We start from the raw sequence: 227666 nt of genomic DNA, 5'->3' as shown, positions 1-227666 counted from the left end.
GGGCACGAAGAGCAGGATCAGCACGATCGCCAGCAGCACGGCGGCGACGGTCAACAGCACGTTGCGCTGGCGCCACGAAGGCTTGGGGGTGCCGGGGGTATTCATGGGGGCGCTCCTAGGCAACCGATGGGGACGGCACCAGACTGCCGAGTCCGCTTGCAGCAGCGCGTGCACAGGATGTGCAGCGGGAGTGCAGAGCCCTGCCCTTTCCCGCTCAGGTTGTATCGCAGGCCATGAACAGCAGCTCCGGCGTGGAGGCGTCTTCGCTGGCGACGAAGCCGAGGTCGCGGTACAGCGCCACGGCCGCCTGATTGTCCCTATAGACCTTCAATGTCAGCTGCATCGCAGCGGTGCGGCGAACGGCTTCGGCGCACAGTGCCGTCATCAACACCCGGCCAAGGCCACGGCCGCGTGCCTGCGGCGACACGATGATGCGCCCGAGGTGCATGCTGCCGGGTGTTGTCTGCCAATACTGGCCGAAGCCCAGGCAGGTGCCGTCGGCATCCTGCAGTGTCCAGCCTGGACGCGAAGGCAACGCCAATGCAGCGGCGAAGGCTTCGGCAGGCAAGGGGAAGGGAACGCCGGGACCTGCCCAGCGCAGGGTCGCCTCAGGTGAGTCGAGCCAGCCGGCAACAACGGCAAACTGCGAAGGCTGGACAGGCTGCAGGACGTAATCCATGGCGCCGGCGCTGTTGCGGGCGCGCGTCGATGCGCCCGACGTGGGCAGACGCTTCACCGCGTCATGCGGGTCCAGCTGCTCCCAACCTTCTACGTTGTCGATCATCAGATGGCCGATCTTGTGAATCAGATAGTGCTGGCTGCCGTCGCGCGGCTGCTTCAGCTCGCCGCGGATCTACGACCGGGCGGCGATGCGCAAGCTCCATCGTACCAACCCTGCCCGGGCAGCACTGTGGCTGTTCATGGCCCACACGAGATTGTACCGCGGGGAGCTGGTCGGACTGGGCAAGGACTCGGTGGCCGGGCGCAGGCTCAGGGTCGAGAGCGATCCGGACGAAGATGACCAGGGACGCACGAAGTCGGGCAAGTGGCGCGAGGTGCCACTGAATCGGTATGCGCGCTGGGCGCTGCGCCACCTACCCGATCCGCTGGCCGCCGTGCACAAGGACACGGTATCCGACTGGTTCGCCTCGGATGCCAAGCGTGCGGGAATCGGCGGCAGCCTCCACCGGCTACGGCACACCTTCTGCGCCCACATGGTCATGGCCGGGGCGCCGTTGCGAAAGGTGCAGATCCTGGCCGGGCACGCTGATTACGCCACGACCGAGAAGTACTACGCCCATTTGACGCCTGAAGGCGATGATCGCGCCGTGGCGAAGCTCCGGTACTGACCGGCGCCGCTGGGACCGTTGGGACCAAATCCTGTGGATATGCGGGAAACAGTGGGAATTGCACGCCACTGCGCTTGCCTGACTCATTGATTTTGACAACCCCGGCCCGATGCTCGTTTCGTACAATCGGCAGTCCCGAACAAAGGAGACGACGATGCCGGGAGGTACCACCGTTGCCACTGCGGCGCTCATTGATGAGGCAGAGCGGGAGCTGTGCGTTGTGTTTCCAGTTGAACTCAGGGCCGTCTGGCTCACGCACAACGGCACCGAGCTACCGGGTGGGTGGCGATTTTTCCCGGTCTTTGACCCTGGCAACCCGCGGAAGACGGCCGGATCGGTCACGTATGAGAACCTGCGCGGTGCGTGGGGAATGCACCTTCGATCACTTGATCTTGTGGCGCTCGCGTCGAATGGAACCGGCAACCATCTGGTGATGCGGGTTGTGGACGGCGTCGCGATACGGGACATCCTCCACTGGAACCACGAAACCGAAAAGCTGACCCGCTGGAAGCCTGGCATCGATGCCGTGATGCGCTCCGCCCGAACGTCGGCGGAAAGGCTCGCCGCCATTCGCGCCACGCTCATGAAGGACACCCCGCGCGCTCGGCTTCCTGCCAGATAGATTCGCAGACGCAGACCGACTGTGACTACTGTGACCAAACGGCATGGATATGCCGAAAACAGTGGAGTAGACGCTATGCGCCGAATGGCTATGCGCCGAATGGCCTAAGCCATTGATTATGGTGACCCCGGCCCGATTCGAACGGGCGACCTTCCCCTTAGGAGGGGGACGCTCTATCCAGCTGAGCTACGGGGCCATGCAGCCGCCAAGTTTACAGGCAAGCCGCCCTGCCCTCCAAGCTTTCATCTGCCACACCATTGCCACTGGCGCGGCGCACCATGGCCAGTCCGGGCGCTCTGCTACCATCGGCGGCTCAGTTCGTCGCGCCCCCACCTGCCCGCGGCGGCACCAAACACAACGTAACGAAACACAGGAGTCTGCATGTCTTCCGAGCTGCTCAAGTCCCTTGGTCTGGACGCGATCAACGCTGGCACCTACCTGGGCAACGGGGAGTGGTCGAGCGCTACCGGTGGTGAACTGATCACCCCGATCAATCCGACCACGGGCGAGCCGATCGCGCAGGTCCGCGCCACCACCGAAGCCGAGTACGAAACCGTCATCGCGCGCGCCCAGGAAGCCTTCAAGGTCTGGCGCACCACGCCGGCCCCGCGTCGCGGTGAAGCTGTGCGCCTGTGTGGCGAAGCGCTGCGCAGGAACAAGGACGCCCTCGGTTCGCTGGTCGCGCTGGAAATGGGCAAGAGCAAGCCCGAAGGCGACGGTGAAGTGCAGGAGATGATCGACATCGCCGACTTCGCCGTGGGCCAGAGCCGCATGCTGTACGGCTACACCATGCATTCCGAGCGCCCCGGCCACCGCATGTACGAGCAGTACCAGCCGCTCGGCCTGGTCGGCATCATCAGCGCGTTCAACTTCCCGGTGGCGGTGTGGGCATGGAACTCGTTCCTGGCCACGATCTGCGGCGACATCTGCCTGTGGAAGCCGTCCAACAAGACCCCGCTGACCGCCATCGCCTCGATGCGCATCTGCAATGAAGCGCTGCGCGATGCAGGTTTCCCGGACCTGTTCTTCCTGATCAACGACGCCGGCACCGCGCTGTCGGAAAAGATGGTGGCCGACAAGCGCGTGCCGCTGATCAGCTTCACCGGCTCGACCCAGGTCGGCCGCACGGTCGCCGAGAAGGTCGCGCACCGCCTTGGCCGCTGCCTGCTGGAACTGGGCGGCAACAACGCGATCATCCTCGACGAAACCGCCGACCTGAAGCTGGCCATTCCCGGCATCGTGTTCGGTGCGGTCGGCACCGCCGGCCAGCGCTGCACCACCACCCGCCGCCTGATCGTGCACGAATCCATCCATGACGACGTGCTGGCCACGCTGGTCAAGGCGTACAAGCAGGTGGAAGGCAAGATCGGCGATCCGACCGACCCGGCCAACCTGATGGGCCCGCTCAACAGCGACGGCGCCGTGCAGCAGTTCCTGGCCTCCATCGAAAAGGCCAAGGCCAGCGGCGGCATCATCGAAACCGGCGGCACGCGCATCGACCGCGCAGGCAACTTCGTGCTGCCGGCCATCGTCACCGGCCTGAAGAACAGCGATGAAGTGGTGCAGCACGAGACCTTCGCGCCGATCCTGTACGTGATGAAGTACAGCACGCTGGACGAAGCCATCGACATGCAGAACGGCGTGCCGCAGGGCCTGTCCTCGTCGATCTTCACCACCAACCTGAAGACTGCCGAGCGCTTCCTGTCGGCGGCCGGTTCGGACTGCGGCATCGCCAACGTCAACATCGGCACCTCGGGCGCGGAAATCGGTGGCGCCTTCGGTGGCGAGAAGGACACCGGCGGTGGTCGCGAGTCCGGTTCGGATGCATGGAAGGTCTACATGCGCCGCCAGACCAACACCATCAACTATTCGGATTCGCTGCCGCTGGCCCAGGGCATCAAGTTCGACCTGTGATGGCAAACGGTCCGGCCATGCACATGGGTCAGAGCCCCTCCGGGGATCCGACCCATCCCGTGCCGACCACTCAGGGTCGGATCCCCACAGGGGCTCCGACCCTCGATTTCACCGGCCGCCGGGTGCTGATCGCCGGTGGCAGCAAGGGCATCGGCCGCGAACTGGCGCTGGCCTTCGCCCGCGCCGGTGCGCAGGTCTCGGCCTGCGCCCGCGGCCAGGCCGGACTTGACGCCCTGCAGGCCGATGCGCAGGCCCAGGGCACGCAGCTGCACACCTTCGCCACCGATCTGGGCGACCTCGGCCGCATCGGCGCCTGGCTGCAGGCCGCTGCCGACGCGCTCGGCGGCATCGATGTGCTGGTCAACAACGCCACCGGCTACGGCATGGCCGATGACGAAGACGGCTGGGCGGCCAGCCTGCAGATCGACCTGATGGCGGCGGTCCGCGCCTCGCGCCTTGCGCTGCCGTGGCTGCGCGCCTCGTCCGATGCCTGCATCCTCAACCTCTCTTCAATCGCCGCGCAGCAACCGCGTCCCGGCGGCGCACCGTATGCGGCGGCCAAGGCCGCGCTGTCGCACTACACGACGTCGCAGGCCCTGGCGCTGGCGCCGGACCGGATCCGGGTCAACGCCATCGCACCGGGCTCGATCGAATTTGCCGATGGTCTCTGGGATCGACGTCGTGTCGAAGATCCCGCCCTGTACCACGGCACCCTGGCGAAGATTCCGTTCGGCCGCTTCGGGCAGCCGCGCGAGATCGCCGATGCCGCGCTGTTCCTGTGCTCGCCGCTGGCGCGCTGGATCACCGGCCACGTGCTCAATGTCGATGGCGGCCAGGTGCTGATGGGCTAGCGCCGATCCCTCGGTATCGGCCAACCTTGGTTGGCGCCGCATTCGTCGACCAAGGTCGACGCCTGCAAAAGCCACCCCGCGCTCGGCTCCGATGGTTGCCAACCTTGCCTGGCAGCCTTGCATTGGCCGGACCATGGGATTGCCGGGGCAGACGCACTATCATGTCGGCACTGCCACGGAGGACTCGATGAGCGTGCCACCCCGACAGAGCAACGCCCTGGCCGTGGTCAGCCTGATCGCGGGCATCTGCAGCTGGACCGTGCTGCCGGGTGTCGCCGCCCTTGTTGCCATCATCACCGGGCACCTGGCCCGCGCCGAGATCCGCCGCCGCGCCGGCGAACAGGACGGCGATGGCATGGCCCTGGCCGGGTTGATCATGGGTTGGCTCAACATCCTCGCTGCGGTGGGCCTGGTGGCGATCCTGATCTTCGCGATGGTGGCCGCCGGCGCCGACGCCAAACCTGGACTGCGCTGGTGAAAGCACGATGACCTCCGCCGACAGCACTGAACGCTTCAGCAGCCGCGTCGCGGACTATGTCCGCTACCGCCCGGACTATCCGCCTGCCCTGATGGACTGGCTGCATGGCTCCATGGCCGTGGCAACCAGCGCGCGTGTCGCTGACATCGGCGCCGGCACCGGCATCTCCAGCCGACAGTTCCTGGCCGCCGGCCATCCACTGGTCGCCGTCGAACCCAACGCGGCGATGCGCGCCGCCGCCGAGCACTGGCTGGCGCCGCAGTATCCGCAGTTCTCCGCCGTCGATGGCCGCGCCGAGGCCACCGGGCTGGCCGATGCCAGCGTTGATCTGGTCGGCGCCGCGCAGGCCTTCCACTGGTTCGACACCGTGGCCGTGCGCGCCGAATGGCAGCGCATCCTGCGCCCGGGCGGCCTGGCGCTGATCTACTGGAATTCGCGCCTGCTCGATGCCAGCCCGTTCCTGGTCGGCTACGAACAACTGCTGCTGGACTACGGCACCGACTACACCGCCGTGGCCGAACGCTACCAGGACGACGCCACCATGCAGGCCTGGTTCGGCTCCGGCCTGCGCGGCATGGTGCAGCTGCCGAACGTGCAGCACCTGGACCTGGACGCCCTGCGCGGGCGCCTGCTGTCTTCTTCCTACGCGCCGCAGCCCGGCCATCCGCGCCACGCGCCGATGCTGGCTGCGCTGCAGGACCTGTTCGCCGCCCATGCGGTCGACGGCCAGGTCGCTTTTGAATATCGAACCCGAGCCTTCCTCGGCACGCTGGACTGAAACCAACGCATGTATTCGCTTGCCCGCCCCTTCCTGTTCTCGCTCGACGCCGAACGCGCCCACGGTCTCGGCCTGTCCGCTCTGGACCTGGCCTATCGCACCGGCACCACGCCGCTGGTGGCCGCACGCATCGCGCCGATGCCCAGCACGGTGTTCGGGCTGACGTTCCCCAATCCGGTCGGCCTTGCTGCCGGCCTGGACAAGAATGGCGAGCACATCGATGCACTGTTCGCGCTGGGCTTCGGCTTCGTGGAGATCGGCACGATCACGCCGCGACCGCAGGCCGGCAACCCCAAGCCGCGCCTGTTCCGGCTGCCTGCGCACAACGCGATCATCAACCGCATGGGCTTCAACAACGCCGGGGTGGATGCGCTGGTGCGCAACGTCGAACGCGCGCGCAGCCGGCGCGGCCTGCTCGGCATCAACATCGGCAAGAACAAGGACACCCCCAACGAACAGGCGGCCGATGACTACATCGCCTGCATGGACAAGGTGTACCCGCTGGCCGACTACATCACCGTCAACATTTCCTCGCCCAACACGGCCGGCCTGCGCGAGCTGCAGGAAGAGACCGCTCTGCGGCAGCTGGTCAGCCAGCTGCGTGAGCGCCAGGAAGCGCTGGCCGCGCAGCATGGCCGACGCGTGCCAATGCTGGTGAAGGTGGCCCCGGACCTCAGCGAGCGCGACATCGATGCCGCCGCGCGCGTACTTGGCGAACTGCAGGTGGACGGCGTGATCGCCACCAACACCACCATCGACCACAGCCGGGTTGCCGGCGATCCGCTGGCCAATGAAGCCGGCGGGCTGTCCGGTGCACCGGTGCTGGAACAGTCCACCCTGGTACTGCGCCGCCTGCGTGCACGCCTGCCCGAATCAGTGCCGCTGGTCGGTGTCGGCGGCATCCTGTCCGGTGCCGACGCCGTGGCCAAGATGGCCGCCGGTGCGGCGCTGGTGCAGTGCTACAGCGGCCTGATCTTCAAGGGCCCGGCATTGGTCGCCGACTGCGTGGAGGCGATCCGCCGCCGACGCGAGGCGCCCAGCCGCGGCGCGGTGGCACCCCTGTGAGCACGCCCATGGACGACACCAACAACGCTGCAGCACCGCTGCGCTGGACCCTCACCCACAACGCGCCACTGCAGGCCCTGAACACGTTCCACGTGCAGGCCAGCGCAGCGCAGTTGCTGGAACTGCACGACGCCGCGCTGCTGCCGGAGGTTCTGGCGTTGCCGGAAGTGGCCAATGGCCCGCTGCTGGTGCTCGGCAGCGGCAGCAATGTGCTGATCGCCGAAGACCTGCCCGGCACCGTGCTGGTGTTCGGCAACCGCGAAATCAGTTTCCTCGAACACCGTGCCGACCACGCCGTGATCCGCGCTGGAGCCGGCGTGTCCTGGCACGGGCTGGTGATGTGGTCGCTGCAGGAAGGCCTGTCCGGCCTGGAAAACCTGGCCCTGATTCCCGGCACCGCCGGCGCATCGCCGATCCAGAACATCGGCGCCTATGGCGCGCAGGTCGGCGAGTTCATCCAGACCGTAGAGGCCTGGGACTGCCAGGAAAAAACCTGGGTACGGCTGGACAACGAACAGTGTGGCTTCGCCTACCGCGACAGCGTGTTCAAGCAGCAGCCGGACCGCTACCTGATCACCGCCATTGAACTGAAACTGCCGCTGCTGCACGACCTGCGCATGGGCTACGCCGGCATCCGCGAAGAACTGCAGGCGCAGGGCGTGGAACTGCCGAGCGCGGTGGACGTGGCCAATGCGGTGATCGCGATCCGTCGCCGCAAGCTGCCCGACCCCGACGTACTGGGCAACGCGGGCAGCTTCTTCAAGAACCCGGTGCTGCCACTGGAACAGGTGGAGGTGCTGCTGCAGCACTTCCCCGAGCTGCCGGTGTTCCCGGCAGACCGCGACGACCGCCGCAAGGTCTCGGCGGCCTGGATGATCGAATCCTGTGGCTGGAAGGGCTTCCGCGAAGGTGATGCCGGCGTTGCGCCCAGCCACGCGCTGGTGCTGGTCAACCACGGCAACGCCACCGGCACTGAACTGCTGGCGCTGGCACGGCGGATCTCCGCTTCGGTACTGGAGAAGTTCGGCGTGCCGATCGAACCGGAGCCCCGCCTGCTCGGCGCACAGTGGTGAGCACACCCGCCCTACCCGCCAGCGCCACCCCATTGCGGGCGGCGCTGCTGATGCTCGGCAGCACCATGGCGTTTGGACTGATGGCGGTGGCGATCCGCTACGCCACCCGCTACGTGCCGACCCAGGAAGTGGCGTTTTTCCGCAATGCCTTCGGCCTGCTCGCCCTGCTGCCGATGCTGCTGCGCCCAGGCCATGCCCCGTTGAAGACCCAGCAGCTGCCGCGCTATTTCCTGCGCAGCGCGATCGGCCTGGGCTCGATGCTGTGCGCGTTCTGGGCGTTGGGCCACCTGCCCCTGGCACAGGCCGTTTCGCTGTCCTACTCCACCCCGTTGTTCGTCACCATCGCGGCGGTGCTGTGGCTGGGCGAAACGGTACGCGTACGGCGCTGGGCAGCGGTGGTGGTCGGCTTCATCGGCGTGCTGGTGATCGTGCGGCCGGGCACGGCCGGCTTCACGTCCGGCAGCCTGATCGCGGTGGCCGCCGCCGTGCTCAGCTCGCTGGTGGCGATCCAGATCAAGCAGCTCACCCGTATCGACAGCGCCGACACCGTGGTGCTTTACACCTACGTGTTCTGGGTACCGCTGTCGCTGATACCGGCCTTGTTCGTATGGGTGTGGCCCACCGGCATCGCCTGGGTCTGGTTGCTGGCCACCGGCGTGCTGGGCACCATCGGCCAGTTGCTGTGGACACGCGCACTGCGCCTGGGCGAAGTCTCCGCGCTGACCCCGATCAGCTTCCTGCAACTGCCGCTGGTGACCTTGTGTGGCTGGCTGTTGTTCGCAGAGACGGTGGATCGCTGGACCATCATCGGCGCGGGCATCATCCTCGCCGCCAACGCCTACATCGCCCATCGCGAAGCAGTGCTGTCACGGCGTGCAGCGAGCGTCGCCGCGAGCGCAGCGGCCAAGCCGGCAGAGTAAGAGGTCCGGCCGGGCTGCGCCCGGCACCTGCGGAGGCCGGAGCCAAGGTAACAGCAACCTCAACAGCAACAGCCGAAGCAACAACAACAGCGGCATTGACTGGGGATGGCGGGGCGGTGTCGGATGGCGGGGACGCCGTAAACCCATCCTTGGGGGCTTGGCCGCGGCATCCATGCCGCGGACACCCCGCCATCCGACACCGCCCCACCTTTGACAGTTTCCCGGTGTCTGGTAGATCCACGCCATGCGTGGATGAATCTCCATCGAAATCGAATACTTCGACAATTGATCAAATGATCGAAGAGCATCCACGCATGGCGTGGATCTACCGTGTCGACCAAGGTCGACACCCACCAACAGCAGCGAGGAATTGTCGAAGGCGGGGTGGGTCCGGTTGCGGGGGCGTGAGCGCCATGGATGGCGCGACCGAGCCTCCATGGGTGAGGGCGCTTTGATTGCGAAGCACTGCTTCGCAAGCGCCCGAACGCACAGCCGCCAGCGGCTGGGCCGGTCTGGGGATTTACGGCGTCCCCCGCAACCGGACCCACCCCGCCATCCCACAGGAGGCCAGCTTTTGCTGTTGCTGTTGCTTCGGCTGTTGCTGTTGCTGTTGAGGTTGCCGGCCAGCGGCCGGCACTACCGCAGGTGCCGGGCGCAGCCCGGCCGGACCCCCTACAGCACTTGGTACGCGCGCTCGGCCGCATCGAACACATTGCCCGGCGCGAACTGCTCGCCCAGGTAATGCAGTGCTTGCCGGTGCTGCTGCAACGAGCGCTGCGCCGCGCCGGGGCCCAGCAGCATCTGCTCGAATTCGATCAGGTCCTGCAGGATGCGCCAGTGCCGGTACCACGCAATCCAGCGCGGATCGCCCAGGTCGCTGCCATAGCCTTCGGCGAAGCCGAGCGGATGCTCGCGCCCCCAGCGACCACCTACCGCGGCGCCGACAAACATCAGGTCACGCTCGCGCGGGGCCAGTGCCAGGCCATCCCAGTCAATCAGGTGGAGTGCATCGTCCTGCCCCATCAGCAGGTTGCCCGCGTGCAGGTCGGTGTGGCACAGGCGCAACGCCGGTGCTTCACCCTGCAATTGGCGATGCAGCGCTTCGGCACGCTGGTGAAGTTCGGCGATGCGCGGCCGCTGCTGCTGCCACAGCGCCAGGAACGCACTGCCGGACCGATCCTGCGCCTGCGCCTGCGTCGAGGGATCGCGCAACCATGTCGCCACCGTGTCGACCGCTGCGGTTTCAAGCCGCAGCGTCGGCAGGGCCTGGCGCAACGCCGGCGGAATCTCGGCCTCATGCAGGCGACGCAGCACTTCGCCCAGCTGGCGCCATTGCGCACGGCTCAGCGGTGCCTCGAAGCCCGACTGCCCTTCGATGTAGGGGAACAGCGTGAACTGCAGGCCCCAGCGCTGCACCGATGCGCCGCCGGTCAATGCCGGCCACGGCGCAACAATCTCTTCGATGCCCAAGGTGCCACGCAGCCAATGCAGGCTGTCCCACACCGCGGGTGCCACCTGGAAGTTGCGGCACTTCAACCACCAATGGTCGTGGCGGGCATCGATACGGAACACGCACGCATTGGCGTCGGCGCCCACCGGACGCGGCACCACCGCCGTCGCGTTGATGTCGTAGGACTGCTGCAGGACTTCAACGATCTGCTGCGCCGAAGCGAATGACATGGATGCAGGCGTGCTTTGGTGACGACACCTACTATCGCAGATGGCCTTGCATCCGCACAGGCAAACTGGTCACAACATCGCTCTCCTGCGACAAAAGAACTAGCCGGCGATGCGTCGCATGACCGCTTCCAACGGACCGCGCGCGAACTGCCACGACCACAACCAGGCCGCCGCGGTCGCCAGCATCACGAACAACAACGCGGCCATCAGCACCCACGACAGGCTGGCACTGCCATCAAGCAGTCCAAGCGATTCCAGCACGCCCATGCCGATCAGGATGTGCGCCACGTACAGGCTCAGCGTCATCCGTCCGGCCGCAGTGAACGGTTCCAGCCAATCGCCAGGATGCAGCCGCACCAGCCACAGGCATGCCGCGATCAGTGCACACGCCGCGCCTGCGCCGGTCAGCAGATAAGCCGGGCCGGGCGGCATCGGCTGTGTCGCCAGCCACACCTGCCACGGCGTGCCGTGACCCCACTGCTGCAACATCTGGCCGGCCCCCATCAGCAGCAGGCCGAGCAGCAGCAAGGCACGCTGCACCCGGGGTTGCGACAGCGGCAGCCGCGCCAGCAGCATGCCCAGAAGGAAAAAGCACAGCCACGGCAACACCGGATGGAAGCCATTGAACAGCAGGTTGCGCATCGCACCCGGCCAGTGCCACAGCCCCTCGTAAGCCAGCGTCTGCCAGTTCCAGCCCTGGCTGTAGTCCCAGCGCAGCAGGGACCAGAACGCGACCATCGCCAGAGCCACCATGCTGCCCAGCAGAACACGGGGCGACGCGCGCAGCCACAGCACCGCCAGCGCGAAGTACACCGCGTAGTAATGCAGGATATCGGCAGGAAACACGGTCAGGTTGAGCAGGCCGAGCACGGCCAGGAACACGGCCCGCCGCCAGGTCTGCACGCTTGCCTGCCACCACGCCAGTCGCTGTGTGGCCAGCATCAGGCCCACCCCGGCCAGCGTCACGAAGGTCGCCGAAGCCTTGCCTTCCAGCAGGTGGAAGAATCCAGCAAGCCAGCCGCCGCCGTCGGTCTCGGCGGCCATCGCCAGGCGGAAGTTGACCAGCACCATGCCGGCCAGGGCGAGGTAGCGCGCCAGGTCCAGCCCATGCAGCCGCCGATCGTCAGTGCTCACGCACGCGCCCCAAGCAGAGCTGCCAGCAGAGAGGGATCAAGCACGTCGGTATCGACATCGCTCGCCTCACCCAATCCCTGCCGCAGCGCAGCGCTCTCGATCGCATCCAGCAGCACCTGCGCCTGCAGCGCGGGCGCCAGCACGGGCCGGCGGCGCTCACGACGTGCGACCTCCTGCAAAGCCTCGGCAAGACCGCGCTGCAACTGCGCGCGGTTGCCAGCGAATGCCGCCGCCACCGCCGGATTACGCGCGCTCTCGGCCAGCACTTCCACGCTCAACAGCGCCCATTCCGGCTGCCGGCACAGGGTGTGGAAGTCCCGCAGGAACCCCTGCACCTGCGCACGTTCGCCATTGCATCCCGCCAACCGCTGCAGCAACGGCTGCAGTTCGTCCCGTTCGGCCTTGGCCGTCGCCAGGATCAGCGCCTCCTTGCCGGGAAAGTGGTTGTAGAGATTGCCCAGGCTGACCCCGGCCGCCTGCGCGATGTCGCGCATGCTGGTCTGATGGAAGCCCTTGGACAGAAAGCACTGCAGGGCCGCCTGCAGGATCTGCGAGGCGCGTTGCTCATTGCGGTCGGTGCGGTTCATGCGGCAGACAATGAACGAACGTTCGTCCATTTAAAAGCCGAATCCAAGCCTTCGGCCAGTCGCCGTTCAGCGCGTCGCGCTTGACCTCAACCGCTGTTGAGGACCGATCCTGCCGCGCCCTGCTGCAACTGCGGACCCTGCATGCACCTAGAAGAACTCGTCCAGCAGGCGGTAGAACGCGAGTCGGCGCTCATCGGCACCCATGCCATAGCGGGCCAGCAAGGGCGCAAGCCAGCGGGTGTCGTCATAGTTGTGGACCAGGCTGCGTGCGGCCAACGCCAGATCCTGGCAACGATCAGCCACACCCAGCCGGCCGCAATCGATGAAACCGCTGAAGCGGCCGTCGACCGCCACCAGATTCGGCAGGCATGCATCGCCGTGCGCTACCACCAGATCCTCATCCGCCGGACACGCTGCGATCAGCTCGGCATGCACCTGCTCGGCGCTCTGGCCCAGACGCTCATCGTCGAAATCATCCGCATCGATCAACCCTGCGGCAACGCGCGCAGCGACCTCCGGCAAACGCGATGCAAGGCGATGATCGAACGGACAACCGGCAACCGGCAGCGCATGCAGGGCGCGCAGCGCGTCAGCCAGCAGCACGACCACCTGGTCGGGCGCCAGCGTCGGCGACGATGCCAGGTCATGCCCGGGCAACGCGCTCATCAGCAGCCAACGCCGGCCGCCCTCCTCCGCCGTATCCAACACCGTTGGCACCGGCTGTCCCTGTGCCCGCAGCCAACGCAGACGCAGGATTTCGCCCTCCAGTTCGCTGAAGGCATCGATCACTTCCGATTTCAGGAACGCATCCGGCAACCCTTGACGTCGCACCCGCGCCACATCGGCGCGCGACACGCCGATGCCCTGCATCTCGATATCTGCATCGCGCAGCGCGCTGCGCCACTGCGACGGCAAGGGCATTACACCGCCATCGCTCGGTCGTGCTTCCATCCCCACCGCTCCGGCCCCGGTCACAGCCTGGATTCTCTCCGAATCGGACACCCCACAGCAAAGGACACCGCATGAAACTCATGGTCATCGGCGCCAGCAAAGGTCTTGGCCGCGCCTTCGTGGAAGGCATCTGCCGGCCCGGCGATACCGTCATCGGCGTATCGCGCACACGCCCCACGCAGCTGGACTGCAGCGAGGGCGTCGACCTGCACTGGATAGAAGCAGACCTGAGCCAGCCAGCACGGGCCGCCGCCAGCATCGCGGCGCAGGCGCCGCCGGATCTCGATGTGCTCATCCATAACCTTGGCATCTGGGAGGAGACCGCATTCAGTGACGACTACGATTTCCTCAACGAAAGTGACAGCGCGCTGGCGCAGCTGGTGGACGTCAACATCACCGCCACCCTGCTGCTGCTCAAGCAGCTGCTGCCGCGCGTGCTCGGCGGGCGCCGCCCGCAACTGGTGTTGACCGGCTCGACCTCGGCGCTGCCGCGCAGTGGCCGCCCCGAGGTGGCCTTCGGCGCGTCCAAGTTCGCGCTCAACGGCATTGCCGATGCCCTGCGCGAAGGCTTCCGCCAGCAGCGGCTGGCCGTGACGACGCTGCAGCTGGGCTACCTCAATACCGAAGATGCACTGTCGGTGCCGCTGCAGCAGGCGGCCGCACGCGGCAATGGCGAGTACGTGCCGGTGCACGACGTGGTGTCGATGGTGCGCGCCCTGCTGCAGCTGTCATCGTCCAGCTTCGTGCGCGAGCTGGTGCTGCCCGCCATCGTCGATCCGCGTTACTAGACCAGCGCTCAGCACACACTGGCAGCCCCGGTTTGGCCGTACACGCGGCCGTGGTTTACTCTGCGTCTACTGGCAGTTGGCCGCACACAGGACCGGCTATGGCTATCGATGCGCTATCGAGGCTCTCGACCCGGGTTCTGGACAGCGCCCTGCCCAGCCTGCCGCTGTACCTGCTGCAGGCCACTGCGGTGATCGGCATGATCGGCGTGTTCCTGATCGCCACCCGCCGCGGCGGCCATGCCATGGAAGGACGTCGCGTCTACATCGGCGCGATCCTCGGCCTGATCTACCTGTTCAATTCATGGTTCGTGGCCGGCTACGCGCAGGGCGTGGTCAAACTCAACCTCGGCATCGACATCCTGCTGATCAGCGGTCTGCTGGGCGGCTGGCGCGGCGGCGTGACCTGCCTGCTGGCCAGCCTGCTGGCGCGCTACCAGTTCTCCGGCACGCAGTATTTCCTGCCCGCCAGCCTGGAAGCGGCGCTGCAGGTGCTGGCAGGCATCTGGCTGCGCGGGCGGATATACCCGCGCATGCTCACCCACTTCTCGCTGCGGTTGATCCTGCAGGCCTGGGCGGTGCGCATCGCGGTGACCTTGATCGGGCTGGTGTTGGGCGTGGCGATCATCGGCAGCGCGCAGCTGCCCCTGCTGGAACTGGCCACCCAGCGCGTGCTGGCCCTGCCGGTGTCACTGCTGGTGCTGGTGGCCGTATTCGCGCTGGTCTACAACGATGCGCAGATCGATGCCCAGCGCCAACGCGAACATGCGTGGATGCGCATCGACCCGGTGAGCGGCCTGCCCAACCTGCGCGCCCTCGACGAGCGTCTGCAGCGTCATTGGCGCAGCAGCGAAGACCGCGGCAACGCGTGCCTGATCGTGACCGAGATGGGCAACCTGCAGGACCTGCTGCTGCGCTATGGCCCGCTCAATGACAGTGGCCTGTGGAACCCGCACAACGCCGAGGCCGTGCGCCGCACCCTGCTGCATGCGCGACCGACCGATGCGATGGAGATCTATCAGTTCGGTGACAGCGCGCTGGCGATCCTGCTGCTGGATGCTAGCCTTGCCGATCTCCGCGCGGATACCGAACTGCCTGCGTTGGCCGACCGCCTGTCCACGGTGATCGGCGATGACTGGCCGGGCTTCCGCCCGGTGTTCCGCTGCGCGGTGGTCGAGCTGCAGCCGCCCACGCAGGACGACAGCTCCATCCCGTTCCGCGCGGTCACTCTGGCCTTGAACGCGATCGAGTCCGGTGTTGTGTTCTTCGATGATCCGATCCAGCGCGACAGCGAAGTGGATGCCCTGATCGAGACCGCGCTGGACCACTGGCTGCAGCACGCCGATGCACCACTGTACTACCAGCCCAAGTTCCGCCTGCAGGACCGCCACCTGGTCGGCGCCGAGGCGCTGCTGCGGATGCGCGATGGCGATGGCCACCTGATTGCACCGATGCGGGTGGTTTCGCTGCTGCGCCGTCGCGGACGCCTGGCCGAACTGGAATGGGCCACGCTGCAGGCAGCCACCGCCTTCCTTGGCCACTGCAGGGATGATGGGCATACGCTGACGATCGCAGTGAACGTGTCCGCCGAATCGCTGCGCCAACCCGGTTTCGGCGCACGCCTGTGCACCTTGCTGGAGCAGCAGCGCATACCCGGCGCGATGCTGCGGCTGGAGATCGTCGAATGGACCGAAATCGTCGAGCGCGACGTCGTCGATGCCAACGTCGTCGTTCTGCTGGCCGCTGGCATGAGCCTGTCACTGGACGACTTCGGCGCCGGCTATTCGACCCTGATCCTGCTGTCGCAGCTGTCGGTGGCCGAGGTCAAGATCGAGCGGGCATTGATCGCCACGCTGTCCGATGCCAAGTCGCAGTCCATCGTCCGCTTCATCGTGGAAGTAGCCCACCGCTGCGGTGCCATCGTCGTTGCCGAAGGCACCGAGACCCCGGCGCAGGAGCAGCTGCTGCGTGCGCTGGGGGTGGATGTGGGCCAGGGCTATCTGTATGCACGGGCCCTGCCACCGGAGCAGTTCCGGCAGCTGGCCTGAGCGGCCTTCAGGCCAGCCGCATCGACAGCTCCACATCGTCGGCGAAGGGCACGGACAGATAGCCTGCATTGCCCGAGCGCATGCGCTGCTGGTAGCGCGGGCTGTCGTCGGCGTTGTCGGCGATCACCACTGCGCCCGGGCGCAGCCGCTCGTGCAGCAGCTCCAGCACATCGTCGTACAGCACCTTGGCACCATCGAGCAGCACCAGATCGATCGTATCGGGCAGGTCCACCGCCAGGGTCTCCAGTGCGTCGCCCACGCGGATCTCGACCAGATCGTCCAGGCCTGCTTCACGCAGGTGGCCGGCGGCACGGCGCGCCTTCTCCGGTTCGAACTCGGTGGTGATCAGGCGGCCGCCGCCGTTGTCACGCAACGCCGCAGCCAGATGGATGCTGGAGATGCCGAACGACGTACCGAACTCAACGATGCTGCGCGCGCCACTGCTGCGCGCCAGCAGGTACAGCAGGCGGCCGGTTTCCGGCGACACCGGCAGCCACAGGTCCTTCAGCAGCTCGCCATACAGGCGCCGGTATTCGGTGCGGCTGCCCAGCAGGCGCTGCCGTTCTTCGGGGGAGACGGAGGTCAAGGCCGGGCTGAGCGCGCTGTCGGCTTCGGTGAACAGGCGCGCCAGCAGGGGCGCGACCGGGGTTGAGATCAGGGTGGACATGGACGGGTGTTCCTTTCGATGACGGGGTTAGAATGCGAATGATTCGTCGCAATCAAGAATACGGACGATCTCCGGTTCCGCCTATTCGCATTGGAAAAGCCCCATGTCCGAACGTCGTCCGCCGCAGATTTCCTCGAGAAAACAGCCTCGCCAGTCACGATCGAACGACTTGGTCGCGGCCATTCTCGAAGCCGCTGCTCAGGTTCTGAAGCACGAAGGCGCCCCCCGGTTCACCACCGCGCGGGTGGCCGAACGCGCCGGCGTCAGCGTCGGTTCGCTGTACCAGTACTTTCCCAACAAGGCGGCAATCCTGTTCCGCCTGCAGCGCGACGAGTGGCAGCAGACCGGCGCGATGCTGCGCGACATCCTGCAGGACACACGACAACCGCACCTGCAGCGCCTGCGCACGTTGGTGCATGCCTTCATCGTGTCGGAATGCGAAGAAGCGCAGACCCGTGGCGCGTTGAACGATGCCGCGCCGCTGTACCGCGATGCGCCGGAAGCGCAGGAAGCACGCAGCGAGACCGACGAAGCGATGCTCGTGTTCATGGCCGAGCTGCTGCCGCAGGCCTCGGCGGGCACGCGCCAGCTGGCGGTGGATCTGATCGATACCACGCTGGGTGCCACCGGTCGCGAATTTTCCAGTGAACCGCGCACTGCCGCCGAGATGCGCGTCTATGCCGATGCGGTCGCGGATATGTTCTGCGCCTATCTCAGGCAGCTGGGCGCGCACTGACGTGCAGCCGCCGGCTTACACCGCGTAGAAGCCCAGGAACATCGCCACCGCCGACTCGGCCACGCGCGTGCGTTCGGCCTGCGCCAGCGGCGCCTGGCCCATCGTCACCTGCGGCCAGAACGCGAAGCTCTTCACCAGGCCCTGCAACTGATGGCCGGCGAATTCCGGATCGACCTGGCGCAGCCGCCCATCGGCAATCGCCGCACGGATCCATGCGCTGACGCCGCTCTCCTTCTCGCCCATGCGGCAGACGATCGCCTGCGCGCGCTCGGGTGAATGGATGATCTCGGCCATCGCCACCCGCGCCAGATCGATGAAGTTGGCATCACCCAGCAGGTCCAGCTTCTGCCGCAGCAGCTGCAGCAGCTGCACATCCAGCGGCTGGTCGGCGCGGTACGGCAGCTCGACGCTGGCCACGCTGCTCTGCCACAGCTCTTCCAGGATCAGCGCGAACAGTTCTTCCTTGCTCGGGAAGTGGTTGTAGACGGTGCGCTTGGAGACGCCAGCCACCGCCGCGATGCGGTCCATGCTGGTCGCCTCGTAGCCGGCCGAACGGAACTCTTCCACCGCCGCGCGGACGATGGCCTCGCGCTTGCGGTCGGTAAGGCGTTGCGGGGTACGGGGCATGGCGGAACCAGACAGCTGAACGGATGCCACCATTTTACACCCAGCAGTGTACTTTCTGAAATCCGGAAACTACACTGTGCAGTGTACCATGCGAACGTCACCCATGAAGCGCCTGCTCCTTGTCCTCCTGCTCGGAATCCTCGCCGTGACCGCCTATACCTTCTGCAAATCCTGGTCCCTCCCCGACTTCCCCGATTCGCCGCAGTACCGCGAAGGCAAGTTCCGCAATGCCCTGCCGAAACCGGCAATGGGCCTGCGTGATGGCCTGGAGATCTGGTGGACCTTCCTGTTCAACAAGCCCAAGGGCACCGTGCCCGACCACCCCATCCCGGTGCAGGCGCTGGACCGCGCCACCCTGGACGCGGCGCCCGACCGCAGCCTGTTCCGCCTGGGGCACTCGACGATCCTGCTGAAGCTGCGCGGCCAGTACTGGTTGACCGATCCGGTGTTCTCCGAACGCGCCTCACCGGTGCAATGGATGGGCCCGGCACGCTTCCATGCGCCGCCGATCAGCATCGACGAACTGCCGCCGATCGCCGGCGTCATCCTCTCGCACAACCACTACGACCACCTCGACCACGCGGCGGTAATGAAGCTGGCCGGCAAGACCGCGCGCTTCATCGCACCGCTGGGTGTGGGCGACCAGCTGATTGCCTGGGGCGTGGATGCAGCCAAGGTCGAGCAACTGGACTGGTGGCAGTCCACCGAAGCCGCTGGCCTGCGCCTGACCGCAACCCCCGGCCAGCATTTCTCCGGCCGCGGCCTGGGTGACAGCGATCGCAGCCTGTGGGCGTCGTGGGTGATCCAGGACAGCGACTTCCGCATCTTCTTCAGCGGCGACACCGGTTACTTCGACGGCTTCAAGGCCATCGGCGAGAAGTACGGTCCGTTCGACCTGACGATGATCGAAACCGGTGCCTACGATCAACGCTGGGCGTTCGTGCACATGCAGCCCGAACAGACCCTGCAGGCGCACCTTGACCTGCGTGGCAAGTGGCTGCTGCCGATCCACAATGGCACCTTCGACCTGGCCCTGCACGAGTGGCAGCAACCGTTCGAACGCATCAGCGCATTGGCTGCCGCAAAGAACGTGCCGGTGGCCACGCCGATGATGGGCGAGGCACTGGACATGCAATCACCGACCGCTGGTGCGCGCTGGTGGGAGCGCGTGCAACTGTAACGGCCTGTCGCGCAGCGACCCTCAGCCGGGATGCTGAACCAGCCGTTCCTGCTCCTTCGCTACATTGATCTGCAGCGCCGCAGCAGCGAGCTCCGCCAGCTCGCTGCTGACCTTCTGGCTGCCGCGCGCCTGCATCCACGAAAGAATATCGGCCAGATGCCAGATCGACGCGCTGCCTTCGTGCACCGGTGCCGGAAACGTCTGCGGGTGCGCGAGCAGCAACTTGCGCATGTTCTGCCGTGACATGCCCAGCAGATCAGCGACATCCGTCAGCCCAACCAGATCGGGACTGACTTCGATCAGCTCTGCACCGGGTACGGCACGCTGGACGTCTCCCAGCGCGGAGCGCATCGCCTCAGCGGCACTGCTCGCCTCACGACAGAATTCCAGCGCCAGCCTTGCCGGGCTCCCTACGCCCAGCAGTGCATCTCCACATCCCGCATCGAGCAGGTGCCGTTCGAGGACGCCAGGATCACCCGAGGTATCGGGCAGGCGGTATCTCAGGGTGAAGTTGAATTCCGTCTTCAAAGGACCTGCGTCTCCCTGAGTCAGCAAGGGCGGCTACCGCGAGCGCCGCCAGACTGCCGAACCTACGGAATCTCCGTCGCGTTTCCAGAGGCGAATGCGCCACTCACAGTTCGAGGTGAACTCCCAACCCTGCCTCACCCTCGGCCAACTCAGGCCGCAGGCTCAGTGCAGGGATCAGATAATCACCACCGTTCTGCCGCCGGTAGGCAATCACCGGATCGCTCGCCAGCCCATCCAGCCGCGCGCCCAGCCCCTCCAGCACGCCAGGCAAGGACGCCTCATCGATACGGCTGCTGCGGTAGATCACATGCGCGGGCAGCACGTCAAAGCCGGGATAGAACAGGATGCCGTGCTGGATCGGGAACAGCACATCGTCGATCGGCCCATTGATGCCGCGCGGACCGTAATGCGACTCCCAACCACCGGTGGTGACCACCAGCATCGCGCGCTTGCCGGACATCGCGCCCTCGCCATAGCGGTCGCCCCAATGCCGGTCGGAATGTTCGCCCACGCCATAGGCAAAACCATAGGCATACACGCGATCCACCCAACCCTTCAGGATGGCCGGCATCGAGAACCACCACAGCGGGAACTGCAGGATCACCGCGTCGGCCCAGCGCAGTTTTTCCTGCTCGGCGGCGATGTCGGCGCTCTGCCGGCCCGTCCTGAAGGCGTCGCGCGAATCCAGTGACGCGTGGAACGGCACCGAAGGATCCCGCCCGGGGTGATCGTCGGCATCGATCTGCGCCTTCCATTGCATGGCATGCAGGTCGGACACCTGCACGGTGTGGCCGGCGCGTTGCAGGTGCTCGACGGTGAAGGCCTTCAGGGTGCCATTGAGCGAGGTGGGTTCGGGGTGGGCGTAGACAAGCAGAACGTTCATGGTGGCACCAGGGAGGGAATGCCGGCCATGTTGGGTGCCGCCACGCTATAGTTGAAATGAATTCCTGCAATCCCCGGCATTGCCATGGACAATACCCTGCGTCGCATCGACCTCAACCTGCTGGTAACCCTGCAGGCCTTGCTGGAAGAGCAGAACGTCACCCGCGCGGCCGAACGCCTGCATCTGGCCCAGCCCACGGTCAGCGTGCAGCTGGCGCGCCTGCGCCACCTGTTCGATGATCCGCTGCTGCTGCCGGGGCCACGCGGCATGCGTGCCACCGCACGTGCCGATGCGCTGCGCGAACCATTGGCCGAAGCACTGGCTGCACTGCAGCGTGCGGTCGCACCGGTGCAGGCGTTCGATCCGGCCCAGGCCACGCAGACCTGGCGCATCATGGCGTCGGACTTCGGCGAAACCACGATCGTCCTGCCGGCGTTGGCCGACCTGCGCGTGCGCGCACCCGGCACGCGCCTGGCCGTGGTCAGCCTGGCGCCGGCGCAGATGGTGGCGCAGAGCGAACGCGGCGAGATCGATCTCGCCCTCCACATCACCTCCGACGCGCCTCCCTCCCTGCACCATCGTCCGCTGTTCCAGGAACGCTACGTACTGGCCGGGCGTCGCGACCATCCACGACTGAAGCGGCGGCCGACGCTCAAGCAGTTCTGCGCGCTGGACCATGTGATCGTGTCACCGGATGGCGGCGGTTTCCATGGCGGCACCGACAGCGCGTTGGCGCATGTAGGCGCGCGTCGCAACGTGGTGCTGTCGGTGCCGCACTTCCTGTTCCTGCGCAGCGTGCTGCTGCGCACGGACCTGGTGGCGATGATGCCCTCGCGCCTGGTCGCGCAGGACCCGGCCTTGAAGGCGGTTGCCGCGCCCATTGATGTGCCCGGGTTCGAGATGGTGATGCTCTGGCACGAACGCGTGCATCGCGATCCGGCACATCGCTGGCTGCGCGAGCGTATCTGTGCGCATTCATGAAACCTCGTGCCAGGACCCGCCCGGGAAATATTGCGACGCGTCATGTAACCGGTTACATCCCTTGCTAGCGTAGGCCCGCCCGTTCCCGGGCCCTGCCGATGTGAGGCCTTCGCAATGACGTTGTGCGCTGACCGCTGGACCGCTCCACGCCTGTCGAACCGACGCCTTGCCGCGGCCCTGCTGCTCGGCCTCTCACTGGCCGCCACCGCCACCGCACAGAACCTGCCGCCGCGCGCGCAATGGCAGGCCAGCGCGTCGTCGCAGCAGGTTCCGGCGATGGCGATCAGCCACATGATCGACAACGATCCGAAGACGGTGACCGGCGGCGCGTTCAGTCCCGGCCACTGGTTCCAGGTCGATCTCGGCAAGCCTGCGATGCTGGCCGGTGCACGCCTCACCTGGGATGTCTCCAACCCCGAGGGCTATTCGCTGCAGACCTCGCTCGACGGCAAGCAGTGGCAGAGCGCCTACGTCATGGGCGATTCGCTGGGTGGCATCGAGACCCTGTACTTCGCGCCGCGACAGGCCCGCTACCTGCGCCTGGCCAGCCCGCAGCGCACTTCCGACTGGGGCGTATCCATCTTCGAAATGGAACCGCTCGACACCACGCTCAGCGCACGGGTGACCGGGCTGGACGCCACCCAGTCTGCTGCGCTGTGGCAGGGCGGCGGCACGGTTGCCATCCCCGCAGGCAAAGGCGGCATCCACACGCTCGACATCACCCTGCCCCGTGCGCAGCCCAGCACCGGGCTGGCGGTGGACTGGGCCAACGTGCACGGCGCTGCACGCCTGCAGGCGCAGGACACACAGGGCCGCTGGCACGAACTGGCGCGCGACGCGCAGGCGGCGACCCGGCAGCAGAGCTGGCTGGCGGCCGACGCGCCACTGGACATCCAGGCACTGCGGCTGACCGTGGAAGGCGATGCCCCCCAGGTCAAACGCATCCGCCTGCTCGGCCCGAAGGCGGTGATGACGCCGATGAAGCGCTACCAGATCGCCGCCAGTGGCGCGCAGCGCGCGTTGTTCCCTGCCTCGTTGCATATGCAGCAGACCTACTGGACCGCAGTCGGCGTGCATGCGGGCCGGCAGAAATCGATCTTCGACGAATACGGCAACATCGAGGCCTACAAGGGCGCACCGCTGGTGCAGCCGATCTGGCGCAGTGCCGATGGCCGCGCGACCGGTGCCGCCGAACAACCGGTGCAGCACGCACTGCGCGATGGCTGGAAGCCGATGCCGTCTGCCACGTGGTCACCGCAGCCCGGGCTGGAACTGCGCAGCGAAGCCTTTGCCATCGAGCGCGACGGGCAACCGGTCACCTTCGTGCGCCATCGCCTGCGCAACACCGGCAGCGCGGCCATCGAAGGCACGCTGACCCTCGCAGTGCGACCGATGCAGATGAATCCGCCGTGGCAGAACGGTGGCCTGTCGCCGATCCGCCAGGTGGCCGTTGCAGGCAACGCCGTGCGCGTCAATGGCCGCACGCTGCTGCAGTCACTCAGCGCGGTGGATGCCGCTGGCACCGCCCCCTTCGGCAACGAAGGCGACACCGAGATCACGTCGGCCATCGCCAGCGGGCAGCTGCCTGCCGCACAACAGGCAAGCGACGCCGCAGGCCTGGCAGCGGCGGCGTTGAGCTATCGCGTCCGCCTGGCACCCGGTGCCAGCGATGCAGTGGTGGTGGCCTTCCCGCTCGGTACCGCCACCGCCGATGCCAATGGCGTGCTGCCACAAGCGCCGGAACTTGACCTCGCCTCGCTGCCGCGCGACGGCGACAAGGCTTTCGACGCGCTGGCCAGCCGCGCCTCCGCCGATTGGCAGGCACGCCTGGGCCAGGTCGGCCTGCGCCTGCCCGACCCTTCACTGGTGGACATGCTGCGCGCGCAGGCCGCGTACATGTTGATCAACCAGACCGGCCCGGCGATGCAGCCCGGCCCACGCAACTACAACCGCTCCTTCATCCGCGACGGCATGGCCACCTCGGCGGTGCTGCTGCGCATGGGCGAAGCCAAGGTGGCACGCGACTACCTGGCCTGGTACAGCGAACACGGCGTGCACGGCAATGGCCTGGTGTCGCCCATCCTCAACGACGATGGCAGCGTCAATACCGGCTTCGGCTCGGACATCGAGTACGACAGCCAGGGGCAGTACGTCACCCTCGTTGCCGACGTCGCCCGGCTCGATGGCGGGCCGGAAAGCGTACGTGCCTACCTGCCCAAGGTGAAGGCCGCGCTGCGCTTCCTGCAGGAACTGCGCGAACGCACGCTGGTGCCGGGCTACATGGCCGACCAGCCCTCGCCGGAGCGCTTCGCCGGCATCCTTGCGCCGTCGATCAGCCACGAAGGCTACCCCTCACCCACCCACAGCTACTGGGACGACTACTGGGGCCTGAAGGGCTGGCATGACGGCGCGTGGTTGGCTGAATCGCTGGGCGACCACGAAACCGCCACGTGGGCGCGCGAACAGTACAAGGCGCTGTATGACGCACTGCACGCCTCGATCCGCGCGACGATGGCGTGGAAGGGCATCGACTTCATTCCGTCATCGGCCGACCTCGGCGATGGCGACCCGACCGGTGTATCGATCGCGCTGGATCCCACCGGTGCGCAGAGCGTGCTGCCGGCCGAGGCCCTGCGCACCACCTTCTCCCGCTACCTGGACGATGTGCGCAAGCGCAACCAGCCCGGTGCGCTGTATGCCTACACGCCGTATGAAATCCGCAACGTGCTGAGCTACGTGCACCTGGGCCAGCCCGAAGCGGCCGACGAGCTGCTGCAGGGCCTGCTGCACGATCGCAGGCCGCTGGAATGGCAGGTGCTGGCCGAGGTCGTGCACTCGCGGTTGCGCTTCCCACGCTATCTGGGCGACATGCCGCACACCTGGATCGGCGCCGAATACGGCCGCACCCTGTTCGGGATGCTGATGCGCGAGGATGACGACGCGTTGTCGCTGCTGCCGGGCACGCCCCCTTCCTGGGTCGCTGGCGAGGGCCTGGCCGTGGACCGCCTGCCCACTGCCTATGGCACCCTGCAGATGCAGGCGCGGCAGCGCAACGGCAACCTGACCGTGTCGCTAGGCAAGGGGCTGCGCAAGGGCACGCCGGTACGCGTATGGTGGCCCAGCCGTACCCTGCCCAAGGACGTGCGCGTGGATGGGCGATCGGTACGGAACTTCGACAAGGATGGCGTGCTGCTCGATGGCCCGTTCCGCACCTTGGAGGCACGTTGGCAGTAATGCCGATGCAGGAACCGAAGTGATCGAACTTCTACTCGATGGCAGCCCTGTCGCCGCCGCTACCGACGATCAGCTGGCCAGCGCACTGGCGCTGGCCGCATCCATGCCCCAGTTCGAGCTGTGGGCATCGGTGCCCGACGGTCCATCGCTGTGCATGCTGCGCAATGCCGAGCATGCATGGCTGATGTACCTGCGCGAGCCCGGCGACGGCGGCTTCCACTCCTGCGGAAACGAACACCGCGCCGGCAACGCTTATTTCCGGCTCGACAATGGCCAGGTGGATGGCTATCCCCTGGCGTGGTGCATCGGCATCGAGGCGTGCTTCGCCGCGATCCGATTCTTTCACGGCAGTGGAGGCGCCCGCCTGGAACACATCGATTGGCAGCCCTGACCCTGGTAGAGGCCGACCTTGGTCGGCATGCCCCGCCTCGCATTCCGGTGGCTGCCCTCCGGTAGATGCCGACCTTGGTCGGCATGCCCCGCCTCGCATTCCGGTGGGTGCCAACCGTTGGTTGGCACGCCTGCTTCAGAACCCCGGCAACCCCGGCGGATTGGTCTGCGACTGCGGCACCGCTTCCTCGGCTACATTCCAGCGTGCCAGCACCTTCGCGTAGGTGCCGCTGCTGATCTGGGTGTTCAATGCCTGGGTCACCGCATCGGCCAGGCCACTGCCCTTGCGGGTGGTCACCGAAATCGCCGCTGCGTCCGGCCAGCCACCCGGGAACAGGCCGACCCGGCGCACCTTGCCATCGCGCGCCGAATAGGCGCCGGTGGCATTCGGCTCGAACGACACGTCGGCGCGGCCGGTGATCACTGCCAACCGCCCGATCACCGCATCATCGAAGTACTGGTACTCCACCGGTTTCAGGCCTGCGGCGATGTTCTGCTTGTCCCATTGGCGCAGGATCTGGTCCTGGTTGGTGCTGGCCCCCACCACCACTTTCAGCCCCGCAATGTCGGCCGGTGTGGCGATCTTCTGGATCGGGCCATCGGTGCGGGTATAGATGCCCAGCAGGTCGAAACGATAGCTGGAGAAATCGAACTTCTTCTTGCGTTCTTCAGTGACCGTCACGTTCGACAGCACCGCATCGTACTTGCCCGATTCCAGCCCCAACGGCCAGTCGGCCCAGGCCACCGGCACCACCACCAGCTTCAGGCCCAGGCCATCGGCGATCAACCGCGCGATGTCCGGCTCCACGCCCACCACTTCCTTGCTGTCGGCACCGTAGTCGGCCAATGGCAGCTGGCCGGGATGGGTGGCGATGGTGAACGCGCCCGGGGTGACGAAGCGATAGCCGGCAGGAATCAGCGCCTGTGCCTTCGGATCGGGCGTGCCCTTCAGTATCTGCGCGTTGCTGGCCGCCAGCGAGGTCGCCGCAACGGGCACGCCGTCGGGGCCCTGGCGCACGCGCGAATAGACGATGCCGGCAATGCCGATGACCAGCACACCGATGATCAACAGGGTGCTGCGTGCGGGACGTCGCGGCGATGCTGGGCTCATGGCGGTTCTCGAAAGGGAGTTACAGGGTCTTGGCCAGGAAGTCGGCCGTGCGTTGCTGGCGCGGGTGTTCAAACAGCGCGTCCGGCGTGCCCTGCTCGATCACCCGGCCCTGGTCCATCATCACCACGTGGTCGGCCACGCGGCGGGCGAAGCCCAGTTCGTGGGTGACGATCACCAGCGTGGTGCCGGAACTGGCCAGTTCCTCGATCACGCTCAGCACCTCCGACACCAGCTCCGGGTCCAACGCGGAGGTCGGCTCGTCAAACAGCAGTACCTTCGGCTGCAGGGCCAGCGCGCGGGCGATGGCCACACGCTGCTGCTGGCCGCCAGACAGCTGGCGCGGGAAAGCATCGGCCTTGTCGGCCAGCCCCACCCGCTCCAGCAGGGTGCGTGCCTGCTGCTCGGCCTGGGCGCGCGAAATGCCGCGCACCGCGATGGGCGCTTCGATGATGTTCTCCAGTGCGGTCATGTGCGGGAACAGGTTGAAGCCCTGGAACACCATGCCGACTTCCGCGCGGCGACGGCGGATCTCACCTTCCGGCAACTCGTACAGGGTGTCGCCGTCGCGGCGGTAACCGATCAGCTGGCCGCCCACGGTGACGAAGCCGCTGTCAGCGCGTTCAAGATGATTGATCAGCCGCAGCAGCGTGGACTTGCCCGCACCGGACGGACCAATCAGTACGGTCACGCTGCCGGCCCTCAGTTCCAGATGCACGTCATCAAGCACCGTCTGCTCGCCGAAGGCCTTGCCCACGCCCTGCAGGGACACAGCCGCGCCCGTTCCGGCCTCGATCGGCACGGCAAATGCCGCCCGGCTGGGCACGCGTGCAGCGGTCGCCGCCCGCGGTGCTGCAGACGATACCCGCGACACGTTGCGCTCGTGCTGCAGCTGGCCGCGGGCAAAGCGCTGCTCCACCCGCCGCTGCAGCAGCGAAAGCACCGTCAGGATCACCAGGTACCAGACCGTGGCCACCATCAGCAGCGGCACCACCTCCAGGTTGCGCCGGTAGATCACCTGCACGGTGTAGAACAGCTCCGGCAACGCCAGCACGTAGACCACCGAGGTGCTCTTGGCCAGGCCGATCACATCATTGAACGCTGCGGGCAGGATCGAACGCATCGCCTGCGGCAGGATGATGCGGCGCACCTGGCACCCACGCGGCAGGCCCAACGCTGCGGCCGCCTCGTACTGGCCGTGGTCGACCGACAGGATGCCACCACGGATCACCTCGGCCGAGAACGCCGCCTGGTTCAAGGTGAGGCCGAGCACGGCGGCAGTGAACACGCCGATCAGCTGCGTGGTTGGGTACGAGAACAGGCTGATGCCGGTGAAGGGAACGCCCAGTTCGATGGTGCTGTACAGGTAGCCCAGGTTGTTCAGCAGCAGCAACAACACCAGCAGCGGAATCGAACGGAACAGCCACACGTAGCCCCACGACACCGCCGACAACAGCGGTGAACCGGAGACCCGGGCCAAGGCCAGCAAGGTGCCCAGCGCGAAGCCGAGGCCGGTACCGAGTGCGGTCAGCAGCAGCGTTCGCCCCAACCCTTCCAGTACCGGCCGGGCAAAGAACCACTCGGCGAACGTGCCCCAGCCCCAGCGCGGATTGCCCAGCACCGACTGCAGGCCGATCAGGATCAGCGCGAGTGCCAACACCGTGCCGATCACCTGTAACGGATGCCGCGCCGGCACGATCTTCAGCGCCGTGGCCGGCTGGCGGACAATGCCCTCGATGGCAGTGGAAGGCGTACTCATGCCGCCGCTCCATGCAGTGCGAGGGCGGCTGCGTCGCCCGCCTGTGGCTGTGGCTGTGGAACCAGGTGTTTCTCGAACGGCAGATGCGCGATGGTTTCCGGGTCCGCATGCAGATCGAACAACGCGGTGTAGCCGTGGCTGAGGTACAGGCCGACCGCCTCGGGCTGGCGGAAGCCGGTGGTCAGGAACACGCGCCGATAGCCCTGCCGTGCAGCCTGGTCTTCCAGTTCCTGCAGCACGCGCCGGGCGATGCCCTGCCGACGCAGGCCAGGCAGCGTCCAGATGCGTTTGAACTCTGCGGTGTCCTCATCGCGATGCGGCATGAACGCGCCGCCGGAAATCGCCACGCCGTCGCGCAGCAGCAGCACGAACGCACCGACCGGGGCAGCGAAGGCTTCGGCCGGATAGCGCTGCAGTTCCTCGCGGGCACTGCCACCGATACGCCGGCGCACGTCCGCATAGCGGTGGTCGTACTCCTGCTCCAGGCCGTCGAACAACGGGCGCGCCAGCGGGTCGTCCACCGAGGTGTACAGGAACCGATCGTTGTCATACCGCACGCTCATGCCACGTCCTCCACCAGATAGTGCTCGGCCAGACGCGCCCACAGGCTGGCCGCCGGGGCGATGGCCGCGTCGTTGAACACATAGCGCGGGCTGTGCAGCGGCGCGCTGTCGCCGTTGCCGACGAACACGAAACTGCCCGGCCGCGCCTGCAGCAGGAAGGCGAAGTCCTCGCTGGCGGTACGCGGTGCGAAGGCCTCCACCACCTGCCCCGCACCGAACCCCTTTACCGCCACCTCGCGGATGTAGGCTGTCTGCTCGGGGTGGTTGATCACGCTCGGGAAGCCGCGCGGGAATTCGATCTCGGCACGCGCACCGAAGGCAGCGGCGGTCTGCTCGGCAAGTTCGGTCACCCGTCGGCGCAGCGTATCGCGCACCTCCGGCAGGTAGGCGCGCACGGTCAGCTTCAGCTCCACCACATCGGGGATGACATTGGCCGCCTGCCCACCATGGATCGAACCGACGGTGACCACGCCCATCTGCCGCGGATCGACATTGCGCGACACCACGCTCTGCAGCGCGGTGATGATGTGCGCGGCAGCCAGGATCGGATCGACGCTGCCCTGCGGCTCGGCGCCGTGGCCGCCCTTGCCGATCACCCGCAGACGCGCCCAGTCCACCGAGGCCATCGCCGGTCCGTCGACGAAGCCGAAGTGCCCCACCGGCACGCCCGGCCAGTTGTGCAGGCCATAGATGGCATCGACCGGAAAGCGCTCGAACAGGCCATCGGCGATCATCTTCGAAGCGCCCGAGCCGGTTTCCTCGGCCGGCTGGAACACCAGCTGCAACGTGCCATCGAAACGCCCGTGGTGCGCAAGGTAGTGGGCAGCCGAGAGCAGGATGGCGGTGTGTCCATCGTGGCCGCAGGCGTGCATCAGGCCTTCGCGCTGGCTGGCATAGGCCAGCCCGGATTCTTCATGGATCGGCAGCGCATCGATGTCGGCGCGCAGACCCAACCGGCGACGGCCCTGCCCGCGCTGCAGCGTACCGACCACGCCGGTGCCGCCGATGCCGGTGCTGACCGCGTAGCCCCATTGCTGCAGCAGCTCGGCCACGCGGGCGCTGGTGCGGTGTTCTTCGAAGGCCAGTTCCGGATGCTGATGCAGGTCGTGGCGGATCGCGATGGCCTGGTCGGCACGTGCCGCGATTTCGGGCAACACGCCAGTCGTTGGGGAACTCCGCCGGGCATGGCCCGGCGCTACCGCGTTTTCTCCGCTCATCGCCCTACCCCGCCTTCCGCGCCGGTTCAGCATCGCTTGCATGGCGGCTGGCCTTGTACGGCAGGCCCAGGTGGTCGCGCAGGGTCTGTCCTTCCAGCGCACTGCGGTGGTAACCGCGTGCTTCCAGCAGGGGCAGCACCAGCGTTGCGAAATCATCCAGGCCTTCGCGCTGCGCGGCGAAGCCGAGGATGAAGCCATCGCTGGCGCCGGCGTCGAACCAGCGGATCAGTTCGTCGGCCACATGTTCCGGCGTGCCGATGAAGTTCGGCCGCGGGCTCACCGCCTGCAGTGCCACCTGGCGCAGGCTCAGGCCCTGCTCGCGTGCGTCCTGCTTGATGCGGTCGGTGGTGGAGCGGAAGGAATTGGCGCCGATGTCACCCAGCTCCGGGAACGGTGCATCCGGGTCGTACTGGCTGAAATCATGGTGGTCGAAGAAGCGGCCGAGATACGCCAGGGCATCGTCCAGCCCGGCCAGCGCGGCAATCGCCTGGTACTTGGCCTCGGCGTCTTCCGCCGTACGGCCAACGATCGGGCCGATGCCCGGGAAGATCTTGACGTCACCGGCGCTGCGGCCATGGGCGATCGCCGAGTTCTTCACCTTCTGGGTGAACGTACGGGTCTCCTCCAGCGACGGCGCGTGGGTGAACACCGCATCGGCGTACTTGCCAGCCAACGCAATGCCATCGTCGGACGAACCGGCCTGGAAGATCACCGGCTGGCCCTGCGGCGAGCGCTGGATGTTGAGTGGGCCTTCCACCTGGAAGAAGCGGCCCTTGTGATCCAGCCGGCGGAACTTCTCCGGTGCGAAGAACGTGCCGCTGTCGCGGTCACGCACGAACGCATCGTCATCCCACGAATCCCACAGGCCCTGCACCACTTCCAGGTACTCATCGGCAATCTGGTAACGCAGCGCGTGTTCTGGATGCGGACGCCCGTAGTTTCGTCCCGAGCCTTCCAGCGGCGAGGTCACCACGTTCCACCCTGCACGGCCACCGCTGAGCAGATCCAGCGAGGCGAACTGGCGCGCCACGGTGAACGGATCGCTGTACGAGGTGGAGAGCGTGCCGGCCAGGCCGATCTTCTTCGTCGCCGTCGCCAGCGCCGACAACAGCGAGATCGGCTCGAAGCGGTTGAGGAAATGCGGGATCGACTTCTCGTTGATGTACAGCCCGTCGGCAACGAAGCCGAAGGCAATGCCGTTGTCCTCGGCGGTACGCGCGATGTCGATGTAGTAGCCCAGGTTGACGCTGGCATCGGGCACGTTGGACGGGTGCTTCCACGCATGCATGTGGCTGCCGGGGCCCTGCAGCATGATGCCGAAGGGGATGGGACGCGGGGTCGTGCTCATGGGGTGGCTCCAGCAGTCAGGCCACCGCCGCGCGGGGCGCGGGCGACAGCAGTTCAAGGGACGTCAGGCGTGCGTCGAGGTCGGCCACCGGCGCGTCGAGGATGAATTCACCGACGCCGAAGCGGCGGTGCAGCGCATCCAGCTCGCTGCGTACATGCTGTGCATCGCCAGAGAGCACGCTGGGGCGTGTTTCTTCGATGCGGAAATCAGCAACCCCTACCTGCCGTGCGTACTCGGCAGCGGCCTCGGGGCTGGGCAGGTTCACCGTCTGCCCTGGGCCCAGGTGCAGCTTGTAGACCCGCAACGCGCCAACGTGGCGGGCGGCGGCCTCGCTGGTGGGCGCGGCGAAGGCCACCGTTGCCAGCAACGGGGCGTGCGCGGACACCGCCCGATAGGCCTCGAAGGCGGCCTCGATGTGCTTCGGGTCGCCATCGAAGTGCGCGGCGTAGACGAAGCGCCAGCCAAGCTCTGCGGCCTGCCGCGCACTCTGTGGACTCGCGCCCAGCAGGAAGCGCTCCGGTGGCGTCTGCGGAATCGGCCGCGCCTGCGCGTCTGCCTGCGCATCCGACAGATAGCCTTCCAGGTCGCGCAACTGCTGGTCGAAATCGGCGAACGCCGGGCGACCGGCGGCCAGTGCGGCAGTCGATGCCGGCAGACCACCCGGCGCCTTGCCCACGCCCAGATCCACGCGTCCGGGCGCAAGGGCGGCCAGCAGATTGAAATTCTCGGCCACCTTGTAGGGGGCGTAGTGGCGCAGCATCACCCCGCCACTGCCGATGCGGATGCGCCGGGTCTGCGCCAGCACCCACGCCGCCAGCACTTCCGGTGCCGGGCTGGCCAGCGTCGGCGCGGCATGGTGTTCGGCAAACCAGTAGCGGTGGTAACCCAACTGCTCGGCGCGCTGCGCCAGTTGCAGGCTGTTGCGCAGCGCTTGTTCGGGCGTGCTGCCGTCGGCCACCGGGCTCTTGTCCAACACGCTGGTGAGGTAGCTCATCGTCACGTCCTCGCTCAGGGATGGGCCACGGGAATGCCAAGCAGGCCATTCAGTGCCGCCAGGATCGGCTCAGCACCGGAGATGTACTGGCGCTGCTGGTACTCACCACTGGCGTGCTCATTGACCACGCCCTGCGGCAGCACCAGCTTCGGCAGCGACTGGTCCTGCTCGCCGATCTCGGCGATCACCTCGCGGCGCGGCCGGCTGAAGCCGATGCGGCGCACATCCAGCTGTGCGTCCAGGCCATCGATGCTCGACAGCGCACCTTCCAGCAGCAGACTGTGCCGGCAGAAGAAGCGTTGTCCGGGCAACTGGCCGTCCTCGAACTCGCGGTCCAGCAGGAACAGGATGGGTTTGTGGTTTGCGTCTACAGCCACGGAATCGTCCTCGTAGGGGTCGGCAATGCACTGCCGCTTCGATATCGATGCTAGAGAAGGACCGCCGGCTGCCAGCGCCGGAACTCGACAATCCACGGTCGGATCCGGCCATGCAGATGCAGGTTGGCAATAAGCAGACTGCCGGCCGTTATGGGCGCGGGCGGCATCACGCCGCTTGCGCAGGTGCGCGCCAGCCCAGCGCCGGCGCGATGTCCTCGATCACCGTGGTGAGGATGCGCCGGTAGTCCTGCTCGGGCAGTTCATAAGGCAGTTCCACCCGCAGCTCGTCCACCTGCTGCAGCAGCGGATCGGCCTGCAACCGCGCGATGATCTGCGCCGTACTACCGACCACGTCGGGTGCGAACATCGTGCGTCGCGGCCCTTGCGGGGCCAGGGTGCGCGCATGCCGCTGGGCACTGAAGGCCTCGATCCGCTGCCGCGTGGCCGCATCCACACCCTCGGTGGGCACCAGCACCCGCCCCACCGCCACGCGGCGTGCGCTGCCCACCGGCAATGCCGCACGATAGGCCTGCAGGTGCTGCAACTGCGCGACAAAGAAGTCATCACTCAGCTCGGCACGGTTGACGTTGCCCAGCAGCAGATGCAGCCCCTGCTCACCCGCCGAACGCGCCGACTGCAGGGAGCCAGCGCCATACCAGACCCGGTCCACCAACCCCGGCGCATGTGGCTGCAGACGCGGGCGATAGCGCGTGGCGGCGTTGCCGACTTCGGCATCGGCGGCGCCCAACGGTTCACCACGCAGCGCTTCCAGCAACCGCGCCACCCGGCCATGGGAAAAGTCGATGCGCGCAGGGTCGCTGTCGTACAGCAAAGGCCCTACCAGCTCCCCGTGCGGCGGCGCGCCAGTACTGACGCCTACCTGCAGCCGGCCACCTGCCAGCGCATCCAGCAATGACAGATCCTCAGCCAGGCGGAAAGGTGTTTCGTAGCCCAGCTGGATCACCGCACTGCCCAGCTCAATGCGCGTGGTGTGCTGGCTGGCCGCCGCCAGGAACACCGCTGCCGAGCTGATGCCTGGCTCCAGGTGGCGGTGGCGCACCCATGCGCCGTCATAGCCCAGCTGTTCGGCAAACGCGATCAACGCCAACGTCGCGTCCAGGCCTGCGCGCGGTTGTTCCGGCAGATAGCTTCCCGGCGTGAGGAACGCCAGGTGCCGCAGCTGCACCGCCACGTCCTAGGCGATCCTGCGCAGCGGCGCAGGCAGCGCCGCCGCCAGTGGTGCCACGTGTCCCGCCGCACGCTCGGCCGCCAGTTGGATGCGTGCCTGCAGTGCAGCGCTGTTGATCCGGTCGCCGTCGAAGTCGGCCGGCGTGGCATACACCCCGATCGGCAACGTATGCGCCTGCAGGAAGCTGAAGAGTGGACGCAGCTGATGGTCGATCACCAGCGCGTGGCGCTCACTGCCACCAGTAGCCGCCAGCAGCACTGGCGTATCCACCAGAGCGTCCAGCCCGATGAAGTCGATCAGGTGCTTGAACAGGCCCGGATAGGACCCGCGATACACCGGCGCGGCCGCCACCAGCAGCTGTGCAGATTCAATCGTGGCCAGCGCGCGCTCCACCTGCGGCTCCACTTCACTACGCTGCAGCGCCTGCCCCAGCGAGCGCGCGATCGGCGCCAGCTCGACCAGCTCCACGCTGATGTTGACCCGCTCGCGCAGTTCTTCCAGCAGATGCCGCACCAGCAGCAACGTGCGCGAGTTGGCCGACGCCGTCGGCGAACCAATCAACGCAACCACATTCAATGCAGAAGACATGACCCCCTCCTCGGTAGCGCCGGGCCATGCCCGGCGACGTTTCACATGAACCTCAGAACCGGTAATTGACACGCCCGTACCAGAACGTCCCGACGTTGCTCAGCACATCACCGCTGTCCCAGGTGGTCTCGATGCTGGCCACATCGGTGGCGCTGCGTGCGTACGCAGGCACCTTGCGGGTGCGCTTGTCGAACACGTTGTTGATGCCCAGCGCCGCACTCCAACCGGCACCCAGCTCTACGCCACCGGACAGGTTGGTCACCAGCACCGGCGGCTGCTTGTACTCCACGCCGTTGTTCAGGCGCTTGATCGGGCCGTAGTAGGTGAAGTCCACGTTCGAACGCCAGCGCCCGTTCTGCCAACCCAGCCCCGCCACCTGCGTGTACGACGGCGTGCGGAAGCGCAGCGCGTACTCGCTCGACTTGGTCAACAGGTTGATGTTCGGCAGCCCCTGCAGCGCCTGCGGAATCGCGCTCACTTTCTGGATGGTGGTGCGGCCCACGTTGGCCGCGTAGCTCCAGCGCAGCTTGCCCCACTGCGTTTCCTGGTTCGCCTCCAGGGTCAGCTCCACGCCGCGCGTGCGGGTGTCGCCCACGTTGGTGAAGTAGCTGGCGTAGAACGCATCACCGGGCAGGATGCTGATGCCGGCCGTGCCCAGCAGCGCGTCGATGGTGTTCTTCTGCGCGGCGGTCAGCACGGTGCCACTGTTGTCGGTCACCCGCGCCGGGTCCTGCGCGTTGTAGCCGATCTGGCTGGACTGGCCCAGCTGGCCACGGATGTCGATCTGGTACGCATCCACCGCCAGATGGAAGGCCGGGCTCGGGTCCCAGGTCACGCCGAGGCTGTAGTTGGTGGCCTTCTCCGGCTTCAGTGGCGTAGCGCCCAGCGCCACTGCTGCCGGCGAAGCGACCTGCGCCACCAGCGTGGTACCGCACGGGCAGCTGCCGGTGGCCTGGTAGAACTGCGCGCCCAGGCTCGGCGCGTGGAAGCCATTGCTGACCGTGGCACGTACGCCCAGCGCATCGGTGAAGTCGAAGCGCGTGGTCAACCGACCGGTCGACACCGTGCCGAAGTCCGAGTGGTCTTCCCAGCGCGCGGCGGCGTCCAGGTACCAGCGCGACGTGATGTTGGTCGCTGCACCGGCGTACACCGCCTTGCTGTTGCGGGTGGCCTTCACCGCATCGGCGGTCGAATAGCCCACGAAGGCAGCCGCACCAAAACCGGTGTACGACTCCCACTGCCCTGCCCCGCGTTCGTATTGTTCGTGCTGGTACTCGGCACCGGCACTCACTTCCAGTGGCGATGCGAAGGCCGCCACCTCGACGCCGCGACGCAGATCAAGGTTGGCGATGCCCTGCTGGTAATCCAGCTTGCCGTCATAGAAGTCGGTCGGCGAGCCGGGGTACGGCAGCGAGTAGTTCACCGAATTGCGGGTGTAGGTGCGCACCGTGTCGCGGTTGCCGGTCAGGCTGAAGTCGTAGTCCCACCCCGCAACCTGGCCCTTCACCCCAGCCGTGCCGGTGTACTGCTTCTCCTTGGTTTCCAGCACCGGCAGGAAGCCATCGGGAAACACGCTCAGCACGCCCGGCGCCTTGTAGGTGGTGAAGATCGTTGCCGGCAGGCGGAAGTTCTGGATCGCCTGCGCGGTGCGTTCGCTGGCGGTCGCATTGGCGTAGAACTGGGCGTTCTCGCCCAGGCCATGGCCCACGTTCACCGCGAAGGCCTTCAGCGCATACGACGGCGAGCTGAGGATGATGTTGGCCTCGGCATCGCGCCCGGCCTCGGCCGGGTTCGGCGTCGCTCCAGCCGGCAAGCGGTTGTTTGGACGCAGCGCCACCAGGTTGCCGTTGCCATCCACGGCGGGATAACTCAGGTAGCCGTCGATGTAGCGCCGCGTGCGGATCGCATGGTGCTGGCGTGTGCTCTCGCCGGACAGGTTGATGAAGCCATCCTCGCCCCACGGCAGGCCGATGTTGGCGCGCACGCTGGTGCGGCTGCCGTCGCCATCGATGCTCTGCCCGCTCTCCACCGAGACATCGCCACCGTGTGCCTGAGATTTCAGGATCACGTTGATCACTCCGGTGATCGCGTCCGAACCGTAGATGGCCGAAGCACCATCACGCAGCACCTCCACATGGTCGATGGCCGACACCGGAATCAGCGCCAGATCGGCCCAGGCATGGCCGGGGTAGCCGCCACCGTTGGCGCCACTGACATACGCGCTGGCGTTGCGGCGCTTGCCGTTCACCAGCACCAGCGTGTAACCCGGCGACAGGTTGCGCAGCTGGTAACCGCGGATCAGGCTTTCCTGGTCGCTCTGGTAACCGCCGATCTGGCTCAGCGATGGCAGGCTGCGCTGCAGCGCTTCCAGCAGGTTGGCCTGGCCGGTCGCGGCCAGGTCCTCGGCGGAAATCACGTCGATCGGTGTCGAGCTGTTCTTCACCGTGCGCGTGCTGGTGCGTGAACCGGTCACCACCACCGCATCCAGCGTGGACGCGGCAAGGTTCGCAGAAGTGGCAGTGGTCGCCGACGGTGCATCGGCCTCAGCCGCATACGCCGGGGCAGCGGCAAGAGTTGCGGCAATCAGCAGGGAGAGCGTGGACAGCGCAGGAATGTGGGCAGCAGGCATGGGGGCTCGTGGGGGTGGGCCGGAGACACGCCTCCATTCAAGAGCCCACGCCCAACACGCGACAGAGGATATCGCGTCATGTGACCGTCACATCGCGCCAGCCACATGACTGCTGGTAATGACCTTACGCAGCCTGCACACACCGGGTCGGATCCCTTTCCAAAGGAAAGGGCTCTGCCCCCATACACGCGAATCCGCAGGGTCAGTGCCCTTCCTGCGGAAAGGATCTGACCCCGGACTCCATATACCGTGCGGGCATCACCTCATGCCCGCGCGCCACTCAGCGGCACGTGCCTGCGTCGGTAGCATCAAGCCATGCCCACCCTGCCTGCCGATCCGACCGCGCCCACCGTCGCCATCGTGGCCTGCCACGGCCAGGGCCTGTTCGAATTCGGCTGCGCGGTCGGCCTGTTCGCGCCCATCCGCCCTGAACTGGGCGTGGCCTGGTACCGCACCCAGCTCTGCGCTGGCGAACCCGGTGCACTGCGCATGCTCGGCAGCGCGCAGGTGCAACTGCCCTACGATCTGAGCGCTGTCGACGACGCCGACATCATCGTCATTCCCGGCTGGCGCGAACCCAGCGAGCGCCCGCCGCAGGCGTTGCTTGATGCCCTCACCCGCGCCCACGCGCGCGGCGCACGCATCACGTCCATCTGCTCCGGTGCATTCGTGCTCGCCTGGGCTGGATTGCTCGATGGTCGCCAAGCCACCACCCACTGGCGCCTCACCGAAACGCTGGCGCGCGAATTTCCGCGCATCCACGTGCGCGACGATGTGCTGTACGTGGACGCCGGCAGCATCATCACCTCGGCCGGCTCGGCCACCGGCATAGACATGATGCTGCACATGGTGCGCAAGGATTACGGCGCGCGCGTGGCCAATCTGGTGGCCGAACGGCTGGTGCTGGCACCTTGGCGTGATGCCGAACGCAGCCAGCGGGTCAGCCGCGCGATTCCGCTGGGCGAGCCCACGCGGCTGGCGAAACTGATGGAGTGGATGCGCCGCAACCTGCGCGAGCCGCATTCGCTGGGCAGCCTGGCCGAACAGGCCGCACTCAGCCAGCGCACCCTGCAGCGGCAGTTCCTGGAAGCCACCGGCCTGTCGCCCATCGATTGGCTCATCCGCGAACGCGTGGCCTACGCACGCGAACTGCTGGAAACCACCGACCGCCCGCTGCAGTGGGTGGCCGAACAGGCCGGGTTCGGATCGCAGGAATCGTTCCGCCGGCACTTCCGCGGCATGGTCGATGCCAGCCCCATCGAATACCGCAACCAGCACCGCAGTGGCCTCAGCGCCGACCGGCTGGTGGGTTGCTGACAGCACCTCCGTCTTTCCACGCAGCCACCCAACCGGCAAGATGCAGGCACGCCCCGGCCTGCCGATGGAACGGTGATGACTGCTACCCCGTACAGGAACTACCGCTTCGGTATCGGCGTCTCGCTGGTCCTGGCCAGCCTGCTCGCCGCGCTTGGCCTGATCGCGGTCTGCACCCCGAATCTCGGCTGGGGCGTGGTGGCGTTGATCACCCTCGCGCTGTGGATCGGGGTGCCGCTGCTGGTGCTGCTCCTGCTGGCCTGGGGCCGCTACATGGTGCGCGAGCGCGGGCACGTGCCGGGCCGGGTGCATGCCCTGATGTTCGTGCCCACTGTCCTCGCCCTGCTCATCTATCCGCTGGGTGATTCGCTGCGCGGGGACCTGGATACCGCCACGGGTGGCTCGCGTGCGGCCATCGCAGAAACGCACATCAACCTCAGTGGCCATGCACTGTGGCTGGACACCTCACCCTATGCCTCCACCTACTCCGGCGCGGGACCGGACCTGCCCATGCAAGGCGACACCCCCCAGCGCTTCGTTGCCTTCCACCGCTATCCGAACGCGCAGTCCGATGCAGACAACGCCTTCCCCTACGACAACGCACGGCTGAAGCCCGGGATCGAGCGCTACCGCTATGGCGCGCCTTCCGAAGGCACTGCAAGCACCCTGCCCCTGCGTCGCCAGTCCTATCCGGATACCACAGCCCTCACCCGCGTGTGGGGCACATCGGGCGGGCCAGGCATCGTGCACCTCTACTACCACTATGCAGACCACGTCGAGGTTGCCCCCGCGCTGGCGCGTCTGGCCGGCGCTACCGAATACGAACTCGAGCGCAGCCGCGTGGAAGGGCTGGTGCAGTTCAAGACGCACAACTACGGCGCCGCGCCGATCGTGCGCCTGGAAATCAATGGCGCGACGCTGGACATCGGCGACGACGCCATCGCGCCCATTCCTGCGCCCCCCGCGGCGTGCACGGCGTCCAACCACACCACCGGCGTCGCGCTGCTGAATCTCGACCAGCCGTTGCAGGTTCGCTGGCAGACTGCCGCCGCACCGCAGGTATGGCATCGCGCACGCGTGCAGGTCCCTGCATTCCGCCAGCCACAGCCACTGGATGGCCAATCCACCCTGCAGCGCGTGCTGCTCTATGTTCTGCCCGACGGCACGATGGCAGCAGAGCGTTACGTGGAAGTGCTCGCGGGCAATTCCCGGCGTGGCATCAAGGCCACCGGCCTGCCTGCCAATGCGGCGGCACACGCGACGTGTGGCAGCGCCTACGCCACTTACGGCGAAGACGCACCAGCGCCGCTGGCGGACTGATCATCCGGACTGTCCCTTGCAGCGTCAGACGCGTGCGCGTGCGTTGCCCGCATGTATCCGCCAGCACTGCGCCACGAATCCAACCGCAAACACCACCGCGCACCCCAGCAACGTCTGCAGGATCACCGGCGCCAACGGTGCAGCCGCAATCGGGTGCGCCACCGGCAAGCGTGTCAGCGTTTCATTCACGCCTGGCACCAGCGACAGCAGGAAGCTGAAAGACAGCGCGAACGTGGACAGATAGGGCGCCAATCGCCCAAGGAACCGCAACCGAGCCGCCAACACCCCACCGAACGCAATCAGCAGAATCACCACACCAAACGCGTGGCCAGGATTGAGGCCCCCGGTGCTGGAGACGGTGAACGAGGTCACCACCGACAGCACCAACCCCAGCAGATAGAGCTTGCCGGCGCGTGTAGCCGGATCGATGCCGCGATGGCGGATGAAACCGAACAGGCCGGCAGCGATGGGAACCAGGCTGATCGCGGTGTGCACGATGCCCAAGGAAGAAAGCGGATGACTCATGGCGACCTCTGCTGGAGTTTTTAACCTACTAGTTGGTAGGCTTCATGGACAAAAAGAAGGCCCGCTCCACGCAGGCCTTCGTCGAAACATTCAGACCGCCGGCACCAGCCGGGCAATCGACAACCGTGCGAGCGCCGCGAACGTCGCCGCATCACCAAACCCACGCGCGGCCAGCATCGCGCCGTGCACCGAGGCCATGAACGCCTTGGCCTCATCGGCAGGCGTGCCCTGCAGCCTCAGCTGCCCCTGCGCCGCACCCTTTTCCAGCGTGATCGTCAGCCAGCCGCTCAGATCCTCGAAATGCCCGCGCACTTCATCGGCAATCTCGTCGGGGATAATCGGCGCTTCGGCCGCCAGCATCGCGCAGATGCAGAACGACGAGGTGCCACCGGCAATGCAGCTGGACCAGTAATCCACGTAGGCGTTGAGCGCCAACAACGGATCGCCCAGCTGCCGGTCCAGCAGCGCCAGGCCTTCCCGTGCCTCCGCCCGGTACAGCTCCACCACCGTCCGCACCAGATCCGCCTTGCTGGGGAAATGGTGGTGGATGCTGGCCTTGCTGATGTTCACCCGCGCAGACACGTCGGCATAGCTGAAACCGTTGTAGCCACCGGCTTCCAGCAGCGAACGGGCGTGGGCCAGGATTTCGTGGGCCTTGGGGGAGAGTGACTCTTTCATGGATGCAAACCTACTAGTAGGTAGGCACCTTGTCAACCACCCTCCGCTGCGCTCGCCGGGCATGGCCCGGCGCTACCTGACACGGGCTTCCCTGGTAGCGCCGGGCCATGCCCGGCGAGCGCAGCGGTCAGTGCGAAGACACATACAGCGCATCGGCCGGCGCCGGCGGCAGCGCAAAACTTCGCCGCATGCGCGCCACCTCGGCCGCCGGCGGCAACCCGAACAAGCGCTTGAATTCCCGATTGAACTGCGACGGGCTGGCGTACCCCACCGCCAACGACGCCGCCTCGGCCGTCATGCCCTGCCGCAGCATCAACAGCCGCGCCTGGTGCAGCCGCGTGGACTTCACATACTGCATCGGCGAAGTACCGGTAATGCTGCGGAAGTGATCATGGAACGTGGCCACGCTCATCTCCGCCTGCGCTGCCAGCGCATCCACATCCAGCGCCGTCGAGTAGGCCGCGTGGATATGCCGCAGCACCTTGCCGATGCGGCCGAAGCGCCCGCGCATCGCCAGCGCCTCGCGCAGCGCCCCACCCTGTGCGCCGCTCAGCACCCGGAAATACAGCTCGCGCACCAGCGAGGGCCCCAGCATGTCGGCCTCCAATGGATCGGCCAGCGCTTCCAGCAATCGCAGCACCGTGGCCTGCATCGCAGGCTGCATCGGGCTGGACATCATGCTTCTTGCCGGCGCTTCGGTGCTGGCAGTGCGCTCGCCCAGTTCTATCAGCAGATCTGCGGCCAGCTGCAGATCCAGATGCAGGTAGATCGCCAGCAGCGGCGCCTCGGCCGTGGCCTCGGTTTCCATGGTGAAGGGCACCGGCACCGACACCGCCAGGTAGTGCTGCGCGTCGTACTGGTAGACCTTCCCGCCCAGATAGCCACGCTTCACGCCCTGGCAGACGATCACGATGCCCGGGTCGTACAGCACCGGCGTGCGCGCCAGTGGCCGGTTGGAGCGCAGCAGCCGCACCCCGGGCACTGCCGTCAGTGTGTAGCCCTCGTCCACGGCCAGCGCCTGCAGCAGGCCGACCATGCGCGCCTGCGCCGGATGTTGCAGCGGATCGTCAGCCGGCCCCATCAGGCACCCCATAGAAATAGGCAAGAACGGCCGAATCTTAGGCCTGGGCGGCCGCGCACTCAATCACTAACGTGCAACTCCCCAGCCACGAGCCCTCAGCCATGACCGAATCCCGCCTCCTCCTCATCACCGGCGTCAGCAGCGGCTTCGGCCGCGCCCTGGCCCAGCAGGCCCTGTTGGCCGGCCATCGCGTGGTCGGCACCGTGCGCAGCGAATCTGCCCGCCAGCAATTTGCGGCCCTCGCACCCGGTCGCGCCTTCGGCCGCCTGCTGGACGTCACCGACGCTGCGGCCATCGATGCACTGGTGGCCACCGTCGAAGCCGACATCGGCGCCATCGACGTGCTGGTCAACAACGCCGGCTACGGCCACGAAGGCATCCTCGAAGAATCCACGCTGGACGAATTGCGCCATCAGTTCGAAGTGAACGTGTTCGGCCCTGCCGCGCTGATCAAAGCCGTGCTGCCGCACATGCGCGCGCGCCGCCGCGGCCACATCCTCAACATCACCTCCATGGGCGGCTTCATCACCTTGCCGGGCATCGCCTGGTACTGCGGCAGCAAGTTTGCGCTGGAAGGCATCAGCGAGGTGCTGGGCAAGGAAGTGGCGCCGTTCGGCATCCACGTGACCGCGATCGCGCCGGGCTCGTTCCGCACCGATTGGGCCGGCCGTTCGATGGTGCGGGCCTCGCGCAGCATCGGCGACTACGACGCGCTGTTCGACCCGATCCGCAGCGCACGCGAGGAAAAGAGCGGCCATCAGCTGGGCGACCCGATCAAGGCCGCGCAAGCCATGCTGCAGGTGATCGACACCCCCAACCCACCCACGCATCTGCTGTTGGGCAGCGACGCCCTGCACCTGGTACGCGGCAAGCTGGCTGCCATGACAGTACGCATCGATGCCTGGGAGCGCCTCAGCCGCTCCACCGACAACGCGGCGTTGCGGTAGCGCCGGGCCATGCCCGGCAAGCGAAGCGGCCACTGCAGCGCGAGACGCCGGGCATGGCCCGGCGCCCCCCGACGCCCCGCTCGCTCAGTCGTCCTGCACCAGCCCGAACTCGCGCAGCAGCCCACCAATCTGGGTCTTGTCCAGCTTGTTCATCAGCAGGTTGCGCAGGAACACCGGCCCCGGAATGTCCAGCTCCTTGCCATCGCGCAAGCGGCCGGTCGCGGCCAGCAGCGTGCGCACGTCGTAGGTCGAATTGAACACCTCCGGCACGCCGCGCTCGATGCCCAGCAGCGTGTACACCGCTTCCATCGGCGTGCGCACCGAATACTCGGTGGTGAAGATGCAGTCGCGCTGCTTCGATTCGGCGAACTGGCCGATGAAGGCAAAGTTCACCGCGCCCTCCGGCACCACGTCCGGGCGGTCACCGGCCTGGCGCGGCATGAAGAACGCGGTGATGTACGGCATCATCACCGGCACTGTCTTCGCCCCGGTCGCCGCCAGTTCGTCGATCTCCTCCATCGGCACACCCAGGTGGTACAGCCACTCGCAAGTGATCTCCTCGCCCGTGCAGTCCTGCATCGGCTTGTTCACGTAATCGCCGGGCGTATCCACGAACAGCGAATACACCCACACCACGATCTGGTCCTTCGGCTGGTTCTTGAAGTGCGGCTGGCGGTTCACCGTCCAGCTCATCAACCAGCGCGAATCGCGCACGCTCACGATGCCGCCGGTCACCACCTTGCCGCTGAACGGATCGCGCTTGGCAATCTTCTCGATGTACGCTGGAATGCGCGCGTCCAACGTGGTTACCGTCGCCGATTCCCACTTGGTTTCCGGTATATGCGCACCGAATACATCCGGGCGCCCGAACGCCGCATCCTTGGCCGCGATCCGCCGCCACAGGTCCCACGCCGGTGCCGGGCCTTCATTCAAGCGTGCAGCGGTGCGGTGGTCGCCGTTGTCGGAATTCTCGGTCAGCGAGCCGATCGTCATGAACACCAGATCGTCCGCGCCCAGGTCCACGCCACCGGCCTGGCCGTCCCGCGTCCAGTGGATGCGCGTGGCCTGCTTGCGGCCCTCCTGCAGCGCGAAGTCCACATCGGTCACTTCAGTGCCGTACTGGAAACGCACGCCGCGCTCCTGCAGCCACTTCACCAGCGGCAGCACCAGCGATTCGTACTGGTTGTACTTGGTGAACTTCAGCGCCGAGAAATCCGGCAGCCCGCCGATATGGTGGATGAAGCGATGCAGGTACAGCTTCATCTCCAGCGCCGAGTGCCACTCCTCGAACGCGAACATCGTGCGCCAGTACAACCAGAAATTGCTGTCGAGGAAATCGCGGCCCAGTACCTCGTTGATGCGCTTGTTCTCCATCTCCTGCCGGGTGGCCAGGAACAGCGCGATGACGTCCTTCTGCGCCTGCTCGCTCAGGGTGAACAAGCCATCGGTATGCGCATCTTCGCCGCGATTGATCGTGGCACGCTGCAGCGAATAGTTCGGGTCGTCCTTGTTCAACCAGTAGAACTCGTCCAGCACACTGGCATCGTCGATTTCCAACGATGGAATCGAGCGGAACAGATCCCACAGGCACTCGAAATGGTCTTCCATCTCGCGGCCACCACGGATCACGAAACCCTTCTCCGGCACCTTCAGGCCATCCAGCGCGCCGCCGGCAATCTGCTGCTGTTCCAGGATGGTGATGCGCTCGCCGGGCATGCGCCCATCGCGCACCAGGAACGCCGCACCGGCCAGCGAAGCGAAGCCCGAGCCTACGAACCAGGCCGTCTTGTTGTCCACGCCCGCTGGCTTGCGCGGGCGCGCGAAGGCCTCGTAGTTGCCACTGCTGTAGTACATGCGCGTCTCCTTCCTGGATGGGGTAGCCCCCACTCTAGCTCTGAACCGATGTACCGCATCCTGCAGAGAGGCTGCGACGCAGTGACGCAGGTGCTTCCCGTCCCCGCGTTGCAAGCGGCCTCAACCGCCGTCAGCCGTCGCCTCGGTAGTGAACCAGCGCTGGAACCCGTCGATGGCGTCCGGCATCAGCGCGCTGGCGCGCTCACGCACAATGGATTCGGCGTGGCGAATGGCACTCACTGCATCCGGCTGCGCGCACAACGCCATCGCCAAATCCGACGCGTCCAGCATCGCCAGGTTCACGCCCACGCCCACCGGCGGCATCAGATGGGCAGCATCGCCGATCAGCGTCACGCCGTTGCGTGGTGTCCAACGGAAATCCGCCGGCAGGCTGTAGATCGGCCGCCGCACGAAGTCGGTGCACGCCTCCAGCAGCCGCCGCAGGTTCGGTGCCCAGCCGGTGTAGCTGCCTGTCACCAGCGCGCGCATGCCTCGCTGCGTGATCTGCGCATCAAGGCAATCAGAGGGCCGCTTCAGCGCCGCATACACGCAGAATCGATCGCCGCTGTTGCGCTGCACGAACAGCGCCTCCTCGCCGCCAAAGCAGAACAGGCTGCCCTGCCCCACCATGGCCGCGATATCCGCCGCAGGCTGCGCGATCCATCCTTCAAAGAAGGTAATGCCCGTCGGCAGCGGCTGGCAGGCACTCAACGCAGCGCGCACCTTCGACCATGCGCCATCGGCACCGATCACGATGTCCGCCTCGGCCTGCACGCCATTGGCAAAACGCAGGCTGTGGCGGCCGGCATCTGCAGGTTCCATCTCGCTCAAGCAATGGCCCCACTGCACCGCGTCGGCCGGCAACGCATCCAGCAGCAGCTGGCGCAGGTCGCCACGGTCGATCTCCGGCTTGTCCATGCTTCCCTCCGGCCCGAACCCACCTGCGGTAATCGCCCCGGACCACGGATCACCCATCCGCGCCTCCTGGCCTTCATGGCGCGCCACCGCCCGGAACGCCTCCAGCAGACCAGCCCGCTGCAGCGCCACCTGGCCGGAGTCCTCGTGCAGGTCCAGCGTGCCGCCCTGGGTGCGCTGCTGCCCGGACGACTCGCCCTCGTACACGCTCACGCGATGGCCGCCGCGATGCAGGATGAGCGCGGCCGTCAGGCCGGCGGGGCCCGCGCCGATGATGGCGATACGTGGAGGGTGCGGCATGAGGCGGCCTGTTGGTCGGTTGATATATCAACCGTAGAACGTTCGAGTTGACACGTCAACCAATCGCGGGCAACGTGAGCGCATGACCTCACCCACCATCACTCCCGACCAGTGGGCCGCCTGGCGCGGCTTCCGGCGCATGGCCGAGATCACCTCCGGCCGCATCGTCCACGACATCACCCGCAGCACCGGGCTTTCCAGTGCCGACTTCGTCGTGCTGATGGAACTGAGCAAGGCCAAGGACCGCTGCCGCCGCCAGCGCGACCTGCAGGACTACCTGGAATGGGACAAGACCCGGCTCTCGCACCAGCTAACCCGCATGGCCGGCCGTGGCCTGATCGAGCGCGACACCGACAGTGACAACGTGGTGGTGATCCGCATGACTGCAGAAGGCCGCACCCAGCTGAGCGCAGCACGGCCGGTACACGTCGCCAGCGTCCGCCGGAATTTCCTCGATCATCTTTCAGCCGATGACCTAGCCGCGCTGCAGCAGATCACCGACAAACTGCATGCAGCACTACAGGACGCAGAGAACTGAGACGCCGCCAGGTCACAGACGGCGGCCCAACACCTGCCCCGGCCAGCCATCCACGTTGAAGGTCGACAGCCGTTCGTAACCGCACGATTCGTAGAAGCGCACCAGCTCGCCACTGCCACCGCCATAGCAATCCACGCGCAGGTAATCCAATCCCGCTGCGCGGGCCTGCTCGTCGGCGAACGCCATCAAACGCCGGCCGATGCCACGTACCCGCGCATCGCGCGAAGCAATCAACACGCGTACATACAGCTCCGGCTCGGTCGCCGCAGGCACATAGGGCATGGCCTCGCCCAACGCCAGGAACGCACGCACCTTGCCCTGCGCGGTTTCCGCCACCCACGCACCGGGCAGTGCGCAGGCATCGGTCACCTGGGTAATGCGCCGCGGAATGGACGACCACGCCTCGGTACCCCACTGCTGCAGATTGCCGATGGCCACGAACCACGCAATCACTTCATCGAACAGCTCCAGCACCACAGGCGCATCGGCCACGCTGGCGCGACGAATCGTCAGCGCCTCTTTCCCTGCATCACTCACGCGTAGTACTCCTTTCAGTCAACGAACCCGAACGGCTGCAATCACCCGGCTCCGCCCAGAATGCCGCCGCGCACCAGGCATCACCACGGCCAAAAGTCCATTGCGCGCCGCTAACCGGTAGTGCCGGCCGCTGGCCGGCAGCTGCAATCATCCAACCCCACCCTGGTTGCCGGCCAGCGGCCGGCACTACCCAGACCGACAATCCACGCCGCTTCATTGACCGGTCCGGCATGACCACGGCGAAAACCCATGGCGCCGCATTGACTGGTAGTGCCGGCCGCTGGCCGGCAGCTGCAATCACCCACCTTGCCCAGGCTGCCGGCCCGCGGCCGGCACTACCACGGCCAAGGCTCCACGGCGGCGCAGTTGACATGCAGGCATTTACCTGCCTATTGTGATCCCACGGACGGCACCCCGCCGCCCACCGTGGAGCCGCAGTCATGGTGGATATCGCACACAGAGTCGGCATCAAGGCCCCATCAGCCCAGGTCTACCAGGCCCTGGCCACCCCCGAAGGCATCGCCGCCTGGTGGGCCGAGGACACCACCGGCGACCGCCACCCCGGCGGCACCGTCACCGCCCGCTTCACCGCCAACGGCCAGGAAATCGGCGCCATGCAGATGAAGCTGCTGCAGCTGCAGCCAAGCGAGCGGGTGCTGTGGGAATTCATCGACGGCCCACCGGAATGGATCGGCACCACCGCGCGCTTCGCCCTGCACCAGGACGGCGACTACTGCATCGTGCTGTTCAGCCATGAAGGCTGGAAGGAGCGCGTGGAGTTCATGCACCACTGCAGCACCAAGTGGGCCATCTTCCTGATGAGCCTGAAATCCCTGCTGGAAACCGGGCGCGGTCAGCCCAGCCCGCACGACGTCAAGATCGACAACTGGAACTGAAGGCACCCCATGGATGCAGACAAGGTGTTCAAGGCACTGGCCGATCCCACGCGCCGCACGCTGCTGGACCTGCTGTGCGAACGCAACGGGCAGACCTTGGGGCAGCTCTGCGAGCACCTGCAGATGGCCCGGCAATCGGTCACCCAGCACCTGGGCCTGCTGGAGGACGCCAACCTGATCAGCACCGTGCGCCGTGGCCGCGAGAAGCTGCACTTCATCAACCCTGTGCCACTGCACGAAGTCTACGAGCGCTGGGTACGCAAGTTCGAACAGCAGCGCCTGAGCCTGCTGCATGACCTGAAACGAGAACTGGAAGGAGAATGACGATGTCCGCAGAGTCCACCCGCTTCATCCACGTGATCTACATCGCCTCCACGCCGCAGAAGGTGTTCGAGGCCATCACCCGGCCGGAGATTGCCCGCACCTACTGGGGGCACGAAAACGTATCGGACTGGAAACCCGGCTCGCGCTGGCAGCACGTGCGCGCCAACGACGAGCGCAAGGTCGAACTGGTCGGCGAAGTGGTGGAAAACACCCCACCCTCGCGACTGGTGATCACCTGGGCGGCCGCTTCGCAGGCGGACAACCCGAAGGCCTACAGCCGGGTGACGTTCGAGATCGTGCCGTATGAGGACATGGTCAAGCTGACGGTGACCCATGACGAATTGGAACCGGGCAGCGGCATGGATACCGGCATCCGCCAGGGCTGGCCGATCGTGCTGTCGAGCCTGAAATCGCTGCTGGAAACCGGCAAAGGTCTGGATGTCTTCGCCAAACCGCAGTAATACCAACCCATCGCTGGCGCCCCTACCCCGGCCCAAGCCGACCCGTGAAGGCGCCTTGATCCCGCTGAACGATGCATGCAACGCGTGCTGGCCGCTCATCTGCAAAGTACGCGTTACGTCACGTCAACACGGCATCATTGCGTTGCAGTTTCAATACCCTTCCACAGGTTCCTCTTGCAGCCTTCTTCCCCTTCGGCCGGTGAACCGGCCCCGTCGTCGCCAGCCTTCATTGAAGTTGTTGTTGTGCGGGCCGGTACCCATCTGTTTGCCATCGATGTCGAAGCCGCGATTGAAATCCGCGGCCCGGAAACCTTTGATCGCCCCGGCAGTGGCGCGCGCCCGCACCTCACCGTGCGCGGCCACGCACTGCCGGTGGTCGACCTGCGTCAGGCCATTGGGTTGTCCGCATTCGCCCACGGCTGCCCGGCCATGGTGCTGATGCAGAACGGCGCGGAGATCGTTGCCTTGGCCGTCGACGAAGTACGGGACATCGAGAGCGTGCCATGCCACAACGTGCGGCCCGCCGCGGACACCCCGTTCGGATTCTGCAGTCATCGCGTCACGCTGAATGCGCTGGGCGAGATTCCCCTGATCGATCCCAGCCGGCTTCGATAACGCCGAACCACCGCACCGACCTCCCGGTAACACCGGACCCACACCGATCTCCCGGTAGCACTGGACCCCGCACCGATCTCCCGGTAGCGCCGGGCCATGCCCGGCGGGCAGCCGGCCAGCTAGCGCGCCGTCCAGCCCCCATCCACCGGAAGCGCCGTGCCGGTAATCTGCGCCGCCGCGTCCGAGGCCAGGAACACCACCATTTCCCCCAGCTGCTCAGGCGTCACGAACTGCAACGAGGGCTGTTTCTCGGCCAGCAGCGCGCGAGCGGCGGCCTCCTGATCCGTTCCCTCCCGCTCCGCCAAAGCGGTGATCTGCTGCTCGACCAGCGCCGTTCGCACCCACCCCGGGCAGATCGCGTTGGCGGTGATGCCGGTACCCGCGTTCTCCAACGCCGTTACCTTGGTGAACCCCACCACGCCGTGCTTCGCCGCCACATAGGCCGACTTGTTCACCGACCCAACCAGCCCGTGCACCGATGCGATGTTGATGATGCGACCGGATCCCTGCTGCTTCATGTAAGACAAGGCCGCCGCCGTTGCATGGAACACCGCAGAGAGATTCAGCGCGAGGATCGCATCCCACTTCTCGACGGGAAATTCCTCGATCGACGCGGTGTGCTGGATGCCCGCGTTGTTCACCAGAATGTCGATGCGCCCCATCTTCGCCACGGCGTGGTCGATCATGTCCCGAACGGCGTCGCCGCGAGACAGGTCGGCGCCATCGTGCGCCATCCGTACACCGAACTCGGCTTCCAGGCCGGAGCGGATGCGTTCGATCTCCTGCGCATCGCCAAATCCATTCAACACGATGTCGGCGCCTTGCCGCGCCAGCGCAGTGGCAATGCCAAGACCGATCCCGCTGGTGGAGCCGGTAACTACCGCGACTTTTCCATTGAACATGGGCGAGCTTCCATCGGACATAGGCAGCCAGTGTAGCTTCACCGGCCGCCTCCCCACCTGCTACGCGCCCACGTCCAATGAATGCGCCAGCAGAAACTCCCTGGCGTACTCATCCCCAGCCTGCGCCGAGGCGCGGATCAGGGACACCGCACGTGGCACATCCTTGGCAACACCGTTGCCATGGAACAGCGCCAGGCCGAATTCGTACATGGCCGGGGGATAGCCGGCATCAGATGCCCGCTCAAAGTACGCCGCCGCCTGCGAGACGTCCTGCTCAACGCGGTCACCCGTCAGCAGGCACAGCCCCACCGCGTAGATCGCCGGGATATACCCTTTCTCTGCGGCCTGATTGAGGTTCGCGAAGCTGTCAGCTTCGGCATGTGCGTCGTCCTCACCTGCAAGCATCGAAGAAGAGAGGAACAATGCTTCGGCACACCCAAGCGCAAGAGGAGGAGCGAGCAGCCGCCGCGCCCCGGCAATGTCACCACGATCGAGCACCGCATCGAAGTCCGTCGTCAGCTGGGTTGGCATGTCAGTCATGGCACAGGTTTCCTTTCTGTTTGCGGGCATCCGTTCACCCCGCTGGGATTACGCATGCACCATGCCGTACATTCCTCCAGCCCACGAGGAATGGCGACGGAATGATCTGACTCGTGGGCCAACTCGGCACAATCCACTTGCCTATCCGTTGTCGCAAATAGCATTGGACCCAACAAGGCATGTGGGGATATTCTCGAATCTACGTGGATCTGCCCAAAAGGTGACAATCTTGACCCTTTCTTCTCCGCCCGTTCCAGCCAAACTCCGGGAAATGCTCAAGGACTATCCGGAACATATCGAACGACTGCAGGAAGTACTGAATCGATCGGTTGAACGATCGCGCAAAGTTCCTCTCATGCCATTCGATAGCGCGATCGCTGCTTTGGAGGGGAGGCTGGGAACGTTCATCATGGAAGCTCGCAATGATATTGCGGCCGCGGAGAGATCAGGCAACCCAGAGCAGATAGCCCAGGCTCATGAGAAGGAACGACTGATGTCGTTCGCTGCGTCCAGCAACATTGGCATGGCTGAGCTAGATGATTTGTGGGAGTACTTTCAGGTCAACTTCCGGGGAACCTGATGACTTCCGCCGATAGTCGCCTTCCGTCAGAAATTCACCAGAAGATTCTAAGGGAAAAGATCATCCCTCAGAGTGGTCTGGATGGACGAACCTCATTTTAAACTCCCAACGCAGTCATACTTGCCGGGCAGCCTGGCGCTGGCAAAGGCAGCCTGGCGCGTCAGGTTCGTCAAGAGCTGCTCGACGATGTCATCACTATTGATCCCGACAGGCTACGTGATCAGTATGAGCCCGTTCAGAGCCTGCGCGAAAAGTACCCATACACTTGGGCGGGCCACACTCACGATGACGCCAGTCAGTGGGCCAAGGAACTACGCTCAGCAGCAATCGATGGCCGCAAGAACCTCATTCTCGATACCACGCTGGGAAATGGAGACAGCGCCGTTTCCCTGATTAGGGAACTGCAGGCGAGAGGTTATGAAGTTGAGGTTCGGGGAGTTGTAGCGCATAGGCTGGAAAGTGAGCTTGGTGTCGATGAACGTTTCGCCGCGATGCTCGACGATGAAGGCTTCGGCCGCTACGTCCCCGAAGACGTACGCAAACACGTCTACCAAGCCTTACCCGGAAATCTAAATCAGGTCCAGGCCGAGACCGGCATCCAGATTCGGCTCTACGGACGCGAAGGCGCTCAGGTCTACGACAGCCAGAACGACGCCCGCCTACCGGGCGCAGCACTGGAAGCCGAACGCGAAGCTCGGCTGAAAGACACTCGAATCACCCAAGCAGTGCGCGATGGCTGGCGCACACAAGGCCGCTGGCACGCCGAGCTTGGGGACACCCTACCCCTCAACGACAAGGTCAGTCCACCAACAGCGGCAGCCGTTTTCGATGAACGCGCAACGCTCAAGGTTGTTGAGGGCATAACGCCCAACATCCAGGAAGCACGCAGCGTCGACCACACAATCCGCGTCCGTCCAAACATGGTGCGAGGCGCCATCATCGGCGGTGCCGCAGCAACTGTTGTTGAAGCAGCCACGGAAGGGACAAAGATTGCCGACCTGTACGCGCGCGACAACCGCACAGGTGCGGAAGCTGCGATATTGGACTTCGGTGCGCGCAGTGTCGGCGGCTGGACCGGGGCAGCGCTGGGCGCCAAGGCGGGCACGCTGCTGGGCATCGAGTCCGGCCCCGGCGCGATTGTCACCGGCATTATCGGTGCCGGACTGGGTGCGTGGGGCGCCAGCGAAGTTGTCGAATGGGTCGAGAAGTACAAGATCAACAACCAGGGCGACGGCACCGGCAGAGTCTGGACGTTTGATCCCGCGCATCCTGAGAAGGGCTGGACGCACAGCGAGCGGGAAATCATAGGCACTGTCGGCACCTTGGCCGATCGCCCCATCTACGGCCCGGCTACGCTGCTGACGGCCGATGCCGAATTGACCCAGCAACTGAACTACCAAGCCTCAAGCTTGGCCGTTGGCCTGCGGATGCGGGAGCCTGATCAACCGATAAATCCTTTCAGCATTGCCGGCGACGCCACCGACACACCCAGCGCACTGCCGCGCTCCTGGGAGCGCAGTCCGGAAACCGGCGAATGGCGACGTGAGGTCGTCCATCAAGTCCTTGAGCACGGCATCAAGAACACGACGGTGGAAGTGGCCGATGCCGCCAAGGCGGCCCATCTCGATGAGACCGCTCAAGGCATCATGGCCTTCAACGCCGCCCGTAGTTCAGCCGCCTTCGCCAAGCAGTACGAGCAGGTATACACCACGCAAGGCTGGTCCCAGTACGGCGAGATTCCGGAGGAGGTGGTCTTCGCCCGGAACCATCCCGATCACGTTCTGGCATCCGATGGGCGCACCTATCAGCGCCAGCACGATGGCGAATGGCTGCATGACGGTTGGATCTACGATTCGCTGGCCGAGGGCAACATCCGCGACGAGTTGAATGGCACCTATCCGCAGATCCGGGCGATCCAGCAGCAGGAGGCTCCCACACCCGGCTCCCATGAGCGACGTATTGAAGCCCTGACCGCAAACGAGCGCGATGCCTACGATCAGGCCACGCAAGAAGCGAACCGGCTGGGCGTCGCGGCTCCCCAGGCGCAGCAACTGGCCGCCGCAGCGGTAGCCGAGGTGCGCGGCGAACACGCCGAGGAGCGCCTGACGCCGCAGGCAGTAGTCGATGCGCACGCCGAGGAGCGAGCTGCGCCGGCGCCCAGCGCACCACCCCTGGTGCAGGAGCACCGCACTCCCGCGCCTGCAGCACCGACCCCGTCGGTTCGTGCCGAGCCGGCACAGGAACCGACGCGCCCGGAAGGGCTACGACCCGAGCCAACTGCAGCTAAAGCGCCCCCAACGCAGGAAGATTCGAGCGAGCAGAAAGTGCGCACGGATGCAGACTCTCCTGCGCAGCAGACGCCGTCTGCGCCCGCGCCATCACCCTCCATTCCCGCGGCTGAGCAATCTCGCGCCCAGCCCGAGGCGAGTGCGCTGCCTGCTTCCGGTGTTGAGCGCCACGCTCCCGCGCAGGATCCAGTTGCGACTCACGCCCACTCCCTGGCCCCAGCGAACCAGACCGAAGTGGCCGACGCCGCGCCAGTGACTGCTCGCCTCCACGAAAACGACGCAAAGCCGGCGCCGATCCAGCCCAAGTCAGAAATTCCAGCTAACCGCGCCGCAGTCGAGCCGGCTGCGCCCCCGCCGGCAACAGACGCCGCGCCCAAGGTCTCGGAGCACGAGCGTCCTTACACGCCATCGCCAATGGACGTGCAGCCCACCCCGCCGTCCACCGCAATGGCCTTTCAACAGCCTGAAGCACCGCCCGCTCCCCTGCTGCCGGCCCAGCCCGAGCATCCCGATCACGCCCTCTACCAACAGGTACGAGAAGGCGTGGCAAGGTTGGACGCCAAGCACGGCCGCACCTTCGACGAAGCCAGCGAGCGCATGACCGCCAGCCTGCTGGTGCTGGCCAAAGACAACGACCTGGACCGTGTCGACCACGTGCTGCTGAGCAACGCCACAGCAGACAAGCCCACCGGTCACACCCTGTTTGTGGTCCAGGGCGAGCCCAGCGACCCCGCACACCAGCGCGCCGCAATGCCCACCGAGCTGGCCGCACAGACCTCGGTTGAAGAATCAATGCAGCAGTTCGACGCAGTCAGCCGCGAGGCGCAGCAGCGCGCCATTGCCAACCAACTTGAGCAGCAGCTGGAAGATCAGCGCGTGCAGCAGGATATCCAGATCCGCGCCGCCAGCATGGGCTGAGTGAGTGAGACACGTGCGAAATCATCTATGGCAGCCGTCCACCTAGCCCCTCTGTTTACCAACCGGCGCTGCTGAAGTCGCCGCACGGTTAGAAGCGCAGGCCCGCTCGATCAACGGTCGCGAGCGGATTGGCTTTCCGCACCGCCTCCAGGAAGAGCAGGAAGTCGCGGTTGAACAGCGTCAGGTTGTTGGTGAACGTTACGCTCTTTCTGACCGCTGCTTTGCTGAAGCACACCTGCCAGACATAGCGCTCGTAGATCATGTCAGAGGTTCGGGTGACGGAGGTGATCTGCGAGAGCGGCACCGCCGCGGGCACTGGGCCCCGCTGCAGATAGAAGGTATCTGTATCAAAGAAGTAGTGCTCTCGATCCTCTTTCCCATTAACCATCACCAAGGTCATGGACGTACCGGAGATCCGGCGAGGCGGGTTCAAGCGCAGCCCAGATTCCAACGCGGAACGGGCGCTCTGGGTCCTTCGCCGCTGCGCGTGGATGCTCTGGCTTCAACGTCCCATCACTTCCAATGATCCGGCCCCAGAAACGGCAGGCTCAGCACAAACACCGGAACCGCCACAGGTATCAGCGCCGCACCCAGCACCTTCCCGGCCGCCGTACCCGCCCCTGCCTTATCCGCCGCCTCCGGCTGGATCCGCTCAGCCCGCGCGGTAATCGACTGCGGCAGCTTCGCCTTCGCGGCCAGCGCAGCAGCTTCCGGCAATTGCACCCGCTCGCCGTCACCCTCGAACAGCGCGCTGTAATAGCTGCCGCCCTTCCTGGAAAGATTGCAGTCCGGGTTGGCCGCCAGTTCGTAGCGGGTCCGGGCTTCAAGGATGTACGGCCGGCGCGTCAACTCGTCAATGGCCTTGGCCACCCGCGGGCTGATCTCCAACCGCTCCAGCTTGAACTGCGCCGCCTGTTCCGGCGTGACCTGCTCCGGCCGCAGCAGCAGCGCGTAGCTGCCATGCACCTTGGTGCGGCCAGCCGGAACGCGCCAGTCCTCACGGATGTACATCTGCGCGCAGACCACGGCCTCGCGCAGCGGGCTGTCCATCAGGGCGCGGTAATCACGGAACGGCGCCGCATCGAAGCGCATTGGCTCGTCATAGACCGGCAGCAGATACAGCTTGCCGTCGTCGGCCACGAACGCGCCGGTGATCTCGCGACTGTAATGGTGATACTCCGGCCCACTGGCGCAGCCAGACAGCAGGGCGAAGCACAAGGCGGAGTGAATGAAGAGGACGAACGTTCGCATATCTGTTGAAGGGCTTCCCTGGGAAAACGGCTGTCAGTGTGACTCCACCACGCCAACGACGCGATCAAACCTGCAGTTGCGCAGATCCTCACGACTCAACCAGAACGTGGCCTGACCACAGTCGCCAAAGACCAGATCAATCGGCGGATCACACGCCAACTGCAGCAGACAGACCTCTCCGCCCTCGCCCTCCACCTCCGGCACGACGCCGTGCAAGCGTGGTACGTGCCCCAACATCTGGTGCACGCGCGATTCAGCGCAGCGCTTGCGGCCGTCAGGCAGCGTGCGCATGCTCTCATCAAACGGCAAATGCTCGTCCTGCAAATGGCGGTACATCAGTGCAGGAATGCGTGCGGCCGCCACCGGTGAGCCTGCCGCGTAGGCAACCGCCGCCAACAGTCCCTTGGTGAACGCCCGCCCCATGCTCAGGTCGGTTAGGGTCGGACTCTCGAAGTCGTCGCTGATCTGCCCGACAATCCATTCACGGAATGCCTCCCGCGTCGCTTCATCCGGGGGTTCGTCCCAGCCGATTGCGGCCGCATGCTCAACCCATGCGCGCACATCGGCATAATCAGCGTCCCCGCGCTTGCCTGCACGCCGCGCATTGCCGATCACCCGCGAAAGGCGGTCAATGATGATGCCGACCTGGGGGAAATCCGTCTGGTAGCGCAGCCATTGCATCGGGAAGGTCCACGCCGGTGACTGCGGGCGCTCCCATTCCGTCGCTGCATCCGCGCGCGGAAACAGACCCGTGGCCGCCACCACCGCGCCCAGCCGCATTTCGTCCCGGCGTAAGGGGTAGACATCGTAGTACGGCCGATCCTCTTCACCCGGTGGCAGCTCCAGTTCGTCCGGCCAAGTGTCCATGCGCCGCGCCACCAAGGGCCATTGAACATGCACGCACGGCCCATCTTCCTCAGGCAGCAGCCATGCAGGATTGCGGTGCGCATGGTCCGAGGGGCCTTCATCCAGAATTGGCCGCATGCCCTCCGGCAGCACACGCACCTGCTGATCAGCCGCGACCACAGGCGCGTACAGCACACGCACACGTTGCTGCGGTTCGTCGGTGTCCCAGATCTGCTCTTCGTCGTTCATGGCGAAGAAGAACAGCATGCCCTGCGAGGGCATATCAGGATCCACGCACGGCAGTTCAGCACAATCGATCTGCGCCAGGAAGTGCATCGGCGCCGCTTCGTCGTAACTCTCGCCAACCGGCCAATCCATCCCATCGGGCAATTGCGGCAGACCGCCTAGACGGCTGCGAACCCTGGGGAATGCCGCCGGTGGGTAGAAGCGCTGCAGCACCAGAGCCGGCGTGCGGTGCGTGGCGAAGAAGGCCTCGAGCACGGCTTCGGCATGGTGGTCCCGCTGGTCGGCGTGGTACATTGAATGAGCCAGAGCATCCATTTCAGTGACGTCCTTTTGAGTCTGGATCGAGCGCTACAGGTATATCACCGTCTGGCCTTCCTGAAGCGCAAGGCGATGACCCACTCACCAGCGAGCAAGAGTGCTCCTTGGTTGGCGAAATGAGCCAGTGGGTGCGGGCCGCGTCTTGGCCAGAGGCCAGAGCAGCCACTCGGCAGGCATTTGAAGAAGCGCCGCGATATAAACCGCAATTAAAGCGTGCCGATTACGGCATCAGCCGGTGGGCGACGCCGTGATGCGAGCTCCATCTCAGTTTCAATTCTGGCTGGTGGTGCTCGTATTGTGTTGTTACGGCGCGGCGCACTGTCCCGCTGCAGCAGCGCCTGATGGACTCAAAAGACACTCTGGCGTTCCGCATTGGCGGGGGTTGCAGGCCATCCCCCCTTTTCGCCCTGGACCGACGCCGGCAGCATCGTGACTGCTGCCATGTTTGTCGCAATCGCCAAGCACTTTGCCCCGCTAGCGGGGAACGGATGAAGAAGAAAGCCCACTCTTGAGAGGAGAACTCTGTAATGAACGCAGATGATGTGAAGTCGATACCGATGATGGACCCGCTCGCGAAGCAGCACCCAGATGGATCGAGTGCACCCAGACGCACAATCTATGTGGATCTTGATGGTGTGATGGCTGACTTCGACGCGGCATTTCCTGCCCTTTTTGGCCTGGACCATCGTTTGCTCGCCGACGATGAAATGTGGGGGCACATCAACAACCACCCGTCATTCTTCCGCGACCTTCCGCCGATGCACGGTGCAGTGGAGTTCTTCCACAGCATCCACCACTTGAATCCGGTGATTCTCACTGCCTGTCCGAAATCGAACTATCCGCTCGCTGCGATGCAGAAGCGACAGTGGGTTCGCGAACACTTGTCAGTAACCTGCCTGGTGTTGCCTGTGCTCGGAGGCAGGCATAAGCCTCTCTTCATGCACCAGCCGGGCGATGTTCTGATCGATGATTTCAAAGAGAACTGTGATGCTTGGACAGCGGCGGGAGGCGTGGCGATCAGGCACGCCGGCGATTGGGCACTGACGCGTCACGCGCTTTCCGAAATAGAAGATCTGTCAGGAACAGCGCGCGTGGCGGGCTGATTCCTCCTGTAAGGGCCACGTCGATATCTCCATACACAGGCCGAGGAACTGGCCCCTCGGCCCCCAAGGCGGGTAACCTGCTTTGTAACCCGGCCTTACCTCAACCGCTCCACCAGCCGCTGCCCCACCTCCAACGCCGAAGCCGGGTTCTGCCCGGTAATCAGCTCGCGGTCCACCACCACATGCCCCGTCCACGGCGTCGCATTGCTGCTGAACCGCGCACCCGCCCGCACCAACGCGGTCTGCGGGTAGAACTTCATCTCGCCGCCGCCCAGCAGCGGCTTGGCCTGCTCTTCTTCCTCGTTGCTGATCACCGTCATCTGGTAGCCGCTGTAGATCCACTTCGGCGTGGCCGGCATCGCACCCGATTCCAGCTTCCCCACGAAACCATCCGCATCCGGCAGCGCGGACAGCAGTGCGATCGGCCCGTGGCAGACCAGCGCGGTGGTCTTGTTGCGCTGGTGGAAGTCGGCCAGCAGCCGGCCCAGTGCCGGGCTCTTCAGCAGGTCCTGCATCGGCGCGTGGCCACCGGGAATGTAGACCGCATCGAAATGCGCGTAGCCCTGCTGCTCGACGCGCGCCAGGCTGACCACCGGCGAGGCGGTCGGCGAGGTCAGCGCCAGCTTCTCCAGCAGATCCTTGTGCAGCGTCAGCTGCGCGGCGTCGTTGCCGAAGTACGCCGGCGTCACCGAGGACGCATCCACCGTCGGCGCCCGCCCCTGCGGCGTGGCGAAGGTCACCTCGTGGCCCGCATCCAGCAGCAGCTTGACCGGCTGCATCAGCTCGTTGAGATAGAAGCCGGTGGACAGCACCTTGCCGTCCTTCAGGTCCAGGTGGTTTTCGTCGGACAGCACCACCAGCACGTTGGCGGCATGCGCGCCGCTGGCGGCCAGGGTCAGGGCCAGCGCAGCGGCCAGCCGGGTCATCAGGTTCATGGGGAGCTCCTATCGGGGAATGGCCGCCACTTTATTCATCGCTCCAGCGGCGATAAATTGGCCCAATTGCAAAAAATCTGTTCCCCGGAGAGCCAAATGAGCCGCAAGTTCGACTACCTGGGCGATGTGGAGGTGTTCCTGGCGGTGGTCGAGCACGGCTCGTTCACAGCTGGCGCGGTGGCGCTGTCCACCACGCCCTCGGTGCTGAGCCGCGCGGTCACCCGACTGGAAGCGCGGCTGGGCCGGCAGCTGCTGCAGCGGACCACCCGCCGCGTGGGCCTGACCGATGCCGGGCGGCTCTATCGGGAACAGGTACGCACCGCCTTCGGCCTGCTGGACGACGCCGAGCGCGACGTACTGGCCCAGGACGGTGCGCTGGCCGGCCGCGTGCGCCTGAGCGTGCCCACCACCTATGGCCACTACCGGCTGCCGCCCGTGCTGGCGCGCTTTGCGCAGCAGTACCCGCAGGTGCAGGTGGAACTGAACATCACCAACCGCAACGTGGACCTGGTGGCCGAAGGCTTCGACCTGGCCATCCGCCTGGGCCAGCTACCGGACAGTGGGCTGGTGGGGCGGAAGCTGGAAGACGCGCCACTGCTACTGGTGGCCGCGCCGGACTACCTGCAGCGCCGCGGCACGCCGCAGACGCTGGACGACCTGCAGCAGCACCTGTGCCTGCCCTTCGTGATGCCACGCACCGGGCGGCTGGCGCCGTGGATCTTCCGCGACGACGGGCGCGACGTGGACTGGCTGCCGCGCTCGTCCATCGAGACCTCCGACGATGTACTGGGCGTGGTGTCGCTGGCCGAACAGGGTATTGGGATTTGCCAGAGTTATGAATTCATCGTGCGCGAGCGGATGCAGCGTGGGCAGCTGGTGGAAGTGCTGCCGCAGCTGTGTGGGCGGTCGCGGCCGTTCTCGGTGATCTATGCGCCGCATCGGCGGCAGTCGGCGGCTGCAAGAGCGATGATTGAGTTGCTGGTGGGGAATGCGTCGGTCGTCGAAGACGGCGTTGGTCGAGGTTTCTGATGGTCCCTGGCGATGTCGGCTTTGGACCGCTTTTCGGGCCATGCGGCTAATCAAACAGCGTTGCCATTCGCTGCGGACTAAGAACTGTTGCAAAGAACGCCGTCGCGTTATCCGCTTGCGTCATGGGCGATTACGTCACTCTGATTCGCAATCGGCTGCGCATCTGCACGAATGCGTCTTGCGGCGTCGCCTGCTGCACGAATGGCGCGTGCAACAATAGTTTCCCCCTCTCGAATCGCGCGATTTCTTCGCGAATTTCAATTTGCATTCGAAGCGGCAGCGTAAACACCATGGCGCGCCACCGACAACGGGTGGCAGCGGGTCTGCAAACCCGTGACGTTCGATGTGCCTGTTGTTTACGCTTGCCCGTCGGCGCCGTCCTTAACCGGCGCCGGCGGGCAATCCGTCGGCCTCTATGGCGGGCGGTGCGTGGGGGTCTTCTGGCCCACCGGTCATGGCACTACTTCGTCCCGGTTTGCAGCCACGCATCGTCCGCCACCCCGCCTACGCGGTGGCGCTGTTAAGCACAGCCACGGAAGCCGACGCCATGAACGAATCCGACACCTTCTCTTCGTACACCGTTGTTGAGCCCATCAACGACGACACTCCCCTGCCCGACCTGAACTCCCTCCTCGGCATCCTCAAGCGCATGCGCGGCTGCGAGGGTGCCGATGGGCACCCGTGGCCAGAAACCGACGTATCACCCGGCCGCCGCGTGAGCCTAGCGAGGACCGAGCGCGCGATGGTGGGTGCGCTGACGGTTCTGGAGATACTGCACGCCGCAGACCGCTGCCGGGTGGCAGCGGACCCGGAGCGGCATTTGGATGAGGGGGTTGTTGATGGGTTGTTTCTGGCTTGCCGGGGGTTGATGGAATGGGCTTGTCGGGAGGTCAGGCCCGAATGACGAAACTAGATTGTTCAGAATATGGCTGATCGCCGGCTACTCCGGCCAAGGCACCAATCTCCGAAGCCGAGCAAAAGCACTATCCAAACTTCACACCCATTAGCCTGTTCGCATCTCTATCCCCCTTAAGCGTAACAATTACACTATTCTCAAGCATGCTTCGAATCGAATCATGGAGAAATGGCGCCATGCTATGAAAGTTCTCATAATTGAGCGTTGCGATGTACTGCCTATCCTCCTTCATGAAGGTTTCACTAATGAAAGAAAACCAACTCGCTCTAGGCTTGGGATCCATGTCAGCAAATAGTCGATTATCATGCCAGAGAACATCCATATTATGCTCCCGACCATGCTTAAAGAGAAGCCAATCAAAGCAGATAATTCGGGCGTTCGCAATACCATCAGAGTCTTGACCTTGGACTGAAACATCCAAATTGAACCTTACTTTATTCTCCCCTGAGTTATTCTTCAGGGTGATCCCGGCCGAGCTATCCGGATAGAGCCGCTGAACGATTGACCTATACTTTCCATCAAGGTCATCCAGCGGATCAGACTGGGCATATCGCAATGCCAACTCGTCCTGATACACCATTGCAGATTTCACGATCTGCAACTCTTTCGCCTTATCTTTCTCAAGATCAACAAAGGACTGAAGACGCTTCCTCTCCTCCTCCAGCCCAGCAAGCTTCATAGTCAGAGAAACATACTCATCCAGAGCTCTTTTCCCAGCTATATGCTGTAGGAGCATGGCGCGAGCAGTGGACTTCGACGACTCAGAGGCCTCAAGATTATTAATTTCTTCTCGTATCCGAATTTCGTCCTTCATCAAACGATGCTCGCGATTCGATACCAGAGCCTTCTGAAAATCTTCAACCTGCTGAAAATGCCTCAACGCTTCGGGTCGAAAGATCTGACCGAGACCTTCATACAGCGAAAGAAGATCGTTGCGAGTGATATCAACCCGACGCTGTTGAGCATCCTTAACACCATCTAGCTCGAACTTCAGAAGATGGATCTCCTCCGAGATCGCTCTGAGCTCGCTGGTCAGCTGATTGGCCTGATCTTCGATATTCCTATAGTCTTCAGAAACTTCAAATGACTGGAGATTTGCACGAAGGATATCGGATTCAGCGCCAAGCTCCTTCAATCTACTCTCTGGTCGCTGACCAGCCTTGAAGACATCCCTAAATATACTAGATTTCTTTAAAAGCTTTACTTCGTCCTTCAGAGCATCCAGTCGCTCCTTTAGCTCAACTTTTCGCCTTGATAAGACCTCATCGACGTTAAGGAGATATAGTGTTCTCTGCAAAGCCTCGTGCGGAAGTTCCTTTTCAAGTGCCACGGGACTCGCCGAGTCCTCCTGACTCCTTCGCGCAAACCTAGGAAACAATGAACGGAAAGAGTGCACATCCGACTCGAAACCACCGTATTGATTGAGCCACTCACGAAATGGCTTAATCCTTATCTCCTTCTCGTTCAAAGCGATCTTTGAACCGTCACCTTTCCGGGCAATCCGAAAATCGCGACCTCCGATTCGGACATCCAAGTAAAACCACCATTCCGCAGCCACTGAAGCCAAAGCCGGTGGCGGCTTGTCTGCGCCCAGACAATGATGAATCAAGCGCAGAGCCAAAGTCTTCCCAACCCCATTGCTATCGCCATCCTGTCGACCGGCGACATGCTCTCCGTCACCAAGGATGAGAGACACTCCCTTCTCGCGAAATCGGAGCTCCCTAAAGCTACTCTCACTAGAGGAAAGTCTAACTATTCTCATCCTATCAACCCAAACCTTCCGTCGCCAACGTGCTCCAATTGCCCTATTGAGAACAGAATGATGATCGCAAGCATCACCTGCTCGGCGGACGGTTTAGAAGGCCAATCAGAGTCATCGGCATAAGCCATCCGCCACACCTGGTCAAAGCTCTTCGGGCCCGTCCTAAGCAGCGCTCTAACAAAGCCACCAATGCCGACGAGCGACTGACTAAAATCAATGTGCTTTTGGGGCAGCAGTGCTGTTTGGATTTTCAAAGACATCACAAGCCTCGAAGTATTTTGCAATCACCAGCAGGGAAGCCTCTCGAAATGCTTTCAAAGTATGTGCATGTGCTTTAGCAAATTCAGGTATCAACGACTCAGAAAGAAGCCAGAATCGCTCATCCGGGGTAGCGCCCTTCGGAGTACCAGTATAACGTTGCTTCACCTCTTCGGAAATCGACTGAAGCCAAGAGGAGTCTCGATGCGATAGCATCTTATCAACGAGGTGACTTCTTCGCGCGTATTGAGTCAGCCTGGACTTAACTGCATCACTAAATCCATTAAACGCAGCTTTGGCATCAAATTCCGCTGGAAGATCAATTCTATCAAGATGAACCAAGTCATCGTCATTATCCGCAAGCTCTTTTAGAATCGCACCTAAAATTGAAAGATCCAACTGCTTAGGAATGAATGCAGGAAGGTCTCCCACGATCAAAATTTGCTGCTCCTGAGAAAGAGCCTCAAATCGCGACCGAAGCTCATACGCCCCAATAGGGGAGCAGTCCCCAAGAGTTGATTTATCCTGCTTTAGCTTAACCAATGATTCTGCCACCGGCGCAGGAATCCCTTGAAACTTATCATTCATCACGAAGTGATAATGCTTAAGATTAGGGTAGGCCTCCTCAAGCTTAGAGAAGTCTCCCACCGCCTTAGAGCAGGATGTCACGGGATTGGCTTCAGAACTCGGCGCATAGAGTTGAAAAAATCGAAGCTCCGCTGGCACATATCCATCATTGCCCCGGTCGCCATGACTACCCCATGGCTTCACGGCAACGTAGCCACCCTGACTTCTGGTCATGAGCTCATTGAACAGATCCTGGAACTGATTTCCATTGCTTCTATGCAACCGCAATTGGAAGTAAGTACTCAACACGAAAGCAGACACTTCAGCCCCCCCCTCCTTGGCTTGATGTGGCCGACATTACACAAGATTAGACCTTTCCGAAAGAGCATCGCGACGCCGAGGCGCTGAACCCATCCAGAGTGACGTCTTCGGCGATCTTCCTTGAAGCTACGTAGCAAGCGTAAGTGAGAACAGCTTGAGTGGAAAATTATTGCAACGCTGACCACTTGCAGATGGCTGGCGGCCCACCACTTCTTAGATGCTCTTGTAGAGCCTGCGGCACCCTCTCCAGAGTTGCCACTGCTGGAGCGAACGCCGGACATCCACTGATCAGGCCACAAAAATTCTGTTCTCTTGCCTATAGACAGAGATTCCCCCGTCCTCGGAAATTTTAATTCCGAGTCCGAGGCTACTACCCTTCTTTGCTGCGGCGGTTCGCCCTCCGCCCTCACTACCCGCAGGTACACTTATGATCGCACCTGCCGCCATTATATTACCCAGATAATCCAGCACCATAGCACCATCCAGCGAAAGCAATTCCTGACGCAAGCGCCGATCAAGACTCTGGAACCTCCCATTCACCATAGCCCGAATCGTTTTTGATTTAATGGAGGGATTCCCCCCTAAAATCAGATCTGACTCTGAAACAACTTCACCCACGTCATCAAGCGACGCAGATCTAATCACAATTATGCAGCCACCGCTTCGAGCAAACGAAATGTCTAGACAGCTTTGGTAGATTGCCTCCCGCAACAATCTATTTTGAGGAGGCTGCATTTCCCGGAGATACATCTCATGGGCATAGAACTGCCATTCGCCGCGACGTTTAGCGAAGATCAGCTTCTTATTTTTGAATATCAGCTGTTCACCAAGGCGATTCAACACCAGCGCAATGCGGCCACCGTCAGCCCATTCTGCAATGGCGCTCAATCGGTATGGCACATAGCCAAGCCCGAGCTGATGTGCCGGAAGTTGCCCAGATCCCGATATATTGCAATCCGGAGTTACAACTAGCAGAGTATCAAATCCGTTACTTATAACCGCCGAGAAATCCTCTTTAAATATCTCAGTGAGGTCACTTCCATTACCCAGTTCGTTTGGATCTATTCCTATGGCCGATGCGATTGCCCCGCCCTCATATGTACGGGCGGACCAAGCAACGAACTGACGCAGGATTAAACTTATCGCGGGAAGACTGCCCAGATAACGCGCAATTGCACGCGCCGGGAGAAAAGTGAATAACTCAGCTCGATACTCGGGACCGGCTGCACCATGTATGGCAAAGAGCTCTTCGACAAATGCCTTCGTTACCGCCAGCTCTTCAGGTGTAAATCCCGGACGACGATAAAGAACTATCCTCTCCACGTCCGCAGGGTCAGCCATAATGGCCGTCTTCGAAGGCTCAAGCGACGCAACCCTTCGACTGTTTACCCTGCAGGGTACAGTTCCCGGCAACACCTGCGCAGAAAGAAGAGGCGCCAAGTACACATCCAAAGCCTCTCGAAGCTCATCAATGGTCAATTTCCATCCTCCGAACGCTCAGCATTCTCACCAGCATCCAACATCCTTATCTCTTATCCCCTGCCCCGCCTAGCTCTAGACCTAAGGTCCAGCACCCCTTACCACGCAACTATAGCGGAGAACCCACTCAACAGCAGTGCAGAGCGACAAGGACATGGCAGTAATTGCATATCGATGCGCGGATAGACTAGGTGCCCCGCCCACAGACTAGTCATATTAGAAGTCCCCTGACCGCCTCCGCCGATGCGTCAATTGAAAACAGTAGAGAGCGCGGCCAAGGCCAAGACTGACTTAACCACATTCTACGGCGAGAGCCCGAATCAGCTAATCACAGCGCCCTGCGAGTTATCGTGCGAATACAAATGCCTGACCAAGGTAACATCCTTGCTTGCACTTAGAAGGTACTAGCAATGGCTCGAGCCGCGGCGCCACATTACAGTCACTCAACTAAGTCGCGTCGGGAGGATCTTTCAATTTTTGCGAATTATCTGACCCAGCCCCAGGCACCCATGAGATCTTATCAATAAGGAACGCTCGGTACACGGCTGGAGCCATCAAACTGTAAAAATCCCCGGCCCGCCGTTTGAAGACAGCAGCTACTAGCAACCCGCACAACAGCCCCAGAGTCGCACTGCACCATGTAGAAGCAAAAAAGAAGGAGCAAATGCCAGACGCGACAGAGATGAAAGCACAATTACGATAGAAGCCGTATCTAGACAAGTACACCATGAACGTGGTGCTTAGCTGCTTGGTTTCCACATACTCTTTGCATATCGAAAATGGGTTTTCGATCTTCCCATTTAGAGACCCCATATAGGCAAATCTAATCTCCTCTCTAAGAACAGCCTCTTCTTCACTATGTTTCTTCTTCGGCCTTGATATCCAGCCCAAATTGAACCTCGAGATGTAGCTGTCGAAGTAATTTGAAAAAGGCTCTATAACCATTCCGAAAAGCGTAAAGGCAAGCGGCGCACCAACAAGCGTAACGGATGCTGGGAAAGTGGAAATCGCGTCAAACAGCTCTTTAAGTGTGACATCACCATAGGCCACGAACATTGCCGCCAGCACAAATGTGGCAAGAAGGCCAGTGAGGAAGAAGGAGAATATGTCCCACAAAGAGACTCTTATTTTTTCGACCATCTTGGGTATCGCTCTGGGTGGCTAACTCTGGATCCAAGTCGAACCGTGACGCCGGAGCGATTGGGATGGGCGTCTAGTCCAGTTCACAGTTAACTCCATGATTGCGGTAGTTTGAGAATGCTACGACTGAAAACACTGCACAGGCAACCAGCAGAGTCATGCGCTACCGGCAAGCCTAGCCAAATCACTCCCCCTGACCTCATTCCACTCGCCAAGAGCTACTGTTCGCGACGAGAGGAAGGAGTCTGCCCCGCTGCTTGAAGACAGGTTAGCGAACGTTTATCCGCTTCAGCTCGAAAGCCACCCTGTAGTCGTGCTTGCGCACCTTAGCCCGGCCACAAGCTACGCATCCAGAATGTCCACGCCAGCCTCGCTGTGGGGCACAGCTCGATCGCATTTCAGGGTACGGTATCCCAGCAAACACCAAAGTTGACCCGGGGTAGAAATGAGCGCCGCTCCAAAAACAAGGGCGCCTCTCGGCGCCCTCGTTCTCTCAACTCATTCCCACTCAATAGTAGCCGGCGGCTTCCCCGAGATGTCATAAACCACCCGCGACACCCCCCGCAACTCATTGATGATCCGGTTGCTCACCGTACCCAGGAACTCATACGGCAGATGCGCCCAATGCGCCGTCATGAAGTCGATCGTTTCCACGGCCCTCAGCGCAATCACCCACTCATAAGCGCGCGCGTCGCCCACCACGCCCACCGACTTCACCGGCAGGAACACGGCAAACGCCTGGCTGGTCTTGTCGTACAGATCCGCCTTGCGCAGCTCATCAATGAAGATGGCATCGGCCTTGGCCAGCAGTTCGGCGTACTCGCGCTTCACTTCACCCAGAATGCGCACGCCCAGGCCCGGGCCCGGGAACGGATGGCGGTAGACCATGCTGCGCGGCAGGCCCAGCTCAACGCCCAGGCGGCGCACTTCGTCCTTGAACAGCTCGCGCAGCGGCTCCACCAGGCCCAGCTTCATGTGCTCCGGCAGGCCGCCCACGTTGTGGTGGCTCTTGATCACATGCGCCTTGCCGGTCTTACTGCCGGCCGACTCGATCACGTCCGGGTAGATGGTGCCCTGCGCCAGCCACTTGGCGTTCTTCAGCTTGTTCGACTCTTCGTCGAAGATCTCAACGAACAGGTTGCCGATGATCTTGCGTTTGGCTTCCGGGTCGCTCACGCCTTCCAGCGCGCTGAAGTAACGGTCGGCGGCATTCACGCGCACGACCTTCACGCCCATGTGCTCGGCAAACATCGCCATCACCTGGTCGCCTTCCTGCCAGCGCAGCAGGCCGGTATCCACGAACACGCAGGTCAACTTCTCGCCGATGGCCTTGTGCAGCAGTGCGGCCACCACGGACGAATCGACGCCGCCGGACAGGCCCAGGATCACTTCGTCATCGCCCACCTGTTCGCGCACGCGGGCAATCTGGTCGTCGATGATGTTGGCGGCGGTCCACAGGGTCTGGCAGCCGCACACATCCACCACGAAGCGGCGCAGCAGCGCCTGGCCCTGCAGGGTGTGGGTCACTTCCGGGTGGAACTGCACGCCGTACCAGCGCTTTTCTTCGTTGGCCATGGCGGCCACCGGAATGCGGTCGGTGGTGGCGGTGATGGTGAAGCCCGGCGGCGCAACGGAGACGTGGTCGCCGTGGCTCATCCAGACGTTCAACTTCGGCTCGCCGCCGTGGTCGCTCAGGCCCTTGAACAGCGCATCCGGGTTGATCACGTTCACTTCGGCGTGGCCGAATTCGCGCTGGTCAGCCGCTTCGGTGGCACCGCCCAGCTGCGCGGCCAGGGTCTGCATGCCGTAGCAGATGCCGAAGATCGGCAGGCCGCTGTCGAACACTTCCTGCGGCGCGGCGGGCGCGCCCGGCAGCGTGGTCGATTCCGGGCCACCGGACAGGATGATGCCCTTGGCGCCGAACGCCGCGATCTCGGCCGGGTTGTGGTCCCACGCCCAGATTTCGCAGTAGACGCCCAGCTCGCGGATGCGGCGGGCAATCAGCTGCGTGTACTGCGCGCCGAAATCGAGGATGAGGATCTTGTCGTTATGGATGTTGGTCATGGCGCCCCGGCAATGCAGTAGGGAAAACGAAAACGTCAGAATTTTTCAGCGGCAGATGGAGAAAGAGGAACGGGAATCAGCTTCCTCGTTCCTCTTTGCTCGTCCCGCATCAGGAGCGGTAGTTCGGCGGCTCTTTGGTGATCGTCACGTCGTGGACGTGGCTCTCGCGCTGGCCGGCGCCGCTGATCTTCACGAACTTGGGCTTGCTGCGCATGTCCTCGACGGTAGCGCAGCCCACGTAGCCCATGGTGGCGCGCAGGCCGCCCATCAGCTGGTGGATGATGCCGCCCACCGGGCCGCGGTACGGCACGCGGCCTTCAATGCCCTCCGGCACCAGCTTGTCGGCGGTGGCGGCGTCCTGGAAGTAGCGGTCCTTGGACCCCTTCTCCATCGCGGCCAGCGAACCCATGCCGCGGTAGCTCTTGTACGAACGGCCCTGGAACAGCTCGGTTTCGCCCGGCGATTCCTCGGTACCGGCCAGCAGGCCACCAATCATGATGGTGGAAGCACCGGCGGCCAGCGCCTTGCCGATGTCGCCGGAGTAGCGGATGCCACCGTCGGCGATCAGCGGGATGCGGTCCTGCAGCGCTTCGGCTACCAGGTCGATCGCGGTGATCTGCGGCACGCCCACGCCGGCCACCACGCGGGTGGTGCAGATCGAGCCCGGGCCGATGCCCACCTTCACTGCGTCCGCGCCGCTGTCCAGCAGCGCCAGCGCGGCTTCACCGGTGCAGATGTTGCCGCCGATGACCTGCACGTTCGGGAAGTTCTTCTTGACCCAGCTGACGCGGTCCAGCACGCCCTGCGAATGGCCGTGCGCGGTATCGACCACGATCACGTCCACGCCGGCAGCCACCAGCGCTTCCACGCGGCGGTCGGTATCGCCGCCCACGCCGACGGCCGCGCCGACCAGCAGGCGGGTGGCGCTGTCCTTGGCAGCGTTCGGGAAGTCGGTGTTCTTCTGGATGTCCTTGACGGTGATCAGGCCACGCAGGGCGAACTCGTCATTGACCACCAGCACCTTTTCGATGCGGTTGCGGTGCAGCAGCTGCAGCACTTCATCAGACGCGGCGCCTTCCTTGACCGTGATCAGGCGATCCTTCTTGGTCATGATGTGGCGGACCGGATCGTCCAGCTCGGTCTCGAAGCGCATGTCGCGATGGGTCACGATGCCGGCCAGCAGGCCGTCGCTGCCCACCACCGGCACGCCGGAGATGTTGTGTGCCTGGGTCAGGGCCAGCACGTCGCGGATGGTGGTTTCCGGGCCGACGGTGATCGGGTCGCGGATGACACCGGCCTCGAACTTCTTGACCTTGGCCACTTCCGCGGCCTGCTGCTCCACGCTCAGGTTCTTGTGGATGATGCCCATGCCACCCAGCTGTGCCATGGCGATGGCCAGGCGTGCTTCGGTGACGGTATCCATGGCGGCGGACAGGATCGGAAGCTTGAGCTTCAGGTCGCGCGTCAACCGCGTTTCGAGGTTGACGTCCTTGGGCAGGATGGTCGAATGAGCGGGGACGAGCGAGACGTCGTCGTAAGTGAGTGCTTCAGCCTGGATGCGCAGCATCGGCATACCCGAGATGTGGGGAAGCGCGACATTTTACCCTGTTTTGGCGGCCTGTGGCAGGGGGTAGATGCGACGCAGTGTCGCGCGGGCGGCAATTGGTTCAGACGCCGGTGCGTCGCCCTTGGTAGGTGCCAACCTTGGTTGGCACACAACCGGAAGGCCTTTGCCCCATATGGGGAGCTGGCGCCTGATTGTTCGTGCCAACCAAGGTTGGCACCTACCAGGAGCGGGTCATGCGGACCGGCGGGAAGTACGGGGCATCGACGCGACCCCGGTAGCGCCGGGCCATGCCCGGCGAGCGCAGCGGCGCCGCAACAATCCGCCGGGCATGGCCGGGCGCTACCAAGCCCCACGGCAAGCAGCCCAGTGCGGTCAGTTCCCGGCTTCCGCCGCTTCCAACGTGTTCTGCATCAACGTGGCCACGGTCATCGGGCCTACGCCACCCGGCACCGGGGTGATCCAGCTCGCCCGCTGCGCTGCGGCCTCAAACCCGACATCGCCCACCAACCGACCGTCATCCAAGCGGTTGATGCCAACGTCGATCACCACCGCGCCCGGCTTCACCCACTCGCCCGGCACGATGTCCGGCCGGCCCACCGCCACCACCAGGATGTCGGCGTTGCGCACGGCCTGTTCCAGCACGTCCTTGGGGGTGAACTTGTGGCAGCTGGTCACGGTACAGCCGGCGATCAGCAGCTCCAGGCCCATCGGCCGGCCGACGTGGTTGCTGACGCCGACGATGGTGGCGTTGCGGCCGCGCACCGGTTGGTCGGTGTGGCCCAGCAGCGTGGTGATGCCACGCGGGGTGCACGGGCGCAGGCCGAACTCGCGCAGGGCCAGGTGGCCGACGTTTTCCGGATGGAAACCATCCACGTCCTTGCGCGGGTCGATGCGCTGGATCAGCCGGCGCGCATCGGGAATGCCCGGCAGCGGCAGCTGGATCAGGATGCCGTTGATCTTCGGATCGGCGTTGAGCTGGTCGATCAGGTCGAGCAGCTCGGCCTCGGTGGTGCCGGCCGGCAGGTCGTAGTCATAGGCCTCGATGCCGACCTTCTCGGCCGCGCGACGCTTGTTGCGCACGTACACGGTCGAGGCCGGGTCGCCACCCACCAGCACCACGGCCAGGCCGGGGCGGCTGCCACCGGCGGCAACACGGGCGTCGACCCGCACCTTCAGGCTGTCGAGCAGGTCCTCGGCGATACGGCGGCCATCGAGGATGCGGGCAGGAAGCTGGGGGGCGGAGTCGGTCATCGGGTGCGGGCGTGGGGCGGCGGGGACGCTATTGTCCCCGATTCACGCCCCCTCGCCCACCGCTGCGCTCGCCGGGCATGGCCCGGCGCTACCGGATTGCTGCGCCCGCTGCGCTCGCCGGGCATGGCCCGGCGCTACCGACGGAATCGCGCGACGCCCCGGTAGCGCCGGGCCATGCCCGGCGAGCGCGAAGCGCGGCGCGTGACGGTCATTCCTCTTCTTCCGGCACTTCATCCGCATTGAGCGTGCGCGCCTTGCGCTTGGGCGCGGTAAACGGCGTCGGCGTCGGCACACCCGGCAGCGCGCTGCCGAACACCATGTGCGCGCCGGCCCTCAGGCTGCCACCGGCCATTTCCAGTTCGAAGCGCTCGGCATCGCGCTCGCGGATCTGCTCGGCAATCTCGCGCGCGTCGTCTTCCTCCGCGCCCAGCTCCACCAGCGCCGCCTGCCCGAACAGCAGCGCCGACTCGAAGGTTTCGCGGATCTGGAAGTCCACACCGGCATGGATCAGCCGCAGCGAATGCTCGCGGTCGAACGAGCGCACCAGCAGCTTGGCCTGCGGGAACTGGTGCGCCACCAGTTCGACGATGCGGTCGGCGTCTTCGGCATTGTTCACGCACACCGCGACCGCCCGCGCACTGCCCGCGCCGGACGCATGCAGTACGTCCAGACGGGTGCCGTCGCCGTAATAGATCTTGAAACCGAAGCGCTCGGCGTTGTGGATCATCTCCACGTCGTTGTCGATGATGGTCACGTCCACGTCGCGGGCCAGCAGCGACTGGCTGGCCACCTGGCCGAAGCGGCCGAAACCGATCAGCAGCACGCTGCCGGACAGGCCATCGGCGGTATCCACGCCTTCCAGGCTGACGGTCGGCGTCGGCGCCACGCGCTTGTAGACCAGCACCACCAGCGGCGTCAGTGCCATCGACAACACCACCACAGCGGTGAAGTTGGCATTGATGTCCAGGCTGATCACCCCGGCACTGGCTGCGGCCGAGAACAGCACGAAGGCGAACTCGCCGCCCTGCGCCATCAGCACGCCACGGTCCAGCGCCTGCGCGTGGTCACTGCCCATCAGGCGCGCAACCACGTAGATGCACAACGCCTTGGCCGCCATCAGCGCCACCACCAGGCCGAGGATCATCGGCCAGTTGCCGGCCACCACGCCCAGGTCCAGCGCCATGCCCACGCTGAGGAAGAACAGGCCCAGCAGGATGCCGCGGAACGGTTCGATGTCTGCTTCGATCTGGTGGCGGAAGGTCGATTCGCTCAGCAGCACGCCCGCCAGGAACGCGCCCATCGCCATCGACAACCCGGACAGCTGCATCAGCAGCGCCGCGCCCAGCACCACCAGCAGTGCGGCAGCGGTCATCACTTCGCGCGCCTTCGATTCGGCCAGCACGCGGAACAGCGGATTGAGCAGGAAGCGGCCGACCAGCACCAGGCCGACGATGGCACCCACGCCGATCGCCACCGACATCCAGCGCGAGCCCTCGCCATCGGCACTGCCCGCAGCCGGTGCCATCCACGCGACCAGCGCCAGCAACGGCACGATCAGCAGGTCTTCGAACAACAGGATCGAGACGATCTTCTGCCCCGACGGCAGCGCGATGTCGCCGCGCTCGGCCAGCAGTTGCATCACCACCGCAGTGGAAGTCAGCACGAAACCGGTGGCGCCGATGAAGGCGATCTGCCACGGCAGCCCGAACAGCTTGGCGATGCTGGTCAGCACCAGCGCGCAGGTGACGATCTGCAGCGTGCCCAGCCCGAAGATTTCCTTGCGCAGGCTCCACAGGTGCGAGGGCCGCATTTCCAGGCCGATGACGAACAGGAACATGACCACGCCGAGTTCGGCGGTATGCAGGATCGCCTGCGGGTCGGAGAACCAGCCCAGCCCGAACGGGCCGATCGCCAGGCCGGCGGCGAAGTAGCCCAGCACCGAGCCCAGGCCGAGCCGACGGAACAGCGGCACCATCACCACCGCTGCGCCCAACAGGGCGACGACCTTGACCAGCTCGCTGGTCGCTGCTTCTACCGCCATGCGGTGGGTTCCCCGGAAATCGAAATCGGCCTCAACGATAGAGCAACACCGATGACGGCAATAGCACGTGTGTTGCGTTTTATTGTCTTGGAGATGGAACGATAGCGGGAGTGGCCCCGCGCATCATCCCGAAACCATAAACGGTAGCGCCGGGCCATGCCCGGCGAGCGCAGCGGCGCGCGCAGATACATCCGCCGGGCATGGCCCGGCGCTACCGGGTTCACCCGCCCCGACAGAACGCGGCGTAATCGATGTACCCCGGGAACGGCGCGCCCGGCGCGCACACCGCGCACTGCGGGTCGGGGCTGATGCGGGTCTCGCGGAAGCGCATGCCCAGCGCATCAAAGCGCAGCAGGCGGCCCACCAACGGTTCGCCGATGCCCAGCAGCAGCTTCAGCACCTCGGTGGCCTGCAGCACACCCGCGAGGCCCGGCAGCACGCCCAGCACGCCCGCTTCGGAGCAGTTGGGCGCGAACTCCGGCGGCGGCGGCTCCGGGAACAGGCAGCGGTAGCACGGCGCCACGCCGCGCTGGCGGCCGGCATCGAACACGCTCACCTGGCCGTCGAAGCGCTCGATGGCGGCGTAGACCATCGGCGTGGCGTGCTTGATGCAGGCGTCGTTGAGCAGGTAGCGCAAGGGGAAGTTGTCCGAACCATCCAGCACCACGTCAACGTCCTGCAGCAGGCGGTCCACGTTCTCCGAGGTGACCCGCTCGGGCACGGCCTCGACCTCGATGGACGGGTTCAACGCCAGCAGCCGCTCACGTGCCGAATCAACCTTCAGCTGGCCGACGCTGGCCTCGGTATGCACGATCTGCCGGTGCAGGTTGCTGCGCTCGACACGGTCGTGGTCGGCAAAACGCAGGTGCCCTACCCCGGCGGCCGCCAGGTAGAACCCGGCCGGCGCGCCCAGGCCGCCCGCGCCCAGCACCAGCACCCGCGACTGCTGCAGGCGGCGCTGGCCGGCCTCGCCCACCTGCGGCAGCAGCAGGTGGCGCGAATAGCGGTCATAGAAATCGCGGTCGGCGACGCTGCTCAGTGGCTGCACCAGCGGCAGCGCCTGCTCGCGCCAGGCCACGGTGCCGCCGGCAACGGAGGCGACGTTGGCATAGCCCGCATCCAGCAGCGCCTGCGCTGCATCTGCCGAGCGCTTGCCGCTCTGGCAGATCAGCAGGATTTCCTGTTCCGGCACAGGCAGGTGCGCGGCGGGGTCGTCCAGCAGTTCAGCCTTGGCCACGCCACGCGCGCCCTCGGCCATGCCGCCGGCCCGCTCGTGCGCCTCGCGCACGTCGATCAGCACCGCACCATGGGCCACGCGCGCGCGCGCCCGCTCGGGGGAAAGCTCTGGAATGCTCATGGCGTCCATTGTAGAGCCGGGCCCCATGTTGACGGAGCCGACGGCGCGTAGGACCCTCTGCCCGGTGAAACCATCGATCAATCCCGTACAGACCGAGCACCTGGTGCTCCGGCCGTTCTCATGCGCCGACGGCCCCGAGGTCTTCGCCGGCATCACGCCAACGCTGACCCGCTTCATGGCATTCGATCCGCCGGACTCTTTTGCGGCATTCGAAAAGATCGGCCAGGAATGGCTGCGCCTGATCGAGGAAGGCGCGGAATACACGTTCGTGATCCGGCATCTGCAGGACGGACGCTTTGTGGGCATCGCCGCCGTGCACCGCGCTACCGAGGGCGAACCCGAGCTTGGCATCTGGATAAGCGAGCGCGAGCACGGACAGGGCTACGGCCGCGAGGCAGTGCGCGCCGTCGTCCACTGGTGCGCGGAACGGCTCGCTGCGGTCGCCTATCGCTACCCGGTGGCGGTGGACAACGTGGCCAGCCGGCGGATTGCCGAAGCACTGGGCGGCCAGGTGGTCGGCACCGAGCAGAGCGCGAAGTTTGCGTCGGTGGTCTATCGGATTCCGGTGCCGGGGCTGCCTGGCTGAGGTTGCCGGCCAGCGGCCGGCGCTACCGACAGGATCGCCACAACGAGAAAGGCGGCCCTGCGGCCGCCTCTCGTGGATCACTTGCCCTTGACGTGCTTCATCAAGCGCCGCTTGGCCTTGACCTGCCGTTCGGTCAGCACGTTCTTCTTGCCTTCGTACGGGTTGGCACCCTCGCGGAAGATGAACTGCACCGGCGTTCCGATCAGCTTGAAGCGCTTGCGGAAGAAGTTCTCCAGGTAGCGCTTGTACGACTCCTGCAGTTCCTTCAGGCGGGTGCCGTGCACGATGAAGGTCGGCGGGTTGGCGCCGGCCGGGTGCACGTAACGCAGCTTGGAGACGTGGCCGCGGATGGTCGGCGGCGGGTTGGTCTCGTAGGCCACTTCCAGCGCCTTGTTCACTTCGCTGGTGGTGAAGGTCTTGTTCGCCGATTCGTGCGCGCGATGCACCGCACGGAACAGCTCGCGCAGGCCCGAGCCATGCTTGGCCGAGATGCGCACCGATTCGGCCCACGGCACGAAGCCCAAGCGCAGCGACAGCATCGTTTCGGCCTGCTCACGCTGGTAGTCGGTCAGGCCGTCCCACTTGTTGATCGCGATCACCAGCGCGCGGCCGGCATCCAGCACGGCGCCGAGCACGGTGGCGTCCTGGTCGGTCACGCCTTCGGTGGCGTCGAGCATCAGCACGGCCACCTGGCACTGCTCGATCGACTGCATGGTCTTGACCACCGAGAACTTCTCGACGACCTCGTCCACGCGCGAACGGCGACGCAGGCCGGCGGTGTCGATCAGGCGGTACTCGCGGCCATCGCGCTCCAGGTCCACCGAGATCGAATCGCGGGTGGTGCCCGGCACGTCCGAGGCGATCATGCGCTCTTCGCCGAGGATGCGGTTGACCAGGGTTGACTTGCCCACGTTCGGGCGGCCGACGAAGGCGATGCGCACGCGGTTCGGATCGTTGTCCAGCTCTTCGCCGCTGCCCTCTTCCGGCAGGCGCTGGATGACCTCGTCAAGCAGGTCGTCCAGGCCCTGGCGATGGGCAGCCGACACGGTCAGCATCTCGCTGAAGCCGTAGCGGGCGAACTCCGAACGCACGGTGTCCTCGTCGGTGCCGTCGATCTTGTTGATCAGCAGCAGCGTCGGGCGCGACAGCTTGCGCAGCCAGGCCAGGATCTCATCGTCCATCGCCGAGGTGCCCTCGCGGGCATCGACGACGAACAGGATCAGGTCAGCTTCGCCAGCGGCAGCGCGGGCCTGGCGCGTGGTAGCACCAGCCAGGCCTTCTTCTTCCTCTGCGATGCCGCCGGTATCGACGACGAGGAAATGGTTGTCCTCGTCAAGCCGGCAGACGCCATAGTTGCGGTCCCGGGTGACGCCGGGCTGGTCATGGACCAGGGCGTCACGTGTACGGGTCAGTGCATTGAATATGGTCGACTTGCCGACATTCGGCCGTCCAACCAGGGCGACCAAAGGCAGCATCGCGATTACTCCGTATTAATTTGCCAACCGGAATGCGGTCAGCTTGCCATCAACGTTCTGCACCAGCAGCACTCCATCGACGACGATTGGCTGGGCCAGAAGCGCATCACCGCCGCTTTTCGCCCGCGCCGCCATCGCGCCATCGGAGGCCTGCAGCCAATGCAGGTATCCCTTGTAGTCACCGACCACCACGTAGTCGCCGTGCAGCGCCGGACCGGTCAGCGAGCGCCGGGCCAGTGCGGTCTGCGACCACATCGCCGCGCCGCTGGCCTTGTCCAGGCCGAACACGCCGCCCTTGTTGTCGGTAACGAAAACATTGCCCGAAGACACCGCCACACCGCCGGCACCGCCGTGGTCACGCGCCCACATCGGGCGACCAGTCGGGCCTTCGATGGCCATGGTCTGGTTCTTGAAGCTGCTCACGAACAGCGTGTTGCCGTCGAGCACCGGGGCGCCATCGACGTCGGCCATGCGGTCCAGCTCGGTACGGCCTTCGCCGGTACCCACGTTCTGGTCCCACAGCGTGCGGCCGTCCTGCATGGCCAGCGCAGACACGCTGCCCTCGTCCTTGCCGATGAACAGCACGCCCGGACCGGCCACCACCGGCGCGTTGCCACGCACGGTCAGCGCCGGCAGCTCGCTGGGGTTGAACCACTTCTGGGTGCCGTTGCCGGCATCGAACGCGGTGACGCGACCGTCATTGCTGCGCACGAAGACCATGCCCTGGGCAATGGCCGGCGCGGCGATCACTTCGTTGGGCACGCGTGCGCGCCACTTCTCGCTGCCATCGTTGATGTCCAGCGCGATCACCTGGCCATCGAGGGTACCGATGACCACCAGGTTCTCGCCGACGCCCGGACCACCGGACAGCCGCAGCTTGGCCTTCTTCTTTTCCTTCTTCGGCTCCCAGGTCCAGACCTTCTTGCCGGTCTGCAGGTCGATGGCGTGCACGCCACCGGTGATCGCCGCGGCGAACACGTGGCCATTGGCCACTGCCGGGCCCTGGCGTACGCCGATGCGGCGCTCGCCCTTGCCCAGGTTGACCGACCAGGCCTTGTTGACCTTCAGGGTCGGCTCGAACTTCACCAGTTCCGCCGGCTCCTGTGCCTTCTTCGCTGCTGCGTCCTTGCCGGCGAACCAGCCCTTCATGGTGCTGCAACCGGACAGCGCCATACCAAGCAGGAGTACGGTGGCGACGCGCGTGATCATGACCTTCTGACTCATCAAACCGACTCCGCAGGGGCGGCGACGGTGCCGCCGGCGTCCATAACCTTGGTTTCCAGCAGTCGCCGCTGCGGCGCTGCCACGTCCAGCGTCTTCAGCGCCTTCTCATACTGTTCGCGGGCGGCGTCACGCTTGCCCTGCGCCATCAGCGCATCGCCATGGATTTCCAGGCTGCTGCTGTCGGTGGCGCTGCCCAGCAGCTTGATCGCTTCATCGCCCTTGCCGGTAGCCACCAGCAGGCGTGCCACGCGCTGGTCGACCACGCGCTGCAGGTCGCCTTCGACCTTCACCGCGCGCAGGGTGGCCAGCGCCTCTTCATTCTTGCCGGCATCGACCTGGGCCTTGGCCAGCTGCAGCGCAGCCAGGTCGCCGTAGATGCTGGACGGGCCAGCCTCCAGCGCCTTGACCGCCTTGGCCGCGTCGTCGAGCTTGTTCTGCTGCAGGCCCACCAGGGCCTTCTGGTACTCGACATTGGCCGAGGCCAGCTTGCCGCCCTGATCCTTCTGGTACCACTGCCAGCCGGCAATGGCACCGATGGCGATGACTACGCCACCGAGGATGCTGGCACCATTCTTCCGCAGCCAGCTGCGGACGCGTTCACTTTGTTCGTGCTCGTCGAGCAGGTCGTCGATCGCCATGCGTACTCTCGCCCCGCCCATCGGGAGGGACCATTGGGATTATCGAAGGTGGTGAAACCGCGCCTCAGTGTGAAACCGGGACAACGGAGCCTTCAGAGGATACCTGAAAGCGTGCCACGTTGGCTCGCTGATAGGGCGTCAGATCGACGATAGCGCCATTCTGCTGAACCTGGACCGCCGAGGCGTTGCCCAGGGTGACCCGGGCCACCTGGCCGGGGGTGAAGCTGCGGGTCTCGCCCGCCTTGATCAACGCCTTCTCGACGCTGCCGCCATCCGGACCGGCAATATCGACCCAGCTGTCGCCACTGAACTGCATGTCCAGGTTGGCGGCAGCAGCCGGCGCAGCGCGTGGCACCGGGGCCAGCGAGGCAACGTAGGGGGTAGCAGTCGGCTTGGTGACAGGTGCGGCCGCCACTTCGGCGGGCGCCGCGGCGGCGGACCCGGGACCGGCCGGGGTAACCGGTACGGCGGCCGGGATCACATCCAGCGAGGCGGTGTTCGGCGAAGGTGCGGTGCCATCGAAGTGACCGCGGGTGGCGAACCAGACCGGGACCGCCAGCACGGCGGTAATACCGACATACAGCGCACGGCGGCCGAGATTCTCGGCGATCCGGCGCGCACGCGGGGTATGGGTGTGGCTGACCAGGGTGGGCGGAACCACCGGGCCGACCTGGGCCTGTTCCAGCAGTTCGCTGACATCGACGCCGAGCAGGCGGGCGTAGCTGCGCAGCTGGCCGCGCACGAACACCGGCGCGCCGAGCTTCTGCCACTGCTCCTGCTCGAGCGACCTCACCACTTGAACCGGCATGCGCAGGCGCTGGCCGACATCTTCGAGGGTCAGTCCGGCGGCCTCGCGGGCCTGGCGCAGGCGGGTGCCGCAGCCGGCCACAGTCTCGAGATCGCTCACAGTCTGGTCATCAATCACAATGCATCAACCCTGGAGTTAGGAGCCCGCGTCCTGCGGAAATTCCTGTCGAATCCGCTGAAGATAGCGATCAGATGCCGCCTGATCACCCAGTCGCGCCTCGATTTCAGACGCAAGTTGTAACACGGAACGCGTGGCCGGTGCAGCCGCAATCCTACGTTCGGCGAAGGCGCGGGCTTCCATGAACTGGCCGCGACGGAAGCTCAGCTGGGCCATCGCCTCCAACGCGACCGGGTTGCCAGGCACCTGGGACAGGGCGGCACGCAGGTTGCGTTCGGCGCGATCAAGCTGCCCGGCATCCAACGCACAGCTGCCGCCGTTGGCCTGCGCCTCGGCCGGCGTGGTGTAGCTGCGCGCCTGCAGCGCACGATCGAACCAGGCCAGCGACTCGGAAGCCTGTCCGTTCTGGCACAGCCAGGCACCATAATTGTTGAGCACGTCCCCCCGCTGCGGCGCCAGTTCGGCGGCCCTGCGGAAACCTTCCCCGGCCTGTCGGGTGCGGCCACGCTGATCATCGATGCCGGCCAGCAGCACCAGTGCATCGGGGTCGGCAGGCGCCAGCTTGATCGCATCGCGCGTCTTGCGCTCGGCCGCATCGAGGTTGCCGCTCTGCATGTCGCGGGCGGCCAAGGCGAGCAGATCCGCGGCGCGGACCTGCCGGCGAACACCTTCGGGGTCGCGGACCGAATAGACCGTTGCCTGGCTCGGGCCCAGCTTGGCCTTGGGTTGCGACTTGCAAGCGGTGACCGAGAAGGCCAGCACGGCTGCAAGCAGCGCCAGCCAGAAGCGGTCAGGCCGCGGCATCGCTCCCCTTCCCCGCCTGCAGCGTCTTGTTGAACTCGGCCTGGCGGCGCGTGCGATCCATCACCTGGCCCTTGAGCTGGCCACAGGCGGCATCGATATCGTCGCCACGGGTACGGCGCACCATGGTCAGCACGTTGCTGTCGAGCAGGATCTTCTGGAAGGCGCGGATATGCGCTTCTTCGGAACGCTCGTAGCGGGTACCCGGGAACGGGTTGAACGGGATCAGGTTGACCTTGCCCGAGTCCCTGGCCTGCACCGCGTTGTCGAACTGGTGCATCAGCCGCGCCAACTGGCGGGCGTGCTCGGGCTGGTCGTTGATGCCCTTCATCAGGGTGTATTCGAAGGTGACCGATTCGCGGCGCTTGTTGGCGCGCAGGTAGCGTGCGCACGAAGCCATCAGCTCGGCGATCGGGTACTTCTTGTTGAGCGGCACGAGGGTCTCGCGCAGCTCGTCGTTCGGCGCATGCAGCGACACCGCCAGCGACACGTCGCTTTCCGTGGACAGGCGGTCGATCTGCGGAACCAGGCCGGAGGTCGACAGGGTCACGCGCTTGTTGGCCAGGCCGTAGCCCAGATCGTCGCGCATCACGCTCATGGCACGCACGACGTTGTCGAAATTCATCAACGGCTCGCCCATGCCCATCATCACCACGTTGGTGAGGCGGCGCATCTGGTGCGGCACGTTGCCCAGGTGGCGCGCCGCGATCCACACCTGGCCGATGATCTCGGCGGTGGTCAGGTTGCGGTTGAAGCCCTGGGTGGCGGTGGAGCAGAACGTGCAGTTCAGGCCACAACCGACCTGCGAGGACACGCACAGCGTGCCGCGGGTCTTGTCGGGGATGTACACGGTCTCGATGGCGTTCTTGCCATCCACGCCCATCGCCAGCAGCCACTTGTGGGTGCCGTCGGCGGAGGGCTTGTCGAAGATGATGTTCGGGACGAGGACCTCGGCATGCTCCTGCAGCTTGGCGCGCAGGACCTTGCCGAGGTCGGTCATCTCATCGAACTCGGTGACGTAGCGATGGTGGATCCACTTCATCACCTGATGGGCGCGGAACTTCTTCTCGCCGAGAACCTCGACGAAAAACTTCTCCAGGCCCGCGCGATCGAGGTCGAGCAGGTTCTGCTTGCCAGCCGTGGGTGCCGACTTCGGCAGCGGCTGGATGGCGATTTTCTGTACGACCTCGTTCACGGCATTACTCTCAGCGCGAGACGACTTCGGTGGCGGCGAAGAAGTACGCGATTTCAATCGCGGCATTCTCGACCGAGTCCGAGCCGTGGGCGGCATTGGCATCGATGGATTCGGCGAAGTCGGCGCGGATGGTGCCCGCAGCGGCTTCCTTCGGGTTGGTGGCGCCCAGCAGGTCGCGGTGGGCCAGGACGGCGTTCTCGCCTTCCAGGGCCTGGATCATCACCGGGCCGGAGATCATGAACTCGACCAGTGCGTTGAAGAACGGACGCTCGCGGTGCACGGCGTAGAAGCCTTCGGCTTCACGACGCGACAGCTGCTTGTACTTGGCCGCCACGACCTTCAGGCCGGCCTTTTCGAAGCGGGCGTAGATTTCGCCGATGACGTTCTTGGCAACGGCGTCCGGCTTGATGATCGAAAGGGTGCGCTCCAGCGCCATGGGATGTCTCCAATGGAATCGGGCCGCTGATGGCCCGAAGGGTAACAAAAAAAAAGCCGCGTCGAAACGCGGGCTTAGCCTGATAAACGTGCGCGGATTGTAAAAGATAAAGCGGCAGGGTGGTAGTGCCGGCCGCTGGCCGGCATTGGGCGCAGGGGTCGGATCCCCGCAGGGGCTCTGACCCCATTATGGGGCAGCACCGGGGTCGGAGCCCCAGGGGGGATCCGACCCCAGCCACCACCCCATTCACCCACCTGAGCGGATTCTGACCAGCCAAGGCATTTTTGCTGCACTGCAAAATGCCATACGGTACCGTCTGGTTCTAGTATCAAACAATCGTTTGATTAAGGTCCGCCCGCCCGATGGCCAAGCCCGCCCACTTCTCGACCAAGGACCGGATCCTCGGCGCCGCCGAGGAGCTGTTCGCCCAGCACGGCTTTGCCGGCACCTCGCTGCGCCAGGTCACCAGCCAGGCAGACGTCAACATCGCTGCGGTCAACTACCACTTCGGCTCCAAGGAAAACCTGGTCAACGAGGTGTTCCGCCGCCGCATGGACGAGATGACCGGCGCCCGCCTGGCCCAGCTCGAGCGTGCCCGCAACGAACACCCCGGGCAACTGCGGCCGGTGCTCGCCGCCTTCGTCGAGCCAGCCCTGGCGCTGGCCCAGGACCGCCAGAACGGCGGTGCCTTCGTCCGCGTGATCGCCCGTGCCTACGCTGAAAAGAATGACAACCTGCGCAAGTTCCTGTCCGACCACTACGGCCACGTGCTGCGTGAGTTCGGCAAGGCGATCGCCACCTGCGTGCCCGGCCTGAGCAAGGAAGAGCTCTATTGGCGCCTGGATTTCCTCGCTGGCTCGCTGACCTATGCCATGGCCGATTTCGGGCTGATCAAGCGACCTGCCGGTGTCACCGAAACGGCGCATCGTGCCCATGCCGCCCATGAACTGATCCATTTCGCCGAGGCCGGATTCCGTGCCGCCGCCCGCAGCGGCAGCGCCCTGCCCGCCTCCATTGATTCCACCCAGTAACTGCTGACCAACAAAGGCCCTACACCATGTCCAATTCCCTGCTAGTCCGCCGCGCCGCCGTGCTGGGTGCCGGCGTCATGGGTGCCCAGATCGCCGCCCACCTCACCAATGCCGGCGTCGACACCGTGCTGTTCGACCTGCCTGCCAAGGAAGGTCCGGCCGATGGCATCGTGCTGAAGTCGATCGCCAACCTCGGCAAGCTGAGCCCGGCGCCGCTGGCCAGCAAGTCGCTGGCCGAAGCCATCACCCCGGCCAACTACGAGACCGGCCTGGAACAGCTGAAGGACTGCGACCTGATCATCGAGGCCATCGCCGAGCGCATGGACTGGAAGCAGGACCTGTACAAGAAGATCGCCCCGTTCGTGGCCGACCACGCCGTGCTGGCCTCCAACACCTCGGGCCTGGGCATCAACAAGCTGGCCGACGTGCTGCCCGAACAGCTGCGCCACCGCTTCTGCGGCGTGCATTTCTTCAACCCGCCGCGCTACATGCACCTGGCCGAGCTGATCCCGGCCACCACCACCGACGCCAGCGTGCTGGAAGGCCTGGAAGCGTTCCTGGTCACCACCCTGGGCAAGGGCGTGGTGTACGCCAAGGACACCCCTAACTTCATCGGCAACCGCATCGGCGTGTTCTCGATCCTGTCCACCATCCACCACACCCAGGAATTCGGCCTGGGCTTCGACGAAGTGGACGGCCTGACCGGCCCGCTGGTCGGCCGCCCGAAGTCCGCCACCTACCGTACCTCCGACGTGGTCGGCCTGGACACCATGGCCCACGTCATCAAGACCATGGGCGATACCCTGCCCAACGACCCGTGGCATGAGTTCTTCAAGTCGCCGAAGTGGCTGGATGCGCTGATTGCCAAGGGCGCACTGGGCCAGAAGACCGGCGCCGGCATCTTCCGCAAGGTCGGCAAGGACATCGTGGTGCTGGACCTGGAAAAGCAGGACTACCGTCCGGCTGACCGCGCCGCCGCACCGGAAGTGGTCGAGATCCTGAAGATCAAGAACCCGGCCGAGAAGTTCGCCAAGCTGCGCGAGAGCCAGCACCCGCAGGCGCAGTTCCTGTGGGCGACCTTCCGCGACCTGTTCCACTACAGCGCCTACCACCTGGCCGACATCGCCGAGACCGCGCGCGACGTCGATCTGGCCATCCGCTGGGGCTACGGCTGGTCGCTGGGCCCGTTCGAAACCTGGCAGGCTGCCGGCTGGAAGCAGGTGGCGCAGTGGATTGCCGATGACATCGTCGCCGGCAAGAGCATGAGCAACGCCCCGCTGCCGGATTGGGTATTTGACGGCCGCGATGGCGTGCATGCCGCCGAAGGCAGCTACAGCCCGTCGCGCAACGCCAAGCTGCCGCGTTCGTCGCTGCCGGTGTACCAGCGCCAACGCTTCCCCGATCCGCTGCTGGGTGAGAAGTTCGCGCCGGGCGAGACCGTATTCGAGAACGACGGCCTGCGCATGTGGCACGACGGCGATGGCATCGCTGTGGTCAGCTTCAAGACCAAGATGAACACCGTGTCCGACCACGTGCTGAATGGCCTGCAGGAATGCGTCACGCGCGCCGAGAAGGACTTCCAGGGCCTGGTGATCTGGCAGCAGAAGGAGCCCTTCTCCGCCGGTGCCGACCTGGCTGGCGCCCTCGGCCTGCTGCAGGCCGGCAAGGTCGACCAGTTCGAAGAAATGGTGCACAACTTCCAGCGCACCAGCCAGCGCATCAAGTACTCGCTGGTGCCGGTGGTGGCTGCCGTGCGCGGCCTGGCCCTGGGTGGCGGCTGCGAGTTCCAGATGCACAGCGCCAAGACCGTGGCCTTCCTGGAAAGCTACATCGGCCTGGTCGAGGCCGGCGTCGGCCTGCTGCCGGCAGGCGGCGGCCTGAAGGAACTGGCCGTGCGTGCCTCGCAGGCCGCTGGCCCGGGCGGTGACGTGTTCGCCGAACTGAAGAAGACCTTTGAGACCGTGGCGATGGCCAAGGTGTCCAACTCGGCGGTCAACGCCCAGGAACTGGGCCTGCTGCGCAGCACCGACAAGGTGGTGTTCAACAGCTACGAGGCCCTGTACATCGCCAAGGCCGAAGCACGCGCCCTGGCCGAAGCGGGCTACCGTCCGCCGCTGCCGGCACGCCGCATCCAGGTGGCCGGCGACGTCGGCATCGCCACCTTCAAGATGATGCTGGTCAACATGCTGGAAGGCCGCTTCATCAGCCCGTACGACTACGAGATCGCCGAGCGCATCGCCACCGTGCTGTGCGGCGGCAAGGTCGACCGCGGCACCCTGGTCGACGAAGAGTGGCTGCTGACCCTGGAGCGCAAGCACTTCGTCGAACTGGCCCAGCAGGAAAAGACCCAGGCCCGCATCGCGCACATGCTCAAGACCGGCAAGCCGCTGCGGAACTGACGGAAGACATCGGTAGTGCCGGCCGCTGGCCGGCAACCTCTTCCAACCCCTATTCAAGAGATCACTGCAATGACCAAGCAAATCCAGGACGCCTACATCGTCGCCGCCACCCGCACCCCGGTTGGCAAGGCGCCCAAGGGCATGTTCCGCAACACCCGCCCCGACGACATGCTCGCCCACGTGCTGCGCAGCGTCGTGGCGCAGGCGCCGGGCGTGGACGTCAACCGCATCGATGACGCGATCATCGGCTGCGCGATGCCCGAAGCCGAGCAGGGCATGAACGTGGCGCGCATCGGCGTGCTGCTGGCCGGCCTGCCGAACACCATCGCCGCGCAGACCGTGAACCGCTTCTGCTCCTCCGGCCTGCAGGCCGTGGCGCAGGCGGCCGACGCGATCCGCCTTGGCAACGCCGACCTGATGCTGGCCGGCGGCACCGAATCGATGTCGATGGTGCCGATGATGGGCAACAAGATCGCAATGGCCCCGAGCGTGTTCGACAACGACCACGTCGCCATCGCCTACGGCATGGGCATCACCGCCGAGAAGGTCGCTGAAGAGTGGAAGGTCTCGCGCGAAGAACAGGACGCGTTCGCCCTGGCCTCGCACCAGAAGGCCATGGCCGCCATCCAGAATGGTGACTTCAAGGACGAGATCAGCCCGTACGAGATCGTCTCGCACCAGCCCGACCTGGCCGACGGCAAGCGCATCATCACCCGCAACAAGGTGGCCGACACCGACGAAGGCCCGCGCCCGGATTCATCCGCTGAAGGCTTGGCCAAGCTGCGCCCGGTGTTCCGCAACGGCCAGTTCGGCGGCACCGTCACTGCCGGCAACTCCTCGCAGATGAGCGATGGCGCCGGCGCAGTGCTGCTGGCGTCGGAACAGGCGATCAAGGATTACGGCCTGACCCCGCTGGCCCGCTTCGTCAGCTTCTCGGTGGCCGGCGTGCGCCCGGAAGTGATGGGCATCGGCCCGATCGCCGCGATTCCGAAGGCGCTGAAGCAGGCCGGCCTGAGCCAGGATCAGCTGGACTGGATCGAGCTCAACGAAGCCTTCGCCGCGCAGTCGCTGGCCGTGATCCGCGATTGCGGCCTGGACCCGAGCAAGGTCAATCCGCTGGGCGGCGCGATTGCGCTGGGCCATCCGCTGGGTGCGACCGGCGCGATCCGTACCGCGACCCTGCTGCACGGCCTGCGCCGTCGCCAGCAGAAGTACGGCATGGTGACGATGTGCATCGGCACCGGCATGGGTGCGGCGGGCATTTTCGAGGCGCTGTAAGGTTCAAGGCGTTGCCTCGTTGGGCTTCAAGGCGTGGGCCGGGTTGGCAGGGCTACCCGGGACACGCCGTGAACCCATCCATGGGGGCTCGATGGCGCCATCCATGGCGCCAACGGTCCCGGGCAGCCCTGCCAACCCGGCCCTTCCAGCCTCCCCGCGGCGGTGGGATAAGAAGAGGCAAGAGCAGTAGATCCACGCCATGCGTGGATGCTCCGAAAACGAAAAAAGGCAGCCATCGGCTGCCTTTTTCGTTTCTGCCCTGCTCTTGATTCCGCCCTTCCCGTCCGCGCCCGCAGGAAACCAAGCTGGCGGGATGGGTGGGCCTTTGCAGGACCGTTGGCACCATGGGCCCGAGGCATGCCTCGGGCGGGTTGGGCAGGACGCCCAACCCCGGTCTTGCCGTGTGCGCAGGACAGCGCACACGAGCAAGGCGCCATCGAGCCCCCATGGACGGGTTTACAGCGTGTCCTGCGAAGGCCCACCCATCCCGCCCATCACGTATCAATCAAGGCGCCGCGAACGGAGCGCTTGAAAACCCTTACTCCGCCAGCATCGCCGCCAGCTTCTCGCGCGCCGGGCCGGCCAGCTTCGGGTTGTCCAGCGCGAAGCGGATCGTCGCCTCGACCAGCCCCAGGTGGGTGCCGCAGTCGAAACGGGTGCCCTCGAAACGATAGGCATCGACCTCGTCGGTCTTCAGCAGTTCGGCGATCGCATCGGTCAGCTGGATCTCGCCACCGGCACCGGTGCGGGTCTGCTCGAGCAGCTCGAAAATCTTCGGGCTCAGCACGTAGCGCCCCACCACTGCCAGGTCACTCGGTGCGTCTTCCGGCTTGGGCTTCTCCACGATCTGCGAGATACGCCCCTTGCGGCCGTCGAACGCCTCGGTGGCGACGATGCCGTAACTGGCCGTCTTGTCGTGGGGCACGTCCTCCACGGCGATGACGCTGGCACTACTGGCCTCGTTGAGGTCGGCCATCTGCTTCAGCGCACCCGCGCCGCGGTTCCAGATCAGATCGTCGGGCAGCAGCACGGCGAACGGCTCGTCACCGATGACCGCCTTGGCGCACAGCACCGCATGGCCCAGGCCCAGAGCCTCGGCCTGGGTGACGAAGATCGCGCGCACGCCTTCCGGCAGCACATGGCGGATCAATTCGAGCTGCTCGTGCTTGCCCGCGCGCTCGAGCTTCTGCTCCAGCTCGTAGGCCTTGTCGAAATAGTCGGCGACGGCATGCTTGTAACGGTTGGTGATGAACACCAGGGTGTCACAGCCTGCTTCGATCGCCTCATCCACGGCGTACTGGATCAGCGGCCGATCGATGATCGGCAGCATCTCCTTCGGCACCGTCTTGGTCGCCGGAAGAAAACGCGTGCCCAGACCCGCTACCGGGAATACCGCCTTGCGAATGCGCTTGCTCATTGGTGCCTGTTGGCCTCACGTGCCGGAAAGGGCACAACCTTAGCGGATGAAATGTAAGCATCCTGTTCGATTGGCGAGAATTCCGGCATGGTCGCAAACAGGATTTCCTGGATCGTATCGATGTCGTACCGGGCAATGGCCTCGCGCAGCTTCGGCACGTTGCCCAGCACGATGTCCCGCGAGAACGAACGGACGCCGGCCTCGAGGATCTTCGGGTGCGCGGTCGGCCGGTAGTCCTCGTCGGAATAGAACAGCGTCTCGTGCAGCTTCTCGCCCTGGCGCAGGCCGGTATAGATGATCGGAATTTCCTTGTAGGGCTGCTTGCCCGCCAGGCGGATCATCTGCTCGGCCAACACCCGGATCGGCACGGGCTCGCCCATGTCCAGGGTGTAGATCGCGCCGTGCGACGCCGACGCGGCCGCCTGCAGGATCAGCTGGCACGCCTCGGGAATAGTCATGAAATAGCGGCTGACCTCCGGGTCTGTCACCGTGACCGGGCCGCCCTTGAGGATCTGCTCGCGGAACAGCGGCACCACGCTGCCGGCCGACGCCAGCACGTTGCCGAAACGCACGGTCACGAAACGGGTGTGCGTGGACTTCTGGTCCAGGCTCTGGCAGATCATCTCCGCATAGCGCTTGCTGGCGCCCAGCGCATTGACCGGGTCCACCGCCTTGTCGGTCGAGATGAACACAAAGTGCTCGACGTGGGCTTCCAGGCAGGCGCGGGCCACGTTCTCGGTGGCCAGGATGTTGTTGCGCACGGCTTCACGCAGCTGACGCTCCAGCACCGGCACGTGCTTGTAGGCAGCCGCATGGAAAGCGGTGTCGACCGGGTGCAGCGACAGCGCGTGGCGGATCACCGCGGGATCACCACAGTCACCGAGCACCGCTTCAATCTCGACATCAGGGAAGCTGCGGCGCAGCTCGCCCTCGATGGTCAACAGCAGCAGCTCACTGATCTCCAGCAGCACGATACGACCGGCACCATGGCGCGCACACTGGCGGCACAGCTCGGACCCGATCGAGCCACCGGCACCGGTCACCATCACCGTGCGCCCGCCCAACCAGCCACGGATGAGGTTCCAGTCCGGCATGATCGGCTTGCGGCCGAGCAGATCTTCGATCGCCACTTCCTTCAACTGGCCCGGCAGCGACTGCCCCTGCAGGATGTCGCTGAGCTTGGGCACGGTCCGGAACGGAATGCCGGTGCTCTCGCAGATGGCCACCACGCGTTGCATGCCCACCGCATCCAGCGAGGGCATGGCGATCACCAGCAGCTTGGCTGCGGTCTCGCGGGCCACCGCCGGTGCGTCGTCCAGGGTCCCCAGGATCGGCAGGCTCTGCAGCTTGGCGCCACGCAGGTGCGGCGCATCATCGAGCAGGCCGACCGGCTCGAAATTGCCGGACCGGCGCAGGTCGCGCACCAGGGTCTCGGCGGCCTGGCCGGCGCCGAGAATCAGCACCCGGCGCGCGGTGGAGTCGGACTGCAGCGACTGATAGTCCTTCCACGCCCGGTACAGCAGGCGTGGCGCGCCCAGCAGCGCCGACAGCGCGAACGGATAGATCACCAGCACCGACATCGGCACGCCGTCGAAGCGCTTCCAGGCCAGTACCAGAACAATGGCGATCAGGCCGATGAAGCTGGCCTTGAAGATGTTCAGCAGGTCGCTGACGCTGGCAAAACGCCACAGGCCGCGATAAAGGCCGATACGCCAGAACACCAGTCCCTGCAGCGCCAGTACCAGCGTCGTATCCACGTTCCACAACGGCAATGCGGGAGCATCGGCGAGGATCGAGTAACGACCTGCATGCAACAGCTGCCAACAGGCCCATACCATGAACAAGTCGTGGCAGACGATGGCCGTACGCGGCATCAGGCCGAGGATTCTGTCCCGCCAGGGTGAAGACATAGATCGAGTAATTCCTTATCGGTGGCGCAATCCATTGCGCAGGAGGAGCCACAGCAGGGTCAGCGCGGCAAACCACGCGACCGCTACGGCAGCCTCCCACCTCGGCTGCAAATTGGTGCAGATATTGAACACTGTAATACTGAACAGGCCCAAAACAAAGTACATCCCTGTCACCAGGGCATGGCTGGCTCCTGCCTGCACCGCGCGCTGGTAGACATGCTGGGTGTGGGGTTCCATCCAGCGTTGGCCTGAAAGCATGCGCGCCAACAGCGTGAAGCCCGCGTCCACAAGAAATGCAGACAACGGCAGTAACAGCAGGATCCAGTTGATGTCGGTGTACAGTGCGGCGACCGCCAGCACGACGGCCACGGCGTAGCCCAGCGCGCCACTGCCCACATCACCCATGAAGATCCGCGCCTGCGGGAAATTGAATGGCAGAAAACCCACGCACGCCAAGCCGAGAACAACGGCCACCAGCGAATAAGGCCACGGCAGCACGGTGGCAAAGCCCAGCGCAACGATGACGGCCTGGCTGCTGGCAATCCCGTTGATGCCATCCATGAAGTTCCAGATGTTGATCAGCGAGGCGGTGAAGAACAGCACCAGCAGGCTCAACAGCCAGCTGCCGCCGTGCATCTTGACCAGCCCTGCCAGCAACAGGGCGGCAAGGAAATGTACCAGCAGCCGGCGCATGGCTGGCAGCGGCCGATGGTCATCCCACCAGCCAATGCCGGCCACCAGCAGCAGGCCAAGGCTGGCAACAGCCAGGCTGGGCGCGGCGTCCGGCCAGAAAAAAGCGGCCACGGCCGCGGCAACCAGCAGACTGATCACGATGGCGATGCCGCCACCGCGAGGGGTGGCGACACTATGGCTGCGGCGCTCGCCGGGCTGATCCAGCAGCTGCCTGCGCAGCGCATACACGCGCGCCGCCCAGGTCAATGCCGCGCTGAGCAGGGCCAGGCCCAGCAGCGCGGCCATCACAAGCCACGGCATGGTTCAGAGCACCGCGTAATTCAACAGCGGCTTGACCGTGCCCCATTCCTTGCAGCTGGGGCATTGCCAATGGTGGGTACGCGCGCCGAATCCGCAGCGTGTGCAGCGGTAGGCGGGATTGCGCACCAGCAGCTGGTCGGTGATGTGCTTGAGGTCGTGCAGGGTCGCGGTGGAATCTGCGCCCTCGGCCAGGGTGAGGTCGATCAGGGCCGATTCGCCACGCACCGACGGGCGGTCCTTGAGCTGGCGACCGAGGTAGGCGCGCGCAGGCGCAACCCCCTCCTGCTCTTCCATCAGGCGGGTCAGGGCCAGCACCGGGGCGATGCCGCGGTAATGCTCGGTCATCTCGGACAGGAAGGCGCGCGCGCCGCCCAGGTCGCCGACCTTGCGGTAGTTGTCCATCAGCGCCGGCAGCACTTCCGGCAGGTACTCCGGATCGTTGCGGGCGGCACGCTCGAAGGCGCGCACGGCGGCCTCGGCATTGCCGGCATCGGTTTCCAGGCGGCCCTCGATGATGCCGGCACGGACCGACATGGCATCGGCCTGGTAGGCGCGGGCGATGGCCGCCCTCGCCTCTTCCAGCTTGCCCGCACCACGGAAGCGCTCGGCGAGCTCGCATTCGAACTGCCCGATCAGCTTGCCCATCGGCTCGCCGGTGACATCTTCGAAGCGGGTGGCGTTGTCGATCGCCTTTTCCCAGTCGCGCTCGGCCTGGTAGATGCCGATCAGGTGCTTGAGCGCCTGCGGCGCGCGCTGGTCCAGCTGTGCCAGTTCGGTGAACACGGTTTCGGCACGGTCCAGCAGGCCGGACTTCATGTAGTCCTCGCCCAGTGCCAGCAGGGCCTGCACGCGCTGCGCGTCGCTCAGGTCCTGGCGGTTGACCAGGCCTTGGTGCAGGCGAATCGCGCGGTCCACTTCACCACGGCGACGGAACAGATGGCCCAGCGCGACCTGGGTCTCGAAGGTTTCCTTGTCCAGCTCGGCGATGTGCAGGAACAGTTCGATGGCCTTGTCCGGCTGCTCGTTGAGCAGGTAGTTCAGGCCACGGAAATAGGTGCTGGACAGGTGGCTGACCTGGTTGTCACCGTGGCGTTGACCGCCGCGGCGTCCGATCACCCAGCCGGCCAGGGCCGCCAACGGCAGGCAGAGGAAGAACCAGAACCACTCGGAAACGAATTCCATCGTCGATCAACGTCCATCAAAAGATTGGGAGGGGGCCACCGGCGCCGACGGCGCAGCCGCCGACTTGTTGGCACGTCGCAGCTGGCTGTAGAGCGGAATGACCACGCTTACCAGCACCAGACCAGCGCCGACCACGACACCGATCAGCAGGGCGGCGATCAGCGCCACGCCGACGGACGTGTTCAATTGGGTAAACAGCAGGTTGATCGACATGGCCGTCATGTTGACCGCACCGATGATCAGACCAAGGATCAGAACCGCCAGCAGGACCAGCAGACGAAAAACTTTCATGCGACAGCTCCATTGGCAGGAGGCCGTAGCTTATCCGACTCGTGGTGGGATTCGCACGAAGTCGCGCGACGGATGGCTCAGGCCGGATCTGCGTCCAGCGGCAGCACACTGCTGACCCGCTCGCGCAATTCCTTGCCTGGCTTGAAATGAGGGACATGCTTGCCCGGCAGGGCAACCGATTCGCCGGTCTTCGGGTTGCGACCCAGGCGCGGCGGACGGTAGTGCAGCGAAAAGCTGCCGAAGCCGCGGATCTCGATGCGATCGCCGGCCGACAGTGAGCCCCCCATCATTTCCAGCAATGACTTGACCGCCAGATCGACATCATCGGCCTTCAGGTGCGCCTGCCGGCGCGCAAGGATTTCGATCAGTTCGGATTTGGTCATTACCGGCTCACATCAGGGGCATCTCAGCCTGAAACGGCCCGGGCAGTGCCCGGGCCGTCCAGGAAACAACGAACAGCGTAAGGCCGATATTACTCGGACTTGTTACCGTTCAGCTGTGCACGCAGCAGCGCGCCCAGCTGGGTGGTGCCGCTGGAAGCCGAAGAGGACTGGTATTCCTCCAGCACTTCGCGCATTTCCGCGTCGTCCTTGGCCTTGATCGACAGCTGCAGGGTACGACCCTTGCGATCCATGCCCACGAACTTGGCTTCAACCTTGTCGCCGACCTTCAGGTGCTGGGTCGCGTCGTCGACACGCTCGTTGGCGATGTCGCGAGCTGCAACATAGCCTTCGATGCCGTCGGACAGCTCGATGATCGCGCCCTTGGCGTCGACTTCCTTCACCACGCCTTCGACCTTGGAGCCCTTCGGATTGGTCGCCATGTACTGGCCGAACGGATCCTGCTCCAGCTGCTTGACGCCCAGCGAAATGCGCTCGCGCTCCGGATCGACGGCCAGGACCACTGCGTCCAGGTTGTCGCCCTTCTTGAAGTTGCGAACGATGTCTTCGCCAGTGGTCGCCCAGCTGATGTCGGACAGGTGAACCAGGCCGTCGATGCCGCCGTCCAGGCCGATGAAGATGCCGAAGTCGGTGATCGACTTGATCTGGCCCGACACCTTGTCACCCTTCTTGTGGGTGGCAGCGAAGGTTTCCCACGGATTGGCGGCAACCTGCTTCATGCCCAGCGAGATGCGGCGACGCTCCTCGTCGACGTCCAGGACCATGACTTCAACTTCGTCACCGACCTGCACAACCTTGGACGGGTTGACGTTCTTGTTGGTCCAATCCATCTCGGAAACGTGCACCAGGCCTTCGACGCCCGGCTCGATTTCGACGAATGCGCCGTAATCGGTGACGTTGGAGACCTTGCCGAACACGCGGCTGTTGGCCGGGTAACGACGGGCGATGTTATCCCACGGATCTTCGCCCAGCTGCTTCAGGCCCAGCGAAACGCGGTTGCGCTCGCGGTCGAACTTCAGCACGCGCACGTCCAGCTCGTCGCCGACATTGACGACTTCGGACGGATGGCGCACGCGCTTCCATGCCATGTCGGTGATGTGCAGCAGGCCGTCGATGCCGCCCAGGTCCACGAATGCGCCGTAATCGGTCAGGTTCTTGACGACACCCTTCAGGATCGCGCCTTCCTGCAGCTTGTCCATCAGCTGCTCGCGCTCTTCCGAGTGCTCGCTTTCGACGACAGCGCGGCGCGAGACCACGACGTTGTTGCGCTTGCGGTCAAGCTTGATGAGCTTGAATTCCAGCTCCTTGCCTTCCAGGTAGGCCGGATCGCGCACGGGGCGCACATCGACCAGGGAACCCGGCAGGAAGGCGCGGACATCCTTGATGTCCACGGTGAAACCACCCTTGACCTTGCCGCTGATGCGACCGGTGATGGTTTCGTTCTTTTCCAACGCTTCTTCCAGCTCGTCCCACACCATCGCGCGCTTGGCCTTCTCGCGCGACAGGACGGTTTCACCGAAGCCGTTCTCGATAGAGTCGAGGGCGACCTTGACGATGTCGCCTTCGGCAACATCGATTTCGCCAGCGTCGTTACGGAACTGTTCGATCGGCACGATGCCTTCGGACTTCAGCCCGGCGTTGATCACCACGACGTCGCCGCGGACTTCAACAACGGTACCGCTGACGATGGCGCCCGGCTTCAGCTTGGCCAGGTTGGCCTGGCTGGCTTCAAACAGTTCGGCAAATGATTCGGTCATTAGATTTACTCTGTTGGACACATGGGTCGGTTGGCTTCCCTTCAGGGAATGGCTACCGCCCGCCTGTTGGTCGACCCCGGAAATGCAGGTCGTGTGTGGAAGTAGGAAAACCGCCACGCATCATTGCGCGACGGAGCTTTTACAGCACTGCAGATGCGCGACCTCCACCGATGCTGCTGGCAGAGCTCCCGCGCGAACGGATCAGGCAGCCGGAACCGGAAGCAGATCCATCACTCTGGCAACGACATCTTCGATGCCGATGCCTGTGGTGTCGATGAGGACAGCATCGTCTGCCGGCTTCAGGGGCGCCACGGTACGCTGAGCATCACGGGCGTCGCGGGCCATGATCTCGCGCAGGAGGTCTTCAAAGTTAACAGAAACCCCCTTGTCTTTCAACTGCTTATGCCGGCGCTCGGCGCGCTCCTCGGCACTGGCGGTCAGGAAGACCTTGTAGGGGGCGTCCGGGAAGATCACCGTACCCATGTCGCGGCCGTCGGCAACCAGCCCCGGCTCCATCCTGAATGCGCGCTGGCGCTCCTTCAGGGCGGCCCGGACCTCGGGGATGGCGGCAATCGCCGACGCCAGCGCCCCGGTGGTCTCCAGCCGCAGCTCGTCGGTGGCGTCGGTGCCATTGACCAGGACCCGCATGCCATCGCCCTGCTCGACGAACTGGACATGCGTATCAAAGGTGCAGCGCACCAGCGCGGAAGCATCGGAGGTGTCGATGTCGGCCCAGCTGGCCGCCACGCCGACCGCGCGGTACAGAGCACCCGAATCCAGGTAGTGCCAGCCCAACCGGCGCGCCACGATGCGGCTGATGGTACCCTTGCCGGCCCCTGACGGGCCGTCGATGGTCAGGACGGGAACGAGTGGATTCATGGGGGTCCTTGCGCGTGTGAAGGGGGCATTCTAGCCCCTGCCAGACACCCCGCAACGGGCCTTTTGTGCAACCACTTGAAACCATGGGGAAAAGCCCGGTAGAATGGCGGGCTTGAACGAGCGTCCACTGCCGATTGTCTTTCGCATATCGCGGCCACGCTCCACCCGAACAACTACTGTTTACGCCGAGGTATGCCATGAAAGTTCTGTCCTCCCTGAAGTCGGCGAAGGCCCGTCACCGTGACTGCAAGGTCGTGCGTCGTCGTGGCAAGATCTTCGTCATCTGCAAGTCGAACCCGCGTTTCAAGGCGCGTCAGCGCTAAGCCCAACGGTCCTTGTGACCGCGGCTGGCCCCACGCGGGGCCGACCCGATGCAAAAAGCCGCCTTCGGGCGGTTTTTTGTTTATGCGGTTTTTTCCTGTCGTTTTTGCTGTAATCGCTGTTCTTGACCACTGGGGAGTAGATCGAGATGACGCGTTACCTGTGCACCCTGGCCGTACTGGCCACCCTGGCTGCCGCCACCCCGGCGATGGCCGATACCCTGCTTGTCGACCGCGCCCGCGAAAAGCCGGCCGGCGCCCTGCCCGTCCGCGGCCAGAGCATGCAGCAGGTGCAGTCGCAGTTCGGCGCGCCGGCAGAGCAGCTGCAGCCGCGCGGCGGGCAGAAACGGCAATGGCCGACCATCCACCGCTGGGTGTACCCGCAGTTCACCGTCTACTTCGAGAAGCAGAAGGTGATCGACGTGGTGGCAAACCAGGCGGATCCGAACGAAATCGGCCCCAAGCCGCCGATCCGTTGACCCCCATGCCCGCCACCGGCGGGCGCGTGTAGCGAGACCATGAACCAGACCCTTCGTTTTCCTGCCGAATGGGAAGCCCAGAGCGGCGTCCTGATTGCCTGGCCCACCGCCGACACCGACTGGGCCGACCGCCTGGGCCAGGTGGAAGAGACCTACATCGCCCTGGTTGCGGCGATCACCCGCTTCCAGCCGGTGCTGATCTGCGTGGCCGACGATGACGTGGAGACCTACGCCGAAATGCGGCTGCGCTCCAACCGCATCGACATGGACAAGGTCCACTTCACCACCGCCGCCTACGACGATACCTGGCTGCGTGATTCGGGCCCGATCACCCTGCGCCGTGCCGACGGCAGCTTCCAGCTGCTGGACTTCCGCTTCACCGGCTGGGGCGGCAAGTTCGACGCAACCCTGGATGACCAGCTGGTCGGCGCGCTCGACCAGGCCGGCGTGTTCAACGACGCGACGGTGCGCAGCATTCCGTTCGCGCTGGAGGGCGGCGGCATCGAGACCGATGGCGAAGGCACCCTGCTGACCACCTGGAAGTGCCTGCACGAGCGCCATCCCGACCGTGACCGCGACAGCCTGAGCGCCGACCTGGCCGACTGGCTGCAGCAGGAGCGCGTGCTGTGGCTGGATCATGGCTATCTGGAAGGCGACGACACCGACGCCCATATCGACACCCTCGCACGCTTCGCCTCGGCCGACAGCATCGTCTACCAGGCCTGCGACGACGCCAGCGACTCGCATTACGCCGAGCTGCAGGCGATGGGCGCCGAGCTGGCCGCACTGCGCACGGCTGACGGAAAGCCGTACCGCCTGTTCCCGCTGCCGTGGGCACAGCCGGTGATCGATGAAGGCCGTCGCCTGGCTGCTTCGTATGCCAATTACCTGATCGTCAACGGCGCAGTGCTGATGCCGGCCTATGGCGACCCGGCCGACGACCTGGCCCGCGACGTGCTGGCACAGGCCCACCCTGGCCGCGAGATCGTGCAGGTGCCGTGCCGCTCGCTGATCTGGCAGAACGGCAGCCTGCACTGCATCACCATGCAGCTGCCGGCTGGGCTGTTGAAGGCATAAACCACCCGGTAGCGCCGGGCCATGCCCGGCGAGCGCGGCGGCATCTGGAAAATCCGCCGGGCATGGCCCGGCGCTACCGGTTGCGTGCACCATTCAGCAGCCAACACGCTGTCGTGGCGCATCCGCGTTAACATGCGGGTTTTCCCCCGCAGGATCGCCCCGCATGAACTCGCGCAGCCCCCTTACCGTCGCCCTGATCCAGGAGCGCAACCACGGTGATGCCGCCGCCAACCTGGCGGTGATCGAAGCGCGTGTTGCCGACGCCGCGGCGCAGGGCGCGAAGCTGGTGCTGCTGCAGGAACTGCACAACGGTCCCTACTTCTGCCAGCACGAATCGGTCGATGAATTCGACCTGGCCGAGCCGATTCCGGGCCCGAGCACCGAGCGCCTGGGCGCGCTGGCCAAGAAGCATGGCGTGGTGCTGGTCGGCTCGCTGTTCGAGCGCCGCGCTGCCGGCCTGTACCACAACACCGCCGTGGTCTTCGAGAAGGACGGCACCTTGCTGGGCAAGTACCGCAAGATGCACATTCCCGATGACCCGGGCTTCTACGAGAAGTTCTACTTCACCCCGGGCGATATCGGCTTCAAGCCGATCGACACCTCGGTCGGCCGCCTCGGCGTGCTGGTGTGCTGGGACCAGTGGTACCCGGAAGCAGCGCGCCTGATGGCGCTGGCCGGTGCTGAGCTGCTGCTGTACCCCACCGCGATCGGCTGGGACCCGGACGATGTACAGGACGAGAAGACCCGCCAGCGCGACGCCTGGGTACTGAGCCACCGTGGCCATGCCGTAGCCAACGGCGTGCCGGTGCTCAGCTGCAACCGCGTCGGCCACGAGGCTTCGCCGCTGGGCGCCTCGGGCATCCAGTTCTGGGGCAACAGCCACGTGCTGGGCCCGCAGGGCGAGTTCCTGGCCGAAGCCGGCACCGACGCGACCATCCTGATGTGCGAGGTCGACCTGCAGCGCAGCGAACACGTGCGCCGCATCTGGCCGTTCCTGCGCGATCGTCGCATCGACGCCTACGGCGATCTGCTCAAGCGCTACATCGACTGACCCGGAGTCCGCGCATGGCCGTACTCATCCGTGATGCCGGCCCTGCCGACATCGCTGCGATCACCGCGATCTACGCGGTGGAAGTGACCGACTTCGTCAATACCTACGAGTACGAGATCCCTGACCAGGCCGAGATGCTGCGCCGCATGCGCGACATCATCGACCGCGGCTTCCCCTACCTGGTGGCCGAGGTCGACGGCCAGGTTGCCGGCTATGCGTATGCCAATACCTACCGCACGCGTATCGCCTACCAGTGGACCGTTGAGAACTCGGTCTACGTCGATGCCCGTTTCCAGGGCCGTGGCGTCGGCACCAGCCTGCTGCAGGCACTGATCGATGCGTGCACCGCGCGCGGTCATCGACAGATGGTGGCGGTGATCGGCGAGCCGACCAACACGGCCTCCATCAAGCTGCACGAACGCTTCGGTTTCCAGCTGGTGGGCGTGTTCCGTGGCCTCGGCCGCAAGCACGGCCGCTGGCTGGACACCGTACAGATGCAGCGCGCGCTCGGCGATGGCGCCGATTCCGCTCCTTCCAATGAATGATTCCATGACCGAAACCCTTCCCGAAACCGGCGACGATCTGTTCGCCGGCCAGCCAGTGCGCGTCGTCGAGCGCGATGGCGTGCGCTACACCCTGCTGGGCACTGCCCACGTCTCCCATGCCAGCGTCGAGGCGGTGGAGAAAGCCATCGACAGCGGACGATTCGATGCGGTGGCCGTCGAGTTGGACCCGCAGCGCCTGCAGGCGCTGAGCGACCCGGACACGCTGGCCAAACTGGACCTGGTGGAAGTGATCCGCAAGGGCCGCGTCGCGTTGTTCGCCGCCAACCTCGCGTTGTCGGCCTACCAGCGCCGACTGGCCGAACAGCTCGGCATCGAGCCGGGCGCGGAACTCAAGCGTGCGGTGGACCTGGCGCGCGAGCGCAACCTGCCGGTGCACCTGATCGACCGCGAAGTCGGCCTGACATTCCGCCGTGCTTCGCAGCGACTGGGCTTCTTCGGCAAGCTGAAGCTGGTGGCCGGGCTTGGCGCCGGCCTGTTCTCGTCCGAGGATGTCGGCGAAGACGAGATCGAGAAGCTGAAGCAGGGCGACATGCTGGAATCGAGCTTCGGCGAGTTCGCCAGCGAGAACCCGGCGTTGTACGAAACCATCATCGGCGAGCGCGACCGCTACATGGCCACGCGCCTGCGCGAAGCGCATGATCCGCAGCAGCGCGAAGTGCTGGCGGTGGTCGGCGCCGGCCATCTGGCCGGCCTGGCGCGTTACCTGGAAACCGATACCGAGGCGCCTGCGCCGTTGCGCGAGCAGCTGGAAGCGGTGCCGAAGAAGCGCAACATCCCGTGGTTCACCCTGGCGATCCTCGCCATCGTGGCCACCGGCATCGGTGTCGGCTTCTATCGTGGTGGACTGGGCGTGGGCACCGAACTACTGGCGACCTGGGCGATGTATACCGGCGGCCTGGCTGGCCTGGGCTGCCTGGTGGCCGGCAGCCACCCGCTGAGCATCCTCACCGCGATCGTGGTGGCGCCGTTCAAGCCGTTCCGCCTGAGCATCCCCACCGGCGCATTCGCGGCACTGGTGGAAGCGCGCCTGCGCAAGCCGACCTACGAGGATTTCCTCAAGCTGCGTGACGATGCACAGTCGTTGAAGGGCTGGTACCGCAACCGTGTCACCCGCGTGGTGCTGACCTTCATGCTGACCAACCTGGGCAGCATGCTGGGCCTGTGGCTGACTGCAGGCAAGGTCTGGAGCAAGGTGGCGAGCTGATCGCTGCCCCGCCGGGCATGGCCCGGCGCTACCGGTAGGTACCAACTTTGGTTGGCACGTCATTTACATCCACGGCGATGGTAGCGCCGGGCCATGCCCGGCAAAAAAAAGGGGAGACCGCCCCACTACGACCGGTCTCCCCCCACCACAACACGTTTCCGCCCCTACGGTCGAGCAAGCTCGACCGCTACACCTACACCGGGGTTCCCGCCACGACCTCGCGGCCGCGAGCGCGCTGGATCAGCCGCACCACCGCATTGCGCAGGTCATCAAGCACCGCGTAGATCGTCGGCAGGAACAGCAGGCTGACCACGGTAGAGAACGCCAGGCCACCGGCAATCGCACGCGCCATCGGCGAGTACTCCGGCCCGTTGCCGAACATCTGTGTATCGGTCAGCGAGATCGGCACCATCGCCAGGATCGCCGTGCCCATGGTCATCATGATCGGGCGCAGACGCTCGCGTGAGCCCTCCACCAGCGCCTGGGTACGGCCCATCCCGCCCCGGCGCAGATTGTTGATGTGCTCGATCATCACGATGCCGTTGTTCACCACCACGCCCATCAGCACCAGGATGCCGATGAAGGACATGATCCCGAACGAGGTGCCGGTGATCCAGAACAGCCAGAACACGCCGAAGATCGAGAACAGCACGCCGCTCATGATCGCCGCCGGGAACAGCAGCGATTCGAACACCGCAGCCATCACCACGTAGATCATCACCAGCGCGATCAGCAGGTTGAACACCATCTGCTGCATCGCCTCGTTGTCATCGCCGTAGTCGCCTCCGTCGAAGGTGAAGCCGTAGCCGGCCGGGAAGTTCATCGGCTTGAGCACGGCTTCCATGGCCTTGCGGCCGTCCGGCGCGGTGATCTTCTCGGCCAGATTGGCCTTGATGGTCAACGTGGTCTGGCGGTTGGTGCGGCCGATCTGGGTCGCCGAGGAACCCACGTCGACACTGACCAGGCTCAACAGCGGTACGCTGCGGCCATCGCCGGTGCGCACGCTGAAACCGGCCAGGTCTTCAGGGCTGCTCTGTTCGGCACCGGCGAAGCGCACCCATACCGGCACTTCGTTGTCGCCACGACGGAACTCGCGCATCGGCGCACCACGCAGCGCCAGGCCAACGAAACTGGCAACCTGCTCGGCATTGAATCCGAACGCCGCTGCACGCTCACGGTCGACGTGCACTTTCAGCTCGCCGCCCTTCTCGCCGTTGTCGATGCGCACATCGCGCAGCTCGGCGCGCTGTGCCAGCAGCGGCAGCACTTCCTGGCCGATCTCCTGCAGCATCGCGCTGGAGTCGCCAACCAGCTGCACCTGCACGCCCTGGTTGCCGCCACCGCCGCCATCACCGCCCTGGTTGCCGACGAAGTAGTCGGTACGCGCGGATTTCGGCAGCCCTTTGCGCAGTTCTTCCTGCAGCGCCTTGATGTCCTTGGCATACTTCTCGTCCAGGGTGACCACGGTGGAACTGCCTTCCTGTTCGCTGTACCAGGAATAGACCTGCTGCACGTGCAGGCGCTCGCGGTTCTGCTCGATCCAGCCTTCGACACGGGCCACTTCCTCGGACATCTGCCGGTAGGTGTAGGCGCCCTTCCACATGTAGCCGATGAAGATGTCCTTGCCGCCGTCGCCACCGAACATGTCGATCTTGGTCAGCTTCATCGGCACCAGGCTGACCAGCACCACCAGCAGGATGCCCAGCAGGCTCCAGCCGCGATGGCGCAGTGACCAGTCCAGCAGCTGCGCGTAGCGGCGCTGCAGGCGCGCGATCACGCCGGTCTGCGAGTGCACCAGCTTCGGCGTGGCCATGCGTGCGGACAGCATCGGGATCAGGCTGACCGCCACCAGCCACGAGGCCAGCAGGGAGACCGAGATGGTGATCGCGATCTGCGCCATGAAGATGCTGATGTTGTTGGTTTCACCAAACAGGTTGGGCACGAACACGATGCAGTGGCACAAGGTGCCGGCGCTGAGCGCGATGGCAACGTTGCGGGTGCCGATGATCGAGGCCAGGCGTGGCTGGTCCGGCAGCCGCTCACGTTCCTGGTAGATGCTCTCGACCACCACCACGGCATTGTCGACCAGCATGCCCACGGCCAGCAGCAGGCCCATCATGGTCAGGATGTTGAGCGTGACCCCGGCGAAATACATGAAGCCCAGGGTGATGGTGAAGCAGATCGGAATGGCCAGGGTCACCATCAACGTGGACGGCCAGTGGCGCAGGAAGAAGAACAGCACCGTCACCGACAGGATCAGGCCGACACCGCCGGCCTCGGCCAGCTCCAGCAGGGACGAGGTCACCGCCTTGCCCTGGTTGTCGATCACCTTGATCTGCACGTCGCGCATCGATGCCTGCGCGCGGATCGCCTCAACCTCGGCAAGCGCGCCGCGCGAGACGTCCACCAGGTTGGCGCTGCGTTCCTTGTAGATGTCCAGGCCGACGGCAGGATTGCCATCCAAGCGGCGGCCATAGCTCATCCGCGCCGGCTTCAGCCGCACATCGGCAATGTCACCCAGGCGCAGTCCCTTGGCATTGATCACCAGGTCACGCATTTCCTGCAGGTCGGTGATCTCGCCCACCGGCTGCACGCGCACGCGCTGGCCGTTGTCGTCTATCTGCCCGGCCGAGATCGAGAAGTTCAGCGTGCGCAGGCGATCGCTCAGCTCGTTGATGCTCAGGCCGTGGGCGTTCAGGCGGTTCGGATCGATCGCGATCTCCACCTCGTTCGGTGGCGCGCCGGTGATCTCGACCCGGGCCACGCCCGGAATCCGCTCGATACGCCGCTTGAATTCGCGGTCGAGCATGTCATAGGCGGTGGTCAGGTCGGTGGTACTGGCCAGGCGCACTTTCAGCACCGGCTGGTCGCTGCTGGACCACTTGAACACGTTGTAGCGCTGCACATCGTCAGGCAGGTCACTGCGGATCGCGTCGATGCGCTCGCGCGCATCTGAAGCGGCGATGGCGATATCACGATCCCAGTCACTGAACTCAATGAAGATCGACGCAGCTTCGGAGGTCGCCGACGACCGCATGCGCTTGATGCCGGTCATCGTCGCCAGCGACTCCTCCACCGGCCGGATGATGGTCCGCTCGACTTCTTCCGGGGTGGAGCCGGTATAGGGAATCTGCACGAACAGGAACGGTGCGGAGATGTCCGGCAGCGCTTCCAGTGGCAGCCGGAACGAGGCGATCAGGCCGACCACCACCAGCGACACGAAACACATGATGGTGGTGACCGGGCGGCGGATGGAGAACTCGGCAACGCTCATGCCGGTTCCTCCGCACCCGACGCACTGCCCTCGGCACCGTGCAGGCCCTCACCGGCATGCTTGCGACCGCGTTCGCGGTAGTAGGCATCGCCGCGGCGGTCCATCAGGTCGTACACCACCGGGATCACCAGCAGGGTCAACAGGGTCGACACCAGCAGGCCACCGATCACGGTGATCGCCATCGGTGCGCGCACTTCGGCGCCCTCGCCCATCGCCACCGCCAGCGGCAGGAAGCCGAACAGCGTGCACAGGGTGGTCATGATGATCGGCCGCAGGCGCGAACGCGCACCTTCCACCAGTGCCTCGTGCTTGGCCACGCCGGCCTCGCGCAGCTGGTTGACCTTGTCGATCAGGATGATCGCGTTCTTGGTGACCAGGCCGACCAGCAGGATCAGGCCGATGAACACCACCACCGAGATCGGCTTGCCGGTCAGCATCAACGCCAGGATCGCGCCGACCAGCGCCAGCGGGATGGTGAACAGGATCACGAACGGATGCAGCAGCGATTCGAACTGCGAGGCCATCACCAGGTAGACCAGGAAGATCGCCAGGCCGAAGGCGAAGATCAGCGACTTCGCCGCCTGTGCCAGTTCCTCGCCCTGGCCGCCGATGTGCAGGCCCACGCCAGCGCCCAGCGGCTGTTCGGACACCATCTGCTGTACTTCGCGCATGGCCGCGCCCAGGTCGATGTCGCGCAGGTTGGCCGAGACCACGGCCACCCGGGTCTGGTCGGCACGATGGATCTCGCTGGGGCCGGTGGTGGCCACCACGTCGGCAACCGCATCCAGGGTGACCGGACGGGTGCTGCCCGGATTGACGATCAACCGGCGGATGCTCTCCACGCTGGCACGATCGGTTTCCTGCGCGCGCACCAGCACGTCGATCTTGCGGTCGCGGAAGCTGTAGCGGGTGGCGACATCGCCGCGCACCTTCTTCACCACCACATCGGCGATCTGGCGCGTGGTCAGGCCCAGTGCACCGGCTCGCTCCTGGTCGAAGCGGATCTGGATTTCCGGGAAGCCCTCTTCCACGGTGGATTTGACGTCGGCGTAGTGCACATTGCCGCGCAGCAGCGCCGCCAGGCGCTGGCCTGCCACTTCCAGGGTCGCCATGTCCTGCCCACGCAGTTCGATTTCCAGCGGCGTGGAGAAGCTGAACAATGCCGGCCGCGCGAAGTCGACCTGCGCACCCGGGTGCTGGCCCATGGTGTCGCGCAGGCGCTCGGTGATCTCCGCTTCGGTCTGCGGGTTGCCGCCGCCTTCCATCACGATGGTCAGCTTGCCGATGTTCTCGCCACTCTCGGTCGGGCTGGCATCCAGGCGGGTACCGCTGCCGCTGACACCGTACAGCGATGCCACGCCTTCGCCCTTGCCATGCGCCAACTGCAGCTCACGCACCAGCGCATCGGTCTGCTTCAGCGGCGTGCCGGCCGGCAGCTTGACCGTCATTTCGAAACGGTCCTGCGCCAGCTGCGGGATCAGGTCGGCGCCGAGCATCGGCACCAGCGCCATCGTGCCGACGAATGCCAGTGCGGCCAGCCCCAGCACCTTGCCGGGATGGGCCAACGCACCCGGCAGCAGCCGCAGGTAGCCACGTTCGGCACCCGCGTACGGCTTCATGGCGATGTCGCTGGCCTTGCGCATCACCGGGCCGACCACTGCAGCCACGCCACGGCAGAGGCGCACCACCAGCCATGCCAGCGCGTAGAAACTCCAGCGCATCGTCGCCACCACACCACGACGGCCGAGTGCGACCGGCTTCTGCCAGCGGCTCTGCGGCTGCCACGGCTCGGCTGCGGCTTCTTCCGGGAAGGCCAGCGGCGGCCGACCCTTCAGCGAGCTCAGCATCGGAATCAGGGTCATCGACACCAGCAGCGAAATCGCGATGGCGATGGCCACGGTCAACGCTTGGTCGCGGAACAGCTGGCCGGCGATGCCGTCGACGAACACCAGCGGCAGGAACACCGCGATGGTGGTCAGGGTCGAGGCGACCACGGCCATGCTCACTTCACGGGTACCGGCGATCGCCGCCTGCAGGATGCCCAGGCCGCGTTCGCGCGCCTTGGCGATGCTCTCCAGCACCACGATCGAGTCATCCACCACCAGGCCGGTGGCCAGTGCCAGGCCGCCCAGCGACATCACGTTCAAGCTCAGGCCAAGCTGGCCCATGAAGAAGAACGTGGCGATGATCGAGACCGGCAACGACAGGCTGATCACGAACGTGCTCCAGCCGTCGCGCAGGAACAGGAAGATGATCAGGATCGCCAGCAGGCCACCGATCACCGCGTCCTTCTTGACGTCGGCGATGGCGTGCTCGATGAAGCGCGACTGGTCTTCGATCGTGGTCAGTTCGGCATCGGCCGGGAACGTTGCCTTGATCTGCTCCAGACGCTTGCGCAGCGCTTCGGCGGTGGCCACGGTATTGGCGTCGCCTTCCTTGTAGATCGCCAGTTCGACCGACTCCTTGCCGCCCAGTCGGATGACCGCTTCGCGTTCCTTGTAGCCCTGGCGCACGGTGGCCACGTCCTTCAGGCGCACCGGCACGCCGTTGGCGACCAGGCTGGAGGCGCCGCCAGAGGAAGCGCTCTGTGCAGCGGAAGCGGCGGCGACGGCTGCAGCCGAGCCCGTGGAGGCAGCGATGTTGAACATCTGCTGCAGCGCCGAGTCGGCCGCGCTGCCGTTGGCGGACTGGGTGGTGACCAGCAGGTTGCGGATTTCTTCCAGATCGGCGAACTGGTTGACGGTGCGCACCAGGAAGCGCTGCGAGCCCTCCTCCAGGCGGCCGCCGGAAATGTTGATGTTCTCTTCCTTCAACCGCTTGATGACGGTGTCGATCGGCAGGTTGAGCTGGGCCAGTTTCTGCTGGTCGATGTCGACCTGGATCTCGTCTTCCAGGCCACCACCAACCTTCACCGCCGCCACGCCGGTAACCGGCTCCAGCTTCTTCTTCAGGTCTTCGTCGGCATAGCGACGCAGGCCGGTCAGTTCACGGATCGCTTCTTCGTCGGTCGCAGGCGCGGCCTTGGTCGACAGCACCAGGCGCATGATCGGCTCGGTGGAGGGATTGAAGCGCAGCAGCACCGGCGCCTTGGCTTCCAGGGGCAGGTTCAGCGCTTCCATCTTGTCGCGCACTTCCAGGCTGGCCTGGTCCATGTTGGTGCCCCAGGCGAACTCGAGCACCACATCACTCTGGCCGGTGCGCGAGACCGACTTCAGCTTGCGCAGGTTCTTGACCACGCCCACGGCTTCTTCGACCGGCTGGGTGATCAGGGTTTCCATTTCCGTCGGCGCCGCACCGGTGTACTCGGTGCGCACGGTCAGCGTCGGATAGCTCAGGTCGGGCAGCAGGTTGACCTTGAGGTTGCCCAGTGCGATCAGGCCGAACAGCAGCAGGGTAACCGTGCACATGGCGATGGTGACGCGGCGGCGGGTGGCGAACTCCACCAGGCCGCCACGCATGCCTGCGGCGGCGCCATCGCTCCCGGGCGAGGCACCGTGATCGTGGCCGGGCGCGGTCATTGCGTGCTCCCGGCCTTCTCTGCCGGCTTGGCCGAGGCGGTTACGGTCTTCGCCTTGGCCTTCGGATCGGCGATCACCTGCACCGCGGTGCCGTCGCGCAGGGCGACCTTGCCGGCGGTGACGATCTGGTCACCCGCCGCCAGTCCCTCACGGATTTCCACCCACGGCCCTTCGGCGTAGCCAAGCTTGACCGGCACCCGCGCGACCTTGCCCCCGCGCACGCGGAACACTGCCGGCTCACCATCGTCCAGCAGCGCCAGGCGCGGCACCACCAGTGCATCGGCACGCTGGTCGTAGTCGATGCGGATACGGCCGAACATGCCCGGCTGCAGCGACTGCGCGGCGCCATCGAAAGCACTGACCACACGGAAGGTGCCGCTGCCCGAATCCACCACCGGCGCGATACGGTCCACCACACCAGTGAAGGTCTGGCCCGGCAGCGCATCGGCCGACAGCGTGACCGGCTGGCCCGCACGCAAGGTCGCCAGCTCGCGCTCGGGCACGTTGAGGGTGGCTTCCAGCCGCGAGTTGTCGACGATGCGGAAGATCGGCGTGTTGATCTGCACGAAGTTGCCGGTCTTGATCGATCGCGAGGCGATCACGCCGGAAATCGGTGCGACCACGGTGGTGTAGGACAGTTCCAGCGTGGCCAGGCGGTACTGCGCGCGCACGTTTTCCAGGTCGTAGCGCAGCTGGTCGACATCGGCAGCGCTGACCATCTGCTGGCCGACCAGCTTCTGTGCGCGCTGGTAGTTGTTCTCCAGCTTGCGCATCTGCGCCTCGCTCTGGGCAACGGCCAGGCGTGCGCGGTCCGGATCCAGCCGCACCAGAGGCTGCCCGGCGCTGACCCGCTGCCCTTCCTCGACCAGTACCGCCAGCGCGACGCCCGAGGTCTTGGCGACCACCTGCGATTCAGCGCGCGGCTCCAGTGCCGCCGTTCCGGTGTAGCTGGCGGCCACCGCACGATGGCTGGCCACGGCCACTTCGACTGGCACCGCGTCGACCTTCTTCTCGTCCTTGGTCTCGGCCGCCTTGGCCTCGTTGTTGGGCCCAGCGGCGCAACCGCTCAGCAGCAGGGAGGTGGAGAGCAGCAGCGCGGCAGCGCAGAGTCCGCTGCGGGGGCCGGGCAGGAAGGTTTGGTGCGACATCGTCAGATCCCTGGAGGATGCGTGGGCAGGTGTGGTAGCAAAGTAATGCACCACTTCACGGCAACACCATATCCCAAAGGTCATGGTGTCTTCACGCCGCCGGTCGGGCCGACCCCATTTCAGCTAGATGAAACCTGAGGCTATACTCAGGTCGTTCCGTACCCCACGCCGGAACGACCAGACCCGAATCCCCGGAAAAGACACCATGCGCCCGCAGCCGCTCGCCGCTTGTCTCGCTCTGGCCGTCCTCCTGCCCCTCGGGGCCGCCGCACAGCCCGCACCTGCTTCTGCTCCTGCAGCACCCGCCCCGGCACCGGCTCCGGCCCCTGTGCCGGCGGCTGCCACGCCCACCGGCAGTTTCGACAATGGCCGTGTGCTGGCCTACACCTGCCAGGGTTGCCACGGCATCACCGGTTACAAGAACGCCTACCCCAGTTACCGGGTACCGAAGATCGGTGGCCAGACCGAGCAGTACCTGACCCAGGCCCTGACCGAGTACCGCCAGGGCAAGCGCCGGCATCCGACGATGCAGGCGCAGTCGATGAGTTTCAGCGAACAGGAGATCGCCGATCTCGCTGTTTACCTGTCCACCGTCAAGTAAGGCCCGCCCATGTCGAAAGCCGCGCATCCACTGCGTCACGCCATCGCCCTGTCCGTCGCCCTGCTGCTGGCGGCCTGCTCGCAGTCACAGGTGGAGAACAGCGAGAAATCCGCCGGCGATCCCGGCCACGCCAGCGGCGAGCACGGATCGTCTTCCTCCGCGGGCCTGCCTGCCGGGCGTGAAGCCGCCGGCGAGGCCCGCGCCAAGGTCAAGAGCAAGGCGACCAGCCAGAGCTGCATCGATTGCCACGGTGCCGACGGCAATGCGCCGATCGATCCGACCTATCCGAAGCTGGGTGGTCAATACGGCGATTACCTGGCGCATGCGCTGCAGGCCTACCGTGCCGGTGATCGCCAGCATGCGCTGATGACACCGCAGGCGAAGGACCTGAGCGATCAGGACATCGCCGATCTGGCCGCGTACTTCGGCAGCCGGCCGAGCCAGCTGCGGGATCTGCACGGGGTCAAATGACCGGCGGCCCGCCCCAGTGGGTGCGGACCGTTGGTTGGTGGGTGCGGACCGTTGGTCCGCACGTATCCGGATATCCACGCATGGCGTGGATCTACTGAATCCGGCCGGCGATCAGCCTTCCAGCTCTTCCCAGCGTGCGTACGCGGCATCCAGTTCAGCCTGCACCTTGGCCAGCTGCTGGGTGTGCGCGGTCACTTCGGCGCTGCTGCGCGTGTAGAACGACGGATCGTTCATTGCCGAGGTAAGCCCTTCGACATCGCCTTCCAGCTTTTCGATCGTCTTCGGCAACTGTTCCAGCTCACGCGCTTCCTTGTAGGCGAGCTTGCGCTTGGGCGCTGCCGGTTCCGCAGCAGCCGCCGGGGCGGCGACCACCGGCTTGGCGGCAGCAACCGCAGGCGCAGCGGCCACGCTGGCCGCGTAACGCTGCCAGTCGCTGTAGCCGCCCACGTACTCGCCGATCACGCCATCGCCTTCCATCACCAGCGTGGAGGTCACCACGTTGTCGATGAAGTCACGATCATGGCTGACCAGCAGCAACGTGCCGTTGTATTCGCCCAGCAGCTCTTCCAGCAGCTCCAGGGTTTCCACGTCCAGATCGTTGGTCGGTTCGTCCATCACCAGCAGGTTGGACGGCTGCGCGAACAGCTTGGCCAGCAGCAGGCGGTTGCGTTCGCCACCGGACAGGCGGGTGATCGGCGCGCGCGCGCGCTCAGGGGTGAACATGAAGTCCTGAAGGTAGGCGTGCACGTGCTTGCGCTTGCCGTTGAACTCGAGGAAATCGCGGCCTTCGGCCACGTTCTCGATCGCGCTCCAGTCTTCGCGCAGCACTGCACGGTACTGGTCGAAGTACGCGACCTGCAGATTCGTGCCGGCGTTGACCTCACCCTTCTGCGGCTGTAGTTCGCCCAGCAGCAGCTTCAACAGCGTGGTCTTGCCACTGCCGTTGGGGCCGATCAGGCCGATGCGGTCACCACGCAGGATGGTGGTGGAGAAATCGCGGACCATCGTGCGATCGCCGAAGGCGAACGAAATGTCCTTGATGTCGATGACCTTCTTGCCCGAGCTCACGCCCTGGGCCGCTTCCATCTTGACGTTGCCGCTGAGGTCGCGGCGCGCGGAACGCTCGTTGCGCATCGCCTTCAAGCGGCGTACGCGGCCTTCGTCGCGGGTGCGGCGTGCCTTGATGCCTTGGCGGATCCACACTTCTTCCTGCGCCAGCAGCTTGTCGAACCGTGCGTTTTCCTGGGCCTGCGCGTTGAGGCGTTCTTCGCGACGGCGCTCGTAGTTGGCCCAGTCGCCCGGCCAGCTGGTGACCTGGCCGCGGTCGATCTCGACGATGCGGGTGGCCAGCGCACGCAGGAAGCGGCGGTCATGGGTGACGAACACCACGCTGCCGTTCCAGTTCTTGAGGAACATTTCGAGCCAGTCGATGGCTTCGATGTCGAGGTGGTTGGTCGGTTCGTCCAGCAGCAGCAGGTCGGGGCTGGAGACCAGCGCGCGGCCGAGCAGCACGCGGCGCTTCATGCCGCCGGACAGGCGCGCAAACTCCGCGTCGCCATCGAGGTCGAGCTTGGTCAGGGTCTCGCTGACCCGCTGGTCCAGGCCCCAGCCGTTGGCGGCATCGATCTTGGCCTGGACGTTGCCCAGCGCTTCACCATCGAACACGTCGGCGTGGCTGAGGTGATGGAATTCGGCGAGCCATTGGCCCAGTTCGCCCAGGCCGTCGGCGACGACGTCGAACACGCTGCCAGCGGCGCCATGCGGCACCTCCTGCTCCAGGCGGGTCACGCGCACGCCCTGCTGCACGCGCACTTCACCGTCATCGGGCTTGTGGTCGCCGGACAGCAGCTTGAGCAGGGTCGATTTGCCGGCGCCGTTGCGGCCGATCAGGGCGATGCGTTCGCCCGGCTCGATCGACAGTTCGGCTTTTTCCAGCAACAGCGGGCCGCCGACGCTGAAGTCGACGTTTTGCAGAGTAATCAGAGGCATCCGGCCATTGTAGCGGGTTGCGGGGCCTGGCCGGGCGGCGCCCGGCACCCGCAGAGGCCACGGCCGCAGCAACAGCAACAGCCAACCCAGACTTGCTGGAGGGATAGCGGGGTGGTGTGGAGCTTCAGGACACGCCGTAAACCCATCCATGGGGGCTCGATGGCGCCATCCATGGCGCCAACGGTCCTGAAGCCCCACACCACCCCGCCTTCGACAGATCTCCGCTGCTGTTGGTGGGTGCCGACCGTTGGTCGGCACGGGGTCGGATCCCGTTGCTGCGCAATAGGCTCTGACCCCTACGTGGAATTCACGCTGTGGAAGATGGATCCCGGCTACTGCACTTCCCCCAGCAACGCCTGCAAACCCGGCAACCACTGCTTGCCGGGGTGGCGTACCAGCCAGAGGGTGCGCTGCAGGATAGGAAGCGGGGTCTCGAGCACGCGCAGGCGGCCGAGGGCCAAGGGTTCTTGCAGGGCGTGGCGCGAGAGGCAGGCCAGGCCGAGGCCGGCGATGGCGGCTTGCTTGATGGCTTCGGTATTGCCCAGCTGCAGGGTCTGGGCGAAGCCGCGCAGATGCGGCAGCAATGCCTGTTCGACAGCCTCGCGGGTACCTGAGCCGGGTTCGCGCAACAGCCAGCGCGCTGCGCGCAGTTCATCCAGGGACCAGCGCGGGGGCGCATCCGCAGCCGCCACAATCACCAGCGGGTCCTGCTGCCAGGCGGTCACCTGCAGCCCGCGTTCGTGGCATGGGCCTTCGATCAGTCCTGCATCCACGTCCAGCCGTTGAACGGCCGCCACCACGCCTGCGCTGTTGTCGATGCGCAGATCGACCTCGGCCTGCGGTGCCTGCCGCAGCAGCTCGGCGATACGCGGCGGCAGCAGGTAGTTGCCGATGGTGGTGCTGGCCGCCAACACCAGCCGCAGCGGCGCGCCTTGGGACGGGTCACCGCCCGCCGCCAATTGCCGCTCCAGATCGGCGGCATTGACCAACAGCGCGCGCGCCGGCTCCAGCAAGGCCCGGCCGTGGCCGTTCAACGCCAGGCGACGGCCGATGCGGTCGAACAGCGGCGTGCCGAAGTGCGCTTCCAGCTCCTGCAGGGCCGCGCTGCTGGCGGACTGGGAAAGCGCGATGGCCTGGCCTGCGGCGGTGGTGCTGCCCTGGTCGGCGATGGCAACGAAGACCTGCAGCTGGCGGAGCGTCAGGCGCATGTCCATTACCTGTGTTATGGGTAGGTTTCACCGATATTATTCGTTTTACGGGTCGATCACATGGATGCAGGCTGTACGCCTCTCTCCCGCATCCCACCCGCCATGAACGCGCCTGCCCTGTCCCCCTGGTCCCTGCCCGCCCTGCGCCAGCGCTGGCAACTACGCCTGCCCGGCCTGCTGCTGGTCGGCCTGGTGGCGGCGGCGTCGCTGTACCTGGCCGAGCTGCCCTGGCTGCAGGCGCATGGCCTGAGTGCGCTGACCGTCGCCATCGTCGCCGGCATCGTGGTCGGCAACACCGTGTACCCGCGACTGGCCCCCGCCAGCGCGGCGGGCGTGGGCTTCTCCAAGCACTGGCTGCTGCGTGCGGGCATCGTGCTGTATGGCCTGCGGCTGACCTTCCAGGACATCGGCCACGTCGGCGTCGCCGGCGTGCTGATGGACGTGCTGGTGGTGGCGAGCACCTTCGGCCTGGCGTGCTGGCTGGGTGTACGGGTGTTCAGGATGGAGCGCGAGGCCGCCATGCTGATCGGTGCCGGCAGCGCGATCTGCGGTGCAGCGGCGGTGATGGCCGCAGAGCCGGTGGTGCGCGGCCGCGCTGCGCAGGTGACGGTGGCGGTATCGACGGTGGTGGTGTTCGGCACGCTGGCCATGTTCCTGTACCCGGCGCTGTATGCGCTGGTGCAGTCGCACGGCTGGCTGGCAATGGACGCGCGGCAGTACGGCCTGTTCACCGGCGCCACCGTGCATGAAGTGGCACAGGTGGTGGCTGCCGGACGTGCGGTGGGCGAGTCAGCCGCCGATACCGCGGTCATCACCAAGATGGTGCGGGTGATGCTGCTGGCACCGTTCCTGATCGCACTGTCGCTGTGGCTGGCCCGTGGTGGCAAGGCGGCGGCGGACGGTGGCAAGGCCCGGATCGTGGTGCCGTGGTTCGCGTTCGGTTTCGTGGCAGTTGCCGGGCTCAACTCGCTGCATCTGCTGCCGGTGGGTGTGCAGGCCGGGCTGGTGCAGCTGGATACCGTGCTGCTGGCCATGGCGATGGCCGCGCTGGGCCTGACCACCCATGTGTCTGCGCTGCGCCAGGCCGGGTTGAAGCCGCTGCTGCTGGCATCGATCCTGTTCGCCTGGTTGCTGCTGGGTGGCCTGGCGATCCACCAGGGTGTGCTGGCGGTGCTGGGCTGAGGGCAACGTGGATCGTTAGACTTGAGGCATGCCAGTCTCCCCCGCCCTGCTGCAGATCCCGCTGCGCCTGCTGGATGATCGATATGGGCGGGGCAATGTCGATGAAGCCGAAGACACGCTGGTCGAGATCGTTCAGGCGGTGATGGGCGTGCAGGCAACCTGTTCGTTCGACGTCGACACGCGGCACGCCAACCCGTGGTTCCACCAGCTGCTGCTGGAGTCCCGGGTCGCTGGAAAACCGGCCACCCCGGAGCAGTTGCAGGCGATGGCTGCGCGGCTGGTGGTCATCGGGCTGGGTTGAGGGAACGTTCGGCCAAGGTGCCGACCAAGGTCGCCCGCTACCGGGCGCCCCCACAATCGTGAACGACGGCGGGACCGGGCGCGCGCGCAGGTACAATGCGCCATGACTGATTTCTCGACCCTGCCGCTGAGCCCGGCCCTGCAGCCCGGCCTGGATGCCCTCGGCTACACCACCCTCACGCCGATCCAGGCGCAGAGCCTGCCCGCCATCCTCGATGGCCGCGATGTGATCGCCCAGGCCCCGACCGGCAGCGGCAAGACCGCCGCCTTCGGTCTTGGCCTGCTGCAGTCCATCGACCCCAGCCTGATCCGCGTACAGGCGCTGGTGCTGTGCCCCACCCGCGAGCTGGCCGACCAGGTGGCCAAGCAGATCCGCAAGCTGGCCACCGGCATCCCCAACCTGAAGCTGCTGCTGCTGACCGGCGGCACGCCGCTGGGCCCGCAGCTGGCGTCGCTGGAAAGCCACGACCCGCACGTGGTGGTCGGCACGCCCGGCCGCGTGCAGGAACTGGCGCGCAAGCGCGCACTGAATCTGGGCGCCGTGCGCACGCTGGTGCTGGATGAAGCCGACCGCATGCTCGATATGGGCTTCGAGGAACCGATCCGTGAGATCGCCGGCCGTACCCACCGCGATCGCCAGAGCCTGCTGTTCTCGGCAACCTTCCCCGACACCATCCGCGCCATGGCCCGCGACCTGCTGCGCGATGCCGTGGAAGTGACTGTGGAAGGCGCCGACCAGGCCCCGGCCATCCGCCACCTGTTCTGCGAAGTCGAACCGGCACACCGGCAGAAGGCACTGGCCGGCCTGCTGCTGAAGTACACACCCGAATCGGCCGTGGTGTTCTGCAACACCCGCAAGGACGTGGACGAAGTGGCCAACTCGCTGCAGCAGTTCGGCTTCTCCGCGCTCGCCCTGCATGGCGACATGGAACAGCGCGACCGCGAGGAAGTGCTGCTGCGCCTGGCCAACCGCAGCTGCAACGTGCTGGTTGCCAGCGACGTCGCCGCACGCGGGCTGGATGTGGAAGAACTGGCCGCGGTGATCAACTACGAGCTGCCGACCGACGTCGAGAGCTACCAGCACCGTGTCGGCCGTACCGGTCGTGCCGGCGCCAGTGGCTTGGCGATCAGTCTGGTGGCGGGCCGCGAAAAGAACCGCGCCGACGCCATCGAAGCACAGCGCGGCGAGCCGCTGGATTGGCAGAAGACGCCGCTGGCGACGTCGCGCCCGGCCGAGCTGCCGCAGGCGGCGATGCGCACCCTGCGCATCGATGGCGGCAAGACCGACAAGCTGCGCGCAGGCGACATCCTCGGCGCCCTCACCGGCGATGCCGGCCTGTCGGCCAAGTTCATCGGCAAGATCGCGATCTTCCCGACCCGTTCCTACGTGGCGATCGCCCGCGAGCAGGTCAACAAGGCGGTGGCGAAGCTGGAAGCGGGCAAGATCAAGGGCCGCCGTTTCCGCGTGCGGATGATGTAACGGGCAGGCCATCCGCCGGGCATGGCCCGGCGCTACCCACGGCAAGCAGGTAGCGCCGGGCCATGCCCGGCGACGCAATCAGAACACCAGTTCGGTGTGCAGCGGCAGATCCGCTTCCCAGCGGCCACGGCCGCCCAGGCCATCCAGTTCGACCAGCACGCCGGCGCCGACCACGTCCACGCCCAGGCGGCGCACCAGCGACAACGCAGCAACCAGCGTACCGCCGGTTGCCAGCACGTCGTCGATGATCGCCACACGCGCACCGGCGGGCAGCGCGTCGGCATGCACTTCAATGCAGTCGCTGCGGTATTCCAGCGTGTATTCCTCGCGCAGCACCTTGCCCGGCAGCTTGCCCGGCTTGCGCACCGGCACGAAGCCCACGCCCAGTTCCAGCGCCATGGCCGCACCGAGGATGAAGCCGCGCGATTCGATGCCGACCACCGCGTCCAGCTTCTGATCGCGCCAGCGATCGGCCATCGCCACGATCGCGCCACGGAAGTCCTCGCTGTGAGCGAGCAGCGGCATGATGTCCTTGAACAGGATGCCCGGCTTCGGGAAATCAGCGATGTCGCGCAGGCGTGAGGCCCAGGCGGGGACGGCCACGGTGGCGTCGGTCATTGCAGCTACCAGCATGTATGGCGGCATAGGGTAACCGGTTCGCCCCTGCCCTGCCCGTTCCAGGCACCACTGCGCCGCTGCGTTCCACCGATGGCGCCGTGGGGCATCACGCCAAAATCGCACATGCGTGCGATAATCGCCCTAACCGGTCATTCACCCAGCCTGCGTCATAAGCAGGCCGACGCCTGCCCGCCGTCACGGCCCGCAGCCGCCCGGGATGCCGTTGGCCCCCGCCACGCCTGGCGCGCGCGGGGCTTTCCCCGCCTCCGCGCGGGTTTTTCGCAATGAGGTTCATGCAACGTGGACGAGACGACGAGAGTTCCGGCCCTGTGCCGTGTGCTGGTGGTCCTGCTCGGCATCCTGGTGACCCTGTTCGGCCTGGCTCTGCTGGTCGGCGGTGTACGCCTGGTGCAGCTGGGGGGCAGTTGGTATTTCCTGCTGATGGGTGCGGTGTCGGCGGTAGCCGGCGTACTGCTGGCGATGCGCCGGCCGAACGGTGCGCTGCTGTACGGCCTGGCCTTCCTGGCCACGCTGCTGTGGGCACTGGTGGATGCCGGCTGGAATTTCTGGCCGCTGGTGTCGCGGCTGGTGATGCCGGCGGTGCTGGCCCTGCTGGTCGCCCTGGCTTGGCCGGTGCTGCGCCGCAGCCGAGGCCAGGTTGCCGGCCGCGGCGCCTATGGCGTGGCCGCCGTGCTGCTGGTTGGCCTGCTGGGCACTGCGGTGTCGGCGTTCCAGCCGCGCCCGGTACAGACCGCGCAGGGCACCACGCCGCCGGTGGTGCCGGTGGCCAAGGGCGCTGAACAGCGCGACTGGATGCACTGGGGCAACACCACCGCCGGCACCCGCTTTGCCGCGCTGGACCAGATCACCCCGGCCAACGTGAAGGAACTGCAGGTTGCCTGGACGGCGCGCACCGGCGATGTGCCGGAAAGCAACGGTTTCGGTGCCGAGGACCAGAACACCCCGCTGCAGATCGGCGACACCCTGTTCCTGTGCACCCCGCACAACCAGGTGATCGCCATCGATGCCGATTCCGGCAAGCAGCGCTGGGCCTTCGACCCCAAGGCCACCGCGCCGAACTGGCAACGCTGCCGCGGTCTGGGCTATTTCGACGCAACCACGGCACCGTCTGCGGCAGATGCAGCCGCTCCGGCACCTGCGCCGCTGCCGGCCGCCGAAACGGCCAGCACGGGCCCGGCGCTGTGCGAGAAGCGCATCCTGATGACCTCCATCGATGCGCGCTTGTTCGCGCTGGATGCGAAGACCGGCGCGCTGTGCCCGGACTTCGGCAGCAACGGCGTGGTCGACCTGAAGGCCGGCATGGGCGAGATCAAGCCGGGCTTCTACACGCTCACCGCCGCACCGTTGGTGGCGGGCGAACTTATCGTGGTCGGTGGCCGTGTGGCCGACAACATCGAAGTGGGTGAGCCGTCCGGCGTGGTGCGTGCCTACAACGTGCGCACCGGCGCACTGGCCTGGGTCTGGGATCTTTCCAGGGAAACCCCGGACGTGCCGCTGGATCCGTCGACCCACTACACGCGCGCCACGCCGAACGTGTGGACCTCGATGGCCTACGACCCGCAGCTGGGCCTGGTCTACCTGCCCACCGGCAACACCACCCCGGACCAGTGGGCCGGCGAGCGCACCCCGCAGGATGACAAGTACAGTTCGGCGGTGGTTGCGCTGGACGTGGCCACCGGCAAGGAGCGCTGGGTCTACCAGACCGTGCACCACGATCTGTGGGACTACGACCTGCCCGCGCAGCCGACCCTGACCGACGTGCCCGACGGCAAGGGCGGCACGCTGCCGGCCCTGCTGCAGATCACCAAGGCCGGGCAGATCTTCATGCTCAATCGCCAGACCGGCGTGCCGATCAGCGAAGTGCGCAACATCCCCGCGCCGCAGGGCAATGCGCAGGGCGAACGCTATGCCGCCACCCAGCCGCTGTCGGTTGGCCTGCCGCAGATCGGCGCGCAGACGCTGACCGAGTCGGACATGTGGGGCGCCACCCCGATCGACCAGATGCTGTGCCGCATCCAGTTCAAGCAGTTCCGCTACGACGGCATGTACACGCCGCCGGGCGAAGACCTCGCGCTGCAATGGCCCGGTTCGCTGGGTGGCATGAACTGGGGCAGCGCCTCGGTCGACCCCACCACCGGCTACCTGTTCGTCAATGACATGCGCCTGGGCCTGTGGACCAAGCTGATCCCGCGCGCGCAGATGACCAGCGGCGACGGTGGCGTGGAAATGGGAGCGGCCTCGCAGACCGGTACGCCGTACGGCTCGCTGCGCGACCGCTTCCTGTCCAAGCTGGGCATTCCCTGCCAGAAACCGCCGTTCGGCACCATGTCGGCAATCAACCTGGCGACCCGCCAGCTGGTCTGGCAGGTGCCGGTGGGCACGGTGAAGGACACCGGGCCGATGGGCATCAAGATGGGCCTGCCGATTCCGATCGGCATGCCGACCCTGGGCGGTTCGCTGGCCACGCAGTCGGGCCTGCTGTTCTTCGCTGGTACGCAGGATTACTACCTTCGCGCCTATGACAGCCGCACCGGCGAGGAAGTGTGGAAGGCCCGCATGCCGGTTGGCAGCCAAGGCACGCCGATGACCTACGTCTCGCCGAAGACCGGTCGCCAGTACGTGGTGATTTCCGCCGGTGGCGCACGCCAGTCACCGGACCGTGGCGACTACGTGATCGCCTACGCGCTGCCCGAGCGCAAGTGACCGGCGCCACGCGGCGCAGCCTCGCAGGCTGCGCCGCGTGGGTACCGGTTGCTGGTTCGAGCCCTTACCATGCGAGGTCGAACCCGATGAAAGCTGCTGCCATGCCTGCCGTTCCTCCCAGCCGTCGACCCAAGCGCCCCCCTGCCCCACCGCAGGATCGTGGCCTGGCCCATGAGCTGATGCAGCAGATCCAGGACAACCAGGGCGATCCGGACTTCATGACGTCGCTCGGCCGCGGCCTGGCCGTGCTGAGCGTGTTCTCGCAGCACCCGCGCGAAGTGACGATGTCACAGATCAGCAGCGATACCGGCATTTCCCGCGCAGCGGTACGGCGCGTGCTGTACACGCTGGAAAAGCTCGGCTACGTGGGTGAACAGGGCCGCGGCTTCGTGCTGCTGCCGCGCGTGCTGGGCATGGGCGGCGCCTATGTCGCGTCGTCGTCGATGACCGCTGCTGCACAACCGGTGCTGGATGCCCTGCGCGATGCCGTGCACGAATCCTGCTCGCTGGGCGTGCTCGATGGCGATGACATCCTGTACGTGGCGCGCGCGGAAACCGTACGCATCATGTCGATCGGCCTGCGCGCAGGCAGCCGCCTGCCGGCCTACTGCACCTCGATGGGCCGCGTGCTGCTGGCCTCGTTGCCGCGCGACACGCTGGAAGGCTACCTGGAACGCAACCCGCTGCGGCCGCGCACTGAACGCACGGTCACCCGCATGGATGACTTCCTCGACCTGCTGGAAAAGGTGCGCCGCGAAGGCGCGTCGCTGGTCGACCAGGAACTGGAGATCGGCCTGCGCTCGATCGCCGTGCCAGTGCGTTCGCGCAGCGGCGATGTCGTGGCCGCGCTGAACATCGGCACCCAGGCGGGCCGTATCGGCCTGGGCGTGATGCAGACCCAGCTGTTGCCGCGCCTGCGCGAGGCCGCACAGCGGCTGGGCACGTTGTTGAATTGAGGTGCAGCCGCCGGGCATGGCCCGGCGCTTCCGGGACCGCGCGCTGGTAGCGCCGGGCCATGCCCGGCGGATGTTCGGCGTCAGCGCTCTGCGGCCTGCTCTTCCAGGATCGGCTTGGCCAGCGCGAACGCGTGGTTGGCCGCGGGCACGCCACAGTAGATCGCGGCCTGCAGCAGCGCTTCCTTGATCTCCTCCGGCGTCACCCCGTTGTTGCGGGCGGCACGGATATGCAGCTTGAACTCCTCGTCGTGGCCCAGCGCCACCATCATCACGATGGTCAGCAGCGAGCGCGTATGCCGCGGCAGGCCCTCGCGCGTCCACACCGTGCCCCACGCCGTGCGCGTGATGAATTCCTGGAATTCGGTGGTGAACCCGGTGCGCGCCTGCAGCGAGCGTTCGACGTGTGCCTCGCCCAGTACCTGGCGGCGCACCGCAAGGCCGGCTTCGTAGCGTTCCTGTTCGTCCATCGTGGTCTACCTGTTGTGCGGGATCAGTGCTGCGCCGAAAGATGCGCGGCCAGTGCGGAGGTGAACGCCTGCGGCGATTCCAGGTTGCAGATGTGGCGGCCCGGCACGGCGGCATGGTGGCCATGGGCCACGCCGTTGGCGATTGCCTGCAGCTCGGCCGGGGCGCATACCGGGTCGTCATCTCCGGCAATGGCCAGCAACGGCACGCCAATGCAGCCCAGCGCATCACGGAAGTCGGCCGTGCCCACGGCGTTGCAGCAGCCGGCATAGCCAGCCACGCTGGTGGCGAGGAAGCGCTGCAGGATGTCTTCCACCTGGCTGGCATGGGTCTGCGCGAAAGCGGCGGTGAACCAGCGTTCGCGGGTGCCATCGACCAGCGGCAACAGGCCATCGTGCTGGACCTGGGCGATGCGCGCCTGCCAGCCGTCCAGCGTGCCGATCTTCGCTGCGGTGGCAGCCACCGTGAGCGTGCGCAGGCGATTGCCAGCATGCACGCCCAGCCACTGCCCGGTCAGGCCACCGATCGACAGCCCGCAGAAATGGCTGCGCGCGATGCCGAGGTGGTCCCACAGGGCCAGCACATCAGCGCCCAGTTCGGCCACGCTGTACAGCCCCGGCGGCGTGCTGGACTGGCCATGGCCGCGACGGTCATAGCGCAGGATGCGGTACTGCGAGGCGAGTGCATCCACCTGCGGCTGCCACATGCCCAGGTCGGTACCCAGCGAATTGCAGAAGGTCAGCCACTGCCCGTCGGCGCGGCCCTCGGTCTGGTAGTGCAGGCGATGCTGCGGAAGGTCGAGGAATGGCATGCGTGCTCCAGCGTTGAACGTAGGATCAGCCGCGCGCGAGCACGCGGTCGATCCAGGTATCGGCCATGCCGCGCCAGCTGTCTGCGGCGAACAGGGCATCCAGTTGTGCGGCGGAAAGCTGCGCGGTGACTTCGGGCATCTGCCCCAGCACCACGCGCAGGTGCTGCGATTGCGCAAGCGCCTGCCTGGCCGCTTGTTCAACCAAGGCATGCGCGGCGGGCTTGCCGATGCGCTCGCCCAGGGTGACCGCAACGGCTTCGGCGTAAAGCAGGCCGCCGTGACTGTCCAGGTGCTGGCGCATGCGCTCGCGGTCCAGCTGCAGGCCCTGCACCACCACATCCACCTGGGCCAGGCTGCCCGCACACAGGCGCACGATCTCCGGCACGGTGTCCCATTCGGCGTGCCATTGGCCTGCTGCGCGCTCGTGCGGCTGCGGCATGGCAGTGAACAGCGTGGACAGCAGGCCCGGCACGCGCGTGGCGGCGGCAATGGCGGCCACGCAGCCCACCGGATTGCGCTTGTGCGGCATTGCCGAGGAACCGCCCTTGCCCTCGCCCGCCGGCTCGAAGGCTTCGGCCACCTCGGACTGCATCAGCAGCACGATGTCGGTGGCGATCTTGCCGAGGCTGCCGGTCAGCAGTGCGAACACGCTGCCGAACTCGGCAATGCGGTCACGCGCGGTGTGCCAGGGCAACGCCGGCAGCGGCAACTGCAGCTCGGCAGCCAGGGCTTCGGCCACGTCCAGCCCGCGCGTCTGCAGCGAGGCCAGGGTGCCAGCGGCACCGCCGAACTGCAGCACCAGGGTGTCTGCGGCCAACGCATCCAGCCTGCGCTGGCTGCGCTGCAGGGCGTCGAGCCAACCGGCCGCCTTCAGGCCGAAGGTCACCGGCACTGCTTGTTGCAGCAGCGTGCGTCCGGGCAGCCCGGTGCCGCGCTCGGCCTCGGCCAGCCGCGCCAGCGCCATGCACAGCACGCGCAGGCGCGCCTGCACCTGGCTGACTGCCGCGCGCAGCTGCAGCACCGCGCCGGTATCGATGATGTCCTGGCTGGTGGCGCCCCAGTGCACCCAGCGCGCGGCCTCGGCATCGTTCGCCTTGACCTGCGCGGTGAGTGCCTTGACCAGTGGAATGGCCGGATTGCCAGCCAGTGCGGTGGCTGCCGACAGCGCCGGCAACGAATACAGATCGGCACTGCAGGCCGCTTCGATCGGTGCCAGCGCGGCTGCGGGAATCACCCCGCACTGCACCTGCGCGCGCGCCAGAGCGCGTTCGACATCGAGCATCGCCTGCAGGCGTGCTTCATCGCGGAACACGGCGTCGACGGCGGGGTCGCCGAACAGACCGCCCAGCAGCGTTGGGAAGTGGCTCATCGGTGCAGTCCATCCTGGGTAATCACAGCTTACCCGCGCCCGCCGCACGCGGGCGTGGAGTGGCCGGAAGGCGCGTCGGGCGCGCCGCAATCAGTATGCGAAGAACACCGTCTCGTCCGGGCCCTGCATGCGCACGTCCCAGTGGTACAGGCCCTTGCCCTGCGCCTGTGCGACCAGGGTGTGGCGGCGTTCGGCCGGCACCAGCGCGAGGATGCCGTCCTCGGCGTTGCTGGCTTCGTCACTGAAGTAGATGCGTGCACGGGTGGCCTGCAGCAGGCCGCGCATGAACACCAGCACCACCAGGTGCGGCGCCTGCGGCTCGCCACGCAGGCCCGGCACGCGGCCCGGCTTGACGGTGGTGAAGGCGAAGCGGCCCTGGTCGTCGGTGGGCACGCGGCCCCAGCCGTCGAAGGCCGGGTCGTGGTCGTCCCGGCGCGGGTCTTCGCCATGGGCATAGATGCCCTGCGCGTCGGCCTGCCAGATTTCCAGCACGGCATCGGACACCGGCACGCCATTGCCATCGAACACCTGGCCCTGCACTTCCACGCGCTCACCCTGCGCGGTGGCCGGGGCGATGTCGGTGCGGTACAGCGGTTCAAGGCCCAGGCGGTAGTACGGGCCCACAGTCTGCCATGGAGTGGATTGGAAACTCATGGTGTTACTCCCAGACGGTCATCTTGCGACCGCGCAGCACGATGTCGAAACGGTAGCCCAGCGCGAATTCGTTGGCGGTGTTTTCCCAATCGAACGAGGACACCATGCGCTCCCGCGCCTTGGCGTCGTCCACGCAGTTGTAGATCGGATCAAACGCCAGCAGCGGATCATTGGGGAAATACATCTGCGTGACCAGGCGCTGGCCGATGCCTTCGCCATGCAGCGAGAAGTGGATGTGTGCCGGGCGCCAGGCGTTGTAGTGGTTGCGCCAGGGGTACGCGCCCGGTTTGATGGTGGTGAAGCGGTAGCGGCCTTCGCTGTCGGTCAGCACCTGGCCGGTGCCCTTGAAGTTCGGATCCAGCGGCGCGTCGTGCTGGTCGCCCTTGTGCAGGTAACGGCCGGCGGCGTTGCACTGCCACACCTCCACCACGGTGTTGCGCACCGGGCGGCCGTTCTCGTCCAGCACGCGGCCGCTGACGATGATGCGCTCACCCTGCGGCTGGCCGGGGAAGCCGGCGGTCAGGTCGGCGGCATGCTCACCGAGGGTAATGCGGTTGATGCTCGGGCCGGTCACTTCCGAGAGCGTCACCGGGATCGCGATCGGGTCGGTTCCCGGGCCACGCAGCGCGGTGGAGGCATACGGCAGGTGGACGCGCGGCGGCTGGCTGCCGGGATACGGCTTGCGGTAGCCGCGCAGTGGGGTGGGATCGCTCATGGCGTACTCCTGTTGGCGAGCGGCCCGGAAGCCGCAGCTGTCTTGAGATTACGGAATCAGGGGATGGTTCACACGCGCTCGATGGCCAGGGCCACGCCCTGCCCCACGCCGATGCACATCGTGGCCAGGCCACGGCGGCCACCGCTGGCCTCCAGCTGGCGCAGCAGGGTCAGCGCCAGGCGCGCGCCGCTCATGCCCAGGGGATGGCCCAGCGCGATGGCACCACCGTTGGGGTTCACGTGCGCGGCATCGTCGGCCAGGCCCAGCTGGCGCATGCAGGCCAGCCCCTGCGAGGCGAAGGCCTCGTTCAGTTCGATGGCATCGAAGTCGGCGATGGCCAGGCCCAGCCGTGCCATCAGCTTCTGGCTGGCCGGCACCGGGCCCATGCCCATGATCGCCGGCTCCACGCCGGCACTGGCAAAGCCGAGGATGCGCGCGCGCGGGGTCAGGCCCAGCGCCTGCACCTGCGCACCGGAGGCCAGCAGCAGCGCGGCGGCACCATCGTTGATGCCCGAGGCGTTGCCGGCGGTCACCGTGCCCGGCTGGCGGAACAGCGGCTTCAGCTTGGCCAGTGCTTCGGCGGTGGTATCGCCGCGCGGGTGTTCATCGCGCTCGACGGTCACGGTTTCGCCGCGTTTGCGGCCCGGTACGTCCACCGCCACGATCTCGCCGTCGAAGAAGCCGCGCGCCTGCGCGGCGGCCGTTCGCTGCTGGCTGCGCAGGGCGAACGCATCCTGGTCCTCGCGGCTGACGCCGTAGCGCTCAGCCACGTTCTCGGCGGTCTGGCCCATGGTCTCCACACCGTGCAGTTCACGCAGGCGCGGGTTGATGAAGCGCCAGCCCATGGTGGTGTCTTCGATCTGCTGGTCGCGGGCAAACGGCGAGGTTGCCTTGCCCATCACGAACGGCGCGCGCGACATCGATTCGACGCCGCCGGCAATGGCCAGGCCGAGCTCGCCGGCAGCAATGCCACGGGCTACGGTGCCGATCGCATCCAGGCCCGAACCGCACAGGCGGTTGATCGTGCTGCCGGGCACGCTCACCGGCAGGCCGGCCAGCAGCAGGCTCATGCGGGCGACGTTGCGGTTGTCCTCACCGGCCTGGTTGGCGCAGCCCAGGTAGACGTCCTCCACCAGCGCCGGGTCCAGCTGCGGGTGGCGCGCCAGCAGTGCCTTCAGCGGAATCGCGCCGAGGTCGTCGGCGCGCACACCGGACAACGCGCCGCCGTAGCGGCCGATCGGGGTGCGGATGCCATCGACGATATAGGTCTCGTGCATCGGCATTTCAGGCTCCCTCGGCCAGTGCCAGCGGCAGGCCGGTCAGTTCACGCAGTTGATCGATGTCCACGCCCTCGACCATTTCCAGCACGGTCGCGCCGTCGGCGCCGAGGTCGAACACCGCCACATCGGTATACACGCGCGACACGCAGCGCAGGCCGGTCAGCGGATAGCTGCATTCGGCCACCAACTTGCTTTCACCCTGCTTGGTGAACAGGTCCATCATCACGAACACCTGCTTGGCCCCGATGGCCAGGTCCATTGCACCGCCCACGGCGGGAATCGCATCGGAGGCGCCGGTGCTCCAGTTGGCCAGGTCACCGTGCGCCGAGACCTGGAAGGCACCGAGCACGCAGATGTCGAGGTGGCCGCCACGCATCATCGCGAACGAATCGGCGTGGTGGAAATAGCAGCCACCGGTCAGCAGGGTAACCGGCTGCTTGCCGGCATTGATCAGGTCCGGGTCTTCCTGGCCGGGCGCCGGCGCCGGGCCCATGCCCAACAGGCCGTTTTCAGACTGCAGCAGTATCTCCTTGTCCGCCGGCAGGAAGTTGGCCACCGTGGTCGGCAGGCCGATGCCCAGGTTGACGTAGGCCCCTTCGGGAATATCGCGCGCCACGCGCGCGGCCATCTGTTCGCGGCTGAGCTTGTTCATGCCTGCACTCCTTCTGCGGCCACCGGCACCACGCGCTGCACGAAGATGCCGGGGGTCACCACGGCCTCCGGGTCCAGTTCGCCCAGCGGCACCACCTCACGCACCTGCACGATGGTGCAGCGTGCGGCCATCGCCATCAGCGGGCCGAAGTTGCGTGCAGTCCGGCGATACACCAGGTTGCCCCAGCGATCGCCGCGGTCGGCCTTGATCAGCGCGAAATCGGCATGCAGCGGGTACTCGAGCACGTAGTGGCGACCGTCGATCTCGCGCGTTTCCTTGCCCTGGGCCAGCTCGGTGCCATAACCGGTGGGCGTGAAGACCGCGCCCAGCCCGGAACCTGCCGCATGGATGCGCGCGGCCAGGTTGCCCTGCGGCACCAGCTCCAGTTCGATCTCGCCGGCGCGGTAGGCCGCGTCGAAGTGCTGCGAATCGGCCTGGCGCGGGAAGGAGCAGACGATGCGGCGAACGCGCTTGTGCTTGATCAGCGCAGCCAGGCCGGTATCGCCGTTGCCGGCATTGTTGTTGATGATGGTCAGCTCGCGCGCACCCTGTGCAATGAGCGCATCGATCAGCTCGTCGGGCATGCCGGCAGTGCCAAAGCCGCCGATCATCACGGTCGCGCCATCATGGATATCTGCCACCGCTGCTTCCACGCTGGCTACGCTCTTGTCGATCACTGCATTGCTCCTTGCCCTGCCTGCCGGCGGTCATCACCGCCACGCTGCAGGGCCACTGCGAAGGGAAAACATGACCCGGACATGGTCGCCATGGCACGTCGCCCGGTCAATGCGATATTCGGCCATTCGATTCGATAATCGAACATTGAGTGACGTGCTCCGGCCATCGGTTCAACGCCGGTTCTGACCCACGCCCACGCGCAGGCCGAGGCACGCCCATGCCGCCAGCAGCAGCGGCGCAGCGCACAGCACGTACAACGAGGACGGCTGCCAGCCACCATCGACCAGAACACCCACCGTGAGTGGCGAGAGGATCGCACCGACCCGGCCGATGCCGATGGCCCAGCCCAGGCCGGTGGTCCGCACTTCGGCGGCGAACACCACCGGCGCGGCCGCATACAGGCCGGCCATCGCTGCGAACAGTGCCGCACCGATCACGAAGGCCAGCGGGAAGGCCACGCCCAGCTGCGTGCTGAAGGCCGCAAAGCCCAGCATCGAAACCATCGCCAGCAGCAGCGCGCCGGCCGTCAGCCTGGACAGCGACCAGCGCGAGGCCAGCCAGCCGAACAGGCTGCCGCCAACGATGCCGCCCAGGTTCAACAGCACGCCACCGGTGATGCCCTGCTGCGCCGACACGCCGGCCGAGACCAGCAGCTTCGGCGTCCAGCTCAGCACGAAATAGAACGCGAACATGTGCAGGAAGAACGCCAGTGCGATCAGCAGCGCGACGCGGCGCAGGTCACCCACGAACAGCGCGGCATAACCCTGGCGCTGGCCGTCGCGCACCGGCGCTGGCGGCAGCGCCTGCAGCTCTGGCATGCGCATGCGCGAGAGCAGCGCGTTCAAGCGTGGCAAGGCATTGGCCGGGCGACGCGCGACCAGGAAATCCAGCGATTCGGGCAGGCATTTGAGCACCAGCGGAATGCACAGCAGCGATGCCGCTGCGCCGACCAGGAACACGCTGTGCCAGGCCCAGTGCTCCAGCATCCACGCAGCCAGCAGACCGCCAGCGGTCGCACCGATCGGGTAGCCGGTGGCCTGCAGCGCGACTGCGGTGCTGCGCCACTTGGCGTTGGCGTACTCGGCGGTGATCACCCCCACACCGGCCAGCATGCCGCCGATGCCGATGCCGGTGTACACGCGCAGCGCACCCAGCTGCCAGGCGTCGGCGGCCAGCGCGGACAGCGCCATGCCACTGGTGAGGATCAGCAGGCAGCACACGATCATCGGCCGCCGCCCCCAGCGGTCGGCCAGCGGTGCCAGCAGGAACGAACCCAGCGCCATGCCGACCAGGCCGGCACTGAGCATCAGCCCCAGTACCTTGCCCGACAGCGCCCAGTCCGCCGAAACATGCGGCGCGGTGAAGGCCATGACCATCACATCGAAGCCATCAAGCATGTTCAACAGCACGCAGATGGCGATGGCGGTCCACTGGAAGGGACTCATCCGTTCAAGGACAAGCGACGGTGCGGCGGCGGAGGCGTGGCTCATGGTGCGGTTTCCTACAACAGCGTGGTGCGGTGGAACGTCCGGCGGGGAAGGTCTCAGTGACCGGCCTGGCTGGATGCATGAATGACCTGCAGGACGTCCTGGAGGCGCTCAACCTCGACCTGGCCTGGTGCCGACGGGGTGCCGATCATGCCGAAGGTCAGGGCCTGGCCGAAGGTTTCGCCGGCCAGGCGCGAAACCACGCCGGTGCCGCCCATCGACATGGTCAGCAGCGGCTTGTCGCTCTGCTGGCGCACCTGCCAGGTGGCATCGAGCAATGCCAGCACATCGCCAGCGTCGCGCGGCATCACCGCGATCTTCAGCACGTCCGCGCCAAGGGCCTGCTGCTTGAGCAGGCGTGCGACGATTTCCTCGCGCGGTGGCGTGGCGTGGAAGTCATGGCTGGACATCACCACTTTCACGCCAGCCTTGTGGGCCTGCGCCACCAGCGCCTGCACCACCTTCGGATCGCGGAACATCTCCACGTCGATCAGCTGGGCGACACCACCGCGCAGCAGCGCGGCGTAGAGCTTGCCGTAGTCGGCATCGCTGATCGGCTTGGCGCCCCCTTCGGCCTTCGTGCGGAAGGTCACGATGGCTGGCTTGCCTCCCAGCGTGGCCTGGATGCGCTTGCCCAGCGCGACCAGCGCCTTGCCATCGGTGGCGATGTCCAGGTAGTCGATGCGCCATTCGGCGATGTCGGTGGATCTGCTGGCGGCGATGGCCGCGGCCTGCTGCAGAGCGACATCTGCGGTGGCACCGGTGATCGGTACGATGGTGCGCGGGCTGCCCTCGCCGATGCGTAGTTGGCCGACCTGCAGCACCGCCGGTGGCGGCGCGGCCAGGCCCAGCAAGGGGGAGGAGGCGAGCACGCCGGCGAGGACAACGGAAGCGAGCGGAATTTTCATCACAGTCACCACAGCATGGAAGGAGCGCGCGGCCATCAGAAGGTCACCTTGGCCTGGACACCCACGGCCCAGGCGTTGTCGGTACCGCTGTAATTGAACGTGCCCGGGTTGACGATGTACTGCACGTCCGGGCGGATCATCAGCCAGGGGTTCACCTGGAAGCTGTAGGACAGCTCGAACAGCTCCTCGGCCTGGCTGAGGTTGTACAGCGGCGAATCGGTGGGCACGCCCCCGGCGGCCAACGTGGCGCGCCGCGCATCGACCAGGCGGTGGTTGATGTCAGCGCCGACGTAGCCCAGCGCGATGCTGTCCTGCGCACGCGCGCCGATGCCCTGGTAGACGCCGCCCAGCGCGTACCAGCGCTTGATCTGCGCGGTATCGGTGTCGGACACCATGTACTGCGCGAAGCCGGTCAGGCCGCGGCTCGGGTCGGCCGATTCCTGGGTCAGGCGCTGTTCGGCCAGCACGTAGGCGCCGTGGCGCCCGGTGGTCGGCGAGGTATCGAGGCCGCGCTTGTCCACGCGCGACGTGTCGTAGTAGCCACCGAACTTGTAGACGCCGGCGTAGCGGCTGCCCTTGGCCGGCGTCCAGGTCACCTCCACCGGAAACAGCGAGCCGGTGGTGCCCGAAACGAACGGACGGAATGCGTTGCGTTCGATGTTGCCGCCCAGATTCGGGTTGACCTGGAACCAGCCCGTGCGCACGTTCACCGCCGGGCTGATCTGCTGGGCGAACTCACCACCCCAGCGTGCCATCGGATAGTTGTACCAGCCGCTGTTGCCGGACATCGCCAGCGGGTGGGCGCAGAATGCGGCGTTGACGAAGTGGGTCAGCAGGCTGTGCAGGCCGAACTGGTTGCCCATCGCGTAGTACCCCAGCTTGTAGTACGACCGGCCCGCATTGAAGGTCTGGTCGTAGCTCAGCTCGGTCAGCCGCGTGTACTGGCCGCCATACGCCTCCTGGATCGGGAAGCGGTTGCCGACGAAGTCCACCGAGGTGCTGCGGCCACGACGATCGTTGAGGGTGAAGTGGAACGCACCGCCGTCCCAGCCGGCCAGCTTGCCCATGTCCAGGTCCACGCCCACCCGCACCTGCTGCGCATAGCGCGCGCCGGTTTCGCCGTAGCCACCATCGACCACACCCATGGCCTCGCCCACGTAGTCGCCGCGGAAGGCAACGCCGCGCTCGAACAGTTCGGTGCGGGTGCCGCCCCAGTCGCCGGTAAGCGTCTTGCCTTCGTAGCGGTTGCTGGACTGCGCGCTGGCCACGGCTGGCAGCAGCAGGGCGGCCAGCATACCCAGGGAAACAGGTTTCGCAGGATTCATGATCGCGGTCTCGTGGAGGTGATCAGCGCAGCGACAGCGGCGCACTCAGCGGGGAGGTGGCGCCCTGCGCCGAGGTAACTGTGGCGGTCAGGCTGCCGGCAGCGGCAGCGTCGGTCCCTGCACCGAGCGGGAAGGTGAAGCTGCCCTGCCCCTGCGCGTCGGTACGTGCTTCCACACTGCCCAGCACCCACTCGGCCTCGCTGCCGGTGGCGGCGCGGTTGCCGAACACTTCCACCTGGTAGCGGGCATCAGGCACGCCCTGGAAACGACCGGTCAGCAGGCGCTGCGCACCCTTGCCCTGCACTGCGGTCAGCTGCGGCGCGGCCTGGCCGAGGTTCGGCAGCGGCTGGCAGCCGGCCTGGCCGGCAGCGGTGCAGATGCGCGCACGCTTGGACGCATCGTTGTCCACGCCACGGCCACGGGAGCCGACGAAGCTGGCGTGCTCCAGGCCCGGCACACCGAACACGATGGTGCCACGCGGCTGGCCCTTCACGCAGGCCCCGCCGGCTTCGCAGCGCTCGATCGGCAGGCCGTTGCCGTAGATGCGGTTGCCGGTGAAGCGGTTCGGCGCACTGACCGGCTGCGGGCGCACGCCGATGCCGATGCCATTGCCGCTGATGGTGTTGCCGTCGACCACGTTGCCGCTGCCGGTGATGCTCAGGCCCAGCGAATTGCCGGTGAAGGTGTTTGCCGCGATGTAGTTGCGGTTGCCCCAGTTGATCTGCAGGCCATCGGAGTAATCGACGAAGCGGTTGTGGACCACGCTGTTGTCGTTGCCCCACAGGATCTCGATGCCCTGCGAAGGTTCCGGGTTGGCCCTGGTGGATTGGAACAGGTTGTCGGCCACCAGGTTCCAGGCCGCGCCGCGGGTCAACTCCAGGCCGTCGCCGTTATCGAGGAATACGTTGCGCACGATGCGGTTGTGCACGGTGGTGGTGGCGGTGGACTGGCCCTTGCCGTCATCACCGGTGAGCATGATGCCGGCACCGCCCTTGTTGGCGACGATGCGGTTGTCATGGATCTCGTTGTGGCTGGAGCGGTTGACCAGCACGCCGATACAGAAATTGCGGATCTCCAGGCCGGCCAGCTCCACGCCCTGGGTATCGCGCAGGACCAGGCCCGGCAGCGTGGTGGTGCGCACGTTGGTGCCGGACTGCCCCGGCTCGGCGCCGGGGCAGGCATCGGTACCGGTGCCGGTCACGTAGGCCGAGCCATCGATGGCGACGTACTGGCCATCGCGTTCCCAGGACGTGCCGATGATCTGTACCGGCCCCTTGATCTCCGGCAGCGGCGTGGCCGGCGTGATGACGTAAGGCGCAGCGCCCACGGCCGCGATCTCGATGCGGTAGCGACCCGGCGCCGCATTGGCAGTGGTGATCGCCCAGCGCAGCGAGCCGGCGTTGGCGTCGTCGGCGTAGCGGTCCACACGCAGCACCTGCAGTGCCTCGCGCGGCGGTTCGGCCTGGTAGGCCAGCGCCAGCGACGGCAGCACGGCAAGCAGGGACAGGGAAACAATGGACAGACGACGGCGCATGCGATCACTCCGCGCAGAGGAAGGAAAATCCGGCGGCCTTCCCCCTGCACCTGGCATCAGCACCGGACCGGCTGCTGCCCTCGCCCCGCCAGGGGTGGATCGCTTGGACTGCTATGAAACTGCGGAAATGAAAGTAGATTTATCGCACTGCACCATTCAAGTGCGGTAATCGACTGCGTGTGCGAATATCGCACTGAATGGGTACTACCATCGTTGTAGGCGAGGTGTTTGCAGGGCTTGCAGCCCTGCACTGCCAGGAGCCAGAGCAACAGATCTCGAAACAGATCGGGGGCAGATCCGGCAGATCGCGGCCAACTATCGAAGGCGGGGCACTGTGGGTTTGCGGGGTGTGAGCCGCATGGATGCGGCGACCAAGCCCCCATGGGTGAGGGCGCTTTGCTTGCGAGGCACTGCTTCGTAAGCGCCCGAACGCACAGCCGCCAGCGGCTGGGCCGGTCTGGGGGTTTACGGCGTCCCCGCAAACCCACAGTGCCCGGCCATCCCCCAGGATCCCCGCTGTTGCTGTTGCTGCTGGGCGGTGGTCGCCCGCAGCGCCGTTGCTCCGGCCTCGGCGGGTGCAGGGCGCAGCCCTGCAAAGGAAAACCCTACGAACTGCAGGACAGCATCGAACAGCCTGCGCGGTCGTCAGCCCACGCCGGCCGCTTGCCGGCGTAATGTTCCAGCCCCGGGCGTTCGGTGTACGGATCACGCAGTACGTCCTGCAGGGCATGCACACCGCCCAGCTCGCCCTGCTCGGCGCGGTCGATCGCTTCCTGTGCCAGCCAGTTGCGCAGCACATACAGTGGATTGGCCGCACCCATCTTCACGACACGCTCGGCTGCCGGCAGCGGATCGGCACGCAGCCGCGCCGCGTACTCGTGCAACCACTGCTGCAGAGGTTCCTGCACCGCGTGCTGGCGCTCGGCGTCGTAGAAGACCTCGGCCAATACGCTTGCATCGGGTGCGTTGGCATCGATGCGCATCAACGTACGCCATGCCAGGGTCATGTCCATGCCGCCGTCCTGCATCAGCTGCTGCCAGCGCTGGTAAAGCTGCAGATCGGCATCGTCGGCCGCGGCCAGCCCCAGCTTGGCCGCAACATCGCGGCGGGTGCAGGCGACCAAGGTCGCCTGGTAAGCGGCCAGCCCTGCCTGCAGCGGCTGCACGTCGGCGAACAACGGCGACAGCGCCTGCGCAAGCCGGTTGAGATTCCAGTACGCCACCTGCGGCTGGGTGCCGAAACGATAGCGGCGTCCCTGCGCATCGGTGGTGTTCGGGGTCCAGTCCGGGTCGAAGTCTTCGACCCAGCCATAGGGGCCATAGTCCAGCGTCACGCCGAGCACGGAGAGGTTGTCGGTGTTCATCACCCCATGCACGAAGCCCACGCGCATCCAGTGCGCGATCATCTCTGCGGTACGCACGGCGATCTGTGCGAACCAGTCGCCATACAGCGCTTCGCCCTGCCCCGTCAGTTCCGGGAAATCGCGGGCGATGCACGCCTCGACCAGTTGCTTCAGCAGTGCGGTCTCGCCACGTGAAGCAGGCAGTTCAAACGAACCAAAGCGCAGGAACGAGGGCGATACCCGGCAGACGATCGCGCCGGGCTCCGCACGGGGATGACCGTCGTAGAACATGTCGCGCACCACGTCTTCGCCGGTGCCGACCAGCGACAGGGCGCGCGTGGTCGGCACACCCAGGTGATGCATGGCCTCGCTGCACAGGAATTCACGGATCGACGAGCGCAGCACCGCACGGCCGTCGGCGCCGCGCGAATACGGCGTCGGCCCGGCACCCTTCAGCTGAAGCTCCCAGTGCCGGCCATCGGGGGCGATCACCTCGCCCAGCGAGATGGCGCGGCCATCACCGAGCTGACCGGCCCAATGGCCGAACTGATGGCCCCCATAGTTGGCCGCCCACGGCTGCATGCCCGCGTACAACGCGTTGCCGCCGAACACCTCGGCGAAGCTTTCGTCATCGACCTGCGCAGGATCGAACCCCAGCATCCCGGCAACCTCCGGCGACCACGCCAGCAGCACCGGCGCTGCGACAGGCGTCGGCATCACCGGCGACCAGGCCGCACCCAGCACTTCGCGCCGGCGCGGACCGGACTCGGGATCGCCCGGCAGCAGATTCAGCAGGCGGTTGTCGAACTGGGGGGCAGTGGTATCCATGGGCAAAGCATGGGGGCGGCGACGGCCATCCTCAATCGCCGCGCAGGGCCTGCAATGCCCCGCCGTGCGCCTCGGCGCGCCGGTAGGCCGGGCGCTCGCCGATGCGCTTGAGGAAGCCACGCAATGCCGGCTTGTCGTCCAGCCCGCCGCCGCGTGCGGCCGCCGCCTGGATCGGGAAGCTCATCTGGATGTCCGCAGCGGTGAAGCGTTCGCCTGCAAACCACGGGCTTTCGGCCAGGCGCCGTTCCATCCAGTCCAGATGCAGGCGCCGCTGCGGGCCGATGAAACCGCGCTCGGCCTTGTCGGCGATGCTGCGGGCGATCGGCCGCGCGAAGAACGGCATCGGCGCGCTGCGGATGCGGCTGATCACCAGGGTCAGCAGCATCGGCGGCATGGCCGAACCTTCGGCATAGTGCAGCCAGTAGCGGTAATCGATGCGCTCTTTGCCTTCGGCCGGTACCGGCGACGGCGACAGCTGGCGATGCACGTCGTAGCGGTCAACCAGGTAGTCGAGGATGGCGCCGGATTCGGCCAGGATGAGGTCGCCATCCTGCAGCACCGGCGCCTTGCCCAGCGGATGCACCTGGCGCAGTTCCGGCGGCGCCAGCAGGGTCTTCGGGTCGCGCGGGTAGCGTCGCAGTTCGTAGTCCAGCCCCAGCTCTTCCAGCATCCACAGCACGCGAAGCGAACGGGAATTTTCCAGATGATGGACGATGCGCATGGGCGGCTTCCGCAGAAAGGTGCCCGATGGTAGCGCGGCCTGGTGCATGCAGGTGTCTGCTACCCTGCCCGGCCGTGGAAGGCCTGCCAGCATGGACACCCCGCCGTTCGATGCACTGCTTGGTTACCTCGGGCAATCCGAGGACCACAACTGGACGCAGTACATCTGCGAGCACGTTGCCAAGGGCGTCCTGCGCAGATTCGAAGCGCACGATTGGCAGCGCCTGCAGAAGATGATCGCAGCGCAACCCGCGTTCTGGCAGCAACGCTGCACCGACGCGCTGGGTGAATGCATGAAGCCCGAAGCCTTGCCGCTGCTGTTCAGTCAGCTCCATTCCAGCGATGACGACAGCCGGATACTGGCGGCCTATCACCTGCAATGGATGGAAGTGCCGGTGGGTCCGGAGGTGGTTGATGTCCTGCGCGAGATCCTGTCGCGCATTCCGGCAGCCGAACGCGCCGAGTACCAGGAAATAACCCAGCTGCTGGAGCGGGCGCTGGCTGCGGGTTGAACCCGTCGTGCGACGCAAACGAAAAACGCCGGGAGCTTTCGCTCCCGGCGTTCTGGCTACCAAACGGTAGCAGACGGATTAGACCGCCTGCACCTGGTCAGCCTGCATACCCTTCTGGCCCTGGACGGCGACGAAGGTAACCTTCTGGCCTTCCTGCAGGGTCTTGAAGCCGGTGCCCTGGATCGCGCGGAAATGCACGAACAGGTCCGGGCCGCTTTCCGGGGTGATGAAGCCGAAGCCCTTGGCGTCGTTGAACCACTTGACAGTGCCGGTCTGACGATCAGACATATTTACTAACTCCTGAAACACATGTTGAAAAAAATCGCAGCCACCGGGTATCGGGGCCGAGACTGAGTTGCAGGCGTTGGTAAAGCGGATCGATGAGCGGATCGTGAGATCAACTGCACCAGGCCACGATTCACGGTGACCCTAGCAAACACAGTGGGCCAGACGATACGCGTGTTTTGAGCAAAAAGCGATAGCCATGATATTCAGCGTCAAACGGCCAGCCCCTAGACAGGGCAAGGGGTTGCACCAGATCGAGGCTAAACCCGGGCCCCCATTCAGGTTTTTCCTACCCTACACTGGGTAAATGACTGAAGCTGAAACCCGCGCTGAACCCCTGCTCCCCCGCATCTGGGTGGACGCAGACGCCTGCCCTGTTGTCATCCGCGACATCCTGTTCCGCGCAGCTGAACGGGTCGGCGTGGAGCTGACCCTGGTCGCCAACCAGTGGATCCGCACCCCGCCTTCGCGCTGGCTGCGCTCCATCCAGGTTCCGCAGGGACTGGATGTGGCTGACAGCGCCATTGTCGAACGGATGGCTGCCGGCGACCTGGTGGTCACCCAGGACATCCCCCTGGCGGCCCTCGTGCTGGAGAAGAAGGGCGTGGCCCTGAACCCGCGCGGCCAGCTGTACACCCCCAACAACATGGCCGAGCGGCTGTCGATGCGCAATTTCATGGAAGAACTGCGTGGCGCCGGCGTCCAGACCGGCGGGCCACCGCCGCTCGGCGCGCGTGACCGCCAGTTGTTCGCTGCCGAGCTGGACCGCTGGCTGGCGCAACGACCGGGCAGGTGAATCCGGCTGTGCGTCAGCCGGGAACGCACAAGGTGCGCGTGCTGCGGAAGCTGCGTCGCTGGCCGGTCAACGGATCATCGAAGGCCAACGCCTGCGCCAGCAGCTGCAACGGCGGCTCGGCCGCACGCTCTGGCCGCACGTGCAGCTGCGGATAAAACTCGTCCCCCAGGATCGGCGCCCCGAGCGCGGCCATATGGACGCGCAGCTGATGCTTGCGCCCGGATTCGGGCGCAAGCCGATAGCGCCAGACCGGGCCGTGCGCATCAATGACCTCGATACGGGTCAGCGCATTCGGCTCGCCGGGAACTTCAGCCATACGGAAGAACGAGTCCCCCGGCTGCAGCCGGCTATGCCGCTCCAGCGGAAACCGCAGGTCCGGCAAGGCCGGCGCCAGCGCCTCGTAGGTCTTCTCGATGCGGCGCTCACGAAACAGCCTCTGGTACGCGTCGCGCGTTTGCGGCTGGGTGGAAAACAGCACCAGGCCGGCCGTCAGCCGGTCCAGTCGGTGCAACGGCACCAGGTCGACGTTGCCGGTGCGCTCGACCAGGCGTGCCAGCAGGGTCTGGCGCACAAAAGCACCGGCCGGCGCGGTCGGCAGGAAGTGCGGCTTGTCGGCCACCAGCAGGTGCGCGTCGCAATGCAGGATGTTCTCTTCGAAGGGAATCACCGGCTCATCGGCCACTTCACGGAAGTAGCGGATCTCCAGCCCCACCTGCCACGGCATGTCCGGCGCCAGCGCCCTGCCCTGTGCGTCCTGTATCCGCCCGCGTGCGAAGCGACTCTCCCATTGCAGCCGGTCGATGCGCGGGAAGCGCGCGCACAGGCCATCCAGCAGGGAAACCCAGTCACCGGGCGGCAGCTGAAGTCGGCTGGGCAGGGACATACGACAGGACACGCCAGAAGCATCAGGGCGGCCAGCGTGCCACCGATCAGGCCCTGCCGACACCCCCCATACCGGACACCCCCGGGGCAAACCTCTATCATTGACGGTCTTTACCCCTCTGGATCTTCATGGCCCTCACCGCCACCATCCGCAAGGCCGAACTGCAGATCAGCGACATGGATCGCGGCTACTACGCGACCCACAACCTGACCCTGGCCCAGCATCCGTCCGAAACCGACGAACGCCTGATGGTGCGCCTGCTCGCCTTCGCGCTGAACGCTGGCGACCGCCTGGAATTCGGCCGCGGCCTGAGCACCGACGACGAGCCGGACCTGTGGGAACACGACTACACCGGCGACATCCTGCAGTGGATCGACCTCGGCCATCCGGACGAGTCGCGCATCCGCAAGGCCAGCAACCGCAGCCGGCAGGTGCAGGTGGTCAACTACGGCGGCAATGCATCGGACATCTGGTGGCAGAAGCAGGGCAAGGGCCTGGCCCGCTTCGACAACCTGTCGGTGGTCGACCTGGACGGCGGCTTCGTCGATCTGTGGGGCCAGCAGATCCAGCGTGCGATGCGCTGGAGCGTGCTGATCCAGGACGCCGAAGTGCAGCTGCTCAATGATCAGATGCAGCTGGACGTGATCCCCAACTGGCGAAAGCGCGCCAAGGCATGAGCACGATCCGCTGCGACGTGCTGGTCATCGGTGCCGGCGCTGCCGGGCTGATGACCGCGATCACGGCGGGCCAGCGAGGCCGGCATGTGCAGGTGATCGACCACGCCAACAAGATCGGCAAGAAGATCCTGATGTCCGGCGGTGGCCGCTGCAACTTCACCAACACCGGCACCACCCCGGCCAACTTCCTGTCGGCCAATCCGCATTTCTGCAAGTCGGCACTGGCGCGTTACTCGCCCTACCACTTCATCGAGATGGTCGAGCGCCACGGCATCGCCTATCACGAGAAGGAACTGGGCCAGCTGTTCTGCGATGTTTCGTCCAAGCAGATCGTGAAGATGCTGGTGGACGAATGCCAGCAGGCCGGCGTGCAGATCCGCACGCAGTGCAGCGTGGAGCGCATCGAGCACGGCACTGACGGCTTCCGCGTGCACACCACGCACGGCCTGTTCCATTGCGCCTCGCTGGTGGTCGCCACCGGCGGCCTGTCCATTCCCAGCCTGGGTGCAACCGGATTCGGCTATGAGATCGCGCGCCAGTTCGGCCACCAGGTGCTGCCCACCCGCGCCGGCCTGGTGCCGTTGACCCTCAGCGGCACCCACCAGGAGCGCCTGGCCGAGCTCAGCGGCGTCGCCCTGCCGGTCGAGGCCAGCAGCAACGGCACCCGCTTCCGCAACTTCATGCTGCTGACCCATCGTGGCGTCAGTGGCCCGGCCATCCTGCAGATTTCCTCGTTCTGGCAGCCCGGCGACGCGCTGTCGCTGGATCTGCTGCCCGGCCAGGATGCCGCCGAATGGCTGCGCCAGATGAAACGCGAACGCCCCGCCGCGGAACTGCGCACGGTGCTGGGCGATGTGCTGCCCAAGCGGCTGGCGCAGCGCCTGTGCGAGCACTGGCTGCCCGACCGCCCGGTACGCCAGCTGGACGAGCCGGACCTGCGCAAGGCCGCACAGGTGCTTTCAGCGTTTCCACTGGTGGCCAGCGGCACCGAGGGCTACCGCACCGCCGAAGTCACCCTGGGCGGCGTCGATACCAACGAGGTCTCTTCCTCGACGCTGGAATCCAAGCGCGTACCCGGCCTGCATTTCGTCGGCGAGGTGCTGGACGTGACCGGCTGGCTGGGCGGCTACAACTTCCAGTGGGCCTGGGCCAGTGGGCACGCGGCCGGCGGCGTGGTGTGAACCGCATCGCCGTTCCGTGCACGCAACCGTTGCGCGCATGGACGCGCCGCCACGCATCGTGTATCTAGATTTGCAGATTGGGGAGCAGTGCATGCAGAACGCGAACGACATCACCATCCGCCTGCTGATCGTCGATGACAGCGGCGAGAACGCCGAAGCCATCGTCAGCACCCTGCGCAACAGCGGCATCGCCGTGCGCCCATGGCGCCCGCAGGACTCGGCCGAGCTGTCGCAGGTGCTGGCCAGCCAGGCGATCGACCTGGTGCTGGCTGCGCCCTCGCAGAGCATTCCGCTGCCACTTGTGGCCCAGCACATCGCCGCCAGCGGCAAGGACATCCCGCTGGTGCTGCTGGCCGAACGCATCGACGAGGACGAACTGGTACAGGCCAGCAGCAACGGAGTGCGCGCCCTCGCCCTGCGTCAGCGCGCCGAACACCTGCTGGCGGTGGTCCGCGACCAGTGGGTCGACCTGCAGGCGCGCCGCGGCCTGCGCCGGATCGAAGCGCAGATGCGCGAGACCGAGCGTCGCTGCGACGCGCTGATCGCCTCTTCGCGCGAGCCGATTGCCTATGTCCACGAAGGCATGCATATCCGCGCCAACGATGCCTACCTGGAAATGTTCGGTTACGAGGATTTCGAGGAGGTCGAAGGCATCTCGTTGCTGGACATGGTTGCCGCCCAGCACGTGGATGATTTCAAGCAGCTGCTGAAGTCACTCAGCCGCGGCGAAGCGCCTCCGCCACAGTACCAGCTGGACGCCCGCCACCAGGACGGCAGCGCCTTCCCGGCGACGATGGAATTCACCGCAGCCACCTACGAGGGCGAATCCTGCCTGCAGGTGGTGTTCCGCCGGCGCATGGAATTCGACCCGGAGCTGGCGCGCGAGGTCGAGGACCTGCGCCAGCGCGACCAGGTCACCGGCCTGCTCAACCGCCCCACCTTCATGCTGCAGGTCGAGGACGCGGTTGCCCAGGCTGGGCGCAGCGAAGGTCAGTTCGGCCTGCTGATGGTCGAGCCGGACCATTACGCGCGCCTGCTCCCGGATATCGGACTGGCCTCGGCCGACGCCCTGATCGGCGCCCTCGCCGCCCTGCTGGCCGACGTTGTTGGCGACGATGCGCAGCTGGCCCGTTTCGGCGAACACAGTTTCGCCGTACTGCAGTCCGGCCCCTATGCGCAGACCGTGGCACTGGCCGAGCGCATCCGCGAAGCCTACGCCGCACACGTCTTCAGCATCGGCGCGCGCTCGGCCACGGTGACCGTCAGCATTGGCGGGGTGCAGGTGGGCGAGAAGATCGCCAGCATCGGCCAGGTGCTGGCGCGCGCCAGTGAATGCACGCAGGCCGCAGCCGCCCTCGGCAATACCTGCCGCATCTTCGACCCGGCCGCTGTTGATCGCGTGGAGGAAGAGCGCGTGCAGCGCTGGGTCGCACGTATCCGCGAAGCCCTGGCAGGCGATGGCTTCCAGTTGCATTACCAGCCGGTGCTGAACCTGCAGGGCGAGTCGCTGGAGCTGTATGAAGCCTACCTGCGGCTGGAACACAACGGAGAGCTGCTGAGCCCGACCGCCTTCCTCGGCATTGCCGAAGAACATGGCCTGCTGGCGGACATCAATTGCTGGGTCGTGTCGCAGGCAATCGCGGTGCTGGGCGCGCGTGCCCGCGAGGGTCATCCCACCCAGGTGCTGGTGAAGGTGACGCCGGAATCGTTCGATGATCCGAAGATGATCGCCACGCTGCGCCAGCAGCTGCAGGCACACGGCGTGCCGGGCGAACGCCTGTGGCTGCATGCGCCGGAATCGAAGGTGTTCACCCACCTGCGCAGTGCCCAGCAGTTCCTGGCGGAAGTGGCACCGCTCGGCTGCCGGATCGGCCTGGAGCAGTTCGGCTCGGGTCTGGACTCGTTCCAGCTGCTGGCCCACTTCCAGCCGCAGTTCCTCAAGCTTGATCGCGGCTTCACCAGCGACCTGGCCGCCACCCGCGAGAACATCGACCGGGTCAGCCAGATAACCGCACGCGCGCAGGAAGCGGGCATCCGCACCATCGCCGAGTTCGTCAGCGACGCCAACTCGATGACACTGCTGTTCAGTGCCGGCGTGGACTACGTGCAGGGCGATTTCGTCGGCCCGGCAGCGCCGGCGATGAACTTCGAGTTCGGCTGACACCTCACCGGTAGCGCCTGGCCATGCCCGGCGGGTGGCCCGCAGACCGCTGCGCTCGCCGGGCATGGCCCGGCGCTACCCATAAAGAAGGCCGGCTTGCGCCGGCCTTCTCCGTTGATCAGGTCAGATCGACCAGGTTGTCGATCTTCATGTCCGGGTTGACGTCGGCTTCGTAGTCGACGCCTTCGACACCGAAACCGAACAGGCGCAGGAAATCGGCCTTGTAGCCGGCCAGGTCGCTGATCTCGTACAGGTTCTCGTTGGTCACCTGCGGCCACAGCGCCAGCACCTTGCCCTGCACGTCAGCGGCCATTTCCTTGTAGTCGGCGCGCAGGCGGCCTTCCTCATCGATCAGCGCAACGGTATGGCCATCGCCATCGACCAGGTCGTGGCGCAGTCGATCGACCGCCACGCCATCGGCCTTGGCGCCGTACAGGATGTCGTACAGCACGTCGAGCTGCTCGATGCAGCCTTCGTGGGTGCCCTTTTCCTTCATCACCTTGAACAGCAGCGACAGGTACAGCGGCATGGTCGGAATGGCCGAGCTGGCCTGGGTCACCACCGCCTTCAACACCGACACGCGCGCATCGCCGCCGATCCTGGCCAGCTTCTCGCGCAGCCCCAGCACCTTGTCGTCCAGATCCTTCTTGGCAGCACCGATGGAGCCGTTCCAGTAGATCGCCTGGGTGATCTCTTCGCCCACATAGGTGAAGGCCGTGGTGGTGCAGCCGTTGGCCAGCACGCCGGCATCGGCCAGCGCGTCGATCCACATCTGCCAGTCCTCGCCGCCCATCACCGCGACGGTGCCGGCGATCTCTTCCGGGGTGGCCGGCTGCAGATGGGTTTCGGTCAGCACTTCCTTGTCGGTATCCAGGCCACGCAGGGTGATCGGCTCGCCGATCGGCTTCAGCGTGGAGCTGATGATCTCGCCCGTCTTGGGATGCTTGCGGCGCGGTGCGGCCAGGCTGTAGACCACCTGGTCGACCTGGCCGAGATCGGCCTTGATCATCTCGATGGTCTTGGCCTTCACCTCATCGGAGAACGCATCGCCGTTGATGCTCTTGGCATACAGACCCGCTTCGTCGGCGTACTTGTGGAACGCCGCCGAGTTGTACCAGCCCGCCGTGCCCGGCTTGGTTTCACTGCCCGGGCGCTCGAAGAAGATGCCCAGGGTTGCCGCGCCACTGCCGAAGGCGGCAGTGATGCGCGCGGCCAGGCCGTAGCCGGTCGAGGCGCCGATCACCAGCACGCGCTTGGGGCCGTTCTGGATCGGCGGGCGCGCACGGATGTAGTCGATCTGCTGCTTGACGGCGGCGTCGCAGCCGGTCGGGTGGGTGGTGACGCAGATGAAGCCGCGGACGCGCGGTTTGATGACCATGAAGACCTCGGGTTGGCAGGTGCGGCGCGCGGGGCGCTCAGCAGGAATACGTGGCGCGCGCGTGCGCGCGAACCGCAGGATCGTAGTGCGCGGGGGAAGATTGCACAACCGACGGCGGCGTAGGGTGGAGTTTGTTCTGCAGGGTTGCACCCTGCACCTGCAGAGGCAACGTCGACGGCAGAAGCCGGGTTCCTGTGGGTTGGCGGGGTGGGTCCGGTTGAGGGGGACGCTGCAAGTACGTCCATGTAGGCTCGGTCGCCGCATCCATGCGGCTCACGCCTCCTCAACCGGACCCACCCCGCCTTCGACAGTTTCCCGCGATCTGTTGGAACAGCGTCCGGGCCTGGTAGGTGTCAACCTTGGTCGACACGGATGAGTTCATTCGATATCTGACAGATGTGTCGACCAAGGTCGACACCTACCAACAGCCGCAGGAATCTGTCGGGGGTGGGGCCGTGTGGGTTGGCAGGACCGTTGGCGCCATGGATGGCGCCATCGAGCCCCCATGGACGGGTTTACGGCGTGTCCTGCCAACCCATACGGCCCCGCCCAGCCAGCAGAAAGCCAGTGCCGCTGTGGCTTTTGACGTTGCCGTTGCTTTAGGGCCTCTGCGGGTGCAGGGCGCAGCCCTGCCAACAAAAAACCCCGCTTGCGCGGGGTTCTCTGTGTACTGCGTGCAGCAGAGGCTTACGGACGGCGCGCGAGGGCCTCGACGTCCTTGGCCTTGGGCAGCAGGTCCTGCTTGGTCACGCGCAGCGCGCCGACCGTCAGCATCGGCACCGCCACCAGGATCGAGGACAGCACCACGATCACCGCACCGATCATGTGCGTCTCGGCCAGGCCTTCCATCGAGCTGCCACCGTACAGGTACAGGGCCAGTGCGGACAGGAAGAACATCACCGCGGTGATCACCGTACGCGACAGCGTCTGGTTGATCGAACGGTTCAGCACTTCCATCGGCTCCACGCGCAGGCTGCGGAAGTTCTCGCGGACGCGGTCGAACACCACGATGATGTCGTTGATCGCAAAGCCCATCACCGACAGCAGGCCGGCCAGCACGGTCAGGTCGAACTCACGGCCCAGCAGCGACACGTAGGCCACCGTCACGATCAGGTCGAACATCGCCACGATGCTCGCGGTGACCGCGAACTTCCATTCGAAACGCACCGCGATGTAGATCAGGAAGCCGGCCAGCATGAAGATGGTGGCATACAGGCCATTCATCGCCAGGTCCTTGCCGATCTGCGGGCCAACGAACTCGTTGCGCAGCACGGTGGCCTGGTTGTCAGCCGAAGAGACCGCCTTGACCACGGCCGCGGCAGTCGCCTTGTCCTCGGCCGAAGCGCCGCCGGTACCCGGAGCGTGCTCACCGTGCGGGGCCAGGCGGATCAGCAGGTCGGTGTTGCCACCGACGCTCTGTACCTGGGCGCCATCGAAGCCGTTCTGCTCAAGTTTGCTGCGGACGTCCTCGACATCCACCGCGTGTTCGAAGCGGGCTTCGATCAGGGTGCCGCCGGTGAAGTCCAGAGCGTAGTTGAAGCCCTTGAAGCCGATGATGCCGATCGAGGCCAGGAACACGATGATCGTGACGACCATCGCGACATGGCGCCAGCGCATGAAGTCGATCTTGGTATCGTTCGGGAGGATGTGCAGCGGAAACAGTTTCATGTGCGTGTCGTCCCGTCAGATGGCCACGTTCTGGAGCTTCTTGCGACGGCCGTAGATCAGCGTCGCCAGTGCACGCGATACGGTGATCGCGGTGAACATGGAAGCGAAAATACCGATGATCATGGTCAGCGCGAAGCCCTTCAGCGGACCGGTACCGAATGCGAACAGCGCCACACCGACGATCAGGCCGGTCAGGTTGGCGTCGAGGATGGTGCCCGACGCGCGCTCGTAACCGGTCACGATCGCGGTCTTGCCCGGCACGCCGGCACGCAGTTCTTCACGGATACGCTCGTTGATCAGCACGTTGGCGTCGACCGACAGACCGACCGACAACGCCAGGCCGGCAAAGCCCGGCAAGGTCATGGTCGCGCCGAACAGCGACATCACCGCCACCACGATCAGCAGGTTGAACAGCATCGCGATCGAAGTAATGAGGCCGAACATGCGGTAGTAGATGGTGAAGAACACCAGGGTGAACATGAACGCATAGACCACCGCGGTGATGCCGTTCTTGACGTTCTCCGCGCCCAGGCTCGGGCCGACCACGCGCTCTTCGACGAAGTCCATCGGCGCAGCCAGCGAGCCCGACTTCAGCAGCTTGGCCAGGTCCTCGGCTTCCTTCTTCTGCAGACCGGTGGTCTGGAAGTTCTTGCCGAACACGCCGTTGATGTTGGCCACCGAGATCACTTCCTCGTTGACCTTGAAGCCACGCACTTCCTCACCGTCGACGACGGTCACGGTCGGCACGCGCTCGGTGTAGACCACCGCCATCGGCTTGTTCACGTTCGCGCTGGTGAAGTCGAACATGCGCTGGCCACCGACGTTGTTCAGCGTCACGCTGACTGCCGGGGTGCCGCTGGTGGAGTCGGTCACCGCCTGCGCGGCCACCATCTGGTCACCGGTGACGATCACGCGCTTGTTCAGCAGCACCGGACCGCCGTTGTCACGACGCTGGTAGACCTTCGCTTCCGGCGGAATACGACCCGACGCGATGGCGTCCTGCGCGTTGCCTTCCACCACGGCCCGGTATTCCAGGGTGGCGGTGGCACCGATCATGCGCTTGGCTTCGGCCGTGTCCTGCACGCCCGGCAGCTGCACCACCACGCGATCAGCACCCTGGCGCTGGATGATCGGCTCGGACACGCCGAGCTGGTTCACGCGGTTGCGCAGCGTGTTGATGTTCTGCTCGATGGCGCCGTTGGCGATCTGCGTGATTTCCGCTTCCGGAATGGAGACCGTGATGCGGTTGCCACTGACGTCATAGCCGAGGGTCGGCTGCGCCTTGGCCAGCGCGGCGCGGGCTCGGGTACCGGCGTCTTCGCCGGCCGAGGGGCTCAGGTTGGCGACGATGGTGTTGTCGGCACGACGCTCGACCGACTGGTAGGCGATGCGCGCATCACGCAGGGTGCTGCGCACGTCCTCGGTGTAGGCGTCCAGGCGCTTGTCCAGCGCGGCCTTCTGGTCGACCTGCAGCACGAAGTGCACGCCGCCCTGCAGGTCCAGGCCCAGCACCATCGGGCGGCCGCCGAGCTTGGCCAGCCAGTCCGGCACGGTCGAGGCCAGGTTCAGGGCAACCGTGTAGTTCTCGCCCACGCTGTCACGCAGCGCATCGCTGGCGGCAGACTGCGACTTCAGGTCCGACAAGCGGACGATCAGGCTGTCCCCTTCCTTCTCTGCACCGATCGTGGTGACACCGGCCTTCTTCAGGTCGGCCAGCACACGGTCGCGCAGCGCATCGTCGATCTGCCCGCCACGGTTGGCGGTGATCTGGATGGCCGGGTCCTTCTGGTAGATGTTGGGCAGTGCGTACAGCGTGCTGAGCGCCAGTACGATCACGATGACGACGTACTTCCAGCGTGGAAATTCGAGCATTGCTTGGGTCCCGCGCGGCGCCATCCCCGGCGCCGCGGTTGTGCTTCAGAAAGGGAGTGGCTTACTTGGCCGAATCCAGGGTGCCGGTCGGCAGCACGCTGCCGACAGCGCCCTTCTGCACGCGGATGCGCACGTTCTCGGCCACTTCGACGGTGACGAAGTTGTCGCCGATATCGGTGACCTTGCCGGCGATGCCGCCGTTGGTCAGCACTTCGTCGCCGCGCTTGATCTTCTCCAGCATGGCCTTGTGCTCCTTCTGCCGCTTCATCTGCGGGCGGATCATCAGGAAGTACATGATGGCGATCAGGATGATCGGGAACAGCAGCGTGGTCAGGCCCATGCCCTGCGGTTGGCCGCCAGCGGCCTGGGCGTGGGCGGCGGGAATCAGGAAGGCAAGCAGGTTCATCGTTGGTCCTTTGGTTGGGCGGCGCTTCGGCCGTTTCACGGGCACGAGGTGTCGACCGCGGATCTGGGTCAGCCTTGAAGTATGCCACGGCCCCGGGCGTTCGTCCTTGGGCCGTTTGGCAGGGGGTGCTACGGGTTTACAGGGGCGGCGCTACCGCCCCGCGTGCTGCGTAGAAGGACTCGCGGAAGGCCAGGAAGGTTCCCGCCTCGATGGCTGCACGGATGTCGGCCATCAGTTTTTCGTAATAGAAGAGGTTGTGCTGGGTGCCCAGCATCGGCGCCAACATCTCGTTGCAGCGGTCCAGATGGCGCAGGTACGAGCGGGTATAGCCGCCGGCACAGGCCACGCAGCCACAGCCCGGCTCGATCGGGTCCATGTCCCGCGCGTACTGCGAATTGCGGATGCGGACGGTGCCAAACGAGGTGAAATAGTGGCCGTTGCGCGCATTGCGGGTCGGCATCACGCAATCGAACATGTCCACGCCACGGGCGACACCCTCGACCAGGTCTTCAGGGCGGCCAACGCCCATCAGGTAGCGCGGACGGTCGGCCGGCAGCTCCGGATCCAGATGGTCGAGCATGGCGTTGCGCTCGTCTTCCGGCTCGCCCACGGCCAGGCCGCCAATGGCATAGCCGTCGAAGCCGATCCCCTGCAGGGCCTCGGCCGAACGGCTGCGCAGGTCGGTGTGCACCCCGCCCTGGACAATGCCGAACAGGGCCGCATCGTTGCCCAGCTCGTCATGCGCGTTGCGGCTGCGCTGGGCCCAGCGCAGGCTCAGTTCCATCGACCGGCGGGCGACGTCCTCGGTGGCCGGGTACGGCGTGCACTCGTCGAAGATCATCACCACGTCCGAATCGAGCACCTTCTGGATCTTCATGCTCTCCTCCGGGCCCAGAAACACCCGGGCACCGTCGGTCGGCGAGGCGAAGGTCACGCCCTGCTCGGTGATCTTGCGGCGGTGGGCCAGCGAGAACACCTGGAAGCCGCCGGAGTCGGTCAGGATCGGGCCATCCCAGCGGCAGAAGCCGTGCAGGCCGCCGTGGTCGGCGATGATGTCCAGGCCCGGCCGCAGGTACAGGTGGAAGGTGTTGCCGAGGATGATCTCGGCGCCCAGCGCACGCACCTGGTCCGGCAGGATCCCCTTGACCGAGCCATAGGTCCCCACCGGCATGAAGGCCGGCGTTTCCACCGTGCCACGCGGGAAGGTCAGGCGGCCACGGCGGGCGCGGCCATCACGGGTCTGGAGCTGGAACTGCAATCGGGACATGGAGCGGTCGTTCGGGCAAATAGTCGCCCATTGTCTCCCAAAACCGCCCTTCCTGCTCCGGTGGCGCCGGGCCATGCCCGGCGGATGACCCGCAACTGCTGCCCGCCGGGCATGGCCCGGCGCTACCCACCTCGCCCCTAACCCGCCTGCGGGAACAGCAGCATCGCGTCGCCGTAGCTGAAGAAGCGGTAGCGCTGCTCGATCGCGTGCTGGTAAGCCTCGAACACGCGCTCCTTGCCGGCAAACGCCGAGATCATCATCAGCAGGGTGCTCTCGGGCAGGTGGAAATTGGTCACCATCGCGTCGACGCTGCGGATCCGGTAGCCGGGGGTGATGAAGATCTGCGTTTCGCCCGCGAACGGCAGCAGCTCGCCCTCACGCATCGCGCTTTCCAGCGCGCGCACCACGGTCGTGCCCACGCCGATCACCCGGCCACCGGCCGCACGCGTGCGTCGCACCTGCTGCACCAGCTCGGCACCGACGTTCAGCCACTCGCGGTGCATGACGTGGTCCTTCAGGTCGTCGGCGCGCACCGGCTGGAACGTGCCTGCGCCCACGTGCAGGGTGACGTGGCCGAAATCCACGCCCTTGTCCTTCAGTGCTGCCAGCAGCGCCTCATCGAAGTGCAGGCCTGCGGTCGGTGCCGCCACGGCGCCCACTTCGCGCGCGAACACGGTCTGGTAGCGCTCGCGGTCGTCCACACCGGGCTCGCGCTGGATGTAGGGCGGCAACGGCAGCCGGCCGGCGTGCAGCAGCCACTGCTCCAGCGATTCCGGCACATGGAACTGCAGCACGTAGAACTCGCCGTCGCGCCCCAGCACTTCGGCTTCGCCACCGGCATCCAGGGCGATGCGGCTGCCGGCCTTCGGCGACTTGCTGGCACCAACCTGGGCCCGGGCCTGCTGGCCGCCGAGCAGGCGCTCGATCAGGATCTCCACGCGGCCACCGCTGGCCTTCTGCCCGAACAGGCGCGCCGGAATCACCCGGGTGTCGTTGAACACCAGCAGGTCGCCCGGTTGCAGCAGCGATGGCAGGTCGCGCACCTGCAGGTCGGTGAAGGCGGTCGGCGCCGGTGGCACCAGCAGCAGGCGGCTCGCCGAGCGTTCGGCCAAGGGGGCCTGGGCAATCAGTTCGGCCGGCAGTTCGTAATGGAAATCGGACTTCTTCAAGGCAGTGGACGGCAACAGGTCGACAATGGCGCGCATTGTACGTCCAGCGTCTGCGAGCCGGCACGAGCGAGGCCGAACGTCGCGCAAAATGCTGCTATGCAGCAGTCTTTTGCGGGGTTATCGCGCAAAAAAACAAGTGCTAGCATCGACGAGGAAGTCCGCTGCACGAGCCCGCCCCAAGCGCGCGTGAAGACGCGCGTTTTGCTTTTGAAGGCCCGTGCGACCCAACGTTTCAGGAGATCTGCAATGAGCTTCATCGAACGCCTCGCCCCCCTCCGCACCCAGCCCGGCACCCGCCTCACCAACGGCCTGGATGACGCAACCCTGACCGCCCTCGCCGCCAACCACCCGCAGCTGGTCGCCGCGGTCGATGCCGCTGCTGCCGAATTCGCGCGCGTGCAGGCTGAGCTGGGGCCGCTGCTGGCACAGGATGAGCAGGCGCAGATCGATGCCATGCAGGACGGCTTCGTCAATTTCTACGCCGATGATGCGGTGACCCCGTACGTGGCGCTGGCCGCGCGCGGTCCGTGGGTGGTCACCCTGAAAGGCGCGGTGCTGTACGACGCCGGCGGCTACGGCATGCTGGGCTTCGGCCACACCCCGGACGCCGTCATGGAAGCGATGTCACGGCCGCAGGTGATGGCCAACATCATGACCCCCAGCCTGTCCCAGCAGCGCTTCATCACCGCCCTGCGGGCCGAGATCGGCCACCGTCGTGGCGGCTGCCCGTTCACGCGCTTCATGTGCCTGAACTCCGGCTCTGAAGCGGTTGGGCTGGCCGCACGCATCGCCGACGTCAACGCCAAGCTGCAGACCGACCCGGGTGCCCGCCATGCCGGTGCGGCAATCAAGCGCGTGGTCATCAAGGGCAGCTTCCACGGCCGCACCGACCGACCGGCGCTGTATTCCGATTCCAGCCGCAAGACCTACATGCAGCACCTGGCCAGCTACCGTGGCGAGGAGACGGTGATCACCGTCGCCCCGTACGACGAGGCCGGCCTGCGCAAGGTGTTCGAGGATGCCGCGCACAACAACTGGTTCATCGAAGCGGTGTTCCTGGAGCCGGTGATGGGCGAAGGTGACCCGGGCCGCTCCGTGCCGCCGGCGTTCTATGCGCTGGCCCGCGAACTGACCCGCGCCCACGGCAGCCTGCTGCTGCTGGACTCGATCCAGGCCGGCCTGCGCGCCCATGGCGTGCTGTCGGTGGTCGACTATCCGGGCTTCGAAGGCCTGGACGCGCCGGACATGGAAACCTACTCCAAGGCACTGAACGCCGCGCAGTATCCGCTGTCGGTGCTGGCCGTGACCGAGCACGCCGCGCAGCTGTACCGCAAGGGCATCTACGGCAACACCATGACCAGCAACCCGCGTGCGCTGGACGTGGCCTGCGCCACCCTGGCCCAGTTGACCCCGCAGGTCCGCGCCAACATCGCCGAGCGCGGTGCCGAGGCCGTGCGCAAGCTGGAGCAACTGAAGAACGAACTGGGCGGCCTGATCACCAAGGTGCAGGGCACCGGCCTGCTGTTCTCCTGCGAACTGGCCCCGCAGTTCAAGTGCTATGGCGCCAATTCCACCGAGGAATGGTTGCGCCAGCACGGCATCAACGTGATCCATGGTGGCGAGAACTCGCTGCGCTTCACCCCGCACTTCGGCATGGACAGCAGCGAGCTGGACCTGCTGGTAGGCATGGTGGGCCGCGCACTGCGTGAAGGGCCGCGCCGCGAACAGGCGGCCGCTGCGTAATCCCAGACCCTTCTAGAGCCGGGCGCTGCCCGGCTGAAGGGCTGGCCGTGATCTGAACGAAAGACCGCCGGGCATGACCCGGCGCTACAGAGAACAACGGCAAAGCCTCATAATTGCCCGGACACCCCGCCCTGCGACCGGCTTCACTGGTTGACCGCGGGGCGTTTTCGTTTCCGGCCAAGACAGGAAGATCCATGAAGTCGATCTGTGTGTACTGCGGTTCCAACGCTGGCAGCAAGCCGGTCTACACCGAACGCGCCATCGCGCTGGGCGATCGCATCGCCCGCGACGGCATGCGCCTGGTGTACGGCGGCGGCAATGTCGGTCTGATGGGTACCGTGGCCAATGCCGTGCTCGCCGCCGGCGGTGAGGTCACCGGCGTGATTCCGCGCCAGCTGGCCGACTGGGAAGTGGCCCATCGCGGCCTGACCGAACTGGAGATCGTCGGTTCGATGCATGAGCGCAAGTCGCGCATGTTCGATCTGTCCGATGGCTTCGTCGCCCTGCCCGGCGGCTTCGGCACCATGGAAGAGATCTTCGAGATGCTGACCTGGCGCCAGCTTGGCATCGGCAACAAGCCCTGCGCGTTCCTTGATGTGGACGGCTTCTATGCGCCGCTGATCGGCATGATCGATCGCATGGTGGAAGAGCGCTTCCTGCACCCCGAGCAGCGCCAGGACCTGTGGTACGGCTCGGACATCGAAGAGTTGCTGGCTTGGATGAAGAACTACCAACCGGCCCAGGCCTCGAAGTGGATCGACGAGAAGCGCCGCGCGGCGCTGCGTTGAAGACTACGTGCGCGGTGGCTCAGGCTGCCGCGCGCGTCCACGGTGCCGGCCGGCCCAGCAGGTAGCCCTGACCGTAGTCGCAGCCGAGCTCGAACAGCGTGTCACGCTGCGCCTCGGTCTCGATGCCTTCGCCGATCGTCTCGATGCCCAGCGTGCGTGCCAGTGACAGCACGCCTTCGACCAGCGCGCGCGTGCTCTGTGCCTCCGGGCCGTGCAGGCCGGCAATGAAGCTCTGGTCGATCTTCAACGTGCTGATCGGGAAACGGTGCAGGTAGGACAGCGCCGAGAAGCCCGTACCGAAATCATCCAGCTGTACCTGGATGCCGCGTTCACGCAGGCCCTTCAGGATGCGCAGCGTGTGTGGACCGTCGTCGAGCAGCGCCACCTCGGTGATTTCCAGGCGCAGCCGCCGCGGGTCCGCGTTGCTCGCCTCCAGCAGGCCATACAGGCGCCCGCTGAACTCGGCGGAGCGGAAATGCCGTGGCGACACGTTGACCGACACATAGCCACGCCCGCCGTCGGCAAGGCCGGCAATGACCTGCTCATAGATCAGCCAGTCGACCTGTTCGATCAGGCCACTTTCCTCGCCCAGTTCCAGGAACGCGCCTGGCAGCAGCAGTCCACGGCGCTCGTGCTTCCAGCGCAGCAGGGCCTCGTGGCCGACCACCTCGCCGTCGGAGAGGCGCACGATCGGCTGGTAGAACGGCACGAAATCACGGTTGTTGATCGCCCGCCGCAGGTCGGCCTCGAGATCCAGGCTGCGCAGCGCCTGCTCGCGCATTTCCTCATCGAAGATCGAGCAGCGGTCGTGGCCCTGGGCCTTGGCCCGGTACATCGCCGCATCGGCGTCGCGCAGCAGTTCCTCGCCGGTGCGATAGCGCGGGTTCCACAAGGCGATGCCCAGGCTGCCGGAGGGGAACAGCTCGCGACCGGCGATCCACATCGATTCCTGCAGCGCCAGCAACAGCCGCTGGCCGAAATCCAGTGCCTGCGCCAGGCCCTCCGGACAGTGCAGCAGCACGGCGAACTCATCACCGCCCAGGCGCGCCACCACATCATTGTCGCCGGCCATGGACACGATGCGCTTGGCTACTTCCACCAGCATGCGATCGCCGGCGGCGTGACCGATGCTGTCGTTGACCAGCTTGAAGCGGTCAAGGTCCAGGAACAGCACCGCGAACACCGGGCCACCTTCGCGCCGGGCCAGCGCCAGCGCATCCTGCAGCCTGTCCAGCAGGTGCAGGCGATTGGGCAGTCCGGTCAGCGCGTCGTGCATCGCCTGGTGGGTCAGTCGCTGCTCGGCGCGTAGGCGCTCGCCGATCTGGCCCAGCAGCTTTTCGTTCACCTCGCCCAGCTCGCGGGTGCGCTCCTCCACCCGCTTTTCCAGCTCGGCATGCGCCGAGCGCAGTCGTTGCTGATCGCGCTGGCGCGCAAGACCGGTGCCGATGTTCTGCGCAACGAAGATCAGCAGGCGCTGGTCATGCACGCTGAAGGCGATCTGCTCGGTGTAACTCTGCACCACGATCGCACCGACCACTTCGTCGTCGCGCAGCAACGGCACGCCGAGCCAGCACTGCGAACGTGCGCCGGATTCGCGCACCTCGCCGGTTTCCAGCAGCGCATCGATCTGCGCACGCGAGGCCAGCAGGGGCCGACGATGGCGGACTACGTACTCGGTCAGGCCACGACTGAACGCGCGCGGTGCACGACTCGCGTTGTGCTCGTCGACCGAGTAGACGAAATCCAGCCCATCGCCCTCGGCATTGACCAGCGCGATATAGAAATTGCGCGCATCCAGCAAGCGCCCGACCACGCCGTGTACCTGCCCGTAGAACTGCGCCAGGCTGTCGGCCGACATCGCCATTTCGGCGATGTTGTACAGCGCTGTCTGCAACTGCTCGGCGCGGCGGCGCTCGGCCACTTCATCCTGCAGGCTGAGATTGGCGCGCTGCAGTTCCTGCGTGCGCCGTTCCACCTGCTGCTCCAGCCGCACCTGCGCCTGGCGGCGGTCCATGGCGGTCTGCACGTGCTGGGCGACAAAACCCAGCAGGGCCCGTTCGGCCTCGCCGTAGCGGTCGGCATGCTCGTAGCTCTGCACCACGATCGCACCACACACCCGGCCATCGCGCAGCATCGGCACGCCCAGCCAGTCCAGGCTCTCCGGGCCGCGCTGCGGGTCGTGCTCCTGGTCTACCCGCGCCAGCAGTTCGCGCGAAGGCCCGCTCAACGGCCGGCCATGCCGCAGCAGCGCTACTGTCAGGCTGCGCGGCATCTGGTCGATGTCGTAGCCTTGGGCAGGATCGGCGACGAAATCATCGACCTGGTCGGCGAAGTACAGGAAGCGGATCTGCCGGCGGGCATCGTCATACTCGACGATGTAGCAGTTCTGCGCGTACATCAGCGTGCCCAGCACGCCATGCACGTGGCGCAGCATCTCGCTCATTTCCAGGTCGGCACCGGCCAGGTCGGCAATCTGGAACAGGGCCTGCTGCAACCGCTCAGCTTCTTCCAGCGCCTTGATCTGCCCCGCCTGGCGGCCCCGCTGCAGGGCCAGCTCCATGGCCTGCCGGGCCAGCCCCCACCAGGCCGGGGAAGGCATCGCGCCGCGTACCGACAGCAGCAGCCGGGCGCCGTCGTATTCCCAGCCATGGCGGCCTTCAGCGTGGTCGGCCAGTGGCTGCCAGATGTCCTCCTCGCCGCCGCCGATCGGCCAACCGCCCTGCCCGCTGCCGAGCTGCGGATCGTCCCAGCCGACGCGCACGATCGCCGTTTCCGGCAGCAGCGCATGCAGCGCGCGCACCAGCGCTGCGCTCAGCACAGGCTCGTTGTTTGACGCTTCCAGCGCGCGGTCGGCTTCGGTGGACAAATGACGTTCTCTTGGCGCCGCCTGAGCGCCGCCTCCCCTGAATTACCGAGCATAACGCGCCACCCGGGGGGCAATGGAAGCCCGGCAACCCCGAAACGTGCCGTCGGGCGTTTTTCCTTTCGATCCCCTCCCGGTTCCTGCCGTGACTGTCGCCCTGTCCCACCCCATCGCTGGCTATGCGCCACCGCCTGCAGGGCTTACCCTGTACGGCGTGGATGCCAGCGCCCTGCCAACCGATGAAGCCTTGATGCTGGCCTGGGCCGCCGGTGAAGTGCACGCGTTCGAAAGCCTGTATGCCCGTCATCGCAAGCGCCTGTTCGGCTTCCTGCTGCGGCAGCTGCGCGACACCGCGCTTGCCGAGGAGATGTTCCAGGACGTCTGGCAGCGGGTGATCAGCGCGCGTGCAGGCTGGCAGGCCGATGCCGCCTTCAGCACCTGGCTGTTCCGCATCGCCCACAACCGCCTGAACGACCACTGGCGCGCCGCCCGCCATCGCCCCCCTGCACCGGCCGATGCCGATCTGCGCCTGGCCGCGCTGGAAGATGGGCAGACACCGGAAGCGGAATTGTCCGAATTCGAGCAACGTCGCCGCATCCAGCTGGCGATGGAAGAACTGCCCGCAGAACAGCGCGAAGTGCTGCAGCTGCGGCTGGAACAGGAACTGAGCCTGGAGGAGATCGGCCAGATCACCGGCGTTGGCCGGGAAACCGTGAAATCGCGGCTGCGCTATGCGATGGACAAGCTGCGTGCGGGACTGAACGCATGAACCGAGACGATGCACTGACGCCGGAAGAACGCGAACTGGCACGCCTGCTTGGGCGCCGCACCGAACAGGGCCCTCCGCCGGCACTGGACGCGGCGATCCTCGCCGCTGCGCGTGCGGCCGTGGAGACGCCAGCACGCGAGGCGGCCCCAGCGCCGGTGGCACCGCGCACGCCGCGCCCGCGCCGCCGCTGGCCGGCCGTATTCGGCGTGGCCGCATCGGCGGTGTTCGCCGTTGGCATCGCCTGGCAGATGCGTCCAGAGCCGCCCTCGGCCCCTGCCGAGGCAGTTGCCACCGCGCCGGCTGCACAGGAAATGGCGGCCGATGCGAGCGCCGAAGGCACGGCCTACGACAGCGCGGCCGCCGATGTCGCGGCCACCGAAGCCGCACCGGTACCTGCACCGGCCGCAGCACCAGCACCTTCGGCGGCCAAGGCAGCACCGGCTCCGGCACCAGCCATCGCGGAGGTGGTGAAACCCGCGCCTGCCGCACCCCGGCAAGCACCCGCGCCGATGATGGCGCCGGCACCGCCACCTGCGCCTGCAGCAGACACAGCGTTTGCACCGCCTCCGATGCCAGCGGCAGCGCCCCCCGGGGCCGAAGCCTATTCGGCACCTGCGCCTGCGGCCCCTGCCGCGACGATGAGGGCGCGCAAGGCCACTGCGGCGGCGGCCGAATCAATGTCCTCCGCACAGGCCACGGCCGAAGACCGCGTCGCGCTCACCGCGGCCAAGCAGGACGCGGCCGGCAGAACCGCGCCTGGCGTCATGCGCCGCGCAAGCGACGCGAACCTCACTGCGGACGCGGTACAGGCCGAAGTGCAGGCCGATGCCGGGCTGCCACGCCGGCAATGGCTGCAGAAGATCCGCGAGCGCCGCGACGCCGGCCAGCGCGACCTGGCCCGGGCGAGCCTGGAGCGTTATCTGCAGACCTATCCAGAGGCGCGCCTGCCAAAGGATGTGCGACCGTTGCTGGACGACTGAAACACGTCGGCGGCAAGCCCGTAGAATGAAGGGAATGCCCGACACCCTCGCCCAACCGGTCAACCACACCCTGGACGTCAAGCACAGCCGCTTCATCGCGCATGCCGCGCCGATCAAGAGCGCGTCTGCGGCGATGGCATTTCTGCAGGACGTATCGGTAGCCGATGCGACCCACAACTGCTGGGCCTACCGGCACGGCCAGGACTATCGCTCCAGCGATGACGGCGAGCCCGCCGGCACCGCGGGCCGCCCGATCCTGGCCGCCATCGATGGCCAGGGATTCGACCGGGTGATGGTGGTGGTCACCCGCTGGTTCGGCGGCATCAAGCTGGGCGCCGGTGGCCTGGTCCGGGCTTACGGCGGCGCCGCTGCCGAATGCCTGCGCACCGCGCCGCGCCTGCCACTGGTGGCGATGGCGCGGCTGCAGCTGGTGGCTGGATTCGAGGACCTGGGCGCGCTGCATGCTGCGCTGCCGGCCCACGCGGCCGAAAAGCGCGATGAACAGTTCGATGCCAATGGCGTGAGATTGCGGGTTGAATTGCCCGCAGAGCAGGTCGACGCATTGAAAATCCGCCTGCGCGACGCCACCCGTGATCGTATCCGTATCCAAGATGACCCTCGATGACTGACAAGGACGCACCGGCGACCGACCCGGCCTCCCCGCCGCTGCGCCGCCTCGGCAGCCTGCGCACACTGTGGCCGTTCGTGCGCCGCCACAGCGGATTGTTCAGCGCCTGGCTGCTGGCCCTGGCCGTTTCTTCGGCAGCGACCCTGAGCCTGCCGCCGGCGGTGAAGCAGATGATCGACCACGGCTTCAGCAGCGGGGGCCAGATCAACCGTGCCTTTGCTCTGCTGATGCTGGTCGCTGTGGTGCTGGCGTTGGCGACGGCGGCGCGCTTCTACTTTGTTTCGCTGCTCGGCGAGAAGGTCGTGGCGGATCTGCGCAGCCGGCTGTACGCGCACCTGATCCAGCTCGGCGCCGGCTTCCACGACCGCAGCCGCAGCGGCGAGCTGGTTTCGCGCCTGACCGCCGACAGCGAACTGCTGCGCAGCGTGGTCGGCTCGACCATGTCCGTGGCGCTGCGCAGCAGTGTCACCGTGGTCGGCAGCCTGGCGATGCTGTTCGTCACCAGTCCGCGGCTGGCCGCCTGGTCGCTGCTCGGCATCCCGCTGGCAGTGCTGCCGATCATCATCGGCGCGCGCAAGCTGCGTACCATCGCGCGCAGCAGCCAGGACCGCATTGCCGATGCCAACAGCCTGGCCAGCGAAACGCTGGGCGCGGTGCGCACCGTGCAAGCGCATGCGCGCGAGCCCTATGAACGCGGCCGTTTCGACCATGCGCTGGGCGATGCGATCCGTGCCGCGCGCCGGCGCATCGGCGCGCAGTCGCTGGTGACCGCCAGCGCCATCCTGCTGGTGTTCGGTGCGATTGTCGGGGTGTTGTGGCTGGGCGCGCACGACGTCATCGACGGGCGGCTCAGTGCCGGTACGTTGGGCCAGTTCGTGCTGTACGCACTGATCGGTGGTGGTTCGGTCGGTGCGCTGGCCGAAGTGTGGAACGAGCTGCAGCGCGCATCCGGCGGCATGGGCCGCATCGGCGAGCTGCTGCAGGAAGACATCGAGATCCGTGCGCCGGCCAAGCCGCGTGCGCTGCCACAGCCTCTGCGTGGCGAGATCCATTTCGACGACGTGGTGTTCAACTACCCGCAGCGACCGGACCAGGCCGCGCTGGATCATTTCAACCTGCACGTGCGGCCGGGTGAAACCGTCGCCCTGGTCGGCCCGTCAGGCGCCGGCAAGAGCACGGTGCTGTCGATGCTGCTGCGCTTCCACGATCCGGCAAGCGGCCGCATCTGCGTGGACGGCATCGATGTGCGCGAGGTCGATCCGGCCGAGCTTCGCGCGCAGCTGGCGCTGGTGCCGCAGCAGCCGACATTGTTCGCCGCCAGCGCACGCGACAACATCCGCTATGGTCGGCTGGAGGCCAGTGACGCCGAGGTGGAGGACGCAGCCCGTGCCGCCGAGGCCGACGCCTTCCTGCGTGCGCTGCCAGAGGGCTACGACAGCGAACTGGGCGAGCGCGGTGCCCGCCTGTCCGGTGGCCAGCAGCAGCGCGTGGCGATCGCCCGCGCCTTGCTGAAGGACGCACCGATCCTGCTGCTCGACGAAGCCACCAGCGCGCTGGATGCACAGAGCGAACATGGCGTGCAGCAGGCGCTGGAACGCCTGATGGCCGGGCGCACCACGGTGGTCATCGCCCATCGGCTGGCGACCGTGCTGAAGGCCGACCGCATCGTGGTGATGGACCATGGCCGTATCGTGGCCGAGGGCACGCATGCGGAGCTGCTGGCTGAAGGCGGCCTGTATGCGGAGCTTGCACGCCTGCAGTTCATCGATTGATGACGGCCGGCTAACACCGGCCGGATCACTCTGTCGGCGTAGCGAAGAACCACTGAAGGAGGCCAGGCATGTCGTTCCGTCAGTTCCCTGCTGTCGACAGCAATGGCGAAAGCCACATCATCATCGAGTTCAAGCCCGAGGCCAGCGGCAGTGGGCATGGCTCCGAAGCGACGCCGCGTTATGAGCTTGATGACGGCCGCCAGCTGGTGCGCAACGGCCGCGAGTTCACCACCAGCGGCGGTGAGGTCAGGTTGTCGATCTAGCGATCCACCGCAGAGCCGGGCATGCCCCGGCTCTACTGCTGTTCGGGACAGAAAAAAGGTTGGTCATTTTTTGACCAACCATCTTGACAGCCTTGCACGCCAAGGCCTGCCGCGGGTTATCCACATGTTTGCGCAGAAGCCATCCACACGCCCTGTGGATGAATGGCGTTACGCCAGCACCCGGCCGATCCCGCTGGCATCCACTTCGGCCGCGGCTGCCGCGATAGCCCTTGGCTCGCTCCCGGCCACGAAACCGATGCGGAAATGCACTTCGCCGGCAGGCGTGCGCGAGGAGTGGATCGAGGCGAGGCTGATGCCATGCTGCTCGAACACGTTCAGCAGCTCACGCAACGAACCGGCGCGGTCTTCAGGCAGATGTACCGACAGTGCATTGCGCTCGGTCAGGTCGGCCAGCAGATAGCCGACGCGCTCGAAGGTGTAGTTGCCCGCAGCCAGCGCCTGATCGCCGAAGGCACTCCTGTTGGCCTCCAGCAGGTGATCGCGGAACGCGCCCCGCGCAGCATCGTCGCCCTGCCCGACCTGTACCTGCAGCGTCTGCAGCTGGCCGATCAGACGTTGCAGCATCGGCGCCACATAGGGATTGCCGAACTGGATGTCTTCGTAGATCGCCGGATTCAACGACAGGATGCGCGAGATGATCGCGGTATCCAGTTCGAACGAAGCCGATCGGTACGGCAGCATCGCCGCCAGCGTGCCCAGCTGCGGTTGGTATTCGCGCAGCACACCTGCCTGGGCCAGGTGCGTCGCATGCACCATCGCCTGCACCAGCGCCATCATCTGGTCGTGGTGCTGCGGCGTGGCCCGCACGCACTCAGCCTGCAGTGCCAGGCACAACGCGTCCACCCAGGGCCGCCAGTGCTGCAGTCGCGCCTCGCAGACCACCATTACCCTGCCTTTCAGGGTCGGCGCCTTGGGCGGCGCCGTCATCGGATGCAGGCCCACCACCTCGGCGCACGAGGCCAGCATCGCCTGCACCGGCGCTTCCTTCACCGAGGTCACGTCCAGCCACAAGCGTTCCTGCTCGCGGCCCGCCGACAGGCGCGCGTACTCGGCGATCAACGTGGACGTGTGCCGGATCGGTGCGGAGAACACCAGCACGTCGGCCTGTTCCAGCAACTGCTCCGGCGCATGCGAACCCGGATCGGCTGGATCGTGGCCGATCACGCGCACCTGCATGTGCTGTTCGAAGAACTGGGTCAGCCAGCGTCCATAGGCGCCGGCATTGCCGACGATGCCGACCGTGCGCGGCGTGCGTTCGTGCAGATCGCTCATGCCAGCCGTTCGGCGCGGAAGCGCATGCCGTCGGCCAGTGCCGCCGGTGCGGCCGCGATCACGTCGAACTCTTCGAAGCCGTGGGCCAGGGTCGCCTCCAGCGCCGCATGGGTGCCGGCGATGGCCCGCGAGATGGCCATCTGCATCGGCTCACCGCGCAGCAGGAAGGACACCATCAGCGACATCAGCACATCGCCGGTGCCTGCCACATCCACCGGCAGCAGCGGCGAGGTCCAGCGCCAGGTTTCCTCGCGACCCACAGCCAGCGTCACCAGTTCGCCCGGATTGCCGCCGACGCTGTGTGCCAGCACCCACTGCGGCCCCCGTGCCAGCAGCGCGCGCGAAGCAGCAATGGCATCGGCTTCGGCCAGCGCCGGCATGCCGGTCAGGCGACCGAGTTCGAAGGCATTCGGGGTAACCAGCCATGCATGCGGCAGCAGGCGCTCAGCGAAGATTGCTTCCAGTCCCGGCTCCACGTAGGGGCCAGTGTGGGTATCGCCGATCACCGGGTCCAGGCAGTAGCGCAGCTGCGGACATGCCGGCAGGATCTCGTCCAGCCAATCAGCAAAGGCCGCACCGTTGGCAGCGCTGCCGAAGTAACCGGAGACCAGCATCTTCGCCCGCTGTGGAAGACCCCGTTCATGCGTGCCGAGCAGCAGATCGGCAAACCAGTCGCTGGGCAGCACACGGCCACGGGTGGTCTCGTAGAACGGCGCATTGCTCAGCAGCGTGGTCGGGATCGAGGCCACGCGCACGCCGAGCGCACGCATCGGGGGCAGCGCGGCGCTGTTGCCGGCATGGCCGTAGACCAGTTGTGATTGGACCGAAATGACATCGATCGGCGAAGGGCCGTCGGGCCGCTGGCGGCGGCCGTGGACCAGGTGGTTGTCGAGGGATTCGCTCATGCCCGCATTCTACGCCCAAGGGGGTTTTCGGCAGGGCTGCGCCCTGCACCTGCAGAGGCAACAGCCACAGCCAAAGCCGAGGCAACAGCAACAGCCGGCTCTGGCTTTTCTGTGGTTTGGCGGGGCGGTATGGGGCTGCAGGACACGCCGTAAACCCATCCATGGGGGCTCGATGGCGCCATCCATGGCGCCAACGGTCCTGCAGCCCCATACCGCCCCGCCCTCGACAGTTTCCCGGTGACGGATGGTTATGGATCCACGACATGCGTGGATGAATCTCCATCGGAATCGAATATTTCGAATTCGAATCGAAGAGCATCCACGACGTGTCGACCAAGGTCGACACCCACCAACAACAAGTCATGCCATCCCGACAGATTGCGGAAATCCGTCGAAGGCGGGGTGGGTCCGGTTGCGGGGGTGTCCGCGGCATGGATGCCGCGGCCAAGCCTCCAGGGATGGATTCACGGCGTCCCCCGCAACCGGACCCACCCCGCCATCCCACGAAATGCACGCTCTTGCCGTTGCCGTTGCCGTTGCCGTTGCTCTGGCCTCTGCAGGTGCAGGGCGCAGCCCTGCCGAAGAACACCCCTCAGTGCGCAGCAGGCCTGGACGGCGGCAGCCAGGCCGCGACGATGCCCAGCAACGGCAGGAACGCGGTCAGCTGGTAGACGAATTCGATGCTGGTCTTGTCAGCCAGCAGACCGAGCACCGCTGCGCCGAGGCCGCCCATGCCGAAGGCAAAGCCAAAGAACAACCCGGACACCATGCCAATGCGGTGCGGCATCATTTCCTGCGCATAGACCACGATCGCCGAGAAGGCCGAAGACAGCACGAAGCCGATCAGCACCGCCAGCACCGTCGTCCACAGCAGGTCGGCATGCGGCAGCATCAGCGCGAACGGTGCCACGCCCAGGATCGAGGCCCAGATGATCGGCTTGCGACCGATACGATCGCCCAGCGGACCGCCGAAGAATCCACCCGCGGCGGACGCCACCAGGAAGGCGAACAGATGCAGCTGCGCCTGCGCCACCGGAATGCCGAAATGATGCATCAGGTAGAAGGTGAAGTAGCTGCCGATGCTGGCCATGTAGAAGTACTTGCTGAAGATCAGCACCAGCAGGATGGCCAGCACCCGGGCGATCGTGCGCGGCGGATGGCGCGCGGCAGTCACACCATGTGCTGCTGGCCGGGGCGCGCCCAGATGCAGCGAGTACCAGCGACCGACATAGGTCAGCAGGGCAATGCCGATCAACGCTGCACCGGCAAACCACGATGCGGAATGCTGGCCATAGGGCACGATCACCGCTGCGGCGATCAGCGGCCCCAGCGCCGTGCCGAAGTTGCCTCCCACCTGGAATACCGACTGCGCCAGGCCATGACGGCCGCCGGAGGCGAGGCGGGCGATGCGCGAGGCTTCCGGATGGAAGATGGCCGAGCCGATGCCGACCAGCGCGGCGGCCAGCAGCACCATCGCGTAGTTGGGCGCAAAGCCGAGCAGCAGCATGCCGCACAAGGTCGAGGCCATGCCGATCGGCAGTGAGTACGGGGCCGGCCGCCGGTCGGTGGCAAGGCCGACCAGCGGCTGGAAGATCGAGGCGGTGAGCTGGTAGGTCAGCGTGATCAGGCCGATCTGGGTGAAGCTGAGATTGAAGCCGCCCTTGATCACCGGATAGATGGCCAGGATCAGCGACTGCATCATGTCGTTGACCATGTGGGAGCTGGAGATTGCCGCCAGCACTCCGGGCGATACGGGGCGGGCGGATACGGCGGGAGAAGCCAGAGTCGACATTGCGCACGGTCAGGATGGGGGCGAGCCGTGCATGCTACGGTGGGCATCCGCTCCCTTCTGCCGCGTTCTGGTCATGGCCTATCGCAAAAAGGACACCCCCTGCCCCATCCGCGAAACCGCGCCGTGGAACGAGGTGCCGGTGCATCGCCCGGTCACCTGCCGCGCACGCGACTACCGCGCCGGCACCCACATCGCGGCGCACAAGCACCGGCGGCACCAGCTGGTCTATTCCATGTCCGGGCTGATGGTGGTGCGCTCGGAAGTCGGCCGCTGGGTGGTGCCCTCCACCCGCGCCATCTGGATGCCGGCGGGCATGGCCCATGCCGTGGACTGCATCGCCGAGGTGCACATGCGCAGTCTGTACATCGAACCGTCATTCGCCCCGCAGCTGCCCGCCGAGCCCTTTGCCGTGCAGGTGGCACCGCTGCTGCGCGAACTGCTGCAGGCAGCCATCCTGATCGACGGGCCGCATGAAGAAGACAGCCGCGATGGCCGCGTGGTGCGGCTGATGCTCGACGAACTGCGCCGCATGGACGTACTGCCGTTGCACCTGCCCGAGCCCGTCGACCCGCGCCTGCACAGGATCTGCCAGCACATCCAGAAACATCCCGGCGACGAGGCGACCCTGCAGGACTGGGCGCAGGCGTTGGCGATCGACGTGAAAACCATCCAGCGCCACTTCGCCAGCGAACTGGGCATGACCTTCGGCCAGTGGCGGCAGCAGGCGCGCCTGCTGGCCGCGATGGAACGGCTGGCCCGCGGCGAGAAGGTGATCGATGTGGCGCTGGCGATGGGCTACGACAGCCCCAGTGCATTCACCAGCATGTTCAAGCGCCAGCTGGGGCAGACGCCGGCGGCATTCTTCCGTTGATCCGTCGCACCGCGTCCACGCATGGCACGCCTGCTGCGCCGGAAACGAAAACGCCGGGCATGGCCCGGCGCTGTCGTTCAACATTTCCCTCAAGGGATCAGGACGTCATCCGATCCCAGAAGCCCTTGACGCCGTCGATGAAGGTCGCCGACTTCGGCGAATGCTTGCGCGCATCCTCGCCGTTGAAGGTGGCTTCGAACTGCTCCAGCAGTTTGCGCTGGTCGCTGGTGAGGTTGACCGGCGTCTCCACCACCACGCGGCAGTACAGGTCACCCTCGCTGCGGCTGCGCACCGACCGCACGCCCTTGCCGCGCAGGCGGAACAGCTTGCCGGTCTGGGTCTCGGCCGGGATACGGATTTCCGCTTCACCACCGAGGGTGGCCACGCGCACGGTATCGCCCAGTGCGGCCTGCGAAATGCGGATCGGCACTTCGCAGTGCAGGTCGTCGCCGTCGCGCTGGAAGATGTGGTGCTCGCGCACGCGCACTTCCACGTACAGATCGCCCGGTGGCGTCCCCGCAGGGCCGGCCTCGCCCTCACCCGCCAGGCGGATGCGGTCGCCGGTATCCACGCCCGCCGGCACCTTCACCGACAGCACCTTGTCTTCTTCGACACGGCCGTTGCCGTGGCAGGTCTTGCAGGGCTTGGCGATGATCTGGCCACGGCCACCACAGTTGTGGCAGGCCTGCTGCATGGCGAAGATGCCGCGCTGGATGCGCACCTGGCCACGACCATGGCAGACGTTGCAGGTCTCGACCTTGCCGTCTTCCGAGCCGCTGCCATCGCAGTCGCCGCATTCGGCCAGGGTCGGAATCTCGATGCGGCGCTCGACGCCACGCACCGCTTCTTCCAGGTCCAGCTCCATCACGTAACCGATGTCGGCGCCGCGACGCGCCTGGCGCGGGCCACCACCGCCGGCACCACCAAAGATGTTGCCGAAGATGTCGCCGAAAATATCGTTCATGTCCGGGCCGCCCGGACCACCGCCACCACCGCCCATGCCGTGTTCGAACGCGGCATGGCCATGGCTGTCGTACATGCGGCGCTTGTTGCCGTCGGACAGGACTTCGTAGGCTTCCTTGCACTCCTTGAAGGAGGCTTCGGCCGCCGCATCACCCGGGTTGCGGTCCGGGTGGAACTTCATCGCGCAACGGCGGTAGGACTTCTTCAGTTCTTCGTCGGTGGCGGTGCGGGCAACGCCCAGCACTTCGTAGTAATCGCGCTTGCTCATATCGTGGATCGCATTCCGGAAAGTCGGGATTCGTCAAAGCGGAAGAGCGGAACCAGGTCCGCTCTTGCGTCGGGCGCCCCGACACGCCAGAGGGCGGTCAGGACCCTGGTACGACAACGGGACACTGGCAACCAGCGTCCCGTGTCGGTCCGGATCAGGACTTCTTGTCGTCCTTGACTTCGGTGAACTCGGCGTCCACCACGTCATCCTGCGCCTTGCCCGCATTGCCGGCGTCGGCACCCGGGGCGGCACCGCCCTGGTCGGCCGAAGCCGCAGCGAACAGCGACTGGCCAGCTTCTTCCAGCACCTTCGACTTGGCTTCGATCTGCGCCTTGTCGTCACCCTTCATCGCGGTTTCCAGATCGGCCAGGGCCGCTTCCACCTTGCCGATCACTTCGCCACCAACCTTGCTGCCGTGCTCGGTGATCGCGCTGCGGGTGCCGTGGATCAGGGCATCGGCCTGGTTGCGGGCCTGCACCAGCTCCTGGAACTTCTTGTCTTCTTCGCGGTTGGCTTCCGCGTCGGCGACCATGCGTGCGATCTCTTCCTCGGACAGACCCGAACCGGCCTTGATCTCGACCTTCTGTTCCTTGTTGGTCTTCTTGTCCTTGGCCGACACGTGCAGGATGCCGTTGGCGTCGATGTCGAAGGACACTTCCACCTGCGGCAGGCCGCGCGGGGCCGGCTCGATGCCGGACAGGTCGAACTTGGCCAGCGACTTGTTGAAGCGGGCCTGTTCGCGCTCACCCTGCAGCACGTGCACGGTCACGGCCGACTGGTTGTCCTCGGCGGTGGAGAACACCTGCGAGGCCTTGGTCGGGATGGTGGTGTTCTTTTCGATGATCTTGGTGAACACACCGCCCATGGTTTCGATACCCAGCGACAGCGGGGTCACGTCCAGCAGCAGCACATCCTTGACGTCGCCGCCGAGCACGCCGCCCTGGATCGCAGCACCCAGTGCCACGGCTTCGTCCGGGTTGACGTCCTTGCGCGGTTCCTTGCCGAAGAACTCGGTGACAGCCTGCTGCACCTTCGGCATGCGGGTCTGGCCGCCGACCAGGATCACTTCGCTGATGTCGCTCGAACGCAGGCCGGCGTCATTCAACGCAACGCGGCACGGCTCGATCGACTTCCTGATCAGCTCTTCCACCAGCGACTCCAGCTTGGCGCGGGTCAGCTTGATGTTCAGGTGCTTCGGACCCGACGCGTCAGCGGTGACGTACGGCAGGTTCACTTCGGTCTGCTGGGCGCTGGACAGCTCGATCTTGGCGCGCTCGGCAGCATCCTTCAGGCGCTGCAGGGCCAGCGGATCCTTGCGCAGGTCGATGCCCTGGTCCTTGTTGAACTCTTCAACCAAGTACTCGATGACGCGGTTGTCGAAGTCTTCGCCACCCAGGAAGGTGTCGCCGTTGGTGGCCAGCACTTCGAACTGCTTCTCGCCGTCGACATTGGCGATCTCGATCACCGAGACGTCGAAGGTGCCGCCGCCCAGGTCGTACACAACGATCTTGCGATCCTTGTTGTCGCCCTTGTCCAGGCCATAGGCCAGCGCGGCCGCGGTCGGCTCGTTGATGATGCGCTTGACGTCCAGGCCGGCGATGCGGCCAGCGTCCTTGGTTGCCTGGCGCTGGCTGTCGTTGAAGTAGGCCGGCACGGTGATGACCGCTTCGGTGACCTTCTCACCGAGGAAGTCCTCGGCGGTCTTCTTCATCTTCTCCAGCACCTTGGCCGAGATTTCCTGCGGTGCCATCTTCTTGGCATCGCTGGTGGCCACCCAGGCATCGCCATTGTCATGGGCCAGGATGCTGTACGGGACGTGCGCGATGTCCTTCTGCACTTCGGCGTCGGTGAACTTGCGGCCGATCAGGCGCTTCACCGCGTAGAAGGTGTTCTTCGGGTTGGTCACGGCCTGGCGCTTGGCCGAGGCACCGACCAGGACTTCGCCGTCCTTGGTGTAGGCGACGATCGACGGGGTGGTGCGATCGCCTTCCGAATTTTCGATGACGCGGGCCTTGCCGCCGTCCATGATCGCCACGCACGAGTTGGTGGTGCCGAGGTCGATACCAATGATCTTGCCCATGGGGGAGACTCCTTGAAGGATGTTGTTTTTGTCAGTCCGGCCGTTCGGCCGGTGGATGAATGGGATGTGGGGGAGGCTCGTGGAACATTCAAGCCATCCCCCGAACGCTGTGTTTCCGTTCGCCCAACACGTTCAGCGTCGGTCGTGCCGATGCCCCGGTCGCGGCGGGAAAACCCGCGCCAGGCCAGGCCCGGCGCCCGCGGTCAATCGGCGGCAACCACCACCAGCGCCGGCCGCAGCAGGCGCTCGTTGAGCAGGTAGCCCTTCTGGAACACGGTCACCACGCTGCCCGGGGCGGCGCCGGGGGCAGCGACCTGGCTGATCGCCTGGTGGTGTTCCGGGTTGAACGGCTGCCCGGTCGGGTCCAGCAGCACCAGGCCGTTGTCACCAGCGACCTTCAGCAGCTGCTTGTAGGTCAGCTCCAGGCCCTCGCGAAGCGGATGGGCATCGTCGCCGGCGGCCTTGAGGCCGGCATCGAGGCTGTCGAATACCGGCAGCAGTTCGCCCAGCAGCTTCTCGTTGGCGAACTTGCGCGCCTGTTCGATGTCGCGGGCCACGCGCTTGCGCTGGTTGTCGAGGTCGGCGCGCTCACGCAGCGCTTCGGCCTTGACCTGCTCCACTTCGGCACGGAGCTGTTCGATCTGTTCGTTGACGCCCTCGGCGGCAGCTGCGTCGGCGGCGGCCTGCTGGGCGGCGATGTCTGGCTGATCTTGATTCATGTCTGGGTCCCTGGCGGTCACTCTCCGCCTCCACCCACCCTAGTGTGGGCGGGATGCTGCGTTTCAAGCGTCCGATGCACCCGGAGTTCGCCCGCCCGGCGAAAAGGCCGCGCCGAGCACATCGGCGGTGGCCTGGACCAGCGGAATCATGCGGTCGTAGGCCATCCGCTTCGGCCCGATCACGCCCAGCACGCCCAGTACCTGGCCGTTGGCGGTGTACGGCGCGGTGACCAGCGAGACGCCCTGCAGGGGTACCACGCCGGTTTCCTCGCCGATGAAGATGCGCACGCCGGGGGCCTGGATGGTCCGCTCCAGCAGCTGCAGGATCTCGCGCTTGCTGGAAAACAGCTCGAACAGCTCGCGCAGGCGCTCCAGGTCGGACAGGTCCTGCACCCCCATCAGACGCGTCTGGCCGGCCACCAGCATGTCGTCGGCCGGCGGCTGCAGGGCCTGCTCGGCCAGCTCGACGCTGTGCGCCAGCACCTGTTCCAGCTCGGAACGGGCGTCGCGCAGCTCCAGCAGCAGGCGGGTACGGATCTCGGCCAGGGGCAGCCCGGCAAAGTGGGCATTGAGGTAGTTGGCCACCTGCTCCAGCTGCCCCGGTGCGAAGTCCTGGCGGGTCTCGATCACCCGGTTCTGCACTTCATTGTCGGCAAACACCAGGATCGCCAGCACCCGGCGCCCGTCCAGCGCCACGAAATCGATCTGGCGGAAGGCGAACTGCTCGCGGCGCGGCGCGCTGACCACGCCAACGAAGTGGCTCATCGCCGACAGCAGCTCCGACGCACTGCCGAGCAGCGCCTGGGTACTGCCGCCTCCGGCCAGCTCCTGACGCAGTCGGGCCAGCTCCCCTTCGCCCGGCGGCTGCATCTGCAACAGGCTGTCGACGAACACCCGGTAGCCATGCGCGGTCGGAATCCGGCCCGCCGACGTATGCGGCGAGGCCAGCAGGCCCAGGTCTTCCAGGTCACCGAGGATGTTGCGGATGGTGGCCGGACTGACCTCCAGACCGGCCACGCGCGCCAGCGTCTGCGAACCCACGGGCTCGCCATCCTGGATGTAGCGCGCGATCAGCGTGCGCAGCAGGTGCCGCGCGCGCGGGGCAAGTTGGTCGGGAGAACCGTGCATGGAATCAACCTGTGAGACAGGGACATTAGATAATGGCGACGCATCCCCTTGGCAAGTCATTGGACGACCCCGCCGCGCGTGCTAGCGTTGCGCGGCTGCAGACACCCCCTTACCCATGCTCAGACATCTTTCAATCAAGGATTTCGCCGTCGTCCGCGCCACCGAACTGGAGTTCGGGCCGGGCATGACCGTGGTTTCAGGCGAGACCGGCGCGGGCAAGTCGCTGATGGTCGACGCTCTGGGCTTCCTGTCCGGCCTGCGCGCCGACAGCGGCGTGGTCCGCCATGGCGCGGCCCGGGCCGAACTGTCGGCCGAATTCGCGCTGGACCAGCTGCAGGCCGCCCGCCAGTGGCTGGCCAGCAATGAGCTGGACGATGAAGACCAATGCCAGCTGCGCCGCGTGATCCGCGCCGACGGCGGCTCGCGCTCGTGGATCAACGGCCGCCCGGTCACCCTGGCGCAGCTGGCCGACCTCGCCGGCCTGCTGGTTGAAATCCATGGCCAGCATGAGCAGCAGGCCCTGCTGACGCGCCCGTCGCAGCTGGCCCTGCTGGACGCCTATGCCCGCAACGAAAGCGAACGCCGCCAGGTGCGCCGCGCTGCCGCCACCTGGCAGGCGCTGGTCGATGAATCCCTGGCACTGTCGCAACAGGGCGACGTGAGTGACCGCATCGGCTTCCTCGAACACCAGCTGCGCGAACTGGACCGTGAGGATCTGGAGCCGGAGTCGATCACCGCGCTCGGCGCCAGCCATCGCCGTCAGGCGCATGCCAGCGCCCTGTTGGCCGCCTGCCAGGCAGCTTCGGACCAGCTCAACGGCGACGAAGGCCACTCGGCGCTGGACCTGCTGCAGCAGGTGCGGCATGAACTGGCCAGGGTGGCCGAACATGACCCGCGCCTGGGCGACGTCGATGCCCTGATCGACAGCGCCTCCATCCAGCTGCACGAGGCGCTGGCCCTGCTCGACCGGGTGCATGACGACCTGGACGCCGATCCAGACCAGTTCGAGGAGAACGAGCGCCGCCTCGGCCGCCTGCACGACCTGGCCCGCAAGCACCGCGTGCCGATGGATGAGCTGGGTGCGCAGCGTGAGCGCATGCACGCCGAAGTGGAACAGCTGCGCGGCGCCGACGAGCGCCTGCAGCGTCTGGCCGGCGAAATTGAGAAGGCCGCAGCGGCCTGGCGTGTCGAGGCTGCAGCACTGACCACCAGCCGTCGCACCGCTGCTGCCGAGCTGTCGGCCACCACCACCGGCATCATCGCCGAGCTGGGCATGGGCGGCGGCCAGTTCCTGATCGAGCTGGAGCCGCAGGACAACGGCAAGCCGGACCCGCAGGGCGCCGAGCGCGTCGAGTTCCTGGTGGCTGCCAATGCCGGCCAGCCACCGCGTGCGCTGCGCAAGGTCGCTTCCGGTGGCGAGCTGTCACGTATTTCGCTGGCCATCGAAGTAGCCGCGCTCGACCTGGATGCAGTGCCGACCATGGTGTTCGACGAAGTCGACTCCGGCATCGGTGGCGCGGTGGCCGATATCGTCGGCCAGAAGCTGCGCGCCCTCGGCGAAAAGCGCCAGGTGCTGTGCGTGACCCATCTGCCGCAGGTCGCCTCCAAGGGCCACGCCCATTACCGGGTCAGCAAGGCACCGGTGGAAGGCATGACCCAGAGCGCGGTGGAGAAGCTCGACGCAAAGGCCCGCGAGGAAGAGCTGGCGCGCATGCTGGGTGGCGTGGAAGTGAGCAAGGAAGCCCGCGCCGCCGCGCGCAAGCTGCTGCAGGTATAGGCCCCTGCACGCCTGTTGGCGCGCGTGAATCGCGGGCATTCATCCACGCATGGCGTGGATCTACTGCAGGCCTGACGCCTGGTAGTGCCGGCCGCTGGCCGGCAACCCAACGCACGTGGACGAAGTCATGACGCTGCCGGCCAGCGGCCGGCACTACCCCCGCGGCTGCGTCAGGTCGACGTTCTCCACCAGGAAATCAAGGAACGCGCGCACCCGCAGCGGCAGGTAGCCCCCCTGCCCCAGGAACACCGCGTGCACCTCTTCCAGGTCGCCCGGGTTGGCGTCCTCCAGCACCGGCAGCAACCGGCCTGCCGCGATGTCGGCCTGCACCTGGAACGCCGCCAGCCGGGCCAGGCCCAGCCCACCCAGCACCAGCTGACGCAGCGCGTCGCCATTGCTGGTGCGCGCATTCCCGCTCGGCAGCACCCGCAACTGCTGGCCATCCTGCAGCAGCGGCCAGCCCTGCACCGACCGTACATGGCCGATATCCAACCGGTTGTGCGCCAGCAGCGCATCGGCATTGGCCGGCAGTCCGTGTCGTGCCGCATAGGCCGGTGCCGCCACGATCATCATCCGCGTTGCACCCAGCCGGCGCGCGACCAGGCTGGAACTCTTCAACGGACCGGCCCGCACCGCCACGTCCGTGCGCTGCTCCAGCAGATCGATCACCTCGTCGGTCAGCGTCAGGTCCACACCGACCTGCGGATGGCGCTGCAGGAATTCCGGCAGCAGTGGCAGCAGGAAGTGCTGGCCGAACGGCACGTTGGCATTGACCCGCAGCCGCCCACGCGGCTCGGCGTGGGCGCTGGCACAGCGTTCGGCCTCTTCCAGATCGGCCAGCACCCGCAGGCCGCGCTCATAGAACGCGCAGCCCTCCGGGGTCAGCTGCAACTGGCGGGTGGAGCGCTGCAGCAGGCGCGTACCCAGCCGCTGCTCCAGCCGCGCAACCAGCTTGCTGACCGCCGACGGCGTCATCTCCAGGCTGCGGGCGGCGGCGGAAAAGCCGCCGGTTTCGATCACCCGCACGAACACTTCCAGTTCGCCGGATCGGTTGATGTCGGTGCGTGCCATGTCAATGAATTCGATTCACAGATGATTGTCCATGCGCAGTCTAGTTCACAGATAAGCCTGGACGCACCATGACCGTCCCTCCCACCGGGTCATCCCGATGAATCGCCTGAGCCAACTGACCGCTACCGCCCTGCTTGTCCTGTCCGGCGCCGCCGCCGCGTCACCTGCCCCGCACTGGGTGGCCAGCTGGCAAGCCAGCCCGCAGCCGGTGTGGGGCAGCGATTTCCTGTTTCCTACCCTCATTCCCGGCCAACTGCAGGACCAGACCTTTCGCCAGAGCGCTCGCATCAGTCTGGGCGGGTCGCGCCTGCGGATCCGCCTGAGCAATGCCTACGGCACCCAACCTTTGCGGATCGGCGCTGCCAGCATCGCCGCCCATACCGGGGACACGCCGCAGCCGCTGCGCTTCGACGGCCAGCCCGGGGTCGTGATTGCGCCCGGGCAGGACCGCCTGAGCGATCCGCTCCCCCTTCCCACCGCTGATCGGCAGGCGGTGCAGGTCAGCGTTTACCTGCCCGACCGCACGCCGCTGCAGACCTTCCATTGGGACGGGCGGCAGACCAGTTGGATTGCGCCGGGCGACCAGCATCAACGACCCGCGCTGCGGGACGCCAGCAGCACCACGGCCCGCCTGCTCCTGTCGGCTATCGAAGTCGAGGCCCCGGCCATCGCGCGCAGCGTGGTGGTGATCGGCGATTCAATCACCGATGGCGCCACCGCCAGCCTCGACCAGGACCAGCGCTGGACCGATCACCTCGCCGCGCGGCTGGCACCAGAAGGTGTAGCGGTGGTCAATGCCGGCATATCCGGCGGTCGCCTGCTGCGCGATGGCATGGGCGAATCGGCCCGCAAGCGTTTCCAGCGTGACGTGCTCGACCAGCCCGGTGTCGCCAGCGTGATCGTGCTGATCGGCATCAACGACATCAGCTGGCCGGGCACGGCCTTTGCCCGCGCGCAGGCCCGGCCCAGCCTGGCCGAGCTGCAGGCCGGCTACCGCGATCTGGCCCAGCGCGCCCATGCGCGCGGCCTGCGCATCCTCGGCGCGACCCTGACCCCGTTTGCCGGCGCCCTGCCCGGCACCCCGCTGGACGACTACTACGCCGCGGACAAGGACGCCCTGCGCCAGCAGCTCAACGCCTGGCTGCGCACGGACAGCCCGTTCGACGCGGTGATCGACCTCGACGCGGCCCTGCGCGATCCGGCCGATCCCTCACGGATGGCGGCTGCCTACGACTCCGGCGACCACCTGCACCCGGGCGATGCGGGGAACCGGGCGATGGCCGAGGCGGTGGATCTGGACGTCCTGATGGGGCCATCCACGCATGGCGTGGATCTACCGCGACGCTGAGGCCAGACAAACAAAAACCCCGGGCATGCCCGGGGTTTCGTCGCAATCAGCTGGCTGCGAGGCCTACTTGCGCTTCTTGCGCACGTACAGCACCAGCGAGTGCTCTTCCAGCTCGTAGCCGTGATCGGCCGCGATCTTGCGCTGCAGGTCTTCGATCTCGGTGCTTTCGAACTCGATGATCTTGCCGCTGTCCACATCGACCATGTGGTCGTGGTGGCCGCCGCGGTCGAGTTCGTAGACGGCCTGGCCGCCTTCGAAATTGTGCTTGAGCACGAGGCCGGCGGCCTCGAACTGGGTCAGCACCCGGTACACCGTGGCCAGGCCGATCTCGTCGCCATGCTCCAGCAGCTGGCGGTAGATGTCTTCGGCGGTCATGTGGTGCTGGGCATTGCGCTGCTCGAGCAGCGCCAGGATCCGCATCCGCGGATGGGTCACCTTCAGGCCGACTTTACGCAGGTCGTGGGTTTCCATAGGTCTCCGTTCATTGGCGATTTAGCGCCAGCTGCCTCGGATTGGGTCGCGGTGGCACGCCGGGAGTGTATCATCGGATTGATTTCCCCAACCGCCAGTCCCGATGCGCAATCTCCTGTTGGTCGCCGCCGTCGCCTTGTCCACCACCGGGTGCGGCATCATCTACAAGCAACCCATCTACCAGGGCAACCTGATCCGGGAAGATGCCGTTGCCAAACTGCAGGTCGGGCAGAGCAAGCAGCAGGTCACTGCCCTGCTGGGCACCCCGTCGGTGCCGGATCCGTTCCACGCCCAGCGTTGGGACTACACCTCGACCGAGCGCGTGAACCGCCTGGGCCGTACCGACGTGAAGAATTTCGTCGTGTACTTCGAAAATGATGTGGTCACCCGTTGGGAAGGCGATTACTTCCCGGCCAACGACAAGGCCCTTGCCCAGCAGACCGTGCGCCAGTTCGGCCGCAATCTGCCGAAGGACAAGAAGAAGAAGGGCGGCCGCTGAGCCACCCTGCCCGTCCTCCGGACGGGCCTTGGGGATCAACCGCCGCGCGCGCGTCGCCGGCGGTTGTCCTTCGGGTCGGCCTGCAGGCCACGCAGCAGCTCCACGCGATCACCATCCAGTAGCACCTGATGCGGCTGCGCCAGTACGCCATGCACGGCGGCGGCAGGACAGTCGGCACTGCCTTCAAGCCGGGCCGCTGCCACGGCATCAGCCACGGTCGCTCCCTCCTCCAGCTGCAGCCGGCGCGACAGCACCTGGTGTGGCCAGGCCAGCACGACCTCGACCTCGATCATCGTTCAGCCCTCGTCGGCGACGCGGACGAAATCGTTGACCATGCGATCGGCCAATCCCTGGAAGCCGATGGCCAGCGCCGGACCCAGCAGGCGTGAACTCGGCTCGAAGTCCAGGGTGAGGGTGACCTTGCAGGCATCTTCCGCCAGAGCGTGGAATTCCCAGCGGCCGTGCAGTTGCTTGAACGGCCCCTCGCGCAGCTGCATGTCGATGCTGTGCGGGCGTTGCAGGGTGTTTTCGGTCTGGAACCAGGTGCTGAACGAACCCAGGCCCAGGTCCAGGCGAGCGACCAGCCGGTCTTCGCCCTGCTCGAGGATGCGGGCGTCGGAGCACCAGCGGAAGCGGTGCGGATAGGCCTGGACGTCGTTGACCAGATCGAACATGCGCGCGGCCGAATGTTCGACCAGGGCACTGCGGCGGATAGTAGGCATGAATACAGGACGCTTCGGCAATCGACCGGGCGGGCCCGAATCGGAGACAATACGGAAATGAGCAAGAACACCGGCAAGGATAAAGCAAAGAGCGCGACGGCCAACAAGACCATCGCGTTGAACAAGCGTGCCCGTCACGAGTACCACATCGAAGACCGCTTCGAAGCCGGCCTGGCCCTGCAGGGCTGGGAAGTGAAGTCGATCCGCGCTGGCCGCGGCAACATCGTCGACGCCTACGCCTATGTGAAGGACGGCGAGATCTTCCTGATCGGCGCGCAGATCACCCCGCTGATCCAGGCCTCCACCCACGTGGTGGCCAACGACCGGCGCGAGCGCAAGCTGCTGCTGCACCGGAGCGAGATCGACAAGCTGGTTGGCAAGGTCGAGCGTGATGGCTACACGATCGTGCCCACCGCCATGTACTGGAGCAAGAACAAGATCAAGCTGGAAGTGGCGCTGGCCAAGGGCAAGCAGACCCACGACAAGCGCGATGCCGCCAAGGATCGTGACTGGGCGATCGAGAAGCAGCGGGTAATGCGTCGCGGCAACCGCGACGCCTGATGGAGCGCGCCGGCGCTCCTGCGACGGCCAATGCTGAAGACGCGCGCGAGCTGTGCGCGCGGTTGTCTGCGTTCAACCGCGCCAGCAGCGGTTTCGACTTCGAAGACGTGCCGGTCCGGCTGGCTTGGCGCGATGAACAAGGTGAACTGCGCGGCGGACTGCTTGCCGATGTCTGCGCAGGTTGGCTGCAGGTGCATGTCCTGTGGGTCGACCCGGAACTTCGCGGGCGTGGCATCGGCCAGCGCCTGTTGGCGGATGCCGAGACCCAGGCCCGTGACGCTGGTGCGTGCGGGGTGATGCTCGACACCTTCGACTGGCAGGCCGAACACTTCTACCTGAGACAGGGCTATGAAGTGTTCGGACGGCTCCACGACTGCCCGCCGGGCCACGAGCGGATCTATCTGCGCAAGGTGCTGCCAGTCCTTTAGCCCACGGCACCTCCGTCGGCTTTCGAAGGACTGCGCCAGACTGCCCCAGCGCGGGGCGTCGCCCACCGTTTCGGGCAACGACTCAACCCGCCAGCATGCCCTGCCCGCGCAGACGCGGTGACAGCGCCGCGTGCATCACTGCCAGGTGCATCACCACCGACAGCTCCGGAGCATGGCGATCATCACCGGCACGCCACTGCTGTGCCAGCCGCGCCGCATCGACGGGCAGCAGGGCCAGCAACTGGGCGTCGTCCAGCGCGTCGGCGGAGGCCTGCAGCTGCCGCGCCAGTTGCCGCGACTGCCACACGTGCACGCCAATGCTGAGACTGGCCAGCGACATCAGGGTCAAGGCCAGGCCATGTTCGAACCACTGTGACAGCACATCCGGACCCCACAGGAGTGCGGCCAGTACCGCCAGGGCCGGCAGCCGCCAGCCCAGCCAATGGAAGCGGCCACGCCGAGGCCAATGCACCACCACCGCACTGGCGATCAGCGCAGCTGCAGCCGTGGCCGGCAACTCGGTTGCCCAGGTTGCAGCCAACAACACCGCCAGCACCGCCCAGACCCAGCCGGGCGGCAGTGCCCGCCGCTGGTAATCGGCCCCTACCGGGCCAACCAGCTGACGCAGGCTGCGCTGTTGCATTGCTTCGGTCACCGGCCGTCTCCGTATCTGTCCTGGCTGGAATGGTCGTAGCCAGTGTGTCGCAAATTCGTGCCCACGACGTTAGCAATCCGCTATGACGGACGCTCTACAACATGTTGCGGATTGACGTCGCGACCGGCCGACGCCTGCCATTCACGCCGCGCGGAGATCCTTGCTGAGGAACACGCGACTGGTCCCCGGCGGATCGCACGGGACCTGGCCGAATACGGTCCAGCCATGCTTCACATAGAAGTCCGGCGCCTGGAAGCTGATGGTGTAGAGCACGGCGGAACGGCAGCCGCGCCGGCGTGCTTCCTCTTCGGCAGCGGCAAGCATCTGCGACCCCAGGCCATTACCCCGGTGTGCGGGCGGCAGGTAGAACAGGTCGATGAACAACAGGCCCAGCGAGGTGCGCCCGCTCAAGCCACCCACCACTTCGCCGCTGGCCGGATCGGTGGCCAGCACGGCCAAGGTGCGTCGATCGGCATGGCCGGCCGCCTGCAGATTGAACTGATCCAGGCCATCGGCAATCAGCTCCAGTGCTTGCGGGCTGGGGGCGTCGGTCACGGCGATTTCGAGCTGCATGCGGTCCATTCCCTGGGCGACTATCGGAACCGCCGATGCTAACAAGCGACCTGCGGAAGCGGGTGACTGTTCAGGTTTTTTGGCGTAGCATGCGCAGCGTTGGGCAGGTACTGACCGTGGCGACACGGAACAGGCCTCGTACCTTGCAGAACTTGAAGAAACCGGGGGTGCATTGGTTTCGACGGGGGTTGTGAAGTCGCCTGGCGCATGCCGAGGGGGTAGCTTTCCTCGTAAATCCAGCTGCAAAACTCTAGTTGCCAACGACGACAACTACGCTCCGGTCGCCCTCGCAGCCTAAAAACTGCGGTGCGTGACTTTCTGCCGACTTAGGCGGAGCCTCGAAACTGCTTGTGTCCATGCTCGCAGCGTAGAGTCATTATCATGGAATCGCGCTGGGCGGCTGCCTGTCAGTCCGGCACAAGAACACAACAGGCTGGTTCCCGGGTGCGCTTTGCACACCGTGCTGCTCGGGGATGAGATTCAACGGTGAGCTAAGCATGTAGTGCTGGGGATGGAGTGCCTTCGGACGGCGGTTCAATTCCGCCCACCTCCACCATTTGTACCGCCCTTCGGGGCACGAAAAGCCAGATCTCCCGTCGATTGGGGTCTGGCTTTTTTGTTGGCCGCATCAGGTCCAGAACCGCTGCCTCGACAAGGAGAAGCACCGTGGCGTTGATGAACAGCTCCGAATGCAACTGCAAGGCACGCAGCGATACGGCGCTCTGCCCGACCTGCGATGCAGCTGCCCCACCGGCCACTCAGCAGCCAAGCGACGCTGTCTATGCGGCACCGGTATCGCAATCCATGCCTATCGCCAGGAACCGGGCCATCTACATCCTGCTCGCCCTGTTCCTGGGCATTTTCGGCGTCCACAACTTCTACGCCGGTTACCACGGACGCGCGGTCTGCCAACTACTGATCACGCTGTTGTTGGGCTGGCTCTTGATCGGCGTGCTGTTCACGGGCCTATGGGCACTGGTGGAAATGATCACAGTGGAAACCGACGCCTCTGGCGTGCAGATGGTGTAATCCCTGGCTACGGGAGGGGCCGCCATGGATCTCGACAGAATCGACGTTGTCTCCTGGCTCGACCAGATCCTTGATCAGGATCCGGCAACCTATGAAGACGCCTACTGGGGGCCTCGCCCGGCCGCGGCCATTGCGGTGCCGCACCTGCTTGCCCGGCTGCCGGCGGTGGATGATGGTTACTCGCGCGGAAAGCTGCTGGAACTGCTCGGCGAATCAGGCGACAGCACGGTCGGTCCGACCCTGCGGGCTGAGCTGCAGCATCCGTTGGAAGAGGTACGCCAATGGGCGCAACTGGCCTTGGATGCCCTTGATCGGGGAATCGCTTGGCAACCCAGCGAGGGGGCCTAGCCGACAACACTACCCTGCCCCACACTTCAGCCTGTCTTCCCGGACTTGGTGCCGGCGCCTCCGCTGCTCCGCGACATACAGAAGGATCTGCAATGAACAAGCCGCTTATCGCCCTGATGCTGGGCCTGGCCTTGACAACCGCTGCTGTTGCCGCACCTCCGGCAACCAGCACCACCGCACTGGAAGCCCTGCTGGCCTGCAAGGCGGGTTCCGATTTCACTGAAGCGCAGGTGGAGCAGGCATTCCATGCCGCCGGCCTGAGCCGCGACCCCGGCAGCGTGTTCGAGCCCAAGGGCAAGCCGGTGGCGCTGTTCGGAGGCACCGTAGCCAGCGCGGATGTGAGCATTTCCAAGCCCTACAAGAGCCTGCACTTGTATCTGCAGGGCGTTGATCACCAGCGTTTGGCCCGATCCTGGGGAGTGACGACGGTCAACGACGCGGCCGAAACCGAAGCGCCTTCCTACCTCAAGAAGATTGATGCCACGCACACGCTGCATGTGGGTGCCGGTGACGACTACGAAGGTTATTCGGCTGCGGTGACCTGCCTGATCGAGGGATGATCTGCGGGGAGACCGGCTGACAGGCGGGGTTCGCCGGGCACGGTCCGGCGCTGCCGCAGGCCTGCTTCCGCGTTGACACGCCTGCCGCTAGAGTGGCGCCAGCGCAGGGAGTTCACATGGAAAGAACAGGCATCGGCGTCATCCGCACCACCTTCGTCCTCGTTGCCCTGCTCGCCCTGAGCGGGTGCGCGACGCTGCGCCAGTTCGGCCCATCGGTGCAGGTGGGCACGGTCACGCCAGGACAGTACATCGCGCTCAAGCGCGGTGACATTCTCACCAGCGGCAAGCTCAGCGCGGCCACCATGGAGACCCTGCGCGTGGCTGGCCTGGACGAGGGCGCCTGTGCCAAGCCCGGCCTGCCCTGCATCGAGGCGATGGAGGGCAGCATCGTCGTGCGCGAGGAAGACAAGCGCTCGGCGCTGGCCGAACTGTGGGTGCAGTACGCGATGACGATGCCGGCGCCGAAGCGCGAGTCGGCGTCGGTGGCCCGCAGCAAGGCCGCGACCGCCCCGCCTGACCCGACCTTCCAGCCGCGCCTGGATGCGTGGATGCAGATCGCGCGGCAATCCTATGCATATCTCTTCTTCACCGAACGCACCGCCAACCAGCGTGGCTTCGAAGACCGCCAGACCCAGGTGCGCGACTATTACAACCTGGCCGTGCAGGAATCAGCCGTGCTGCTGTTCGAAGCCTATTCGAGCAAGCAGGTGCGCAACGACAACGGGCGGTTCCAGCTGGGACGCTGGACCTTCGTACTGGCGCCTGCCGACGATGGCCCGGCAGCGGACACCCGCGAGCCGCTGGAACTGGTACCGGCCGCATCGATGTCCTTCACCGGCACCCTGCGCAGCGTGCATCGCCGCGATGGCTTCGGCGCCGAACTGGTGGCGGTGATGGCAGACCCGGCCAGCACCGGCCTGGCGGCCGCCGCCGCTGGTACCGCAACGACGGCCGAGCGCGACTGGAGCGAGATGCCGTCGCCGTCGATGACCGTGCTGCTGCGTTTTTCCGGCAACAACCTGTGGGAAGTGCTGCACGACGACGAGCCGGAACTGGAGATCCACGACCCCTACCAGGTAGCGGTGGTGGAACTGCACGGCGAACAGGTGCCACTGGCGGCGAACTTCACCGCCGGTTACGCGCTGTGGCTGGCCCGCTCCAACTTCAGCCGGCAATCGCTGCGTACGCTGTTCGGCGGCAAGGGCGGCATCGACAAGCCGCATCTGTTCATGATGCAGCCGTACGATCCGGACCGCCGCGTGCTGCTGATGATCCATGGCCTGGCCAGCAGCCCGGAGGCGTGGGTCAACGTGGCCAACGAACTGATGCGTGACGATGAGATCCGCGGCGACTTCCAGATCTGGCAGTTCTACTACCCGACCAACATGCCGATCGCCCTCAGCCACGATGAGATCCGGCGGATCCTGCATGAGGCACTGCAGCACTTCGACCCAACCGGAAAGGCGCTCGCATCGCACGACATGGTGGTGGTCGCACACAGCATGGGCGGGGTGATTTCGCGGCTGATGGTGTCCTCCTCCGGCGACCATCTGGTCGACACCCTGCTGGCGACTGCGCAGATGACCCCGGCGCAGCGCGAACTGCTGCGTACGAAGGGCGCGCCGGTGCTGACATTCCAGCCGGAACCGGAAATCTCACGGGTGGTGTTCATCGCTACCCCCCATCGCGGCACCGATGTTGCCGGCACGCGCCTGGGGCGCTGGCTCGGCCGCTTCGTGCGCCTGCCGCTGACCGTGCTGGAGGATGTCGCGACATTGGCAAACGACGGCAAGGTTGAGCGCAACGATGACAAGCACGGCTACCAGATGAACAGCATCCAGAACCTGGACAAGGACGATGCCTTCGTCAAGGCCGTGGCCGATCTGCCGATATCGCCGAAGGTGCGTTACCACTCGATCATCGCACGGACCCAGGCCGAAGGCCCGCTGGAAAAGACCGACGATGGACTGGTTCCCTACTGGAGCTCGCACCTGCCGAAGGCCGTCTCGGAAAAGGTGATCGTGTCCGGTCACAGCGTGCAGGAAGCCACGCCGGCCATCGTCGAACTTCGCCGCATCCTGCATGAGGACATGGAGGCTCATCCTCTGCCGGCGAAGTAGCGCACGACTTACAGCAACCATGGCCCGCGCTTTCCCGTCCGGGCCACCGACAACGAGGCAATGGAATGCATATCTCAACACTGGTCGAGCTGCTCGGCAGCAAGGGCTCGGATGCTCATCTGCAGGCATGGTTCGCGCAGCACGGCATCGGCAAGCCCCCGACCACGATCAGCGCGAACCAGGGGCAGAAATCGGTCAAGGACAAGCTCCACGACATGGAGTTCTACTTTGCCTTCGACATCATCAATGATCGCTTCTATCCGCCCACCGTCGGAGCGCGTGGCAGCCTGCTGAGCCACTTCAAGTCCGCCACCCTGTTCAGTCGCCGGCCCAAGGGCAATCCGCCAAAGCCCGAAGGCTTCTGGGACGGATACGTGCAGCCATCAGCCACGCTCCAGGACTGCCTGGCGTACTTCAACAGCCGTTTGGAAGAATTCGGCGACACCGCCTACTTTGAAAAGCCGCTTACCGGGGACGTCGACATCAAGCTCTGGTTCTGCAAGCGCAGGCAGCGCGTGGACACCATCCAGCTCAATCTGCATGAGGACCGCGAGTTCATCGGCCATCATGATTTCGACCCTGGCAATGAACACAACACCACCCCGCAGGCGGCAACGCTGGTACTGAAGTGGCTGTTCGATCGCCGGCACCTGCGGGTGCCGCAGGCACTCTACGAGGCCGGGCTGGAGGATGATCACCAGGCGATCCTGCGCTTTGCCGAGCAACATCTTGGCAACCACGTCTGGGCAGGCCAGCTTCACGATTCACCTGCGCTGCGCAGCGTGCTGGCCCACACCAGGACCACCCGCCCCCTGCAACTGGACAACGGCAGCCCGCTGCACCTGTTCGACAAGTGGCTGTACCTGAAGGCAGGCGGAGCATGGGAACGGCATCAGGCCCTCTACAACGACGACACACTGGCGGACTGGAGTGCGAGCGTGGATGCGTTCGAACGCGCGGTGGTGCTTGATGCCGCGCAGCGACAGGCTTTCCTGGCAATGCTGGACGACGCCTACCAGCGGGTTCAGCAAGCGCACCCTGCCTGATCGCATTGGGGGAAATCCCTCATCGTGCGTACGCATCGCTCTGGCTAAGGTGACCACTCTCTTCCGCAGGAGGTCCGCATGAACACGTCAGAGCCCAGCCGTCAGCCCAGCCCCGATCCGGCCGAGCGCGATGCGTTTTTCCCGTCGCCGTACTCGCTGTCCCAGTTCACTTCGGCAACCACCGATCTGTCCGGCGCGGACTATCCCGATGCCCGCCGTGACGGACGCTGGAAAGTGCTGATGATCGCCGCCGACGAACGTTATCTGCCGACCGCCAACGGCCACCTGTTCTCGACCGGCAACCATCCGGTGGAGACGCTGCTGCCGATGTATCACCTGCACAAGGCCGGTTTCGGGATCGACGTGGCGACGCTGTCGGGCAACCCGGTGAAGTTTGAATGGTGGGCGTTCCCACGCGAAGACCGCGAGATCGGCGGCCTGTACGAACGCTACGAATCCCGCTTCCGCCAGCCTCTGCACCTGGACGACGTGGCGGCCGCGCTCGATGCCGGTTCGGACTATGCCGCGGTGTTCATTCCCGGCGGTCACGGTGCGTTGATCGGCCTGCCGGAAAGCCGCGCGGTGAAGGCCACCCTGCAGTGGGCGGTGGACAATCAACGTCACATCATCACCCTCTGTCACGGCCCTGCCGCGCTGCTGGCGGCCGGCGTGGATGAAGCCGGTGGCGATTCATTGTTCCGCGGTCATCGGATCTGCGCCTTCCCCGATGCGATGGACCGGCAGACCCCGGATATCGGCTACATGCCTGGTCAACTGCCGTGGTTCTTCGGTGAGCGCCTGGCCCAGCAGGGCGTGCAGATCGTCAACGAGGGCATCGATGGCAGCGTGATGCAGGACCGCCTGCTGCTGACCGGCGACAGCCCGCTGGCGGGCAATGCGCTGGGCAAGCTGGCTGCGCGCACCCTGCTGGATGCGTTGGCTGCACGCTGACCGGCATGGATACCGTCGTGCAGTCATTGCTGGTGCTGGAACGTGCACGTTCGCTGGCAGCCATCGGTACCGTACTGCGCGGCGTCGGTGCGCCGCTGGGTTATGACCGCACGCTGATGTTCGCTACCGGCACCGATCTGGACCGAGGCGCGCAGCGCCTGTACTGGATCGATGGCGATTGGTTCGGCGAGGGCGCCAGCAGTGGCGTAGCGCACTACCTGCATGCGTGCCCGGTCAATCGCCATGTGCTGGACAGCGATGCGCCGTTCTTCTGGAGCAAGCAGCAGGGCGTGCGCGGCGAGCGCTACCAGGTCGTGCGGCAACCGCGCGGCGAAGGACTGCACGGCCTGCAGGTGCCGGTGTTCGGTGCGACCGGCCTGGAAAGGGCAGTCAGCTGGGGAGGACGCACGATCGACGCATCTCCATCGGCACGGTTGCTGCTGGAGCTGATTGGCACCGCCGCCTTCCGTATGGCGCATCGGCTGTCTGTCGCCCCGGCGGTTGTGCCTGCCGGCACCCTCAGCGCCCGCGAGCGTGAGGTCCTGCGCTGGGTTGCCGCTGGTCGTCGCCAGGCCGATATTGCTGCGACTTTGGGGCTGTCCACACGCACGGTGGAAAACCACCTGCGCAGAGCACGCCAGCGGCTCGGCGTGGCGACCACGGCGCAGGCAGTGCGCGCGGCCAGCCGGCGCGGTGAGATCGGGGACTGAGCGCAGGCGCGGCACTTCCGGCTACTGCGGTCGCATGTTAAACAGGCCAGGCGCATGTGCGCGATTGCAGAAAGCAAGGATGATGCTTATGAAACTGCAACTGGCCTCGATGGCCGCATTGATATTGGCAGTGGGCAGTGTGGTACCGGCAAGCAGCCACGCGGCCGGGTCTCCCGGATCGACGACCGATTGCGTGCCCGTAAGACTGGGGCCAAACCTTGTGCATCAACGCTGCACAGTTACCCGCACGCTGGCAGATGGCACCGTTTTCACGTCGGTGTACTGGATCGACCAGAACGGCCAGTGGTACCTCCCGGCAGACTGAACTGCATTGGACACCGACTACGACTACAAGGAGTGTGATCGATGATGCTGCACAAGAAACTGTTCGCGTGTTCATTCGGTGCCGTGCTGGCGCTTGCCGCGCTGGTGCCTTCGGCACCGGCAAATGCCGCCGAAGAAGTCGGCCTGCAGGAAGAGTGCGTGCCCTTCCGGGCCGGCTTCGGCATCCACCAGCGTTGCACGCTGTACGTGGTCTATGACGATGGCACCCGCGTGGCCAGCGACCACTACAACCGCGACGAGAACGGGATGATGTACGCCCCCTGATCGCCCAGCGGTATCAGCCGGGCGGTCGCACGCCGTCCGCCCGGCCCTTGCAGCCGCCCATCCCGGCATACCGCTGCCCTCGCCTTCCATGGCATCCTCCATGAAACCGCTTTCATGGAATGGAGGGATTCCACGATGTTGTCTCGCTTCCGCACGTCCGCGCTCTGCGCACTCCTGGCTTTTGCACTGCCCGCCGCCACCTGGGCAGCATCGCCCGCGCCGTTGAAGGTGATGTCCTTCAACGTACGCACCCCTGCCGACACCGACCCTGGCAAGCGCTGGGAAGACCGCCGCGATGCCATGGTCAAGGTGATCCAGCAGGCGCATCCGGCGGTGATCGGCACCCAGGAGCTGGTGCTGGAGCAGGCCAATTACCTGGCCGAACATCTGCCCGACTATCGCTGGTTCGGCGAAGGCCGCCGCGGTGGCAGTGGCGACGAACACATGGGCGTGTTCTACGACAGCAAGGTGCTGGCGGTGGAAGAGTCAGGCAATTTCTGGCTGTCCGATACGCCCGAGGTCGCAGGCAGCATCAGCTGGGGCAACCTGTTCCCGCGCATGGTCACCTGGGCCGTGTTCCGCCGCCTGGATGATGGCCGTCGCTTCTACTTCATGAACACCCACCTGCCCTACCGCGACGAGGACGAGCCGCGCCGGATCAAGGGAGCCGAACTGATTGCCACGCGCGTGGCCGCGCTGCCTTCCGACCTGCCGGTGGTACTGACCGGTGATTTCAACAGCGAGCCCGGCGGCGGCACCTATCAGGCCTTCACCCGGGTGCTTCAGGACACCCGTCGCCAGGTCAAGTCGCCGCAGGGTCCGCGCCTGACCTTCCACAACTTCACAGGAACGGCGACCGCCGAGCTGGACTGGGTGCTGGTACGTGGCTTCCACGCGCGCAGCTTCCTGACCGATGACCGCCGCATCGACGGCGTACTGCCCTCCGACCACTTCCCGCTGGTCGTTGAGCTGGACTGGCCGAAGCACTGAACAATGCAGCGACCCTCGCTACGGCGACGGTCGCTTGCCCAGCAGGCGGTACAGCGCCTGGTGCTGGTCGCGCGCCTGGCAGATGCGTGCGCCGACGGCAAGGAACACCGCAATGCCGACAAGGCCAACACCCAGCATTGAATCGGGCAGGCGCACGAAGCCGATCACCGCGGCCATCGCTGCCAGTACCAGCAACACCACCACGCCGACCGACAGCCCGGCCCCCGGCAGGCCGGGATCACCGAGCAGCGTCCGTTGCGCCGATTGCTTCTGTTCGCCCATGTCCTGTCCTCCCGTGGTTTTCCCACTAGTTACACGGCGGGCGGCACTTCCGGCAGAGTCAGAAACGTCACAGCGGCGAGAACGTCCACGGCGGCCCACGCGCTACCCTGCCAGCATCCTCGTTGAGCGGAGACAACGCATGACCCATCGCAGCCGACTGGCCGGGTTCATCATCGATTGCCAGGACACACCCGCCGCAGACAGCGCGCGCTTCTGGGCCGCAGCGCTGGGCCTGCAGGCCGAGCCCGCCCGTGCTGAAGGCGACGCAGAGTATGCCGATCTGACGGGCGCGCCGGCGGGATTGAACGTGGAAGTGCAGCGGGTCGATCACCCGTCGCGGGTGCATCTGGATATCGAAAGCGACGACATCGACGCCGAAGCCGAAAGGCTGGAAAAACTCGGTGCCCGCCGGGTCGGTTTCGTCAAACGCTGGTGGGTGATGGAAGCGCCCACCGGTCATCGATTCTGCATCGTGCGCATGCGTGATCACGATGCTCCGGCCAACCACTGGCCATGATGAAAAAAGGGACGGAAGCAGATGCTTCCGTCCCCTGTCGATCAGCGCGCCTGCGCCACGCTCGGCGCCTGCGGTGACTGGCCCCAGCCACCGAGTGCCTTGTACACACCCACGACACTGACATTGACCTCTGATTCGGCGGCCGCCAGTGCATCATCGGCCACCAGCTGCGTGCGCTGCGCGTCCAGCAGGGTCAGGAAGTCCTCCGACCCTTCGCGGTAGCGGATCTGCGCCAGCGATTCGGCACGCCGTGCCGCCTGCGCCTGCTCGACAACGATGGCCAACCGCGCCTGCTGCTTGGAGTAGCGGGTCAACGCGTTCTCGGTGTCCTCCAGCGCCAGCAGCACCGCCTGTTCGTACTGCGCGGCCACGCCCTCGGCCTCGGCCTTGCTGGCACGCAGGCGTGCCTTGACCGTACCGAAGTCGAATGCCGCCCAGCTCAACGACGGGGTCAGCGACCAGGCCTTGTTGTTGCCGTTGACCAGGCCACTGGCATCGCCGCCGAGGAAGCCGACGAAACCGGACAGCGACAGCCGCGGGAACAGATCGGCCGTGGCCACGCCGACACGCGCGGTGGCGGCAGCCAGGCGACGCTCGGCCACGCGCACGTCGGCACGCTGGCGCAGCAGTTCGCGGGTATCACCCAGCGGCAGTGCCTTGGCAAACGCCGGCACTTCGTGCGGCGCCAGCATGGCGGTCAATACTTCCGGACGCTGGCCAAGCAGGACAGCCAACCGGTTGCGCGACTGCGTCTCGGCCACTTCCAGCAGCGGGATGTCGGCCTCGATGGCCTTCAACCGTGCGCGGCTGCTCTGCACGTCCAGTTCGCTGCCGGCACCCAGTTCCCAGCGCGCCTCGGTCAGCCGCTGCGTATCGCGCAGGTTGACCAGGGTGCGCTGGGCCACCGCGATGCGCTTCTGGGTGCCACGCAGTTCGAAGTAGTTGCGTGCCACTTCGGCAGCGATCAGCACCTGCGCGTCGGCAAGGTTGGCCTGCTCGGCGTCCAGGTCGGCACGCGCGGCCTCTGCAGCACGGCGCTTGCGGCCGAACAGATCCAGCTCCCAGCCCGCATCGAAGCCGAGCTGGTAGCTTTCACTGAACACCCGCTGCCCACCCAGCTGCGGATCGGGTTGCTTGCGGCGGTCGTAGCTGCCGCCAGCGGTAACGTGTGGCGCCTGGTCGAAGCGGCTCTCGACAAACACGGCACGGGCCTGGCTGACACGGGCGACAGCCACGCGCAGGTCCAGGTTGTCCGACAGCGCGCCGTGCACCAGTTCTTCAAGCACCGGGTCATCGAACTGCGCCCACCAGCTGGCCACCGGCGAGGTGGTGCTGAAGACCGGCTGCTGTGCACCCTGCAGGACGACGGGCTCCTGCACCGGTGCCTTGTAGTTGGGGCCGACGCTGACACAGCCCGCCAGCACCAGGCTGGAGACGGCCATCGCCAGGGTGCGGATCACCATGGCAGCACCTCGCCCAGGTAGGTGAAGCTGCCGCTGGCGCCGGACTCGCCGATCAGCGCCATCTGCACGCTGGAACGCGCGCCCTCGGCGATTTCGATCTCGCCGTTGCCACCGTTCATATCGGTTTTCACGTAGCCGGGGTGCACGGTGTTGACCTTGATCGGCGTACTGCGCAGTTCATGGGCCAGAGCCAGGGTCCAGCTGTTCACCGCGGCCTTGGACGCGTTGTAGGCCGGGATCTTGAAGTCGTAGATGCCCGAGGTCGGATCGGCATGCAGGGTCTGCGAGCCGAGCATGCTGGAGACGTTGACGATGCGGCCGGACTTGGCCTGCTTGATCAGCGGCAGGAAGGCCTGGGTCACCGCCACCAGCGCATACACGTTGGTCTCGAACGTGCGACGCCAGGTGTCCAGCGACTGCTCCGACGGCAGTTGCGCTGGGTTCTCGATCATGATGCCGGCGTTGTTGACCAGGATGTCCAGACGACCATGGCGCTGACGCACCTGCTCGACCGCCTCGGCGATGCTGGCGCCATCATTGACGTCCAGCTGCAGCGCTTCCACCGGCAGGCCCTCGGCCTGCAGCTTCAACGCCAGTTCCACTGCGGTTTCGCGCTTGCGCCCGGCCAGCAGCGTGTGCACGCCGGCCTGTGCCAGCTGGCGCACGGTTTCCAGGCCGATGCCGCGGGTTGCGCCGGTGACCAGCGCGATCTTGTTCTGATGGGTGTTCATGGATTCATTGCCTTGGTAGGGGGAAGCGGGCGCCGGTGGTTGCCGGCGCCGCTGTTTTCCATGTCAGTGGTGGATGGTCGGCTCGCCGTGCTGCACCAGCTGGCCGCCACCGTTGCGGGTGACGAACTTGCGCAGTGCCACGTAGAACACCGGGGTCAGGAACAGGCCGAACAGGGTCACGCCCAGCATGCCGGCGAACACCGTGATGCCGGTCACCGAGCGCACTTCTGCGCCAGCGCCATGCGACAGCACCAGCGGCACGGTGCCGGCGATGAAGGCGATGGAGGTCATCACGATCGGGCGCAGACGCAGGCGGCAGGCTTCCAGTGCCGCTTCGACGATGCCCTTGCCGCCCATTTCCAGCTCTCTGGCGAACTCGACGATCAGGATCGCGTTCTTGCACGCCAGGCCCATCAGCACCACCAGGCCGACCTGCACGAACACGTTGTTGTCGCCGCCGGTCATCCACACGCCGAACAGCGCGGACAGCAGGGTCATCGGCACGATCAGGATCACCGCCAGCGGCAGCGACCAGCTTTCGTACAGCGCGGCCAGCACCAGGAAGGCGAGCATGATCGCCACCGGGAACACGATGAAGGCCGCCTTGCCCTGGGTCGCCTGCTGGTAGCTCAGGTCGGTCCATTCGGTAGCCATGCCCACCGGCAGCACCTTGGCGGCGATGGCGGTGAGGTTGTTCATCGCTTCGGCCGAGGACAGCACACGCGGGTCGGCTTCACCGGCCAGGTCAGCGGCCGGGTAGCCGTTGAAGCGCAGCACCGGGTCCGGACCGTAGGTTTCCTTGACGGTGACCATCGAGCCGATCGGCACCATCTCGCCACGGTCGTTGCGGGTCCGCAGCTTGCCGATGTCCTCGACGCTGTCACGGAACTGGCCATCGGCCTGCGCGATCACCTGCCAGGTACGTCCGAACTGGTTGAAGTCGTTGACGTAGGCCGAACCCAGGTAGGTCTGCAGCGTATCGAACAACTCGGTCAGCTGTACGCCCTGGGCCTTCGCCTTGACACGGTCCACCTCGGCATCCAGCTGCGGCACGTTGGCCTGGTAGCTGGTGATCGGGAAGGCCATGCCCGGGGTCTGCGCAACCGCACCCTGCATCGACTGCACCGCGTTCTGCAACGCGCCATAGCCGAGGTTGCCACGGTCCTGGATGAACATCTGGTAGCCGTTGCCGTTACCGAGGCCGAGGATCGGCGGCGGCATCATGGCGAAGGCGAACCCTTCCTGCAGACCTGCGATCTTCTGGTTGATCTCCGCATTGATCTGCGCCGCGGTACGGCCATGGCGCTCGCTGAACGGCTTGAGCGGAATGAACGCGACACCGGTGTTGGGCGTGTTGGTGAACTGCAGGGCATTCAGACCGGGGAACGAGATGGTGTGAGCCACACCGTCGGTTTCCTGGGCGATCTTGGCGACCTTGCGCAGCATTTCATCGGTACGCGCGATCGACGAACCCTCCGGCAGCTTCACGCCGGCGATCAGGTACAGCTTGTCCTGGGTCGGAATGAAGCCCGGCGGCACCAGCTTGAAGATGAAGCCGGTACCCACCAGCAGCACCGCATACACCACGAACACCGCACCACGACGACCGAGGATCTTCGACACGCCACGCTCGTACTTTTCCGAGCTGGACTTGAAGAAGCGGTTGAACGGACGGAACACCCAGCCGAACAGACGGTCGATGATGCGGGTCGGGGCATCCTTCGGCGCGCCATGCGGCTTGAGCAGGCGGGCCGCCAGGGCCGGCGACAGGGTCAGCGAGTTGATCGCCGAGATCACCGTGGAGATGGCGATGGTGACCGCGAACTGCTTGTAGAACTGACCGGTGACGCCCGACAGGAACGCCATCGGCACGAACACCGCACACAGCACCAGCGCGATGGCGATGATCGGCCCGGACACTTCGCGCATCGCCTGATGCGCAGCGGCCAGCGGGGTCAAGCCTTCTTCGATGTTGCGCTCAACGTTTTCCACCACCACGATCGCGTCATCGACCACGATGCCGATCGCCAGCACCAGGCCGAACAGGCTCAGCGTGTTGATCGAGAAGCCCAGCAGGTACAGCGCGCCGAACGTACCGACGATCGACACCGGCACCGCGATGAGCGGGATGATCGACGCACGCCAGGTCTGCAGGAACAGGATCACCACCAGCACCACCAGCGCGATGGCTTCCAGCAGGGTGGAGACCACGGCCTTGATCGAGTCGCGCACGAAGATGGTGGTGTCATACACCGCTTCGTACTTCACGTCGGCCGGCATGGTCTTCTGCATCTCGTCCATGCTGGCCATCACCGCATCGCGGATTTCCAACGCATTGGCGCCGGGGGCCTGGAAGATACCGATACCCACCGCGTTCTTGCCGTCCAGCTGCGAGCGCAGCGTGTAGTCACCGGCACCCAGTTCGACCCGGGCCACGTCCGCCAGCCGCACCACTTCACCGTCGGTGCCGCTCTTGAGCACGATGTCGCCGAACTCCTGCTCGCTGCGCAGGCGGCCCTGGGCATTGATCAGGGTCAGGAACTGGCTGTTGGGCATCGGCTCGGCGCCGAGCTGGCCGGCCGAGACCTGCACGTTCTGCTCGCGCATGGCGCGCACCACATCGCTGGCGGTCAGGCCGCGCGCGGCCACCTTGTCCGGGTCCAGCCAGGCGCGCATGGCATAGTCACCACCGCCGAAGATCTGTGCGTCGCCGACGCCCTGGATACGTGCCAGCGCGTCCTTGACGTGCAGGCGGGCGTAGTTGCGCAGGTACAGGGTGTCGTACTTGCCGTTGGGCGAGGTCAGGTGCACCACCATCAGGAAGGTGGGTGACTGCTTCTGGGTGGTCACGCCTTGCCGGCGCACGTCCTCGGGCAGTCGCGCCTGGGCCTGGGCAACGCGGTTCTGTACCTTCACCGCCGCTTCGTCCGGGTCGGTGCCCGGGCGGAAGGTGATGGTCATCTGCAGCACGCCGTCGGAACCGGCCACCGACTTGAGGTAGATCATGCCCTCAACGCCGTTGATGGCCTCCTCCAGCGGGGTGGCCACGGTTTCGGCGATCACCTTCGGGTTGGCGCCCGGGTAGACCGTGCGTACGACCACCGACGGCGGCACCACTTCGGGGTACTCACCGATGGGCAGCATCGGAATCGAGATCAGGCCTGCGGCGAAGATCACGATCGACAGCACCGCCGCGAAGATCGGCCTGTCGATGAAGAAACGGGAAAAGTCCATGGAAGAATTCCTGGAAAAGGCCGTCGGCGGGCAACAGCCGCCCTGCCCCTCGCCAATCTGGCGAAGGCAGTGACGGCTGCCGCTGGCACCGGCAGCTAAGCGGGGACGCGGATCAGTGGTTCAGTGCGGCAGTTGCATCGCGACCCGGCGCCGGCGCAGCGGTGGGCTGCATCGCCACCGCCTTCGCCTGCACCGGCATACCGGGCATGAAGACCTTCTGCACGCCATCGATGATCACCTTGTCACCGGCGGCCAGGCCCTGCTCGACGATGCGCAGGCCTTCGGCGGTGCGGCCGAGGCGGATGTCACGGCGCTGGGCCTTGCCATCCTTGTCGACCACGTACACGTACTTGCGGTCCTGGTCGGTCAGCACGGCCTTGTCGTCGATCAGCATGGCCTGGAACTGGCCGCTGCCGAGCAGCTGCACGCGGGCGAACAGGCCCGGGGTGAACTGGCGATCGGCGTTGTCCAGCAGTGCGCGGACGCGGATGGTGCCGGTGCTGCGGGTCACCTGGTTGTCGAGGAAGTCGACCTTGCCCGAGTGCGGGTAGCCTTCTTCACCGGACAGGCCGATCTTCACCGGCAGCTCGCTGTCGCGCTCGCTCGGGCGCTCGCCCTTGCGTGCCATCTGCGCGTAGCGCAGGAAGGTGCTTTCGTCGGCATCGAAGTACACGAACACCGTATCCAGCGAGACCAGCGTGGTCAGCACGCTGGCGCTGTCACCGGCGGTGACCAGGTTGCCGGCGGTGACCATCGCCCGGCCGGCCCGGCCGTCGATCGGCGCACGCACCTTGGTGAACTCCAGGTTGAGGCGGGCGGCATCCACCGCGGCCTGCGCAGCCTGCACCGCCGCACCGGACTGGTCGGCGGCCGCACGACGCTGTTCGGCGGTCTCGGTGGAAATCGCCTGCTGTTCGGCCAGGCGCTTGGCACGCTCGGATTCGCTGCGGGCCAGCACCGCCTGGGTACGCGCACGGGCCAGTTCGGCGTTGGCGCGGTCGTACTCGGCCTGGTAGCTGCGGGCATCGATGGTGAACAGGACGGCGCCCTTCTTCACTTCTTCGCCTTCAACGTAGTTGACCTTGTCGATGTAGCCGGACACGCGCGGGCGCAGCTCGACGCTCTGCACGGCCTCGACGCGACCGCTGAACTCGTCCCACTGGCTGACCTGCTTGAGCAGCACGGGGGCAGCTGAGACCTGCGGCGGGGGCGGCGCGCCGGCTTCTTCGGCATGGCCACCGCTGCAGGCCGCCAGGACGGCGGCAGCGAGGATCGACACGCCAGCCATCGCGATGCGATGACCGAAACGATGTGGAGTGGTATAGGGGGAAGTCATGGCATGCATCCGTACGGAGGGGTGGTACAGCTATTTGAGAATTGCTATCAACTTTCGGCGGCGTATCCTGCGACCTCAACCAAAGTCGAGGTCAAGCAACGCCTGCGGTGTCGCGCCACAGCGGCGGTATTTCCAGATGCAGCAGGCCGCGTGGCAGTTCGGCATCACTGCTGTCGCAACGGACGATTGCGCGGTTGTCGCGGCACCCGTCGAGCAGGGACACCACGCGGCGACCGACCAGCAGTGAACTCGGCCATTCAATACAGGCGTTGGCAGCGTTGGCCGGCGTGCAGACCGGACTGCACACTTCCAGCATCTGCGCGCGTACGCCTACGGCCTGCGCTTCCTGGTGCACCACCTGCGCGTACATGCGCAGCGCGGCGGTGGTGATCGAGGTCTCGCCATAGCCTGCCCAGGGCTTGAGCCCGGCCGGGCTGCCGATCATCACGTAGCGGCGAGCATGCACGTTGTCCTGCAGCAGCGGCAGCAGGTGGTGCACTGCGTGCACATGCGGCATCAGGTCCGCCTGCAATGCCGCCGACAGGGCGTCACCGCCACGCTCGACCACGCGGCCACGGTTGTACGGGCCGCCCATCGCGGCAACCACCGCTGCCAGCGGGCGCGGGCGCTGCGCCACGCGTTCGGCCAGCGCACGTGCCGAACTGTCGTCGCTGAGCGAGCCCAGCATCGTCTGCAGGCCCGGCTCATCGGCGAACTGCTCGTGCAACGCCGCCAGGCGGCCGGGATCGCGGCCGACCACCAGCACGGGGCTGCCGGCCTCCAGCAATGCACCGACCACACCTTGGCCCACGGCACCGGTGCCGCCGAGAACCAGGACCTCGGGCGTCAGAATCCCATTCACGGGACATTTCCTCCCAAATCCGGGATAGTCCCGATCCGGCGCAGTCGGTCACCCTTGTGCGAGGCAAGGTGCAAGGCACCGCCACGCTGCTGACGCATGGGTGCGGTAAACTCCCGAAAATCCTTGTTAACCAAGGAGCTGGGACGGGATTCAACGGTCATTGCCAGGTCCAGGGCGTTCTGGCCGGCAATCCGGAAGCGGGCAAGAATGTTGCGCAGGCTCATGGCGGACGGGCTCCAATTAGCGAATGGCGCCACGATAGACCTCAAACCCCTACTTGATTAGTCCTGATTAAGGGGAATAATCATCCCGTCCCCGGTCCAATCGTTCTGTCACGATTGCCCCATCCCCGACGTCCAGGATCCCTGACCATGTCCCACGATCTCAACGAGACGCTGATCTTCGTCAAAGTGGTCGAGCAAGGCAGCTTCATCGCGGCTGCCAAATCGCTCGGCCTGCCCAAGACTACGGTCAGCCGCAAAGTGCAGGAACTGGAAACGCGCCTCGGTGCGCGCCTGCTGCACCGGACCACGCGCCGCCTCGGCCTCACCGAAGCCGGCTCGATCTATCACGAGCATTGCCAGCGCATCGCGCGCGAACTTGAAGAAGCCGAAAGCGCGGTCAGCCAGCTGCAGTCCGGTCCACGCGGATGGTTGCGCTTCACCGTGCCCTATTCGATCGGCATCACCTGGATCGCACCGCTGCTGGGCCAGTTCCATGCGCAGTACCCGGAAATCCGCCTGGACATGCACATGGGCAACGAGAAGCTGGACCTGATCGCCGGTGAGGCCGATCTTGCCCTGCGCGTGGGTGCCCTGCCCGATTCCAACCTGGTGGCGCGCAAGCTCGGCAGCCTGCGCACGCAGGTGTTCGCCAGCCCGGCCTACATCGAGCGCTACGGCGAACCGCTGCATCCGGAAGAGCTGCAGTTCCACCGCATCCTGGCCATGCGCAAGCCGTACCACACCGGCAATTCGCCACGCTTCACCTGGCAGCTGGGCGAGAACGGTGGCGAGCTGCGCGACTTCCCGGTGACGCCGCTGATGACGGCCAACGACATGTCTGCGCTGAATGGCGCGCTGGTGTGTGGCGAAGGTCTGCTGCTGACCGGCGACGTGATGGCCAAGCCGTTCGTCGAGTCGGGCATGGTGCGCCGCGTTCTGGCCGGCTGGACCGGTCCGGAAGTGGATTTCAACGCGGTGTTCGCCGGTGGCCGGCTGGTCTCGCCGAAGGTACGCGCGTTCGTCGATTTCCTGGTGGAGAAGCTCAACTTCGACGCCAACTACATGCTGGCGCAGTGCCCCGGTGCGAAGCTGGCGCGGCAGCAGCAGGAACAGGAAGAAGCGGCGCTGGCGAGCAGCGGCAAGCGCATCCTGGAGAAGGTGGCTGCTTCGGCGGCGTAAGCTGCAGCGATGCCGCCTGTACCCTGCTCCTGGATCGCCTCCGGTAGATGCCGACCTTGGCCGGCACGGCTCTCCACATGGGCTATCGGCGTGCCGAGCACACTCGGCACCTACAGAAAATGCCGCCTGCAAGGGCGGCATTTTCGTTCCGGCTGCGCCGGAACAGCGATAACGCTGCGCGTTATTGTTTGAGAGGAATCACGCGGATCTCGACGCGGCGGTTCTTGGCACGGCCGGCATCGGTGCTGTTGTCAGCGATCGGGTAGGCCTTGCCAGCGCCCAGGGTTTCGATGCGCACGCTCTGCACGCCCTGGCCGATCAGGTACTGCGCCACCGAATCAGCACGCTCCTTGGACAGGCGGTTGTTGACCGCGTCGCTGCCGATGCTGTCGGTGTGGCCGACCACTTCGATCATGGTCTGGTTGTAGTCACGCAGGGTGCCGGCAACGCCATTGAGCGAGCCGTAGAACTGCGGCTTCAGTGCCGACTTGCCGAAGTCGAAGGTGATGCCGTCGGGCAGGTTCAGCATGATGTTGTCGCCCTGGCGCTCGACGTCGATGCCGGTGTTGGCAGTGCGCTCGCGCAGCGCGCGCTCCTGGCGATCCTGGTACTGGCCCACCGCGGCGCCACTGAGTGCGCCGATGCCCGCGCCGATCAGCGCATGCTGGCGACGCTCGGTCGCGCTGTCGCCGGACAGCAGGCCCGCGGCCACGCCGATGGCGGTACCGATCAGGGCATTGCGGCCGGTGCGGTTCTGCTGCTCGGTCGGGTTGCCGTACGGATCACTCTGCACATAGGAGCCGCCGGTGGCGCAGGCCGACAGGACGGCCGCACTCATCAGGGCCAGTGCGACGTTGCGGGTGGTGTTGCGGATCATGGTGTTCTCCTTGGTTTCCGGTCGGGCCGGCGGCTTGCGGGCGGCAACGAGGATAAACAGCCGGACGCGATGTCGGGATGATGATCACACCGGTCGACAGGGACGTGTTCAGCTAGCTGTCTGGACCGCTCAGCCAGCGCTTTACCCCGCCGCCGACTGACGGTAGGCGGCCAGAGCGGCATCCCGGCCAGCCGCCAGGTCCACCAGCGGCGTGCGTGGGTAGCCCGGCGCGCGTTCGGCCAGCAGGTGCGGATGCTGCCATGGAGCGAACCGCGCTTTCACCGGCAGCGCCGCCAGCTCAGGCACCCAGCGGCTGATGTAGCGCGCCTGCGGATCGAACTTCTCGGCCTGTGTGACGGGATTGAACACGCGGAAATACGGAGCCGCGTCGGCACCGGTGCCGGCCACCCACTGCCAGCCCATTGTGTTGTTGGCCAGGTCGGCATCCACCAGCGTGTCCCAGAACCAGCGCGCACCGTGCTGCCAGTGCGCACGCAGGTGTTTGCACAGGTAGCTGGCGACGATCATCCGCACCCGGTTGTGCATGTAGCCGGTATGCCAGAGCTCGCGCAGGCCAGCATCGACGATGGGGACGCCGGTATTGCCGCGCTGCCAGTCGTGCAGCTGGGCGGCACTGGGGCTGGCCCACGGGAAGCGATCGAAGCGTGGATTGAGGTTGTCGGTGGGCGTCTTCGGGAAGTGGTGCAGCAGGTGATGGGCAAAGTCACGCCAGCCAAGCTGGCGCAGGTAGCCATCGATGTCAGCATCGGTACCGGCACTGCGCAGGCCTTCCAGCGCGTGGGCGATGCGCCACGGCGCGATTTCGCCGAAATGCAGGTGCGGCGACAGCCGCGAGGTACCGACCCGATCCGGCAGGTCGCGCTGCTCGCGATAGCCGCGCAGCGCACCATCCTCGAACACGGACAACGCCTCGAGCGCACCGGTCTCGCCCGGCTGCCAGTGTTCCCAGAACCCGGTATCCCAGTGAAGCGTGGGCGCCAGCTGCAGCGTATCCAGCGCGAGGCTGTCGACCGTATGCGCCGGCAGCGTCTCCGGTGCGGCCTGCAAGGCGGGCAAACGCCAGTGGCTGAGTACGTTGCGCCAGTACGGAGTGAATACCTTGTAGGGCTGCCCCTGCTGGGTGGCGATGTCCCAGGGCTCGAACAGCAGGCTGCCGTTGCAGCTCTGCGCATCGATGCCCTGCTCGCGCAGCGTGCGTTTGATGGCGGCATCGCGCGGTTGCGTCGCCGGTTCGTACTTGCGGTTCCAGTACACCGCTTCAGCGCCGGTCGGCTCGATCAACGCCTGCAGGGCCGGCAGGCTGTCACCGGCACGCAGCACCAGCGATGAACCCCGTGCACGCAGGTCGGCGTCCAGCGCTGCCAGCGAACGATGGCGCCATGCATTGGAGGCCGCGCCCGGCGCCCACTCGCCCTCTTCGTGCGGCGCGTGGATGTACACCGGCACCACATCGTGGCCAGCTTCCAGCGCCGCCTGCAGCGCCGGATTGTCCTGCAACCGCAGGTCCCGACGGAACCATACCAACGCTACCGACACGTGCACTGCCTCTCAGTTGCTGGGCGGCCATGATAGCCAGTGACGGTGAAGGCGATGCGTGCGACCGGCCCTGCTAGGCTGCGCGCTCTTCCGCTTGCGCCCGGCCCACGTCATGGATGATCTTCGCGCCACGTTTGCCCGCTTCGGCCCCCTGCAATCGCAATCCGCCGACGCGTGGCAGGGGCCGTTCCCGCTGCCGGACGTGCTGGCCAGGTTCTATGCACACGTCGGCCCGTTCGGCGAGGTATTCAATCCTGCAAAAGGCCCCTGCGGCATCACCATTCCAGGCCTTGAGGTGTGGATACCGCCCTTGCAGCGCCTGTGGGCCTACCAGGCAGGCTATCGCTGGAACGGCAACGATGGCGAACCGATCAGCGATTGGCCGGCGCAGTGGCTGGTGATCGCCGACCGTGGCGCCGATCCCCTCATCCTCGACATCGACGACGGCCGCGTACTGTTCGCCCGTCATGGTGCGGGCCACTGGGACGCCGACGGGTTCGCCGCCGACGTGCCGACCCTGATGGCCGCGTTGGCTGCGGCCGGCAGCGTTTACCTCGATGCCGATGAGGATCTGTACAGCGATGACGATGATGGCGGGATCCGTCCGGTTCATCGCGAAGCGGCGCTGCGCGCTGTCGCTTTGGTGCTGGGCAGCACGGATGAAGCAGAACTGTTCCTGGACGCAATGCAGTAGAGCCACGCCATGCGTGGATGGTGCACGGAAAGGTTCAATCCACGCGTGGCGTGGATCCACTTCTGGACTGCTGCATCGCTTCGCTGATCACCCGTCCGTCGTTCTTTCCTGCGGCACCTGCTCCGGCTGAGCGGCCAGGAACGGGTGCAGTACGGTATCGGCAGCAGCCACCGCGCCCACCACCAGCAGCAGGGCAACGGCAATGGCGGCCATCGGAACGAGGCGCGTGCGCGTGCTCATCGGTCGTTCCTCACTCCCAACACCGGTCGGTGCGGCCCTTGGCGGTCTGGGCACGCGCGCAGTCACGCGGCGCGATCCGTCCCTCCTGCTGCTCCACCCTTTGCTTTCCGCCATTGTCATCGCGCTTCAGCTCGAAGGCGTCGTACAGGCGCCCGGTCACCGTGCGGGCCTCGTAGCGAAGGCGCTGCGGATCGATGCGCAACACCTGGAACAGCTGGGTGTCTTCGCCCACAGGGTCCATCGTCCTGCGTGCTTCGTCCGACAGGCGGTACTGTTTCGGTCCCGCCACCGTCACCACGTATTGCGGTGTTGCCGCCTGCCCTTCGCCGCGACGGCCGTAGGTATGGTCATGCCCCTGCAGTACCAGATCCACCTTGTGACGGCGCACCACCGGCAGCAGCACCTTGCGCAGGGCAGCATTCTCGCGGCCCTCGCGCGGCGAATAGAACGGCTGGTGCAGCAGCACGATCGTCCACGGCTGCCGGTTGCCGGACAGCACCTTGTCCAACCACTGTGCCTGCGCCTTGGCGGTACCGAGATCCAGCGCCGACGTGCCATCGACCACGGCCACGCGCACGCCCTGTGCGTCGAACCAGTAGCTGGTACCCGCCGCCGCGCTGGCACCGTTGCCCGGCAGGGCGAAGGTCACCGGCCAATGGCGGCCCAGCACACGGCGCTCCTGTGGCGTGTCCTCGAATTCCTCGAAGTACTCGTGGTTGCCGATCGCCGGCGCCACCAGCGTCTCCTGTGCCAGCCAGCTGGTGGCGGCAAACCATTCGCCCCATTCGCTGTCGTCCATGTTGTCGCCACCGCTGACCAGGTCGCCGGCAAACAGACTGATCCGCGCATCCGGCGCGGCCTTCTGTGCGACCCGCACCACGCGGCTTACATGGCTGACGTTCTTGTTCTGGGTATCGCCGAAATACAGCAGGGTCAGCGGCTGGTCGGCAGCGGCCATCGTACGCAGCTGGTTCCACGCGCTCCAGCTGCCATTGCCCTGTACGCGGTAGACATACAGGGTGTCCGGCTGCAAACCGTCGATGTCGGCGCGATGATGATGCGACAGGCCGTTCTCGGTCTGCAGCACCTGGGTCTTCGCGCGCACCTGGACGATGCCCTCGATGGCCGGCGAATCGTCGGCCCGTGCGATTTCCAGCAGCGGCGACTGCACGCTGCCATCGGTGCGCCAGGCCACTGCAAAGCCGTGGCTGGGGTCGACCGATGGAGAGGCAACGATGCGGTCCGGCACCGGTGTGGCCGCGTAGTAGCGGCTGCCCGACGGCACCTGCGTATTGGGCTCGGCCGCAGCCATCGCCATCGATGGCAATGCCAGCAGCAGCCCGATCGCAAGCAGGCGCACCAAGCGCGCGCTCACGAGCCACACTCCAGCGGCAGGGCCAACTGCTTGGCGATGCTCTCCCAGTCGAAGGCCACCACACCCTGGTCATCGTGCACCGCATACAGGGCGCCGTGCGGGAACCGTGGCGTTGGCTGCTGCATCATCCAGATGCCATCGGTGTTGGCCACGGTATTGCCCTGGAACGCACCCACCGGCTTCAGCGTATGGCGGTCGAACAGATGGAACACGCTACGCTGCTTGCCCTGCTCGGTGGTGATCCACCAGCCGTCCTTGCCGCAGGTGCGCAGCATCACGCCTTCGGCCTGCGCCTTGAACACGTCGCGGCCGAAGGTGGTGCCGGTGAAGCGCCCCGCCAGGGTGTAGACCTTGAATTCGCTGGCGTAGCTTTCGTCCTCTTCGGCGATCAGCAGGCGATCATTGGCCGGATCTCCCCAGATCGATTCGACCACACGCAGCGCGCCGGCTTCGCTGGTATCACCGATGCTGGCCGACAGTGTTGCCTGCACCTTCGTGCCATCGCGGGACACGTGGTACTGGCGCACGCGCTTGTCCAGCTCAGCCAGCGGCGGCAGGATGTCCTTGCCCTGTGCGTCCTCGCCGTTGTCCCAGGAGTCGGTGACGTAGACGCTGTAGCCATCGGCACGGCGGTCCACCCACAGGCCGTAGGGCTTGCGCAGATCGTCGGCACCGAAGGTGGCCAACGGAGTGAAGTCCGGCAGCGAAAGCACCTGCACACGGTGGTTGTCGCGCTCGACGATCCACAGCAGGTCATCGATCACCGCGATGCCGTTGGGGCGATCGAACTGGCCCAGGCCGGTGCCGGTGCTGCCGACGTCGCGCAGGTGCTGGCCGTTGCTGCCGTCGTAGACCACCAGCTTGTCGGTGGCCTTGGCCGTGGCGATCAGCCAGGTCTTGCCATCCGGCGCCTGCCACGACGCGGGCGAATCGATGTTGTCGGCCGGGGTCATCGGGGTCAGGAAGGCCTCGGCGATGGTCGCCACGTTGCGCTCGACCGGTGCCACAGCGCCGGTCGCTGCAGCCGCTGCCGGCGCCTTGTCCGCGGCCGGCGTGCAGCCGGCGGCAAGAACGGCTGCCAGCGAGGCCGCCATCAGGGTGATGCAACGCGTCATCACAGCGCCACCTTCAGGCCCACGGCGTAGGTGCGGCCGTACTCTTCCATCTGCAGGGTGCGCGAGCGCGTGCCCTGGTAGAGCTCCAACGGCTTGTCCAGCAGGTTCTGCGCTTCAAAATACATGCTCACGTTCGCGTTGAACTTGTAGTCCAGCGAGAAGTCGAGCTGGGTGTTGGGCGCGACGTAGATGTCGAACGCACGGCCCTTGCCGATGCTGTCCAGGTACTCGCTGCGGTACACCGCCGCCAGACGGGTGCTCAGGCCGTACTTTTCATAGCCGATGTGGGCGCTGTACACGTGCTTGGAGGCACGCGGCAGGGTGAAATCCTCACCGGCGCGATCCTCGATGCCAGCGTCGAATCCGGTATCCAGCCAGGTGCCGCTGGCGCCCACCAGCAGACCGTCCAGGCCGGCGGGCAGGAAGGCCAGCTGCTGCTGCCAGTTCAGCTCCGCACCACGCACGGTGGCTTTGCGGCCATTGATCGGCTGGGTCACGTCGAAACCACCGTAGGCCGGATCATTGGTGCGCACCGTCTCGACGATATAGCCGTCGATGGACTTGTGGAACAGACCGAGCGAAACGATGCCGGTGCTGCCGAGGTACTTCTCCACCGACAGGTCGATGTTCTTCGACTCGTACGGGTCCAGCTCAGGATTGCCCAGCCGCACTTCCTCGTCGCCGCGGCTGTAGCCGACGCGCGGCGAGATATCACCGAAGGACGGGCGCGAAACGGTCTTGTTGGCCGAGGCGCGCAGCACCCAGTCATCGGCCGCGTCATAGCGCAGGTGCAGGCCCGGCAGTACGTTGGTATAGCTGCTGTTGGCCACGCGCGGGGTTACGGTGTAGCTGCGGCCGTTGGCCGCCACATCGACCTGGTTGCCTTCGGCCCTGAAGCGCGTGTTCTCCACACGCACGCCACCGATGATGCGCAGCGCACCGACATCCCAGGTCCCCATGGCGTAGCTGGCGAAGATGTCTTCACTGGCGGTGTAGTCCTCTTCCAGCGAGGTCATCGCGTTGGCGCCGACATCCTGCGGACGGGCACTGAACTGGCCACGGTTGGCCGCCCAGTACGCGCGCATCGCGTCCGAATCCATGCCGTCACCCAGGGTGCCGTGGCGGTGATCCGGGGAGCCGGTGGTCCAGCTGGACAGGGCAACCTTCGGGCCGACGCGCAGTTCGCTTTCGTCGACGTTGACGTCGCGGTCGCGCCAGCGCCCCAGCAGGCCGAACTTGATGCTGCTGCTGTCGCCGTCGAAGCGGACGTTGACCTGTGCGCTGTGCTCCTTGTCGTTCACCTGCTTGGGTGAAATCACGAAGCGGTCGAACGCGTAGTTCGCGTTGTCCAGCCACTGCGGATTGTCGAAGCTGTAGCTGGGCATTCGACTGCTCTGGTCCAGCGTACCGTTGAAGGCCTTGCCGTTGAGCTTGAAGCGCGCCTCCATTTCATCGTTCACCCGCTCTTCGGTGCGGGTGAAACCAACCTTGTAATCGACCACGGCGTTGGTCAGCGTGTTCTCGCCGCCCAGGCTGGCCGCGAAGGTGTTCTCTTCCTTGGTGCGGTAGCGCATGCGCTTGTCGATGGAATCCTTCGGCATGCCGTCCAACCGGTACTGGTCGGTACCGGTCTTCACCATCTTGGCGTCATCGAAGTTGAAGATCACCCGCTGGCGGGTTTCGGCATCATCGAACTGGCTGTACAGCGCACGCAGGTAGTACTTGCTGTCCTCGTTCGGGCGCCAGTCCAGGTTGAGGTTGGCGCCGATGCGCTTGCGCTCGATTTCGTATTTGCGGTGCTGCAGGTTGATCGCGGTGACGTCGCCCGGTGCGGCATCGTCTTCGCCGTCGTACTCCACTTCGGTGTTGTCCGATTCGAACGTGCGCTTCTGGTAGTTCACGCCCAGCGCGACGCCGAAGGTGTCGTTGAACACTTCGCTGTAGTTGAAGGCCGCCTTCGGGCTGGTTTCGCCGGACAGCTGCTGGTGGCTGGCTTCGATCTTGCCACGCAGGCTGCGGCCGTCACGATCGAAGGCCGAGGCCGATTCAACCAGGATCGCGCCGCCGATGGCGTCGCCCGGCATGTCCGGGGTGGGCGACTTGACCACGCGCAGGCGCTCGGTCGAATCGGACGGAATCACATCCAGCGGCGCCGCGCGGCTGGAATCTTCCGGGGTGCCGATGGCGATGCCGTCGACGCTGACGCTGTTGAGGTTGGCATCCAGGCCACGCACCACCACGAAACGGCCTTCACCCTGGTCTCGGGTCACGCTGATGCCCGGCAGGCGCTGCAGCGACTCGGCCACGTTCTTGTCCGGGTACTGGCCCAGTGCGTCTGAAGACACGGCGTCTTCGATGGCATCGCTGCTGCGCTTCAGGTCGACGGCGCGTACCTGCGATTCCAGCTGCGCACGCACTTCTATGCGGTCCAGATCGGTCGCTGCGGCGGCACCCCCTGCCACGGCAGCGGCGGCGTTTTCGGCCGCCAGCACCGACGGGCTGGCCGTCACCAGCAGCGAGAGGCTGATTGCCAGGCCCAACGTGTTCTTCTTCTGCACAGCTATCCCCAACGGTGTAAAGATTGGGTCAGCACGGTATGTCCGGCAAGTTGCATGGGCATGACACCGGTGGAGCCTGGCCTGCCGGACCCGGCTCGGCACCACCGCGCATTCCGCTTAAAATGGGGGCCTCCCCTTCTGCCAGACCCTCCCATGAAGATCGTCGAAGTGCGCCACCCGCTGGTGCAGCACAAGATCGGCCTGATGCGCAACGCCGCGCTCAGCACCAAGGATTTCCGCGAACTGGCCAACGAACTGGGCACGCTGCTGGCCTACGAGGCCACCGCCGACCTGGAAACCGAGCCGCACACCCTGCCGGGCTGGTCCGGCCCGGTCACCGTGCAGCGCATCGCCGGCGCCAAGATCACCGTGGTGCCGATCCTGCGCGCCGGCCTGGGCATGCTCAGCGGCGTGCTGTCGCTGATTCCGGCCGCCCGTGTCAGCGTGGTCGGCCTGCAGCGCGATGAGGAAACCCTGCAGCCGGTGCCCTACTTCGAGCGCCTGACCGGCCGCCTGGAAGAGCGCGACGCGCTGATCCTCGACCCGATGCTGGCCACCGGCGGCACCCTGATCGCCACCATCGACATGCTCAAGCGCGCCGGCGCACGCCGGATCAAGGGCATCTTCCTGGTTGCCGCGCCGGAGGGCATCGAAGCGGTGAAGGCCGTGCACCCGGACGTAGAGATCTACACCGCCGCGATCGATGCGCAGCTCAACGACAAGGGCTACATCCTGCCGGGCCTGGGTGATGCCGGCGACCGCATCTTCGGTACCCGCGTGGGCTGAGATCGACCGGGTCGGAGCGCTTTCGAAAGGAAGTGCTCCACCTGCTCCAGGCACCTTCACGCCGGCTTTGCGGCAACGGGCGAATGCTCCGCGCACCCGCCCCGCCCTGGAGCCACCATGAAAGCCTCTTTGCTGCTCGCCGCCGCCCTGCTGGTCGGCCTCCCGATTGCCGCCAACGCAGCCACCCCACAGCAGCAGCGCATGGCCGACTGTTCGGCAAAGAACAAAGGGCTGAAAGGCGACGCCTACAAGTCCGCGCAGAGCGCATGCCTGAGCTCGCACGCAGCCGCACCGGCAACCCCTGCCACGCCGCAGGAGCGCATGAAGAAGTGCAACGCAGACGCCGCCACCCAAAAGCTCGCCGGCGACGCCCGCAAGACCTTCATGAGCAGCTGCCTCAAGGCATCGTAAAAACAGCGAAGAAAGGCCCCATCCACGCATGGCGTGGATCTACTGACCGTCACTTGGAACCTGTCCGTCGAATGGGGGCAGAGCCCATTGCGCAGCAACGGGATCGGACCCCGAAAGATCCAACGGGCGTCCCATCCGTCACCGGAAAACTGTCGAAGGCGGGGCGGTGTCGGATTGCGGGGTGTCAGCCGCATGGATGCGGCTGCCAAGCCTACAAGGACGTACTTGCGGCGTCCCCGCAATCCGACACCGCCCCGCCACCCCACGGATAGCCCGGTGTTGCTGTTGCTCCGGCTCCGGCCTCGGCGGGTGCAGGGCGCAGCCCTGCCGGCCAACCTCACCCCAGCGCGCGCGCCTTCAGTTCGCCCTGCTCATGCAGCGTCACGAAACGTCCCTTCTCATCCCGCCCGACCTGCGCCAGCGCCACCTGCGGATCATGGGTGAAGAACAGATGCACGTTGCGCGCCAGCTTGTCTTCCAGGAACTGTCGCTTCTCGTCGATCAGCAGCTCGGCGTTGCGGTCGTACCCCATGGTGATCGGCACGTGCACCCACGAGCGACCCGGAATCAGATCGGCGCAGAACACCACGCCGCCGTGCGCCCCCTCGCCTGCGCATGCCTGCCCGACGATCTCGGCCAGCATCAGCCCCGGCGTGTGCCCGTCGCTGTAACTGAAACGCACGCTGTGGCCGAGCACCTTCGAATACTCGCCGTCCACCACTTCCAGGCGGCCACTGGCCTGCAGCAGGCCCGGCAGTTCTGGAATGAAGCTGGCGCGATCGCGCGGGTGCGGCTGCAGCGCGCGCTGCCAGTGCTGCGCACCGACCACGTACGTCGCATTGGGGAACAGCAGTTCCGGTTCACGGCCTTCGTGCCACGCGGCCAACAGGCCGCCGGCATGGTCGAAGTGCAGATGGCTGAGCACCACCACGTCGATGTCTTCGTGCTCGAAGCCGGCTTCGCGCAGCGAATCGATCAGCACATGCTGGCTTTCCTGCACGCCATAGCGCTCGCGCATGCGCGGCTCGAAGAACGCACCGATGCCGGTTTCGAACAGCACCGTCTTGCCTTCCAGCGGGCTCGCCAACAACGCACGACAGGCCAGCTCGATGCGGTTGAGCTCATCCGGTGCTGCCCACTTTTCCCACAACGCGCGCGGCGCGTTGCCGAACATTGCACCGCCATCCAAGCGTTGGGTATTACCGCGGATCGACCATAGTTTCATGACGCAATTATCGGTGGCCGCTCGTTAAATAATCGCTAGTGGGAAAATGAAAAACCCCGCCGTTGCGGGCGGGGTTCTCAGGTTTGCGTCCGCCGGGCATGGCCCGGCGCTGCCGCCGGATCAGGGAGCCGGCACAACCTGGGCACTGCCGACCGGGTTGCGCGGGTCACTGCCGCCAAACAGTTTGTTGTCCTTGCGGTCCCACTCCACCGTCTGCAGGTTGCCCCACACATGGCTGGAGCCACGGCCACCGGCAGCGACCTCGCCCGGCAGGTCGATCTTGTGGCCCATCGCCTGCAGCTGCTTGATGGTGCCAGCGTCGAAAGCATTGCTTTCCGCTTCGATCAGGTCCGGCAGCCACTGGTGGTGGTAGCGCGGCAGCGCGGCGACCTGCTGCGCATCCAGGCCAGCGTCGTAGCCCAGGATACCCAGCAGCACCATGGTGATGATGCGGCTGCCACCGGGCGTGCCCAGCACGATCACCTTGTCGTCGTTTTCCATGAAGGTGGGCGTCATCGAGCTGAGCATGCGCTTGCCCGGCTTCGGCGCGTTGGCCGCGTAGCCCATCACGCCAAAGGCGTTGGGCGTTCCCGGCTTCAGCGCGAAGTCGTCCATCTCGTTGTTCAGCAGCACGCCGGTGCCCTTCGGAATCAGCCCCGAGCCGTACAGCAGGTTGACGGTCTGGGTGGCGCCGACACGGTTGCCATCACGGTCGATGATCGAGAAATGGGTGGTCTCGTCATCCTCCAGCGGCGTCGGGTTGCCCGACAGCAGGTCGCTGGGGGTCGCCTTTTCCGGGTGGATGGTGGCGCGCAGGCCCTGCGCGTAATCCTTGCTGGCCAGCACCTTCTGCGGGATCTGCACGAAATCCGGATCGCCGAGGAAGAAGGTGCGGTCACGGTAGGCACGACGCATCGACTCGACCACCAGATGGGTGCGGTGCGCGGCATCCATCTGCTTGATGTCCCAGCCTTCCAGGATCTGCAGCATGCTGGCCAGGGCGATGCCACCGGAGGACGGCGGCGGTGCGGTGGTGATCTTCCAGCCGTTGTAGTTGAAGACGATCGGCGCACGCTGCTTGACGCGGTAGCCGGCCAGCTCTTCGGCGGTCCACTTGCCGCCCGCCTGCTTCACGCCGGCCAGCAGCAGCTTGCCGGTCTGGCCCTTGTAGAAGCCGTCGAAGCCACCGGCCGCCAGGCGCTCCAGGGTCTGCGCCAGTTCCGGCTGCTTGAACAGGTCACCGGTGGCGATCGGCTTGCCATTGCGCAGGTAGACCTCGCGTGTACCGGGATAACGCTCCATCACTTCACGGCGCGAGGCATAGCCCTTGGCCATGCGGTCATAGACCGGGAAGCCTTCACGCGCGATGCGGATCGCCGGCTGCAACGACGCTGACAGCGGCAGCTTGCCGTGCTTGGCCGACAGTTCGACCAGCGCCGCCGGCAGGCCCGGAATGCCGGCCGACCACGGGCCGTTGACCGAGCGGTCGCGGTCCAGGTCACCCTTCTTGTCGAGGAAGGCCTGCGGCGTGGCCGCGGCCGGCGCGGTCTCGCGCGCGTCCAGCATCACGTCCTTGCCGGTGGCCGCATCATGCAGCAGGAAAAAGCCGCCGCCACCGAGACCGGAGCTGATCGGCTCGACCACTGCCAGGGTGGAGGACACCGCCACCGCCGCGTCGAAGGCGTTGCCGCCCTGGGCCAGGATGTCGACACCGGCCTGGGTGGCCAGGGCGTGACCGCTGGCGATGGCCGCGCCATCGGGGCGCTCGGCACGGACCGGGGCATCAGCCCAGGCGACGGAACTCAGCAGCAGGCCGAGCAGCAACAGGGGGCGGGCGAACGACTTCATTCGGATGGGGGCTCCGCATAGAGTTCGGGATGATCGTGCTGCAGTTGGCGCAACTTGGCCAGCAGCTCGATTTCGGTTTCGACGATGTCCGGATCGGGGTCGATGCATTCGACCGGGCAGACGACCACGCACTGCGGTTCGTCGAAATGGCCCACGCACTCGGTACAGCGGGCGGGGTCGATCACGTAGATGGTTTCACCCATCGTGATGGCCTGGTTCGGGCAGGCCGGCTCGCATACGTCGCAGTTGACGCAGAGCTCATTGATTTTCAGCGACATGGCGATACTCCACGCCCGCGCCTTGGGACAAGGACCGGCCTGCGCGGGCGCGCGGGCTGGTCAGGTCATCAGCGGCGCCCATCGCAGGGCGCCGCCCGGGCCGTGCCGAAGCACGACCGCCTCGGCTCGGTCTTACTTGGCTTCGACGAAAATGTACTCGGCACCGGTCGGCTGGACCACGGCCTGCACGCGGGCGTTGTCGGCGGACTGGCCGATGAAGACGACGCGCACGCCCTTCATCGAATCCGGCGAGACATCCTTGAACACGGTCTGGATCATGTCAGCCATCTTGCCCGAGGCCGACGAACCGAAGGCCAGCATGTTGCCCGGCTGCACGCCACGGGCCACGGCCTGGGTCGCGCTTTCGGTCTGGCGCTCGTACTTGGCCTGGAAGTCCGGATCCGATTCCGGCGACAGGTAGTACAGGAACGGGCTGTTGGTGATGTTGCCCATGTTCTGGATGGCCACTTCCTGCAGGTACTTCTTCCAGCCTGCGTCGTCTTCCTTGGCCGGCGCGACCAGCGCCTGCTTGGCTTCGTCGACCGGAGCGGCTTCTTCCTTCTTGCAGGCGGTGAAAGCCAGGGCAAACGAAGCGATCAGCATCGCGCGCATGGTGTTGTTCATGGGTTTCCTCCCGGAATGTTGCGTGTTGGTGTGCGTAATGGAATGCGTGGTGCTACAGGATCTACTGCTGGTCAGGGCTTACGACTGGGCCGACTTCGCTTCGCGGACCTTGCGCAGCGCCTCGAGCACGGCAGCCGGCACGAAGCCGGACACATCGCCACCCAGGCGTGCGATCTCGCGGACCAGCGAGGACGAGATGAAGCTGTGCTGTTCGGCCGGGGTCAGGAACAGGGTCTCGACCTCCGGAATCAGGTGGCGGTTCATGCTCGCCATCTGGAATTCGTACTCGAAGTCGGACACCGCGCGCAGCCCGCGCAGCAGCACACCGCCCTGCACCGAACGTACAAAATGGGCCAGCAGCGTATCGAAGCCGATGACCTCGACGTTGCTGTGGTGGCCCAGGGCGCCACGCGCCAGCTGCACGCGCTGTTCCAGCGGCAGGGCCGGTCCCTTCGAGGGGCTCTGCGCCACGCCCACCACGACCTTTTCAAACAGCGGCGCGGCCCGGCTCACCAGGTCGATATGACCATTGGTGATGGGGTCGAACGTGCCGGGATAGACGGCGATGCGGCGGTTGGCCACGGTCATGGGCGGTAGCAGATGTTCAGATGAGGTCAAAGTGTAGCAGCGGCGCGGCGGTACAGGGCAAAGCGCACCTCGCGGGTGCCGCCATCGCGGTGCAGCAGCCATTCCGGGGGCAGCACCGGCACGTGGCTGGCCGGCGATTCCAGGTACAGCCAGGCATCGGCGGCCAGGTGCCGCGGCAGCTGGGCCAGCACGTCCTGCCACAGGCCATCGGCGAACGGCGGGTCGATGAACACCAGATCCGCCTGCTGTGCCGGCGCGGCCTGCAGCCAGCGCAGCGCATCGGCCTGGGCGACCGTCACGACGTCACCCGCCTGCAGTCTGGCCACGGCCGCCGACAGGTTGCGCGCGAGCTGCGGGTCGCGCTCGACCAGGGTGGCATGCGCGGCCCCCCGGGAGACCGCCTCCAGCCCCAGCGCGCCGCTGCCGGCGAACAGGTCCAGCACGCGCGCCCCGCCCAGCTTGGGCATCAACCAGTTGAACAGGGTCTCACGCACGCGGTCGCTGCTGGGCCGCAGGCCCGGCAGGGTCGGAACCGGCAGTCGGGTATTGCGCCAGCGCCCACCGATGATGCGCACCTGGCCTTCGTTGCCACCGCGGCCGCTCACAGGCGCCCCTGGCGAGGTTCATTCGAGAATTTCAGCATGAGCGGGATTGTAGTTCGGCCGGGCTGCGCCCGGCACCCGCAGAGGCCGAAGCAACGGCCGAAGCAACGTCAAAAGCTGGCTTCCTGCGGATTGGCGGGGTGGCCCCGGTTGCGGGGGCCGCCGTAAATCCGTCCATGGAGGCTCGGTCGCGCCATCCATGGCGCTCACGCCCCCGCAACCGGACCCACCCCGCCTTCGACAGTTTCCTGCGATCTGTCAAACGGCTCTTGGGGGATTTCGATATCTGAGAGATTTCATCCACGCATGGCGTGGATCTACTGCAGGTCGCGACGATCTGGCGAAGGCGGGGCACTGTGGGTTTGCGGGGTGTGAGCGGCATGGATGCCGCGACCAAGCCCCCATGGACGGGTTTACGGCGTCCCCGCAAACCCACAGTGCCCCGCCATCCCACGGAATGCCCGCTGTTGCTGTTGCTTTGGCCTCGGCCGGTGCCGGGCGCAGCCCGGCCGACCAACCCCTTGATTTCGGGACAATCACCCCTACCCCTTGGCGAGGCCGCACGCGCTTGCGCGGCACCGCACATGGAGCCCTACCCGATGACCGAGACGACCCAGACCGAAACCCTTGGCTTCCAGACCGAAGTCAAGCAGCTGCTGCAGCTGATGATCCACTCGCTGTACTCCAACAAGGAGATCTTCCTTCGCGAGCTGGTATCCAATGCCGCCGACGCCGCCGACAAGCTGCGCTTCGAAGCCCTGACCCAGCCTGAGCTGCTGGAAGGCGACAGCGAGCTGCGCGTGCGCGTCAGCTTCGATCCGGCCGCCCACACCATCACCATCGAAGACAACGGGATCGGCATGAGCCGCGCCGATGCCATCACCCACCTCGGCACCATCGCCAAGTCCGGCACCGGCGACTTCCTGCGCCAGCTGTCCGGCGACCAGAAGAAGGACTCGCAGCTGATCGGCCAGTTCGGCGTCGGCTTCTACAGCGCCTTCATCGTCGCCGACGAAGTGGAAGTCACTTCGCGCCGCGCAGGCCTGGCCGCCAATGAAGGCGTGCGCTGGACCTCGCGTGGCGAAGGCGATTTCGATGTCGCTACCATCGACAAGGCCGAGCGCGGCACCCGCATCGTCCTGCACCTGAAGGACGGCGAGCACGACTTCGCCGACGGCTGGCGCCTGCGCAGCATCCTCAAGAAGTACTCCGACCACATCGGCCTGCCGATCCAGATGCCCAAGGAAGGCGGCGAAGAAGGCGCCGCGATCGAGTGGGAAACCGTCAACCGCGCCAGCGCGCTGTGGACCCGCCCGCGCACCGAGATCAGCGATGCGGAGTACACCGAGTTCTACAAGCACGTCGCCCACGACCACAGCGACCCGCTGGCGTGGAGCCACAACAAGGTCGAAGGCAAGCTGGAGTACACCTCGCTGCTGTACGTGCCGGGCCGCGCGCCGTTCGACCTGTACCACCGCGATGCGCCCAAGGGCCTGAAGCTGTACGTGCAGCGCGTGTTCGTGATGGACCAGGCCGAACAGTTCCTGCCGCTGTACCTGCGTTTCATCAAGGGCGTGGTCGATTCCAACGACCTGTCGCTGAATGTCTCGCGCGAAATCCTGCAGTCCGGCCCGGTCATCGATTCGATGAAGGCCGCACTGACCAAGCGTTCGCTGGACATGCTGGAGAAGCTGTCCAGCGACAAGCCCGAGCAGTACGCCACGTTCTGGAAGGAATTCGGCCAGGTGCTGAAGGAAGGCCCGGCCGAGGACTACAACAACCGTGAGAAGGTCGCCGGCCTGCTGCGCTTCGCTTCCACCCGTGGCGAGGCCGATGCACAGACCGTCTCGTTGGCCGACTACATCGGCCGCATGGCCGAAGGCCAGGACAAGATCTATTACCTGACCGGCGAGAGCTACAGCCAGGTGCGCAACAGCCCGCACCTGGAAGTGTTCCGCAAGAAGGGCATCGAAGTCCTGCTGCTGACCGATCGCATCGACGAGTGGCTGATGGGCTACCTGACCGATTTCGACGGCAAGGGCTTCGTCGACATCGCCCGCGGCGACCTCGACCTGGGCGCGCTGGAGAGCGAAGCGGACAAGCAGGAGCAGGAAGCCGCGGCGAAGGACAAGCAGGGCCTGGTCGAGCGCCTGAAGAACGTGCTCGGCGATGACGTGGCCGAAGTGCGCGTGTCGCACCGCCTGACCGATTCGCCGGCGGTGCTGGCCATCGGCGAACAGGACCTGGGCCTGCAGATGCGCCAGATCCTGGAAGCCAGCGGCCAGAAGGTGCCCGACAGCAAGCCGGTACTGGAGATCAACCCGGGTCATCCGCTGATCGCCAAACTGGATGCCGAAGCCGATGGCGCACGTTTCGACGACCTGGGCCGGGTGCTGTTCGACCAGGCCGCACTGGCCGCCGGCGACAGCCTGAAGGACCCGGGTGCCTATGTGGCCCGTCTGAACAAGCTGCTGCTGGAGCTGTCGGCCTGACCGATGCCGGGATCGCCCAGCCTGGCGGTGCCAACCTCGGTTGGCACCGCCATTGCCCCGGTAGAGGCCAACCTTGATTGGTGCTGCTGTTGGCCTGGTAGATGCCAACCTTGATTGGCGCTGCTGTTGGCCTGGTAGATGCCAACCTTGGTTGGCGCTTGAAAAGCTGCCGAGCATGGCTTGACTGCAAAAGCGTGCCAACCAAGGTTGGCACCTACCAGAGCAGGTGGGATCAGACACGCACCAGAGCCGGTCGGATCAGACCCATCCCAGATGCGGTCGGATCAGGCCTGCCGATCCAGCAGCGAACCCAGCATCTGGTCCTCGCGACGGATCAGCGCGGCATTGGCGGCGAAGGCCACCACCTCGGCCTTGGCAGCCAACAGGTCGCCCAGCGGTGCGGTCGGATCGGTGTCGCCATGGGACGTCACGCGGGTGTCCACCCCGCCCTGCGCTGCGGCATCGCGCTGCAGTTGCAGTCGTGGCGCATCCGGGGTCGCCACATTGTGTGCGGCCACCTGCACGCCCTGCTGGGCCGCACGCATCCCGCTGAGCGCAACACCTGTCACATCGTTCATCGGCGGTCTCCCAGGCCACCCAACGCAGCCCTCCGGACCGGTTAACGGCCGCGTAGCTGCGACCTTGAGTCCACGCCGGCCATACAGGCCCGGGTGGTAGCATATCCCTCTGATTTCAGCGCCTTTTGCCAATGCTCAGTTTTTTCCGCCGCAAGAAGCCCCAGGACGCCGCCACACCGGACGCGCCCAAGACCCAGCACTACTCGGCTGAAGAGCTGGCGGCGGCATTCCCGTCGGCCGCGCCACCCGAGCAGGCCCCGGCCGCACCGGTAGCCCCGCCGACGGTGGAAGCGCCTGTGCCAGCTGCCACGCCCGAGGTCGTTGCGCCCGCAACGTCAACCGCGCCGGCCCCGCAAGCAACACTGCAAGCGGCGCAGGAATCCATCCCCGAAGCCGCGCCCGCACGCGTGCTGGCGCCGGAAAACTTCGAAGCCGAAGCGGCCGCCGCCGCCGCGGTGCTCGCCCCGCTGGCCCCGGTCATCCCGGCGCAGGAACCAGCCGCCCCCGCCGCCGACCTGCCGGTACTGGTCGATGCCCCGGCTGCTGCGGCGGGCAAGCCCGGCTGGCGCGAGCGCCTGCGCAACAGTGCGTTCGCCCGCAGTTTCGGCGGCCTGTTCTCGCGCAACCCCAAGCTCGATGACGATCTGCTGGACGAGATCGAGACCGCGCTGCTGACCGCCGACGTTGGCGTTGCCGCCACCACCGACCTGATCGCCGACCTGCGCAAGCGCATGAAGGCACGCGAGTTCATCGATGCCAATGCCCTGCTGGCGGCACTGCGCGCGGACCTGATCGCGATCCTGCAGCCGGTATCCAAGCCGCTGGTCATCGACCGCAACGCCAAGCCCTTCGTGGTGCTGACCGTGGGCGTCAACGGCGTCGGCAAGACCACCACCATCGGCAAGCTGGCCAAGCGCTTCAAGGACGAGGGCCACAGCTTGATGCTGGCCGCTGGCGATACCTTCCGCGCTGCCGCCGTCGCCCAGCTGCAGATCTGGGGCGAGCGCAACGGCGTGGCCGTGGTCGCGCAGGGGCAGAACGCTGATGCCGCCTCGGTGGCCTACGATGCGCTGCAGGCCGGCAAGGCCCGCGGCACCTCGGTGCTGATCGCCGATACCGCAGGCCGCCTGCACACCCAGTCCGGGCTGATGAACGAGCTGGGCAAGATCCGCCGCGTGCTCGGCAAGATCGACGAGAACGCGCCGCACGAAGTGCTGATGGTGATCGACGGCACCACCGGCCAGAACGCGCTTTCGCAGCTGCGCCAGTTCAATGCCGCGGTCAAGGTGACCGGCCTGGTGGTGACCAAGCTGGACGGTACCGCCAAGGGCGGCGTGGTGTTCGCGCTGGCCCGCGAGTTCGGCATTCCGATCCGTTTTGCCGGTATCGGCGAGCGCCCGGAGGACCTGCGCGTATTCGATCCGGAAGCCTTCGTCGACGCCCTGTTGCCCGAAGCGCTGGGCACTGCCTGACGCGTCCGCATCCACGCATGGCGTGGCTCTACTGCAACCCGGTAGAGCCACCCCATGGGTGGCTGCCCCCCTGGAGTACCGATGCCCCGCCAGCCGAACGCCAGCGCCACGTCCGACCCTGAGCACGGCTTCGTTGCCCGCCTGCTGCACTGGTTCGACGACCACGGCCGCCACGACCTGCCCTGGCAGCATCCGCGCAGCCCGTACCGGGTGTGGTTGTCGGAGATCATGCTGCAGCAGACCCAGGTGGCCACGGTCATTCCGTACTTCCACCGTTTCCTGCAGCACTTCCCTACCCTGCCCGACCTTGCCGCCGCCAGCAACGACGCGGTGATGGCGCAGTGGGCCGGCCTGGGCTACTACGCCCGTGCACGCAATCTGCACGCCGCCGCCAAGCGCTGCGTCGTCGAGCACGGCGGCGACCTGCCGCGTGATTTCGATGCCCTGCACGATCTGCCCGGCATCGGCCGCAGCACCGCCGGCGCTATCCTCAGCCAGGCCTGGAACGACCCGTTCGCGATCCTCGATGGCAACGTCAAGCGCGTGCTCAGCCGCTACCACGGCGTCGAGGGCTTCCCTGGCCTACCCGCCATCGAGAAGCAGCTGTGGGCCATCGCCGAAGCGCAGGTCGCCCAGGTGCCGGCTGGACGCATGGCCGACTACACCCAGGCGCAGATGGACCTCGGTGCCACGGTCTGCAGCCGGTCCAGACCGGCCTGCGTGATCTGTCCGCTGCAGGCCGATTGCGTGGCACGTCGCGAAGGCCGCACCGCCGAGCTGCCAACCGCAAAGCCAAGCAAGACGCTGCCCGAACGCGAGGCGGTGGCTTTGCTGCTGCGCGACAAGCAGCAGCGCGTACTGCTGCAGAAGCGGCCGGACACCGGCATCTGGGCACAGTTGTGGACGCTTCCGCAGGCCGATGCGGGCAGCGAGCTGCAGGACTGGTTCGACGTCCACGTCGATGGTTCGCTGGAAGATGCCGAGGAACTGCCTGTGCTGCAGCACACCTTCAGCCACTACAAGCTGCACCTGCAGGTATTGTCACGGCAGGTGCACGGCCTGCGCGTGGAAGAACCCACGCTGCGCTGGGTTGACGCCGCCGAACTGCCTGCACTGGGCTTGCCTGCCCCCATCCGCAAACTGCTTGAGGGCGCGCCCATCAAGAGCCCGAAGCGAACTTCCGCAAAATCCCGCAACCACGAGTGAGTGCCATGCCCCGAACCGTCTTCTGCCAGTACGAACAACGCGATGCCGAGGGCCTGGACTTCGTGCCTTACCCGGGCGAGCTGGGCCAGCGTGTGTTCAACCACATCGGCAAGCCGGCGTGGACCGCATGGCTGGCACACCAGACCATGCTGATCAACGAGAACCGCCTTTCCCCGCGAAAGCCGGAGCATCGCGCCTTCCTGGAGACGGAGCTGGTGAAGTTCCTGTTCGAGAAGGACGCGGAGAAGCCCGCCGGGTTCACCCCCGAAGCCTGACCTGCCGGTAACGCCGGGCCATGCCCGGCGTCCAGCCATCCGCCGGGCATGGCCCGGCGCTACCGCCCTACTTCGCGGATTCCTCGCGCTCCTGCACCTGCGCCTGGCGCAGCTCCTGCTCGGAGGCGCGTAGCGCCTTCACGTCGAGCTTGCGTATGGTCTTGATGAAGCACGGCATGCGCGGGCCAGCGGTCGGGTCACGTACCAGCACCTTGTCGAACGGCGCCGAGACGCGGTTCATCCGGCTGGTCAGGCCGATGGCGGTCGCATACGACAGATCCTGGCAGGGACCATTCAATTCCAGCAGGTAGGCCTCGCTCGGACGCGTCCAGACCGCCAGCGCACTGTCGCCCAGCTCGGTCCAGCCATTGAGGCTGCCGAAGAACTGCATGTCCTTCTGCGGTGCGCCGGCGTGGGCACGATACAGCTCCAGCTTCTCGGCACTGCCCAAGCGGCCGGTGGTGGCACAGCCAGCCAGAGCCAGGCACAGCCCGGCGATCAACAGTGGGGTCTTCATGGCCATCTCCACGGGGGAACTGTGCCGATCATGCACCCGCCGGGGTGGCGCCGGCGCAACGGCCGGCAGCCTGGTTCAGCCGTTGGTCGGCGGCCCCCAGCCGACCAGGCCCTGCATCGAATCCGGTAGTCGCCAACCTTGGTTGGCGCTTGGCCGGCCGCTCAGACGTCGGCGTGGGCCAGCGCGTGCAGGCGCCCTTCGCGCAGCTCCAGCACCCGGTCCAGACGCCGTGCCAGCGAGCGGTCATGGGTCACCAGCACCAGGCTGGTATGCCGCGCACGGTTGAGCTCCAGCATCAGCTCGAACACAGTCGCAGCCGTGCGGTCATCCAGGTTGCCGGTCGGCTCGTCGCCCAGCACGCAGGCCGGGTGATTGACCAACGCGCGCGCCACCGCAGCACGCTGGCGTTCGCCACCGGACAGTTCGCCGGGCTTGTGGTCCAGGCGATGGCCGAGGCCGACCGATTCCAGCAGCGCAGTCGCACGCGCGCTGGCCTCGGCCACCGCGGTACCGGCCAGCATCACCGGCATCATCACGTTTTCCAGCGCGGTGAATTCCGGCAGCAGGTGGTGGAACTGATAGACGAAACCCAGCGCCTGGTTGCGCAGCAGGCCGCGCGAGGTGTCCGACAGCGCCGACATGCGCTGGCCGGTGACATAGACCTCGCCAGCGGTGGGCGTATCCAGCCCGCCCAGCAGGTGCAGCAGCGTGCTCTTGCCGGCACCGGAGGCACCGATGATCGCAACCGTCTCACCTGCAGTCACCGTCAGGTCCAGCCCATCGAACACCGGTGTCTGCATGCGCCCTTCGGCGTAGGTCTTGCCCAGCCCTTCGGCACGGATCACTTCATCGCCACGGTTGAAGACCTTATTCATAGCGCAGGGCCTCCGCCGGCTGGGTGCGTGCTGCCCGCCAGGCGGGATACAGAGTGGCCAGGAAGCTCATCAGCAGCGCGACCAGGGTGATCACCACGATGTCGCTGGTCTGCATGTCGGTCGGCAGGCCGGTGATGTAGTACACATCCTCCGGCAGCAGCTTGACGTTGAACACCGACTCGATGGCGCCGAGGATGCGTTCCAGGTTCAGGGTCAGGGTGATGCCGCCGATCAGGCCGGCAAGGGTGCCGAAGATGCCGATCAGCGAGCCCTGCACCATGAACACCTGCATCACCCCGCCCGGGGTCAGGCCGAGGGTGCGCAGGATCGCGATGTCGGCCTGCTTGTCGGTCACCAGCATCACCTGCGAGGACACCAGGTTGAACGCGCCCATGGCGATGATCAGCGAGAGCAGGATGCCCATCACCACTTTTTCCATGCGCAGCGAGTGGTACAGGTTGGCGTTCTGCTGGGTCCAGTCGCTGACCCGATAGGCACCGCCGAGGTTCTGCGCCAGGTCCACGCCCACCTCCAGCGAGCGGTCCATGTCATGCAGTTTCAGGCGCACGCCGGTGGCGCCATCGGAACGCAGTACGCGCTCCAGGTCTTTCATGTTGGCAAAACCCACACCGCGATCGACCTCGTTGTAACCGGCCTCGAAGATGCCGCTGACGGTGAAGCGCTTCATCCGCGGCACCGCGCCCGCTGGCGTGCCCTGCACTTCCGCGAAGGTCACCAGCACCTGGTCACCGACGTCCACGCCCAGCCAGACGGCCAGTTCCTTGCCCAGCAACAGGTTGAAGCTGCCCGGGGTCAGGCTGCCGTAGCTGCCCTTGGTGACCTTCCTGTCGATCACCGACACCTTCGGTTCCAGTGCCGGGTCGATGCCCTGGATGATCGCACCCTGCACGCGCGGGCCGCTGATCATCGACTGGATCTCGATATACGGCGCAGCACCGGCCACGCGCGGATCCTTGTTGGCCACATCGACCACGCGCATCCAGTCCGGCATCGGTTCGCCGTCGCGGCTGATGGTGGTGTGCGCGGTCATCTGCAGCAGGCGGCTGCGGATTTCCTTCTGGAAACCGCTCATGACCGCCAATGTGGTGATCAGCACCGTCACCCCGAGCGCGATGCCCAGGATCGATGCCATCGAAATGAAGGAGATGAAGCCGTTGCGGCGCTTGGCGCGCAGGTAGCGCAGGCCAATGGCCACGGGAATGGGTTTGAACATGCAGGCACGCCAGTCGATTCAGCCTATGGTGCCACCGACCGGGGCCGACGGGAAACGCTTCGTGCGGCCACGGCCAGTCGCAGTTCACGTCGTTGTGCGCGATCAAGCACGTCCGGCCAGAACAACAGGCGCCTGCGACGCCAGCCCTCCCGCCAGTGCAGCAGCAGCCAGGGCCCGCGCACCACCAGCCGCGGCTCGGCAATATCGCCGCCGTCCAGCCGCAGCAGCTCTGGCAGGGGCGGCAGCTGCAGCACGACAGGGCGCCGCCGCAGGCGCCAGGCCAGCTCAGCCAGGCCAAGCGCCCAGACCCCGATCAACGCCGGAAGCAGATGCGCGGATGGCAGATCCGAAGCATGCAGCAGCCACGGCGCGGCCAGCAGTACCGCCAGCTGGGCGCCGGCCTGCAGCCGCGACGGGCGCCACTCAAGGCTTGAGGGCGAGGATCCTGTGCATGAGGGGGACGGCGTGTGCATGCGGACAGGCCTCGTAGCCCATGAACCAGCGCCACAACTTATCGTCCTCGCAATCGAGCAGGAACAGGAAAACCTCGCGGTCTTCGGTCGGCGCACTGCTCCATTCGCGGTCCAGGTAGCGACCGAACAACTGGTCCAGTTCGCGCATGCCGCGCCGGCAGCGCCAGCGCAGCTTCTTCAGCAGGATTTCTTCATCCATTGTGTTTCTCCAGATACAGCAAAGCCACGCATGGCGTGGCTCTGCTGGGGTCATGCAACTACCCGGCACCGTATCAGGCGCGGCGTTCCATCATCAGCTTCTTGATCTCGGCGATCGCCAGCGCCGGGTTCAGGCCCTTCGGGCAGGTCCGGGCGCAGTTCATGATGGTGTGGCAGCGGTACAGCTTGAACGGATCTTCCAGATCGTCCAGGCGCGCACCGGTGTCCTCGTCGCGCGAATCGATGATCCAGCGGTAGGCCTGCAGCAGGATCGCCGGGCCCAGGTAACGCTCGCCGTTCCACCAGTAGCTCGGGCAGCTGGTCGAGCAGCACGCGCACAGGATGCACTCGTACAGGCCATCGAGCTTCTTGCGGTCTTCCGGCGACTGCAGGCGCTCACGGTCCGGCGGTGCCGGGGTCTGGGTGCGGATCCACGGCTTGATCGAGGCGTACTGCGCGTAGAAGTGGGTCAGGTCCGGAACCAGATCCTTGACCACGTTCATGTGCGGCAGCGGGTAGATCGGCACTTCCTTCTTGCCGCAGTCCGAGATGGCTCGGGTGCAGGCCAGGGTGTTGGTGCCGTCGATGTTCATCGCGCACGAACCGCAGATGCCTTCGCGGCACGAGCGCCGGAAGGTCAGGGTCGGGTCGATCTCGTTCTTGATCTTGATCAGCGCGTCCAGGACCATCGGGCCGCAGGCGTCCAGATCGACGTCATAGGTGTCGGTGCGCGGATTGCTGTCGTCGTCCGGACTCCAGCGGTAGATCTTGAAGGTGCGCACGTTCTTGCCGCCGGTCTTGGCGGGGAAGTGCTTGCCCTTCGTGATCTTGGAATTCTTGGGGAGTGAAAACTCGGCCATGGCTGCTCTCGTTGGCTCAGGCGGCCCGCGCCCGAGGGCGCGGATTGCATGTTAGGCGGGGTCGGATCAGTACACGCGCGGCTTCGGCGGCACCACGGACACGTCATCAGTCAACGTGTACATGTGCACCGGACGGTAGTCGAAGCTGCACTTGCCCTTCTCGTCCACGCTGACCAGGGTGTGCTTCTGCCAATTGACGTCGTCGCGGTCCGGGAAGTCCTCGTGCGCGTGTGCGCCGCGGCTTTCCTTGCGCTGCTCGGCCGAGTTGATCGTCGCCACTGCATTCAGCAGCAGGTTGTTCAGCTCGTAGGTCTCGATCAGGTCCGAGTTCCAGACCAGCGAACGGTCGGAGACCTTCACGTCCTGGAACGAATCGAAGATCTTGTCCATCTTCTCGCAGCCTTCCTTCAGCGTCTGGCTGGTACGGAAGACCGCCGCGTCGGCCTGCATGGTGCGCTGCATGCGATCGCGGATGACCGAAGTCGGGGTATCGCCGTTGGCGTGACGCAGCTTGTCCAGCAGGCCCAGCGCCTTGTCGCAGGCGTCGGCCGGCAGGGTCTTGTGCGCCGCGCCCGGGGTGATCGTCGCCGCGCAACGGTTGGCCACCGCACGCCCGAACACCACCAGGTCCAGCAGCGAATTCGAACCCAGGCGGTTGGCACCGTGCACCGAAACGCAGGCGGCTTCGCCGATGGCGTACAGGCCCGGCACGACCGCATCGGGGTTCTCGCCGTCCTTGCGCACCACTTCACCGTGGTAGTTGGTCGGGATGCCGCCCATGTTGTAGTGCACGGTCGGAATCACCGGGATCGGCTGCTTGTGCACGTCGACGCCGGCGAAGATGCGCGCGCTCTCGGCGATGCCCGGCAGCTTGTCGTCGATCACGCCCGGGCCGAGGTGGGTCAGGTCGAGCAGGATGTGGTCCTTGTGCTCGCCCACGCCACGGCCTTCGCGGATCTCGATGGTCATCGAACGGCTGACCACGTCGCGCGAAGCCAGGTCCTTGTAGTGCGGTGCGTAACGCTCCATGAAGCGCTCGCCGCTGCTGTTGCGCAGGATGCCGCCTTCACCGCGGACACCCTCGGTGATCAGGCAGCCGGCGCCGTAGATGCCGGTCGGATGGAACTGCACGAACTCCATGTCCTGCATGGCGATGCCGGCGCGCATGGCCAGGCCGCCACCGTCGCCGGTGCAGGTGTGCGCCGAGGTGGCGCTGAAGTAGGCGCGGCCGTAGCCGCCGGTGGCCAGCACCACGCCCTGGGCGCGGAACAGGTGCAGCGTGCCGTCGGACATGTCCAGCGCCAGCACACCACGGCAGGCACCTTCGTCATCGAAGATCAGGTCGAGTGCGAAGTACTCGATCATGAAGCGTGCGTCGTGCTTCAGCGACTGCTGGTACAGCGTGTGCAGCATCGCGTGGCCGGTACGGTCGGCCGCCGCGCAGGTACGCTGCGCCGCCGGGCCTTCGCCGTACTGGGTGGTCATGCCACCGAACGGACGCTGGTAGATCTTGCCCTCGGCGGTGCGGCTGAACGGCACCCCGTAGTGCTCGAGCTCGATGATCGCCGGAATCGCTTCACGGCACATGTACTCGATGGCGTCCTGGTCGCCCAGCCAGTCCGAACCCTTGATGGTGTCGAAGAAGTGGTAACGCCAGTCGTCCTCGCCCATGTTGCCGAGCGCGGCGGAGATACCGCCCTGGGCGGCAACGGTGTGCGAACGGGTCGGGAAGACCTTGGTCAGGCACACGGTCTGCAGGCCCTTGGCGGCCAGGCCGAACGTGGCACGCAGGCCGGCGCCGCCGGCGCCCACCACGACCATGTCGTACTTGTGTTCGGTAATCTTGTAAGCGGACATCTAGTCTGGATTCCTGTCTTGGCGCCTGGGCTCAGGCAACGCCGAGGGCGATGCGGCCCACCGCAAACACACTGACGATCATGCCGAGCACGGCAACGAACTTCACCGCGGTCTGCAGCACCAGGGCCAGCAGCGATTCGTGGATGTAGTCCTCCAGCACGACCTGCAGGCCGAGCTGGGCATGCCAGAACATGGCGATCAGCAGGCCGATCAGCGGAACGGCGTTCCACGGCTTGGCGATCGCGGCGGTGGCGGTCACGTAATCCGAGCCCAGCAGGCCCAGCACGAACACCAGGAACCAGATGCCCAGCACCACCAGCGCGGCGGCGGTCAGGCGCTGATGCACGAAGTGCTCGGTGCCGGTCTTGGCCGAACCGAGACCGCGCACGCCCTTCAACGGGGTACGGAACTTGCTCATGCGGCACCTCCGAACAGCACATAGGCCCACACGGCCAGGGTGATCAGCAGGCTGCCGATCACCGACATCCAGCTGCTGCGGATGAAGGTGGCAATGCGGAATCCGATCGCGAAGTCCTGCACGATATGGCGGATGCCATTGCACAGGTGATAGGCGAACGACCATGTCCACGCGAACAGGAACACGCGGCCATACCAGGCCCCGGCATGGCCGGTGAAGCAGTTCCAGGATTCGGGCCCCATCATCAGAGCCAACAGGCCTCCGGCGATGATGAGGGCACCAACAGACAGAAAGACGCCAGTGGCTCGATGCAGGATCGAGGTGGCCATCTGAATCTGCCAGCGATACACCTGAAGGTGCGGAGAAAGGGGACGTTGTCTGGTCGCCATTCGCTGGGCTCGTTGTCTCGGCTGGGCGGCATAAGGCCGCGTTGGCTCAATGCTGATCAAAAATCGATGCAGCGTCCGTTTTTTTCCCAATCGCCATACCGCACCGGATCAAGTCCGCCGCGGCCACCGAATTCCTCTTCCACCTCTGGTTGTTCCACGGGCACAGGGACCGGGGGAACCAGCGGGGCTTCAGCTTCGGCGTCGGGAGTGGGGGTTGTTTGGCCTATCATGATGGGTCTCGCAACGCACAAATTTTAGACCTCGTTCACGTGCCTGACAACCTTCCCCCTGCTTTCGTCGCATATCCGCGCCTGCCCGGCCATCAATTGCTGAGCCTGCAGGGCGTGGATGCAGTGGCTTTTGCCCATGCCCAGTTCAGCAGCGACGTGACCGCCCTGCCCCTGCTGCACTGGCAGTGGAGCGCGTGGCTGAGCGCCAAAGGCCGCACCCTGGCGGTGTTCCAGCTGCTGCGGCTGGCCGATGACCATGTGCTGCTGGTGCTCGCCGACGGTGATGCCGATGCGATTGCGTCGCAACTGCAGCGCTTCGTGTTCCGCCGCAAAGTGAAACTGCAGGTGCATGCGGACCTGGCCGTGGCCGGTGCCTTTACTGCGCCGGAAGCCGCCGCTGGCGCCGCCATCGCGCTGGTCGGCAGTCAGGGTTGGGAGCTGGATCTGGGCAGCGACGCACTTCCCCGTACGCTGCGCATCGGCCCGGTCGAGGCCTTCCCGGCCAGCGACGAAGCCGAAGATGCCGCCTTCGCCCTGGCCTGGCGCCAGGCCGACCTGCGCTTTGGCCTGCCACGCTTGGCAGAGAGCCAGCGCGAGGTGTGGACCCCGCAGCAGCTGGGTCTGGACCGCCTCAACGGCTACAGCGTGAAGAAGGGCTGCTACCCCGGCCAGGAAATCGTCGCGCGCACCCATTTCCTCGGCAAGGCCAAGCGCGCGGTGCAGCTGCTGCATACCGCTGCACCTGCGCAGGCAGGCGATGGCGTGCAGCAGGACGGGGTCGCGCTCGGCACCCTGGCCAGCGTGGCCGGCGATCTGGCACTGGCTGTGCTGCCGCTGGAGACCGGCGACAGCGAACTGCAGGTGGGCAACGCGGTCGCGCAGCGGATGCCGCTGCTGGACGGCCTGGCGCGCTGAGGCGCCGATCCGGCATTTCATCCACGCATGTCATCCACGCATGGCGTGGATCTACTGGGGATCACGGTGGGTGCGGACCGTTGGTCCGCACGCCTTCGGCGAAGGAAGGTAGTGCCGGCCACTGGCCGGCAACCAGGCCGGGTTGAGGTTGCCGGCCAGCGGCCGGCACTACCGGTTACAGGCGCTCGCCGGTTTCCGGGTTGAAGAAATGCAGGCCCTGCGGATGGATCGCCACCCGGATGTCCTCGCCCACGCCCGGCAGCGACTGCGGCGCCACGCGCATGGTCAGCGCGTGCTGGCCGCTGCTCATGTTGACGAAGATCTCGTTGCCGACCGGCTCGATGCCTTCGATGCGCGCGGTGAACGCATGCGTGTCTTCGCTATCTGCCGGCTGCAGGTGCTCGGGACGCACGCCCACGGCGATCGGCTTCTGCAGCCACGCCGGATCGATCGTCGCCTGCCCCAACGGGGCACGCCACTGGCCATCGACCACGGTCACGCCACCAGCGTCGCCCTGCAGCGTGCCGCGCAGCACGTTCATCGCCGGGCTGCCGAGGAAGCCGGCCACGAACAGGTTGGCCGGGCGGTCGTACAGCGCCATCGGCGTATCGATCTGCTGGATGATGCCGTCCTTCAGCACCACGATGCGCTGGCCCAGGGTCATCGCCTCGACCTGATCGTGGGTCACGTAGATCATGGTGGTGCCCAGCTTGCGGTGCAGCTGCGCGATCTCGGTGCGCACGCTGTGGCGCAGCTTGGCATCCAGGTTGGACAGCGGCTCGTCGAGCAGGAACACCGCCGGCTCACGCACCAGCGCACGGCCCAGGGCAACACGCTGGCGCTGGCCACCGGACATCGCCTTGGGCAGCTTGTCCATCATGTCGGTCAGGCCCAGCGTCTGCGCGGCTTCGCTGATGCGCTTGTCGATGGTCGCCTTGTCGTGCCCGCGCAGCTTCAGACCGAAGGCCAGGTTCTCGGCCACGGTCATGTGCGGATACAGCGCGTAACTCTGGAACACCATCGCGATGTCGCGATCCTTCGGCGCCACGTCGTTGACCACGCGATCACCGATGGTCAACGTGCCGCCGCTGATCTCTTCCAGCCCGGCCACCATCCGCAACAGGGTCGACTTGCCACACCCCGACGGACCGACTAGCACCATCAACTCGCCGTCGGCGACCTCGAAGGTGGCGTCCTTCACTGCAACCTGGCCGTTGTCGTAGACCTTGCGCACACCCTGCAACTGCACTTTTGCCATTTCACTCATCCAGTCCGCCCGACGCCGGGCTGTCTTTTGGGACTGCCTCGGCCCTCCCGATGGCAGTGATGATTGCGCGGTTGCCGCATGACGGCGACCACTGCAATCGAATACAGTTGCCCATTCTGCCATGTAAACGTTTTCACGTGGCACTATCCGACAGTCGGTGCGCGCCGACCTGCATCGTCGACCGAACGAAGGGTTGCCGCTGTAGTGGTTTCGATTGGAACGGTGCTCCGCCAACCCGGAAAACCGATCCAGATGAGCCTCGGACAGGCAGTTGCGCGGATGTCCCCCGAACCCAGCCATGAAGCGATTGACAACGATGTCACCCGGATCTGAAACTCGAGCGATGCACGACACACTCTTCCTGTTTGGTGCCACAGGTGATCTGGCCCAGCGCTACCTGTTCCCTTCGCTGCTGCGCCTGCTCGGCGACGGCCTGCTGCCGGAGGATTTCCGCATCCGTGCGCTGGCCCTGTCGGGCCACGACACCGAAGCCTTCCATGACATCCTGCGCCCGCGCCTGCAGCAGGCGATGCCGATGGCCAGCCAGGGGGACATCGCCTCCCTGCTGCGCCGCATCGACTACCGCTCGGTGGACCTGCGCGACGTCGACTCGGTCGCCGCTGCCGTGTCCGACCTGGTCGACCGCCGCTGCGTGAGCTACCTGGCGATCCCGCCGGGCCTGTACATCTCCACCTGCGAGGGCCTGGCCAAGGGCGGCGCGCTGGCCGCACCCGCGCGCCTGATGCTGGAGAAGCCGATCGGCAGCGACAGCGAAAGCGCCGAGGAGATCATCACCACCATCGGCCAGTGGATCGACGAAGACCGCGTGTTCCGCCTCGATCACTACCTGGGCAAGGCGGCGGTACAGAACCTGATCGCGCTGCGCTTCGGCAACACGCTGCTGGAAGCGGTGTGGAACCGCAATTACATCGAATCGGTGCACATCCTGGTCGCCGAAAGCGAAGGCGTGGATGGCCGCGATGCCTACTACGCGCGCTCCGGCGCCCTGCGCGACATGGTGCAGAGCCACATCCTGCAGCTGCTGTGCATGGTGGCGATGGAGCCGCCGGCGTCGCTGGAAGCCGACCGCATCCGCGATGAGAAGGTCAAGGTGCTGCGCGCACTGCGCCCGCTGGATGCCAAGCACGCCGCGCGTGACAGCGTGCGCGGCCGCTATACCGCCGGCAGCATCAACGGCCAGCCCGCACAGGCCTACCAGCCGCCGGAAGGCAGCGACGTGGAGACCTTCGCCGGTGTCACCGCGCACATCGACAACTGGCGCTGGAGCGGGGTGCCGTTCCACCTGGTCACCGGCAAGCGCCTGCCCGAGCGCACCACCCGCGTGGTGGTGACCCTCAAGCCGGTCACGCATTGGTTGTTCGAGCGTCCGCAGCGTGCGCAGGCCGCACCGAACCGCCTGGTGTTCCAGCTGCAGCCGCAGGAGAACATCGAACTGGGCCTGATGAGCAGCCTGGCCGGGCCGGAATGGGGCGCGCTGGAACTGCAGCCGCTGGAGCTGGAGCTGTCGGTGCCGACCGGCCTGCATCGCCGTATCGCCTACGAGCGCCTGTTCCTGGACGCGTTCAACGGCAACCACACCCTGTTCGTGCGCGATGACGAAGTGCGTGCCGCCTGGGCCTGGATCGACAGCGTTGCCGATGCCTGGAAGGCGGCCAACCTGCCGCTGGAACCCTACCCTGCCGGCCAGTGGGGCCCGGCCAACGCGGTCGACTTCCTGCCGCAGGGCGTGGATGCGCCAGATAGCGGAGCGTCGGAATGAGTGCCAGCTCGCAGCCCGTGCTGGTCGCCGACATCGGTGGTACCAATGCCCGCTTCGCCCTTGCCGACACCTCGCAGGACGCCCCGCTGCTGAAAGAGAGCATCCGCGAGTACGCCGTGGCGGAGTTCCCGTCGCTGGGTGATGCCGCGCGCCACCATCTGGAGCAGATCGGTGCCACCGCAAGCCGTGGCGTGTTCGCAGTCGCCGGTCGTGTCGATGGTGACGAAGCCCGCATCACCAACCATCCGTGGGTGATCTCGCGCAGCCGCACGGCCGCGATGCTTGGTTTCAACGAACTGCACCTGATCAACGACTTCGCCGCGCAGGCGATGGCGATTTCGCTGCTGCAACCCGATGACGTGGTCCAGGTCGGCGGTGCCGCCTGGGTTCCGGGCAAGCCGGGTCAGCCGCGCAACTACGCAGTGATCGGCCCAGGTACTGGCCTCGGCGTCGGCGGCCTGATCCTTCGCCACGGCCGCTGTTACCCGCTGGAAACCGAGGGCGGC

At 65.9% G+C, this 227666-nt stretch carries 214 protein-coding genes, 1 tRNA gene, 1 other RNA gene and 2 pseudogenes (1 of these 218 running past the window's edge); 88 read left to right on the top strand and 130 right to left on the bottom strand.

Annotated elements, in window-relative coordinates; genetic code table 11:
* Window positions 1-214: 214 nt before the first annotated feature.
* Window positions 215-679, bottom strand: a complete 465-nt coding sequence (locus CR918_RS07470) for a GNAT family N-acetyltransferase (protein WP_099786003.1) — start codon at window positions 677-679, stop codon at window positions 215-217.
* 190 nt (window positions 680-869) lie between these two features.
* Between CR918_RS07470 and CR918_RS07465 the strand changes: the two genes are divergently transcribed.
* Together CR918_RS07465 and CR918_RS07460 are read left to right on the top strand one after the other, a co-directional pair.
* Window positions 870-1349, top strand: a complete 480-nt coding sequence (locus tag CR918_RS07465; protein WP_243379005.1) for a tyrosine-type recombinase/integrase — start codon at window positions 870-872, stop codon at window positions 1347-1349.
* A gap of 154 nt (window positions 1350-1503) precedes the next feature.
* Window positions 1504-1971 carry an SMI1/KNR4 family protein gene (locus CR918_RS07460; protein ID WP_025874882.1) on the top strand — a complete coding sequence of 156 codons (468 nt, stop codon included), beginning with the start codon at window positions 1504-1506 and terminating at the stop codon, window positions 1969-1971.
* 119 nt (window positions 1972-2090) lie between these two features.
* On the opposite strand, the gene CR918_RS07455 is transcribed toward CR918_RS07460, so the two are convergent.
* Window positions 2091-2167, bottom strand: a tRNA-Arg gene (locus CR918_RS07455).
* Between the two features lie 185 nt (window positions 2168-2352).
* Here CR918_RS07455 and amaB point away from each other — a divergent pair.
* The 7 genes from amaB to CR918_RS07420 all read left to right on the top strand — a co-directional run bounded on the left by amaB (window position 2353) and on the right by CR918_RS07420 (window position 9050).
* Window positions 2353-3885, top strand: coding sequence for an L-piperidine-6-carboxylate dehydrogenase (gene amaB, locus CR918_RS07450; RefSeq protein ID WP_099783795.1), 1533 nt, complete (start codon window positions 2353-2355; stop codon window positions 3883-3885).
* Between the two features lie 23 nt (window positions 3886-3908).
* Window positions 3909-4736, top strand: a complete 828-nt coding sequence (locus CR918_RS07445) for an SDR family NAD(P)-dependent oxidoreductase (protein WP_415847014.1) — start codon at window positions 3909-3911, stop codon at window positions 4734-4736.
* 187 nt (window positions 4737-4923) lie between these two features.
* The gene (locus CR918_RS07440) at window positions 4924-5214 is read left to right on the top strand and encodes a DUF4190 domain-containing protein (protein ID WP_025874887.1); all 291 of its coding nucleotides are present in this window, start codon (window positions 4924-4926) and stop codon (window positions 5212-5214) included.
* 7 nt (window positions 5215-5221) lie between these two features.
* Complete coding sequence (locus CR918_RS07435) at window positions 5222-5992, top strand: class I SAM-dependent methyltransferase (protein ID WP_099783791.1); 771 nt, start codon at window positions 5222-5224, stop codon at window positions 5990-5992.
* A gap of 9 nt (window positions 5993-6001) precedes the next feature.
* Window positions 6002-7057 (top strand): quinone-dependent dihydroorotate dehydrogenase, encoded by a 1056-nt coding sequence (locus CR918_RS07430; protein WP_099842367.1) that lies wholly within the window; start codon window positions 6002-6004, stop codon window positions 7055-7057.
* An 8-nt stretch (window positions 7058-7065) separates the two neighbouring features.
* On the top strand, window positions 7066-8130 hold the full coding sequence (murB, locus tag CR918_RS07425; RefSeq protein ID WP_051584982.1) for a UDP-N-acetylmuramate dehydrogenase: 1065 nt from the start codon (window positions 7066-7068) through the stop codon (window positions 8128-8130).
* A 32-nt stretch (window positions 8131-8162) separates the two neighbouring features.
* Window positions 8163-9050 carry a DMT family transporter gene (locus tag CR918_RS07420; RefSeq protein ID WP_080148972.1) on the top strand — a complete coding sequence of 296 codons (888 nt, stop codon included), beginning with the start codon at window positions 8163-8165 and terminating at the stop codon, window positions 9048-9050.
* Between the two features lie 672 nt (window positions 9051-9722).
* On the opposite strand, the gene CR918_RS07410 is transcribed toward CR918_RS07420, so the two are convergent.
* The 4 genes from CR918_RS07410 to CR918_RS07395 form a co-directional block, all read right to left on the bottom strand.
* A complete protein-coding gene (locus tag CR918_RS07410) occupies window positions 9723-10730 on the bottom strand; it encodes an aminoglycoside phosphotransferase family protein (protein ID WP_099842365.1) in 1008 nt (335 codons plus the stop codon).
* Between the two features lie 99 nt (window positions 10731-10829).
* Window positions 10830-11864 carry a DUF418 domain-containing protein gene (locus CR918_RS07405; protein WP_088100670.1) on the bottom strand — a complete coding sequence of 345 codons (1035 nt, stop codon included), beginning with the start codon at window positions 11862-11864 and terminating at the stop codon, window positions 10830-10832.
* Window positions 11861-12451 (bottom strand): TetR/AcrR family transcriptional regulator, encoded by a 591-nt coding sequence (locus tag CR918_RS07400; protein ID WP_088100706.1) that lies wholly within the window; start codon window positions 12449-12451, stop codon window positions 11861-11863. Before CR918_RS07400 ends, CR918_RS07405 begins: the two co-directional genes overlap by 4 nt.
* Before the next feature lie 147 nt (window positions 12452-12598).
* Complete coding sequence (locus tag CR918_RS07395; RefSeq protein WP_099842364.1) at window positions 12599-13402, bottom strand: APH(3')-II family aminoglycoside O-phosphotransferase; 804 nt, start codon at window positions 13400-13402, stop codon at window positions 12599-12601.
* Between the two features lie 71 nt (window positions 13403-13473).
* Here CR918_RS07395 and CR918_RS07390 point away from each other — a divergent pair, with 71 nt between their 5' ends.
* Both CR918_RS07390 and CR918_RS07385 read left to right on the top strand, forming a co-directional pair.
* Window positions 13474-14190, top strand: a complete 717-nt coding sequence (locus CR918_RS07390) for an SDR family NAD(P)-dependent oxidoreductase (protein WP_099842363.1) — start codon at window positions 13474-13476, stop codon at window positions 14188-14190.
* Window positions 14191-14294: 104 nt separating this feature from the next.
* Entirely contained in the window at window positions 14295-16235 is a 1941-nt protein-coding gene (locus CR918_RS07385) for an EAL domain-containing protein (RefSeq protein ID WP_088100705.1), read from the top strand.
* A 7-nt stretch (window positions 16236-16242) separates the two neighbouring features.
* Here the strand turns inward: CR918_RS07385 and CR918_RS07380 are convergent, their stop codons facing one another.
* On the bottom strand, window positions 16243-16902 hold the full coding sequence (locus CR918_RS07380) for an O-methyltransferase (RefSeq protein ID WP_032951763.1): 660 nt from the start codon (window positions 16900-16902) through the stop codon (window positions 16243-16245).
* A 103-nt stretch (window positions 16903-17005) separates the two neighbouring features.
* Between CR918_RS07380 and CR918_RS07375 the strand changes: the two genes are divergently transcribed.
* Window positions 17006-17638 (top strand): TetR/AcrR family transcriptional regulator, encoded by a 633-nt coding sequence (locus CR918_RS07375; RefSeq protein ID WP_025874904.1) that lies wholly within the window; start codon window positions 17006-17008, stop codon window positions 17636-17638.
* A gap of 15 nt (window positions 17639-17653) precedes the next feature.
* Here CR918_RS07375 and CR918_RS07370 read toward each other — a convergent pair whose 3' ends face one another.
* Entirely contained in the window at window positions 17654-18265 is a 612-nt protein-coding gene (locus CR918_RS07370; protein ID WP_032976163.1) for a TetR/AcrR family transcriptional regulator, read from the bottom strand.
* Window positions 18266-18368: 103 nt separating this feature from the next.
* Here CR918_RS07370 and CR918_RS07365 point away from each other — a divergent pair, with 103 nt between their 5' ends.
* Entirely contained in the window at window positions 18369-19445 is a 1077-nt protein-coding gene (locus CR918_RS07365; RefSeq protein WP_099842362.1) for an MBL fold metallo-hydrolase, read from the top strand.
* 21 nt (window positions 19446-19466) lie between these two features.
* On the opposite strand, the gene CR918_RS07360 is transcribed toward CR918_RS07365, so the two are convergent.
* Window positions 19467-20000: a helix-turn-helix transcriptional regulator gene (locus CR918_RS07360; protein ID WP_243378997.1), complete on the bottom strand. Its 534-nt coding sequence runs from the start codon at window positions 19998-20000 to the stop codon at window positions 19467-19469.
* 76 nt (window positions 20001-20076) lie between these two features.
* Window positions 20077-20856 (bottom strand): NAD(P)H-dependent oxidoreductase, encoded by a 780-nt coding sequence (locus tag CR918_RS07355; RefSeq protein ID WP_088100665.1) that lies wholly within the window; start codon window positions 20854-20856, stop codon window positions 20077-20079.
* 84 nt (window positions 20857-20940) lie between these two features.
* Here CR918_RS07355 and CR918_RS07350 point away from each other — a divergent pair, with 84 nt between their 5' ends.
* The 3 genes from CR918_RS07350 to CR918_RS07340 all read left to right on the top strand — a co-directional run bounded on the left by CR918_RS07350 (window position 20941) and on the right by CR918_RS07340 (window position 25462).
* Window positions 20941-21837, top strand: coding sequence for a LysR family transcriptional regulator (locus CR918_RS07350; RefSeq protein WP_099842360.1), 897 nt, complete (start codon window positions 20941-20943; stop codon window positions 21835-21837).
* A gap of 114 nt (window positions 21838-21951) precedes the next feature.
* Window positions 21952-25071: a discoidin domain-containing protein gene (locus CR918_RS07345; protein WP_099842359.1), complete on the top strand. Its 3120-nt coding sequence runs from the start codon at window positions 21952-21954 to the stop codon at window positions 25069-25071.
* Window positions 25034-25462 (top strand): hypothetical protein, encoded by a 429-nt coding sequence (locus CR918_RS07340; RefSeq protein ID WP_133119674.1) that lies wholly within the window; start codon window positions 25034-25036, stop codon window positions 25460-25462. Before CR918_RS07345 ends, CR918_RS07340 begins: the two co-directional genes overlap by 38 nt.
* A gap of 135 nt (window positions 25463-25597) precedes the next feature.
* Here the strand turns inward: CR918_RS07340 and CR918_RS07335 are convergent, their stop codons facing one another.
* The 10 genes from CR918_RS07335 to CR918_RS07290 form a co-directional block, all read right to left on the bottom strand.
* Window positions 25598-26572 carry an ABC transporter substrate-binding protein gene (locus CR918_RS07335; protein ID WP_099842357.1) on the bottom strand — a complete coding sequence of 325 codons (975 nt, stop codon included), beginning with the start codon at window positions 26570-26572 and terminating at the stop codon, window positions 25598-25600.
* Between the two features lie 19 nt (window positions 26573-26591).
* Window positions 26592-28328, bottom strand: a complete 1737-nt coding sequence (locus tag CR918_RS21370; protein ID WP_099842356.1) for an amino acid ABC transporter permease/ATP-binding protein — start codon at window positions 28326-28328, stop codon at window positions 26592-26594.
* Window positions 28325-28891 carry a GNAT family N-acetyltransferase gene (locus tag CR918_RS07325; protein ID WP_025874925.1) on the bottom strand — a complete coding sequence of 189 codons (567 nt, stop codon included), beginning with the start codon at window positions 28889-28891 and terminating at the stop codon, window positions 28325-28327. The genes CR918_RS21370 and CR918_RS07325 overlap by 4 nt, the downstream gene beginning before the upstream one ends.
* Entirely contained in the window at window positions 28888-30108 is a 1221-nt protein-coding gene (locus CR918_RS07320; RefSeq protein WP_099842355.1) for a M20 aminoacylase family protein, read from the bottom strand. The genes CR918_RS07325 and CR918_RS07320 overlap by 4 nt, the downstream gene beginning before the upstream one ends.
* Window positions 30109-30112: 4 nt before the next feature.
* Window positions 30113-31456, bottom strand: a complete 1344-nt coding sequence (locus CR918_RS07315; RefSeq protein ID WP_088100658.1) for an LLM class flavin-dependent oxidoreductase — start codon at window positions 31454-31456, stop codon at window positions 30113-30115.
* Between the two features lie 16 nt (window positions 31457-31472).
* Window positions 31473-32450, bottom strand: a complete 978-nt coding sequence (locus CR918_RS07310) for an LLM class flavin-dependent oxidoreductase (protein WP_088100657.1) — start codon at window positions 32448-32450, stop codon at window positions 31473-31475.
* 14 nt (window positions 32451-32464) lie between these two features.
* The gene (locus CR918_RS07305) at window positions 32465-32827 is read right to left on the bottom strand and encodes a DUF3088 family protein (RefSeq protein ID WP_088100656.1); all 363 of its coding nucleotides are present in this window, start codon (window positions 32825-32827) and stop codon (window positions 32465-32467) included.
* Between the two features lie 166 nt (window positions 32828-32993).
* Window positions 32994-34019, bottom strand: coding sequence for an LLM class flavin-dependent oxidoreductase (locus tag CR918_RS07300; protein WP_207759521.1), 1026 nt, complete (start codon window positions 34017-34019; stop codon window positions 32994-32996).
* 3 nt (window positions 34020-34022) lie between these two features.
* Window positions 34023-34604 carry an FMN reductase gene (msuE, locus tag CR918_RS07295; protein ID WP_033830939.1) on the bottom strand — a complete coding sequence of 194 codons (582 nt, stop codon included), beginning with the start codon at window positions 34602-34604 and terminating at the stop codon, window positions 34023-34025.
* Window positions 34605-34656: 52 nt separating this feature from the next.
* The gene (locus CR918_RS07290; RefSeq protein ID WP_099842354.1) at window positions 34657-37233 is read right to left on the bottom strand and encodes a TonB-dependent receptor plug domain-containing protein; all 2577 of its coding nucleotides are present in this window, start codon (window positions 37231-37233) and stop codon (window positions 34657-34659) included.
* Window positions 37234-37548: 315 nt separating this feature from the next.
* Between CR918_RS07290 and ftrA the strand changes: the two genes are divergently transcribed.
* Together ftrA and CR918_RS07280 are read left to right on the top strand one after the other, a co-directional pair.
* Window positions 37549-38550, top strand: coding sequence for a transcriptional regulator FtrA (ftrA, locus tag CR918_RS07285; RefSeq protein ID WP_099842353.1), 1002 nt, complete (start codon window positions 37549-37551; stop codon window positions 38548-38550).
* Window positions 38551-38625: 75 nt separating this feature from the next.
* Window positions 38626-39867, top strand: a complete 1242-nt coding sequence (locus tag CR918_RS07280; protein ID WP_099842352.1) for a hypothetical protein — start codon at window positions 38626-38628, stop codon at window positions 39865-39867.
* 24 nt (window positions 39868-39891) lie between these two features.
* Here CR918_RS07280 and CR918_RS07275 read toward each other — a convergent pair whose 3' ends face one another.
* From CR918_RS07275 to CR918_RS07265, 3 genes are all read right to left on the bottom strand, one after another.
* Window positions 39892-40392: a hypothetical protein gene (locus CR918_RS07275; RefSeq protein ID WP_099842351.1), complete on the bottom strand. Its 501-nt coding sequence runs from the start codon at window positions 40390-40392 to the stop codon at window positions 39892-39894.
* A gap of 90 nt (window positions 40393-40482) precedes the next feature.
* Window positions 40483-41070, bottom strand: coding sequence for a TetR/AcrR family transcriptional regulator (locus tag CR918_RS07270; protein ID WP_099842350.1), 588 nt, complete (start codon window positions 41068-41070; stop codon window positions 40483-40485).
* 127 nt (window positions 41071-41197) lie between these two features.
* A complete protein-coding gene (locus CR918_RS07265; protein WP_207759520.1) occupies window positions 41198-42151 on the bottom strand; it encodes an AraC family transcriptional regulator in 954 nt (317 codons plus the stop codon).
* 101 nt (window positions 42152-42252) lie between these two features.
* Here CR918_RS07265 and CR918_RS07260 point away from each other — a divergent pair, with 101 nt between their 5' ends.
* Window positions 42253-43098 carry an oxidoreductase gene (locus CR918_RS07260; protein ID WP_099842349.1) on the top strand — a complete coding sequence of 282 codons (846 nt, stop codon included), beginning with the start codon at window positions 42253-42255 and terminating at the stop codon, window positions 43096-43098.
* Between the two features lie 84 nt (window positions 43099-43182).
* On the opposite strand, the gene CR918_RS07255 is transcribed toward CR918_RS07260, so the two are convergent.
* Together CR918_RS07255 and CR918_RS07250 are read right to left on the bottom strand one after the other, a co-directional pair.
* A complete protein-coding gene (locus CR918_RS07255; RefSeq protein WP_099842348.1) occupies window positions 43183-44952 on the bottom strand; it encodes an oleate hydratase in 1770 nt (589 codons plus the stop codon).
* A gap of 120 nt (window positions 44953-45072) precedes the next feature.
* Window positions 45073-46167 carry an FAD-dependent oxidoreductase gene (locus tag CR918_RS07250; RefSeq protein WP_099842347.1) on the bottom strand — a complete coding sequence of 365 codons (1095 nt, stop codon included), beginning with the start codon at window positions 46165-46167 and terminating at the stop codon, window positions 45073-45075.
* Between the two features lie 82 nt (window positions 46168-46249).
* Here CR918_RS07250 and CR918_RS07245 point away from each other — a divergent pair, with 82 nt between their 5' ends.
* Window positions 46250-46705 (top strand): MarR family winged helix-turn-helix transcriptional regulator, encoded by a 456-nt coding sequence (locus CR918_RS07245; protein WP_099842346.1) that lies wholly within the window; start codon window positions 46250-46252, stop codon window positions 46703-46705.
* A 12-nt stretch (window positions 46706-46717) separates the two neighbouring features.
* On the opposite strand, the gene CR918_RS07240 is transcribed toward CR918_RS07245, so the two are convergent.
* On the bottom strand, window positions 46718-47242 hold the full coding sequence (locus tag CR918_RS07240) for a GNAT family N-acetyltransferase (protein ID WP_099842345.1): 525 nt from the start codon (window positions 47240-47242) through the stop codon (window positions 46718-46720).
* 440 nt (window positions 47243-47682) lie between these two features.
* On the opposite strand from CR918_RS07240, the gene CR918_RS07235 reads away from it, so the two are divergent.
* The 4 genes from CR918_RS07235 (at window position 47683) to CR918_RS07220 (ending at window position 49538) form a co-directional block, all read left to right on the top strand.
* Window positions 47683-48138 carry an SRPBCC family protein gene (locus CR918_RS07235; RefSeq protein WP_099842344.1) on the top strand — a complete coding sequence of 152 codons (456 nt, stop codon included), beginning with the start codon at window positions 47683-47685 and terminating at the stop codon, window positions 48136-48138.
* 9 nt (window positions 48139-48147) lie between these two features.
* Window positions 48148-48462: an ArsR/SmtB family transcription factor gene (locus tag CR918_RS07230; protein ID WP_099842343.1), complete on the top strand. Its 315-nt coding sequence runs from the start codon at window positions 48148-48150 to the stop codon at window positions 48460-48462.
* Window positions 48463-48464: 2 nt separating this feature from the next.
* Window positions 48465-48923, top strand: coding sequence for an SRPBCC family protein (locus CR918_RS07225; RefSeq protein ID WP_033830924.1), 459 nt, complete (start codon window positions 48465-48467; stop codon window positions 48921-48923).
* A 75-nt stretch (window positions 48924-48998) separates the two neighbouring features.
* Window positions 48999-49538: a chemotaxis protein CheW gene (locus CR918_RS07220; RefSeq protein ID WP_099842342.1), complete on the top strand. Its 540-nt coding sequence runs from the start codon at window positions 48999-49001 to the stop codon at window positions 49536-49538.
* Window positions 49539-49657: 119 nt separating this feature from the next.
* Here CR918_RS07220 and CR918_RS07215 read toward each other — a convergent pair whose 3' ends face one another.
* Complete coding sequence (locus CR918_RS07215) at window positions 49658-50440, bottom strand: 3-hydroxybutyrate dehydrogenase (RefSeq protein WP_099842341.1); 783 nt, start codon at window positions 50438-50440, stop codon at window positions 49658-49660.
* Between the two features lie 60 nt (window positions 50441-50500).
* Window positions 50501-50980, bottom strand: a complete 480-nt coding sequence (locus tag CR918_RS07210; protein WP_165780890.1) for a tetratricopeptide repeat protein — start codon at window positions 50978-50980, stop codon at window positions 50501-50503.
* Between the two features lie 229 nt (window positions 50981-51209).
* On the opposite strand from CR918_RS07210, the gene CR918_RS07205 reads away from it, so the two are divergent.
* From CR918_RS07205 to CR918_RS07200, 3 genes and pseudogenes are all read left to right on the top strand, one after another.
* A complete protein-coding gene (locus tag CR918_RS07205) occupies window positions 51210-51560 on the top strand; it encodes a hypothetical protein (protein WP_229979644.1) in 351 nt (116 codons plus the stop codon).
* Window positions 51561-51673: 113 nt separating this feature from the next.
* Window positions 51674-52198, top strand: a pseudogene (locus tag CR918_RS21385) (zeta toxin family protein); the annotation flags it as partial.
* A gap of 282 nt (window positions 52199-52480) precedes the next feature.
* A complete protein-coding gene (locus CR918_RS07200) occupies window positions 52481-54766 on the top strand; it encodes an XVIPCD domain-containing protein (protein WP_341476902.1) in 2286 nt (761 codons plus the stop codon).
* Window positions 54767-54854: 88 nt separating this feature from the next.
* On the opposite strand, the gene CR918_RS07195 is transcribed toward CR918_RS07200, so the two are convergent.
* From CR918_RS07195 to CR918_RS07185, 3 genes are all read right to left on the bottom strand, one after another.
* A complete protein-coding gene (locus CR918_RS07195) occupies window positions 54855-55166 on the bottom strand; it encodes a hypothetical protein (protein WP_099842339.1) in 312 nt (103 codons plus the stop codon).
* A gap of 113 nt (window positions 55167-55279) precedes the next feature.
* Window positions 55280-56017, bottom strand: coding sequence for a hypothetical protein (locus CR918_RS07190; protein WP_099842338.1), 738 nt, complete (start codon window positions 56015-56017; stop codon window positions 55280-55282).
* A 33-nt stretch (window positions 56018-56050) separates the two neighbouring features.
* A complete protein-coding gene (locus CR918_RS07185) occupies window positions 56051-57424 on the bottom strand; it encodes a DUF1963 domain-containing protein (protein ID WP_099842337.1) in 1374 nt (457 codons plus the stop codon).
* A 530-nt stretch (window positions 57425-57954) separates the two neighbouring features.
* On the opposite strand from CR918_RS07185, the gene CR918_RS07180 reads away from it, so the two are divergent.
* Complete coding sequence (locus tag CR918_RS07180) at window positions 57955-58530, top strand: 5' nucleotidase, NT5C type (protein ID WP_099842336.1); 576 nt, start codon at window positions 57955-57957, stop codon at window positions 58528-58530.
* A 95-nt stretch (window positions 58531-58625) separates the two neighbouring features.
* Here the strand turns inward: CR918_RS07180 and CR918_RS07175 are convergent, their stop codons facing one another.
* The gene (locus CR918_RS07175; RefSeq protein ID WP_099842335.1) at window positions 58626-59465 is read right to left on the bottom strand and encodes a type 1 glutamine amidotransferase domain-containing protein; all 840 of its coding nucleotides are present in this window, start codon (window positions 59463-59465) and stop codon (window positions 58626-58628) included.
* Between the two features lie 96 nt (window positions 59466-59561).
* On the opposite strand from CR918_RS07175, the gene CR918_RS07170 reads away from it, so the two are divergent.
* Both CR918_RS07170 and CR918_RS07165 read left to right on the top strand, forming a co-directional pair.
* Complete coding sequence (locus tag CR918_RS07170) at window positions 59562-60494, top strand: LysR family transcriptional regulator (RefSeq protein WP_099842334.1); 933 nt, start codon at window positions 59562-59564, stop codon at window positions 60492-60494.
* A 547-nt stretch (window positions 60495-61041) separates the two neighbouring features.
* The gene (locus CR918_RS07165; protein WP_088100700.1) at window positions 61042-61398 is read left to right on the top strand and encodes a hypothetical protein; all 357 of its coding nucleotides are present in this window, start codon (window positions 61042-61044) and stop codon (window positions 61396-61398) included.
* Window positions 61399-61477: 79 nt separating this feature from the next.
* Here CR918_RS07165 and CR918_RS07160 read toward each other — a convergent pair whose 3' ends face one another.
* From CR918_RS07160 to moeB, 10 genes are all read right to left on the bottom strand, one after another.
* Window positions 61478-63106, bottom strand: coding sequence for a DUF2326 domain-containing protein (locus CR918_RS07160; protein ID WP_165780889.1), 1629 nt, complete (start codon window positions 63104-63106; stop codon window positions 61478-61480).
* Between the two features lie 62 nt (window positions 63107-63168).
* Entirely contained in the window at window positions 63169-63432 is a 264-nt protein-coding gene (locus CR918_RS07155) for an ABC-three component system middle component 6 (RefSeq protein WP_088100634.1), read from the bottom strand.
* A complete protein-coding gene (locus CR918_RS21035; protein WP_133119673.1) occupies window positions 63386-64318 on the bottom strand; it encodes an ABC-three component system protein in 933 nt (310 codons plus the stop codon). Before CR918_RS21035 ends, CR918_RS07155 begins: the two co-directional genes overlap by 47 nt.
* Before the next feature lie 288 nt (window positions 64319-64606).
* Entirely contained in the window at window positions 64607-65797 is a 1191-nt protein-coding gene (locus CR918_RS21030; RefSeq protein WP_165780888.1) for a hypothetical protein, read from the bottom strand.
* A gap of 447 nt (window positions 65798-66244) precedes the next feature.
* Complete coding sequence (locus CR918_RS07145) at window positions 66245-66937, bottom strand: hypothetical protein (protein WP_088100632.1); 693 nt, start codon at window positions 66935-66937, stop codon at window positions 66245-66247.
* 498 nt (window positions 66938-67435) lie between these two features.
* On the bottom strand, window positions 67436-69001 hold the full coding sequence (guaA, locus tag CR918_RS07140) for a glutamine-hydrolyzing GMP synthase (RefSeq protein ID WP_099842332.1): 1566 nt from the start codon (window positions 68999-69001) through the stop codon (window positions 67436-67438).
* Between the two features lie 109 nt (window positions 69002-69110).
* Window positions 69111-70568 (bottom strand): IMP dehydrogenase, encoded by a 1458-nt coding sequence (gene guaB, locus CR918_RS07135; RefSeq protein ID WP_099844268.1) that lies wholly within the window; start codon window positions 70566-70568, stop codon window positions 69111-69113.
* Between the two features lie 372 nt (window positions 70569-70940).
* Window positions 70941-71819 carry a bifunctional methylenetetrahydrofolate dehydrogenase/methenyltetrahydrofolate cyclohydrolase FolD gene (gene folD / locus CR918_RS07130; protein WP_093819795.1) on the bottom strand — a complete coding sequence of 293 codons (879 nt, stop codon included), beginning with the start codon at window positions 71817-71819 and terminating at the stop codon, window positions 70941-70943.
* A gap of 208 nt (window positions 71820-72027) precedes the next feature.
* Entirely contained in the window at window positions 72028-73860 is a 1833-nt protein-coding gene (locus tag CR918_RS07125; RefSeq protein ID WP_099842331.1) for a monovalent cation:proton antiporter-2 (CPA2) family protein, read from the bottom strand.
* 220 nt (window positions 73861-74080) lie between these two features.
* On the bottom strand, window positions 74081-75217 hold the full coding sequence (gene moeB, locus CR918_RS07120) for a molybdopterin-synthase adenylyltransferase MoeB (protein ID WP_099842330.1): 1137 nt from the start codon (window positions 75215-75217) through the stop codon (window positions 74081-74083).
* Here moeB and CR918_RS07115 point away from each other — a divergent pair.
* A complete protein-coding gene (locus CR918_RS07115) occupies window positions 75216-75803 on the top strand; it encodes a GNAT family N-acetyltransferase (protein ID WP_243378991.1) in 588 nt (195 codons plus the stop codon). The two genes, moeB and CR918_RS07115, sit on opposite strands and share 2 nt — an antisense overlap.
* Window positions 75804-75880: 77 nt before the next feature.
* Here CR918_RS07115 and der read toward each other — a convergent pair whose 3' ends face one another.
* The 7 genes from der to ndk form a co-directional block, all read right to left on the bottom strand.
* A complete protein-coding gene (der, locus tag CR918_RS07110) occupies window positions 75881-77278 on the bottom strand; it encodes a ribosome biogenesis GTPase Der (RefSeq protein WP_025874993.1) in 1398 nt (465 codons plus the stop codon).
* Between the two features lie 15 nt (window positions 77279-77293).
* Window positions 77294-78502, bottom strand: a complete 1209-nt coding sequence (gene bamB, locus CR918_RS07105) for an outer membrane protein assembly factor BamB (protein WP_099842328.1) — start codon at window positions 78500-78502, stop codon at window positions 77294-77296.
* Entirely contained in the window at window positions 78502-79140 is a 639-nt protein-coding gene (locus tag CR918_RS07100; RefSeq protein ID WP_025874997.1) for a YfgM family protein, read from the bottom strand. Before CR918_RS07100 ends, bamB begins: the two co-directional genes overlap by 1 nt.
* 64 nt (window positions 79141-79204) lie before the next feature.
* Window positions 79205-80065 carry a helix-turn-helix domain-containing protein gene (locus tag CR918_RS07095; RefSeq protein ID WP_051501573.1) on the bottom strand — a complete coding sequence of 287 codons (861 nt, stop codon included), beginning with the start codon at window positions 80063-80065 and terminating at the stop codon, window positions 79205-79207.
* Window positions 80066-80083: 18 nt separating this feature from the next.
* Window positions 80084-80869 (bottom strand): type IV pilus biogenesis/stability protein PilW, encoded by a 786-nt coding sequence (gene pilW / locus CR918_RS07090; protein WP_099842327.1) that lies wholly within the window; start codon window positions 80867-80869, stop codon window positions 80084-80086.
* Window positions 80856-82061, bottom strand: a complete 1206-nt coding sequence (rlmN, locus tag CR918_RS07085; RefSeq protein ID WP_032977561.1) for a dual-specificity RNA methyltransferase RlmN — start codon at window positions 82059-82061, stop codon at window positions 80856-80858. Before rlmN ends, pilW begins: the two co-directional genes overlap by 14 nt.
* A gap of 10 nt (window positions 82062-82071) precedes the next feature.
* On the bottom strand, window positions 82072-82497 hold the full coding sequence (ndk, locus tag CR918_RS07080; protein WP_008265389.1) for a nucleoside-diphosphate kinase: 426 nt from the start codon (window positions 82495-82497) through the stop codon (window positions 82072-82074).
* 362 nt (window positions 82498-82859) lie between these two features.
* Between ndk and CR918_RS07075 the strand changes: the two genes are divergently transcribed.
* The 3 genes from CR918_RS07075 (at window position 82860) to CR918_RS07065 (ending at window position 87205) form a co-directional block, all read left to right on the top strand.
* Window positions 82860-83528 carry a TetR/AcrR family transcriptional regulator gene (locus CR918_RS07075; RefSeq protein ID WP_025875011.1) on the top strand — a complete coding sequence of 223 codons (669 nt, stop codon included), beginning with the start codon at window positions 82860-82862 and terminating at the stop codon, window positions 83526-83528.
* A gap of 26 nt (window positions 83529-83554) precedes the next feature.
* On the top strand, window positions 83555-85927 hold the full coding sequence (locus tag CR918_RS07070; RefSeq protein ID WP_099842326.1) for a 3-hydroxyacyl-CoA dehydrogenase/enoyl-CoA hydratase family protein: 2373 nt from the start codon (window positions 83555-83557) through the stop codon (window positions 85925-85927).
* A gap of 69 nt (window positions 85928-85996) precedes the next feature.
* Window positions 85997-87205 carry an acetyl-CoA C-acyltransferase gene (locus tag CR918_RS07065; RefSeq protein ID WP_032977565.1) on the top strand — a complete coding sequence of 403 codons (1209 nt, stop codon included), beginning with the start codon at window positions 85997-85999 and terminating at the stop codon, window positions 87203-87205.
* Window positions 87206-87743: 538 nt separating this feature from the next.
* Here CR918_RS07065 and galU read toward each other — a convergent pair.
* The 8 genes from galU to cmk all read right to left on the bottom strand — a co-directional run bounded on the left by galU (window position 87744) and on the right by cmk (window position 96035).
* Window positions 87744-88622 (bottom strand): UTP--glucose-1-phosphate uridylyltransferase GalU, encoded by an 879-nt coding sequence (gene galU / locus CR918_RS07060; RefSeq protein WP_099842325.1) that lies wholly within the window; start codon window positions 88620-88622, stop codon window positions 87744-87746.
* Window positions 88619-90532: a polysaccharide biosynthesis protein gene (locus CR918_RS07055; protein WP_162292037.1), complete on the bottom strand. Its 1914-nt coding sequence runs from the start codon at window positions 90530-90532 to the stop codon at window positions 88619-88621. Before CR918_RS07055 ends, galU begins: the two co-directional genes overlap by 4 nt.
* Window positions 90533-90547: 15 nt before the next feature.
* On the bottom strand, window positions 90548-91525 hold the full coding sequence (locus tag CR918_RS07050) for an MraY family glycosyltransferase (protein WP_099842324.1): 978 nt from the start codon (window positions 91523-91525) through the stop codon (window positions 90548-90550).
* A 3-nt stretch (window positions 91526-91528) separates the two neighbouring features.
* Complete coding sequence (gene lapB, locus CR918_RS07045) at window positions 91529-92707, bottom strand: lipopolysaccharide assembly protein LapB (RefSeq protein ID WP_049466151.1); 1179 nt, start codon at window positions 92705-92707, stop codon at window positions 91529-91531.
* Between the two features lie 6 nt (window positions 92708-92713).
* A complete protein-coding gene (locus CR918_RS07040) occupies window positions 92714-92998 on the bottom strand; it encodes a lipopolysaccharide assembly protein LapA domain-containing protein (RefSeq protein WP_025875021.1) in 285 nt (94 codons plus the stop codon).
* A gap of 77 nt (window positions 92999-93075) precedes the next feature.
* Window positions 93076-93381 carry an integration host factor subunit beta gene (locus CR918_RS07035; RefSeq protein ID WP_005409286.1) on the bottom strand — a complete coding sequence of 102 codons (306 nt, stop codon included), beginning with the start codon at window positions 93379-93381 and terminating at the stop codon, window positions 93076-93078.
* An 89-nt stretch (window positions 93382-93470) separates the two neighbouring features.
* On the bottom strand, window positions 93471-95156 hold the full coding sequence (rpsA, locus tag CR918_RS07030; protein ID WP_025875032.1) for a 30S ribosomal protein S1: 1686 nt from the start codon (window positions 95154-95156) through the stop codon (window positions 93471-93473).
* A gap of 201 nt (window positions 95157-95357) precedes the next feature.
* Window positions 95358-96035, bottom strand: a complete 678-nt coding sequence (gene cmk, locus CR918_RS07025) for a (d)CMP kinase (RefSeq protein ID WP_025875034.1) — start codon at window positions 96033-96035, stop codon at window positions 95358-95360.
* Between the two features lie 197 nt (window positions 96036-96232).
* On the opposite strand from cmk, the gene ykgO reads away from it, so the two are divergent.
* The 6 genes from ykgO (at window position 96233) to CR918_RS06995 (ending at window position 100732) form a co-directional block, all read left to right on the top strand.
* Window positions 96233-96358, top strand: a complete 126-nt coding sequence (ykgO, locus tag CR918_RS07020; RefSeq protein ID WP_005409283.1) for a type B 50S ribosomal protein L36 — start codon at window positions 96233-96235, stop codon at window positions 96356-96358.
* Between the two features lie 146 nt (window positions 96359-96504).
* A complete protein-coding gene (locus CR918_RS07015) occupies window positions 96505-96834 on the top strand; it encodes a hypothetical protein (protein ID WP_025875042.1) in 330 nt (109 codons plus the stop codon).
* 39 nt (window positions 96835-96873) lie between these two features.
* The gene (locus CR918_RS07010) at window positions 96874-97911 is read left to right on the top strand and encodes an agmatine deiminase family protein (protein WP_099842323.1); all 1038 of its coding nucleotides are present in this window, start codon (window positions 96874-96876) and stop codon (window positions 97909-97911) included.
* A gap of 163 nt (window positions 97912-98074) precedes the next feature.
* Window positions 98075-98962 (top strand): carbon-nitrogen hydrolase, encoded by an 888-nt coding sequence (locus CR918_RS07005; protein ID WP_025875046.1) that lies wholly within the window; start codon window positions 98075-98077, stop codon window positions 98960-98962.
* Between the two features lie 14 nt (window positions 98963-98976).
* A complete protein-coding gene (locus CR918_RS07000; protein ID WP_025875048.1) occupies window positions 98977-99507 on the top strand; it encodes a GNAT family N-acetyltransferase in 531 nt (176 codons plus the stop codon).
* 4 nt (window positions 99508-99511) lie between these two features.
* On the top strand, window positions 99512-100732 hold the full coding sequence (locus tag CR918_RS06995; protein ID WP_025875050.1) for a TraB/GumN family protein: 1221 nt from the start codon (window positions 99512-99514) through the stop codon (window positions 100730-100732).
* 193 nt (window positions 100733-100925) lie between these two features.
* On the opposite strand, the gene CR918_RS06990 is transcribed toward CR918_RS06995, so the two are convergent.
* The 3 genes from CR918_RS06990 to CR918_RS06980 are packed head-to-tail and all read right to left on the bottom strand — an operon-like array spanning window position 100926 to window position 108672.
* The gene (locus CR918_RS06990; RefSeq protein WP_025875053.1) at window positions 100926-104006 is read right to left on the bottom strand and encodes an efflux RND transporter permease subunit; all 3081 of its coding nucleotides are present in this window, start codon (window positions 104004-104006) and stop codon (window positions 100926-100928) included.
* Window positions 104003-107524, bottom strand: coding sequence for an efflux RND transporter permease subunit (locus tag CR918_RS06985; protein ID WP_099842322.1), 3522 nt, complete (start codon window positions 107522-107524; stop codon window positions 104003-104005). Before CR918_RS06985 ends, CR918_RS06990 begins: the two co-directional genes overlap by 4 nt.
* Entirely contained in the window at window positions 107521-108672 is a 1152-nt protein-coding gene (locus tag CR918_RS06980; protein ID WP_099842321.1) for an efflux RND transporter periplasmic adaptor subunit, read from the bottom strand. Before CR918_RS06980 ends, CR918_RS06985 begins: the two co-directional genes overlap by 4 nt.
* A 205-nt stretch (window positions 108673-108877) precedes the next feature.
* Here CR918_RS06980 and CR918_RS06975 point away from each other — a divergent pair, with 205 nt between their 5' ends.
* On the top strand, window positions 108878-109273 hold the full coding sequence (locus tag CR918_RS06975) for a c-type cytochrome (RefSeq protein ID WP_099842320.1): 396 nt from the start codon (window positions 108878-108880) through the stop codon (window positions 109271-109273).
* Window positions 109274-109282: 9 nt separating this feature from the next.
* Window positions 109283-109744: a c-type cytochrome gene (locus CR918_RS06970; protein WP_032977578.1), complete on the top strand. Its 462-nt coding sequence runs from the start codon at window positions 109283-109285 to the stop codon at window positions 109742-109744.
* A gap of 111 nt (window positions 109745-109855) precedes the next feature.
* On the opposite strand, the gene CR918_RS06965 is transcribed toward CR918_RS06970, so the two are convergent.
* Window positions 109856-111733: an ATP-binding cassette domain-containing protein gene (locus tag CR918_RS06965; RefSeq protein ID WP_099842319.1), complete on the bottom strand. Its 1878-nt coding sequence runs from the start codon at window positions 111731-111733 to the stop codon at window positions 109856-109858.
* 332 nt (window positions 111734-112065) lie between these two features.
* Entirely contained in the window at window positions 112066-112941 is an 876-nt protein-coding gene (locus CR918_RS06960) for a LysR family transcriptional regulator (RefSeq protein ID WP_099844266.1), read from the bottom strand.
* 102 nt (window positions 112942-113043) lie between these two features.
* On the opposite strand from CR918_RS06960, the gene CR918_RS06955 reads away from it, so the two are divergent.
* From CR918_RS06955 to dbpA, 3 genes are all read left to right on the top strand, one after another.
* Window positions 113044-114123, top strand: coding sequence for a YeiH family protein (locus tag CR918_RS06955; RefSeq protein WP_099842318.1), 1080 nt, complete (start codon window positions 113044-113046; stop codon window positions 114121-114123).
* 28 nt (window positions 114124-114151) lie between these two features.
* Entirely contained in the window at window positions 114152-114424 is a 273-nt protein-coding gene (locus CR918_RS06950) for a hypothetical protein (RefSeq protein WP_099842317.1), read from the top strand.
* Window positions 114425-114526: 102 nt separating this feature from the next.
* The gene (gene dbpA / locus CR918_RS06945; protein WP_025875072.1) at window positions 114527-115903 is read left to right on the top strand and encodes an ATP-dependent RNA helicase DbpA; all 1377 of its coding nucleotides are present in this window, start codon (window positions 114527-114529) and stop codon (window positions 115901-115903) included.
* A gap of 78 nt (window positions 115904-115981) precedes the next feature.
* Here the strand turns inward: dbpA and CR918_RS06940 are convergent, their stop codons facing one another.
* Window positions 115982-116521, bottom strand: a complete 540-nt coding sequence (locus CR918_RS06940; RefSeq protein ID WP_032951771.1) for an adenine phosphoribosyltransferase — start codon at window positions 116519-116521, stop codon at window positions 115982-115984.
* A 300-nt stretch (window positions 116522-116821) separates the two neighbouring features.
* Between CR918_RS06940 and CR918_RS06935 the strand changes: the two genes are divergently transcribed.
* Both CR918_RS06935 and CR918_RS06930 read left to right on the top strand, forming a co-directional pair.
* Window positions 116822-119245 carry a membrane-bound PQQ-dependent dehydrogenase, glucose/quinate/shikimate family gene (locus CR918_RS06935; protein WP_099842316.1) on the top strand — a complete coding sequence of 808 codons (2424 nt, stop codon included), beginning with the start codon at window positions 116822-116824 and terminating at the stop codon, window positions 119243-119245.
* Between the two features lie 101 nt (window positions 119246-119346).
* On the top strand, window positions 119347-120201 hold the full coding sequence (locus CR918_RS06930; RefSeq protein WP_025875077.1) for an IclR family transcriptional regulator domain-containing protein: 855 nt from the start codon (window positions 119347-119349) through the stop codon (window positions 120199-120201).
* Window positions 120202-120281: 80 nt separating this feature from the next.
* Here the strand turns inward: CR918_RS06930 and pcaC are convergent, their stop codons facing one another.
* The 14 genes from pcaC to CR918_RS06860 all read right to left on the bottom strand — a co-directional run bounded on the left by pcaC (window position 120282) and on the right by CR918_RS06860 (window position 134971).
* A complete protein-coding gene (gene pcaC / locus CR918_RS06925) occupies window positions 120282-120668 on the bottom strand; it encodes a 4-carboxymuconolactone decarboxylase (protein ID WP_099842315.1) in 387 nt (128 codons plus the stop codon).
* A gap of 23 nt (window positions 120669-120691) precedes the next feature.
* Window positions 120692-121477 (bottom strand): 3-oxoadipate enol-lactonase, encoded by a 786-nt coding sequence (gene pcaD, locus CR918_RS06920; protein WP_099842314.1) that lies wholly within the window; start codon window positions 121475-121477, stop codon window positions 120692-120694.
* A gap of 25 nt (window positions 121478-121502) precedes the next feature.
* Window positions 121503-122846, bottom strand: a complete 1344-nt coding sequence (locus CR918_RS06915; RefSeq protein ID WP_059063875.1) for a 3-carboxy-cis,cis-muconate cycloisomerase — start codon at window positions 122844-122846, stop codon at window positions 121503-121505.
* 90 nt (window positions 122847-122936) lie between these two features.
* Window positions 122937-123500, bottom strand: a complete 564-nt coding sequence (pcaG, locus tag CR918_RS06910; RefSeq protein ID WP_025875085.1) for a protocatechuate 3,4-dioxygenase subunit alpha — start codon at window positions 123498-123500, stop codon at window positions 122937-122939.
* A 4-nt stretch (window positions 123501-123504) separates the two neighbouring features.
* Window positions 123505-124215: a protocatechuate 3,4-dioxygenase subunit beta gene (pcaH, locus tag CR918_RS06905; RefSeq protein ID WP_099842313.1), complete on the bottom strand. Its 711-nt coding sequence runs from the start codon at window positions 124213-124215 to the stop codon at window positions 123505-123507.
* Between the two features lie 68 nt (window positions 124216-124283).
* A complete protein-coding gene (gene pcaF / locus CR918_RS06900) occupies window positions 124284-125492 on the bottom strand; it encodes a 3-oxoadipyl-CoA thiolase (RefSeq protein ID WP_099844264.1) in 1209 nt (402 codons plus the stop codon).
* Between the two features lie 7 nt (window positions 125493-125499).
* Window positions 125500-126147, bottom strand: coding sequence for a 3-oxoacid CoA-transferase subunit B (locus tag CR918_RS06895; protein WP_025875091.1), 648 nt, complete (start codon window positions 126145-126147; stop codon window positions 125500-125502).
* Entirely contained in the window at window positions 126144-126824 is a 681-nt protein-coding gene (locus CR918_RS06890) for a 3-oxoacid CoA-transferase subunit A (RefSeq protein WP_025875093.1), read from the bottom strand. Before CR918_RS06890 ends, CR918_RS06895 begins: the two co-directional genes overlap by 4 nt.
* A 171-nt stretch (window positions 126825-126995) precedes the next feature.
* Entirely contained in the window at window positions 126996-128315 is a 1320-nt protein-coding gene (locus CR918_RS06885) for an MFS transporter (RefSeq protein WP_080149067.1), read from the bottom strand.
* A 53-nt stretch (window positions 128316-128368) separates the two neighbouring features.
* The gene (gene aroD / locus CR918_RS06880) at window positions 128369-129220 is read right to left on the bottom strand and encodes a type I 3-dehydroquinate dehydratase (RefSeq protein WP_223485160.1); all 852 of its coding nucleotides are present in this window, start codon (window positions 129218-129220) and stop codon (window positions 128369-128371) included.
* A 35-nt stretch (window positions 129221-129255) separates the two neighbouring features.
* Window positions 129256-130545, bottom strand: coding sequence for a carbohydrate porin (locus tag CR918_RS06875; RefSeq protein ID WP_099842311.1), 1290 nt, complete (start codon window positions 130543-130545; stop codon window positions 129256-129258).
* A 22-nt stretch (window positions 130546-130567) separates the two neighbouring features.
* The gene (locus tag CR918_RS06870; protein ID WP_099842310.1) at window positions 130568-132079 is read right to left on the bottom strand and encodes a right-handed parallel beta-helix repeat-containing protein; all 1512 of its coding nucleotides are present in this window, start codon (window positions 132077-132079) and stop codon (window positions 130568-130570) included.
* Window positions 132080-132684: 605 nt separating this feature from the next.
* Window positions 132685-134250 (bottom strand): protein adenylyltransferase SelO, encoded by a 1566-nt coding sequence (locus CR918_RS06865; protein ID WP_099842309.1) that lies wholly within the window; start codon window positions 134248-134250, stop codon window positions 132685-132687.
* A 31-nt stretch (window positions 134251-134281) separates the two neighbouring features.
* Window positions 134282-134971 carry a glutathione S-transferase gene (locus CR918_RS06860; protein ID WP_025875105.1) on the bottom strand — a complete coding sequence of 230 codons (690 nt, stop codon included), beginning with the start codon at window positions 134969-134971 and terminating at the stop codon, window positions 134282-134284.
* Between the two features lie 91 nt (window positions 134972-135062).
* Here CR918_RS06860 and CR918_RS06855 point away from each other — a divergent pair, with 91 nt between their 5' ends.
* Window positions 135063-135482 carry a hypothetical protein gene (locus tag CR918_RS06855; RefSeq protein ID WP_051585111.1) on the top strand — a complete coding sequence of 140 codons (420 nt, stop codon included), beginning with the start codon at window positions 135063-135065 and terminating at the stop codon, window positions 135480-135482.
* Window positions 135483-135560: 78 nt separating this feature from the next.
* Here the strand turns inward: CR918_RS06855 and CR918_RS06850 are convergent, their stop codons facing one another.
* Complete coding sequence (locus CR918_RS06850; RefSeq protein WP_025875108.1) at window positions 135561-135770, bottom strand: cold-shock protein; 210 nt, start codon at window positions 135768-135770, stop codon at window positions 135561-135563.
* Between the two features lie 304 nt (window positions 135771-136074).
* On the opposite strand from CR918_RS06850, the gene CR918_RS06845 reads away from it, so the two are divergent.
* Window positions 136075-136563 carry a YaiI/YqxD family protein gene (locus CR918_RS06845; protein ID WP_099842308.1) on the top strand — a complete coding sequence of 163 codons (489 nt, stop codon included), beginning with the start codon at window positions 136075-136077 and terminating at the stop codon, window positions 136561-136563.
* Window positions 136564-136576: 13 nt separating this feature from the next.
* On the opposite strand, the gene CR918_RS06840 is transcribed toward CR918_RS06845, so the two are convergent.
* A complete protein-coding gene (locus tag CR918_RS06840; RefSeq protein WP_099842307.1) occupies window positions 136577-137446 on the bottom strand; it encodes a pseudouridine synthase in 870 nt (289 codons plus the stop codon).
* A gap of 128 nt (window positions 137447-137574) precedes the next feature.
* Here CR918_RS06840 and CR918_RS06835 point away from each other — a divergent pair, with 128 nt between their 5' ends.
* The 3 genes from CR918_RS06835 to CR918_RS06825 all read left to right on the top strand — a co-directional run bounded on the left by CR918_RS06835 (window position 137575) and on the right by CR918_RS06825 (window position 141465).
* Entirely contained in the window at window positions 137575-138123 is a 549-nt protein-coding gene (locus tag CR918_RS06835) for a YaeQ family protein (RefSeq protein WP_025875114.1), read from the top strand.
* Window positions 138120-139304, top strand: a complete 1185-nt coding sequence (locus CR918_RS06830) for a BaiN/RdsA family NAD(P)/FAD-dependent oxidoreductase (RefSeq protein ID WP_032977610.1) — start codon at window positions 138120-138122, stop codon at window positions 139302-139304. Before CR918_RS06835 ends, CR918_RS06830 begins: the two co-directional genes overlap by 4 nt.
* Window positions 139305-139395: 91 nt before the next feature.
* Window positions 139396-141465, top strand: coding sequence for an EAL domain-containing response regulator (locus CR918_RS06825; RefSeq protein WP_059063907.1), 2070 nt, complete (start codon window positions 139396-139398; stop codon window positions 141463-141465).
* A 118-nt stretch (window positions 141466-141583) separates the two neighbouring features.
* Here the strand turns inward: CR918_RS06825 and fabV are convergent, their stop codons facing one another.
* The 6 genes from fabV to queA form a co-directional block, all read right to left on the bottom strand.
* Window positions 141584-142843 carry an enoyl-ACP reductase FabV gene (gene fabV, locus CR918_RS06820; RefSeq protein ID WP_099842306.1) on the bottom strand — a complete coding sequence of 420 codons (1260 nt, stop codon included), beginning with the start codon at window positions 142841-142843 and terminating at the stop codon, window positions 141584-141586.
* A 687-nt stretch (window positions 142844-143530) separates the two neighbouring features.
* Complete coding sequence (secF, locus tag CR918_RS06815) at window positions 143531-144511, bottom strand: protein translocase subunit SecF (protein ID WP_025875120.1); 981 nt, start codon at window positions 144509-144511, stop codon at window positions 143531-143533.
* 15 nt (window positions 144512-144526) lie between these two features.
* Window positions 144527-146383, bottom strand: coding sequence for a protein translocase subunit SecD (gene secD / locus CR918_RS06810; RefSeq protein WP_033830879.1), 1857 nt, complete (start codon window positions 146381-146383; stop codon window positions 144527-144529).
* A 61-nt stretch (window positions 146384-146444) separates the two neighbouring features.
* On the bottom strand, window positions 146445-146789 hold the full coding sequence (gene yajC / locus CR918_RS06805) for a preprotein translocase subunit YajC (RefSeq protein WP_025875124.1): 345 nt from the start codon (window positions 146787-146789) through the stop codon (window positions 146445-146447).
* Between the two features lie 136 nt (window positions 146790-146925).
* Entirely contained in the window at window positions 146926-148056 is a 1131-nt protein-coding gene (gene tgt / locus CR918_RS06800; RefSeq protein WP_025875126.1) for a tRNA guanosine(34) transglycosylase Tgt, read from the bottom strand.
* Window positions 148057-148193: 137 nt separating this feature from the next.
* Entirely contained in the window at window positions 148194-149261 is a 1068-nt protein-coding gene (gene queA, locus CR918_RS06795) for a tRNA preQ1(34) S-adenosylmethionine ribosyltransferase-isomerase QueA (RefSeq protein ID WP_033830878.1), read from the bottom strand.
* Between the two features lie 210 nt (window positions 149262-149471).
* Between queA and CR918_RS06790 the strand changes: the two genes are divergently transcribed.
* Together CR918_RS06790 and CR918_RS06785 are read left to right on the top strand one after the other, a co-directional pair.
* A complete protein-coding gene (locus tag CR918_RS06790) occupies window positions 149472-150968 on the top strand; it encodes an aminotransferase class III-fold pyridoxal phosphate-dependent enzyme (RefSeq protein WP_099842305.1) in 1497 nt (498 codons plus the stop codon).
* 194 nt (window positions 150969-151162) lie between these two features.
* Window positions 151163-151756 carry an LOG family protein gene (locus CR918_RS06785; protein WP_099842304.1) on the top strand — a complete coding sequence of 198 codons (594 nt, stop codon included), beginning with the start codon at window positions 151163-151165 and terminating at the stop codon, window positions 151754-151756.
* A 19-nt stretch (window positions 151757-151775) separates the two neighbouring features.
* Here the strand turns inward: CR918_RS06785 and CR918_RS06780 are convergent, their stop codons facing one another.
* Window positions 151776-154622, bottom strand: coding sequence for a bifunctional diguanylate cyclase/phosphodiesterase (locus CR918_RS06780; RefSeq protein ID WP_099842303.1), 2847 nt, complete (start codon window positions 154620-154622; stop codon window positions 151776-151778).
* Between the two features lie 247 nt (window positions 154623-154869).
* On the opposite strand from CR918_RS06780, the gene CR918_RS06775 reads away from it, so the two are divergent.
* The 5 genes from CR918_RS06775 to CR918_RS06755 all read left to right on the top strand — a co-directional run bounded on the left by CR918_RS06775 (window position 154870) and on the right by CR918_RS06755 (window position 159031).
* Entirely contained in the window at window positions 154870-155388 is a 519-nt protein-coding gene (locus tag CR918_RS06775; RefSeq protein WP_229291374.1) for an RNA polymerase sigma factor, read from the top strand.
* Complete coding sequence (locus tag CR918_RS06770; RefSeq protein WP_099842302.1) at window positions 155385-156368, top strand: hypothetical protein; 984 nt, start codon at window positions 155385-155387, stop codon at window positions 156366-156368. Before CR918_RS06775 ends, CR918_RS06770 begins: the two co-directional genes overlap by 4 nt.
* Before the next feature lie 34 nt (window positions 156369-156402).
* Window positions 156403-156993 (top strand): IMPACT family protein, encoded by a 591-nt coding sequence (locus CR918_RS06765; protein ID WP_099842301.1) that lies wholly within the window; start codon window positions 156403-156405, stop codon window positions 156991-156993.
* A complete protein-coding gene (locus CR918_RS06760; RefSeq protein ID WP_099842300.1) occupies window positions 156990-158768 on the top strand; it encodes an ABC transporter transmembrane domain-containing protein in 1779 nt (592 codons plus the stop codon). Before CR918_RS06765 ends, CR918_RS06760 begins: the two co-directional genes overlap by 4 nt.
* Window positions 158769-158836: 68 nt before the next feature.
* Window positions 158837-159031 (top strand): hypothetical protein, encoded by a 195-nt coding sequence (locus CR918_RS06755; RefSeq protein WP_025875144.1) that lies wholly within the window; start codon window positions 158837-158839, stop codon window positions 159029-159031.
* A gap of 168 nt (window positions 159032-159199) precedes the next feature.
* Here CR918_RS06755 and CR918_RS06750 read toward each other — a convergent pair whose 3' ends face one another.
* From CR918_RS06750 to CR918_RS06740, 3 genes are all read right to left on the bottom strand, one after another.
* On the bottom strand, window positions 159200-160324 hold the full coding sequence (locus CR918_RS06750) for a prephenate dehydrogenase (protein WP_099842299.1): 1125 nt from the start codon (window positions 160322-160324) through the stop codon (window positions 159200-159202).
* On the bottom strand, window positions 160321-161229 hold the full coding sequence (gene pdxY, locus CR918_RS06745) for a pyridoxal kinase (protein WP_059063846.1): 909 nt from the start codon (window positions 161227-161229) through the stop codon (window positions 160321-160323). The genes CR918_RS06750 and pdxY overlap by 4 nt, the downstream gene beginning before the upstream one ends.
* A 592-nt stretch (window positions 161230-161821) precedes the next feature.
* Window positions 161822-163021 (bottom strand): MFS transporter, encoded by a 1200-nt coding sequence (locus CR918_RS06740; protein ID WP_093819922.1) that lies wholly within the window; start codon window positions 163019-163021, stop codon window positions 161822-161824.
* A 73-nt stretch (window positions 163022-163094) separates the two neighbouring features.
* Between CR918_RS06740 and CR918_RS06735 the strand changes: the two genes are divergently transcribed.
* Window positions 163095-163892 (top strand): AraC family transcriptional regulator, encoded by a 798-nt coding sequence (locus CR918_RS06735; RefSeq protein WP_033830869.1) that lies wholly within the window; start codon window positions 163095-163097, stop codon window positions 163890-163892.
* A gap of 97 nt (window positions 163893-163989) precedes the next feature.
* On the opposite strand, the gene dnaJ is transcribed toward CR918_RS06735, so the two are convergent.
* From dnaJ to hrcA, 4 genes are all read right to left on the bottom strand, one after another.
* Entirely contained in the window at window positions 163990-165123 is a 1134-nt protein-coding gene (gene dnaJ, locus CR918_RS06730; protein ID WP_025878872.1) for a molecular chaperone DnaJ, read from the bottom strand.
* Window positions 165124-165277: 154 nt separating this feature from the next.
* The gene (dnaK, locus tag CR918_RS06725) at window positions 165278-167203 is read right to left on the bottom strand and encodes a molecular chaperone DnaK (protein WP_025878871.1); all 1926 of its coding nucleotides are present in this window, start codon (window positions 167201-167203) and stop codon (window positions 165278-165280) included.
* Window positions 167204-167406: 203 nt separating this feature from the next.
* On the bottom strand, window positions 167407-167922 hold the full coding sequence (gene grpE / locus CR918_RS06720; protein WP_025878870.1) for a nucleotide exchange factor GrpE: 516 nt from the start codon (window positions 167920-167922) through the stop codon (window positions 167407-167409).
* A gap of 63 nt (window positions 167923-167985) precedes the next feature.
* Window positions 167986-169050 (bottom strand): heat-inducible transcriptional repressor HrcA, encoded by a 1065-nt coding sequence (hrcA, locus tag CR918_RS06715; RefSeq protein WP_025878869.1) that lies wholly within the window; start codon window positions 169048-169050, stop codon window positions 167986-167988.
* Between the two features lie 115 nt (window positions 169051-169165).
* On the opposite strand from hrcA, the gene recN reads away from it, so the two are divergent.
* Window positions 169166-170827, top strand: a complete 1662-nt coding sequence (gene recN, locus CR918_RS06710; protein ID WP_032977644.1) for a DNA repair protein RecN — start codon at window positions 169166-169168, stop codon at window positions 170825-170827.
* 153 nt (window positions 170828-170980) lie between these two features.
* Here recN and CR918_RS06705 read toward each other — a convergent pair whose 3' ends face one another.
* The gene (locus CR918_RS06705; protein ID WP_099842298.1) at window positions 170981-171898 is read right to left on the bottom strand and encodes a LysR family transcriptional regulator; all 918 of its coding nucleotides are present in this window, start codon (window positions 171896-171898) and stop codon (window positions 170981-170983) included.
* Window positions 171899-171995: 97 nt separating this feature from the next.
* Between CR918_RS06705 and CR918_RS06700 the strand changes: the two genes are divergently transcribed.
* Window positions 171996-173246, top strand: a complete 1251-nt coding sequence (locus CR918_RS06700; protein WP_099842297.1) for an SGNH/GDSL hydrolase family protein — start codon at window positions 171996-171998, stop codon at window positions 173244-173246.
* Between the two features lie 63 nt (window positions 173247-173309).
* On the opposite strand, the gene fur is transcribed toward CR918_RS06700, so the two are convergent.
* Window positions 173310-173717, bottom strand: coding sequence for a ferric iron uptake transcriptional regulator (gene fur, locus CR918_RS06695; RefSeq protein WP_025878865.1), 408 nt, complete (start codon window positions 173715-173717; stop codon window positions 173310-173312).
* 103 nt (window positions 173718-173820) lie between these two features.
* On the opposite strand from fur, the gene CR918_RS06690 reads away from it, so the two are divergent.
* Window positions 173821-174216 carry an outer membrane protein assembly factor BamE gene (locus tag CR918_RS06690; protein ID WP_032977650.1) on the top strand — a complete coding sequence of 132 codons (396 nt, stop codon included), beginning with the start codon at window positions 173821-173823 and terminating at the stop codon, window positions 174214-174216.
* 35 nt (window positions 174217-174251) lie between these two features.
* On the opposite strand, the gene CR918_RS06685 is transcribed toward CR918_RS06690, so the two are convergent.
* Entirely contained in the window at window positions 174252-174509 is a 258-nt protein-coding gene (locus tag CR918_RS06685; RefSeq protein ID WP_032977653.1) for an RnfH family protein, read from the bottom strand.
* Window positions 174510-174512: 3 nt separating this feature from the next.
* Complete coding sequence (locus tag CR918_RS06680; RefSeq protein WP_099842296.1) at window positions 174513-174938, bottom strand: type II toxin-antitoxin system RatA family toxin; 426 nt, start codon at window positions 174936-174938, stop codon at window positions 174513-174515.
* A gap of 57 nt (window positions 174939-174995) precedes the next feature.
* Between CR918_RS06680 and smpB the strand changes: the two genes are divergently transcribed.
* Window positions 174996-175499: an SsrA-binding protein SmpB gene (gene smpB, locus CR918_RS06675; RefSeq protein ID WP_025878861.1), complete on the top strand. Its 504-nt coding sequence runs from the start codon at window positions 174996-174998 to the stop codon at window positions 175497-175499.
* The gene (locus CR918_RS06670; RefSeq protein ID WP_099842295.1) at window positions 175499-175927 is read left to right on the top strand and encodes a GNAT family N-acetyltransferase; all 429 of its coding nucleotides are present in this window, start codon (window positions 175499-175501) and stop codon (window positions 175925-175927) included. The genes smpB and CR918_RS06670 overlap by 1 nt, the downstream gene beginning before the upstream one ends.
* Window positions 175928-176009: 82 nt before the next feature.
* On the opposite strand, the gene CR918_RS06665 is transcribed toward CR918_RS06670, so the two are convergent.
* Both CR918_RS06665 and CR918_RS06660 read right to left on the bottom strand, forming a co-directional pair.
* Window positions 176010-176582 (bottom strand): hypothetical protein, encoded by a 573-nt coding sequence (locus CR918_RS06665; protein WP_025878859.1) that lies wholly within the window; start codon window positions 176580-176582, stop codon window positions 176010-176012.
* Between the two features lie 141 nt (window positions 176583-176723).
* Complete coding sequence (locus CR918_RS06660) at window positions 176724-177155, bottom strand: GNAT family N-acetyltransferase (protein ID WP_033832104.1); 432 nt, start codon at window positions 177153-177155, stop codon at window positions 176724-176726.
* Window positions 177156-177318: 163 nt separating this feature from the next.
* Between CR918_RS06660 and ssrA the strand changes: the two genes are divergently transcribed.
* The 11 genes from ssrA to CR918_RS06605 all read left to right on the top strand — a co-directional run bounded on the left by ssrA (window position 177319) and on the right by CR918_RS06605 (window position 185518).
* Window positions 177319-177711, top strand: a transfer-messenger RNA (tmRNA) gene (gene ssrA / locus CR918_RS06655).
* Window positions 177712-177830: 119 nt separating this feature from the next.
* On the top strand, window positions 177831-178184 hold the full coding sequence (locus CR918_RS06650; RefSeq protein ID WP_099842294.1) for a TM2 domain-containing protein: 354 nt from the start codon (window positions 177831-177833) through the stop codon (window positions 178182-178184).
* A gap of 24 nt (window positions 178185-178208) precedes the next feature.
* A complete protein-coding gene (locus CR918_RS06645; RefSeq protein ID WP_099842293.1) occupies window positions 178209-178532 on the top strand; it encodes a hypothetical protein in 324 nt (107 codons plus the stop codon).
* A gap of 92 nt (window positions 178533-178624) precedes the next feature.
* Window positions 178625-179092, top strand: a complete 468-nt coding sequence (locus tag CR918_RS06640; RefSeq protein ID WP_099842292.1) for a hypothetical protein — start codon at window positions 178625-178627, stop codon at window positions 179090-179092.
* Window positions 179093-179208: 116 nt separating this feature from the next.
* Window positions 179209-181212, top strand: coding sequence for an esterase/lipase family protein (locus tag CR918_RS06635; protein ID WP_099842291.1), 2004 nt, complete (start codon window positions 179209-179211; stop codon window positions 181210-181212).
* A 65-nt stretch (window positions 181213-181277) separates the two neighbouring features.
* On the top strand, window positions 181278-182258 hold the full coding sequence (locus CR918_RS06630) for a hypothetical protein (RefSeq protein WP_099842290.1): 981 nt from the start codon (window positions 181278-181280) through the stop codon (window positions 182256-182258).
* A gap of 78 nt (window positions 182259-182336) precedes the next feature.
* Window positions 182337-183209: a glyoxalase III HchA gene (hchA, locus tag CR918_RS06625; protein ID WP_099842289.1), complete on the top strand. Its 873-nt coding sequence runs from the start codon at window positions 182337-182339 to the stop codon at window positions 183207-183209.
* Between the two features lie 5 nt (window positions 183210-183214).
* Window positions 183215-183919, top strand: coding sequence for a PA1136 family autoinducer-binding transcriptional regulator (locus CR918_RS06620; protein WP_099842288.1), 705 nt, complete (start codon window positions 183215-183217; stop codon window positions 183917-183919).
* Between the two features lie 88 nt (window positions 183920-184007).
* On the top strand, window positions 184008-184244 hold the full coding sequence (locus tag CR918_RS06615; protein ID WP_081323692.1) for a hypothetical protein: 237 nt from the start codon (window positions 184008-184010) through the stop codon (window positions 184242-184244).
* Between the two features lie 44 nt (window positions 184245-184288).
* A complete protein-coding gene (locus tag CR918_RS06610) occupies window positions 184289-184528 on the top strand; it encodes a hypothetical protein (RefSeq protein ID WP_243378987.1) in 240 nt (79 codons plus the stop codon).
* A gap of 135 nt (window positions 184529-184663) precedes the next feature.
* Window positions 184664-185518: an endonuclease/exonuclease/phosphatase family protein gene (locus tag CR918_RS06605; RefSeq protein ID WP_033830850.1), complete on the top strand. Its 855-nt coding sequence runs from the start codon at window positions 184664-184666 to the stop codon at window positions 185516-185518.
* A gap of 18 nt (window positions 185519-185536) precedes the next feature.
* On the opposite strand, the gene CR918_RS06600 is transcribed toward CR918_RS06605, so the two are convergent.
* Window positions 185537-185800 (bottom strand): hypothetical protein, encoded by a 264-nt coding sequence (locus tag CR918_RS06600; RefSeq protein ID WP_025878847.1) that lies wholly within the window; start codon window positions 185798-185800, stop codon window positions 185537-185539.
* Window positions 185801-185939: 139 nt separating this feature from the next.
* On the opposite strand from CR918_RS06600, the gene CR918_RS06595 reads away from it, so the two are divergent.
* Complete coding sequence (locus tag CR918_RS06595) at window positions 185940-186317, top strand: VOC family protein (protein WP_033830848.1); 378 nt, start codon at window positions 185940-185942, stop codon at window positions 186315-186317.
* 41 nt (window positions 186318-186358) lie between these two features.
* Here CR918_RS06595 and CR918_RS06590 read toward each other — a convergent pair whose 3' ends face one another.
* The 6 genes from CR918_RS06590 to CR918_RS06565 all read right to left on the bottom strand — a co-directional run bounded on the left by CR918_RS06590 (window position 186359) and on the right by CR918_RS06565 (window position 194167).
* Entirely contained in the window at window positions 186359-187780 is a 1422-nt protein-coding gene (locus tag CR918_RS06590; RefSeq protein ID WP_025878845.1) for an efflux transporter outer membrane subunit, read from the bottom strand.
* A complete protein-coding gene (locus CR918_RS06585) occupies window positions 187774-188511 on the bottom strand; it encodes an SDR family oxidoreductase (protein ID WP_025878844.1) in 738 nt (245 codons plus the stop codon). The genes CR918_RS06590 and CR918_RS06585 overlap by 7 nt, the downstream gene beginning before the upstream one ends.
* Before the next feature lie 63 nt (window positions 188512-188574).
* A complete protein-coding gene (locus tag CR918_RS06580) occupies window positions 188575-191745 on the bottom strand; it encodes an efflux RND transporter permease subunit (protein WP_025878843.1) in 3171 nt (1056 codons plus the stop codon).
* Window positions 191746-191857: 112 nt separating this feature from the next.
* The gene (locus CR918_RS06575; protein ID WP_162292034.1) at window positions 191858-193081 is read right to left on the bottom strand and encodes an efflux RND transporter periplasmic adaptor subunit; all 1224 of its coding nucleotides are present in this window, start codon (window positions 193079-193081) and stop codon (window positions 191858-191860) included.
* 91 nt (window positions 193082-193172) lie between these two features.
* Entirely contained in the window at window positions 193173-193943 is a 771-nt protein-coding gene (locus tag CR918_RS06570) for an SDR family NAD(P)-dependent oxidoreductase (RefSeq protein ID WP_025878841.1), read from the bottom strand.
* Window positions 193940-194167, bottom strand: a complete 228-nt coding sequence (locus tag CR918_RS06565; RefSeq protein WP_025878840.1) for a hypothetical protein — start codon at window positions 194165-194167, stop codon at window positions 193940-193942. Before CR918_RS06565 ends, CR918_RS06570 begins: the two co-directional genes overlap by 4 nt.
* A gap of 147 nt (window positions 194168-194314) precedes the next feature.
* Between CR918_RS06565 and CR918_RS06560 the strand changes: the two genes are divergently transcribed.
* Window positions 194315-195346, top strand: coding sequence for a LysR family transcriptional regulator (locus CR918_RS06560; protein WP_025878839.1), 1032 nt, complete (start codon window positions 194315-194317; stop codon window positions 195344-195346).
* 181 nt (window positions 195347-195527) lie between these two features.
* On the opposite strand, the gene CR918_RS06555 is transcribed toward CR918_RS06560, so the two are convergent.
* Entirely contained in the window at window positions 195528-196223 is a 696-nt protein-coding gene (locus tag CR918_RS06555) for a YiaD family glycine zipper/OmpA-like lipoprotein (RefSeq protein WP_025878838.1), read from the bottom strand.
* Window positions 196224-196364: 141 nt separating this feature from the next.
* A complete protein-coding gene (locus CR918_RS06550; protein WP_099844262.1) occupies window positions 196365-197780 on the bottom strand; it encodes a cryptochrome/photolyase family protein in 1416 nt (471 codons plus the stop codon).
* 112 nt (window positions 197781-197892) lie between these two features.
* On the opposite strand from CR918_RS06550, the gene CR918_RS06545 reads away from it, so the two are divergent.
* Window positions 197893-198474 carry a hypothetical protein gene (locus CR918_RS06545; protein ID WP_099842285.1) on the top strand — a complete coding sequence of 194 codons (582 nt, stop codon included), beginning with the start codon at window positions 197893-197895 and terminating at the stop codon, window positions 198472-198474.
* Window positions 198475-198579: 105 nt separating this feature from the next.
* Here CR918_RS06545 and CR918_RS06540 read toward each other — a convergent pair.
* From CR918_RS06540 to CR918_RS06525, 4 genes and pseudogenes are all read right to left on the bottom strand, one after another.
* Window positions 198580-198714 (bottom strand): annotated as a pseudogene (locus tag CR918_RS06540) (inorganic diphosphatase); the annotation flags it as partial.
* A gap of 10 nt (window positions 198715-198724) precedes the next feature.
* Window positions 198725-200032 carry a purple acid phosphatase family protein gene (locus CR918_RS06535; RefSeq protein WP_099844260.1) on the bottom strand — a complete coding sequence of 436 codons (1308 nt, stop codon included), beginning with the start codon at window positions 200030-200032 and terminating at the stop codon, window positions 198725-198727.
* Between the two features lie 53 nt (window positions 200033-200085).
* Entirely contained in the window at window positions 200086-201204 is a 1119-nt protein-coding gene (locus tag CR918_RS06530; protein WP_099842284.1) for an NHL repeat-containing protein, read from the bottom strand.
* Entirely contained in the window at window positions 201204-203762 is a 2559-nt protein-coding gene (locus CR918_RS06525; RefSeq protein ID WP_099842283.1) for a TonB-dependent receptor, read from the bottom strand. Before CR918_RS06525 ends, CR918_RS06530 begins: the two co-directional genes overlap by 1 nt.
* Before the next feature lie 153 nt (window positions 203763-203915).
* Here CR918_RS06525 and upp point away from each other — a divergent pair, with 153 nt between their 5' ends.
* Window positions 203916-204548: a uracil phosphoribosyltransferase gene (gene upp / locus CR918_RS06520; protein ID WP_025878832.1), complete on the top strand. Its 633-nt coding sequence runs from the start codon at window positions 203916-203918 to the stop codon at window positions 204546-204548.
* Between the two features lie 117 nt (window positions 204549-204665).
* Complete coding sequence (locus tag CR918_RS06515; RefSeq protein WP_025878831.1) at window positions 204666-204959, top strand: PsiF family protein; 294 nt, start codon at window positions 204666-204668, stop codon at window positions 204957-204959.
* 337 nt (window positions 204960-205296) lie between these two features.
* Here CR918_RS06515 and CR918_RS06510 read toward each other — a convergent pair whose 3' ends face one another.
* The 6 genes from CR918_RS06510 to rsmD all read right to left on the bottom strand — a co-directional run bounded on the left by CR918_RS06510 (window position 205297) and on the right by rsmD (window position 210127).
* On the bottom strand, window positions 205297-206184 hold the full coding sequence (locus CR918_RS06510) for an MBL fold metallo-hydrolase (protein WP_099842282.1): 888 nt from the start codon (window positions 206182-206184) through the stop codon (window positions 205297-205299).
* Window positions 206185-206304: 120 nt separating this feature from the next.
* Window positions 206305-208032: a gamma-glutamyltransferase gene (ggt, locus tag CR918_RS06505; protein ID WP_099842281.1), complete on the bottom strand. Its 1728-nt coding sequence runs from the start codon at window positions 208030-208032 to the stop codon at window positions 206305-206307.
* Complete coding sequence (locus CR918_RS06500) at window positions 208029-208310, bottom strand: YfhL family 4Fe-4S dicluster ferredoxin (RefSeq protein WP_025878828.1); 282 nt, start codon at window positions 208308-208310, stop codon at window positions 208029-208031. The genes ggt and CR918_RS06500 overlap by 4 nt, the downstream gene beginning before the upstream one ends.
* A 132-nt stretch (window positions 208311-208442) precedes the next feature.
* Complete coding sequence (locus tag CR918_RS06495; RefSeq protein ID WP_025878827.1) at window positions 208443-208934, bottom strand: hypothetical protein; 492 nt, start codon at window positions 208932-208934, stop codon at window positions 208443-208445.
* 78 nt (window positions 208935-209012) lie between these two features.
* Complete coding sequence (gene coaD, locus CR918_RS06490) at window positions 209013-209522, bottom strand: pantetheine-phosphate adenylyltransferase (RefSeq protein ID WP_008267036.1); 510 nt, start codon at window positions 209520-209522, stop codon at window positions 209013-209015.
* A 26-nt stretch (window positions 209523-209548) separates the two neighbouring features.
* Window positions 209549-210127 carry a 16S rRNA (guanine(966)-N(2))-methyltransferase RsmD gene (rsmD, locus tag CR918_RS06485; RefSeq protein WP_033830840.1) on the bottom strand — a complete coding sequence of 193 codons (579 nt, stop codon included), beginning with the start codon at window positions 210125-210127 and terminating at the stop codon, window positions 209549-209551.
* A gap of 596 nt (window positions 210128-210723) precedes the next feature.
* Between rsmD and htpG the strand changes: the two genes are divergently transcribed.
* Window positions 210724-212616, top strand: a complete 1893-nt coding sequence (htpG, locus tag CR918_RS06480) for a molecular chaperone HtpG (protein ID WP_032977853.1) — start codon at window positions 210724-210726, stop codon at window positions 212614-212616.
* 284 nt (window positions 212617-212900) lie between these two features.
* Here htpG and CR918_RS06475 read toward each other — a convergent pair whose 3' ends face one another.
* Window positions 212901-213194: a hypothetical protein gene (locus CR918_RS06475; RefSeq protein ID WP_099842280.1), complete on the bottom strand. Its 294-nt coding sequence runs from the start codon at window positions 213192-213194 to the stop codon at window positions 212901-212903.
* A gap of 131 nt (window positions 213195-213325) precedes the next feature.
* Between CR918_RS06475 and ftsY the strand changes: the two genes are divergently transcribed.
* The 3 genes from ftsY (at window position 213326) to CR918_RS06460 (ending at window position 216147) form a co-directional block, all read left to right on the top strand.
* The gene (ftsY, locus tag CR918_RS06470) at window positions 213326-214666 is read left to right on the top strand and encodes a signal recognition particle-docking protein FtsY (RefSeq protein WP_099842279.1); all 1341 of its coding nucleotides are present in this window, start codon (window positions 213326-213328) and stop codon (window positions 214664-214666) included.
* Window positions 214667-214747: 81 nt separating this feature from the next.
* Window positions 214748-215872: an A/G-specific adenine glycosylase gene (gene mutY / locus CR918_RS06465; protein WP_099842278.1), complete on the top strand. Its 1125-nt coding sequence runs from the start codon at window positions 214748-214750 to the stop codon at window positions 215870-215872.
* A 5-nt stretch (window positions 215873-215877) separates the two neighbouring features.
* Complete coding sequence (locus CR918_RS06460) at window positions 215878-216147, top strand: oxidative damage protection protein (RefSeq protein WP_025878821.1); 270 nt, start codon at window positions 215878-215880, stop codon at window positions 216145-216147.
* 67 nt (window positions 216148-216214) lie between these two features.
* Here the strand turns inward: CR918_RS06460 and CR918_RS06455 are convergent, their stop codons facing one another.
* The 10 genes from CR918_RS06455 to CR918_RS06410 all read right to left on the bottom strand — a co-directional run bounded on the left by CR918_RS06455 (window position 216215) and on the right by CR918_RS06410 (window position 223198).
* Window positions 216215-216664 (bottom strand): DUF6491 family protein, encoded by a 450-nt coding sequence (locus tag CR918_RS06455; protein WP_025878820.1) that lies wholly within the window; start codon window positions 216662-216664, stop codon window positions 216215-216217.
* A 161-nt stretch (window positions 216665-216825) separates the two neighbouring features.
* Window positions 216826-217539, bottom strand: coding sequence for a lipoprotein-releasing ABC transporter ATP-binding protein LolD (lolD, locus tag CR918_RS06450; protein ID WP_099842277.1), 714 nt, complete (start codon window positions 217537-217539; stop codon window positions 216826-216828).
* Complete coding sequence (locus CR918_RS06445; RefSeq protein WP_099842276.1) at window positions 217532-218773, bottom strand: lipoprotein-releasing ABC transporter permease subunit; 1242 nt, start codon at window positions 218771-218773, stop codon at window positions 217532-217534. The genes lolD and CR918_RS06445 overlap by 8 nt, the downstream gene beginning before the upstream one ends.
* Window positions 218774-218796: 23 nt before the next feature.
* Window positions 218797-219246, bottom strand: a complete 450-nt coding sequence (locus CR918_RS06440) for a hypothetical protein (RefSeq protein ID WP_032977865.1) — start codon at window positions 219244-219246, stop codon at window positions 218797-218799.
* Window positions 219197-219445: an FAD assembly factor SdhE gene (locus CR918_RS06435; protein ID WP_025878816.1), complete on the bottom strand. Its 249-nt coding sequence runs from the start codon at window positions 219443-219445 to the stop codon at window positions 219197-219199. The genes CR918_RS06440 and CR918_RS06435 overlap by 50 nt, the downstream gene beginning before the upstream one ends.
* Window positions 219446-219518: 73 nt before the next feature.
* Window positions 219519-220304 (bottom strand): succinate dehydrogenase iron-sulfur subunit, encoded by a 786-nt coding sequence (locus CR918_RS06430; protein ID WP_025878815.1) that lies wholly within the window; start codon window positions 220302-220304, stop codon window positions 219519-219521.
* 66 nt (window positions 220305-220370) lie between these two features.
* Window positions 220371-222161: a succinate dehydrogenase flavoprotein subunit gene (gene sdhA / locus CR918_RS06425; protein WP_025878814.1), complete on the bottom strand. Its 1791-nt coding sequence runs from the start codon at window positions 222159-222161 to the stop codon at window positions 220371-220373.
* A 31-nt stretch (window positions 222162-222192) separates the two neighbouring features.
* Complete coding sequence (sdhD, locus tag CR918_RS06420; protein WP_025878813.1) at window positions 222193-222579, bottom strand: succinate dehydrogenase, hydrophobic membrane anchor protein; 387 nt, start codon at window positions 222577-222579, stop codon at window positions 222193-222195.
* Window positions 222576-222968 (bottom strand): succinate dehydrogenase, cytochrome b556 subunit, encoded by a 393-nt coding sequence (gene sdhC, locus CR918_RS06415; protein WP_025878812.1) that lies wholly within the window; start codon window positions 222966-222968, stop codon window positions 222576-222578. Before sdhC ends, sdhD begins: the two co-directional genes overlap by 4 nt.
* Window positions 222969-223024: 56 nt before the next feature.
* Entirely contained in the window at window positions 223025-223198 is a 174-nt protein-coding gene (locus CR918_RS06410; protein ID WP_080149151.1) for a DUF1674 domain-containing protein, read from the bottom strand.
* Window positions 223199-223237: 39 nt separating this feature from the next.
* Here CR918_RS06410 and ygfZ point away from each other — a divergent pair, with 39 nt between their 5' ends.
* Window positions 223238-224113, top strand: coding sequence for a CAF17-like 4Fe-4S cluster assembly/insertion protein YgfZ (gene ygfZ, locus CR918_RS06405; protein WP_025878811.1), 876 nt, complete (start codon window positions 223238-223240; stop codon window positions 224111-224113).
* Between the two features lie 175 nt (window positions 224114-224288).
* On the opposite strand, the gene CR918_RS06400 is transcribed toward ygfZ, so the two are convergent.
* Entirely contained in the window at window positions 224289-225371 is a 1083-nt protein-coding gene (locus CR918_RS06400; protein ID WP_099842275.1) for an ABC transporter ATP-binding protein, read from the bottom strand.
* Window positions 225372-225723: 352 nt separating this feature from the next.
* On the opposite strand from CR918_RS06400, the gene zwf reads away from it, so the two are divergent.
* Together zwf and glk are read left to right on the top strand one after the other, a co-directional pair.
* Entirely contained in the window at window positions 225724-227160 is a 1437-nt protein-coding gene (gene zwf / locus CR918_RS06395) for a glucose-6-phosphate dehydrogenase (protein WP_099842274.1), read from the top strand.
* On the top strand, window positions 227157-227666 hold the 5' portion of the coding sequence (gene glk, locus CR918_RS06390; protein ID WP_025878808.1) for a glucokinase. 498 nt of this gene lie beyond the right edge of the window; the window shows 510 of its 1008 coding nt (coding positions 1-510); its start codon is at window positions 227157-227159; the stop codon falls past the right edge of the window. Before zwf ends, glk begins: the two co-directional genes overlap by 4 nt.

The organism is Stenotrophomonas indicatrix (assembly GCF_002750975.1).
Classification (GTDB): Bacteria; Pseudomonadota; Gammaproteobacteria; order Xanthomonadales; family Xanthomonadaceae; genus Stenotrophomonas; species Stenotrophomonas indicatrix.
The sequence above is the reverse complement of the archived record's forward strand: the minus strand, read 5'-3'. Positions and strand labels throughout refer to the sequence as shown.

Coding starts and splice junctions, on each gene's coding strand:
- CR918_RS06585 (WP_025878844.1), bottom strand. CDS start 188,511: ATGAACACCCATCAGAACAAGATCGCGCTGGTCACCGGCGCAACCCGC.
- CR918_RS07010 (WP_099842323.1), top strand. CDS start 96,874: ATGAACCAGACCCTTCGTTTTCCTGCCGAATGGGAAGCCCAGAGCGGC.
- guaA (WP_099842332.1), bottom strand. CDS start 69,001: ATGACCAACATCCATAACGACAAGATCCTCATCCTCGATTTCGGCGCG.
- CR918_RS07260 (WP_099842349.1), top strand. CDS start 42,253: ATGACCGAATCCCGCCTCCTCCTCATCACCGGCGTCAGCAGCGGCTTC.
- CR918_RS06870 (WP_099842310.1), bottom strand. CDS start 132,079: ATGCGCCGTCGTCTGTCCATTGTTTCCCTGTCCCTGCTTGCCGTGCTG.
- CR918_RS06400 (WP_099842275.1), bottom strand. CDS start 225,371: ATGGCAAAAGTGCAGTTGCAGGGTGTGCGCAAGGTCTACGACAACGGC.
- CR918_RS07220 (WP_099842342.1), top strand. CDS start 48,999: ATGCAACGCGTGCTGGCCGCTCATCTGCAAAGTACGCGTTACGTCACG.
- dnaK (WP_025878871.1), bottom strand. CDS start 167,203: ATGGGCAAGATCATTGGTATCGACCTCGGCACCACCAACTCGTGCGTG.
- CR918_RS06740 (WP_093819922.1), bottom strand. CDS start 163,021: ATGTCGACTCTGGCTTCTCCCGCCGTATCCGCCCGCCCCGTATCGCCC.
- CR918_RS06605 (WP_033830850.1), top strand. CDS start 184,664: ATGTTGTCTCGCTTCCGCACGTCCGCGCTCTGCGCACTCCTGGCTTTT.
- CR918_RS07145 (WP_088100632.1), bottom strand. CDS start 66,937: ATGGTCGAAAAAATAAGAGTCTCTTTGTGGGACATATTCTCCTTCTTC.
- pilW (WP_099842327.1), bottom strand. CDS start 80,869: ATGCCGCGGCCTGACCGCTTCTGGCTGGCGCTGCTTGCAGCCGTGCTG.
- lolD (WP_099842277.1), bottom strand. CDS start 217,539: ATGAATAAGGTCTTCAACCGTGGCGATGAAGTGATCCGTGCCGAAGGG.
- CR918_RS06915 (WP_059063875.1), bottom strand. CDS start 122,846: ATGAGCCACTTCCCAACGCTGCTGGGCGGTCTGTTCGGCGACCCCGCC.
- CR918_RS07050 (WP_099842324.1), bottom strand. CDS start 91,525: ATGCCGTGGCTTGTGATGGCCGCGCTGCTGGGCCTGGCCCTGCTCAGC.
- CR918_RS07165 (WP_088100700.1), top strand. CDS start 61,042: ATGAACGAATCCGACACCTTCTCTTCGTACACCGTTGTTGAGCCCATC.
- CR918_RS07250 (WP_099842347.1), bottom strand. CDS start 46,167: ATGCCGCACCCTCCACGTATCGCCATCATCGGCGCGGGCCCCGCCGGC.
- CR918_RS07005 (WP_025875046.1), top strand. CDS start 98,075: ATGAACTCGCGCAGCCCCCTTACCGTCGCCCTGATCCAGGAGCGCAAC.
- pcaG (WP_025875085.1), bottom strand. CDS start 123,500: ATGAGTTTCCAATCCACTCCATGGCAGACTGTGGGCCCGTACTACCGC.
- CR918_RS06545 (WP_099842285.1), top strand. CDS start 197,893: ATGGATGATCTTCGCGCCACGTTTGCCCGCTTCGGCCCCCTGCAATCG.
- amaB (WP_099783795.1), top strand. CDS start 2,353: ATGTCTTCCGAGCTGCTCAAGTCCCTTGGTCTGGACGCGATCAACGCT.
- CR918_RS06705 (WP_099842298.1), bottom strand. CDS start 171,898: ATGGCACGCACCGACATCAACCGATCCGGCGAACTGGAAGTGTTCGTG.
- murB (WP_051584982.1), top strand. CDS start 7,066: ATGGACGACACCAACAACGCTGCAGCACCGCTGCGCTGGACCCTCACC.
- CR918_RS07325 (WP_025874925.1), bottom strand. CDS start 28,891: ATGAGCGTGCGGTATGACAACGATCGGTTCCTGTACACCTCGGTGGAC.
- CR918_RS06575 (WP_162292034.1), bottom strand. CDS start 193,081: ATGACTTCCCCCTATACCACTCCACATCGTTTCGGTCATCGCATCGCG.
- CR918_RS07225 (WP_033830924.1), top strand. CDS start 48,465: ATGTCCGCAGAGTCCACCCGCTTCATCCACGTGATCTACATCGCCTCC.
- guaB (WP_099844268.1), bottom strand. CDS start 70,568: ATGCTGCGCATCCAGGCTGAAGCACTCACTTACGACGACGTCTCGCTC.
- CR918_RS06615 (WP_081323692.1), top strand. CDS start 184,008: ATGAAACTGCAACTGGCCTCGATGGCCGCATTGATATTGGCAGTGGGC.
- CR918_RS07445 (WP_415847014.1), top strand. CDS start 3,909: ATGGGTCAGAGCCCCTCCGGGGATCCGACCCATCCCGTGCCGACCACT.
- upp (WP_025878832.1), top strand. CDS start 203,916: ATGAAGATCGTCGAAGTGCGCCACCCGCTGGTGCAGCACAAGATCGGC.
- pcaC (WP_099842315.1), bottom strand. CDS start 120,668: ATGGACGAACAGGAACGCTACGAAGCCGGCCTTGCGGTGCGCCGCCAG.
- CR918_RS07410 (WP_099842365.1), bottom strand. CDS start 10,730: ATGTCATTCGCTTCGGCGCAGCAGATCGTTGAAGTCCTGCAGCAGTCC.
- CR918_RS07195 (WP_099842339.1), bottom strand. CDS start 55,166: ATGACCTTGGTGATGGTTAATGGGAAAGAGGATCGAGAGCACTACTTC.
- CR918_RS06930 (WP_025875077.1), top strand. CDS start 119,347: ATGCCTGCCGTTCCTCCCAGCCGTCGACCCAAGCGCCCCCCTGCCCCA.
- smpB (WP_025878861.1), top strand. CDS start 174,996: ATGAGCAAGAACACCGGCAAGGATAAAGCAAAGAGCGCGACGGCCAAC.
- CR918_RS06645 (WP_099842293.1), top strand. CDS start 178,209: ATGGATCTCGACAGAATCGACGTTGTCTCCTGGCTCGACCAGATCCTT.
- CR918_RS07055 (WP_162292037.1), bottom strand. CDS start 90,532: ATGTCTTCACCCTGGCGGGACAGAATCCTCGGCCTGATGCCGCGTACG.
- CR918_RS06970 (WP_032977578.1), top strand. CDS start 109,283: ATGTCGAAAGCCGCGCATCCACTGCGTCACGCCATCGCCCTGTCCGTC.
- CR918_RS06580 (WP_025878843.1), bottom strand. CDS start 191,745: ATGGACTTTTCCCGTTTCTTCATCGACAGGCCGATCTTCGCGGCGGTG.
- CR918_RS06985 (WP_099842322.1), bottom strand. CDS start 107,524: ATGACCGCGCCCGGCCACGATCACGGTGCCTCGCCCGGGAGCGATGGC.
- CR918_RS06515 (WP_025878831.1), top strand. CDS start 204,666: ATGAAAGCCTCTTTGCTGCTCGCCGCCGCCCTGCTGGTCGGCCTCCCG.
- CR918_RS06685 (WP_032977653.1), bottom strand. CDS start 174,509: ATGATCGAGGTCGAGGTCGTGCTGGCCTGGCCACACCAGGTGCTGTCG.
- dbpA (WP_025875072.1), top strand. CDS start 114,527: ATGACTGATTTCTCGACCCTGCCGCTGAGCCCGGCCCTGCAGCCCGGC.
- CR918_RS06595 (WP_033830848.1), top strand. CDS start 185,940: ATGACCCATCGCAGCCGACTGGCCGGGTTCATCATCGATTGCCAGGAC.
- pcaH (WP_099842313.1), bottom strand. CDS start 124,215: ATGAGCGATCCCACCCCACTGCGCGGCTACCGCAAGCCGTATCCCGGC.
- CR918_RS07355 (WP_088100665.1), bottom strand. CDS start 20,856: ATGAACGTTCTGCTTGTCTACGCCCACCCCGAACCCACCTCGCTCAAT.
- CR918_RS06530 (WP_099842284.1), bottom strand. CDS start 201,204: ATGACGCGTTGCATCACCCTGATGGCGGCCTCGCTGGCAGCCGTTCTT.
- grpE (WP_025878870.1), bottom strand. CDS start 167,922: ATGAATCAAGATCAGCCAGACATCGCCGCCCAGCAGGCCGCCGCCGAC.
- CR918_RS07210 (WP_165780890.1), bottom strand. CDS start 50,980: ATGACTGACATGCCAACCCAGCTGACGACGGACTTCGATGCGGTGCTC.
- CR918_RS07390 (WP_099842363.1), top strand. CDS start 13,474: ATGAAACTCATGGTCATCGGCGCCAGCAAAGGTCTTGGCCGCGCCTTC.
- CR918_RS06955 (WP_099842318.1), top strand. CDS start 113,044: ATGAACGCGCCTGCCCTGTCCCCCTGGTCCCTGCCCGCCCTGCGCCAG.
- CR918_RS06825 (WP_059063907.1), top strand. CDS start 139,396: ATGCAGAACGCGAACGACATCACCATCCGCCTGCTGATCGTCGATGAC.
- CR918_RS07015 (WP_025875042.1), top strand. CDS start 96,505: ATGACGCGTTACCTGTGCACCCTGGCCGTACTGGCCACCCTGGCTGCC.
- fur (WP_025878865.1), bottom strand. CDS start 173,717: ATGGAAACCCACGACCTGCGTAAAGTCGGCCTGAAGGTGACCCATCCG.
- secF (WP_025875120.1), bottom strand. CDS start 144,511: ATGAAACTGTTTCCGCTGCACATCCTCCCGAACGATACCAAGATCGAC.
- fabV (WP_099842306.1), bottom strand. CDS start 142,843: ATGGTCATCAAACCGCGCGTCCGCGGCTTCATCTGCGTCACCACCCAC.
- recN (WP_032977644.1), top strand. CDS start 169,166: ATGCTCAGACATCTTTCAATCAAGGATTTCGCCGTCGTCCGCGCCACC.
- CR918_RS06440 (WP_032977865.1), bottom strand. CDS start 219,246: ATGCACACGCCGTCCCCCTCATGCACAGGATCCTCGCCCTCAAGCCTT.
- msuE (WP_033830939.1), bottom strand. CDS start 34,604: ATGTCTTCTGCATTGAATGTGGTTGCGTTGATTGGTTCGCCGACGGCG.
- CR918_RS06590 (WP_025878845.1), bottom strand. CDS start 187,780: ATGGTGATCCGCACCCTGGCGATGGCCGTCTCCAGCCTGGTGCTGGCG.
- hchA (WP_099842289.1), top strand. CDS start 182,337: ATGAACACGTCAGAGCCCAGCCGTCAGCCCAGCCCCGATCCGGCCGAG.
- CR918_RS07200 (WP_341476902.1), top strand. CDS start 52,481: ATGGTGCGAGGCGCCATCATCGGCGGTGCCGCAGCAACTGTTGTTGAA.
- CR918_RS21370 (WP_099842356.1), bottom strand. CDS start 28,328: ATGAGTACGCCTTCCACTGCCATCGAGGGCATTGTCCGCCAGCCGGCC.
- CR918_RS06865 (WP_099842309.1), bottom strand. CDS start 134,250: ATGGATACCACTGCCCCCCAGTTCGACAACCGCCTGCTGAATCTGCTG.
- CR918_RS06700 (WP_099842297.1), top strand. CDS start 171,996: ATGAATCGCCTGAGCCAACTGACCGCTACCGCCCTGCTTGTCCTGTCC.
- CR918_RS06660 (WP_033832104.1), bottom strand. CDS start 177,155: ATGCAGCTCGAAATCGCCGTGACCGACGCCCCCAGCCCGCAAGCACTG.
- CR918_RS07335 (WP_099842357.1), bottom strand. CDS start 26,572: ATGAGCCCAGCATCGCCGCGACGTCCCGCACGCAGCACCCTGTTGATC.
- CR918_RS07310 (WP_088100657.1), bottom strand. CDS start 32,450: ATGAGCTACCTCACCAGCGTGTTGGACAAGAGCCCGGTGGCCGACGGC.
- CR918_RS07155 (WP_088100634.1), bottom strand. CDS start 63,432: ATGTCTTTGAAAATCCAAACAGCACTGCTGCCCCAAAAGCACATTGAT.
- CR918_RS07215 (WP_099842341.1), bottom strand. CDS start 50,440: ATGTTCAATGGAAAAGTCGCGGTAGTTACCGGCTCCACCAGCGGGATC.
- CR918_RS06940 (WP_032951771.1), bottom strand. CDS start 116,521: ATGACCGACGCCACCGTGGCCGTCCCCGCCTGGGCCTCACGCCTGCGC.
- CR918_RS07075 (WP_025875011.1), top strand. CDS start 82,860: ATGGCCAAGCCCGCCCACTTCTCGACCAAGGACCGGATCCTCGGCGCC.
- CR918_RS06845 (WP_099842308.1), top strand. CDS start 136,075: ATGACTGAAGCTGAAACCCGCGCTGAACCCCTGCTCCCCCGCATCTGG.
- CR918_RS07065 (WP_032977565.1), top strand. CDS start 85,997: ATGACCAAGCAAATCCAGGACGCCTACATCGTCGCCGCCACCCGCACC.
- mutY (WP_099842278.1), top strand. CDS start 214,748: ATGCCCCGCCAGCCGAACGCCAGCGCCACGTCCGACCCTGAGCACGGC.
- CR918_RS07000 (WP_025875048.1), top strand. CDS start 98,977: ATGGCCGTACTCATCCGTGATGCCGGCCCTGCCGACATCGCTGCGATC.
- CR918_RS06455 (WP_025878820.1), bottom strand. CDS start 216,664: ATGAAGACCCCACTGTTGATCGCCGGGCTGTGCCTGGCTCTGGCTGGC.
- CR918_RS07125 (WP_099842331.1), bottom strand. CDS start 73,860: ATGGCGGTAGAAGCAGCGACCAGCGAGCTGGTCAAGGTCGTCGCCCTG.
- CR918_RS06990 (WP_025875053.1), bottom strand. CDS start 104,006: ATGAGCGTTGCCGAGTTCTCCATCCGCCGCCCGGTCACCACCATCATG.
- CR918_RS06630 (WP_099842290.1), top strand. CDS start 181,278: ATGCATATCTCAACACTGGTCGAGCTGCTCGGCAGCAAGGGCTCGGAT.
- CR918_RS06960 (WP_099844266.1), bottom strand. CDS start 112,941: ATGCGCCTGACGCTCCGCCAGCTGCAGGTCTTCGTTGCCATCGCCGAC.
- CR918_RS07180 (WP_099842336.1), top strand. CDS start 57,955: ATGAACGCAGATGATGTGAAGTCGATACCGATGATGGACCCGCTCGCG.
- CR918_RS06965 (WP_099842319.1), bottom strand. CDS start 111,733: ATGCCTCTGATTACTCTGCAAAACGTCGACTTCAGCGTCGGCGGCCCG.
- der (WP_025874993.1), bottom strand. CDS start 77,278: ATGCTGCCTTTGGTCGCCCTGGTTGGACGGCCGAATGTCGGCAAGTCG.
- coaD (WP_008267036.1), bottom strand. CDS start 209,522: ATGACCGTGGCCAACCGCCGCATCGCCGTCTATCCCGGCACGTTCGAC.
- CR918_RS06600 (WP_025878847.1), bottom strand. CDS start 185,800: ATGGGCGAACAGAAGCAATCGGCGCAACGGACGCTGCTCGGTGATCCC.
- pcaD (WP_099842314.1), bottom strand. CDS start 121,477: ATGCCATTCCTCGACCTTCCGCAGCATCGCCTGCACTACCAGACCGAG.
- cmk (WP_025875034.1), bottom strand. CDS start 96,035: ATGAATCCACTCGTTCCCGTCCTGACCATCGACGGCCCGTCAGGGGCC.
- CR918_RS07345 (WP_099842359.1), top strand. CDS start 21,952: ATGACGTTGTGCGCTGACCGCTGGACCGCTCCACGCCTGTCGAACCGA.
- ftsY (WP_099842279.1), top strand. CDS start 213,326: ATGCTCAGTTTTTTCCGCCGCAAGAAGCCCCAGGACGCCGCCACACCG.
- sdhC (WP_025878812.1), bottom strand. CDS start 222,968: ATGGCGACCAGACAACGTCCCCTTTCTCCGCACCTTCAGGTGTATCGC.
- sdhA (WP_025878814.1), bottom strand. CDS start 222,161: ATGTCCGCTTACAAGATTACCGAACACAAGTACGACATGGTCGTGGTG.
- CR918_RS06650 (WP_099842294.1), top strand. CDS start 177,831: ATGAACAGCTCCGAATGCAACTGCAAGGCACGCAGCGATACGGCGCTC.
- folD (WP_093819795.1), bottom strand. CDS start 71,819: ATGACCGACTCCGCCCCCCAGCTTCCTGCCCGCATCCTCGATGGCCGC.
- CR918_RS07365 (WP_099842362.1), top strand. CDS start 18,369: ATGAAGCGCCTGCTCCTTGTCCTCCTGCTCGGAATCCTCGCCGTGACC.
- CR918_RS07275 (WP_099842351.1), bottom strand. CDS start 40,392: ATGAGTCATCCGCTTTCTTCCTTGGGCATCGTGCACACCGCGATCAGC.
- CR918_RS07255 (WP_099842348.1), bottom strand. CDS start 44,952: ATGTACTACAGCAGTGGCAACTACGAGGCCTTCGCGCGCCCGCGCAAG.
- CR918_RS07175 (WP_099842335.1), bottom strand. CDS start 59,465: ATGAACCTGATGACCCGGCTGGCCGCTGCGCTGGCCCTGACCCTGGCC.
- dnaJ (WP_025878872.1), bottom strand. CDS start 165,123: ATGAGCAAGCGCGATTACTACGAAGTGCTGGGCGTTGCCCGCACCGCC.
- CR918_RS06555 (WP_025878838.1), bottom strand. CDS start 196,223: ATGATCCGCAACACCACCCGCAACGTCGCACTGGCCCTGATGAGTGCG.
- CR918_RS06610 (WP_243378987.1), top strand. CDS start 184,289: ATGCTGCACAAGAAACTGTTCGCGTGTTCATTCGGTGCCGTGCTGGCG.
- htpG (WP_032977853.1), top strand. CDS start 210,724: ATGACCGAGACGACCCAGACCGAAACCCTTGGCTTCCAGACCGAAGTC.
- CR918_RS06830 (WP_032977610.1), top strand. CDS start 138,120: ATGAGCACGATCCGCTGCGACGTGCTGGTCATCGGTGCCGGCGCTGCC.
- pdxY (WP_059063846.1), bottom strand. CDS start 161,229: ATGAGCGAATCCCTCGACAACCACCTGGTCCACGGCCGCCGCCAGCGG.
- CR918_RS07320 (WP_099842355.1), bottom strand. CDS start 30,108: ATGAGCGGAGAAAACGCGGTAGCGCCGGGCCATGCCCGGCGGAGTTCC.
- sdhD (WP_025878813.1), bottom strand. CDS start 222,579: ATGAGCAAGTTCCGTACCCCGTTGAAGGGCGTGCGCGGTCTCGGTTCG.
- CR918_RS06975 (WP_099842320.1), top strand. CDS start 108,878: ATGCGCCCGCAGCCGCTCGCCGCTTGTCTCGCTCTGGCCGTCCTCCTG.
- bamB (WP_099842328.1), bottom strand. CDS start 78,502: ATGAGTCAGAAGGTCATGATCACGCGCGTCGCCACCGTACTCCTGCTT.
- CR918_RS06775 (WP_229291374.1), top strand. CDS start 154,870: ATGCTGGCCTGGGCCGCCGGTGAAGTGCACGCGTTCGAAAGCCTGTAT.
- ftrA (WP_099842353.1), top strand. CDS start 37,549: ATGCCCACCCTGCCTGCCGATCCGACCGCGCCCACCGTCGCCATCGTG.
- CR918_RS07440 (WP_025874887.1), top strand. CDS start 4,924: ATGAGCGTGCCACCCCGACAGAGCAACGCCCTGGCCGTGGTCAGCCTG.
- CR918_RS06680 (WP_099842296.1), bottom strand. CDS start 174,938: ATGCCTACTATCCGCCGCAGTGCCCTGGTCGAACATTCGGCCGCGCGC.
- CR918_RS06875 (WP_099842311.1), bottom strand. CDS start 130,545: ATGAATCCTGCGAAACCTGTTTCCCTGGGTATGCTGGCCGCCCTGCTG.
- CR918_RS06635 (WP_099842291.1), top strand. CDS start 179,209: ATGGAAAGAACAGGCATCGGCGTCATCCGCACCACCTTCGTCCTCGTT.
- CR918_RS06980 (WP_099842321.1), bottom strand. CDS start 108,672: ATGTCGCACCAAACCTTCCTGCCCGGCCCCCGCAGCGGACTCTGCGCT.
- ykgO (WP_005409283.1), top strand. CDS start 96,233: ATGAAAGTTCTGTCCTCCCTGAAGTCGGCGAAGGCCCGTCACCGTGAC.
- CR918_RS06690 (WP_032977650.1), top strand. CDS start 173,821: ATGCGCAATCTCCTGTTGGTCGCCGCCGTCGCCTTGTCCACCACCGGG.
- CR918_RS07400 (WP_088100706.1), bottom strand. CDS start 12,451: ATGAACCGCACCGACCGCAATGAGCAACGCGCCTCGCAGATCCTGCAG.
- CR918_RS07245 (WP_099842346.1), top strand. CDS start 46,250: ATGACCTCACCCACCATCACTCCCGACCAGTGGGCCGCCTGGCGCGGC.
- CR918_RS06840 (WP_099842307.1), bottom strand. CDS start 137,446: ATGTCCCTGCCCAGCCGACTTCAGCTGCCGCCCGGTGACTGGGTTTCC.
- CR918_RS06760 (WP_099842300.1), top strand. CDS start 156,990: ATGACTGACAAGGACGCACCGGCGACCGACCCGGCCTCCCCGCCGCTG.
- CR918_RS06430 (WP_025878815.1), bottom strand. CDS start 220,304: ATGGCCGAGTTTTCACTCCCCAAGAATTCCAAGATCACGAAGGGCAAG.
- CR918_RS06460 (WP_025878821.1), top strand. CDS start 215,878: ATGCCCCGAACCGTCTTCTGCCAGTACGAACAACGCGATGCCGAGGGC.
- CR918_RS07380 (WP_032951763.1), bottom strand. CDS start 16,902: ATGTCCACCCTGATCTCAACCCCGGTCGCGCCCCTGCTGGCGCGCCTG.
- CR918_RS07350 (WP_099842360.1), top strand. CDS start 20,941: ATGGACAATACCCTGCGTCGCATCGACCTCAACCTGCTGGTAACCCTG.
- CR918_RS06860 (WP_025875105.1), bottom strand. CDS start 134,971: ATGCGCATCGTCCATCATCTGGAAAATTCCCGTTCGCTTCGCGTGCTG.
- zwf (WP_099842274.1), top strand. CDS start 225,724: ATGCACGACACACTCTTCCTGTTTGGTGCCACAGGTGATCTGGCCCAG.
- CR918_RS07340 (WP_133119674.1), top strand. CDS start 25,034: ATGGCCCGTTCCGCACCTTGGAGGCACGTTGGCAGTAATGCCGATGCA.
- CR918_RS06855 (WP_051585111.1), top strand. CDS start 135,063: ATGGACACCCCGCCGTTCGATGCACTGCTTGGTTACCTCGGGCAATCC.
- CR918_RS06535 (WP_099844260.1), bottom strand. CDS start 200,032: ATGGCGATGGCTGCGGCCGAGCCCAATACGCAGGTGCCGTCGGGCAGC.
- yajC (WP_025875124.1), bottom strand. CDS start 146,789: ATGAACCTGCTTGCCTTCCTGATTCCCGCCGCCCACGCCCAGGCCGCT.
- CR918_RS07170 (WP_099842334.1), top strand. CDS start 59,562: ATGAGCCGCAAGTTCGACTACCTGGGCGATGTGGAGGTGTTCCTGGCG.
- CR918_RS07270 (WP_099842350.1), bottom strand. CDS start 41,070: ATGAAAGAGTCACTCTCCCCCAAGGCCCACGAAATCCTGGCCCACGCC.
- CR918_RS06895 (WP_025875091.1), bottom strand. CDS start 126,147: ATGAACAAGCTCAGCCGCGAACAGATGGCCGCGCGCGTGGCGCGCGAT.
- CR918_RS07375 (WP_025874904.1), top strand. CDS start 17,006: ATGTCCGAACGTCGTCCGCCGCAGATTTCCTCGAGAAAACAGCCTCGC.
- galU (WP_099842325.1), bottom strand. CDS start 88,622: ATGAGCAAGCGCATTCGCAAGGCGGTATTCCCGGTAGCGGGTCTGGGC.
- ndk (WP_008265389.1), bottom strand. CDS start 82,497: ATGGCGCTGGAGCGCACCCTTTCGATCATCAAGCCGGACGCCGTTGCC.
- CR918_RS07280 (WP_099842352.1), top strand. CDS start 38,626: ATGACTGCTACCCCGTACAGGAACTACCGCTTCGGTATCGGCGTCTCG.
- CR918_RS07465 (WP_243379005.1), top strand. CDS start 870: ATGCGCAAGCTCCATCGTACCAACCCTGCCCGGGCAGCACTGTGGCTG.
- CR918_RS06560 (WP_025878839.1), top strand. CDS start 194,315: ATGTCCCACGATCTCAACGAGACGCTGATCTTCGTCAAAGTGGTCGAG.
- CR918_RS06565 (WP_025878840.1), bottom strand. CDS start 194,167: ATGAGCCTGCGCAACATTCTTGCCCGCTTCCGGATTGCCGGCCAGAAC.
- CR918_RS06735 (WP_033830869.1), top strand. CDS start 163,095: ATGGCCTATCGCAAAAAGGACACCCCCTGCCCCATCCGCGAAACCGCG.
- CR918_RS07070 (WP_099842326.1), top strand. CDS start 83,555: ATGTCCAATTCCCTGCTAGTCCGCCGCGCCGCCGTGCTGGGTGCCGGC.
- CR918_RS06770 (WP_099842302.1), top strand. CDS start 155,385: ATGAACCGAGACGATGCACTGACGCCGGAAGAACGCGAACTGGCACGC.
- CR918_RS07290 (WP_099842354.1), bottom strand. CDS start 37,233: ATGCCTGCTGCCCACATTCCTGCGCTGTCCACGCTCTCCCTGCTGATT.
- CR918_RS06510 (WP_099842282.1), bottom strand. CDS start 206,184: ATGAAACTATGGTCGATCCGCGGTAATACCCAACGCTTGGATGGCGGT.
- CR918_RS07035 (WP_005409286.1), bottom strand. CDS start 93,381: ATGACCAAATCCGAACTGATCGAAATCCTTGCGCGCCGGCAGGCGCAC.
- CR918_RS07265 (WP_207759520.1), bottom strand. CDS start 42,151: ATGGGGCCGGCTGACGATCCGCTGCAACATCCGGCGCAGGCGCGCATG.
- tgt (WP_025875126.1), bottom strand. CDS start 148,056: ATGTCCCGATTGCAGTTCCAGCTCCAGACCCGTGATGGCCGCGCCCGC.
- aroD (WP_223485160.1), bottom strand. CDS start 129,220: ATGAAAATTCCGCTCGCTTCCGTTGTCCTCGCCGGCGTGCTCGCCTCC.
- CR918_RS06670 (WP_099842295.1), top strand. CDS start 175,499: ATGGAGCGCGCCGGCGCTCCTGCGACGGCCAATGCTGAAGACGCGCGC.
- CR918_RS06620 (WP_099842288.1), top strand. CDS start 183,215: ATGGATACCGTCGTGCAGTCATTGCTGGTGCTGGAACGTGCACGTTCG.
- CR918_RS07395 (WP_099842364.1), bottom strand. CDS start 13,402: ATGGAAGCACGACCGAGCGATGGCGGTGTAATGCCCTTGCCGTCGCAG.
- CR918_RS06785 (WP_099842304.1), top strand. CDS start 151,163: ATGAAGTCGATCTGTGTGTACTGCGGTTCCAACGCTGGCAGCAAGCCG.
- CR918_RS07430 (WP_099842367.1), top strand. CDS start 6,002: ATGTATTCGCTTGCCCGCCCCTTCCTGTTCTCGCTCGACGCCGAACGC.
- CR918_RS06950 (WP_099842317.1), top strand. CDS start 114,152: ATGCCAGTCTCCCCCGCCCTGCTGCAGATCCCGCTGCGCCTGCTGGAT.
- CR918_RS06475 (WP_099842280.1), bottom strand. CDS start 213,194: ATGAACGATGTGACAGGTGTTGCGCTCAGCGGGATGCGTGCGGCCCAG.
- CR918_RS06790 (WP_099842305.1), top strand. CDS start 149,472: ATGAGCTTCATCGAACGCCTCGCCCCCCTCCGCACCCAGCCCGGCACC.
- moeB (WP_099842330.1), bottom strand. CDS start 75,217: ATGAGCATTCCAGAGCTTTCCCCCGAGCGGGCGCGCGCGCGCGTGGCC.
- rpsA (WP_025875032.1), bottom strand. CDS start 95,156: ATGACCGAATCATTTGCCGAACTGTTTGAAGCCAGCCAGGCCAACCTG.
- CR918_RS06435 (WP_025878816.1), bottom strand. CDS start 219,445: ATGGATGAAGAAATCCTGCTGAAGAAGCTGCGCTGGCGCTGCCGGCGC.
- CR918_RS06410 (WP_080149151.1), bottom strand. CDS start 223,198: ATGATAGGCCAAACAACCCCCACTCCCGACGCCGAAGCTGAAGCCCCG.
- CR918_RS06640 (WP_099842292.1), top strand. CDS start 178,625: ATGAACAAGCCGCTTATCGCCCTGATGCTGGGCCTGGCCTTGACAACC.
- CR918_RS06835 (WP_025875114.1), top strand. CDS start 137,575: ATGGCCCTCACCGCCACCATCCGCAAGGCCGAACTGCAGATCAGCGAC.
- CR918_RS07435 (WP_099783791.1), top strand. CDS start 5,222: ATGACCTCCGCCGACAGCACTGAACGCTTCAGCAGCCGCGTCGCGGAC.
- CR918_RS07370 (WP_032976163.1), bottom strand. CDS start 18,265: ATGCCCCGTACCCCGCAACGCCTTACCGACCGCAAGCGCGAGGCCATC.
- CR918_RS07190 (WP_099842338.1), bottom strand. CDS start 56,017: ATGCGAACGTTCGTCCTCTTCATTCACTCCGCCTTGTGCTTCGCCCTG.
- CR918_RS06755 (WP_025875144.1), top strand. CDS start 158,837: ATGTCGTTCCGTCAGTTCCCTGCTGTCGACAGCAATGGCGAAAGCCAC.
- CR918_RS06765 (WP_099842301.1), top strand. CDS start 156,403: ATGCCCGACACCCTCGCCCAACCGGTCAACCACACCCTGGACGTCAAG.
- CR918_RS06500 (WP_025878828.1), bottom strand. CDS start 208,310: ATGTCGCTGAAAATCAATGAGCTCTGCGTCAACTGCGACGTATGCGAG.
- hrcA (WP_025878869.1), bottom strand. CDS start 169,050: ATGCACGGTTCTCCCGACCAACTTGCCCCGCGCGCGCGGCACCTGCTG.
- CR918_RS07235 (WP_099842344.1), top strand. CDS start 47,683: ATGGTGGATATCGCACACAGAGTCGGCATCAAGGCCCCATCAGCCCAG.
- CR918_RS06885 (WP_080149067.1), bottom strand. CDS start 128,315: ATGAGCCACGCCTCCGCCGCCGCACCGTCGCTTGTCCTTGAACGGATG.
- CR918_RS07470 (WP_099786003.1), bottom strand. CDS start 679: ATGGATTACGTCCTGCAGCCTGTCCAGCCTTCGCAGTTTGCCGTTGTT.
- CR918_RS06995 (WP_025875050.1), top strand. CDS start 99,512: ATGACCGAAACCCTTCCCGAAACCGGCGACGATCTGTTCGCCGGCCAG.
- pcaF (WP_099844264.1), bottom strand. CDS start 125,492: ATGCACGAGACCTATATCGTCGATGGCATCCGCACCCCGATCGGCCGC.
- lapB (WP_049466151.1), bottom strand. CDS start 92,707: ATGGAATTCGTTTCCGAGTGGTTCTGGTTCTTCCTCTGCCTGCCGTTG.
- CR918_RS06750 (WP_099842299.1), bottom strand. CDS start 160,324: ATGAGCGATCTGCACGAACGCACGCCGCGCACGGTCGGCATCGTCGGC.
- CR918_RS07460 (WP_025874882.1), top strand. CDS start 1,504: ATGCCGGGAGGTACCACCGTTGCCACTGCGGCGCTCATTGATGAGGCA.
- CR918_RS06495 (WP_025878827.1), bottom strand. CDS start 208,934: ATGAACAACACCATGCGCGCGATGCTGATCGCTTCGTTTGCCCTGGCT.
- CR918_RS07230 (WP_099842343.1), top strand. CDS start 48,148: ATGGATGCAGACAAGGTGTTCAAGGCACTGGCCGATCCCACGCGCCGC.
- ggt (WP_099842281.1), bottom strand. CDS start 208,032: ATGAAGTCGTTCGCCCGCCCCCTGTTGCTGCTCGGCCTGCTGCTGAGT.
- CR918_RS07115 (WP_243378991.1), top strand. CDS start 75,216: ATGGCGTCCATTGTAGAGCCGGGCCCCATGTTGACGGAGCCGACGGCG.
- CR918_RS06850 (WP_025875108.1), bottom strand. CDS start 135,770: ATGTCTGATCGTCAGACCGGCACTGTCAAGTGGTTCAACGACGCCAAG.
- CR918_RS06445 (WP_099842276.1), bottom strand. CDS start 218,773: ATGTTCAAACCCATTCCCGTGGCCATTGGCCTGCGCTACCTGCGCGCC.
- CR918_RS07100 (WP_025874997.1), bottom strand. CDS start 79,140: ATGGCGATCGACGACCTGCTCGACGAGCACGAACAAAGTGAACGCGTC.
- secD (WP_033830879.1), bottom strand. CDS start 146,383: ATGCTCGAATTTCCACGCTGGAAGTACGTCGTCATCGTGATCGTACTG.
- queA (WP_033830878.1), bottom strand. CDS start 149,261: ATGCGCGCCATTGTCGACCTGTTGCCGTCCACTGCCTTGAAGAAGTCC.
- CR918_RS07040 (WP_025875021.1), bottom strand. CDS start 92,998: ATGAAAGTTTTTCGTCTGCTGGTCCTGCTGGCGGTTCTGATCCTTGGT.
- CR918_RS07315 (WP_088100658.1), bottom strand. CDS start 31,456: ATGAGCACGACCCCGCGTCCCATCCCCTTCGGCATCATGCTGCAGGGC.
- CR918_RS07185 (WP_099842337.1), bottom strand. CDS start 57,424: ATGGATGCTCTGGCTCATTCAATGTACCACGCCGACCAGCGGGACCAC.